195 protein-coding genes, 1 riboswitch and 1 other annotated feature (1 of these 197 running past the window's edge) are annotated in these 210,404 nt (G+C 39.5%); of the genes, 68 read left to right on the top strand and 127 right to left on the bottom strand.

Translation table 11 applies throughout. The annotated features are described in order from the left end of the window. The 3 genes from ACI3K6_RS12570 to ACI3K6_RS12580 all read right to left on the bottom strand — a co-directional run. A protein-coding gene (locus tag ACI3K6_RS12570; protein WP_335479678.1) for a DEAD/DEAH box helicase crosses the window boundary here: on the bottom strand, nt 1-133 show its 5' end (the start). It extends 1,007 nt beyond the left edge of the window; the window shows 133 of its 1,140 coding nt (coding positions 1-133); its start codon is at nt 131-133; the stop codon falls past the left edge of the window. 74 nt (nt 134-207) lie between these two features. Next, complete coding sequence (locus ACI3K6_RS12575) at nt 208-507, bottom strand: DUF5658 family protein (protein ID WP_335479680.1); 300 nt, start codon at nt 505-507, stop codon at nt 208-210. A gap of 165 nt (nt 508-672) precedes the next feature. Continuing rightward, the gene (locus ACI3K6_RS12580) at nt 673-924 is read right to left on the bottom strand and encodes an RNA-binding protein (protein WP_435555101.1); all 252 of its coding nucleotides are present in this window, start codon (nt 922-924) and stop codon (nt 673-675) included. 405 nt (nt 925-1,329) lie between these two features. Here ACI3K6_RS12580 and ACI3K6_RS12585 point away from each other — a divergent pair, with 405 nt between their 5' ends. Both ACI3K6_RS12585 and ACI3K6_RS12590 read left to right on the top strand, forming a co-directional pair. After that, nucleotides 1,330-1,896: a copper resistance CopC family protein gene (locus ACI3K6_RS12585; protein ID WP_335479683.1), complete on the top strand. Its 567-nt coding sequence runs from the start codon at nt 1,330-1,332 to the stop codon at nt 1,894-1,896. Then, complete coding sequence (locus ACI3K6_RS12590) at nt 1,897-2,985, top strand: copper resistance D family protein (RefSeq protein ID WP_435555102.1); 1,089 nt, start codon at nt 1,897-1,899, stop codon at nt 2,983-2,985. Between the two features lie 240 nt (nt 2,986-3,225). Here ACI3K6_RS12590 and ACI3K6_RS12595 read toward each other — a convergent pair whose 3' ends face one another. Then, entirely contained in the window at nt 3,226-4,689 is a 1,464-nt protein-coding gene (locus ACI3K6_RS12595; protein ID WP_435555103.1) for an SH3 domain-containing protein, read from the bottom strand. 393 nt (nt 4,690-5,082) lie between these two features. Beyond that, a complete protein-coding gene (locus ACI3K6_RS12600) occupies nt 5,083-6,150 on the bottom strand; it encodes a sulfite oxidase (RefSeq protein WP_435555104.1) in 1,068 nt (355 codons plus the stop codon). Nucleotides 6,151-6,249: 99 nt separating this feature from the next. On the opposite strand from ACI3K6_RS12600, the gene ACI3K6_RS12605 reads away from it, so the two are divergent. Next, a complete protein-coding gene (locus ACI3K6_RS12605) occupies nt 6,250-6,405 on the top strand; it encodes an HAD family hydrolase (RefSeq protein ID WP_335479691.1) in 156 nt (51 codons plus the stop codon). A gap of 135 nt (nt 6,406-6,540) precedes the next feature. Here ACI3K6_RS12605 and ACI3K6_RS12610 read toward each other — a convergent pair whose 3' ends face one another. Both ACI3K6_RS12610 and ACI3K6_RS12615 read right to left on the bottom strand, forming a co-directional pair. Continuing rightward, nucleotides 6,541-7,143 (bottom strand): TetR/AcrR family transcriptional regulator, encoded by a 603-nt coding sequence (locus ACI3K6_RS12610; protein ID WP_435555105.1) that lies wholly within the window; start codon nt 7,141-7,143, stop codon nt 6,541-6,543. A 121-nt stretch (nt 7,144-7,264) separates the two neighbouring features. Continuing rightward, the gene (locus ACI3K6_RS12615) at nt 7,265-8,281 is read right to left on the bottom strand and encodes a 4Fe-4S binding protein (RefSeq protein ID WP_335479696.1); all 1,017 of its coding nucleotides are present in this window, start codon (nt 8,279-8,281) and stop codon (nt 7,265-7,267) included. 243 nt (nt 8,282-8,524) lie between these two features. Continuing rightward, nucleotides 8,525-8,769, top strand: a binding site (T-box leader). Between the two features lie 84 nt (nt 8,770-8,853). Here ACI3K6_RS12615 and brnQ point away from each other — a divergent pair. Beyond that, nucleotides 8,854-10,191 (top strand): branched-chain amino acid transport system II carrier protein, encoded by a 1,338-nt coding sequence (gene brnQ, locus ACI3K6_RS12620; RefSeq protein ID WP_435555106.1) that lies wholly within the window; start codon nt 8,854-8,856, stop codon nt 10,189-10,191. Nucleotides 10,192-10,227: 36 nt separating this feature from the next. Here the strand turns inward: brnQ and ACI3K6_RS12625 are convergent, their stop codons facing one another. Further along, complete coding sequence (locus ACI3K6_RS12625) at nt 10,228-11,214, bottom strand: Gfo/Idh/MocA family protein (protein ID WP_435555107.1); 987 nt, start codon at nt 11,212-11,214, stop codon at nt 10,228-10,230. 171 nt (nt 11,215-11,385) lie between these two features. On the opposite strand from ACI3K6_RS12625, the gene ACI3K6_RS12630 reads away from it, so the two are divergent. After that, nucleotides 11,386-13,041 (top strand): glutamine--tRNA ligase/YqeY domain fusion protein, encoded by a 1,656-nt coding sequence (locus tag ACI3K6_RS12630; RefSeq protein WP_435555108.1) that lies wholly within the window; start codon nt 11,386-11,388, stop codon nt 13,039-13,041. A gap of 427 nt (nt 13,042-13,468) precedes the next feature. On the opposite strand, the gene ACI3K6_RS12635 is transcribed toward ACI3K6_RS12630, so the two are convergent. From ACI3K6_RS12635 to ACI3K6_RS12710, 16 genes are all read right to left on the bottom strand, one after another. Further along, entirely contained in the window at nt 13,469-14,482 is a 1,014-nt protein-coding gene (locus tag ACI3K6_RS12635) for a PAS domain-containing sensor histidine kinase (RefSeq protein ID WP_435555109.1), read from the bottom strand. A gap of 14 nt (nt 14,483-14,496) precedes the next feature. Beyond that, nucleotides 14,497-14,946 carry a GAF domain-containing protein gene (locus ACI3K6_RS12640; RefSeq protein ID WP_335476756.1) on the bottom strand — a complete coding sequence of 150 codons (450 nt, stop codon included), beginning with the start codon at nt 14,944-14,946 and terminating at the stop codon, nt 14,497-14,499. Nucleotides 14,947-14,958: 12 nt separating this feature from the next. Continuing rightward, a complete protein-coding gene (locus ACI3K6_RS12645; RefSeq protein ID WP_435555110.1) occupies nt 14,959-15,612 on the bottom strand; it encodes a response regulator in 654 nt (217 codons plus the stop codon). Between the two features lie 18 nt (nt 15,613-15,630). Next, complete coding sequence (locus tag ACI3K6_RS12650; RefSeq protein ID WP_335476754.1) at nt 15,631-16,278, bottom strand: sensor histidine kinase; 648 nt, start codon at nt 16,276-16,278, stop codon at nt 15,631-15,633. 47 nt (nt 16,279-16,325) lie between these two features. Then, the gene (locus tag ACI3K6_RS12655) at nt 16,326-16,598 is read right to left on the bottom strand and encodes a hypothetical protein (protein WP_335476753.1); all 273 of its coding nucleotides are present in this window, start codon (nt 16,596-16,598) and stop codon (nt 16,326-16,328) included. Continuing rightward, nucleotides 16,585-16,896: a hypothetical protein gene (locus ACI3K6_RS12660; RefSeq protein WP_435555111.1), complete on the bottom strand. Its 312-nt coding sequence runs from the start codon at nt 16,894-16,896 to the stop codon at nt 16,585-16,587. Before ACI3K6_RS12660 ends, ACI3K6_RS12655 begins: the two co-directional genes overlap by 14 nt. After that, the gene (locus ACI3K6_RS12665) at nt 16,889-17,080 is read right to left on the bottom strand and encodes a hypothetical protein (protein ID WP_335476751.1); all 192 of its coding nucleotides are present in this window, start codon (nt 17,078-17,080) and stop codon (nt 16,889-16,891) included. Before ACI3K6_RS12665 ends, ACI3K6_RS12660 begins: the two co-directional genes overlap by 8 nt. After that, a complete protein-coding gene (locus ACI3K6_RS12670) occupies nt 17,070-17,594 on the bottom strand; it encodes a Rieske (2Fe-2S) protein (RefSeq protein ID WP_335476750.1) in 525 nt (174 codons plus the stop codon). Before ACI3K6_RS12670 ends, ACI3K6_RS12665 begins: the two co-directional genes overlap by 11 nt. 11 nt (nt 17,595-17,605) lie before the next feature. Continuing rightward, nucleotides 17,606-18,166 (bottom strand): 4Fe-4S dicluster domain-containing protein, encoded by a 561-nt coding sequence (locus ACI3K6_RS12675; protein ID WP_335476749.1) that lies wholly within the window; start codon nt 18,164-18,166, stop codon nt 17,606-17,608. Further along, entirely contained in the window at nt 18,167-20,356 is a 2,190-nt protein-coding gene (locus ACI3K6_RS12680) for a molybdopterin oxidoreductase family protein (RefSeq protein ID WP_335476748.1), read from the bottom strand. Beyond that, on the bottom strand, nt 20,343-21,428 hold the full coding sequence (locus ACI3K6_RS12685; protein ID WP_435555112.1) for a hypothetical protein: 1,086 nt from the start codon (nt 21,426-21,428) through the stop codon (nt 20,343-20,345). The genes ACI3K6_RS12680 and ACI3K6_RS12685 overlap by 14 nt, the downstream gene beginning before the upstream one ends. 148 nt (nt 21,429-21,576) lie before the next feature. Continuing rightward, nucleotides 21,577-22,758 carry a hypothetical protein gene (locus ACI3K6_RS12690; protein WP_435555113.1) on the bottom strand — a complete coding sequence of 394 codons (1,182 nt, stop codon included), beginning with the start codon at nt 22,756-22,758 and terminating at the stop codon, nt 21,577-21,579. A gap of 146 nt (nt 22,759-22,904) precedes the next feature. After that, the gene (locus tag ACI3K6_RS12695; protein ID WP_435555114.1) at nt 22,905-24,095 is read right to left on the bottom strand and encodes an HD-GYP domain-containing protein; all 1,191 of its coding nucleotides are present in this window, start codon (nt 24,093-24,095) and stop codon (nt 22,905-22,907) included. Nucleotides 24,096-24,264: 169 nt separating this feature from the next. After that, entirely contained in the window at nt 24,265-25,500 is a 1,236-nt protein-coding gene (locus ACI3K6_RS12700) for an ATP-binding protein (protein WP_435555115.1), read from the bottom strand. 185 nt (nt 25,501-25,685) lie between these two features. Next, nucleotides 25,686-26,927, bottom strand: a complete 1,242-nt coding sequence (locus ACI3K6_RS12705; RefSeq protein ID WP_435555116.1) for an ATP-binding protein — start codon at nt 26,925-26,927, stop codon at nt 25,686-25,688. Nucleotides 26,928-27,148: 221 nt separating this feature from the next. Further along, nucleotides 27,149-28,564: an amino acid permease gene (locus ACI3K6_RS12710; protein WP_435555117.1), complete on the bottom strand. Its 1,416-nt coding sequence runs from the start codon at nt 28,562-28,564 to the stop codon at nt 27,149-27,151. 633 nt (nt 28,565-29,197) lie between these two features. Between ACI3K6_RS12710 and ACI3K6_RS12715 the strand changes: the two genes are divergently transcribed. Continuing rightward, entirely contained in the window at nt 29,198-30,586 is a 1,389-nt protein-coding gene (locus tag ACI3K6_RS12715) for an amino acid permease (RefSeq protein ID WP_435555118.1), read from the top strand. A 378-nt stretch (nt 30,587-30,964) separates the two neighbouring features. On the opposite strand, the gene ACI3K6_RS12720 is transcribed toward ACI3K6_RS12715, so the two are convergent. The 4 genes from ACI3K6_RS12720 to ACI3K6_RS12735 form a co-directional block, all read right to left on the bottom strand. Then, a complete protein-coding gene (locus ACI3K6_RS12720) occupies nt 30,965-31,990 on the bottom strand; it encodes an HD-GYP domain-containing protein (protein WP_435555119.1) in 1,026 nt (341 codons plus the stop codon). A 169-nt stretch (nt 31,991-32,159) separates the two neighbouring features. Then, a complete protein-coding gene (locus ACI3K6_RS12725; protein ID WP_435555120.1) occupies nt 32,160-32,906 on the bottom strand; it encodes a C39 family peptidase in 747 nt (248 codons plus the stop codon). A gap of 170 nt (nt 32,907-33,076) precedes the next feature. After that, the gene (locus ACI3K6_RS12730) at nt 33,077-33,505 is read right to left on the bottom strand and encodes a threonine/serine exporter family protein (protein ID WP_435555245.1); all 429 of its coding nucleotides are present in this window, start codon (nt 33,503-33,505) and stop codon (nt 33,077-33,079) included. Nucleotides 33,506-33,535: 30 nt separating this feature from the next. Further along, entirely contained in the window at nt 33,536-34,297 is a 762-nt protein-coding gene (locus tag ACI3K6_RS12735) for a threonine/serine exporter family protein (RefSeq protein ID WP_435555121.1), read from the bottom strand. 184 nt (nt 34,298-34,481) lie between these two features. On the opposite strand from ACI3K6_RS12735, the gene ACI3K6_RS12740 reads away from it, so the two are divergent. Both ACI3K6_RS12740 and ACI3K6_RS12745 read left to right on the top strand, forming a co-directional pair. After that, complete coding sequence (locus tag ACI3K6_RS12740; RefSeq protein ID WP_435555122.1) at nt 34,482-36,557, top strand: carbon starvation CstA family protein; 2,076 nt, start codon at nt 34,482-34,484, stop codon at nt 36,555-36,557. Beyond that, on the top strand, nt 36,550-36,753 hold the full coding sequence (locus tag ACI3K6_RS12745; RefSeq protein ID WP_435555123.1) for a YbdD/YjiX family protein: 204 nt from the start codon (nt 36,550-36,552) through the stop codon (nt 36,751-36,753). Before ACI3K6_RS12740 ends, ACI3K6_RS12745 begins: the two co-directional genes overlap by 8 nt. A gap of 85 nt (nt 36,754-36,838) precedes the next feature. Here ACI3K6_RS12745 and ACI3K6_RS12750 read toward each other — a convergent pair whose 3' ends face one another. The 4 genes from ACI3K6_RS12750 to ACI3K6_RS12765 form a co-directional block, all read right to left on the bottom strand. Continuing rightward, on the bottom strand, nt 36,839-37,162 hold the full coding sequence (locus tag ACI3K6_RS12750) for a YrdB family protein (protein ID WP_435555124.1): 324 nt from the start codon (nt 37,160-37,162) through the stop codon (nt 36,839-36,841). Between the two features lie 25 nt (nt 37,163-37,187). Then, nucleotides 37,188-38,918: an MFS transporter gene (locus tag ACI3K6_RS12755; protein WP_435555125.1), complete on the bottom strand. Its 1,731-nt coding sequence runs from the start codon at nt 38,916-38,918 to the stop codon at nt 37,188-37,190. Between the two features lie 5 nt (nt 38,919-38,923). Further along, nucleotides 38,924-39,448 (bottom strand): PadR family transcriptional regulator, encoded by a 525-nt coding sequence (locus tag ACI3K6_RS12760; protein ID WP_435555126.1) that lies wholly within the window; start codon nt 39,446-39,448, stop codon nt 38,924-38,926. A 162-nt stretch (nt 39,449-39,610) separates the two neighbouring features. Continuing rightward, nucleotides 39,611-40,531 (bottom strand): ketopantoate reductase family protein, encoded by a 921-nt coding sequence (locus ACI3K6_RS12765; RefSeq protein WP_435555127.1) that lies wholly within the window; start codon nt 40,529-40,531, stop codon nt 39,611-39,613. A 137-nt stretch (nt 40,532-40,668) separates the two neighbouring features. Here ACI3K6_RS12765 and ACI3K6_RS12770 point away from each other — a divergent pair, with 137 nt between their 5' ends. Next, on the top strand, nt 40,669-41,448 hold the full coding sequence (locus ACI3K6_RS12770; RefSeq protein WP_335481137.1) for a formate/nitrite transporter family protein: 780 nt from the start codon (nt 40,669-40,671) through the stop codon (nt 41,446-41,448). A 103-nt stretch (nt 41,449-41,551) separates the two neighbouring features. Here the strand turns inward: ACI3K6_RS12770 and ACI3K6_RS12775 are convergent, their stop codons facing one another. The 3 genes from ACI3K6_RS12775 to recQ all read right to left on the bottom strand — a co-directional run bounded on the left by ACI3K6_RS12775 (nt 41,552) and on the right by recQ (nt 46,232). Continuing rightward, nucleotides 41,552-43,189: a hypothetical protein gene (locus tag ACI3K6_RS12775; protein ID WP_435555128.1), complete on the bottom strand. Its 1,638-nt coding sequence runs from the start codon at nt 43,187-43,189 to the stop codon at nt 41,552-41,554. Nucleotides 43,190-43,194: 5 nt separating this feature from the next. Then, the gene (locus tag ACI3K6_RS12780) at nt 43,195-43,992 is read right to left on the bottom strand and encodes an ABC transporter ATP-binding protein (RefSeq protein ID WP_435555129.1); all 798 of its coding nucleotides are present in this window, start codon (nt 43,990-43,992) and stop codon (nt 43,195-43,197) included. A gap of 110 nt (nt 43,993-44,102) precedes the next feature. Next, nucleotides 44,103-46,232, bottom strand: coding sequence for a DNA helicase RecQ (gene recQ / locus ACI3K6_RS12785; RefSeq protein WP_435555130.1), 2,130 nt, complete (start codon nt 46,230-46,232; stop codon nt 44,103-44,105). Nucleotides 46,233-46,334: 102 nt separating this feature from the next. Here recQ and ACI3K6_RS12790 point away from each other — a divergent pair, with 102 nt between their 5' ends. Further along, on the top strand, nt 46,335-46,976 hold the full coding sequence (locus tag ACI3K6_RS12790; RefSeq protein ID WP_435555246.1) for an HAD family hydrolase: 642 nt from the start codon (nt 46,335-46,337) through the stop codon (nt 46,974-46,976). Between the two features lie 54 nt (nt 46,977-47,030). Here ACI3K6_RS12790 and ACI3K6_RS12795 read toward each other — a convergent pair whose 3' ends face one another. The 6 genes from ACI3K6_RS12795 to ACI3K6_RS12820 all read right to left on the bottom strand — a co-directional run bounded on the left by ACI3K6_RS12795 (nt 47,031) and on the right by ACI3K6_RS12820 (nt 53,467). Then, entirely contained in the window at nt 47,031-47,405 is a 375-nt protein-coding gene (locus ACI3K6_RS12795; protein ID WP_435555131.1) for a hypothetical protein, read from the bottom strand. A 169-nt stretch (nt 47,406-47,574) separates the two neighbouring features. After that, on the bottom strand, nt 47,575-48,669 hold the full coding sequence (locus ACI3K6_RS12800) for a CaiB/BaiF CoA transferase family protein (RefSeq protein WP_435555132.1): 1,095 nt from the start codon (nt 48,667-48,669) through the stop codon (nt 47,575-47,577). Between the two features lie 15 nt (nt 48,670-48,684). Further along, nucleotides 48,685-50,259 (bottom strand): fatty acid--CoA ligase, encoded by a 1,575-nt coding sequence (locus ACI3K6_RS12805; protein WP_435555133.1) that lies wholly within the window; start codon nt 50,257-50,259, stop codon nt 48,685-48,687. Between the two features lie 230 nt (nt 50,260-50,489). Beyond that, nucleotides 50,490-51,635, bottom strand: coding sequence for an acyl-CoA dehydrogenase family protein (locus ACI3K6_RS12810; RefSeq protein WP_435555134.1), 1,146 nt, complete (start codon nt 51,633-51,635; stop codon nt 50,490-50,492). Next, nucleotides 51,632-52,036: a hypothetical protein gene (locus ACI3K6_RS12815; protein WP_435555135.1), complete on the bottom strand. Its 405-nt coding sequence runs from the start codon at nt 52,034-52,036 to the stop codon at nt 51,632-51,634. Before ACI3K6_RS12815 ends, ACI3K6_RS12810 begins: the two co-directional genes overlap by 4 nt. A gap of 21 nt (nt 52,037-52,057) precedes the next feature. Beyond that, entirely contained in the window at nt 52,058-53,467 is a 1,410-nt protein-coding gene (locus ACI3K6_RS12820) for a sigma 54-interacting transcriptional regulator (protein ID WP_435555136.1), read from the bottom strand. Nucleotides 53,468-53,641: 174 nt separating this feature from the next. Between ACI3K6_RS12820 and ACI3K6_RS12825 the strand changes: the two genes are divergently transcribed. Then, entirely contained in the window at nt 53,642-54,121 is a 480-nt protein-coding gene (locus tag ACI3K6_RS12825; protein ID WP_435555137.1) for a DUF2231 domain-containing protein, read from the top strand. Between the two features lie 38 nt (nt 54,122-54,159). Here ACI3K6_RS12825 and ACI3K6_RS12830 read toward each other — a convergent pair whose 3' ends face one another. Both ACI3K6_RS12830 and ACI3K6_RS12835 read right to left on the bottom strand, forming a co-directional pair. Continuing rightward, a complete protein-coding gene (locus ACI3K6_RS12830; RefSeq protein ID WP_435555138.1) occupies nt 54,160-54,921 on the bottom strand; it encodes an SDR family oxidoreductase in 762 nt (253 codons plus the stop codon). Between the two features lie 66 nt (nt 54,922-54,987). Next, nucleotides 54,988-55,755, bottom strand: coding sequence for a 3-hydroxyacyl-CoA dehydrogenase (locus ACI3K6_RS12835; protein WP_435555139.1), 768 nt, complete (start codon nt 55,753-55,755; stop codon nt 54,988-54,990). A gap of 206 nt (nt 55,756-55,961) precedes the next feature. On the opposite strand from ACI3K6_RS12835, the gene ACI3K6_RS12840 reads away from it, so the two are divergent. Beyond that, the gene (locus ACI3K6_RS12840; protein WP_435555140.1) at nt 55,962-56,918 is read left to right on the top strand and encodes a D-2-hydroxyacid dehydrogenase; all 957 of its coding nucleotides are present in this window, start codon (nt 55,962-55,964) and stop codon (nt 56,916-56,918) included. A gap of 44 nt (nt 56,919-56,962) precedes the next feature. Here the strand turns inward: ACI3K6_RS12840 and ACI3K6_RS12845 are convergent, their stop codons facing one another. From ACI3K6_RS12845 to ACI3K6_RS12860, 4 genes are all read right to left on the bottom strand, one after another. Continuing rightward, on the bottom strand, nt 56,963-59,710 hold the full coding sequence (locus ACI3K6_RS12845) for a dynamin family protein (protein WP_435555141.1): 2,748 nt from the start codon (nt 59,708-59,710) through the stop codon (nt 56,963-56,965). 199 nt (nt 59,711-59,909) lie between these two features. After that, nucleotides 59,910-60,632 carry an amino acid ABC transporter ATP-binding protein gene (locus tag ACI3K6_RS12850; protein WP_435555142.1) on the bottom strand — a complete coding sequence of 241 codons (723 nt, stop codon included), beginning with the start codon at nt 60,630-60,632 and terminating at the stop codon, nt 59,910-59,912. Further along, entirely contained in the window at nt 60,629-61,285 is a 657-nt protein-coding gene (locus ACI3K6_RS12855) for an amino acid ABC transporter permease (protein WP_335478635.1), read from the bottom strand. The genes ACI3K6_RS12850 and ACI3K6_RS12855 overlap by 4 nt, the downstream gene beginning before the upstream one ends. Nucleotides 61,286-61,366: 81 nt before the next feature. Next, entirely contained in the window at nt 61,367-62,173 is an 807-nt protein-coding gene (locus ACI3K6_RS12860) for a basic amino acid ABC transporter substrate-binding protein (protein WP_435555143.1), read from the bottom strand. Nucleotides 62,174-62,512: 339 nt separating this feature from the next. On the opposite strand from ACI3K6_RS12860, the gene ACI3K6_RS12865 reads away from it, so the two are divergent. The 14 genes from ACI3K6_RS12865 (at nt 62,513) to leuD (ending at nt 79,632) form a co-directional block, all read left to right on the top strand. Further along, the gene (locus ACI3K6_RS12865) at nt 62,513-64,792 is read left to right on the top strand and encodes a nitric-oxide reductase large subunit (RefSeq protein ID WP_335478641.1); all 2,280 of its coding nucleotides are present in this window, start codon (nt 62,513-62,515) and stop codon (nt 64,790-64,792) included. A 275-nt stretch (nt 64,793-65,067) separates the two neighbouring features. Beyond that, the gene (locus ACI3K6_RS12870; protein ID WP_335478643.1) at nt 65,068-65,205 is read left to right on the top strand and encodes a hypothetical protein; all 138 of its coding nucleotides are present in this window, start codon (nt 65,068-65,070) and stop codon (nt 65,203-65,205) included. Nucleotides 65,206-65,481: 276 nt separating this feature from the next. Continuing rightward, nucleotides 65,482-65,817, top strand: a complete 336-nt coding sequence (locus ACI3K6_RS12875; protein WP_335478645.1) for a MerR family transcriptional regulator — start codon at nt 65,482-65,484, stop codon at nt 65,815-65,817. A 154-nt stretch (nt 65,818-65,971) separates the two neighbouring features. Next, on the top strand, nt 65,972-67,252 hold the full coding sequence (locus tag ACI3K6_RS12880; protein ID WP_335478647.1) for an ammonium transporter: 1,281 nt from the start codon (nt 65,972-65,974) through the stop codon (nt 67,250-67,252). A 71-nt stretch (nt 67,253-67,323) separates the two neighbouring features. Further along, a complete protein-coding gene (locus tag ACI3K6_RS12885; protein ID WP_335478649.1) occupies nt 67,324-68,277 on the top strand; it encodes a DUF294 nucleotidyltransferase-like domain-containing protein in 954 nt (317 codons plus the stop codon). Next, nucleotides 68,277-68,981 (top strand): exonuclease domain-containing protein, encoded by a 705-nt coding sequence (locus ACI3K6_RS12890; protein ID WP_435555144.1) that lies wholly within the window; start codon nt 68,277-68,279, stop codon nt 68,979-68,981. Before ACI3K6_RS12885 ends, ACI3K6_RS12890 begins: the two co-directional genes overlap by 1 nt. 345 nt (nt 68,982-69,326) lie before the next feature. Next, nucleotides 69,327-70,994, top strand: a complete 1,668-nt coding sequence (gene ilvD / locus ACI3K6_RS12895; RefSeq protein WP_335478654.1) for a dihydroxy-acid dehydratase — start codon at nt 69,327-69,329, stop codon at nt 70,992-70,994. A 532-nt stretch (nt 70,995-71,526) separates the two neighbouring features. Continuing rightward, nucleotides 71,527-73,254: a biosynthetic-type acetolactate synthase large subunit gene (gene ilvB, locus ACI3K6_RS12900; RefSeq protein ID WP_335478657.1), complete on the top strand. Its 1,728-nt coding sequence runs from the start codon at nt 71,527-71,529 to the stop codon at nt 73,252-73,254. Further along, complete coding sequence (gene ilvN, locus ACI3K6_RS12905) at nt 73,251-73,772, top strand: acetolactate synthase small subunit (RefSeq protein WP_435555145.1); 522 nt, start codon at nt 73,251-73,253, stop codon at nt 73,770-73,772. Before ilvB ends, ilvN begins: the two co-directional genes overlap by 4 nt. 27 nt (nt 73,773-73,799) lie before the next feature. Continuing rightward, the gene (gene ilvC / locus ACI3K6_RS12910) at nt 73,800-74,831 is read left to right on the top strand and encodes a ketol-acid reductoisomerase (RefSeq protein ID WP_335478046.1); all 1,032 of its coding nucleotides are present in this window, start codon (nt 73,800-73,802) and stop codon (nt 74,829-74,831) included. Beyond that, nucleotides 74,818-76,356, top strand: coding sequence for a 2-isopropylmalate synthase (locus ACI3K6_RS12915; protein WP_335478044.1), 1,539 nt, complete (start codon nt 74,818-74,820; stop codon nt 76,354-76,356). The genes ilvC and ACI3K6_RS12915 overlap by 14 nt, the downstream gene beginning before the upstream one ends. 79 nt (nt 76,357-76,435) lie before the next feature. Further along, entirely contained in the window at nt 76,436-77,542 is a 1,107-nt protein-coding gene (gene leuB / locus ACI3K6_RS12920) for a 3-isopropylmalate dehydrogenase (RefSeq protein WP_435555146.1), read from the top strand. 84 nt (nt 77,543-77,626) lie between these two features. Next, a complete protein-coding gene (gene leuC, locus ACI3K6_RS12925) occupies nt 77,627-79,045 on the top strand; it encodes a 3-isopropylmalate dehydratase large subunit (protein WP_335478040.1) in 1,419 nt (472 codons plus the stop codon). 2 nt (nt 79,046-79,047) lie between these two features. Beyond that, nucleotides 79,048-79,632: a 3-isopropylmalate dehydratase small subunit gene (gene leuD / locus ACI3K6_RS12930; protein ID WP_335478038.1), complete on the top strand. Its 585-nt coding sequence runs from the start codon at nt 79,048-79,050 to the stop codon at nt 79,630-79,632. Nucleotides 79,633-79,676: 44 nt separating this feature from the next. On the opposite strand, the gene ACI3K6_RS12935 is transcribed toward leuD, so the two are convergent. Next, nucleotides 79,677-79,991: a DUF3892 domain-containing protein gene (locus ACI3K6_RS12935; RefSeq protein ID WP_335478036.1), complete on the bottom strand. Its 315-nt coding sequence runs from the start codon at nt 79,989-79,991 to the stop codon at nt 79,677-79,679. A gap of 149 nt (nt 79,992-80,140) precedes the next feature. Here ACI3K6_RS12935 and ACI3K6_RS12940 point away from each other — a divergent pair, with 149 nt between their 5' ends. Both ACI3K6_RS12940 and ACI3K6_RS12945 read left to right on the top strand, forming a co-directional pair. Beyond that, entirely contained in the window at nt 80,141-80,887 is a 747-nt protein-coding gene (locus tag ACI3K6_RS12940; protein ID WP_435555147.1) for an RDD family protein, read from the top strand. A 234-nt stretch (nt 80,888-81,121) separates the two neighbouring features. Further along, nucleotides 81,122-82,672 carry a glycosyl hydrolase family 28-related protein gene (locus tag ACI3K6_RS12945; protein ID WP_435555148.1) on the top strand — a complete coding sequence of 517 codons (1,551 nt, stop codon included), beginning with the start codon at nt 81,122-81,124 and terminating at the stop codon, nt 82,670-82,672. Between the two features lie 115 nt (nt 82,673-82,787). Here the strand turns inward: ACI3K6_RS12945 and ACI3K6_RS12950 are convergent, their stop codons facing one another. Continuing rightward, nucleotides 82,788-83,468, bottom strand: a complete 681-nt coding sequence (locus tag ACI3K6_RS12950; RefSeq protein WP_435555149.1) for an N-acetylmannosamine-6-phosphate 2-epimerase — start codon at nt 83,466-83,468, stop codon at nt 82,788-82,790. A gap of 40 nt (nt 83,469-83,508) precedes the next feature. Beyond that, nucleotides 83,509-84,099, bottom strand: a complete 591-nt coding sequence (locus ACI3K6_RS12955; protein WP_435555150.1) for a DUF1836 domain-containing protein — start codon at nt 84,097-84,099, stop codon at nt 83,509-83,511. A gap of 129 nt (nt 84,100-84,228) precedes the next feature. On the opposite strand from ACI3K6_RS12955, the gene trhA reads away from it, so the two are divergent. Beyond that, the gene (trhA, locus tag ACI3K6_RS12960; protein ID WP_435555151.1) at nt 84,229-84,876 is read left to right on the top strand and encodes a PAQR family membrane homeostasis protein TrhA; all 648 of its coding nucleotides are present in this window, start codon (nt 84,229-84,231) and stop codon (nt 84,874-84,876) included. A gap of 148 nt (nt 84,877-85,024) precedes the next feature. Further along, nucleotides 85,025-85,846: a YitT family protein gene (locus ACI3K6_RS12965; RefSeq protein WP_435555152.1), complete on the top strand. Its 822-nt coding sequence runs from the start codon at nt 85,025-85,027 to the stop codon at nt 85,844-85,846. 67 nt (nt 85,847-85,913) lie between these two features. Here ACI3K6_RS12965 and ACI3K6_RS12970 read toward each other — a convergent pair whose 3' ends face one another. From ACI3K6_RS12970 to ACI3K6_RS12990, 5 genes are all read right to left on the bottom strand, one after another. After that, nucleotides 85,914-86,276, bottom strand: a complete 363-nt coding sequence (locus ACI3K6_RS12970; protein ID WP_435555153.1) for a DUF488 domain-containing protein — start codon at nt 86,274-86,276, stop codon at nt 85,914-85,916. 170 nt (nt 86,277-86,446) lie between these two features. After that, nucleotides 86,447-86,677 (bottom strand): helix-turn-helix domain-containing protein, encoded by a 231-nt coding sequence (locus tag ACI3K6_RS12975; protein ID WP_335478018.1) that lies wholly within the window; start codon nt 86,675-86,677, stop codon nt 86,447-86,449. Nucleotides 86,678-86,745: 68 nt separating this feature from the next. Then, entirely contained in the window at nt 86,746-87,687 is a 942-nt protein-coding gene (locus tag ACI3K6_RS12980; protein WP_435555154.1) for a dipeptidase, read from the bottom strand. Nucleotides 87,688-87,701: 14 nt separating this feature from the next. Then, on the bottom strand, nt 87,702-88,157 hold the full coding sequence (locus ACI3K6_RS12985) for an SRPBCC family protein (protein ID WP_435555155.1): 456 nt from the start codon (nt 88,155-88,157) through the stop codon (nt 87,702-87,704). Nucleotides 88,158-88,254: 97 nt separating this feature from the next. After that, the gene (locus ACI3K6_RS12990; RefSeq protein ID WP_435555156.1) at nt 88,255-89,568 is read right to left on the bottom strand and encodes a purine/pyrimidine permease; all 1,314 of its coding nucleotides are present in this window, start codon (nt 89,566-89,568) and stop codon (nt 88,255-88,257) included. 210 nt (nt 89,569-89,778) lie between these two features. Between ACI3K6_RS12990 and liaG the strand changes: the two genes are divergently transcribed. Next, nucleotides 89,779-90,645, top strand: coding sequence for a LiaG family protein (liaG, locus tag ACI3K6_RS12995; RefSeq protein ID WP_435555157.1), 867 nt, complete (start codon nt 89,779-89,781; stop codon nt 90,643-90,645). Nucleotides 90,646-90,761: 116 nt separating this feature from the next. Continuing rightward, a complete protein-coding gene (locus ACI3K6_RS13000) occupies nt 90,762-91,145 on the top strand; it encodes a YuzC family spore coat inner layer protein (RefSeq protein ID WP_435555158.1) in 384 nt (127 codons plus the stop codon). A gap of 182 nt (nt 91,146-91,327) precedes the next feature. Here ACI3K6_RS13000 and ACI3K6_RS13005 read toward each other — a convergent pair whose 3' ends face one another. The 8 genes from ACI3K6_RS13005 to ACI3K6_RS13040 all read right to left on the bottom strand — a co-directional run bounded on the left by ACI3K6_RS13005 (nt 91,328) and on the right by ACI3K6_RS13040 (nt 100,640). Then, on the bottom strand, nt 91,328-92,995 hold the full coding sequence (locus ACI3K6_RS13005; RefSeq protein WP_435555159.1) for a glycoside hydrolase family 13 protein: 1,668 nt from the start codon (nt 92,993-92,995) through the stop codon (nt 91,328-91,330). A 68-nt stretch (nt 92,996-93,063) separates the two neighbouring features. Next, nucleotides 93,064-94,086: a LacI family DNA-binding transcriptional regulator gene (locus ACI3K6_RS13010; protein ID WP_335478005.1), complete on the bottom strand. Its 1,023-nt coding sequence runs from the start codon at nt 94,084-94,086 to the stop codon at nt 93,064-93,066. Between the two features lie 49 nt (nt 94,087-94,135). Further along, complete coding sequence (locus ACI3K6_RS13015) at nt 94,136-94,948, bottom strand: carbohydrate ABC transporter permease (protein WP_335478003.1); 813 nt, start codon at nt 94,946-94,948, stop codon at nt 94,136-94,138. Next, on the bottom strand, nt 94,948-95,811 hold the full coding sequence (locus ACI3K6_RS13020; protein ID WP_335478001.1) for a carbohydrate ABC transporter permease: 864 nt from the start codon (nt 95,809-95,811) through the stop codon (nt 94,948-94,950). The genes ACI3K6_RS13015 and ACI3K6_RS13020 overlap by 1 nt, the downstream gene beginning before the upstream one ends. Before the next feature lie 174 nt (nt 95,812-95,985). Next, complete coding sequence (locus ACI3K6_RS13025; protein ID WP_335478000.1) at nt 95,986-97,290, bottom strand: ABC transporter substrate-binding protein; 1,305 nt, start codon at nt 97,288-97,290, stop codon at nt 95,986-95,988. An 878-nt stretch (nt 97,291-98,168) separates the two neighbouring features. After that, the gene (locus ACI3K6_RS13030) at nt 98,169-99,839 is read right to left on the bottom strand and encodes a glycoside hydrolase family 13 protein (protein WP_435555160.1); all 1,671 of its coding nucleotides are present in this window, start codon (nt 99,837-99,839) and stop codon (nt 98,169-98,171) included. Nucleotides 99,840-99,980: 141 nt separating this feature from the next. Then, the gene (locus ACI3K6_RS13035) at nt 99,981-100,184 is read right to left on the bottom strand and encodes a hypothetical protein (RefSeq protein ID WP_435555161.1); all 204 of its coding nucleotides are present in this window, start codon (nt 100,182-100,184) and stop codon (nt 99,981-99,983) included. A gap of 69 nt (nt 100,185-100,253) precedes the next feature. After that, a complete protein-coding gene (locus tag ACI3K6_RS13040; protein WP_435555162.1) occupies nt 100,254-100,640 on the bottom strand; it encodes a globin domain-containing protein in 387 nt (128 codons plus the stop codon). A 208-nt stretch (nt 100,641-100,848) separates the two neighbouring features. On the opposite strand from ACI3K6_RS13040, the gene ACI3K6_RS13045 reads away from it, so the two are divergent. Next, nucleotides 100,849-101,199 carry a DMT family transporter gene (locus tag ACI3K6_RS13045; protein ID WP_335482385.1) on the top strand — a complete coding sequence of 117 codons (351 nt, stop codon included), beginning with the start codon at nt 100,849-100,851 and terminating at the stop codon, nt 101,197-101,199. Between the two features lie 2 nt (nt 101,200-101,201). Then, nucleotides 101,202-101,516, top strand: coding sequence for a DMT family transporter (locus ACI3K6_RS13050; RefSeq protein ID WP_335482386.1), 315 nt, complete (start codon nt 101,202-101,204; stop codon nt 101,514-101,516). 37 nt (nt 101,517-101,553) lie between these two features. Here the strand turns inward: ACI3K6_RS13050 and ACI3K6_RS13055 are convergent, their stop codons facing one another. Continuing rightward, nucleotides 101,554-102,246 (bottom strand): copper homeostasis protein CutC, encoded by a 693-nt coding sequence (locus ACI3K6_RS13055; protein ID WP_435555163.1) that lies wholly within the window; start codon nt 102,244-102,246, stop codon nt 101,554-101,556. A gap of 107 nt (nt 102,247-102,353) precedes the next feature. Next, a riboswitch (PreQ1 riboswitch) is annotated at nt 102,354-102,398 on the top strand. Between the two features lie 6 nt (nt 102,399-102,404). Here ACI3K6_RS13055 and ACI3K6_RS13060 point away from each other — a divergent pair. The 4 genes from ACI3K6_RS13060 to ACI3K6_RS13075 all read left to right on the top strand — a co-directional run bounded on the left by ACI3K6_RS13060 (nt 102,405) and on the right by ACI3K6_RS13075 (nt 106,512). Beyond that, on the top strand, nt 102,405-102,941 hold the full coding sequence (locus ACI3K6_RS13060) for a QueT transporter family protein (protein WP_435555164.1): 537 nt from the start codon (nt 102,405-102,407) through the stop codon (nt 102,939-102,941). Between the two features lie 473 nt (nt 102,942-103,414). Continuing rightward, nucleotides 103,415-105,142: a methyl-accepting chemotaxis protein gene (locus ACI3K6_RS13065; protein WP_435555165.1), complete on the top strand. Its 1,728-nt coding sequence runs from the start codon at nt 103,415-103,417 to the stop codon at nt 105,140-105,142. 166 nt (nt 105,143-105,308) lie between these two features. Beyond that, complete coding sequence (locus ACI3K6_RS13070; RefSeq protein ID WP_435555166.1) at nt 105,309-105,833, top strand: DinB family protein; 525 nt, start codon at nt 105,309-105,311, stop codon at nt 105,831-105,833. 250 nt (nt 105,834-106,083) lie between these two features. Continuing rightward, nucleotides 106,084-106,512 (top strand): VOC family protein, encoded by a 429-nt coding sequence (locus ACI3K6_RS13075; protein WP_435555167.1) that lies wholly within the window; start codon nt 106,084-106,086, stop codon nt 106,510-106,512. 77 nt (nt 106,513-106,589) lie between these two features. On the opposite strand, the gene ACI3K6_RS13080 is transcribed toward ACI3K6_RS13075, so the two are convergent. The 3 genes from ACI3K6_RS13080 to ACI3K6_RS13090 all read right to left on the bottom strand — a co-directional run bounded on the left by ACI3K6_RS13080 (nt 106,590) and on the right by ACI3K6_RS13090 (nt 108,560). Next, entirely contained in the window at nt 106,590-107,198 is a 609-nt protein-coding gene (locus tag ACI3K6_RS13080) for an exonuclease domain-containing protein (RefSeq protein ID WP_435555168.1), read from the bottom strand. 80 nt (nt 107,199-107,278) lie between these two features. Then, nucleotides 107,279-107,845: a TetR/AcrR family transcriptional regulator gene (locus ACI3K6_RS13085; RefSeq protein WP_435555169.1), complete on the bottom strand. Its 567-nt coding sequence runs from the start codon at nt 107,843-107,845 to the stop codon at nt 107,279-107,281. Next, nucleotides 107,829-108,560 carry an MBL fold metallo-hydrolase gene (locus ACI3K6_RS13090; protein WP_435555247.1) on the bottom strand — a complete coding sequence of 244 codons (732 nt, stop codon included), beginning with the start codon at nt 108,558-108,560 and terminating at the stop codon, nt 107,829-107,831. Before ACI3K6_RS13090 ends, ACI3K6_RS13085 begins: the two co-directional genes overlap by 17 nt. A gap of 240 nt (nt 108,561-108,800) precedes the next feature. Between ACI3K6_RS13090 and ACI3K6_RS13095 the strand changes: the two genes are divergently transcribed. The 6 genes from ACI3K6_RS13095 (at nt 108,801) to ACI3K6_RS13120 (ending at nt 113,970) form a co-directional block, all read left to right on the top strand. Continuing rightward, complete coding sequence (locus ACI3K6_RS13095; RefSeq protein WP_335482403.1) at nt 108,801-109,316, top strand: DoxX family protein; 516 nt, start codon at nt 108,801-108,803, stop codon at nt 109,314-109,316. 195 nt (nt 109,317-109,511) lie between these two features. Then, the gene (locus ACI3K6_RS13100; protein ID WP_435555170.1) at nt 109,512-110,027 is read left to right on the top strand and encodes a DoxX family membrane protein; all 516 of its coding nucleotides are present in this window, start codon (nt 109,512-109,514) and stop codon (nt 110,025-110,027) included. Between the two features lie 162 nt (nt 110,028-110,189). Further along, complete coding sequence (locus tag ACI3K6_RS13105; protein ID WP_435555171.1) at nt 110,190-111,299, top strand: ABC transporter ATP-binding protein; 1,110 nt, start codon at nt 110,190-110,192, stop codon at nt 111,297-111,299. Beyond that, the gene (locus tag ACI3K6_RS13110; RefSeq protein ID WP_435555172.1) at nt 111,289-112,092 is read left to right on the top strand and encodes an ABC transporter permease; all 804 of its coding nucleotides are present in this window, start codon (nt 111,289-111,291) and stop codon (nt 112,090-112,092) included. The genes ACI3K6_RS13105 and ACI3K6_RS13110 overlap by 11 nt, the downstream gene beginning before the upstream one ends. Before the next feature lies 1 nt (nt 112,093). Continuing rightward, complete coding sequence (locus ACI3K6_RS13115) at nt 112,094-112,900, top strand: ABC transporter permease (RefSeq protein ID WP_435555173.1); 807 nt, start codon at nt 112,094-112,096, stop codon at nt 112,898-112,900. Further along, nucleotides 112,897-113,970 (top strand): ABC transporter substrate-binding protein, encoded by a 1,074-nt coding sequence (locus ACI3K6_RS13120; RefSeq protein WP_335476610.1) that lies wholly within the window; start codon nt 112,897-112,899, stop codon nt 113,968-113,970. Before ACI3K6_RS13115 ends, ACI3K6_RS13120 begins: the two co-directional genes overlap by 4 nt. Before the next feature lie 163 nt (nt 113,971-114,133). Here the strand turns inward: ACI3K6_RS13120 and ACI3K6_RS13125 are convergent, their stop codons facing one another. The 3 genes from ACI3K6_RS13125 to ACI3K6_RS13135 all read right to left on the bottom strand — a co-directional run bounded on the left by ACI3K6_RS13125 (nt 114,134) and on the right by ACI3K6_RS13135 (nt 116,606). Then, nucleotides 114,134-114,355, bottom strand: a complete 222-nt coding sequence (locus ACI3K6_RS13125) for a hypothetical protein (RefSeq protein ID WP_435555174.1) — start codon at nt 114,353-114,355, stop codon at nt 114,134-114,136. A gap of 343 nt (nt 114,356-114,698) precedes the next feature. Continuing rightward, entirely contained in the window at nt 114,699-115,712 is a 1,014-nt protein-coding gene (bioB, locus tag ACI3K6_RS13130; RefSeq protein ID WP_435555175.1) for a biotin synthase BioB, read from the bottom strand. 279 nt (nt 115,713-115,991) lie between these two features. Then, on the bottom strand, nt 115,992-116,606 hold the full coding sequence (locus ACI3K6_RS13135; protein ID WP_435555176.1) for a TetR/AcrR family transcriptional regulator: 615 nt from the start codon (nt 116,604-116,606) through the stop codon (nt 115,992-115,994). 169 nt (nt 116,607-116,775) lie between these two features. Here ACI3K6_RS13135 and kynU point away from each other — a divergent pair, with 169 nt between their 5' ends. The 4 genes from kynU to kynB are packed head-to-tail and all read left to right on the top strand — an operon-like array spanning nt 116,776 to nt 121,077. After that, on the top strand, nt 116,776-118,062 hold the full coding sequence (gene kynU, locus ACI3K6_RS13140; protein ID WP_435555177.1) for a kynureninase: 1,287 nt from the start codon (nt 116,776-116,778) through the stop codon (nt 118,060-118,062). 39 nt (nt 118,063-118,101) lie between these two features. Further along, complete coding sequence (locus ACI3K6_RS13145) at nt 118,102-119,514, top strand: amino acid permease (RefSeq protein WP_435555178.1); 1,413 nt, start codon at nt 118,102-118,104, stop codon at nt 119,512-119,514. 29 nt (nt 119,515-119,543) lie between these two features. Beyond that, the gene (kynA, locus tag ACI3K6_RS13150; protein ID WP_335476604.1) at nt 119,544-120,401 is read left to right on the top strand and encodes a tryptophan 2,3-dioxygenase; all 858 of its coding nucleotides are present in this window, start codon (nt 119,544-119,546) and stop codon (nt 120,399-120,401) included. Nucleotides 120,402-120,444: 43 nt separating this feature from the next. Continuing rightward, nucleotides 120,445-121,077 (top strand): arylformamidase, encoded by a 633-nt coding sequence (gene kynB / locus ACI3K6_RS13155; RefSeq protein WP_335476603.1) that lies wholly within the window; start codon nt 120,445-120,447, stop codon nt 121,075-121,077. Nucleotides 121,078-121,379: 302 nt separating this feature from the next. Here kynB and ACI3K6_RS13160 read toward each other — a convergent pair whose 3' ends face one another. The 5 genes from ACI3K6_RS13160 to ACI3K6_RS13180 form a co-directional block, all read right to left on the bottom strand. Then, nucleotides 121,380-121,790, bottom strand: a complete 411-nt coding sequence (locus tag ACI3K6_RS13160) for a vWA domain-containing protein (RefSeq protein WP_335476602.1) — start codon at nt 121,788-121,790, stop codon at nt 121,380-121,382. A 340-nt stretch (nt 121,791-122,130) separates the two neighbouring features. Continuing rightward, nucleotides 122,131-123,381: a cation:dicarboxylate symporter family transporter gene (locus ACI3K6_RS13165; RefSeq protein ID WP_435555179.1), complete on the bottom strand. Its 1,251-nt coding sequence runs from the start codon at nt 123,379-123,381 to the stop codon at nt 122,131-122,133. Nucleotides 123,382-123,761: 380 nt separating this feature from the next. After that, nucleotides 123,762-124,214 (bottom strand): DUF2269 family protein, encoded by a 453-nt coding sequence (locus tag ACI3K6_RS13170; RefSeq protein ID WP_435555180.1) that lies wholly within the window; start codon nt 124,212-124,214, stop codon nt 123,762-123,764. Between the two features lie 134 nt (nt 124,215-124,348). Continuing rightward, nucleotides 124,349-124,855 carry a GNAT family N-acetyltransferase gene (locus ACI3K6_RS13175; protein WP_435555181.1) on the bottom strand — a complete coding sequence of 169 codons (507 nt, stop codon included), beginning with the start codon at nt 124,853-124,855 and terminating at the stop codon, nt 124,349-124,351. 11 nt (nt 124,856-124,866) lie between these two features. Continuing rightward, nucleotides 124,867-126,108: an MFS transporter gene (locus ACI3K6_RS13180; RefSeq protein WP_435555182.1), complete on the bottom strand. Its 1,242-nt coding sequence runs from the start codon at nt 126,106-126,108 to the stop codon at nt 124,867-124,869. A 345-nt stretch (nt 126,109-126,453) separates the two neighbouring features. Here ACI3K6_RS13180 and ACI3K6_RS13185 point away from each other — a divergent pair, with 345 nt between their 5' ends. Beyond that, complete coding sequence (locus ACI3K6_RS13185) at nt 126,454-127,071, top strand: NUDIX hydrolase (RefSeq protein WP_435555183.1); 618 nt, start codon at nt 126,454-126,456, stop codon at nt 127,069-127,071. A gap of 38 nt (nt 127,072-127,109) precedes the next feature. On the opposite strand, the gene ACI3K6_RS13190 is transcribed toward ACI3K6_RS13185, so the two are convergent. Continuing rightward, complete coding sequence (locus ACI3K6_RS13190) at nt 127,110-127,427, bottom strand: hypothetical protein (protein WP_435555184.1); 318 nt, start codon at nt 127,425-127,427, stop codon at nt 127,110-127,112. A 127-nt stretch (nt 127,428-127,554) separates the two neighbouring features. Here ACI3K6_RS13190 and ACI3K6_RS13195 point away from each other — a divergent pair, with 127 nt between their 5' ends. The 4 genes from ACI3K6_RS13195 to ACI3K6_RS13210 all read left to right on the top strand — a co-directional run bounded on the left by ACI3K6_RS13195 (nt 127,555) and on the right by ACI3K6_RS13210 (nt 129,564). Further along, nucleotides 127,555-127,803, top strand: coding sequence for a hypothetical protein (locus ACI3K6_RS13195; RefSeq protein ID WP_335476595.1), 249 nt, complete (start codon nt 127,555-127,557; stop codon nt 127,801-127,803). Then, nucleotides 127,800-127,928, top strand: a complete 129-nt coding sequence (locus ACI3K6_RS13200) for a hypothetical protein (RefSeq protein WP_335476594.1) — start codon at nt 127,800-127,802, stop codon at nt 127,926-127,928. The genes ACI3K6_RS13195 and ACI3K6_RS13200 overlap by 4 nt, the downstream gene beginning before the upstream one ends. Before the next feature lie 154 nt (nt 127,929-128,082). Beyond that, nucleotides 128,083-128,469, top strand: a complete 387-nt coding sequence (locus ACI3K6_RS13205) for a GntR family transcriptional regulator (RefSeq protein WP_435555185.1) — start codon at nt 128,083-128,085, stop codon at nt 128,467-128,469. Between the two features lie 6 nt (nt 128,470-128,475). Next, nucleotides 128,476-129,564, top strand: coding sequence for a DUF1648 domain-containing protein (locus tag ACI3K6_RS13210; RefSeq protein ID WP_435555186.1), 1,089 nt, complete (start codon nt 128,476-128,478; stop codon nt 129,562-129,564). A gap of 146 nt (nt 129,565-129,710) precedes the next feature. Here ACI3K6_RS13210 and ACI3K6_RS13215 read toward each other — a convergent pair whose 3' ends face one another. The 22 genes from ACI3K6_RS13215 to ACI3K6_RS13320 form a co-directional block, all read right to left on the bottom strand. Continuing rightward, on the bottom strand, nt 129,711-130,418 hold the full coding sequence (locus ACI3K6_RS13215; RefSeq protein WP_335476591.1) for an MOSC domain-containing protein: 708 nt from the start codon (nt 130,416-130,418) through the stop codon (nt 129,711-129,713). A gap of 189 nt (nt 130,419-130,607) precedes the next feature. Further along, on the bottom strand, nt 130,608-133,664 hold the full coding sequence (ebgA, locus tag ACI3K6_RS13220; protein WP_435555187.1) for a beta-galactosidase subunit alpha: 3,057 nt from the start codon (nt 133,662-133,664) through the stop codon (nt 130,608-130,610). A gap of 20 nt (nt 133,665-133,684) precedes the next feature. After that, nucleotides 133,685-135,376, bottom strand: a complete 1,692-nt coding sequence (locus ACI3K6_RS13225) for an amylo-alpha-1,6-glucosidase (RefSeq protein WP_435555188.1) — start codon at nt 135,374-135,376, stop codon at nt 133,685-133,687. An 18-nt stretch (nt 135,377-135,394) separates the two neighbouring features. After that, a complete protein-coding gene (locus ACI3K6_RS13230; RefSeq protein ID WP_435555189.1) occupies nt 135,395-136,585 on the bottom strand; it encodes an MFS transporter in 1,191 nt (396 codons plus the stop codon). A gap of 152 nt (nt 136,586-136,737) precedes the next feature. Then, entirely contained in the window at nt 136,738-137,568 is an 831-nt protein-coding gene (locus ACI3K6_RS13235) for a carbohydrate ABC transporter permease (RefSeq protein ID WP_335476587.1), read from the bottom strand. A 35-nt stretch (nt 137,569-137,603) separates the two neighbouring features. Beyond that, nucleotides 137,604-138,548, bottom strand: a complete 945-nt coding sequence (locus ACI3K6_RS13240; RefSeq protein WP_335476586.1) for a carbohydrate ABC transporter permease — start codon at nt 138,546-138,548, stop codon at nt 137,604-137,606. A 22-nt stretch (nt 138,549-138,570) separates the two neighbouring features. Further along, nucleotides 138,571-139,848, bottom strand: a complete 1,278-nt coding sequence (locus ACI3K6_RS13245; RefSeq protein WP_435555190.1) for an ABC transporter substrate-binding protein — start codon at nt 139,846-139,848, stop codon at nt 138,571-138,573. A gap of 147 nt (nt 139,849-139,995) precedes the next feature. Continuing rightward, nucleotides 139,996-141,144 (bottom strand): response regulator transcription factor, encoded by a 1,149-nt coding sequence (locus tag ACI3K6_RS13250; RefSeq protein WP_435555191.1) that lies wholly within the window; start codon nt 141,142-141,144, stop codon nt 139,996-139,998. Continuing rightward, complete coding sequence (locus ACI3K6_RS13255) at nt 141,122-142,783, bottom strand: sensor histidine kinase (RefSeq protein WP_435555192.1); 1,662 nt, start codon at nt 142,781-142,783, stop codon at nt 141,122-141,124. The genes ACI3K6_RS13250 and ACI3K6_RS13255 overlap by 23 nt, the downstream gene beginning before the upstream one ends. A gap of 271 nt (nt 142,784-143,054) precedes the next feature. Next, entirely contained in the window at nt 143,055-144,077 is a 1,023-nt protein-coding gene (gene mglC / locus ACI3K6_RS13260; RefSeq protein ID WP_335476582.1) for a galactose/methyl galactoside ABC transporter permease MglC, read from the bottom strand. A gap of 11 nt (nt 144,078-144,088) precedes the next feature. Then, on the bottom strand, nt 144,089-145,594 hold the full coding sequence (mglA, locus tag ACI3K6_RS13265) for a galactose/methyl galactoside ABC transporter ATP-binding protein MglA (RefSeq protein ID WP_435555193.1): 1,506 nt from the start codon (nt 145,592-145,594) through the stop codon (nt 144,089-144,091). Between the two features lie 292 nt (nt 145,595-145,886). Beyond that, nucleotides 145,887-146,945, bottom strand: a complete 1,059-nt coding sequence (gene mglB / locus ACI3K6_RS13270) for a galactose/glucose ABC transporter substrate-binding protein MglB (RefSeq protein ID WP_435555194.1) — start codon at nt 146,943-146,945, stop codon at nt 145,887-145,889. 223 nt (nt 146,946-147,168) lie between these two features. Next, a complete protein-coding gene (locus ACI3K6_RS13275) occupies nt 147,169-148,755 on the bottom strand; it encodes a response regulator (RefSeq protein WP_435555195.1) in 1,587 nt (528 codons plus the stop codon). Next, the gene (locus ACI3K6_RS13280) at nt 148,749-150,221 is read right to left on the bottom strand and encodes a sensor histidine kinase (protein WP_435555196.1); all 1,473 of its coding nucleotides are present in this window, start codon (nt 150,219-150,221) and stop codon (nt 148,749-148,751) included. Before ACI3K6_RS13280 ends, ACI3K6_RS13275 begins: the two co-directional genes overlap by 7 nt. Beyond that, entirely contained in the window at nt 150,221-151,225 is a 1,005-nt protein-coding gene (locus ACI3K6_RS13285) for a sugar-binding protein (RefSeq protein ID WP_435555197.1), read from the bottom strand. The genes ACI3K6_RS13280 and ACI3K6_RS13285 overlap by 1 nt, the downstream gene beginning before the upstream one ends. A gap of 210 nt (nt 151,226-151,435) precedes the next feature. Further along, the gene (locus ACI3K6_RS13290) at nt 151,436-152,071 is read right to left on the bottom strand and encodes a hypothetical protein (RefSeq protein ID WP_435555198.1); all 636 of its coding nucleotides are present in this window, start codon (nt 152,069-152,071) and stop codon (nt 151,436-151,438) included. A gap of 211 nt (nt 152,072-152,282) precedes the next feature. Continuing rightward, the gene (locus ACI3K6_RS13295) at nt 152,283-153,701 is read right to left on the bottom strand and encodes a sensor histidine kinase (RefSeq protein ID WP_435555199.1); all 1,419 of its coding nucleotides are present in this window, start codon (nt 153,699-153,701) and stop codon (nt 152,283-152,285) included. Further along, a complete protein-coding gene (locus ACI3K6_RS13300; protein WP_435555200.1) occupies nt 153,691-154,365 on the bottom strand; it encodes a response regulator transcription factor in 675 nt (224 codons plus the stop codon). The genes ACI3K6_RS13295 and ACI3K6_RS13300 overlap by 11 nt, the downstream gene beginning before the upstream one ends. A gap of 120 nt (nt 154,366-154,485) precedes the next feature. Continuing rightward, nucleotides 154,486-155,475: a LacI family DNA-binding transcriptional regulator gene (locus ACI3K6_RS13305; protein ID WP_435555201.1), complete on the bottom strand. Its 990-nt coding sequence runs from the start codon at nt 155,473-155,475 to the stop codon at nt 154,486-154,488. 26 nt (nt 155,476-155,501) lie between these two features. Continuing rightward, a complete protein-coding gene (galT, locus tag ACI3K6_RS13310; protein ID WP_435555202.1) occupies nt 155,502-156,986 on the bottom strand; it encodes a UDP-glucose--hexose-1-phosphate uridylyltransferase in 1,485 nt (494 codons plus the stop codon). Next, nucleotides 156,979-157,980 (bottom strand): UDP-glucose 4-epimerase GalE, encoded by a 1,002-nt coding sequence (gene galE / locus ACI3K6_RS13315; protein WP_435555203.1) that lies wholly within the window; start codon nt 157,978-157,980, stop codon nt 156,979-156,981. The genes galT and galE overlap by 8 nt, the downstream gene beginning before the upstream one ends. After that, a complete protein-coding gene (locus tag ACI3K6_RS13320) occupies nt 157,980-159,161 on the bottom strand; it encodes a galactokinase (protein WP_435555204.1) in 1,182 nt (393 codons plus the stop codon). Before ACI3K6_RS13320 ends, galE begins: the two co-directional genes overlap by 1 nt. A gap of 513 nt (nt 159,162-159,674) precedes the next feature. On the opposite strand from ACI3K6_RS13320, the gene ACI3K6_RS13325 reads away from it, so the two are divergent. Next, nucleotides 159,675-160,493, top strand: a complete 819-nt coding sequence (locus ACI3K6_RS13325; RefSeq protein ID WP_335479248.1) for a purine-nucleoside phosphorylase — start codon at nt 159,675-159,677, stop codon at nt 160,491-160,493. Nucleotides 160,494-160,535: 42 nt separating this feature from the next. Here the strand turns inward: ACI3K6_RS13325 and ACI3K6_RS13330 are convergent, their stop codons facing one another. From ACI3K6_RS13330 to ACI3K6_RS13340, 3 genes are all read right to left on the bottom strand, one after another. Further along, the gene (locus tag ACI3K6_RS13330) at nt 160,536-162,221 is read right to left on the bottom strand and encodes a methyl-accepting chemotaxis protein (RefSeq protein WP_435555205.1); all 1,686 of its coding nucleotides are present in this window, start codon (nt 162,219-162,221) and stop codon (nt 160,536-160,538) included. Between the two features lie 197 nt (nt 162,222-162,418). Beyond that, the gene (locus ACI3K6_RS13335) at nt 162,419-162,958 is read right to left on the bottom strand and encodes an HD domain-containing protein (RefSeq protein WP_435555206.1); all 540 of its coding nucleotides are present in this window, start codon (nt 162,956-162,958) and stop codon (nt 162,419-162,421) included. Between the two features lie 49 nt (nt 162,959-163,007). After that, entirely contained in the window at nt 163,008-166,196 is a 3,189-nt protein-coding gene (locus ACI3K6_RS13340; protein ID WP_435555207.1) for a DEAD/DEAH box helicase, read from the bottom strand. A gap of 269 nt (nt 166,197-166,465) precedes the next feature. Between ACI3K6_RS13340 and ACI3K6_RS13345 the strand changes: the two genes are divergently transcribed. Next, nucleotides 166,466-166,984, top strand: a complete 519-nt coding sequence (locus ACI3K6_RS13345; RefSeq protein ID WP_435555248.1) for a M15 family metallopeptidase — start codon at nt 166,466-166,468, stop codon at nt 166,982-166,984. Between the two features lie 126 nt (nt 166,985-167,110). Here the strand turns inward: ACI3K6_RS13345 and ACI3K6_RS13350 are convergent, their stop codons facing one another. Continuing rightward, nucleotides 167,111-167,524, bottom strand: a complete 414-nt coding sequence (locus ACI3K6_RS13350; RefSeq protein WP_335479237.1) for a YjdF family protein — start codon at nt 167,522-167,524, stop codon at nt 167,111-167,113. A 227-nt stretch (nt 167,525-167,751) separates the two neighbouring features. Between ACI3K6_RS13350 and ACI3K6_RS13355 the strand changes: the two genes are divergently transcribed. Both ACI3K6_RS13355 and ACI3K6_RS13360 read left to right on the top strand, forming a co-directional pair. Beyond that, nucleotides 167,752-168,303, top strand: coding sequence for a GNAT family N-acetyltransferase (locus tag ACI3K6_RS13355; protein ID WP_435555208.1), 552 nt, complete (start codon nt 167,752-167,754; stop codon nt 168,301-168,303). Nucleotides 168,304-168,514: 211 nt separating this feature from the next. After that, nucleotides 168,515-169,957: a L,D-transpeptidase family protein gene (locus ACI3K6_RS13360; RefSeq protein WP_435555209.1), complete on the top strand. Its 1,443-nt coding sequence runs from the start codon at nt 168,515-168,517 to the stop codon at nt 169,955-169,957. An 82-nt stretch (nt 169,958-170,039) separates the two neighbouring features. Here ACI3K6_RS13360 and ACI3K6_RS13365 read toward each other — a convergent pair whose 3' ends face one another. From ACI3K6_RS13365 to licT, 5 genes are all read right to left on the bottom strand, one after another. Then, complete coding sequence (locus ACI3K6_RS13365; RefSeq protein ID WP_435555210.1) at nt 170,040-170,891, bottom strand: MBL fold metallo-hydrolase; 852 nt, start codon at nt 170,889-170,891, stop codon at nt 170,040-170,042. Between the two features lie 654 nt (nt 170,892-171,545). Continuing rightward, entirely contained in the window at nt 171,546-172,988 is a 1,443-nt protein-coding gene (locus ACI3K6_RS13370; protein ID WP_435555211.1) for a glycoside hydrolase family 1 protein, read from the bottom strand. Between the two features lie 18 nt (nt 172,989-173,006). After that, on the bottom strand, nt 173,007-174,443 hold the full coding sequence (gene ascB / locus ACI3K6_RS13375) for a 6-phospho-beta-glucosidase (RefSeq protein ID WP_435555212.1): 1,437 nt from the start codon (nt 174,441-174,443) through the stop codon (nt 173,007-173,009). 57 nt (nt 174,444-174,500) lie between these two features. Further along, complete coding sequence (locus tag ACI3K6_RS13380; protein WP_435555213.1) at nt 174,501-176,432, bottom strand: beta-glucoside-specific PTS transporter subunit IIABC; 1,932 nt, start codon at nt 176,430-176,432, stop codon at nt 174,501-174,503. 348 nt (nt 176,433-176,780) lie between these two features. Then, nucleotides 176,781-177,629, bottom strand: coding sequence for a BglG family transcription antiterminator LicT (gene licT / locus ACI3K6_RS13385; protein ID WP_435555214.1), 849 nt, complete (start codon nt 177,627-177,629; stop codon nt 176,781-176,783). A gap of 429 nt (nt 177,630-178,058) precedes the next feature. Here licT and ACI3K6_RS13390 point away from each other — a divergent pair, with 429 nt between their 5' ends. After that, on the top strand, nt 178,059-178,649 hold the full coding sequence (locus ACI3K6_RS13390; RefSeq protein WP_435555215.1) for a guanylate kinase: 591 nt from the start codon (nt 178,059-178,061) through the stop codon (nt 178,647-178,649). Between the two features lie 57 nt (nt 178,650-178,706). Here ACI3K6_RS13390 and ACI3K6_RS13395 read toward each other — a convergent pair whose 3' ends face one another. Then, nucleotides 178,707-179,234, bottom strand: a complete 528-nt coding sequence (locus ACI3K6_RS13395) for an NUDIX hydrolase (protein WP_335477193.1) — start codon at nt 179,232-179,234, stop codon at nt 178,707-178,709. A 194-nt stretch (nt 179,235-179,428) separates the two neighbouring features. Between ACI3K6_RS13395 and ACI3K6_RS13400 the strand changes: the two genes are divergently transcribed. Both ACI3K6_RS13400 and ACI3K6_RS13405 read left to right on the top strand, forming a co-directional pair. Next, the gene (locus ACI3K6_RS13400) at nt 179,429-179,611 is read left to right on the top strand and encodes a hypothetical protein (protein WP_335477192.1); all 183 of its coding nucleotides are present in this window, start codon (nt 179,429-179,431) and stop codon (nt 179,609-179,611) included. 113 nt (nt 179,612-179,724) lie between these two features. Further along, the gene (locus tag ACI3K6_RS13405; protein WP_435555216.1) at nt 179,725-180,330 is read left to right on the top strand and encodes a DUF421 domain-containing protein; all 606 of its coding nucleotides are present in this window, start codon (nt 179,725-179,727) and stop codon (nt 180,328-180,330) included. A 24-nt stretch (nt 180,331-180,354) separates the two neighbouring features. On the opposite strand, the gene ACI3K6_RS13410 is transcribed toward ACI3K6_RS13405, so the two are convergent. From ACI3K6_RS13410 to ACI3K6_RS13420, 3 genes are all read right to left on the bottom strand, one after another. Further along, a complete protein-coding gene (locus tag ACI3K6_RS13410; RefSeq protein ID WP_335477190.1) occupies nt 180,355-181,254 on the bottom strand; it encodes a GNAT family N-acetyltransferase in 900 nt (299 codons plus the stop codon). Nucleotides 181,255-181,430: 176 nt separating this feature from the next. Further along, nucleotides 181,431-182,402: an efflux RND transporter periplasmic adaptor subunit gene (locus ACI3K6_RS13415; protein ID WP_435555217.1), complete on the bottom strand. Its 972-nt coding sequence runs from the start codon at nt 182,400-182,402 to the stop codon at nt 181,431-181,433. Between the two features lie 172 nt (nt 182,403-182,574). Continuing rightward, nucleotides 182,575-183,195 carry a histidine phosphatase family protein gene (locus ACI3K6_RS13420; RefSeq protein ID WP_435555218.1) on the bottom strand — a complete coding sequence of 207 codons (621 nt, stop codon included), beginning with the start codon at nt 183,193-183,195 and terminating at the stop codon, nt 182,575-182,577. A gap of 172 nt (nt 183,196-183,367) precedes the next feature. Here ACI3K6_RS13420 and ACI3K6_RS13425 point away from each other — a divergent pair, with 172 nt between their 5' ends. The 4 genes from ACI3K6_RS13425 (at nt 183,368) to ACI3K6_RS13440 (ending at nt 187,859) form a co-directional block, all read left to right on the top strand. Next, nucleotides 183,368-184,057, top strand: coding sequence for a response regulator transcription factor (locus tag ACI3K6_RS13425; protein WP_435555219.1), 690 nt, complete (start codon nt 183,368-183,370; stop codon nt 184,055-184,057). Beyond that, on the top strand, nt 184,054-185,058 hold the full coding sequence (locus ACI3K6_RS13430; RefSeq protein ID WP_435555220.1) for a sensor histidine kinase: 1,005 nt from the start codon (nt 184,054-184,056) through the stop codon (nt 185,056-185,058). Before ACI3K6_RS13425 ends, ACI3K6_RS13430 begins: the two co-directional genes overlap by 4 nt. Nucleotides 185,059-185,161: 103 nt before the next feature. Further along, entirely contained in the window at nt 185,162-185,923 is a 762-nt protein-coding gene (locus ACI3K6_RS13435) for an ABC transporter ATP-binding protein (protein ID WP_435555221.1), read from the top strand. Continuing rightward, on the top strand, nt 185,913-187,859 hold the full coding sequence (locus tag ACI3K6_RS13440) for an FtsX-like permease family protein (RefSeq protein WP_435555222.1): 1,947 nt from the start codon (nt 185,913-185,915) through the stop codon (nt 187,857-187,859). The genes ACI3K6_RS13435 and ACI3K6_RS13440 overlap by 11 nt, the downstream gene beginning before the upstream one ends. Nucleotides 187,860-187,932: 73 nt before the next feature. On the opposite strand, the gene ACI3K6_RS13445 is transcribed toward ACI3K6_RS13440, so the two are convergent. The 7 genes from ACI3K6_RS13445 to ACI3K6_RS13475 all read right to left on the bottom strand — a co-directional run bounded on the left by ACI3K6_RS13445 (nt 187,933) and on the right by ACI3K6_RS13475 (nt 196,018). Further along, entirely contained in the window at nt 187,933-189,621 is a 1,689-nt protein-coding gene (locus tag ACI3K6_RS13445; protein WP_435555223.1) for a methyl-accepting chemotaxis protein, read from the bottom strand. A gap of 135 nt (nt 189,622-189,756) precedes the next feature. Next, a complete protein-coding gene (locus ACI3K6_RS13450; RefSeq protein WP_435555224.1) occupies nt 189,757-190,944 on the bottom strand; it encodes an ABC transporter substrate-binding protein in 1,188 nt (395 codons plus the stop codon). Between the two features lie 358 nt (nt 190,945-191,302). Next, nucleotides 191,303-192,067 (bottom strand): YhfC family intramembrane metalloprotease, encoded by a 765-nt coding sequence (locus ACI3K6_RS13455; protein WP_435555225.1) that lies wholly within the window; start codon nt 192,065-192,067, stop codon nt 191,303-191,305. A gap of 201 nt (nt 192,068-192,268) precedes the next feature. Beyond that, nucleotides 192,269-192,778, bottom strand: coding sequence for an RNA polymerase sigma factor (locus ACI3K6_RS13460; protein ID WP_335477180.1), 510 nt, complete (start codon nt 192,776-192,778; stop codon nt 192,269-192,271). 28 nt (nt 192,779-192,806) lie between these two features. Next, nucleotides 192,807-194,768: a DUF6449 domain-containing protein gene (locus ACI3K6_RS13465; RefSeq protein WP_435555226.1), complete on the bottom strand. Its 1,962-nt coding sequence runs from the start codon at nt 194,766-194,768 to the stop codon at nt 192,807-192,809. After that, on the bottom strand, nt 194,743-195,642 hold the full coding sequence (locus tag ACI3K6_RS13470; RefSeq protein ID WP_335477178.1) for an ABC transporter ATP-binding protein: 900 nt from the start codon (nt 195,640-195,642) through the stop codon (nt 194,743-194,745). The genes ACI3K6_RS13465 and ACI3K6_RS13470 overlap by 26 nt, the downstream gene beginning before the upstream one ends. Then, the gene (locus ACI3K6_RS13475; RefSeq protein WP_335477177.1) at nt 195,635-196,018 is read right to left on the bottom strand and encodes a GntR family transcriptional regulator; all 384 of its coding nucleotides are present in this window, start codon (nt 196,016-196,018) and stop codon (nt 195,635-195,637) included. Before ACI3K6_RS13475 ends, ACI3K6_RS13470 begins: the two co-directional genes overlap by 8 nt. Before the next feature lie 312 nt (nt 196,019-196,330). On the opposite strand from ACI3K6_RS13475, the gene ACI3K6_RS13480 reads away from it, so the two are divergent. Beyond that, nucleotides 196,331-196,936, top strand: a complete 606-nt coding sequence (locus ACI3K6_RS13480) for a DedA family protein (protein WP_335477176.1) — start codon at nt 196,331-196,333, stop codon at nt 196,934-196,936. 50 nt (nt 196,937-196,986) lie between these two features. Here ACI3K6_RS13480 and ACI3K6_RS13485 read toward each other — a convergent pair whose 3' ends face one another. From ACI3K6_RS13485 to ACI3K6_RS13495, 3 genes are all read right to left on the bottom strand, one after another. Beyond that, nucleotides 196,987-197,751, bottom strand: a complete 765-nt coding sequence (locus ACI3K6_RS13485; protein ID WP_435555227.1) for an NRDE family protein — start codon at nt 197,749-197,751, stop codon at nt 196,987-196,989. A 101-nt stretch (nt 197,752-197,852) separates the two neighbouring features. Then, nucleotides 197,853-199,487: an ATP-binding protein gene (locus ACI3K6_RS13490; RefSeq protein ID WP_435555228.1), complete on the bottom strand. Its 1,635-nt coding sequence runs from the start codon at nt 199,485-199,487 to the stop codon at nt 197,853-197,855. Between the two features lie 174 nt (nt 199,488-199,661). Beyond that, nucleotides 199,662-200,894 carry a Zn-dependent hydrolase gene (locus ACI3K6_RS13495; RefSeq protein ID WP_435555229.1) on the bottom strand — a complete coding sequence of 411 codons (1,233 nt, stop codon included), beginning with the start codon at nt 200,892-200,894 and terminating at the stop codon, nt 199,662-199,664. A gap of 281 nt (nt 200,895-201,175) precedes the next feature. On the opposite strand from ACI3K6_RS13495, the gene ACI3K6_RS13500 reads away from it, so the two are divergent. Together ACI3K6_RS13500 and ACI3K6_RS13505 are read left to right on the top strand one after the other, a co-directional pair. Next, a complete protein-coding gene (locus ACI3K6_RS13500) occupies nt 201,176-202,018 on the top strand; it encodes an aldo/keto reductase (protein ID WP_435555230.1) in 843 nt (280 codons plus the stop codon). Nucleotides 202,019-202,264: 246 nt separating this feature from the next. Further along, nucleotides 202,265-203,518, top strand: coding sequence for a GGDEF domain-containing protein (locus ACI3K6_RS13505; RefSeq protein ID WP_335477171.1), 1,254 nt, complete (start codon nt 202,265-202,267; stop codon nt 203,516-203,518). A 101-nt stretch (nt 203,519-203,619) separates the two neighbouring features. Here the strand turns inward: ACI3K6_RS13505 and ACI3K6_RS13510 are convergent, their stop codons facing one another. From ACI3K6_RS13510 to ACI3K6_RS13520, 3 genes are all read right to left on the bottom strand, one after another. Continuing rightward, complete coding sequence (locus ACI3K6_RS13510) at nt 203,620-204,213, bottom strand: biotin transporter BioY (protein WP_335477170.1); 594 nt, start codon at nt 204,211-204,213, stop codon at nt 203,620-203,622. A 144-nt stretch (nt 204,214-204,357) separates the two neighbouring features. Beyond that, nucleotides 204,358-205,272 carry a pseudouridine-5'-phosphate glycosidase gene (locus ACI3K6_RS13515; protein WP_435555231.1) on the bottom strand — a complete coding sequence of 305 codons (915 nt, stop codon included), beginning with the start codon at nt 205,270-205,272 and terminating at the stop codon, nt 204,358-204,360. After that, on the bottom strand, nt 205,269-206,426 hold the full coding sequence (locus tag ACI3K6_RS13520) for a carbohydrate kinase (protein ID WP_435555249.1): 1,158 nt from the start codon (nt 206,424-206,426) through the stop codon (nt 205,269-205,271). Before ACI3K6_RS13520 ends, ACI3K6_RS13515 begins: the two co-directional genes overlap by 4 nt. Before the next feature lie 253 nt (nt 206,427-206,679). Between ACI3K6_RS13520 and ACI3K6_RS13525 the strand changes: the two genes are divergently transcribed. Then, nucleotides 206,680-207,201 (top strand): DinB family protein, encoded by a 522-nt coding sequence (locus tag ACI3K6_RS13525; RefSeq protein ID WP_435555232.1) that lies wholly within the window; start codon nt 206,680-206,682, stop codon nt 207,199-207,201. A gap of 174 nt (nt 207,202-207,375) precedes the next feature. On the opposite strand, the gene ACI3K6_RS13530 is transcribed toward ACI3K6_RS13525, so the two are convergent. The 3 genes from ACI3K6_RS13530 to ACI3K6_RS13540 are packed head-to-tail and all read right to left on the bottom strand — an operon-like array spanning nt 207,376 to nt 210,278. Then, a complete protein-coding gene (locus ACI3K6_RS13530) occupies nt 207,376-208,101 on the bottom strand; it encodes a LutC/YkgG family protein (RefSeq protein ID WP_435555250.1) in 726 nt (241 codons plus the stop codon). Nucleotides 208,102-208,109: 8 nt separating this feature from the next. Continuing rightward, nucleotides 208,110-209,537 carry a LutB/LldF family L-lactate oxidation iron-sulfur protein gene (locus ACI3K6_RS13535; RefSeq protein WP_435555233.1) on the bottom strand — a complete coding sequence of 476 codons (1,428 nt, stop codon included), beginning with the start codon at nt 209,535-209,537 and terminating at the stop codon, nt 208,110-208,112. Nucleotides 209,538-209,561: 24 nt separating this feature from the next. After that, on the bottom strand, nt 209,562-210,278 hold the full coding sequence (locus ACI3K6_RS13540) for a (Fe-S)-binding protein (protein WP_435555234.1): 717 nt from the start codon (nt 210,276-210,278) through the stop codon (nt 209,562-209,564). Nucleotides 210,279-210,404: the final 126 nt, after the last annotated feature.

A 210,404-nucleotide genomic window follows, 5' to 3' on the forward strand; every position in this document is an offset into this window, starting at 1 on the left:
CTGTCGGGGATTCAGCGATCAGATCCTTCCCTTCAAGAATGAATGGAATCGCTTCCTGTTGAACGGCCGTTTCCGTTTGGAACCCCGATTTTTCCCATATATTTTGTAAAAAAGGCTTAAGTGTGTTTATCATACATGACTCCTTTAAAATCATTCATTTCTTATTGATACTAACTTATCATGCGGGCAGTGTCCAGATTTCAAGGGTTAGATTGAAGGATTTAAGTAGAAGATGATCCATACGATGTGCAGAACGATGACGGAGAAATACAGAACGCAGGTCGAAACCAATAACATCCGAATTTTTCCTTGTAATGGTCGAAGATAATATAAACCGAGTAGCACAAGCGGGAGGATAATTTTTATAAAATAAAAATAGTACCAACCATGCTCCATGACCATTCTCATCATGGGATTTCCTTCTTCTATGACACCAGACACAATCCCCAATTGGGTCAGTAAGGCATCCAATGTCCCCGCAATCAGCAGAAATATACAAAGCCTCATTCATTATCCTCCCTAAAATCTTGCCAATTTATCAATCCGTGCCTTTTTCAGCATTACTCCAAAACATTCCAATCAAATAATAACATATTAAGAATTATTTTGTTCTTAAAAACGCACAACAACATAAAAAAATACCCCCTAACAACGGGGATATAACTTTTAATATTAATCTAATTTAACAGCCATTAATCGGAAATGCATCGGTTCTAATTCAGTGACGATCACATTCATCCCCAAAGATTGTAAGTTTGCAATCAGTGGCTCCGCGCGATGAGGTAGATGAATTTCAATAATACTGTCTTTAGGAGCAGCTTTAATTGCATTTAATATTTCACGCCTCGGGTGTTCCCCTTTAGCTATTCTTGCACGCATATCGATGATGACTCTTTTTCCCTCAATTTGAATTCCTTCAGACATGGCAAGTACTCCTTTATAAAAAGTCTCTGTTAAACTAGTCTGTTGATTTCCGCTCCAGGTGCAAGCGGTTCGTGGGCGTTTCGTGAGCCTACTCGGCGCTTCCGCCTGCGGGGTCTCGCCAGAACCTTACTCCCATAGGAGTCTTCGCACCTTCCGCTACAATCAACAGAGTGTAAAAATATCAACACTGTTCTTTAACACAGCCTTTAAAAAATATACCTTAGTTTAGCACTTCTAAAATTGAAAGGTATTGATATAAATCATAGCTAAGTGACGTTTGCCTAATTTAGCCCTTGTTAAGAAATTTGACAGTTTTGTGTACATTGCTTGCTAATTGGGATTAGCGTTGAAAATTAGTGATAGAATGACAACAGGTATGTTAACAATATAATGGAGTTGACTATATTGAAAAAGAAAATCTCCTTTATGATATTTTTGCTGTTTTTTTTATTCGGTACTAGTGCATTTGCTCACTCTCACTTGGAGGATTCTACCCCTAAACAAGGGGAGATTCTTACCCAATCACCTAAAGATTTCATCCTTACTTTTGAAACAAATGTAGAGCAAACAAGTACATTTTTCATAACAGATCGAAACGGAACGGAGATTCCCCATCTAAACGTAAAGATTGATGGTAATAAGTTAGTGGGGACGAAGGGCGATGCTTTGACAAACGGAGCTTATGATATCCATTGGAAGGTTATTGGTACGGACGGCCACCCACTAGAAGGTAATATTCCTTTTACTGTTCAACTCCAAGGTAGCCAATCTACCACAGCACCTTCTAATAGTTCGACGAAAGAAACAAAAGCTGCTGTTGTAAAAAAGGCTAATAAGGAATCTGCAACTCCCGCAAAGCTAAAACAATCTGACCCAATGGTTAGAAACTTAATTGTTCCGATTTCGGTGGGACTATTCCTTGTTGTTGGAGCAGCTAGTTATTGGCTATTTTATCGGAGGAAACAAGTCTAAATGATCTTCATAAGTGTTCTTAGCGAGGCTTTGCTTTATATCTGCTTATCATTTTTATTGGGCAGCTTTATTTTACAGTTGGTTCCTGTGATTTCACGGCCAGCTGTTAAGGTCCCTAAAGTTACCCTTCTTACAGCAGCTCTTGGAGTTGCTTTTTTCTCGTTTGTTCCTGTTTTAAAAATTATCCTTTATTTATATCATGGTCTTGGTTTGGGAATGACTATCACCTCTGTATTATTGAATTTCGAGGTGGGAAAGTCGTGGATTAGCACTGGAGTCATCTCCCTTATTCTGTTTATTTATATACTTCCGATCAAATTGGAGCAACGACCGATTTTTTCCATAAATGCGCTATTGTTAACTGTCGCTCTAATTGCCACCATTGGTTGGTCCAGCCATGCGAGCTCCTTATCAAGATGGCCGGGATTTGTAACCCATACCACCCACATGTTAGCTATTAGCATCTGGGTAGGAATTTTACTAACTGTCAGCTGGTTTTCTAAAAATCACGAGAATTGGCTTGCTTTCTTAAAATGGTATTCACCTGTCGCGATGATTTGTTTATTTTTTACCATTTTATCCGGTCTTGCCTTGATGACCTTTGTGATGAACTTACATGATTACGTTAATTCATGGACGATTTCCTATGGACAAGCCCTGTTAATTAAGCACTTAGCCATCGCACCACTCCTGGTATTTGCGTTTATCAATAGCAGTTTGATTCGAAAAAAAATGGTTAATGATTCTTCGTTTAGTCCGCTACCGTGGGCAAGACTGGAGAGCGTAACTGTCATATTGATTTTCTCGATTACTGGTTCATTAAGCCAGCAATCTCCACCGCATGAAATTAGTACAACGATAAAGGAGACAGGAACCTCAAAACTATTTAACTTTTTCCATCAAGGAGTCTCCCATCTGCCTTTACACTTTAGATTTAATGTCACTTCAATGATCTTTTTGCTGACTGCTCTGTTTTTCTTAACATGCATCCTATTAACCTTTGTAAAAAGGGCACCAAAAGCAATGGCCCTCATCATGAGTATCCTGTTTATCCTGGCAAGTTATTTGGCATTCATGTATAGCGTTTAAAAAGGCAGAGAGAATCTCCCTGCCTTTTTTTAATGGATTGAATTCACCCGTTTATCCTTTAGATTGATGATGCCATAATTATTTGAAATGGAATCTTAAAAGTGGGAAAAAATCGGCAGATTAGTTTCTTAGAATTAACTCCCTATAAAAACAAATGAAGGAAAGCACCTATATTACGATGTGTGCCTTTATTGTATAATCCTTCAAAGCTGTGCCCTCATTTGGAGTCTATTAATACGATTATTGGAGAGATACCAACGTCATTAATTGACCCCTGTTCCCTTCAAGCGTTAGTGTTACATTCTTTCCTTTATAATTAAATAATTCACTTTTCATGTTGTCTAATGCTTTTGCAGTATATGTAGTGCCATTAGGCGTGATAAAACGAAAAGTTCCTTGAGGATCCACCTCTGCTAATGTAGCTGCTATTTGAATTTGATTAATAGTAGATTCAGGATTGTAAGGAACCTTGATGATTTGTCCAATTTTCAACTTTGATGAGTCAACTCCCAGATTTAGATCTTGAATGAATGAAACAGAAACACCTAATGTTTTTGCGATTTTTGTAAAGGTGTCACCACTCTTGATGACATATGTATTTGTATTTTTAACTGTTTCATTCATATTTTTCCTTGGTTCATCATTCGTTAAATAAGTCTCATTAACAAACGCTTCTTTTCCATTGAATGTAATCTTGGCCCAACCATTTGTTGTTGATTTCACAGATATACGATCATTTAATTTTAATGTGCCAAGGATGGTACTACTCGTTGAAGCTGCTTCTCTTACTCTTAAGGTTGTGGCAGTAACATACTGCGTTTTGGTGATTTGGCTGGTTGTTGGTTCATTCTTCGTTAAATAAGATGCACTGACAAAGGCTTCTTTTCCATTGAATGTAATCTTGGCCCAACCATTGATGGTTGTTGTCACTGACACACAATCATTAAATTTCAATAAACCAATTATTGTACTACTCGTTGAAGCTGCTTCTCTTACTCTTAAAGATGTAGCAGTTACATACATTGTTTTAGTGATTTTGCTAGGTGTTGGCTCTACTGATTCTTTAAACGTAAGGTAATCAGCACTCACATAACAAAGTCTTCCTTTAATCAAAATGGCCGCCCATCCGTTTTCTACGGATACAACCTTAACAACATCACCTTCTTTAAACTTACCAAGAATACTGCTCGTAGTGTTTGGCTGGGAACGAACATTGAGTATGGTGGCATTTACCATTCTGTCTTGAACTTTCGGCAATAGAATTTTCTTTCCCTCAATAGATGACAGCCCATTTGCATCTAATATTTCTTGTGCAGTTACACCATGTTTTGCAGCGATTTCTTCAATTTTTTCTCCACTCTTAACCTGATACGTGTATTCTTCAATACATCCAGCATTCGAAGTGTTTCCAAAAAAGCCAAGAACAATGGTAAAAATACCAGTCACTACTAATCTTTTGGCAGGATTCTTTTGAATCCATTGGTGAACCTTCGAAACATATGTATTCCAATTATCACTTATATCTTTTAGGAATCCTTTGACATCCAGCACATTACGAATATCAAAATAATTTGCGCTCTTATAATATTCACGTCTTTCCATCCTTGAAGTGAAAACAGGTATACTTTTAGGTTGCCTGATTTTTCGGTGGGTCTCTTTCCTGGTTACCTTCAACTCACCATTTAAAAATAATTCCTCTTTCAAAATAACGCCCTCTCTTATCCCATCTTGATTTCTAAGTAAATGGATGATCATCCATTTACGCACTATATATGATTCGGCTGTCAATAATTTTTTTTGTCCATATTTGTTAATAAAAGTCGAAATTAGATGAATATGGACCCATTACCATATTCATGTTGAAAATAGAAAAAGATAAACCTTCGAGGTACTTAAAAACAAGGCTGCGTTAAAGAACAGTGTTGATTTTTTACACTCTGTTGATTGGAGCGGAAATCAACAGACAAGTTTAACAGACATCCATGTAAAAAATTTGCACATCAATAAATGAAATAACTGCTGAAGTAAAGTTATCCACAGTTATTTCATGGTAGAGCAAATAAAAAAACGATCCCTCATATGAAGAATCGCCCCCTATTATTCCACTTTAACTTTTATACGATCAATAGAATTGTAGCCATAACCCTTTCTGTTCCAAAATGGTTCTAATGGTTGGATATTCCCATAAGAATCTGTTGCTTTTGATTTTATGGTATATTCCCCTTTTTTGCGTGCTTCCCATTTATAGCTCCAATTGGTCCATGTATATTTTTCACTTGGTGACGTTAATTGGCATGTATCCCATGTTTGGCCATCATCCAAACTAATTTCTACTTTTGATAGCATTCCTATTCCTGCCCATGCGATTCCTTTAATTTCATAAATTCCTTTATGCAATAACTGCATATCTAATGGGTATTGAATAGAGGAGTTTACATTAATGGTAGTGACAGGGAATTTTCCTTTATCGTCCTCTTTGTTAGGATAATAAACATAATCAACAGTTTGATATGGTCCTTTATATTTTTTGTCAATCACTATTATTTGTTTAATCCATTTTACTGAAGCCATCGCATACCATCCTGGAACAATCAATCTGAAGGGAAAGCCGTGCTTGAAGGGAATCGGTTGATTATTATATTCATAAGCAATAATGGTATCCGGTTCAAGGGATTTTTCAATGGGTAAACTTCTTGAAAAGTTATAAATTTGATCTGAATCCGGCCTATTTCCATAATCATAACCTTCAAAAACAATTTCTTTTGCCGTATCCATTAATCCTGTGTATTCAAAAAGGATTTTTAAAGGAACTCCTTTCCATATACCTTGACTAATCGCTCCTTTCCCCCATTGTTCTCCAAAAACTTTGGGTTCAAATAATTGGCGCCTATTTCCGGAACACTCAAGAACAACTTTTAAAGTTTTTGATGGAAATGAGTAAATTTCCTGTAAGGAAAATATTCTTGGGGTATGCACTAATCCATTAATTGGGAGATAATAAAACGATGACGTGAAATTTGGGTAATAAAAGTGATTTCTTCTAAAAAATAATTTTCCTCCTATACGATCATCGGTCACAAAATTTATAGGTGTTTCCTGATTTTCAGGAGCTAACGTTTTGGTAATTAGGTAGGGTCTTATTTCGGGGCTTTGGGATTTTTTCAAATAACTGCCTCCTTAAATTGAATACTATTTAATGGATATGTAGGTACATGTGTATTATTCAATTTATTACCTTATATCTCTTCCCTATAAACTATAGAAATGCTTCGTCATCTCGGAATGGGTGTGGCAATGGGGAACGCAAACGAAGAGGTTAAAGAGGCAGCCGTTTTTGTTACAGCACACTACAAAAATGATGGATTGGCTGAGTTTATAGAACGTTATCTTCTTAAATCAAATGAATCTTTTGCCATTTAGGGTTATTTTAAAAGACCTTTTTATAATAAAAAATGACAGATGTAATCCCTTTTGTAAGATTTATTCCTGTCATTTTTTATCTTCAATTAGAGATATTGTACCATTAAGTTATCCAAATATTTAACGGTAGTTCTATTAATTAGTTAAGTTAACAAATGCTCCGATGACAATCCGATTTAGCAGACGAGCCAGCTCTTCGAAATTTACTTTGTTATTTTCCACTTCGTGATAATTTTGAACAATCACTTCATTAATAGCACCAATCATGGCGTGTGAAACAATTTGCATTTCTACATCAGAAACGGTATTCTGCAGTAAACCTTGAACCGTTTTAAACATAAGCTCGGCAAAGCGGAGGTGTGCCTCGGTACGAACCTTTTCAACCTCCTGAGAAACCCCGACAGACTCCACCAACATCAGATTAGCAACTCGAATGTCTGTAAAACAAATCTCAATATAACGATGGATTCCTACATAAGCTTTGTATGCCACTCTACTCTCTTTTTCAATCTCCTGCTTAACTTCTTCTATGATTTCCGTTGATATGACATCAAGCAGGTTTGCCATTAGCCCTTCTTTGCTAGAAAAATGCTGATAGAAAGTCGTTTTGGACACCCGAGCCATTTCCACAATATCTAACACAGAGGTATTTTTATACCCCTCCCTGGTGAACAAAATCAAACTGGCATAAAGAAGTTTGTCTCTAGCTTCTATTGGCATTTCAGAAATAAATAACATTTTTCATCCATCCTAACTATTAAGTACGGGTACGTATTAGTTTAAATTTTAAAAGAAATTTCCTTGATTAACAAGTTTACAAAAATAAACAGCCCCATAAGGCTGCTTATCTATCAAATTACTAATGCCCAACATATCTTGCATCCGGAACCAATTGTTTCCAATCCTCGTAGGTAAGAATGGTGTTCCAATGTCCAGTGATTTTAGCAAATCCTACCACTACAAAAAATAATACTAGAAACCCTACCGGAATAAACCACTTATTCACTTTTTTGTTTACAACTGTCATGTTCAAAGTGTCTTTAATTGGACAAGCCTCTACACAGGACATACAAGCATTACAATTTGGTGAGGCAACTACCTCTTTAGTATGTACTTTAATTCGCTGCGGGCAAACCTTCGTACACATTTCACAGTTGGTGCAGGTTTCAGAATTTCTACGTACCTTAGATATCCTGAAAATCGAGCCCAATCCGATTAATGCGCCGTATGGGCATAGGAAACGACACCAAAAATTACGGAAAAATAAAGACAAAACGAAAATAACAAGGACAAATTTGAGGGCAAAGCCTCCTATATTTAAAAAGAATAGAAGCATCTTTACATCTGAAATTTTATTATACGGCTCTTCTAGGAAGGCTTTTGCTTCGAACGTCGGCATCGCGATGATCATGCTGATAAAGAAATATAGCAGGATATATTTGATTGGAGTTAACAGCCACGCAAGCCAGGTTGGAATTTCAAAATTTCTTTTACATATTTTTCTGCCAATCCACCCTGTAATTTCACTTACGGTGCCAACAGGACAAAACCAGCTGCAAAATGAACGGCGGAAAATGAAGCCAGATCCAATAAAAAAGGTTAGTAAAACAAGACCTGCCGGGTGAATCGTATCAAACCCTCCGCCCTTAAACCACACTTTAAATGCTACTAAAGCACTTATTGGTAAAAACCCTTCAACAGCAGATGGCCGTTCTACAAATGGTGCGGCACCATTCGTTTCGAAATGATGATAAAATCGATAGAATTGCAGACCTACATATAGCAAGAACAACAAAAAAACGCCTTGGACCAAGTAACGTGTGATTTGAATTGGCTTTCGTTTCAGCTGTTTCTTATACCATGCTTTGGATTTCATCACAATCCTCCATTCTTTTTACCCTAACTATAGAAAACATACAAAACATGGAATGTGATGTAAATCATGGATGCATTTGTTTTCATAAAGCTGTCACATTGCTATTCTTAATTCTGACAAATTATTATTTATTATTACATTATTAAGAATGGTACCGATTACATCAGAATTTTTTGAAAAAAAACACTTGAAAAACTATTAAAAAATAATATAATTAGTATATCAAAATTATTTTTTGAAAAATCAAAATCAATGACGAGAAAGAGTAACTTGATTGTTTTTGACTTCAGAGAGCCGACGGTGGTGCAAGTCGGTGTCAGGCACCAAGTGAAAATCATCTCTGAGATGCATGGCTGAACTTATTCAGTAAGCCTTCGCCGGACCTCCTGCCGTTAACATAGGACACGTATGATGGTACGTTGATCGAGAGCCGCAATGTCTTTTTATTGCGGAAGTAGGGTGGTAACGCGAGCATGCTCGTCCCTATCCATAGGGGCGGGCTTTTTATTTTGTCTAAAAAAAGCACCTGGCCAGGGCTTTCAAGAAAACAAACGTTAAAAGGAGAAAAAATCATGAAAAAAAGAGATACCTTATTTGTTGGATTAATGTTATTTTCAATGTTCTTTGGAGCCGGCAACTTAATTTTCCCGCCGTTTTTAGGAATGGGCGCAGGGACTTCCTTCTGGCCGGCCATTATTGGATTTATCGTCACAGCCGTTGGCTTGCCGCTGCTAGTGTTAACGGCCATTTCCCTTGTAAAGGATGGTGTTAATACGCTAGGGAGCCGGGTGCACCCTTGGTTTGGAACTGTGTTTACGATCATTGTCTATTTATCGATTGGACCTTTCTTCGGAATCCCAAGAAACGCTAACGTGGCTTTTGAAATGGGCTTAAAGCCATTCTTAGGGAATGTATCTGTCAGCAATTCAATGCTGCTACTTGGTTTTACAACCGTGTTTTTCTTACTAGTTTATTTATTAAGTCTTAATCCATCCAAAGTAGTAGATTACATGGGACGATTCATTACTCCAACTTTATTATTATCGATTGTCGTTCTCTGTGCTGCCGGATTCTTAAAACTCGGAAAACCACTTCAAGCACCTACAGAAAACTATCAAACTGCTTCTTTATTTAAAGGATTTATCGATGGCTATTCTACCATGGATGCTTTAGCTGCATTAGCGTTTGGGATTGTTATTTTAACGACTCTTAAGCAAAAAGGAATTACGGATAAAAAGCAACTGACTTCCTTCACCGTAAAAACCGGCTTGGTTGCTGGGGCCGCACTTGCCCTTGTCTATGTGGCGATTGGTCTTCTTGGCGCCAAAATGGCCGGTTACGGAACGTTTGATAACGGCACAGCGTTATTGTCATCTGCAGCTACACTCATACTCGGCAACGCTGGAAAAGTACTACTTGGTGTAATCTTTACTCTCGCCTGTTTTACGACTTGTGTTGGTTTAACAATTGCTTGCGGAGAATATTTTTCGGAAATTTTTCCTCAGGCAAGCTACCGTGTAGTTGTAACACTTGTCACTGTTGTCAGCTTTTTAATCGCCAACCTTGGTTTGAATCAAATCATCACCATTTCGGTTCCATTCCTTGTCATGGCCTATCCATTAACCATTGTCCTTATCACACTTGCTTTCCTTCATCGTTTTTTTGGCGGTGCACAGAAGGTTTATGCTGGAGCGATGCTCTTGACAGGGCTAGTTAGTTTGTATGATGGCTTAAAGATGTTCGGATTAAAATGGAGTGTACTGGAGTCTGTGATGAGTCATTTACCATTAGCCTCCGTGGGACTTGGATGGGTCGTTCCTGCCATTGTGGGCGGATTGATCGGATTAATTTTTGAAAAACTAATGGGACCTTCTTACAGCAAGGAAAATCAAATGGAAAAAGCCTCTTAAAAAAACAGCCAGCGGAGCATCCTCCGCTGGCCATTTTTATTTTTCCGTACCAAAGATTATATTATTTTGTTTACGGGCTTCTTCAGTGATTCGGACCACGATTTTACTCCAATTTTTCAAACGTTCATGTTCCTCATGATTTTGAGATTGAATGATATCGGCAAAATCCCGGCACTCATAAACCATATCCAGTTCTTCTTGCTCTTGACTGAAAATTTGGCTTTCCTTTGTATGGCTGTCCAGCCATTTAATTTCAGAAATTGGCGCTGGATCTTGAAGAAGGAAGGTTCCTTTTTCCCCATGAATTTCACAAGGTAATTCGGAATGGGATACTTTTGAACAAAGGATCGTACAAACAAAGCCATCGTACTCTAATACCAATGTTCCGCTGCCATCTACCCCAGTTCTCAATAATACCGGATGATAGGTGACCTTCGTTGGCTCTCCGAACAAGCCAACTGCTAAAAACAATGGGTACACACCTAAATCAACCAGTGCACCGCCTGAATATTTGGATGTGAAAATATTCGGCTCTTCCCCATTTAAAAATAAATCATACCGGGATGAATATTGAATATAGGACAGCATCGCACTTCTTAATGTTCCTGCCATCGGGAGCTTATCCCTTAAAATCTTAAAATTTGGAGCATGAATATTGCGAATCGCTTCAAATAGAAAAACGCCGTTCTCTTCTGCTGTTTGATAGGCTTTTTCCATTTCAGCAGCGTTGGAAAACATCGGTTTTTCACAAATAACATGTTTTTTATTTTTCAAAAAAAATAGGGCATGTTCAAAATGCACAGAATTTGGGGACGCGATATAGATGACGTCAATTTCTGGGTGCTTGGCCAATTCTTTCAGATCGGTAAAATAGTGTTCTGCTTGATATTTATCGGCTAACTTTTTTGCTTTATCTTCCGAGCGGGAATAGGCCCCGGTAAATTGGAATTGTTTGCTATGTATGGCTGATTCAATAAATTTTTCGGTAATCCAACTGGTTCCAACTGTTGCGAACGTAAGCATATAGATCTCCTCCTAATACACTCTTTCAAGTTTCTATTGTATCCAATGTTGGCAGCTTTGTAAAAAAACGTGGCAGACCCTGTTTTTCGGATGAATTGTTGGGAACAATGGAAAAATATCAGTATTTATGTTATGAATAGATAGTAGATAAGATGAAAGAGGTTGAAAAGGGTGGAAAATCAAACATCTAATTTTATAAAAGATATTATGATTAAAGACTTAGAAACAGGAAAGCACAAAACCATAGCGACCCGTTTTCCTCCTGAGCCTAATGGTTACTTACATATCGGGCATGCCAAATCCATTATTCTGAATTTCAGCTTAGCGGATGATTTTAGTGGGATCACTAACCTCCGTTTCGATGATACAAATCCAGCAAAAGAGGATATCGAGTACGTAAATTCGATTAAAGAGGATGTAAAATGGCTCGGCTATGAATGGGAAAACTTATTCTTTGCCTCTGATTATTTTGAGGAGATGTACAATCGGGCGGTTTTGTTAATTAAAAAGGGACTTGCTTATGTGGATGATTTAAGTGCTGATGAGATCCGCGAATATCGCGGCACCTTAACTGAGCCCGGTAAAGAAAGCCCTTATCGCGGTCGTTCTATTGAAGAAAATCTGGATTTATTTGAGCGGATGCGCAATGGAGAGTTTGGTAACGGTGAAAAAGTGCTTCGCGCCAAGATTGACATGACTTCACCTAATATTAATTTACGTGACCCGGTCATCTACCGAATCGCTCATGTATCACACCATAACACAGGGGATAAATGGTGTATCTATCCAATGTACGCCTTTGCACACCCGATTGAGGATGCGATTGAAGGCATTACTCATTCCATTTGTACGATTGAATTTGAGGATCAACGACCGTTTTATAATTGGATTGTGGAACAATGTGAAATGGAAAAGCAGCCACAGCAGATTGAATTTGGCCGCTTAAATTTAACAAATACCGTTACAAGCAAACGGAAATTAAAGCAATTGGTCGATGAAGGCTTTGTCGATGGCTGGGATGATCCGCGGATGCCGACGGTTTCTGGAATGCGCCGCAGAGGTTTCACACCTGAATCCATTCGCAACTTCGTTCACGAAACGGCTGTTTCCAAAAATAATTCTACGGTTGAATTCGAAATGCTTGAGCACTTTGTCCGCGAAGACTTAAAGTTAAAAGCACCACGCACCATGGGTGTCATTAATCCTTTAAAAGTAGTCATCACCAATTATCCGGAAGGACAAATTGAATTGCTTGATGCGGAAATCAATCCTGAGAACCCAGAAATGGGCATGCGCAAAATTCCTTTCTCCCGCGAAATTTATATCGAGCAGGATGACTTTATGGAAAATCCGCCGAAAAAATATTTCCGTCTCTTCCCTGGAAATGAAGTGCGTTTGAAGCATGCTTATTTTATCAAGTGCGAAGAAATCGTGAAGGATCCAGAGGGAAATGTCGTTGAACTGCGCTGCACCTATGATCCTGAAACGAAAAGTGGCACCGGTTTTACTGGTCGTAAGGTAAAAGGAACCATTCATTGGGTGGAAGCGACTCATGCCGTTCCAGCAGAGTTTCGCCTTTATGAGCCTTTGATTTTGGATGAAACAGAAGAAGAGGGCGATGACAGCAAAACGTTCCTTGATAAGGTCAATCCAAATTCACTGGAAATCATCCAAGGCTTCGTTGAGCCAAATATGAAAGAAAGCATGCCACATGATAAGTTCCAATTCTTTAGACATGGTTACTTCAACGTAGACCCGAAAATTACTACTGTCGAAAAGCTTGTGTTTAATCGAATTGTTTCTTTGAAGAGTTCTTTTAAGCTGTAGGATATGATGGTATTGAGCGACTAGGTTCCCTGAGTTAATTTGGGGCCTGGTCGCTTTTTTAATTGGGGTTTGGGCTTTCAATCGAGCAAATTGCGACTGTGCTGCTGCGACATTCTCTGGTTCGGGGCTTATTGGCGACTTCGATGTTGGGATTTTTGTTGATTGTGGCTCCAAGAGGGCTTATTGGCGACTTCGGTGTTGGGATTTTTGTTGGTTCGGGCTCCAAGAGGGCTTATTGGCGACTATATCTCTAACTTTCCTATTGTAAAGGCGTTAAGTCTATTCATAACGACCCCGACTATCATTTTTTCTATCTACACGGGATTTATCAAGCCCCCATAACGACCCCAGCCCCCTTTTTGCATCTGCACAGGATTTATAAGGCCAAATAAAAAGAACCAAGCCATTTTGAGCATGGTTCTATTCTTTAAGATTTCACTTTAAACGGAACTTCAAGAATAATTTTTGTACCTTTTCCCGATGCGGTATTAATGGTTAACTCGCCGCCTACTGATCTAGCTCGTTCATCCATACTAAATAGGCCGACGCCCGGGGTGTAGCTTTGCGACTCAAAGCCTTTCCCTTTATCTTCAATCATAACCCTGACGATATCGTCAATTTCTCTGACCGTTACTGAGGCTTCTCTCACTCCTGCATATTTGCGGATATTGGTCAATGCCTCTTGGATAATTCGGTAAATGGTAAGTTCGATACTGATATTAAGACGCTTATTTAAGACACAGTCAAAATACACATCAATATCATAATGATCTGAGAACCTCGATAGGTACGAGCGAATCGCCGGAACTAGCCCGAGATCATCCAAAACAGATGGCCTTAGTTCCCAAGAAATTTCCCGAATTTCTTCAATTAATTGAGCGGCCTCGTCTTGCATCTGCTGTAGCAGCGGGTGGTCCATTTCCGAAAGTAACCGATTTATCGTAATCAAGTGACTATAAAGATTTTGGCCGATTCCATCATGGAGGTTGCGTGACAGCCGCTTTCTTTCTTCCTCCTGGACGTCGATAATCCGTGTCATCATTTTTTGCAATTCATGTTCAATACGCTTTCTTTTCGTTATTTCATAGCGAATGGCAACATATTGATAAGGCTTTCCTACTTCATTTAGAAAGGGGACAATCGTGGTATTTACCCAATAATATGTACCGTCCTTGGCACGATTGTAGATTTCACCCTTCCAGACCCGGCCGGATCCAATTGTTCTCCACATTTCTTTAAAAAATGAAGGAGAATGGTACCCGGAATTAACGATCCGATGATCCTGACCCAATAGTTCTTCGCGTGAATATTTAGAAATCTGACAAAATTGATCGTTCACGTATGTAATGATGCCATGGGCATCGGTAATAGCAACAATGGATGATTGGTCCAGGGCATATTTGTAATCAATCAGCTCATTTTTCATCTGCTGAAAATCCATCTTTTTCCCTCGCATCACAAAAAATATCCTTTTAATAACTGTTCCAATGTGTTGGCCGATTCCATGACCCGGTCCTGACTTTCTTCAGTAAAAGAACCGGTGCTTCTGTTTCCAATAAGAAGTACCCCTTTAGGGACGCCATTAAAAAATAAAGGAACCGCGTAGGTGGAGACAAGTTTTTCTGCAAGCATGATGGGATAATCGGTGACCTTACCCAAAATACCGTTTGGGAAGTCTGTTAACATCATGTTTCCACCACTCGAAATAATTTTTCCAGCAATTCCTTTCCCGAAGCGAACTGTAATTCGTTGATATTTATCATTTAAATTTCCGGAGGCATAATGCCATCTGACATCAGGGCCATTTTCATCTTGAAAAGCAAGGCCGACAAAATCACATTGAATTACTTTTCTTAATGTGTCGCAAACCTGTTTTACCTCCTGTAATTCCATTAACTCAGACATACCCGTTGCTCCTTAAATACCATAACCTAGCAACCCCTTTTTCACCGCGTATTCCACTAGTTCAGGCCGGGTTTTTAGTTGCAATTTTTCCATCACTTTGCTTTTGTGGGTTTCTACCGTTTTCACAGAGATTATCAGTTGCTCAGCGATTTCCTTGTTAGAATAACCTTTTGCCACTAGTGTTAACACTTCTTGTTCCCGTTCTGATAATAGGTGAAAGGAATCATTTCCATCTTGTTTGACTCCGACTAAGTATTCCTCCATTAAGCGCTTTTGTGCGGAGGGATGCAGATAGGCATTTCCGTGAGCAACAGATTCGATGGCGGCCATGAGTTCAGCATGAGGCGCACTTTTTAAAATACAGCCTGACGCTCCACCCTGGATGGCTCTGAACAGGTACTCCTCGTCATCATGCATGGTTAAAATCAAAATATTTACTTCGGGCATTGCCTTTTTCAATTCAGTGGTGGCTGTAAGCCCATCCTTGCCATGGGGCATGCTTAGGTCCATTACTACGACATGGGGTTTTAGCTTTAATGCCTTTTTTATTCCTTCATCTCCTTCAGAGGCTTCTCCGACAACCTCCATTTCGGGGTTGGTGTTTAACAGCATTTTCAACCCGCTTCTTACAACAGCATGATCATCAACTAACAGGATTTTTATCACTCTTAGCTCTCCTTTCCCCTAGATAAGTGGAAGAGATAATTCTATAGATGTACCTTCTCCTATTTTAGATGAAATCACACATTGCCCGCCAGTCAGAAGCATCCTTTCCTCCATGGCCGCAAGTCCTGATGAATGATGATAATCTTCCAGTTGAAATCCTTTTCCGAAATCGCAAATGGAGATTTTCAATTCTGCTTCCGTCCAATAAAATCGGATTTTAACATTTGATGTATCCGCATATTTGGCTATATTGGCAAGCGCCTCTTGGCAGACACGAAACACCGCGATACTGTTTCGCTCAGGAATCGCTTTTTCCTCCCCTAGTGTTTCTAGATCAACCAAGATTCCAAATGTTGAAGTATATAGCTTAATATAACTTTTCATGGCAGGAAGCAATCCAAGGGTTGTTAACGAAGGAGGATGTAATTCTACAGAAAGCAGCCTAATTTCTTGAATCGTTTTTTCAATTAAGAGTTCCATCTCTCGTAGATAACCTTTTAAATGTGGTTCATTTGAGGCTGAACCGACAAACTGTAACCCTGTTAAAATACTGTAAAGATTTTGCCCGACACCCTCATGCAGTTCTAAGGCAATCCTTTTAATCTCCATCTCTTGGGAATCAATAATATATGAGCTAATCTGCTGCTTTGGCATGGTATGATCCACAATCCTCCCTCCTTTAGGTAAGTAAAAAAAGGCAGGTTCCTAAAAACCTAGACCTTCTTTATGACATATGTTAAGCCGCTTTCTTTATCCGACGCTGCCCATTTTTCGACTGTTTCTGTTACTTCGCTAACCAAGGGAACAGCAAGAAAATAGATATCATCGAAATAAAAACGCACATGGGTTTGATCTGGACAAAGCTGTACTTTTTTAATGGTTTTTTGAATGGTTGGGGCCTGATCGCCGCCATCTAGATCGAGAATGGAAAGTTCTACTGACTCCCCTGCAAACCGCTTTACATCCTCTAGATTAATGTGTCCCACAGCTATTACATCCTTTCTTTACCGGGTAGACGAATAGCTTATACCCCTGAAGATATTCCCAAAATTTCTCGCCTGCATGTTCCTCTATAAAGTGGATGGTTTCCTCTTCTGATGCCCAGTTGCTCATCCCTTTAATTTCAGCAATGACCATTTCGGCACCATCAAGTTTTTTTTCTTCAAGGTACCAGTTTAAACGCTTTTTTGCAAATGTTTCTTTCAGCAGCTCATCGATTTCTGCTGCAAATCCGCCGGTTTGAGGGCGGACAAAGCAGAAATCAATGAAAGTTTCACTAGTCATTGACATTCACACCTTTTTTATAAATCAGGAATGCAATTGGGAATAACACAACATTTACAGCCGCTCCAATTAGGGTATTCAGGTAATGTTCATAAAAATATTGATGAACCATGTATTGAGTGAAAATAATATTTAGCATTAACACGACCAGCAATAAGCCTACACTTATATAACTACGCTTCATATCTTTTCACCCCCAAAGCATAAACAGATCCGTTTTCCACTTTCACATGGATTTCAGGAAGCGGACGTCTTGGTGGTCCGGCAATGGGTTCTCCTGTCTTCACATCAAATTTCCCGTGATGGCAAGGACATAGCATTTCCTCTTTTTCTTTTTCCCAGAAAACAGGGCAGCGTAAGTGAGTACATGCATTTTGGTACGCGACATATTTATGTTCTGATAGTCTGATTAAAATCGCGCTGTCATGCTCACTAGGAAAAGCAAAATCAACCGCATCGCCTATTGCGATTTTACTAACATCCACAATTTTGTGTTTAGGATATTTTTTATCACTTAGCCCGTTTAGTTCCTTCGCTGCCAGGACTCCCCAAGGAAGGGAAGAAACAGCGAAGACCCCGGCTGCACCGACTAATGTTTTCATGAATCCGCGGCGGTCCAGCTTTCTTTCGTTGTTGCGGTTAATATTATGTGTATAGTTATCTTCATTGTACGGGATTTTATTATTTTTATCCGACATGGTTAATCCCCCTAAAACAATTTCGTGACGCCCTGTAATATACCAGGAAGGTTCACTCTTACATTTGTTTCGCCTTCTAAGTAAGGCATGCTTGTTACCCATTTACCATTATCTAAGTTAAACTGTTTTTGCTTCGCTTCGATTTCTTCATCTGTCAGCCATTGAAGGGTATTAGATGGACATACACTCGCACACATTGGCGGAATTCCATCTTTTGAGCGGTCGATACAAAGATCACACTTGTACATTAAATTTTGCTCCGTATCAAATTTCGGTATACCATACGGACATGCAATTGTACAGTTTTGGCAGCCGATGCACTTTTCAACAAGTGCCGAGAGAACGGCACCTGTTTCGTGAATTTGGATAGCCTGAGCCGGGCAGCTTCTTGCACATGCCGGATTCACACAGTGAAGGCACATCAGAGGCATGGTTTGACGGTTCACTAACGGATTCACATCGTAAACATAGTTACGGTTTCTCTGCTCATGACCACCGCACTGTGTACAAGCTGCTAAACAGGAGCGGCACCCTATACAGTTTTCAAGCTCTAAATATAGCCTCTTTTTCATTTACTGCACCTTCTTCATTTCAAGTTTTTCAATCTGTGCTGCACATGCTTTGAACTCCGGCATCCGTGACATAGGATCAAGTGCGGCAATGGTTAATAGATTAATAGATTTATCGTGACCGAAATGGTATGGAACAAATACGGTATCTTTACGAATTGCTTCAGTAATCTTTACTTTATAAGTTGCTTCTCCACGGCGGGTATATAAACGAACATATTCTTCATGATCGATTTGGTATTTTGCTGCTGTTTCCGGATGCACTTCAACAAATGGCTCTGGACACATATCACGTAAGAACTGGATCCGGCGAGTTTGGTTCCCAGATAGATAGTGGAACACCACGCGGCCTGTTGTTAAACGTAATGGATACTCTTGATCCGGCTCTTCTGCAGGCGGGCGGTATGGTAAAGCACAAATTTTTGCTTTTCCATCCGGATGATAGAATTTATTATCTAAGAACATATGAGGTGTTCCCGGATCATTTTCATCTTTACATGGCCAGAATACGCCATCTTGCTCATCAATCTTATCCCAAGTGGCACCATAGTAATCGGCATAGCCGCCTTTTGATGCTAAACGGAATTCATCCGCCACATCTTTGGCTGTTTTAAGGTGAGAGAAATATTTGCCTCTGCCCAATTTTTCAGCAAGTTCAACTTGAATTTGCCAGTCCGGCTTTGATTCTCCAAGTGGTTCTTGAGCTTTATTAATTTTGATAATACGACCTTCAAGGTTGGTAACGGTCCCTTCGTCTTCTGACCAGGTTACTGCTGGAAGTACTACATCCGCAAATTCTGCTGATTCTGACAGGTAGAAGTCAGCGCAAACCATGAAATCCAATCCTTTGAACGCTTTGCGGACAAAGTTTTGATTTGGTGCAGAAACTGCTGGGTTTGAGCAAAGTAAATACAGTCCACGAATGACCTTTTGCTCCATTAATTCAATCATTTCATAGGCAGAAACACCAGGCTTCGGCATTTCTTCCGGAGTAATTCCCCATACCTGACAAACTTCTTCCACATGCTTCGGATTGGTCAGTTTACGGTACCCAGGAAGTAAGTCTGATTTTTGACCATGTTCACGGCCGCCTTGACCGTTCCCTTGACCAGTAAATGTGGCAACACCTGATTTGGGACGACCGATTTTTCCCGTTACTAAAGCCATATTGGAATAGGCTGAAACGTTGTCTACTCCTTTATGCTGCTGTTCTATTCCACGAGCAAACATAACAACAGCGTTTGGTGCTTTTCCGTAAATCTCGGCAGCGCGAATGATTTTCTCAGGCGCAACACCAGTGATTTCACTTGTATATTCTGGAGTGAATTCTTTCACTAATTCCTTCGTTTCTTCAAAACCATTCGTATGGTTGTTAACAAACTCTTCATCCACATAGCCGTTTTGAATTAACAGGTTCAAAATTCCATTTGCCAGTGCCAAGTCTGTTCCCGGACGTAAATCTAAATGAACATCTGCTCTTCTGGCAATCGGTGTTTCACGCGGATCGGCTACAATTAAATATCCGCCTCTCTCCTGTACGTGCCATACTCGGAACATGGAGGTTGGATGGCATTCTGCCGTATTGCTTCCAGCAATGAATAAACAATCTGTTTCATGGATATCAGTCCAAGGTAAAGTTGAGCCACGGTCAACACCGAAAGATCGAAGGAAACCGCCGGCCGCACTCGACATACAGAAACGTCCGTTATAGTCGATATAACGTGTTTGCATGGCTACACGAGCAAACTTCCCTGTTAAATAGCATTTTTCATTTGTCATAGAAACACCGCTGAATACTGACAATGTATCCTTACCATATTCAGTCTGAAGTTCTTTAAATCTTCTAGCGATTAAATCATAAGCTTCTTCCCATGTTGCTTCACGGAATCCTTCTTGTGTTCCTTTTAATGAAGCATCATCACGAATAAGCGGTTTTAAAATACGGTCCGGATGGTTCGTTTGCTGGTAAGCAGTTACCCCTTTCGGACACATTTTTCCGACTGTTACCGGCCAATCATAACGAGGTTCCACCCCGATGATTTTATTTGTTTTTGTATTGACACGTAAATTCATCCCACATTGCATGCCGCAATAACTGCAGTGTGTTTTGATCAATGTTTCATTTGGATGACGTACATTTTCGATCTCTTTGAAAAATTTATCTCTAACAGGTTTCACATTAACCTCTTGCATTCTGATTTGCCTCCTTGACCTTCACTTGGTGAGTAGGGATCCCTGAGAATCTGGAAATACGATATTTTCTTCGGCACGGCAGGCACAATTCTGCTAAATTGAAGCCATCTTGCATGTCAAAGTTCATATCGTTAACGCCCAATACCTCTCTCACGTCATTGGATTGTTCCACCGAAACGAATTTGTCCCCGCATACTTTACATTCTTTCATATGTTGTTCTCCATAATGTTCACGATAGTTTCTTGCAAATACACTCATTGGACGGAATGGAATATGGGCTAGCTTACCAAATGGCATATAGATTAACGTGACAATGACTGAAAACTGATGGATCAGAGACATTTGCGGCTGCATCCAGCCATGAAGAAATATGTTTTGAACCGTCAATAACAGACCTGTTACTGAGATTAACAATAATAAGTAAAGCGGTAGAAAATCATAGATGAACTTTTGTTCCGCTCTTGCTTGCATATTTTTTAAACGGCGGCTTAGCGCCATGCAAACCCCGGAAATAACCATAATGGCTGAAATGTTCAGAGCATTATAGGAAAACCAAGCGATAATCCCATCGGCTTTAATTCTAACTAAGTCCATTCCCATAACAACGACAGTATAATAACCATTACCATCCATCGTAAAATACATCCAGCTAAATACAAGCGGAAAAGTAACTAGAAGGGCAAGAACACAGCCCCAACCAATGAGAATATGCTGAACCCAGCGATATATTCCCCGATTGCGTATAAAATCGTAAATTCCCAGGTGGCTGACAGCCGTTTTCGCCGTGTTTTTTCTAAAAAGAAGCTTCAAACCTTTTTTAATAATAATTTTGGTTGGCGGTCTTTCACCCCAAGCGATAAAGCGATAGAAAAATCCCCCGATAAAAGTAATCGTTCCGACCATATAACCGTAAAGATTCAAGTCAATATGTGTAAACATTCTTGTGCCGATAAAAACTAAAATGGCAATCCCTGTGATGGTTAAAAACATTGATTTAGCGAAATGAGATGCGAACGCATCATTGATCGAGCGTTCCTGCTTTTTATGCGTTGAAATTGTTGAAGACTGCATTTCAAGATCCTCCTCCAAAAAAAATAACACTTCCGTTTTCTTACTCTTATTGTAAGAAAAACAGAAGTGTTATCTATATAGGGGAACTCCCTCATCCTCGGGGGAAAAAACCCTTAAAAATTGACTTTTCGACATAGTTTTGTCACAATTACTTTTGGAAGTATTTCTTCTTCCATGAGTATCCCAGCAGAAATAGACCCATAACTAATTGAAGCGTAAATACAGTTGCATCCCAGAACGGAAGGGAATTCGGCCCTTTGGAAAACCCAGGGAGAAATGTATTGATCGCATACCATAATTGTGGAATATAGAAATAGAATAATAATAAAAAAGTTAAAATAATCCCAATCACATAAAAAATGGCATAGATGGCAATCGTCCGTTTTTCTCCTACAAAAACAACTTCATCAGATTCAATATGCTTTTGAAACGGCATTCGCTTTCTAAGCATCATTTGCGCATTTTCCATTAAATTATAACAACCAGTTACATTTTCAAAAACGTAATACAAGTCTGTTTTCATGTATATGCAGCATTGGTAGATGATGCGGATAACAATATCTAAGATGATGACGTTAAAAATCCCCTGAAGAATGATTGATCCATGAAAGAAAAACAATTTACTTATTAAAGAGAAAAAAAGGGTTATCATGTCAAAAGAAAGTCCTGATAAAAATAAAGCGTTACGCCCATTGGGTGAAACCTTCCAACTAGATGACAAATCCGTTTCAAATACAATAAAAAAAAGACGATGACCAATGCCTAATTTCGTTAATTGATTTTGAGCTCTAACGGCCAAAATATGCCCGAATTCATGAAACAAAACTAGAATAAAAGTTACACCTTGCCATAAAAGTATATTAAAAACCATGACATCAAAAACAAAAATATCTTTATAATTAGGGATCAAAGATGGATGGGAAAGAAAAATAATAATATTCATTATTAGTAATGCAAAATAAACTATGTATGACAGTTTATTAAAAAAGAATTTTCCTAAATAGATTGGAACCCATCCAAAGCCCTTCGAATCTTCATTGATATTACTTTTTATTACTTTTACTCCATCAATCTCCTTAATCATTCCGAATTCTAAAAGCTGTACTGCAAATTCAAGTATGTCAATTTCTTCATTAGGGTAATTATTTTTTAACTGTCGTTCAACTTCATTAAGAGATTTCCCAAGATTGATTAAATTAATAGCATCTATACATACTTTAGGCATTTCATAGAATTCCCCAGAAACTTTATCTTCTACTATATAATTTTTCCTATCGGGACGAATTTCATGTGGTTCAAGTGTTAAATAAGATGCGGAATTTAGACTCATAAAAGCACCCTTTTTAATAAAATAAAAATGGGATACAGTTAAGTATCCCATTTATGTATTAATTTCCCCAAAAAAGACACCACCAACATCCAGTCAATTTTATTTTATTTAGTTTCTTGATTTTCATTGATATCACACCTCCTTGTTTAAATATAATTCTCAAAGTCTAAGATAATTTTATCTTGTTGTTGGTTACCCTCTTTATGGATTTTTACCCAAGTAGGATAGACTTTAGTAAACACATCAACCAAATATGGATCAAATTGTGTCCCTTTGCTTTGTATAATCCGATTATATGCCTCATCTACTGATAATGCAGATCTATATGATCTTGAAGAAGTCATTGCGTCAAAAGCATCTGCAACTGCAGCAATCCTAGCAAGGAATGGAATATCTTCTCCACTTAACTCGTCCGGATATCCTCTTCCATCCCATCTCTCATGATGCGATCGAATTACTTCTATACTTGTATTTAATCCAGCAATTTTAGAAACTGCTTCAGCTCCAACAACAGTATGCATTTTAATAGTTTCATACTCTTCCTTCGTCAAACTTGAAGGCTTCATTAATATTTGATCTGGAATATTAATCTTCCCTATATCATGAAGTAAACAAGCATAATTAAAAGCTCTTAACTCATCAGCATTAAATTTGCCAATTTCAGTTGCAAGGACTAAGGCATAATTTGCAACTCTTTCACTATGACCTCTAGTATACGGATCTTTAAGTTCTAAAGTAGCTATTACTCCCTTAACTATGCCTATAAGTTGTTGTTCATATGTTGTTTGTACAGCTTTAACATAAGATTGAAAACGATTTAAAATAAAATATGAAATAGTTGATACAATTGTAATCAATAATAAAGCAAAAAGTACATTTGGTGTCTGGATAATTAAACCAACTAGTATATATTTTAAAACTATTCCCAACATAACAGTAATATAGTATTTAGTACTAACAAAAATAGGAGAAAACAAAACCCAAAACATTTCAACTATATTCCCGCTTCTATATGAATCAGGATGTCCCATATAGGAAATACAGTCATTTATTAGGATTAATAAAGTATAGGCAATAAAATATATGTATTTAATCTTACCATGTTGCTTTTTTTTATATAAATAAACGGCAACTGGTATCAAAGCAAACATAAACAAATAGATCCAATATCCTAATACATTAGGGTAGGAACTATCCAGACCTGTTTTAAATTTCGGTGCAATAAAATCTGAAAATAAATCAAAAGATAACGAAATAATATAAAACGAAGCTAAAAACCATTTTATTGTTCGTTGTTCTACCGATAATAGATTTTGATCATTTAATAGTTTCTGCATGTCTTTTACCCCACACTGGTTAAAGTGGAAATTTGTCTATAGAAAGTCAATTTTCGCCACATAATTACATTATAAATCATTTATAAAAATAGAAATAGATAAAACAAGGTTGATTTAAGAAATATTTTTCTTTACATTTTTCGATTAAATTTGATAGTTTTATATGTCATTACTGATAAATCGGCAACATAATCTCTACTTTTGTCCCTTTTCCGATAGTACTATCGAATTTAAGTGTTCCATTATGATCTTTAATAATTTGATTAGTTATCATCAAACCTAATCCTGTCCCATCCTTTTTTGTTGAATAAAATGGTGTACCTAGAATCGATAATGTGTCGGAACTTATTCCACATCCTTCATCTTCAATCGTAACCATGATTTTGGTATCATCCATTTTCTTTGACATTATTTTTATGATACCGCTATGGGACATTGATTCTATTGCATTTTTTATAAGGTTGATAAATACTTGTTTCATTTGATTTACATCACATGCAATAGTTAGAATTGTCTCCGGAACATTTTTATCTATGGTTATTCCATGTATTTTAGCCTGTTGCTTAGTGATGGAAATTGTATAGGAAATGATTTCATCAATATTGGCATTTTCTATTTTTAATGCCCGTGGTTTCCCAATAAACATTAAATCATTGAGGATTAAATTAATCCGGTCAACTTCTTGTATCATTATGGAATAGTAATCATTGCTATTAGGATAACTCTCTTTTTGTAATTGAATAAATCCTCTAAGCGAGGAGATTGGATTCCGGATTTCATGACCAATGGCAGTATTCATTTGTCCAATAACCGCTAATTTTTCTTTTTGTTTTAATTCCTCGTAAACATCAGTCAGAGTATGAATATATGAATTAAATCTAATTAATAAGATAGATGCAATTATTGCAAGAACCACAAATATACCTACTGGTGATAAGACATCCGATTGATGTAAAACTATTCCAATGATTGCATATTTTCCAATAGAACCTAAGGTAACTGTCCAGAAAAATCTTTTATTTATAAATACAGGAGTAAAGAAAACAAATAATAGTTCTACTATATTTCCAGAAGTAAAGTTTTGTGGAGTTCCCATGTAATTTAGTAGACTATTTAAAACATCAATCAAAGAAAAACCTATAAACAGAATGTACTTCACTATGTAAGGATTCCCTTTTTTTAAAAAATATAAAGATATAGGTAATAGAGAAAGGATAAGTATATAGTACCAATATCCTAGACCAGCGCCTGGAAAATCTTTTTTATGATAGGATGTAAAATTTGGTAAAATAAAATACCATAATATCTCATATGCAATAAAAAATGTGTAAAACAACCATAAATATAGTTTTACAGCCTTTTTCTCTTCAAAAATCAATTTAGGATTATTGCTGCCATCTTTCATTTAAGAAACCCCTTAACAAGATTTAAACCTGACATATTCCCCCTCATTCTACCATTTATCCCTATATTTTTTACAAAAAAATTGATTAATATTCGTATTTTAATACCTATTAACTTAGGAAAAAGGTATTATATGTGTTTTAAAAAAAGGGGAATGCTTCTAGCCGAAGTATTCTATATTGATCTTTACTTATTTTTGTTAATCGGCAATTTTATGATTAGGTTTGTCCCTTTTCCTTGTTGACTATCTATCTTCATCTCCCCACTATGATCCTCAATAATCTGATTTGACACCATTAACCCTAAGCCTGTCCCGTCCCTTTTGGTCGAATAAAATGGAGTTCCTAAGCTTGAAATTGCCTCTTGAGAAATCCCACAGCCTTCATCTTCAATTTTAATAGAGATCTGTGAATCATTTAATTGAATTACTGATATATGAATATTGCCCCCATCCGGCATTGCCTCAATTGCATTTTTGATTAAATTAATAAAAACCTGTTTTAACTGGTTTTTATCGCATTCAATTTCCGGCAATTGCTCCTCTACTTTTAACTCAATGTCTACGTTATTCCATTCCGCCTGTTGATGCATCACATTTAAAGTATAATCAATTATTTCTTGTACATCAGCCTTCTCAAACTGGGGTACCTTTGGCTTTCCAATAAACATTAAATCATTGACAATTGAATTTATACGATCCACTTCTTGAATCATGATTCGATAATGGTCATTGGTGTCAGGATAGCGTTCTTTTTGTAATTGAATAAAACCTCGTAGCGAAGCAATAGGATTTCGTATTTCATGACCGATTGCTGTTGCCATTTGTCCAATGATCGCTAACTTTTCTTTTTTGTATAGTTCATTGTTAATTGCAGTTAAGGACTTCAAGTATGATTCGAATCTATTTAACAGTATATAAGTAATCCCTGAGAAAATGGCAATTGAAAAAGCAGGCAATATAGCTTTTGTTGTTAATAGAATTGCAGCCAAAACAAAATATTTCCCTGTCAACCCTAGTGTGACACTCCAATAATATTTTTTATTTAAAAAGATGGGGGAGAAGATCACAAACAATAGTTCTGCAATGTTTCCTGCAGCATATTCATTTTTAGTCCCCATATACCGGATTAAACTATCTGTAACATCCAAAAAGATATAACCTACAAGAATGATATATTTAACAATATATGGATTATCCCTTTTAATAAAGAAGATCCCCACTGGTATAATAGCTAAGTTTAAAATATAAAACCAATATCCTAATCCCTCATTGATTTTCCCAACAGGGTATGTTGGTAAAAAATGCGGAATTACAAAATAACTGATTATGTCAAAAAAAATAAAGATAACGTAAAACAAGAACATAAAAAACTTAATGGCTTTCTTCTCTTCAAAAACCAATTTGGGACTGTTGCTATAGTCATTCATCAAAAATGCTCCTTAATTCCAATTCTTTGCAAAGTTATATTATCATTTCTCCTTATATTCTAACATCTTTATTGAGAATTTTTTACAATAAAATCTATAATACGACATATTTCGACTTTTTAATAACTGGATAATAGTACAGAAGTAAATGACTGAATCACAAAATCCCCATAAAAAAGAAAAAGAATCCCCAATATCTAGGGATTCCCTTCCAATCATTGCTATCCAACTTTTTTCATTTGTACCTTCGTTTCGTTTAATGTAGAGTGCTTGCGGCCATAGCCGAAGTAGATAAACAATCCAATAACAAGCCATACTCCGAAGGCGATCCAAGTTGCTTTCGGTAATTGCAATGCCAGGTAGCCGCAGAATACGAAGGCAAGTATTGGAACATATGGTACGAACGGAACTTTGAAACCGGTCTTCGGTGCTTGATCATTTTTCCGAAGGTATAGAATACCAACTGATACCGTCATAAAGGCGAATAGGGTTCCAATGTTGGTTAGTTCCGCAAGTTTTCCTAGCGGAATTAATCCAGAAAAGATTGACACAATTAACGCTGTGATCCAAGTATTAACCAGTGGAGTTTGCTTTTTCTTGTCTACTTTTGAAAATACTTTTGGCAGTAAGCCATCACGGCTGATTGCATAGAATAAACGCGTTTGTCCATAGATCATTACCAATAATACTGTTGTGATTCCAACAATAGCCCCGATTGAAATAAAGCCTGCCACCCAATCCTGATGGATGTAGTTAAGAGCGAAAGCAACCGGGTTTTTAACTCCAAGATGTTGATAAGGTACAATACCTGTTAAAATCGCGGAAACTGCAATGTATAAAACTGTACAAACAAGTAAGGATGCAATAATCCCGATTGGCATGTTGCGCTGCGGATTTTTTACTTCCTCTGCTGCAGTTGATACTGCATCGAAGCCAATGTAAGCAAAGAATACGGTAGCTGCTCCAGTGGCAACTCCGGAGAAACCGAATGGCATGAATGGTGTCCAGTTAGCTGGTTTTACATACCAAACACCTACCCCAATAAACAAAACTACAACCGCTAATTTAATGATAACCATAATACTGTTGAAGCGTGCTGACTTTTTTACGCCTTGTGTTAAAAGGAATGTGATCAATAAGACAATTAGGACAGCTGGCACATCAATATAAGTTCCGTTGGCAGGATCATAGGCACTAGTAATCGCTTTTGGCAGGTGAATGCCAAATCCGGCAAGTAGCCCTTGTGCATATCCAGACCATCCGCTGGCAACAGCGGAACTGGCAAAGCCATATTCAAGGATTAAATCCCATCCTAAAATCCAGGCAATTAATTCACCGAAAGTTGCATAACTGTAAGTATATGCGCTCCCCGAGACCGGTACAGTTGAAGCAAATTCTGCATAACATAGTGCTGCGAATACACAGGCTAGGCCAGATAATACAAATGAAAGTATAAGCGCCGGTCCAGCATGTTCTGCAGCAGCAACTCCGGTAAGGACGAAAATTCCTGTACCTATAATAGCTCCGATCCCGAGCATGGAGAGATCAAAAGCTCCCAAATCCTTTTTTAACGTTACGTCTTTTTTTCCAACCTCTTGAATAAGAGATTGAATTGACTTTTTTCTAAATAAATCCATATAGGAACCTCCTGGCATAATAATCAAATTTTCGGAAAAGAAAGATAATAAATAATTTCATATTGAAATAATATAATCTTTTTTGTGAAAAATCAATATTTTTCGAGAAATTAATCTATTTGAAAATAATCCCACTGTTTTAAAAGAAAATAAAAGAATTTCGGTAAACTAAATATTATTTCGGTAAAATTACTTAATTTTTGGCACTGTTAAAATTGTCTGTTGATTTCCGCTTCAGGTGCTTCGCTTTCCGCGGGCGTTTCGGCGAGCCTCCTCGGCGCTTGCGCCTGCGGGGTCTCTCCAGAACCGTACTCCCACAGGAGTCTTCGCACCTTCCGCTCCAATCAACAGAGTATAAAAAATCAACACTGTTCTTTAACACAACCTAATTTTTTAAAAAAGAAATACCTCAAGAAATCTTCTCCTAGATATTATCCTTCATTTTTTAGAGTATTAACCTTTTCCTTATCTCTTTTAAATTTACCATTTTGTTCTCTCGATTTATTGGTTGATAGAGATCCTTCCATTCCAACTCTTCCAAGACAGTTTATTACAGAGGCAAATTTTCCTTTAAATCAATCCAAATTTTGTGGGAATAGTAATGGAAATAGGGTTTTGAAAGGAGATACTTAAATGGAACAAGATCTTACCTTTAAGCAAACGGTAAGCCATAAGGAATCTGATAATGAGGAAAAAGGAGAAAAAGGCGATCTCGCTTGGTGGCAGCTGTCTTTAATTGGTATTGGTTCAGTTATTGGCGCCGGCTTTTTTCTAGGAACAGGATTATCCATCAAAACGGCCGGACCTGCAATCTTAATCAACTATATGATTGCTGGAATCACTGCCTATTTTGTCTTTAGTGCTATTGCTGAAATGACAGTAGCTGACCCTCAGCCCGGATCATTTCGTACCTACGCCAAAAAAGCTTACGGGAGATCAATGGGTTTCCTTTCTGGATGGATCTACTGGCTTGCGGGAATTTTTATTATGTCGAGTGAGGCCGTCGCTTTAGGCACGTTTACACAATATTGGCTTCCGCATGTTCCATTATGGATGTTTACAGTAGGTTATGTTGTAGCTGCCTTTGCCATCAATTTGTTAGGTGTGAGTAACTTTGGAAAAATTGAATCGCTGTTTGGGATAATCAAGCTTTCTACATTAGTTATTTTTATCTTTTTTGGCTTACTGATTTTATTTCATATGATTGCTCCACAACCAGAGCCATTAAACGTTTCAAACGTGGTGAATCCGCTTTTTCCAAAAGGCTTCAGCGGCATGTGGTCTGCGTTAATATTTGTGTTTTTCTCGTTTGGAGGTATTGAAGTAATGGGTGTTGCCTCCTCAGAATTGAAAAATAAACATGAAGTACCAAAAGCAGGCACGGCCATGATGATTTCTTTGGTAGGAGTCTATATTCTTTCGATTTTCTTTATCCTATATTTCGTTTCCTGGACTAAAATCAATGAATCCGAAAGCCCCTTTGTGACATCCTTAGCGAATTTCAATATTCCCTTTATCGGTTCAATTTTTAACGTCATCATTATTAGTGCCGCCTTTTCGACGATGGTCGGAGCGTTGTTTTCCGTTACGAATATCCTGATTTCCTTGGCAAAGGACCAGGATGCTCCAAAAACCTTTGCCCATAAAAGCAAAAGAGGAACGCCGTTCAAAGCATTGTTTTTAACAGGGGCCGCTTTGGCCATTTCGCTTATCATGTCATTTATTTTGCCTGGAAAATTATATGAGTATATAACGACAGCTGCAGGGGTCATGCTCATTTTAAACTGGATCATAATCCTGTCAACACAAGTAAAGTTGCGAAAGCAAATGAAAGCCGGTACTTTTAAAATGTTTGGGTCTCCTTACACCTCCTATCTCGGTATTTTGTTCATTCTTATAACAGTGGCTGGCGGATTTATGCATGCTACTCAAAGAATGGGTGTGATCATTAGCCTTGGGCTGGTGGCCGTCATCGCGATCACCTATTGGCTGTTTGTAAAAAAAAGGGATGCAAGTATGTAAATGGATATTGACAATCCATCATTATAAGAGTAATATTATATTTTGTGCTTACAATTATTTGTAACTTGAGTTTATTGAAGAAACCACAATGTAAGAATTATTACTGGCTTTCCACTATTGTTTTTCGGAAAGACTTATTCACACTGGAACGGCCTCGGAGCCGTAAGGATGTAAGAGAGGTAGGGCTTACGTCGTTTAGGTTTAAAAACCTGCTGGTGGAAAAATGTACCGCGGCACGATTGTTTAATAACATTGTTTAGTTTTTACATGAAGATATAGTTCATTAACTTGCAGCGATCAAGTTACATCATATGTTTCTAAATGAAAGCAAAGAAGGCAGAGGGATCAATGATTCCTCTGCCTTCGCCAATTCTACACCTAAAGGTTTGCAACCTGAAGAAGTGTCAGGTTCTCCTTGATCAGGTTTAACGGCTGAAACCCTTCTATTCTTAAAATGGGCTGATTGGGATAATTAGGTTCAACCTCCATAATTTCAGCCATTTTCCCATTTCGCAAGGAAATTTGCATTCCTTTGGATAAAGACATTAAGTAATACGTAAATGGTAAAACAATACTCTCATCTAGCCGCTTTGCATTGACATCTTTTATTAATTCTTCAATTGCGAAAAAAATAGTTCGCGGCTGCTTATAGACACGTACTGAACAAATGGCATCAAATGTATCGGCAACAGAGAGAATCCGGACAAATAAAGGAAGTTGTTCTCCTGTGAATCGATTAGGGTACCCAGAGCCATCGAGACGCTCGTGATGCTTTAAAACTCCTTCTAAAATATCTAGGCTTAACGAAGTCGAAACAAGCAGGTCATAACCCAGTGTAGGATGTTGTTTTATTAATTCAAACTCTTCATCTGTTAGTCTAGAGGGTTTGTTAAGAATGAAAGGATCAATTTTAAATTTACCAACATCATGAAATAGTCCCATTCTGGCTAACATTTGTTGATCGGTTTCTGGCAGGTTGAGAATACTTCCAATTTTACTGGCAACTAATCCGACATTGATGGAGTGTTTAAACAAGTATTCATCCTGTGAAAAGTTTGCCATGATATCCAGGATTTCAATGTCTTTCTCTACAAAGTCTTGATAAAGGGCATCAAATTCAGTCATCATTTCATGAATTTCATGATCCTCAAGGGTGTTTTTTTTACCAATATTTCGCTGTAAATCCTGAATGGATGAAAAAACATTTTTGTAAATCGTTTCATTCAATGTCCAGTTTTGTTTTGACTGTAATTGTTCAAGCTCAGAACGGTAGATAATTTGAGATTGATGCTTGTCCAACCATTCAGCATAATGTGCTGTCAACTTCGTTCCTTTTTTTAACAGTAATATACCTGATTTGGAATAAATATCATCTTTGAGAATCATACCCTTGCTTACTTTCATGTTATAATGCCACCCCTTCCCCTTATAACATGCATTTGTAAAACTTCACATTCCTATTCCCTTTTTCTTGAAATTCCATTGCTTTTAATATAATAGATTAAAAAAAATTGGTAAAGAGCATTCATACTAAAAAAACAAAAAAGCCCAAGTACTGCACTTGGACTTATGTTTATTTTATCGTAATTGCCTGCTTCCCCATTTGTTCCCAAGCCTTAATAAAGGTCCCTCTGTTTAGTTTCATATTTTTTGTACCATAGGGGTCATTGATATAAATATAATTTTGATCATAGCCAGTAATCACGACACTATGCTCATTAAAGGTTATCTCAATCTTACCTTGTGGAGTGTCCCATGTTTGAAGTACAGAAACCGGAGCGAAGTTTGACGTGGTGATAATCCAAACAGGATAACCCTGACCCACCATTTTTAGTACCTCATCAAAGGATTGATTCGTTAGATTTACTGCTCGCCCACCAACATATTTTTGTGCCAGTTCAAAAATCGGGCCATTATAAACTCCCAATCCCGGACCTGTCGCCATGTTACCTACAAATCCTTCATTGGGATTTCCCTTTTTACCATTACCGTAGTTAAACGGAACAGTCTTAATGTTATTAGCTAATTCATTTTTAGTAACATTCACTCCACTATAATTGAGGAGCATGGCCAGGCTTGTCACCTCACAGCCATTGTATAGCATAGGCTGATCCATTTGATTGAACAATGGAACGTCCAAAATAATTTGATCAGGCAGGGTGGGGGCCTCTTTTGGCTCAAGGGCCACTTCACGATTGATTAAAGGTATTGCCTCTTTAATCTGTTGAACTTTAGATTCTATTAAAGTATCATCCAGGATGGATCCCGGTAAGAGGATCAAAACTGCCATAATCAAAAATCCAATAATAAATTTTTTCATTTATGCCTTCCTATCCTTTAAAAAGTAATCATAGTAATATATTACTATATTACCTTATAAGAAATGACTGTATTTAGCCAAAATCTTTCCAATTCTATCATATTTTATTTTTTTATGTTTTCCATAAGATAAAAAAACCCTTTGGCATCGCCAAAAGGTTTTTAGGATTTCTACACTTTATTAGGTCTGGTACTAAGTTTTTTTGTGACTTGATTAATCACTTCAGAAAAAACTAACCCAAAGGCAATTACCCCAGCCAACATTAACACTTTTGCAGCTAATGCAATAGCCGCGTTATAATCATTTTCCACAAAGTTCCTCATAGCATCATATGCCATGCCACCTGGAACCAAAGGTATAATTCCCGCTACACTAAAAATGATGACCGGTGTTTTATAAAACTTGGCTAGCTGTTGGCTTAGCACTGCAATAAATATCGTCGCTGCCAAGGTCGCCAGAACGGCATTATTCGTAAAGTCTTCAAGAATATAATAGAGAACCCATCCCCCCATTCCAATTAATCCACATTTGATTAATGTTTTTTTGGGGGCATTAAAAAGGATGCCAAAGGCACCTGTTGCAATAAAGCTGGTTACCATCTGTCCGACAATCTCCACCTGATCTTCCTCCTATAAAAATGATACAACAAAGGCAATTCCGGCTCCGATTGCGAAAGCAGTTAGAAAAGCCTCCGCCCCCTTGGAAAGCCCGGCAATTAAGTGTCCCGCCATTAAATCCCTGATGGCATTAGTCACTAAAAGCCCCGGTACCAGGGTCATAACCGATCCAATAATAATTTTATCCAACTGGTGTCCGAATCCGATTTTAATAAAAATAAACGAAATGAGCCCAATAATAAACGAGGCTAAAAATTCTGAGAAAAACTTGATTGGCACAAAACGATGAAATCTCACAAAGCTAAGATACCCGATCCCACCTGAAATCATCGCTGGAATAAAATCATTCCAGCCGCCATTAAACATGATCATGAAACAGCCACTTGCCAATGATGCAGCCGCTATTTGCACTTTAAATGGAAAGCTCAGATCTAATCCATCAAGTTCTTTCAATTGCTCCATAGCCTCTTCGGGAGTCATCTGACCTTCGCTGATTCTTCGAGAAATACTGTTAACAAGCGCCACCTTTTCTAAATCGGTTGACCGCTCTGAGATTCTAATTAATTTAGTTTTAGTTGGTTCCGTCCCGTCTGCCGAAAAAATAATTCCGGTCGGGGTGACATAACTATGTGATCGTTCAATTCCAAACGACGCAGCCATCCGCATCATAGTATCCTCGACCCGATACGTCTCTCCCCCGCTTTGCAGCATTATTTTTCCAGCCAGCAGGCAAACCTCCATAATTTCATAGGTTTGTTCTGCTTGATTTTTCATATACCTCACCACAATACAATTTTTTTCGTCTTTATAGTTTAATTCATTAGTTAGGTAGGAAGCAATGTACGTTTGTTACTTTATATAAGTAGTACGTACTATCGGAAATTGTCATAAAAGTCTTTCAATTGAAAAAATAATATATTATAATAATGTCATAATATTTGGAAAGGTGGGAAAAATCTTGAAAGCGTTTAAATCAATTATACTCTGGGGCGTAATTGCGGCTCTGGGTGCTGTAGGCTTTGCCATGATGGCTTTAAACAGAGGAGAAAGCATCAATGCGATTTGGCTGTTAACGGCCGCCGTCTGTATTTACGCCATTGCCTACCGCTTTTACAGCAAGTTTATCGCACAAAAAGTTTTTCAGCTCGATGACACTCGAAAGACACCTGCAGAATTACATAATGACGGAAAAGATTATGTTCCAACCAACAAATGGGTCCTGTTTGGCCACCACTTTGCAGCTATAGCCGGTGCAGGTCCACTAGTAGGCCCCATCCTTGCGGCACAAATGGGTTATTTACCGGGTACTCTTTGGATTGTAGTCGGAGTTGTATTAGCCGGTGCTGTACAAGACTTTATCATTCTATTTGGTTCCATGCGCCGAAATGGAAAATCCCTTGGTGAAATGATTAAAGACGAGATGGGCAAAGTAACCGGGATTATCTCCATGATTGGTATTTTAGGTATTATGATTATTTTATTAGCTGTTTTAGCACTGGTTGTTGTTAAGGCACTTGTGGGCAGTCCATGGGGCATGTTCACAATCGCAGCCACGATTCCAATTGCGATTTTCATGGGAATTTATATGCGTTATATTCGGCCGGGACGTGTTGGTGAGGCATCTATTATTGGAATTATTCTTTTAATTTTTGCATTATTTTTTGGACAAACTGTTGCAGAAAATCCAACTTTAGCAAACATGTTTACATTTAAAGGCGAAACCATTGCCATTATGATGATTATTTATGGTTTTATTGCTTCTGTATTACCAGTATGGCTGCTGCTGGCCCCACGTGATTATCTAAGTACTTTCTTAAAGGTTGGTACCATTCTGGCACTTGCTTTAGGAATTGTCATAGTGGCTCCTAATCTTGAGATGGCAGCCGTAACAAAATTCATTGATGGTACGGGACCTGTATTTGCAGGGAATTTATTCCCATTCTTATTTATTACCATCGCCTGCGGTTCTGTATCTGGATTCCATGCTCTTGTTTCCTCCGGTACAACACCTAAAATGATTGAAACGGAATCACATGCCCGTCCAATTGGTTATGGAGCGATGCTGACAGAATCTTTTGTTGCGGTTATGGCAATGATTGCAGCATGTGTACTTCATCCTGGGGTTTATTTTGCGATTAACAGTCCGCCCGCTTTAATCGGTACCGATGTTGTTTCTGCAGCAAAAGCTGTGACCAACATGGGCTTCACCGTATCTCCAAATGATTTAAGCACCATTGCTAAACATGTTGGGGAATCAACCATATTATCAAGAACAGGTGGAGCACCTACACTTGCTATTGGGATGGCGACTATTTTCTCAAAAGTAATTGGCGGAAAAGCGTTAATGGCATTCTGGTATCATTTTGCAATTCTGTTTGAAGCCCTATTTATTTTAACAACGATTGATGCTGGTACCCGAGTTGGCCGATTCATGATTCAAGATTTAATAGGCAATTTCTATAAGCCTTTCGCTAAAACCGAAGCATTAGTACCTAATATCATTGCTACCGCTCTCTGTGTATCGTCCTGGGGATACTTCCTGTACCAAGGTGTTATTGACCCACTTGGAGGAATCAATACGTTGTGGCCGCTATTTGGGATCGCAAACCAGATGTTAGCCGGAATAGCCTTGCTATTAGGGACAACTGTCCTGTTTAAGATGGGAAAAAAAGCATATGTTTGGGTAACCTTACTTCCAACAACATGGCTATTGATTGTGACTTTAACAGCTGGATGGCAAAAGCTTTTCCATGATAATCCGAAGATTGGTTTCTTGGCACACGCGAAAATTTTCAAAGAAGCCCATGATAGTGGGAAAGTTCTCGCTCCTGCTACATCAGCCGCTCAAATGAAGCAGGTTTTGGTGAATGATTATGTGGATGCTACATTGACTACCATATTCATGCTTGTTGTCGTAGTGGTCTTAATCTCGGCTTTACGAATCTGGTTCAAAGTATTAACCAACCATAAACTGCCGTTGCATGAATCTCCATATGTACCACGCAGTGAGAAGGATTTGAAGAAGTATGCTTAATAAATTAAAGGAACTGAAAACCTTACGAAAGCAATTTATTAGTTTGCTTGTTGGAGTTCCCAGCTATGAAACTTATGTAACACATATGCAAACTCATCATCCGAATGATCCGGTTAAATCGCGTAAGGAATTCTTTTGTGAGGCTCAGGAGGCACGATACAATGCCAAGGGTGGCAAAGTGTCGCGCTGCTGCTAGATAAAAATGATCAGCCTGCACCCATTTTTTTGGTGGCAGGCTGTTTATTTTATAAGTACTTCCATAGCACTCTTTTGGGGAAGCTTTATTGCTCCCAAATCTTCAATAATACTAAATTCACTGCAGCTACTACACTATATAAAATTCCAAGTGATTGTTTTCCTGAAAAATAAAGTGCCGCAGCAGCCCCCCCAAATATGACGATTTCAAATAGGAGCCGTGGAAATCCTTGCAAGGAAAAGTTTGCCTTTGGCGAGCCAAACAAGCCCCATAACACAGCCACCAGCATAGGCGCTCCAAGACCTAACAGAACACCGAAAATACGGAATCCCCAATAGCTATAACTGAGCAATGCCAGAATCTCTAACAGGAACCGCACCCCTAAATTGACAGACTTAACCAACTCCACAGTGCCCCCCCTCCTAACGACTAATTTATTCAACTGCTTGTGCTTTTATAACAGGTCCTTCCGGTTTCCTTTTTCGCTCCCAAAAGATAAAGCCGGTAAAAGCGCAAAACAGCACAAACGGTATACTTGTTTTATAAAGTTCAGCAAAGCTTGTAGATATCCTTTTTTTAGCAAAATCCTCTACCTGATGAGAATATGCCTTAACTCTCTTACTGTTTTTGGCAATCTCCTGATCAACCCGTATTTCCACTGCCTTAGTAATCTGTTCTTTTACCGAATTTCTTTGACCTTCAGGGATAGAAGCCAACGTAATTTGAACATTTTTATCAATCAATTGTTGGCGCTCCTCCCGAGAAATCAAGAGGGCTGAACCTTCCTTAGAGCTTTGTTCGTCCTTCATTGATTTCTTTGTTTCGGCTAAAATGTTATTTTTTGTCGTCTCCGAGACATCTAATTTTTCTAGTTTATTCTCAGCATAATGGATGACTTCCAGCTTTTTGTCACTGATCTTATTCGTTAATCCCGCCACAAAAATGGCCACAGCCAATACAACGCCCACTTGCCTCAGCATGGAAAAGACACTCTGAGAGGCAGTTAGCATTTCTCCCTCAAAAGAAGAGGTGCTGGCAATTGTTGCAGATGAGATTACAAAGCTAAAACCCAGCCCCAATAAACTGCATAATAGGATAATTTCTTTTGCTGTGCTGTACAAATTTAGATGTTGTAATAAATAATAGGAGATCCCCATAATACTGAACCCCGCAATCACGGGAATGGTATACCCAATTTTTTTAGTAAGCAAGCCGGCAAAGTTGGAAAAGACAAAGATGGATGCTGAAACTGGAGTAACGAGAAGGGCGGCCTGGAGCTCTGTTTTATGTTGGAAGTTTGTTAAAAACTGTGGGAGTAGAACCATTACTCCGATAAGAAAAATAAAACCTGTAGTGACAATAACAACCGAGCCTGTAAAAACCCGATCTTTAAAAAGATGTAAGTTAATCATTGGCGACTTCGCTCTTTTTTCTACAAAAATAAATAGGAGAATGGAAACAACTGTTACTAGATAACAAATAATCGCTGTGCTGCTGTCCCAGCCCCAGGTATTCCCTTTGATTAAGACGAGGTTTAGCGAAAAGATCGCAGAAACTGAGAAAAGGAGACCCAACCAATCGATTGTTGATTTCACACGTCTTTCACCTTTAATCGTTAATATAAGAAATGAAACAATAATCGCGGCTATACAAATGGGTACATTTACATAAAAAACCCAATGCCAGCTAAGTTTCTCCGTGATAATCCCACCAACAGTCGGTCCTAATGCTGTTGATAATCCTTGTGTCGCACCTAATAGCGTTAAAGGAAGGACACGTTTTTCAATCGGCATGGCTGCAATACCAATGACCATCGAACAGGGAATGAGTATGGCCGCACCCAGGCTTTGCACAAATCTAGCCCCAATCAGGAACTCTCCCCTTGTTGCCAAGCCGCATAAAGCTGATCCGAATCCAAAAATAATTAAGCCTGCGATAAAAAATTTATGTCGACCATACATCTCAGCAAACCTGGCAAGTGGTATCGCTAAAACGGCAATGGTCATCGTGTAAACATTGAGCATCCACGAGCTCGTTTCCAACGACGTATGCAAACCGTCTTGGATAGCCGGCAAAGTAATATTCATGATTGTTGAATCAAGCATACAAACAAATACCCCTAAACACATTAATAGGACAACCTTCATTCCACCCGTACCCTTCATTCATCCTACTCTCCTTTAATTTGTAATTTTTTTAATTCCTCATCAATCATTCCGATAATCATCTGTGACTGGCGAATCCCAAACTCCAACGTAAATCGTTTATGATGTTCCATATCTTCTCCACATGCATCAGCAATTCTTGTCAGATTATCGAACATATCCTGATTCTTATCACGCTCCTCAAGCAGCCATTCACGGATTTTATCCTTTGTTGAAAATCGGCCAAAAAAGATGCGGATGAGGATATCCGATCTTGTCACTGTTGGGTTAATCGGACTGTTTAAATATTGCTGAAACTGCTCTTTCCCACTTTCGGTAATACCATATAAATTCTTATTCGGTTTCCCTTCCTGCTGGATGACCCTTTTTTCCACCAGCCCTTCTTTTTCCATCTTCCGTAATGCAGGGTAAATAGCTCCAAATGATGCATCGAAAAAGTAAGAAACTGAATTCTCCATCATTTGCTTAATATCATAACCACTCATTTGTTCATCATATAAAAAGCCGAGAATAACATCTTGGATATTCATTGTATATCACACCTCAATATTATTTATGTTTATATTATCATTGTTAATATAAACAATGTCAATAATAAACTTTTTCAGATTTGTAAAACAGGACAAAAAATTTAAGGCTACATTAAAACAAGCATCCGATAAAATAATCGGATGCTTGTTTGTCTGTTCGTATTATACTAACAACTGTTTTTCATAAATTTTTAAATTAGCATAGACACTTTCTAATACCGGGACCTGTAGGTGATCTTTGCGGGCCATTTCTAATAAATACCCTTGTAAATGATCTGCTTCTACCGGCAGTGTTTTCTCCATATCCCTCTGCATGGAGGATTTCATCTCAAATCCTAGCCCATTTATTTGCTCGACAATGTTGTTTTGAATATCTTCTGTAAACGGGGCACCTGCCGACTTCATAACTGAAATAATTTCTTGTAACAATCGGTCCATGGTTGTTTTACCTTCAGGCAACTCACGAATTGGGCCTATTGGCGCTCTCATCAATGTGGTGATCCCTGACATTACCGCAATAAACAAATACTTATTCCACAAATCCTGGCTAATGTTTTCACTTAACCGATATCCTGTTTTCGTTCCGCTAAAAGCAGCCTCAACTTTTGAGATTCGTTCAGACCTTACGCCATTTAGCTCTCCGAATACAATATCATGCTTGGTGCTTGTTTGAATCACTCTTCCTTCTTTATCCAGAGTACTTTCTATAAAGCAAAGTCCGCCGATCACTTTCTCAGCGCCAAATTCCGCTGCCAGTTTATCATAATGCAAGAGTCCATTTAATAATGGCAATATCATGGTATCCTTTCCTACATAGCGCCGAATACTCTCGATTGCCCCATTTAAATGATAGGCCTTTGTTGAGAGTATAATTAAACTAAATGGCTCTGCATCCTCTCCGGCAACCATTGTATTTGGAAAAAGAATAGCATTGCCGTGAACACTCTCAATAGCCAGTCCAGTGTCTTTCAGCTTATTTCTTCTTCCCTCTCTTACTAAAAAAGTGACGTCCTCTCCTTTTTCAAGTAACCGACCGCCAAAATAACCACCAACAGCTCCTGCACCAACCACTAAGATTCTCATCCAGTCCCCCCCGATGTACTTACTTCTAAAACCAGTATAAAGGATAGAAAAAAGATGGAAAAGTATTCCGCCACATATTCCGGCCTTTTCTGTTCAAAATAAAGGATAAATTAGGAAATGGATTGGTGGTTAGCCCAATGGAAATGGAATCTTTAAGGGAAGTCGAAAAATTAGCGTTGAAAAAGGTGACAATATTTAGACAAAGTCTATTACGTTACATTTTACGGGCCATGCTTGCCAGTATGTTTATAGGATTTGGCGTGATTGTTGCCTTTAAAACGGGAAATTATTTTTACATGGAACATTCACCGTTCACCTACCCGATGGCGGCCATAACCTTTGGTGCAGCCATTATATTAATCGCATATGGCGGCGGTGACCTATTTACGGGAAATACCTTTTATTACACATACGCGGCATTTCGGCGTAAGCTCTCCTGGTCTGAGGTAATAAGATTATGGGTTTGCAGTTATATTGGCAATATTTTAGGGGCTGCTGCCTTTGCCTTTATGATTTTTACCACCGGGTTGTTCGCCGAATCAACGGTAAATGGCTTTTTACTTAGTGTGGTGGATAAAAAAATGCATGTGCCGACCGTTGAATTATTTTTCAGAGCGATTCTTTGTAATTGGCTTGTTTGTTTAGCTTTCTTTTTACCAATGGGACTAAAAGGGGATGGCCCCAAAATGTTTGCCATGATGCTGTTTGTGTTTTGCTTCTTTATATCCGGTTATGAGCACAGCATTGCCAATATGTGTACCTTCGCCATAGCCTTAGTCCTCAATCATCCTGGAACGATTTCATGGGGCGGTGTTATTCATAATCTTGTTCCCGTCACGATAGGAAATTTATTTGGCGGCGGTGTCCTAATGGCATTTATGTATTACTACGTAAACAAGCCCTTTCTTGACGATTAGTTTTCGACAAATTTCCAAGGAAATAACAACAAAAAAAGAGAGTAAAATGAATGACCAAATAAAAAGCTGTCATTAGTCACTTCAGACCAATGGCAGCTTTGTATTATCGGATAGACCAAATGGTTTTATAGGCTCGTTTCCAAGAAAATAATGTGATGACGCTTAGAATAATCAGGTAAATAAACACACCGAAAGGAATAAAGGTAACCGCAAAATGGATGCCAATAAAAATGCCGATTAAAAGAAGAGCACCGATCATTTGCAGTCCCCCATTCTGCTTAACATCCTGAAAGGACTCTGAAAATGGCAAGGTACCTTTAAGAAAGATCGTACTAATGACAGTATAGAGAACAGCTGTAACCATTACTACTACTAGATCAGGAATCACCTTAAATCCAAAGATTCCAATAAAAATAATACATAAAATAAAATAAACTGGAAAAAAGAGGTTGACGATAAATACCTTTAATACCCCACTAAACAATGGGGCTAAATTATGAAGGGGTGCTGCTCTAAATACCCAAGCCCCCTTATATTTCCCTGAGTATTTCAACATGGTAACTGCACCGGGAATCATTGTGCAGGACATGTAAATGGTGAGATACCATTTACTTTCTACTAAATGGGCATAAGAATTCATTTGAATCTCATTGAACATGAATATAAACGGAAAAACTAATGACATACCGAGTGAAGGATATACCTTTAAACGAAATTCCCTTTCATTCCGCATCATATGATCTGCAAATCGGAAAAACATTTTCTCTTCATTATTCCTGCATAACAATTTGACCACTATATTTTTCCATTTGCGCTCTTTTCGTTTGCCCTCACCACTATTATTCGATAATTTTTGTAAATTCTGCTCGAATGAAGGCAACATCCGAGCATAGATCATAATTGCGAGAATCGGGACAATCAGTGCTAACACTGAATAAATATAAAGGGTTTGATTGACCAGATGCCCAAAAATTAATTCGAATGGAGCTCCGAACCAAATGGGAGGAACAAGGAACTGCCACCAACTAGGTGTAAAGGTAATTTTCAAATCTACTATACTAAACGCCCTTACCAAAATTTGATAGCCTACTGCAATCGAGATTGATAACCCTATTTGGACATAATTAATAATATCCTTTAATTTTTCTCCATCAAAAAAGCGCAAAATAAAATAATAGATGATGGCTGTTAAAACAACTATAAATAAATCTAGAAGTAAGAGTCCAAGTAAGGATAAAAGAAAGAATAACAGCCCATGTCTAAAAGCTCCCACAATCATAGGCACAGCAGATATGGCTATAGTAAGAAAAAATAAATAAATCGAGATATGAACCGTTTTAGCAGCACTAACGGTTTTTTTGTTGATCGGCTTGGTCAGCAAAATCCCTTTGTCTCTTACGTCAAGCAGTACATTGGAAAAGTCAGAAATCATCGATGTCATTACGAGGAACATGACGATCCCATAAAAGAGACTCATTTGATAAAGATAGCTTGTTCCAAGATTGACAACAGGTATCAGCATGAGGCTCATTAATACATAGATCCACAGCGACTTAATAAATCCATTCTCTTCCGGTTTTTTCTTTTTGTTTCCCTGTTGATTAAAAATGGTTGGTGTCCTGCGACCATCCATCGTAAGTTTAACCACTAGGATTTTTCTCATGATAGGATAATCTACACCAAGCCTTTCAAAAAAACCGCTAAATGCATCCAAGATTTTTAAAGTTCGGAAATCTTTCACGGTCTCTACACCTCTTGAACAATGGAGACAAATGCTTCTGCCATTTCCTGATGTTCATTAAAACCAGTCAGTTGGTTAAAAATTTGCTCCAAAGACCCTTCTTTATTTTGCTCCTTTAAATCGTTGAAACTGCCGTCGGCCACAATGATCCCATCATTAATTAAAATGATTCGACTGCTTATTTTCTCAACCACATCCATGATATGGGAGGAATAAAAGATGGTTTTTCCCTGGGCAGCCAGAATGGCCAGAATTTCTTTAAAAACCATAACACTATTGGCATCAAGTCCACTAAGCGGCTCATCTAAAAATAATAAATCTGGATTATGTATTAAACTGGATATAATCAATACCTTTTGCCGCATTCCTTTTGAAAAAGAAGCGATGCGCGAGTCATATACACCTTCAAGTCCAAAGACCTTCATCAGTTTTTGCGCCTTCTCATCTGCCTTGGCGAGCTCCATTCCGTAAAGTTCTCCAATAAAAGTTAAGTACTCTCTTGCCGTGAGATTATCATACAGTTCGGCAATTTCCGGGACATAACCGATTTTCCTCTTATAATCAATATTCTTTTCATTTAAGGTCTCACCCAGTATTTCTACAGTTCCGGTAAAGTCAGTTTCAAGACCAAGCAAGATTTTGATGGTGGTACTTTTTCCGGCACCATTTGGCCCGATATATCCGATGATTTGTCCACGTTTTACGGACAAATCAATTCCCTTTAAGACACTTTTTGATCCATAATTCTTCTTTAATTCCTTAATGCTAATCACAACTTCTTGATTTGTTTCGATGGTCCTCACCCTCTTAACGTTACTTATTTCAATTTTAACATAATTTTCCTATAATTCTATCATAAGCCCTAATAACAAAAAATGGCTGAACCTTTATTTGTCACAGTTCAGCCATTTCTTTATTTTTTCTTACTTAAATAATAGACATATACCTTAATCATAAAATAACTTACTTCTTCGGGTAGCATTTCCTTTATCGGTTTGAGGCGTTCTCGGCCGGCTTTTTCCACTGCATGTTCAAGGAGTGGTATAAATTCACTAGGTATGAGACTTAAAAAATCTACCTCCATCCCCTGTTGGGCACATTGGAGAAGATGATTTTCTACCGTGCTGACCGCCAATTCACGCTGCTTGGCGATTTCTTGTATAGAGAGGTGATTTTGATGCATTTGGTACGTTTCTAAATGGGAGTCCCCCACTGCCTTTTTAGCAGACCTTTTAGGAGCAACCGGGACTGGATTATTTTCACTTTGATAGTCGGGGTTTTCTTCATAAAATTCGAGAATCGCCTTGATAAATTCCTGTCCATATTTCTCCAGCTTTTGCTCACCAACCCCACTGACTTGTAAAAATTCTTCACTGGTTAATGGCAGTTTAGCACACATATCCTGAAGGGTAGCATCGGAAAAAATGACAAATGGCGGGACTTTTTCTGATGCGGCGATCTGTTTGCGTACCTCCCGTAATATCTCAAACAGAGGATCCGTTTTGGATACTTGTTTGACTTGCACCGTTTCTCTTCTAGATACTTGTTCTTTCCCAAGGAGTACCTCTTTTCCTTTAGGAGAAACATAAATGGTTGGATAGGTCCCTTGTTCAATGGCGATTAGCTCCTGAGAAATCAAAAATTCAATGAAATCTCCCACGTCCTTGGCACTCTGATCCTTCATGATTCCATAGGTAGACAGTTTTTCAAATCCCATTTCAGTCACTTTCTTATTTTTCGAACCGGTTAATACCTGGGCTGTTATGTTTTTGCCAAATCGCTGCCCCATCCGAATCACGCAGGATAACACCATTTGTGCTTCTTTGGTCACATCAACGCTTGACCGCGAATCCGTACAGTTTCCGCACCGCCCACATTGCTCAGTTTCTGTCTCACCAAAGTATTTTAAGATAAACTCCTGTAGGCAGCTTTCCGTATGGCAGTAATCAACCATTTGCTGAAGCTTTTCCAGCTCTTTTGTGATACGGTTTCTATCTGTTGATTGTTCAATCAGAAAGCGCTGGATCTGCACATCCTGTGGCGAATACAGAACGATACATTCACTATCCAGCCCGTCTCGTCCGGCACGGCCTGCCTCCTGGTAATAGCTCTCCATATTTTTTGGAAGTTGAAGATGCACCACAAAACGGATATTACTTTTATCGATTCCCATCCCAAAGGCAGAGGTGGCAACCATAACCGAGGCTTGGTCGGTTAAAAAGCGTTCCTGTTCCGCATTGCGTTCTTGATCATTCATACCTGCATGATACCTGGCAGCATTAATGTTTTCTTTTTGCAGCCGTTCATATAGGGTATCTACATTTTTTCGCGTCGCCGCATAGATGATTCCTGCTTCTTTTTCATTCTTTTTCAAGTATTGCAAAAGGTACTTCCAGCGATCTTGTCCCTTAATAACCGAAAAGGATAAGTTAACACGTTCGAAACCGGTAATGATGGAGTGGTTCTCTTGAATAGCAAGCAGTTCACAGATATCCTCTCGCACTTTTGGGGTTGCGGTTGCCGTTAAGGCGAGCACGATTGGCTTTTGGTGGAGGCAGTTGATCATTTTGCTAATTTGGCGATAGCTTGGACGAAAATCATGTCCCCATTGTGAGATACAGTGAGCCTCGTCCACAGCTACCATCGGAATCTCCATACTTTTTAGCTCAGCAATAAATTCAGGAGAATCTAATCGTTCAGGAGCGATGTAAAGCAATTTAACCTTTCCTTGCTTAGCAGCCTGAATTCGATCATTCGCTTCATTGTAGCTGATAGAACTGTTAATAAATGTTGCAGGAATACCATTTTGAATGAGGGAATCAACCTGATCTTTCATCAAGGAGATCAGTGGGGAAATAACGATTGTGGTACCTGGAAGAATCATCGCAGGAATTTGATAGCAAATCGATTTGCCGCCACCAGTTGGCATCACACAAATCGTATTATTCCCTGACAGCACAGAACGAATTGCCTGCTCTTGACCTATGCGGAAGGAATTATAGCCAAAATAAGTTTGTAACAGAGGCAAAGCTTTTTCAAACAAATTCATTTCTCCTTTCTTATCAATCTCTAAAATAGCATATCATATTTTTAAAATTAATATATAATTTGTATATAAGTGACATTTCAGGAGGTAAACATGGCAATGAAAGCAGTCATATTTGATTTTGATGGAACGATTGTTGATACGGAGTCGATGTGGTTTGAAGGGTTTAAAGAATTGCTGGATGAGCGATTCCAAATCGAGTTGCCGCTTGATATTTTTGCGAAGTGTGTTGGGACAACGGATGAAACTTTATTTCAGTATATAGAATCTCAAACGGGAACGGCTGTAAACCCACAAGAACTAAGCCAAACAGTTAGAGACCGATTTTCTGAAAAATTGACCAAGCTGGAACTTCGTGAGGGAGTAAGGGAGTTACTTGAGGAAATTAAACAATTAGGCTATGTAATTGGGCTTGCTTCCAGCTCTTCAAAGGAATGGGTGGAGCGATTCCTTATTCAATTTGAACTTATGGATTATTTCTCTGTCATTAAGACGAAAGAGGATGTTTTAAGAGTCAAACCTGACCCGGCCCTATATCAAAAGGCGTTAGAGGAATTGCAAATTGAACCAGCTGAGGCAGTGGCCATCGAAGATTCGGTGAATGGATCCATGGCTGCTATTGACGCCGGGATGAAATGTGTGGTCATCCCTAATCAGGTCACCTCGTTTTTAAATTTTCACGAAAAGACCATTCGCTTTGAATCGTTTGCTGATTTTAACTTTAGTAAAATTTGCGGGTAAACATATTTTATAAAGCCTACTCTAAGATGCAGTCTTAGCTCTATGAAATATAGACTAAGGCTGCTTTTTATTTAGTTTCTCCTTTTCTAATCGATCTTGAATTTCCCCTGCAAAAATCCCTAATAGCATGGATAGATGTCCAGCAGAAACATGGATCATTTGTTCAGGTTCTGTTTGATAGCAAATATAGTAAAATAATGCAATGACAAAGATGGAAAAAACTAATTGATTGGATAAAGAGGCTTTTCGTTTAAATCCCAGTGCGAAACCAAGGCAAGAGTTAATGATGTAGGCAGTATCAAATGAATGAGTAAAATTGCCGAATATCATAACCATTAAGAAGGAAATGAAAAACATTAACATCGTACCTTTGAATCTAAGTTTTCTTACATCATCCAACATATGAATCTCATACCATTTACTCACCATACCATTCCTTTCCTTTTGACTGCCATTCACCTAAATATTAGTTCAACTACGGATATCAGCTTTAATGTTAAAGCCCCCTCAGAAAGCTTTCTGAAGGGGTTTCTTCATTTTTTGTGTAAATCATTTCATTCAAAGAATAATGTTACTAAGTAAAGATTGATTCAGAAATTCACATTAAAATATTCTTCAAAATTTGTTCCCGGTGCTCTCCTTTTTTGGGTGGAGGGGTTAACGATTCTAGTTTCAGGTCACTATGCATTTTAACCTGGTAATCTCCCCAAGAAGATTTGAATACCAGCTCTTTTTCTATAAAATAAGGATTTTCGGTGAGTTCCCCCACTTCCAAAACTGGTGCCATGCAGCAATCAACCTTCTGGGAGAATTCAATCCACTCATAGAAGGATTTACTCATAAACAAGGCGGTAATTTCATGGAAAACAGGGTTTTCCTGATTGTTTTTTGAAAAATGGCTGTTGATCCAGTCCTCACGACCGTGCGCCAAACAAAAATTATGCCAAAACTTCGGCTCCAGCGCACCAAGACTCATATACCGACCATCCATCGTTTCATAAATCGCGTAGGAGATCACACTACCGTTTAGGACAGGTACTCCAGTGCCTTGACCCGTTTCCTGTTGAACGAGGACATGATTACCCAGCATAGAAACCATTTGATCCGTGATTGAGATAGAATGATAGCTTCCCTTACCAGTAAGTGATTTAGAAACTAGGCCGGCTAAAATCCGTTCGTTTGCGGCAAATCCCCCTACATAATCAGCAAGCGTAATAGATGGATGCACAGGTCTGCCTTGTTGATCCTTTAGTTGAGCCAGCACCCCGCTTAAAGCCATGTAATTGATGTCATGATTACCCAGTTTGCTCAATGAACTGTTCTGCCCAAATCCAGAAATGGAGCAATAGACGATATCTGGCTTTATCTGTTGAACAGTCTCATATCCAAGCCCCAGTTTTTCCATCACCCCTGGTCTAAAACTTTCGATGAGAACGTCAGCATTTGAAATTATTTTTAACGCTACTTGCCTTTCCTCTTCCTCTTTCAGATTAAGAGTGATGCTCTTTTTCTGACGGTTGTTGGCATGAAAAACTAACCCTTCCTTTTGCTTAAAAAATCCTGTATTTCTGGCGGGATCCCCTTCCGGTGACTCCACCTTGATAATTTCTACCCCCAATTCTGCCAGTCTTAAGGTGGCAAACGGTCCAGGAAGGTAATTAGTAAAATCTATGACTTTAATGCCATGTAACATAGTTTAAGTCCTTTCTTACTTGCTTGCTTGATCGGGAGCAAATAGTTCCTCAAGCTGTTTGCGCAGGATAAACTTTTGAATTTTCCCGCTAGCATTTCGGGGCAGTGCTTCACAAAAGTGGTATTTTCGTGGGCGCTTATAATTTGCCAGTTTGTCACTATTTTTACAAAATTCATCCAATTCTTCTTCGGTGATTTTCGGGTCTTTTTTTACAATGAAAGCCGTAACAGTTTCACCCCAACGGTCATCAGGCTGACCGACAACTGCAACATCGAGTACACCCGGATGCCCATGAAGCACATCCTCTACCTCACGCGGGTAAATGTTTTCCCCCCCGCTGATAATCATGTCGTCAACACGGTCATTGACGTATAGATAGCCTTCTTCATCCATATAGCCGATATCACCCGAATGGTACCAGCCTTTGTTCATGGCATTGTGGGTCGCTTCGGGACGATTATAGTAACCTAGCATCATACATGGTCCTTTAACGATAATTTCTCCTGTTTCTCCAGCTGGTACAACATCATCCGGGTCTGACGGTCCATCTTCTCTCGTGCGGACAATCCTAATGTCATGATTTATTGCAGCCTGACCTGCTGAGCCAGCTTTTCTTAGCTGTTCGCCTTCCGACAAGAAGGTAATCGCCGGGCCCATTTCCGTCATCCCATAGGCTTGGATAAGAGAAATGCCGAGACGATCATGCAGTGCATGCACTAGAGATGGTGCCATTGGGGCTGCCCCATATAACCCCAGCTTTAAACTGGATAGATCATATTGACTTAAATCCTCCTGTAGAAGCATGTTCCACATGGTCGGTGCAGCAAACAGTTTCGTGATTTTTTCTTTTTCTATTAATGGAAGAATTGATTTGGGATTGAACTGATGAAGGATAACGTTTTTCGCACCAACGTGAACTCTAGGAAGGAAGGCACAATGAAGCTCTGCACAGTGGAACATCGGTGCTGTAACAAGCCCAACGTCGTCCGCTTCTAATTTCCCTGCTGCGATGCAGAGTAAACTTTGGTCAATCATGCTGCGGTGAATGTGCATGACCCCCTTTGGACGTCCGGTTGTTCCACTGGTGTAGATGAAGGCATACACATCATCTTCCTTGACTTCGATCGTAATGTCATCGGTAGAGGCAGTGGCAACTTTTTCTTCATAACTTGCTGCATATTCCGGTTTGTCCTCGTCAATGTACCAGAACGAGATTTGATCGAAGCGGTTGGCAATGGCAGAAATGACTGGTTCTAATGTCTTTTCAAACAGCACAACCTTTGGGGCGGCATCTGATAAAATAAAGGCCACTTCCTCTGACATGAGTCGGAAGTTGATCGGATTAAACACGGCACCGATTTTGGCACAGGCAAAAAAGGCAGTCCCCAACTCTTCTGTGTTGAACATCAAGGTGGAAACCCGATCGCCTTTTTTTACCCCTTCTTTTAAAAGGGCATTAGCCAACCGGTTAACCTGCTCGTTCCACTCTTTGTATGTGTAACGGACGTTTTTACGAACATCGTAGATTGCTTCCTTGTTAGGGTTTCGTTTTACGGTTAATTCGAATACTTTTCCGATTGTTGTGGTCATTTTATACGCCTCCTATTGGTTGGTTTTTTGGGGGTGGTGGGATTCCGCGAGTTTTTGCGATATTCCCGCGGGGTTCCGTGATATTCCCGCCGGCTTCCTCGGTTTTCCCGCCTGTTTCCGCGATATTCCCGCCGGCTTCCTCGGTTTTCCCGCCTGTTTCCGCGTTATTCCCGCCTGTTTCCGCGTTATTCCCGCCTGTTTCCGCGTTATTCCCGCCAGCGTACTGTAATTTATAGCCCTAAGTTTTTCGCAATAATCGTTTTCATTATTTCATTGGTTCCGGCATAGATACTCGAGACTGGGATATCGCGATACCTTCTCGCAATCTCGTATTCTTCCATATAGCCGTAGCCACCGTGCAGCTGCAAACATTCGGCAGCAACTTTTTTTGCATTCTCGGTCAGCTTCCATTTCGCCATCGATACCTTTGTCACCACATTTTGTCCTTCGATATGCTCAGCGATTAATTGATCGAGAAAGGCGCGACTCATCTGGATATCTGTCGCCATTTCAACAATCTTAAACTGGGTGTTTTGAAATTGACTGATCTTCTTCCCGAAGGCTTCACGGCTTTTTACATAATCAATGGTCATTTTCAATATCACTTCTGCAGCAGTCTGTGCACCAATTGCAGTGAGTAGACGTTCTTGCTGGAGTTTTTCCATCAAATAAAGGAATCCCTTGCCTTCTTCGCCAAGAAGATTATCCTTTGGAACAAGACAATCTTCAAAGATTAATTCTGCGGTGTCTTGACTATGGAGGCCGAGTTTATTCAGTTTTCTCCCTCTTGAAAAACCAGGTGTGTCCCGCTCGATCACCAACAGGCTGACCCCTTTGTGCTTAGGTACTGCGTTCGTGTCCGTTTTGACAGCAACGACAATTAGGTCTGATTGGATGCCGTTCGTGATAAATGTTTTTTGTCCGTTTACCACATAATGGTCACCTTGGAGCTTGGCAGTTGTTTTGATGTTAGCCAGGTCTGATCCTGTGCCTGGTTCCGTCATCGCAATGGCGGTGATAATCTCCCCAGTCACACACTGTGGCAGCCAGCGTTGCTTTTGTTCCTCACTACCATAGGCGGTAATATAAGGTACCACGATATCATTGTGGAGTCCGATACCGATTAGCCCTGTGCCGACTTTTTCAAGTTCTTCATTGATTACAACTGAAAAGCCCCAATCAACTTCACTGCCGCCGTATTTTTCATCGATGTCTGGGCAAAGATAGCCCTGCTCCCCCATCTTTTTCCAAAAGGAACGAGGAATCATCCGCTCCTCTTCCCATTGTTCATAAAAGGGATATGCTTCTTTTTCTAAAAACTTTCGCAGGGATTGCCGAAAAATTTCGTGATCTTCGTTTAGGTATGGATGTTTCATTCGTTAGTCCTCCTTTTGTGAACTCTTCCGTTTATGTGTATTTTTGATGCCCTTATTTTTAATAACCTAATTGAAAATTTCTGCATAGATCTTCTTGCTTCACAACGACTTTTCCGGTTTATCGACGCAAATTCTCTAGCTATCAACAACTTTTCTTGTTTTATCAACGCAAATTCTCTGGCTATCAACACCTTTTCTATTTTTATCAACGCAAATTCTCTGGCTATCAACACCTTTTCTATTTTTATCAACGCAAATTCTTCACTTATCAACTTCTTTTCGGTTTTATCAGGATCATCACTACCACTTACATATGCAATTATCGTTCCAATATTCTTAAAAAGGGCATTTGGTGACTTTTTGCGACTAACTTCCTTTACTAGATACATAAATTTGTCCAATAAATGGACACTTCCTGTCTTTTATATAGGTACATTGTATTTTTTTAGTTTCTCATATAATCCTGAGCGGCTGATCCCGAGCAATTTTGCTGCCTTCACTTTATTTCCTTTCATCTGGACAAGTGCCTTCTTGATGGCTTCAAGCTCTGCATGTTCAACCATCGATATCCTCTCTGTCGGTTCCTTTAAGGAAATTTGCTTTGTCACATAATCAGGAAGATCCTCCCATTTAATTTTTCTATTTTCAGCGAATGTTACGGCTCTTTCCAACACATTGCGTAATTCCCGGACATTTCCTGGCCAATCATAGGCAAGCAACACTTTTCTCGCTCGCTCCTCAATTCCTGTAATCTTCGTTCCAATGACATGATTAAATTCATGTATGAATTCATTTATAAGAAAATCCACATCATATATCCGCTCACGAAGGGGAGGAATCTGCAAAGAGATTACATTTAGCCGATAATAGAGATCTTCTCTAAATGTGCCTTCTTTCATCATTTCCTCCAGATTTCGGTTGGTTGCAGCAATTATTCTGACATCCACTTTAATTCTTTTCATTCCACCCACGCGATAAAATTCCCGTTCTTGAAGAACACGAAGCAGTTTGGCTTGAAGGGGTAAGGACATATCTCCAATTTCATCAAGAAACAAAGTTCCTCCATCAGCTAAATCAAACTTACCCTGTTTTCCTTTATTTTTTGCACCTGTAAAAGCCCCCTCTTCATAACCAAAAAACTCTGATTCTAGTAGACTTTCTGGAATCGCGGCACAATTCACCACGACGAACTTCCCCTTGCTCCTGGGACTTCCATTGTGAATGGCATGGGCAAACAGTTCCTTTCCTGTGCCGCTTTCTCCACAAATAAGTACCGTCGACCTCCCTCTAGCTGCCTTTGCACCACTATGTTTTAATTTTTCCATGCGGGAGTCCATGCTTAGAATAAGATCCCAAGTAAATTGGGCAGTTTCAGATTTTTGGTATCGGTGTTGGAAGAAACTAGCTTTATTTTCGGTATGCTCCAGTTTTTTTATCAGATTAGCTACTTTATCCAATTGGTGCTGTAACGATATCACGACATCTGTTTTCGTCAGAATACCGACAACTCTATTTTTTTCATCAATGACGACACCGGTACCAACTTTGCTGGTTTTTACAAGTTGTTGAATTTTTTCGTATGGAGTATCAAGCCTGACTGTCTCGACCTGCTTCTTTATGAATGATTTAATCGGAGTGTTAAGTGGGCGTTCCTTCGATATCATTTGATGTAAACTGCTTCTAGTAAATACACCTACTAATGTATGATTAGCGTCTGTCACTGGAAGCAGATTCCACTTCTTTCTGCACATTAGGTCAATAGCTTCTTGAAGCGTTGTTTCTTCTGTTATGAGGCAACTGTATGGTGTAATGATACTTTTTAATTGGAGCATTTTATCACTCCTTACAGATTCAATACCAATATTGTAACAAAAATAAATAATTTTTTGAATTTTTTAATAAATATTTAAAACTAATATGGAAGTTTTAGATATTTTTCATTTATTTTTCAGTATTAAGTTGTACACTTTAGATGAATGTTTTTTTTACCAAAAGGAGGAAAAAGTATGTTTAAAGAGGTATTTTCGCATATCCATCCGATTGCGGTCCATTTTCCGATTGCCCTGATTATTATTGCAACATGTTATGACTTTTTTTTACTTTTTAAAAATAAACGAATATCACCAAAGCAAGGATTTTGGCTGTGGGCTTTTGCCTTTATCACTGCTTGGATTGCAGTAGGTACTGGTCCAGAGAATGATGCCAGAGGGAATACCAATGTTTTTGAATACCATGAACGGCTTGCAGATATAGCGACGATTCTTACTTTTCTTGTTGTAGCATTTCGGTCCTACTTTATTTTTAAAAAGAAGGAATTGATCAAAACGATCTTAGTAGTCTATTTATTATTTTCTCTCGTTTCCTCTGCAGCAATCCTTTCAGTAGGCTATTTTGGAGGAAAGATGGTTTATGACCAAGGGGTTGGGGTAAAAATGAACGGCAAATACGTGAACCCTCCTAAGTCGGGATTTTCTGAACATGACTAACGAAACAGGGCTGTTCATTATGAGCAGCCCCTTATACCTTATTCAATGATAGTCTTCATACCTGAATACATATTTTTCACCGTATTTTTCACTTCTTCAGGAGACATTCGCATGGCTTCCTCTGACCTGCCATAACCAATCTCTACTTTTCCTTCAGTTAATCCTTGAAAAATGGAGTCAGCGAAAGCATTCACATCAGCTCCAAAAGTGTGGAGACCAACACCCCCCAAGTCGGTATTGACAGCTGGTGGAGCCACCTCAATTACCTCAATAGATGTATGTTCAAGTTGTTCCCTCAAGCTCATAGTGAAGGAATGAAGCGCCGCCTTTGTTGCCGAGTAAATCGGAGCGATTGCCATTGGAGTATAGGCTAAACCAGATGTGACATTGATGATTGCCGCATCTTTCTTCTTCGCGAAAAACGGTGAAAATAGCATAGTCAGATGGAAAGGTGCCTCAATATTGGAGGTGATTTCCTGGTTATAGTAGCTCCATTTATCTTTTGCCTCTGATTTTAATACATGGTAACGCTGCTGTATTCCTGCGTTATTGACGAGTACGTTCACTTCAGGATAAACGTCAGTAACCCAATCGAATAAAGCAATTCGATCCTCCACGCTTGTTACATCACATGTTCGCGTTATAATTCCCGGAAGCTTTTCCTGAGCTTCTTGGAGCTTAGCTTCCCTTCTTCCACAAACAATCACCTTATTTCCTGCCTTAACAAATCGCTCGGCAAAAGCAAATCCTATACCGGATGCTCCGCCTGTGATGAGGATGGTATTTCCTGTGAGTTTCATGGTTTCCCTCTTCTCTGATATGAAAATGACCATACCATTTTATCATTCCAATTCAAAAAACAATTATTATTTTGGCTGCATCCGAATGGCTCCATCAAGCCGGATGGTTTCTCCATTCAGCATAGGGTTTTCGATGATACTTTGGACAAGCTGAGCATATTCATTTGGGAATCCAAGCCTTGGCGGGAACGGAACCATTTTTCCCAATGCATCCCTTGCTTCCTCTGGCAGGGTATCAAACATTGGTGTATGAAAGAGTCCTGGAGCAATGGTCATCACGCGGATGCCGTAGCGGGAGAGTTCCCTTGCAATCGGCAGTGTCATTCCAACAATCCCACCTTTGGAGGCACTATAGGCTGCTTGGCCGATCTGACCTTCGAATGCGGCCACTGAAGCCGTATTAATAATGACTCCTCTTTCATTTTGTTCGTTAGCATCATTCTTGACCATGGCTTCGGCAGCAAGTCTGATAACATTAAAACTTCCGATTAGATTAATATTGATTACCCTTGAAAATAAGGAAAGATCATGGACACCTTTACGTCCTAGTACTTTTTCGGCTATTCCAATTCCGGCACAATTAACAACTGTGTTGACTTCGCCTAAAAACTCAACTGCTTTTTGTACGGCTTTTTGAATAGCCGCTTCTTCCGTTACATCTGTTTTTAAAAATAAGACCGCCTCTCCTAATTCCGTTTGAAGCTGCAGGCCGCGTTCTGCAGACTGATCGAAAATAACCGCCCTTCCACCTTTTTTAATGATATTTCTTACGGTAGCTTCTCCCAACCCGGAAGCTCCTCCTGTTACGATTGCCTTGGTATATTGAATCTGCATAATTCATTCTCCCCTCTCATATTCCTACAATTATATTTTGCAAGTAATATGCCAGTGGAAGATCCCTTTCAAGTCAATTGGTGCATCACGTTAAATGTCCATATTTTGGACAGTATTTTTTAATAATGATTTATAATTGGACAGTTGAATGTTTCTTTAAAATGTTATGATGAAAATGAGATTACTCTTAAACGGAGGTTGGATGGATGCAGCGTCGTAAGTTAGTTATAACCCATAATCTTGAAGTCCCTTTGCTTGAGAAGGTGAAAAAAGTCATCCCTGATTGGGAAGTGATTGCCGGCAAAAATAGCTGGCAGGAGCACATCACAGGGGCAGAAATTATTGCCGGTTGGAAAAAAGGCTTAGAAGAATATTGTCTTGCTCCCGAATCGAAACTAAAATGGCTCCAAACATGGAGTGCCGGCGTCAATTCGTTGCCGCTGGAGGAACTTGAGAAGAAAGAAATTATATTAACAAGTGCAAATGGTGTCCACGCCTACCCTATCTCAGAAACCATCTTTGCCTTGATACTGGGGTTAACACGAAAAATTCATACATATGTAAAAAATCAACAGGCCAAAACATGGCATCATGCCCATATGAAGCAGGAAATCCACGAGAAGACCATCGGTATTATTGGTGTTGGTACCATCGGAAAGGAAACAGCAAAAATTGCGAAAGCATTTGGAATGAAAGTCGCTGGTGTCAGGCACTCAGGACAGCCGTCTGAATTTGTGGACGAAATGTATACCACTGATCAATTACCGCTTCTTTTACCGAAATGTGATTATGTTGTTGTTACCTTGCCGCTTACAAAGGAAACCTATCACTTATTTGGAAGGGAACAATTTAACATAATGAAAGATTCAGCCTTTTTTATCAACATTGGCCGCGGTGAGATCGTGGTTGAGAAAGAATTGATTAAGGCATTGCAGGATGGCCTCATCGCCGGTGCTGGGCTTGATGTTTTTGAAAAAGAGCCCCTTGATGGAGATAGTCCTTTATGGGAGATGGAAAATGTGATTATTACTCCTCACACCTCCGGATCCACGGAGCACTATAATAAGCGGGTCGTCGAGGATATATTAATTCCGAATTTAAAACATTATCTTGCCGGAGAAGGCCCCAAGGTTAATGTGGTGGATTATCGGAAGGGATATTAAAAAATAGAAGCTGCCCACCAAAAAACGGGCAGCTTCCATCATAGCTAATATACAGTCTGTATCCCATTACCGGCCACCGTCATCCACTCAAATTGGCGAAGGCGCAATTCAAATAAGGTTAATGGATCGCGGAACAGTTCTGGCTTCTCATTCATTTTTTCCAATATATCTTTATTTGTTTCTATCTCGGATCGTGTTGCTTCTACAGTTGAAGTTAATACATTCATCGGGTTCTTAAAGAATAGATTCACATCTCGCTCAAACGATTTTTCAAATAGCTCAAATGCTTGGAAAAATTGTTTGCTGACTACTGCTGCTATTTCGGAATAATCTTCATTTTCAATAAAGGCTTTATACTTGTTGTAAACCACTGTCTTATTTTGAGAAAACGCCCCAAACAATTTCCCTGCACTTTTTAATAAAAATTGGGATGGGGTTCGTTTCAGAACAATATTAAGAGGGTCGAGCTGGAAGCGGCTTGTCATCCGATCGGTATCACGATGCCAATCCTCCACTACTTTAAAATCACAATTTAGTTTCAACCGTTCTTCTCCATACATACGGTTAAATCCATCACTTAACTCATCTAAATATTGCTGACTTAGCACAAACCCCTCCTCACACGTTTTAATCCATTCCTGCAGAGAAGAATAATATTTCGGCAGGAGCTGCTCTAAAAAGGCCTGAAGTCTCAGGTTCATCTCCTGATTAACCTCATTAAGAATGGTACCAAAATCACTTTCCTCATTTATTAATGACCCGCATTCACGCAAAATATTGGGTACCGATTCATTAATTTCCTGCTTAATTGGTTCTTTTACGGCAAAAAAGGCACTGGATACCTCTTTAATTTTTTGGGTAATAGTGTCATCCAGTTGATTGACTGAGCCATTTAATTTCAAATACATATCTTCATTCCATCGGACAGCTTCCACTAAGCGATTTTCCAAATCGATTCGTTTTTGGAGCAGGCTGGCAATGGTCGCCCGAATAAAATATAATACCTTAGCCAACCGCTTATCCTTAAGATGTCTAGTCATTTTAATAGATTCGATGAAAATCTTCAAATCTGACAACTGTTGGCTGCGATCGTATTGGGAGGAAAAAGCAAATACCTTTGAATCGGAAAATTCAGCATGAAGCTCTAAACTAATCTCATCTAATATCCGAATGGCATCCTGCTCATTTGGAATTGTATCCATTTTACTAAGAACAAAATGAATCGGGATATCTGGGGCCAATTGTTGAATTTGCGTTAAAATGGTACGCTCCTTCGCAATTAAAGGAGCATTCGCATCAAGAACAAAAAGAATGATATCCGCCACCTGCAGAGTTTTAAGCACCCCATACCGGTCTTCATCATTTCCTTTTAATGCCGGTGTATCAATTAGTGCGAAAGCTTGTTCCTGTAATAGCTGGCTAGGCAATCGATATTCGATGATCGATTCTTGTGCGTTTCTTAATCGATCCATTCTTTCCTGAAACTCAGAAAATCCTGCCAACTTCATTCTCTCTTCAACGGTAATCTCTTTAATATCCAATTCCTCACTATGTCTAAACATGACAGTAGATGGTGTTGGACTATCCTGTAAGGGTTCTCCGAGGATCGTATTAATAAACGTAGATTTTCCGCTTCCTCCCATTCCCACCACTAGCAGGTGCTGCGTATCAAAATCAAACAACTGATCAACGAGCCATGATACACGTTCGTCTTCTTCCATCTCATTTGCCCGTGCCCATTGAGTAATAGAATGAAGTAATGTAAGAGATTCCTCAAATTCATTCAGATCCGCTTTCGCTATACGAATCAGATTTTCAGCTTCTTTTACAATCGTACTACTGATGGTGTTAGGAAATAATTCATCCCAGGTTAGAACAGCTGCCGAAGACATGGCTTGATTTTTGGAGTCTGCCAAACGCAGCCAGTTTGTGAGCAAGTCAGGAATGTATTCCTGCAGGTCCTTAATGAAATAGTCTCCATTAATTAGTTGATAAAAAGTCTCTCTATGTAAATCTGATAGAATGACCCAGTTTTGAGTTCGCTCCAGGTCCAGATTTAATAATAGGTGATTTACTTCCTTCATCCATGTGAAGGAAGCATCCTCTTGATAACTATTCCATATAGAGGCGACAAGACTTTCAAACCTTTGTTGATCTGAATGAAACAATATAAATAGTGCATGGGAAAAATAGCTTGGTGCAAAACTGTTGGTCATTCCCTTGTCAACATAGGAATGAAGGATGTCAAACCATTTGATATTTTCTGTTCGTTTCGCTTCATTTACAGCAAGCTCAACTGCATTGCCCCAATCCAATCGCTCTTCGAAAAATGCTCGGGCAATGTCCGTTACATTGGGATAATCCGGGTTGTCTGCAATGGTTTTTTTGATAACTGAGACAGCCGCTTCCATTTTGTCACGTTCGATATATAAAGAAAATAGCTTTAAGGCCACTTCTGTTGTTAATGTCGAATCTGTGGTTTTAATAGCCGTATAGAGATCTTCTGCATTCGGCAGGATTCCTAGTTCATAATAGGCATCTGCGATATTTTTCTTGGCCCAAGACCCCAGTTCGTTTTGAATGTTCTCCCATTTAAAAATCGCCGCTTCATAATCTTTATGATGAAAATATACTTCTCCTTGAGCAAAGCGTATATTTGATAAATCCGGTAAATCTTTTTGAGCTTCTTCCAAGAAAGCTTCTCCGAGGGCCTGGATCGGATGTACTGAGTCATGTTCATTAATGAACATTGTATAATAGGTCTTGTTTTTTAATTGCTCCTCTAAAACCATTTCTTTCCCCTCCAATTAAACACTCTATGTCATTCATATGGAAAAGAGGCATAATTATTCCTTATACTATTCGACGAATGTCATGAATTTAAGTCTCCATTTCACCGATTTTAGCAAAGGAGTTTTTTCTTTAGATGACAATTAGATTTCAATTTAAAGACAAAAGAAGGCCTGTAAGCCTCCTTTTAATAAAATATATTTAAAGTACTTTACTTAAAAATGCCTGTGTCCGTTCTTCTTTTGGATGATTGAACAGTTCCTCTGGGGCATTTTCTTCGACGATCACACCGCCATCCATGAAAATAACGCGGTCTCCGACTTCTTTGGCAAAGCCCATTTCATGGGTTACAACGATCATGGTCATGCCTTCCTTTGCCAATTGCTTCATTACTTCCAGTACTTCCCCGACCATTTCCGGGTCCAAAGCCGAGGTAGGCTCATCAAACAGCATAATCTTCGGTTCCATCGCAAGTGCTCTTGCTATAGCCACCCGCTGCTTTTGTCCGCCTGATAAAGAATCAGGGTAAGCATTTGCTTTATCTTCCAAACCTACTTTGCGAAGTAGTTCCAGCCCTTTTTCTCTGGCTTGTTCCGATGAAACTTTCCTAACTTTCACTGGAGCAAGCATGATATTCTCGATAACGGATTTATGTGGAAACAGATTAAATTGTTGGAACACCATCCCCACTTCGGTTCTGATTTTATTAATGTCCGTCTTTTTATCAGTAATATCGATTCCTTCAATTAGGATATGACCACCCGTAATCGTTTCAAGCAAATTGATACAACGAAGAAAAGTAGATTTCCCGGATCCTGATGGGCCAATTACTACCACAACTTCCTGTGGTTTAACCGTTACATTAATATCCTTCAACACTTCATTTGTGCCAAAGGTCTTTTTAAGATTTTTCACCGTAATCATTCTGTTGCCAGTCTCCTCTCAAGACGTGATAGCAAGAAGCTTAGGGAAAGCGTCAGTACAAGATAAATAGCTGCTGCAGTTATGTACGGCTCCCATGGTCTGTAATATTGTCCTTGCATTGCCCGACCCCAATACATAATTTCTGGGGCAGCAATTAAGGCTGCTAGAGAGGAATCCTTGATTAACACGACGAATTCATTGCCAAGCGGTGGAATCATCCGTTTAAATGCCTGAGGCAAAATGACATTTTTCATAGCTTGTACATGAGTCATCCCTAATGAACGGGCGGCTTCCATTTGTCCTTTGTCAATGGATTGAATCCCACCTCGGAAAATTTCCGCAACGTAAGCTGCTGAATTCAATGATAAAGCTGTGATGGAGGCAACAATCGCATTGGTTGTACCTAAAAACAGCGGAATAACAGCAAAGTGAATGAGCAGGATTTGCACCATTAACGGCGTACCGCGAAAAAAGTTAATATACCAAACAAATGGTAAGGCGAGCCATTTATTTTGCATCATTTTTCCTAAACCTATAAACAGTCCCAAAATCGTCCCTAATATTATACTTGCGATTGAAAGTCCAATCGTTAGCAGCGTTCCTTTTAGAAAAAACGGAGCATATTCTGCTAAAAGATCCCATCTAATATCCATCTATCAACCCCCCAAACTTGTCCCACCTTTGTAATGAAAATTGCGTAACTGCAAAATATGAAGTTACGCAACTCTATCAATCTATTGTTGGTCTTTTAAGACTTTTGTATCTGGCTCGATATCAAACCATTTCTTATAAATTTTCGCATACTCCCCACTATCAATAACCTTGTTAATCGCTTTGTCAAACTCAGCTTTTAGCTTGTTATTTTTAGCAAACAGCAATCCATAGAATTCTTTTTCAAAGGCGGAGTCATCTTCAATAACGACAAAATTGTCGCTTGGATTATTTTTTACATAAGTTTCAACAACTGTATTATCAGCGACAACGGCATCTGCCCCACCACTCTTTAATTCCAGTATGGCTAGATTGTTGTTTTCAAACTTTTTTAGTTTATCGCTATTTTCACCTAGAATGGCAGCAGCGGCCTCTTGACCAGTTGTTCCATTTTGAACGGCAATCACCTTATCCTTTAAATCCTTTGCACTCTTAATTGGGCTGTCCTTTGGAACTAAGATTTCGTTTTTGGATAAGAAGTATGGAACGGAGAAATCATAGGTTTGTTTACGCTTATCGTTAATCGTGATGGAGGAAATGCCAATATCGGCTGTTTTTTCTTTAATTTCTACAAATACTGGGTCCCAGCCTACATGTTCAATATTCACTTTATAGCCTGCTTCTTTTGCTACCGCTTTGATGAAATCAATGTCAAAACCAACGACATCCCCTTTATCTTGATATTCAAATGGGGCATAGGCGGCATCTGTTACAACCCGCAAAGTCTTGTTTTCACTATCGCCTCCGCTGGTTTTACTTGTCCCACATGCCGACAGCATAATAAGTAACGTAGCAGTCAACATCATGGAAAAAACTTTAAATTTCTTCATTTTTGGACCTCCTAATATTTTTTTATAATAACATTTTGTTTAAACATTAATAATATTCAGAATTATAAATGATTATAAACTTTTTTGATTCTATATTCAATACTTTTGTTAGCTACTATAGTAAAACGCTAGTTTACTACTATAGGTATAGTATTTTAATAAATTGGGAACCTCCTTCATCATACGCCGCCTCTTTTCTATACATGTCAAATAAATTATCCACTTTTCTATTTTCCAAAATAATGAAATTCGGTATGTTTTTTTATTCCATGGGGAACATATTGGTTAGGCTTCCTCAATTTGTAAACTCGTTTAAAAATTACCTAGCGGAGGTGTACCATGCGTTATACACGGTTATGGATTAGCTTTGCACTAGTCTTTATTATTTCTTTTGCCATACTTGGCTATTATGGAGGGCGGCTTTACCATACAATGCCTCCCATCCCCGATCGAGTCGTTCTTACCGATGGGACTGTTTTGTTTTCAAAAAATGACATACAAACAGGGCAAAATGTATGGCAATCGATCGGGGGGCAAGAGCTCGGCAGTATTTGGGGGCACGGGGCATATGTAGCACCCGATTGGAATGCGGACTGGCTCCATCGTGAATCCATGTGGTTATTAAACCATTGGGCAAAGGTGGATTATGGTAAAAGGTATTCAGTTCTTGATGAAGAAAAGAAAGCTGCCTTACAGGCGCGTCTAAAAAAGGAAATTAGACCGAATACGTATAATAAAGAAACAAAAGAAATTACTTTATCACCTGTTCGTGCAGAAGCTATACGGAATGTAAGCAAACATTACGCTTCTTTATTTACTGATGATCCGAAATTGGATCAATTACGTGAAGACTATGCCATGCCGAAGAATGTTATTAAAGATGAAGGCCGCCTTGCAGCTTTTATCAGCTACATTTGGTGGACCACCTGGGCAACTGAAACAAACAGGCCAGGAGATCATGTAACTTATACAAACAACTGGCCTAACGAGAATTTGATTGATAATCGACCGACTGGGGAAATGGTGGTCTGGTCTGTTGTCAGCTTTGTTCTTTTGCTCGCCGGAATCGGAGCATTATCTTGGTATTATGCAACTCAGAAACACCATGAAGGAGAAGAGACCTATCCGGAAAAGGACCCATTACTGGCCATGAATCCAACTCCTTCAATGAAAGCTACCCAGAAATATTTTTGGGTCGTAGCTTTATTATGGCTTGTACAGGTGTTACTCGGGGCCATTACTGGACATTATCAGGTTGAAGGCAGCGGTTTTTATGGAATCCCGATTGATAAATGGATTCCATATTCACTTACAAGGTCATGGCATACGCAAATGGGAATTCTTTGGATTGCTACTGCATGGCTGGCAACAGGATTGTTTATTGCACCTGCTGTTTCTGGTCATGAACCTAAATTCCAACGATTTGGGGTAAATTTCTTATTTGTTTGCCTGCTGATTATTGTTGCTGGTTCTATGTACGGACAATGGCTGGCTGTTCAGCAAAAATTAGGACATAAAGCAAACTTCTGGTTTGGCCACCAAGGGTACGAGTATACCGATACAGGAAGATTTTGGCAACTATTTTTAACGGTAGGTTTGTTCCTCTGGCTATTTCTGATGGTACGTGCGATGTGGCCTGCTTTTAAAAATTTAAAGGAAAGCAGACATTTGCTAGCCCTATTTTTAATTGCTTCCACCGCCATTCCAGTATTCTATATCCCTGCTCTTTTATGGGGGCAGCATACAAATCTCGCGATTGCCGAATATTGGCGCTGGTGGGTGGTCCATCTCTGGGTAGAGGGCTTCTTTGAAGTCTTTGCAACAGTAGTTATGGCGTTTCTTTTTACAAGAATGGGTTTGCTTGGACTTAGAACAGCGACCGTTTCAGTTCTGTTTTCGACTGTTATTTTCTTATTTGGAGGAATTATTGGCACGTTCCACCATTTATATTTTAGTGGAACACCGGTAGGCGTTTTAGCATTTGGGGCATCTTTTAGTGCCCTTGAGGTTGTGCCGCTTGTATTAATCGGCTTTGAAGCTTATGAAAACCTTACCCGTAGCCGTGCTAAACCATGGGTATCTGCCTATAAATGGCCCATTTACTTCTTTATATCAGTAGCCGTCTGGAATTTAGTAGGAGCCGGTTTATTCGGGTTCTTTATTAATCCTCCAATTGCCCTTTATTACATGCAGGGACTAAACACAACCCCTGTGCACGGACATACTGCTTTGTTTGGTGTTTACGGTATGCTCGGAATTGGATTAATGCTCTTTAGTTTACGCGGATTAACTGTGAAAAAAGAATGGAAAACAGGATTATTGAAGTTTGCCTTCTGGGCTATTAATATCGGATTGATTTTGATGGTACTGTTAAGTTTGATTCCAATTGGCCTTATGCAGACCTGGGCCAGCGTCCAGCATGGAATGTGGTATGCACGATCTGCAACCTTTATGTCTCGTGACATCGTGAGCACTTTTGTCTGGCTTCGTATAATTGGCGATACGATTTTTTCCTTAGGCGGTCTTGCATTGACATGGTTTATTATTGGTCTAAAAACAGGTTGGTCGCTTTCCAGTGACAGGTTGGATTACACGGACACTAATCGAAAAAATGTATAAAAACGTCCCGTCTAATTATTTTAGACGGGGCTTTTTTCTTGATTTTAGCAGGTGTACCGCAGTAAACAGATTGCATATTCATCTTTACTGTATTCGCTGAAAAATTTTAATCACTTCTGGGCACCGATCTTTTCACTCACTCATTTTCGTTGAACTCCCTCAGTAAAATCTAACAACGAAAATAAATAATTTGTTACATAATCTTACAAGATCACTGACAGTTCAAATTCATTAAGGTAAATTTTTCTATATAATCCTCGAAAGGAAAGATGTTCATGTATCAAAAACGTGATATTAAATTAGCAATGAGAATTCTTGAGTTAGATCAATTACGAGACGAATTATATGAGGAATTGTTAAAAGGGCTAGGCTCCAAAGCAACAGAGCTTTTAAGGAAACTACAAAATCATTAAAGGGGTGGTTCGGTATGTCCCACTACTTAAAAAGTGGCCTGGACGTGCTAAGAGAGTATTATCTAAAAAAATTATCACCTTTACCTGATTATTCACAACTAGAACTAAATTGCCTTACAGTCAGTGAATTAGCCTATCTATATAAAAAGGCTTACCCCCATTCTAAAAGCCCCTAAACCATTTTTTTCAAAAGAAAGAGCATATTTTTTACCAAAATCAGTATCTATGTGAGAAAATCTAACATAAGATATTCTAAAGTGTGGTGAATTTTAAGAAATGGGAAATGAATCATCCTATAAAGACAAGAAGGTCATTACCATTGGAATCGTCAGAGAGCTAACAGGTCTTTCAGAAAGACAAATCCGTTATTATGAACAACGAAAACTCATATTTCCGGAAAGAACACCAGGCGGGAGCAGGAAATACTCCTTTACGGATGTAGAGGAATTAGTGGAGATCGCCAATAAAATCGAAGATGGCGTCCAAACTCACGAAATTCGAAAGGAAATGCTGCGGGCCCAGAAGAAACAAAACCAGGAAGAAATCAGAAGAAAAATGATTCAAGGACAATTAAATGCCCAGTTTGGAATGAGAAAAGGCCCTTCAACCTAACAAAGAAGGGCCTTTTTCCATGAGAATACATTAATTTCATTAAAAACAATGTTAGTATTTCTTACATCATTATAGAAATAAATCTGCCATCTATGTAAAAATGCATTTATAAGGTTTTGTTACAAAAATTAACATACTTAAAGGAGGAAAAACAATGAGTACTGAATTCTTATTAAACAGTATATGGGTCATGTTAAGTGCTGTACTCGTCATTTTGATGATTGGCGGTTTTATTCTACTGGAAACAGGGTCAACCAGAATGAAAAATGCTGGTCATATTGCCGGTAAAACCATTCTTACTTTCGGGATTGGATCGATTGTGTTTTGGGCTGTCGGGTATGGCTTGATTTTTGGAAAAGGAAATTCACTCATTGGTTTTTCCGACTTCTTTTATTCTGGCTATGACATAAAAGGAATGGCTTTATCTGGTGCAGTATTCTTTTTATTCCAATTAGCCTTTGCCGGCATTTCCTTAACCATCGCCTTCGGAGGCTTTGCTGAACGGGCAAAACTGAGTGCATACCTTGTATTTGCAGTACTGTTTTCCGCGATTGTATATCCTCCGATTGCTCATTGGATTTGGGGGGGAGGATGGCTGGCGGAGCATGGGAAACAAGACTTTGCCGGTTCTACCGTCGTTCACTTAACGGGTGCGATGGCTTCCTTAGCTGCAACGATCATCCTAAAGCCACGGATCGGAAAATATAATAAAAATGGAACGGCCAATAATTTGGCAGGACATAACCAAGTATTTACCGCTTTAAGTGTTTTGCTATTATGGGTTGGATGGTTTGGGTTCAATGCAGGAAGCACCTTATCCGCCGATAAAGGATTCTTTGGTTTCGTAGCCATCAATACGAACCTCGCTGCCGCAGCTGGAACAGTCGCAGCAATGATCATTTCTTGGATGGTTTTAGGGAAAGCCGATGTTCCAATGATGTTAAATGGAGCCTTAGCCGGCCTGGTAGCGATAACCGCCTCTTGCGCCTTTGTAGAGACCTGGGCGGCCATTGTGATTGGTTTTATTGCCGGAATTCTCGTATTCTACAGTATTCGGTTCTTTGAAAACAAAAAAATTGATGACCCTATTGCTGCATTATCAGTCCATGGAACAGCAGGAGTATGGGGGACATTATCAACTGGATTTTTTGCTACGAAAGAATTGGCTACTGTTGGTCAACCAGGATTATTTTACGGAGGTGGCTTGCATCAACTTGGAGTGCAGGCAATCGGGGTTCTAACATGCGGAGCTTTTGCCTTTATCGTCTCTTTTATTCTTCTATCGATAATGAAGGCTGTTATGAATGGTCTTAGGGTAACCGAAGAGGAAGAAATCATCGGCCTTGATATGAGTGAGCATGGCAGCTACGGGTACCCTGAATTGCTTAAGAAAGAACAAAATTTTGTAAGCACTGAACCCAAACTTAATGCTTAACAGATAAAGAATTCCCTTCCATTCTGGGGTGATGCCTGGGATGGAAATGTCCTTTTATTGGTGGTGAGTACATGTCAGATAAGAGTTTCACAGATATAAGAAAATGGCGGGATACCCATATCATTACTATTACCACAAATCACTTTCTCTTAAACCAATTCCATGATGAAGTCTACTCTCGGGTCATTTCTCTTGCAGAAAAGCAAGTCGAAGAAGTATATGGTCCCCCTCCTTGCCCCTTCTCTTTCTTTGTCATGGGCAGTGCCGGGCGAAAGGAGCAGTCTGTATGGAGTGATCAGGACCATGGAATGATCTATCAGAAGGATGGAGACCTGGAGGAAAATTATTTTTTAACTCTAGGTAAGCAGATCTCCATCGGACTCAATGAAGTGGGATACCCATTCTGCGATGGGAAAGTCATGGCCAGTAACACGTTATGGTGCAAATCCATTTCGCAATGGGAGATACAATTGTTGGAGTGGTCGCAGAATTCCTCTTGGGAATCAATTAGAAATTTGCTTATATTTACAGATGGACGTCCACTGTATGGCAAAAGCAGTCTGCTTACCTCTTTAAAAAATTTATTAAATGAACGGATAATCAATGGAAACCTTTTGCCGCGGCTTACTTATAATACCCAGTACCATAAAAAAGGAATTGGGGTTTTTGGACAATTTCTAACTGAAACACATGGCCCATTTTCAGGTCAACTGAATATGAAAGAAATCTGCTTCTTTCCCTATGTGAATTCAGCACGGCTTTTGGCATTAAAAGAAAATGTAGCAGAAACCTCGACTTTATCCAGATTGAAAATGCTTTATCAAATTCCAAATATAGATGGAATCATTCATCATTTTATCAAACTACTAAGCTATCGTTTAACTTACACTATACAAACTGATTACGAATCCGGCCATTATCTTCCTATTAACAATCTTTTAAGAGAACAAAAACTAGAATTAAAAGACATCATTAAAACAGGGGCTGCATTTCTTCAATACGTAACAAAGGTGGTTGTTTCATAATGAACCAAATGATTCAATTCTTTAAGCAAATCTATGCAGGAGTACAAGGACAAAACACCCCCCAGCATATTTCTTATATCAGGCATTTACAAAGAGAAATGCAAAAAAATCTATACCTGGATACCCCCCTCCAGGAATTAAAAGCTGTGGTTTTTGATATAGAAACTACAGGCTTTTATCCTGAGCAAGGAGATCAGGTTCTGTCAATTGGTGCCGTTAAAATGTCAGGTTCAAGCATTTTATCATCTGACACCTTTTATTCTTTAATTAGAACAGATCAACTTCTATCGCCTGAGATTTCTTCCCTAACAAATATCAGGGAGGAACATTTGCAATCAGCACCCGAGGGAAAAGATGTGTTAATCCAATTTTTTAAATTTGTAGGAAATCAAATATTGATTGCTCATCATTCTAAACACGAACAAGCTTTCATGAAAAAATTAACCAAAGAGCTGATAAAAACTAGATTTGAACACAGAATTATTGATACATCCTTCCTAATTAGACTTTCAAATCCTTCACTTTTTTCATTAGAGCTTGAAGAAGTATGCAGGAATTGCATGATAGACATAAAAGATCGTCATCACGCCCTTGGTGATGCAATCATGACAGCAAAGGTTTGGAGTTACTATTTAAAAGAGGCAGAAATGAAAGGATTTGTAAATTTACGTGCGGTATATGAACATCTTTCCAAAATAGGTTAAGATGGCTTGCATATGTTTTAATAGACTACTCAACAAGGTTATCTCTCACCTTTACTCCCCTATTTTTCCTCGCCTTTTGAGGAAATTTTCCCCCTTTAAAAAATTTTCATAATTTTTTTATTCCATCGCTAACCTTAATATGCCAATATTGTAAACGCTATCAATATTTTCGATTAGTTTGAATTGTCAGATTTTTGTGTTGACCATGTCTTCAATTGGTTGTATGATAGTCGTCAATAAGAAATAATTCATTTTTTTGATCGATTGGGAAAATGGTAACAACAGACGGAGTGGCTTGTTATCCCTAAGCAACAAACCAACAATCGTCAGTTAGGAGATTGAGAAATGCGAAGCGACATGATTAAAAAGGGGATTGACCGTGCTCCCCACCGGAGCTTATTATACGCAACCGGGGTTAAAACGAGTGATCTGGAAAAACCATTTATCGGTGTCTGTAACTCTTATATTGATATAATCCCTGGTCATAAACACCTTAATCATTTCGGCGAAATTGTAAAACAAGCAATTCGTGAAGCTGGTGGCATTCCTTTCGAGTTTAATACCATAGGTGTTGACGATGGTATTGCAATGGGGCATATCGGTATGCGTTACTCACTGCCAAGTCGCGAAATTATTGCTGACAGTGCTGAAACTGTAATAAATGCACACTGGTTCGATGGTGTTTTTTATATCCCAAACTGTGACAAAATCACTCCAGGGATGTTAATGGCAGCAGCAAGAACCAATGTTCCATCAGTATTTGTTTCAGGCGGACCAATGGAAGCAGGTGTCTCTTCAACTGGTAAAAACCTTTCCCTGACTTCTGTGTTTGAGGGAGTTGGTGCTTATCACAAAGGAACACTTAGCGGGCAACAGCTACTGGAAATTGAAACACAGGCATGTCCGACATGCGGTTCTTGTTCCGGTATGTTTACCGCAAATTCCATGAACTGTCTTATGGAAGTATTGGGAATGACTGTCCCAGGCAATGGAACAATCGTTGCAACGTCTGAAGAAAGATATGACCTAATTAAGCAGGCTGCACGACATTTAATGGAATTAGTAAAAAATGATATTCGTCCGCGTGACATTATGACCAGAGAAGCATTCGATAACGCTTTTGCGTTAGATATGGCTATGGGTGGTTCTACCAATACCGTTCTACATACTTTAGCCATTGCTCACGAGGCTGGAATTGACTACGATTTACGCGAAATTAATAATATTGCTGAAAAAGTTCCTTACCTTGCAAAAATAATGCCGGCATCTGATTATTCCATGCAGGATGTTCACCGTGCTGGTGGAGTTAGCGCAATTCTGAACGAACTTTGTAAGGTTGAGGGTGCTCTCCATAAAGATTGCATCACCATTACAGGTAAAACATTAGCTGAGAATGTGAAGGAAGCAACAATTCAGGATGAATTGGTTATTCGCCCGAAAGATAACCCATACAGCCCAGTTGGCGGCTTATCCATTTTATATGGAAACCTCGCTCCCGATGGCGGTGTCATCAAGGTTGGGGCCGTTGATCCTTCCATTAAAACATTCGTTGGAAAAGCGATTGTCTTTGATTCACAGGAAGAGGCACAAGAAAATATCAATAATGGCACTGTTCAAGCAGGTCATGTTGTAGTCATTCGCTATGAAGGTCCAAAAGGCGGACCGGGAATGCCTGAAATGCTCGCTCCTACTTCTGCCATTGCCGGTCGCGGCTTAGATAAAGAAGTTGCACTGATCACTGATGGACGCTTCTCCGGAGCCAGCCGTGGAATTTCAATTGGGCATATCTCACCGGAAGCTGCTGAAGGCGGACCCATTGCTTTCGTTGAAAACGGTGATGATATAGTTATCGATTTACAAGGTCGCTCCATTGAGTTGCTCGTAGATGATGAGGTTCTTGCCGAACGTCACCGCAATTGGGTGAAACCTGAGCCCAAAATCAAAACCGGCTATTTAGCCAAATACGCTAAGCTTGTTACCTCTGCCAATACTGGTGGAATTATGAAAATATAAAATCAGCGGTGGGTCTCCAATCGCTGAACTTGAAACCATTAAGGGATCTCATTAGTACCCCTCCCCTTCAAAAGAAGTTAAGGTACTAAACAGGAGTATGGCATCATTGAAAAAATAATATTCCAAATCGATGACGGGAATAAAGGAATAGGAATTTGTATTTTCAGAGAGCTGGGGTTGCTGGAAGCCCAGTAATACAACCTATTCTGACATCATCCCCGAGTGTTATGCTGAACGGCGTTAGCTCAGTAGGCATAACCGGGTGGTAAAAGTGCCACCTGTTACAAAAAGAAGCGTTTTTTTAGATTTATCTTTCGCTTCATAAGGCAGTATTCGTGAGGATACTGTAAATACGGGTGGTACCGAGAAAAAATAAAGACCTTTTTCTCCCCGAATTATTCTGCTCTTGATGTTCTTGACTGCAGGTTATTCGAGGAGGGATAGGTCTTTTCATTTTTTTTAAAGACAGAAATAACAAAGTTGAAATTTTTCTTTACTCAAATACCGATAACCCATAAGGAGGGAAAAAAACGTGAAAGTAGAAGCAAAGCTGGAATTCCAAACCAGTACCGCACCAAAAACCGGTGCTGACCTTCTGATTGAATTATTGATCAAAGAAGGCGTTGAGACATTATTCGGGTATCCCGGAGGTGCCGTCCTGCCAATTTATGATGCGATTTATCGGGCACAAGGCTCCATTGACCACGTCCTCTTCCGTCATGAGCAAGGCATGATTCATGCGGCAGAAGGATACGCCCGAATTACAGGTAAGCCTGGAGTAGTTATTGCGACTTCAGGACCAGGTGCCACGAACCTGGTTACTGGAATTACAGATGCCATGATGGATTCCTTACCTCTCGTGGTATTTACTGGGCAGGTTGCACGAACAGTGATTGGAACAGATGCTTTCCAAGAAGCAGATGTAATGGCGATTACAACTCCGATTACGAAACATAATTATCAAGTGCAATCCATTTCCGACTTGCCAAGAATCGTAAAGGAAGCATTTCACATTGCTTCTACTGGTCGTCCAGGTCCGGTCTTAGTGGATATCCCAAAAGATATTTCTGCAGGCCACTTGACTGAAAATCCTGAGGAAGCAGAAATCGATTTGCCTGGCTATCAGCCTACAATTAAACCAAATCCTATGCAAATTAAAAAATTGGCGGATTCATTACGAGCAGCAATAAGACCAGTTATTCTAGCCGGAGCTGGTGTACTTCACGCCAAAGCATCTGCCGAATTAACCGCATTTGCTGAAAAACATAAGATTCCGGTAGTCACTACCCTACTTGGCCTTGGTGCCTTCCCTGGCGACAACCCTCTTTCATTGGGAATGGGCGGTATGCACGGAACTTACGCAGCAAATATGGCCTTGTATGAAAGTGATTTACTCATCAATTTTGGTGCACGCTTTGATGACCGATTAACGGGTAATCTGAAGCATTTTGCCCCTACTGCAAAAGTCGCTCATATCGATGTCGACCCAGCTGAGATTGGAAAAAATGTACCAACCCAAATTCCAATTGTCGGTGATGCAAAAGAGGCTCTAGTTGAGTTGATTGATCTGACTTCTGAATCTGACAGTAACGAGGATTGGTTGGCAAAACTCAATCAATACAAGCAAGAATATCCGCTTTGGTATCAACACGATCCAAAGGGAATGAGTCCACAATGGTTAATCGAGGCCATTCATAAGGTAACAAAAGGTGACGCCATTGTTACAACTGATGTCGGCCAACATCAGATGTGGACGGCTCAGTATTATACCTTAAACAAACCGCATCGCTGGGTTACCTCCGGCGGACTTGGAACGATGGGCTTTGGCTTCCCTGCTGCTATCGGTGCGCAAATGGCTTCTCCCGAAAGCACGGTTGTCGCCGTTGTCGGTGATGCTGGCTTCCAAATGACGCTGCAGGAATTATCGGTCATTTATGAACGAAACCTTCCTGTTAAGATCATCATTGTCAATAATGGGGCTCTAGGAATGGTAAGACAGTGGCAGGAATTGTTACACGGAAATCGGATATCCCAGTCTATCCTGCATTCACATCCTGATTTTGTAAAGCTTGCCGAAAGTTATTCAATTCGCGGCTACAAAATCGAAACACAGGAAGAACTGATTACGAAACTTCCTGAGGTATTTGCCTATGATGGCCCTGTATTGATGGATTGCCGAGTTCTTCAGCAGGAAAAAGTATTTCCGATGATTGCCCCCGGTAAAGGGCTTCATGAAATGATTGGGGTGAAACCAATATGAAACGAATCATATCTTTAACCGTTCAAGACCGAAGCGGTGTCCTTAATCGGGTTACCGGTCTCCTGCAACGGCGGCAATTCAATATTGCCAGCATCTCAGTCGGGCAAACGGAAACAGAAGGAATTTCGAAAATGACTCTTGTCGTTGAGGTGGAGGATGAACAGCGGCTTGAACAGGTTACCAAACAATTAAACAAGCAAATTGATGTGTTGAAGGTTTCCGATATCACCGACAAAGCCATTGTTGCCAGAGAATTAGCACTGATTAAAGTGGCCAGCGGCTCTCAGCTTCGCAGTGAGATTAACGGGATCATTGATCCATTCAGAGCTCTCATCATCGATGTAAGTAAAGACAGCATGGCTGTTCAAATTACCGGCCGTCCTGATAAAATCGATGCCCTAATTGAGCTTCTTCGACCATATGGAATCAAGGAAATTGCCCGAACAGGATTAACAGCTTTTCTACGGGGTCATCAGCCTCAAGTTAGTGATTTAGCAACTTATACTCTACTAAAATAACTATTTATTCTGAAAGGATGATTCATAATGGTAAAAGTACTTTATAACGGAGATATTCAAGAAGAGGTTTTACAAGGTAAGAAGATTGCAGTCATTGGATACGGTTCACAAGGTCATGCTCATGCACTAAACCTTAAAGAAAGCGGCTTTGATGTAGTTGTTGGTCTTCGTGGCGGTAAATCATGGGATAAAGCAGTAGAAGATGGCGTAGATGTACGTTCCGTTGCAGAAGCAACTGCTGCAGCTGACGTCGTAATGGTCCTTCTTCCGGATGAAATGCAACCAAAAGTTTACGAAGAAAGCATTAAACCAAATTTACAGCCCGGTAATGCTCTAGTTTTCGCCCATGGCTTTAACGTTCATTTTACCCAAATTGTTCCTCCAGCTGATGTTGACGTATTCCTTGTTGCGCCAAAAGGACCAGGACATCTAGTTCGCCGTACTTATACAGAGGGTGCTGGGGTTCCTGCTCTATATGCCGTTTATCAAGATTACACAGGTCAGGCACGTGAATTGGCATTAGCCTATGCAAAAGGAATCGGATCTGCACGCGCTGGTGTATTGGAAACAACGTTCCAAGAAGAAACTGAAACCGATCTTTTCGGAGAGCAAGCCGTTCTTTGTGGTGGTGCTACAGCACTTATCAAAGCAGGTTTCGAAACTCTTGTGGAAGCCGGTTATCAGCCTGAAGTTGCTTATTTCGAGTGTTTACATGAATTGAAATTAATCGTTGACCTTCTATACGAAGGAGGCTTGGCTAACATGCGCTACTCCATCTCTGATACAGCACAATGGGGCGATTTCGTTTCCGGACCACGCGTTGTAAACGAAGATACAAAAGCGCGCATGAAAGAAGTATTAAAAGATATTCAAACTGGTGCATTTGCTAAAGGCTGGATTTTAGAAAACCAAGCAAATCGCCCACAATTTAACGCAATCAACCGCAGTGAAAATGAGCATTTGATTGAACAAGTAGGCCGCGAGCTTCGTGCATTAATGCCGTTTATTAAAAACCCAGTTAACAAGAAGAAGGAAGTGGTGGTTCATGGTTCAAATTAACATCTTTGATACAACCTTACGCGATGGCGAGCAATCCCCTGGTGTAAATTTAAACCAGCTTGAAAAAATGGAAATAGCCAAGCAGCTCGAACGGTTTGGCGTTGACATCATGGAGGCCGGCTTCCCGGCTTCCTCTCAAGGAGATTTTGAAGCAGTAAGAGCGATTGCCCGAGCAATCAAGCACTCTTCCGTGACAGGTCTGGCACGTGCAACGAAATCTGACATAGACATTGCGTGGGATGCATTAAAAGATGCAGCTGAACCAAGATTGCATGTATTTATCGCCACCTCCCCTATTCATATGCAATACAAATTGATGAAAACACCTGAGGAAGTCATGCAGACAGCAGTAGATATGGTGTCTTACGCGAAAAAGAGATTTCCTCATATTGAATGGTCAGCAGAAGATGCTTCCCGTTCTGATCTCGATTTTCTGGTGCAAATCATTACAAAAGTGATTGATGCTGGAGCAACCGTCATCAATCTTCCTGATACAGTCGGTTACACGACCCCTGAAGAATATGGAAAAATGTTCCGCTATATTCGTGAAAATGTTCCGAATATCCATAAAGCCGCTCTCTCCTGTCACTGTCATGATGACTTGGGGATGGCTGTTGCCAACTCTCTTGCAGCAATTGAGAATGGAGTTACCCAAGTGGAAGGAACAATAAACGGAATTGGTGAGCGTGCAGGTAACGCCTCATTAGAGGAAATTGCTGTCGCCTTAAATATTCGTAAAGATAAGTATCCATACACGACTAACCTTGTCTTAAAAGAAATCAAACGGACCAGTGATTTAGTCAGCCGCTTTACAGGTATGAAAGTTCCTCCGAATAAGGCAGTAGTCGGAAAGAATGCCTTCGCCCACGAATCAGGAATTCATCAGGATGGCGTATTAAAAAATGCCTTAACCTATGAAATCATTACACCTGAATTAGTCGGCGTCAATTCAAATGACCTTGTCTTGGGAAAACATTCTGGACGCCATGCCTTCAAGGATAAAATCGAGCAAATGGGCTTCTCGCTTTCATCTGAAAAACTTAATGAAGCCTTCCAATCTTTTAAACAATTAACTGATCGCAAAAAAGAAGTCACCGACGAGGATTTATTCACGATTTTAACCGATATTCAAACCGCATCCATCGATGTGAAAAAATATGAATTAGTGGCCTTCCAGGTCCAATATGGTTCAGCAAACTTGCCTACTGCAACAGTGGCTCTAACGACGCCAGAGGGTGTGCGTGTAGAAACAGCTCGTACTGGAGGCGGTAGTGTTGAAGCTTTATATAACACATTAGAAGCCCTTGTTAAAGAAGAAATTCATCTATCCGATTTTAATTTAAGTTCTGTTGGCCGAGGCCGGGATGCCCTTGCCGAGGTTCATGTGAAAATGAATGTAAATGGGGTTAATGTTAGTGGCCGTGGCTCTGCACAAGATGTTCTTGAAGCATCAGCAAAAGCCTTTATCAATGCTGTCAACCGAGTATTTTTCAATCAAAAAGCAGTTGCTGCTGCTACTCTATAAGTCTCTAAATGACAAGGGAGCATAGCACGCTCCCTTGTCACCCACTCTATTTTTTCAAAATAATAAGGAGGTTGCTCTCATGAAAAAACGTATTGTTTTACTTCCCGGCGATGGTATCGGCAAGGAAGTTATGAATTCAGCTAAGGAAGTATTAAAAGCAATTGCTGAAGAGTATAATCACACCTTTAGCTTTGAGACCCATGATATCGGAGGAGCAGCCATTGATGCTCACGGCACTCCTCTGCCGGAAACGACAGTGGATGCCTGTAAGCAAGCCGATGCCGTCTTACTAGGAGCTGTTGGTGGAACAAAATGGGATCAAAATCCATCCCATCTTCGTCCTGAGCGGGGGCTCCTTGGAATCAGAAAGGCGCTAGATCTATATGCAAACCTAAGACCGATTAAAGGCTTCAAGAACTTGCTCCACGCATCGCCTCTTAAAGAAGAAATCGTGAAGGGCAGCGACCTCCTTATTGTTCGTGAACTAACTGGTGGACTTTATTTCGGTCAACCTAGTGAACGCCGCGATAACGGTCAAGTGGTTGTCGACACTCTTGCTTACACAAGAAAAGAGATTGAAAGAATTGTGGATAAGGCTTTCGAAGCTGCCAAAGGCCGACGTGGCCGTCTGACCTCCGTTGATAAAGCCAACGTGCTTGAATCAAGTAAGGTATGGCGTGAAGTTGTTGAGGAGAAAAAGGCCCAATATCCGGATGTTGCCGTTGAGCATGTGCTAGTAGATGCAGCTGCCATGAAGTTGATTACGAATCCTTCTCACTTTGACGTTATTGTAACAGAGAATATGTTTGGTGATATTTTAAGTGACGAAGCATCCGTTTTAACTGGCTCTTTAGGCATGCTCCCTTCTGCCAGTTTAAATGAATCTGGGGTCGGTTTATACGAACCTGTTCATGGTTCCGCACCTGATATTGCCGGAAAAGGCATTGCCAACCCAGTTGCCATGATTTTATCAACAGCAATGATGCTACGGTATTCCTTCCAATTGGAAGATGAAGCGAAAATCATTGAGGACGCCGTGCAGGCTGTATTAGATGGCGGCTATTGTACAGCTGACCTTCAAATCCCTAACGGACGCCCTGTTGGAACAGCAGAAATGACTCAATTGATTATCGATTTTATCCGAACACAAAATGCTTCTAAGTGCATCGCCAGTTGTTATTTTTAATATTTCTTAATGGGTAAACTGTCCCGGTTATGGCGGTTTACCCCTACTTTTATCAAAAAATTTTTAGAAGTGAGGAAGGTAGCTATGCAAACTCCAAAAAATATCGTTCAAAAAATTTGGGAACAGCATGTTGTTCATCAGGAACAAGGTAAACCCGATTTGCTTTATATTGATCTTCATCTTGTTCATGAAGTAACCTCTCCTCAAGCCTTTGAGGGATTACGGATTAATGGTCGCCGCGTCCGCCGACCAGATCTGACTTATGCAACGATGGACCATAATGTCCCTACCCGCGAACGTCATATTATCAAAGACCCTATTTCCAAAATCCAAATGGATACATTAAAACAAAACTGTCAGGAATTTGGCGTCACTCTTGCTGACATTAACCATCCTGACAACGGAATTGTCCATGTTATCGGGCCGGAGCTTGGACTTACCCAACCGGGTAAAACCATCGTCTGCGGTGATAGCCATACCTCAACACATGGGGCATTTGGAGCTTTAGCCTTCGGAATCGGAACGAGCGAAGTAGAACATGTTCTTGCGACACAAACTCTTTGGCAAGCCCCTCCCAAAACTTTAAATGTGAAGGTAAATGGGCATCTTGGTACTGGAGTTACCGCAAAGGATTTAATTCTTGCCATTATCGGGAAATACGGGGTTAAGTTCGGCACTGGTTATGTTATTGAATACACTGGTGAAGCGATTCGTGCTTTGTCTATGGAAGAACGGATGACAGTCTGCAATATGTCCATTGAGGGCGGTGCAAGAGCAGGATTAATTTCTCCTGATGAAACCACCTTCACTTATTTAAAAGGAAGGCGCTATGTACCAACTGGTGAAGAGTTCGAAGCTGCTGTTTCCCGCTGGAAGGCTCTAGCAACAGATGATGGAGCTGCTTACGACACCGTGCTTGAAATTGATGCTGCCGAGGTGGAGCCTCAGGTTACCTGGGGAACTAATCCTGGTATGTGTATCACTGTTACGGCAAATGTTCCAAGCCCTGGAGATGTGGAAAAACAAAGCGAACAGGAAGAAATTCAACGGGCTCTTGAATATATGGGTCTTGAAGCTGGACAGCCTATCTCAAGTGTAAAAATTGACCATGTATTTATTGGTTCCTGTACCAATTCCCGCTTAAGCGATTTACGAAAAGCAGCTGAGGTAATCCGGGGTCGTAAGGTGAACCCATCCGTGACAGCCATTGTTGTCCCTGGTTCCTTTAGCGTCAAATTGGCGGCTGAAAAAGAAGGTTTGGATCAAGTCTTTACGGAAGCTGGCTTTGAATGGCGCGATGCGGGTTGCAGTATGTGTCTAGGAATGAATGACGATATTATTCCTTCCGGGGAACGCTGTGCTTCTACATCCAATCGAAATTTTGAAGGACGTCAAGGAAAAGGCGCACGTACCCATTTAGTCAGCCCAGAAATGGCGGCAGCCGCTGCGGTTATGGGGCACTTTGTTGATGTTCGTCAATTCACTGCGCAGGAGGTAAGGTAATCATGGAACCGTTACGTATTCATCAAGGTGTGGTTTGCCCGATCAATCGTACCAATATTGATACTGACCAAATCATTCCAAAGCAATTTTTAAAACGAATTGAGCGGAGTGGCTTTGGACAATTTTTATTTTATAACTGGCGTTTCGATGACAACGGAAATCTGCGTCCTGATTTTCCGTTAAACCAACCACAATACAAGGGTGCCTCCATTTTGGTAGCTGGAGAGAACTTCGGCTGCGGTTCATCTCGTGAGCATGCTCCATGGGCCGTTCAGGATTTTGGATTCAAGGTCATCATTGCTCCTAGTTACGCTGATATTTTTAAAAATAATTGCGTTAAAAATGGGATTCTTGCGATTCAAGCCAGTGAGGAAGCCGTTCAAACAATCATGAAAAAGGCTGCATTAGAAGGATATTCGCTAACAGTCAATCTTGAGGAACAGCGGGTGTTTGACAATGATGGGTTTGAAGTTCACTTCGACATTGCCCCCTATCCGAAAGAAATGCTGTTAAATGGTTGGGATGAAATTGGGGTTACATTAAAGTACGAAGAACAAATTAAGCAATATGAATTGTCACATCAATAAAATGGAAAAATGAGCTTGGAAGGCACCAAGCTCATTTTTGTTGATTAAAACTCCGGCAATTGATCCAAGTTATTATCTTTAATCCCATCCGGCTCACTGCGGATGATGTCTCTCCCATATTTGTGGAAGACATCAATATGGGCAATCTTCCCTGCTTTTGCTTCATTCAGTGCCGTAATATAATCCAGTTCCCTTCCAGTGTTTGTTTTAAAGGCAATAATATCACCATCGTCATTTTTCTTGACTGCGACAAACTCTTCTCTTCCATCATTACTCTCATGGGTGGACTCCATTTTAGCCTGTTGCTCCCCTTGCTGCTTGTATTGTTCGTAAATATCTTTAAAATCCTGTTGTTCCACGGTTACCACCTCCGAACATTTGTTAGTTAGTATTTATTTTTTCAAGACTAAATATCCTTTATTTAGGAATTGTAAGAAAATGTTCAAAAAAAATTCGAAAAATAGTACCTTTTCATCATGCTATAATTTAGCTGATTGGGGGAATTACTATGGAACCAGCGGAAGGAATTGTTTGGTTTTTCGTCAAAGACCATCAACAACAAGGCCCTGTTGGCTTATTTGAATTAAAAAAATTGTTTGAGCAACAAATTTTAACTAGGGACAGCTATGTTTGGCATAAAGATATGGAATGCTGGCAAATGGCGAAAACCGTGGATGTATTAAATGAGTCTATTTTTACGGATTATGGACAGAAAATTCCAAATAATTTAACTAATGACTGGAAGGAAACAGAAAAGGATACATATCCCACAGCTCAGCCATTAGTTCGCTATCTAGCGCGGTTATTTGATCTATCATTATTTTCATTCATCCTGATTACGTTTGTTTCCATTTTTTCACCTGCCTTTGTATTCCATTCATCAGCCATTTTTATTTTTATGCTTAGCTTGGTTCTTTATATTTTGGTTGAGGCAGTCATTTTATCCATTTTCGGAAACACATTGGGTAAGTCACTTTTAAACGCCAAAGTAAAAACGGTAAATGGTGAACCGATGGATTTCTTAATCGCTTTGAAGAGAAGTATTTTTGTCACTGCTGCCGGCATGGGATTTGGAGTCCCTATCATTAATTTTATCTGCTTTCTATTCTCTTACACAGACCTTAAAAAGCACGGATTTTCTACCTGGGACAAACAACTCGGCACCGTCGTCCTATACGGCCAAGTCAGCACATCACGGCTTCTCTTTACAGCCCTATTCCCATTGGCCCTACTTATCACCGGATTCATGATCTAAATACTTCATTCAAAAAAATGTGAATAACTGAACAATAAGCCCTTCAGCTTCCAGCGGAAAGGCTTTTTTTAATTTGAATATCAATTCATTTTTGGTGAAACAACTATTATTTAAGTTCCTCACGCTTTTCCTTTTTATCCAGAAAACTTCCCTTGAAAAAATAACTATATTTCTCTTTTTCAAGGGGAGTTCAGGCTATAATATCTCTAATAGGAATTTCTTGGGGTGAATCGAATGATCAAACTGGACAAGAACCATGACCCTCGAAAAAATGCTGAGCTAGTGAACACAATTAGGGGAGAATGTCTGAATATCAGCGAGATAATCGAAGAAACGGAAGAGCTTTTTCAAAAATACTGTAAAATAGCTCCTCCAAATGGTAAGGGAAAATCGACTCCCCATACAATCACGGAAAGTGTATTTCGCCTATTTTCGAAACATTCTCATGTGTTAAAACCGACACGGATTGTTTTTGATACAGCGGGAAACCCCTGCCCCGATTGGAAGGTCGTGCTCGATCAGGAATTCATTCGGCTAACAGAAATTTGCTTGCCTGAGGTCCATCTGACGGACTATGGGGCTGTGGGTGACGGAAGAACCGATTGTACAGCGGCTTTTAAAAATGCACTTGGCAATGGCAGAGTGAAAGTTTTGGTTCCTGAAGGGGTCTTTGTGACGAAAGGGATTCAAATGCCTTCTTGGTCCATTCTTTCTGGAGCTGGTAAAGGCCTTACTACGATTAAACTGCATGAGGATGCAGCAAAATCCCAAAGATTAGTCACCAATGCCCACCATTGGAAGGGTAATCACCATATCTTCATTCATAGTCTTAGTTTGGATTGGAATGTTGAGCGGCTTGGAAACGTAAAAAAAACCAGCACTTTTGGAAACCATTCGAGCTGCTTAACCTTTGCTAATGTAACGTATGGCTGGGTTAAGGACGTTGAAGCAATTAATCCGGGGCTGCACTGCTTTGATATTTCATCGACGCAGTACAATTATGCAGGTGATGGCTTTCGAGCCCGGGGCAGCAGTAAATATGTCTGGTTCGATCAGTTAACGGGATATGGTTTTGGCGATGATGGCATTACCACTCACCATAGTGATTACATCTTCATTACCAATTCTCACATGTGTGACCCTAGCGGTCGAGCCCACCGAAAAGGCTTTTCTAACTCCAACGGGATAGAAATCGATGATGGTTCTAGAAACGTTATGCTTGTTAATAATTCGTCTGCTAGGTGCTTTGGCGGGGTTGAAATAAAGGCCCATGAAAATTCCTCCGCCGCCTCCAATGTGATAATTATTGGGCATATTTCTGTGAAGGATAACCGTTCCTTTAACTTTCGCCACATTGGTCACCATAAAAGCACGGACCAGGAATCAAAATCGGCCTTTAACATTATGGCGATGAATCTGGTATCGATTGCTCCTGTTTTTACAGATCTTTATCAGGAATCCACGCCCCGCAGTTTGGTCGTTTCCGCCTACAAAAACGTTGTAATAAACCATTTGAGCATGATTGGTGATTCTCATTATGACTTCAAAGGCAATCCAATAGCTACCATCCAATATCGGGCGAGAGATGTCGTTTTGAGTAATGTTTCGATTTCGAATTTCCATAGAGCAAGTGTTGGCATTAAGGTATTTGGCGGGGAGAATAAGGCAGAATCAATCCAAATAATAAATATAAAATCTGACCAATCCCTGCAAAAGATGATTGATATAGGGACGGGAAATGAAAGGATTCATATACAATGCTCACAAGAGGAACACGCGAAATAGTTCAAAACATGTGGCAAACTAAAGGAGAGCATTCCGTTTTCGGTTGCTCTCCCTTAATAGAGATAGGAAATGGACGTAGTATGAATGGGCATATGTCCTATCCTTAATTATAGTTTTATTGAATGGCATTTAGGAATTTCCTTGTAATCTCCATGGGTCTTGTAATTGCTGAGCCTACAACCGCAGTATAAGCGCCGAGATCAAACACCTTTTTTAGGTCCTCGGGACACCAGATACCTCCTTCGGCAATAACCGGAATTTCCATTTCCTTTGTTAATTTTGATATCATCTCAAAATCGGGCTGACTCTTGCCTTTGGTATATTCGGTATAGCCGCTTAAGGTGGTGCCTACACAATCAAAACCTAGGTTATGGGCATTGATGGCTTCTTCATAGGTTGAACAATCTGCCATAAAAATTTGATCCCGATATTTCTCCCTTATCATTGGAAATACCTCATCAATCGTTCTTCCATCCGGTCTGACTCGTTTAGTTGCATCCAAAGCTATTATATCAACACCCTCCAGATATAGGTCATTAATTTCCACGAGAGTAGGTGTAATGTACACATTAGAACCATCATATTCTCGTTTGATTATTCCTATAATTGGTAATTTAACCATCTTCTTTATTTCCCGAATATCTTCTACACTATTGGCACGGATGCCGCCTGCTCCTCCAAGCATTGCCGCAAAGGCCATTCTCCCCATAATAAAAGGACTGTGCAACGGCTCTTCAGGAAGTGCCTGACATGACACTATTAGTTTCCCTTTGATTTTTTCAAAAATATCTGCCATGTAGAATCATTCCCTTGCAGTATAATTTATAACTCTTACATTATTTTTGGCGCTTTGTTTCTTTTTCGATCACGATACTGTCTACTAATTTTTCCGCAACTTTTCGATAAAGATTACTCATGTGAACAAGGGAGGAAATCATCAGGACCTGCTCAAGATAGGGTGATTTGCCTTCAATCCCGGTAGAAATTTCTGCCTCTACCTCTTGAACTCGTTGAGGGAGATCCTCATTAAATTTCTTTACATTTTTTTGGGTCAAATTTAAATAACTATTATAAAAAGGATCTAATTCCAGTTCGTCATGGATGACCCATTTATTTATGCCGTCAAGAGTTGTTTTAATATCATTGATTGATAAAGCTCCCTTTAACTGGTAGATCAAACTAATAAGGATCAGATGCTCCTTTGAATATTTTTTATTTTTAATTGGGAAAAGTAATTTCCCCTTCGCATAGTTATTAATCATCGTTTTCGTAAAGACCTTTTCATCCTCGTTCCGTTTCGATCCAGAAAACTTGTTTTCAAATAACTGAATGATTTGGTCCATATATAAATCTATATTTGGCATATCCTCCAATGTTAGATTTGCTTCCAAGTCCAGCTCATTCAAGATTCTTTTGATATCTTCCATAAATAAACTCCGTTCAATTCCATGATATTTTTATTATACAGAAAGACTTAGCAATTGACTAGATAAGGAAATACATGTATTATTATATGTAGTTATTAAAACTACATAGTGTGTCAGGAGGCAAATTTTATGAATAGTTATATTCGGGAACCTATCAATGGTTTAACACATTTAGCAGGAGCGATTTTGTCTTTTGTTGGACTGCTGGCAATGGTTATCAAAGCTGCTATCACAACACCTACACCAATGGCAATCACAGCCGTGATTATTTTTGGAATTAGTATGATTCTATTATATTCTGCCTCAGCCACCTACCATATGGTGATTGCACGTGATAGGGTCATTGCTTTTTTACGACGACTCGACCACTCGATGATCTTTGTGTTAATTGCAGGAACCTATACCCCTTTCTGCTTTATTAGTTTAAGTGGAAAAACGGGTGCAATTCTGTTTTCGATTATTGCCGGAGTGGCGATTAGCGGGGTTGTGTTTAAGATGGTTTGGTTTCAATGCCCGCGCTGGATTTCAACGGCACTCTATATCGTGATGGGCTGGATGATTGTATTTGTTTTTTCACCGCTTTCAGGCAGTATGAATCCAGTTGGCTTGTTTTTGTTAGTGTTAGGCGGGATTTTCTATACCATTGGTGGAGTCATCTACGGGGCAAAGCCAAAGTTCTTGGAGTTTAAGCATTTAGGTTTTCATGAGATCTTTCATATTTTTATCTTGCTTGGCAGCCTGGCTCATTTTTTAAGTGTATTTTTGTATGTTATATAGAACTTTTTCTTAATGAAGCGCCTCAACTTATGGGGCGTTTATTTTGTTTTAAATATGACAATTTCCTATCATTAACTTTTTTAATATTGACTCAAACTAAAAGGAGAGTTTTAATAAAAAGGTTGAAAAAATGATAGAGGTGTTTTTTTTGCTGCGGCTAATTTTACAGATTGTCATCATTGGTTTTTGTTCTATGTTATTCGGTTTTGCTTTTAATACGTTTCTGATCCCACATCAGTTGACATCGGGCGGTGTCACAGGCATAGCCTTTTTTATTCACCATTTTACCCATATTAATACCGGTTGGATTATTTTGCTAATTAATATTCCATTATTTATTTTCGGGCTTAAATATTTGGGAAAGAAATTTGTCCTTCTTACCATTTATGCTGTAACGGTTTTATCTTTTAGTATGAAATTTATTCCGATCCATGCTATAAGTCCGGATATTTTGCTTTCATCCATTATTGGAGGAGCGCTATATGGAATTGCTGTTGGGATTTTAATCCGTTATGGCGGGTCAACTGGGGGCACTGATATCGTAAGCCTGATTATGGCTAAAAAGAGAAATTTGCAGGTTGGCTTTTTAAATATGTGTATGAACTTTTTAGTGGTGGGCATTTCTGGTTTAATTTTTGGCTGGAATATCACTTTATATACCATTATTGCCATCTATGTAGCAGGGCGTGCCGTTGATATGGTCTACACAACACAAAATAAATTAACCTTAACCATTGTGACAGAAAAATACAGTGAATTAAGTGATGCATTAATCAAACTTCATTCTCGAGGAGTTACCATCACGGATGCTGAAGGGGCTTATACCCATAAACCCAAGAAGGTATTAACGACGGTGATTACAAAATTCGAATTGAACGAAACTAAACACACGATAAAAAAGATGGATCCCAAAGCCTTTGTTAACATTACACAAACATTAGAGGTAATGGGACGTTTTCGTAGAGACTAGCAAATTAACAAAAAGAAGCTTAGGCAACGGTGGTTAAAGTGCGCTAAGCTTCTTTTTTATTAGGGGCTTACTCTTCAGTTATCCTCTTCATTTCTTCATACAAAACCACCGCATGGTTATAAACAGCATCCTTTGCCCCATAAAGCAGCGTAACCGTTCCCCTTTTAGCCATCTCACGTAATTGCTGAATCAACTGCACCTTCTGCACATCCGTTCGAAGCTCATCAAGATATCTTATCCGAAACTCTTCAAAAAGCTCCGGCTTATGACAGAACCACTTCCGAAGCTCGCTGCTCGGAGCAATCTCCTTATACCAATGCGACAACCGCGCACTCTCCTTCGAAATCCCCCGCGGCCACAACCGATCAACCAAAATCCGGCTTCCATCTAACTCATCAAACGGCTCATAAACCCTTTTCAATATCAACATAAACTCACCTCACAATCCATGGTAACAGGCACCACAAAAACACAAAACCACCTATTTTGTCCACCTGGGATGGACACTTTATTTTTCATTCTATTCGTCCACTTCACACGGACATTTGTACACGAAGGGTGACAGGCACCACCTTGTAACACTGCACCACTGCATCGCCATTAGTCCTCGTCTTTGATGTCAGGGTCTTCGGGGATAGGTTCGCTCAGGATTTCTTCGACGAGTTGTTTGTATTTGTCGAGTTGGCGCAGGTGGGTGTTGAATTGTTCTTTGTTGATCAGATACTGATCTCCGTCAAACAGTGCGCGGATTTTGTTTTGTTGGATGAGTGTTTTGACGGTTTGTTCCGGAACAGATAGGTATTCTGCTGCTTCTTGAATGGTCAGGTACATTGTACGTCCTTCTTTCTGTTTTCTATTTAGTACAGTAAGTCAACAATCGGGCAATGAAGGCTATTGTGCTAGCCCTTCCTTTGAAGCCCTGGCCGATGATCTAAAAAGTTCTGTGAGGCAAAACCCCTTACTTCCTCTTCAGAGTAATATTTTAATAGTTCATTTATAAGTGTTTGACTTTTTCCCGCGTTCTCCAGCCCCATAACAAATTGAGATATGCCATCAAAATCAGAACCCAGTCCGATTTGCTTCACTCCGCCTAAGGAGCAAAAATGGTCAATATGCTTAATCAAATCATGAATCGTCGCCTTGTCAGACTCGTTGATAAACGGTGGATTATAGACTACATGAATCAGCCCGCCTTTATCAAACATCGCCTTAGCCTGCTCGTCGGTTAAGTTACGTGGATGATTGCAAAGCGCCTTGGCATTGGAATGGCTGGCAATCGGAAATTCCGCAATTTCCATTACATCCCAAAAGGCTTTTTCACATAGATGAGATACATCAGTCAGAACCTGATTCCTATTATTTAACTGGACAATCTCCTTGCCAAACAAGGTGAGTCCTGCACCACGCGGCTCTCCTGCCCCATCTGCCGCCAAATTCGCATTATTCCATGTCAGACCAACAGACCGAACACCCAAGCGATAAAGGGTCTCCAGTTTCATCAAATCATTGCCGATCGCATCAACGCCCTCAAGCGTCAACATCGCACCGATTTGACCAATTTTTAACGCATCAAAATCAGCCCACTCTTTGATATGGACCATGTCAGGATTTTTCCCCAATACCTCTTGGTAAAAATAATGAACCTGCTCCAATGCCGCTTGAAACTTTTGGTCGGAAGGAATGTCCGGTTCAAGAAAAATAGCAAAGCACTGAGTTTTAACGTTCCCTTGCTGCAGACGCGCCTTATTCGTCTCCAGCTCTGGGGCATTCGAAAAACTTAGGGCCCCCTTTGCATCCGCAAGCTTCATCAAGGCATCACAATGTAAATCAATGATATTCATGCTCTCTAACTCCCTTAGTTATTCTCAGCATACGCTTTTATTTTAGGAAGTACCCGATCCCAAATTTCCGCACTGGCATCACGATAAAACTTCCCGTTCTCCATTGCTGAAAAATCCCCCTGCAAAATCCGGAGAATTGTTTTTCCAGGTTCCTCTGTCAATTTGAAGGTAATTCCATCCTCATCGGTAACCTTTGGTCTTACCTTCATTCGTACATCAAAGACCATGAACCGTAAGAGCTGGCCGGGTTCAAGGGCTGTTACATTCCCCTCCACTATTACCGTCCCATCCTGCCCCTTCCAATAAACCGGGCTCCCTAATTGCCAATCAGATTCAATATGAAACTCAGGTCCTCCGCTTGAAAATTCCAGAGCCCATCTGTCAGTACTTTCGCTCTTTGTAATGGCATCCCAAACTTTGGACGCCGGGGCATTAATTTCTACCGATTGATCAACAAATAGTTTTTCCATGATCTTCACTCGTTCCCACTTTTTTCTCCATTATAACAAAATGAAACCAACCAAACCAAAAACCCCCTCGCCATCTAGGCAAGGGGAACCTAATAATTTAATTTTTGGCTTCTTCCGTTTTCTTAACTCTAAAAATAGCATGTTCTAAAAATAAACATAAAACCAAGCCCATAATTAACCCGTTGGAAACGATGTTTCTTAGCCATGGCGCCACAGTTTCATAGCTTTCAGGGGGTAAAAACATGATTCCAATTCCCGTCATAAGCGAAATTCCAATGACAAGTAAATTCCTAGCCGACGGCTCCTGGCCCATTAAGTCACGAATCCCGAACCCTAGCATTTGTGAAAATGGAATAAACAGTGAAGCATAAGCTACCTCTAACGGCAATGTGGATAAAAATCCTCCGATATAGGGTAAAAATCCCGTAACCAAAATGATAACGGCACCGATGATCATCGGCCGCTTTGCTTTAATCCCTGTGGTCGTGATAAAGCCTGCAGCTACCGACAACGGAACCACACCAACTACAGAAAACAGCCCGGATAAAATCAAGTTTACTCCATTTCCAAATATCCCTTTTTGGTACTGAACCGGTTTAATTTCTTTTTGAAGCGAGAGCCCCACCACTAAAATACTTGCAATCACATTCGAGAGCAGCACAATCGAGGTAATGATCGAAGTTAAGACAATTCCAGCATCGAACTCCGGCATCCCCCAGCTGAATAGCTCTGGAACAGCAAACCAACTGCTAGGTTCATAGGCTTTGCCTGTATGAACCGGTCCCAACCAACGAAACAGCAGCCAGCCGGCCACGATCCCAATCAGTGGTCCCAAGCTTTTTAAAATTCCTGTTGCCTTCAGAGAAATAGTTAATATCAGGATAATTTCCAGCAAACAAATAAACGCAATAGTCGCGTCAAAATGCCCAGTTTCAACTATTCCAAGCATACTTTTAAAAAACGATCCGCTCAGCTGGCTGACGAGTAAAATTAAATAAACACCTGTGACAATTGGCGTAAACAAATTCCTCACTTTTTCAATAATAGGCAAAAAGCTTAGAACTGCCATGAATCCCCCTGAAACAATCAAACCCAGTTCCAGTTGCTTTAACAAATGGCCTTGTTCAGCCGCAGCACTTGTAGTACCTAGTAAAATAAAAATGGCCCACCACATGCCGGCAGCCCCTTCGATAACTTGGAGCCGATGACCGAAGAATAGTTGAATTAGTGTGGCAGCTCCTCCCACAAATAGCATGCGCTGCATAAAGGATGATATTTCTGCAGGAGACATATGAAAAGCAGCCCCAACAACCACTGGGACAGCCACAATGTTTGTCAGCATAAAAACAGCCCATTGTATACCTTGTACTCCAGAGAGTAATCCGTTCCCCTTTTTCGTTAAATCGCTCATTTTTGAAACCTCACTTTTATCTATATCGATTTCTCCATTATTAAAGAATAACAAAATTCCTGTTAAAGGTATAGAATTTACTTCGTTATTCGAAATATCGTAAATACTCCTCTAGTCTTAGTTAAAAATAATTCCCTGGTGCATCGCCATTCAATAAAGGAAATTGTATTCTATTTATAGAAGCAGTAAGGATAAAGGGGATGAATAAACATGAAAAGAATATTCTTTTTACTAATAGTAATTGTCGGGTTATATTTAGTCTTTAATCGATCGTTTCACTTTCCTGTGATGCAAGCATCTAAAACAGATGGTATAGCCGCAATTACCAAGCAAACGGAAGTGATTAGTGTGGACGTCGCCAATGTCAGTACCACGATTATCCCGGAAGATCGGCCTAATCTGAAGGCTGTCTACAATGGCAAGCAAAAGCTGTCTGTAAAAGAAAACGGTGATGCCATTAAAGTTTCTGTAAAAGGCAAATGGTTTCACTGGTTTAATTGGCTGTCATTCTCTGAAAAGAACAAGCTAATCATTTATATTCCGGAAAATTATGATCAGAACATGAAAATTGATTTAGGTTCTGGAAATGTTAACTTTTCAGGAGAGTCCAGAACAAATCCCATGAAATTAAATGAATTATCCATTGATATCGGCTCTGGAAATATGAAATTGAAAAACTTGGAAGTAAAACAATTTGAACATGATGGGGCCTCAGGAAATGTAAATGTTAATTCTCTAAAAGCCGAAAGAAGTTCCTTTGACTTAGGCTCAGGCAATGTTGATATCCAACACTATGTAGGAGCAATAAAGGCTGATGTCGCCTCCGGTGAGCTAGATATTCAAATGGATCAATTAACCGATTCTATCCAATTAGATCTCAGCTCCGGAAATATCAAACTTGATTTACCAAAAAGTGCTGATTTCACCATGAAGGGTGATGTAAGCAGCGGCAATATTTCCTGCAACTTCCCGCTGAAATCCAAAGAAATTAACAAAGGTAGCATAAACGGAAGACATGGTTCAGGCAAACACCTGATTCAGCTTGATGTTTCAAGCGGTAATATCCATATATTTTAACGAAGCGCTTGGATGAATAATCCAGGCTTTTTTTGCTAAGAAAACCAAGTTTCCAAACCCCTCCCGCAAACATACCGTATAATGCCTTGTGTTTTGATCATGAAAGGAGCGTTTCTATGTACTTCCCTTACTACCTCATGCACCCCGTGTTAACAGCTCAACCGGGGTATATGATCAATGTCCAATTCCCTCGTACGTATCCACCTGTGGATACTAAAATATTTGAAAGCTCTATAAAATCCTTTCGTTTGTTAATGGAACAAGGAAGTTTATTGTTAGACCGATTAAGCAATGTTAGTTTTGCTCACAAAATCATGACGTTTGCACAGCAAGGGAAAAAGGCTGAGGTCGATCAACTGATTCAATCCACCGGCCTTAAGGTCCCGGTTACAACCAAATTCACTCCATCAGGGGTAGAACTTATGCTGACCGCAAAAGGCAGCCAAACTACCTTCGGCAATTGTTGCACCTTAACTATTAATTTGAAATGGGGACAATGATCCCTGCAAAAAAGTGGACTTTATAAATGAATCCACCTTAATATATCTTATTCTTTTAAGTAAACGCCCTCATTTGGTTAACAGGTAATGGTATCTCAAATGGGTGAGAAAACTCATGAAGGATTCTCTCAGAATCATGATAGGAAAAAGACGATTCGGTTCTCCTCCCGAATCGTCTCTTCTTAGTTCAATCGATACACTCTTGTCTCATAAGGTTTTAGCATTATTTCTGTTTGTGGCTGATGCTTTGGAACCTCATAGTTATTTAATAACAGTTGATCGTAGTCAACCTTTACTCCAGTGACAGTTGCCGATGCAACCGATAAGTTGGCCATGACGATGATTTTTTCATCGCCTAATGTCCGGGTGTAAGCAAAAATTTGCAGATCATCCTTTAATATCAAGTCATAAGTACCGTACGTAAATACTTCATTCGCCTTCTTTAAGCGAATCAATTTTTTATAAAAATGTAAGACAGATTGAGCATCTTGCTGTTGCGCTGCCACATTAATCTTCTTGTAATTCGGATTGACTTTTAACCATGGATTCCCTGATGTAAATCCACCGTTCTCTGCATCGGACCACTGCATCGGTGTCCGTGAATTATCGCGCCCAGAAGCCCAGATCACTTCCATTATGTTCTCATGCGGAATTCCTTCTTCACGCTTCAAGCGATACATATTTTTCGCCGATACATCATCATAATCATCAATCGAATCAAACTGAACATTAGTCATGCCGATTTCTTGGCCTTGATAAATAAAGGGTGTCCCCTGCATTAGGAAATAAACAGCCGCAAACGCTGTAGCACTTTCTCTCAAGTACTCTTGGTCATTTCCCCAGGTAGAAACCACACGAGCTTTATCATGGTTTTCAATAAACAACGCATTCCAGCCCTTGCCTTCAAGTCCTTTTTGCCAACGTGAAAGTACTTCTTTAAATTCAACGATATCAAGCTCTTTTTTGACCTCGGCATCCCAAAGTTCAAGATGCTCAAATTGAAAAATCATATTAAATTTTCCTTGATTTTCGCCAACCCAAAGCTCTACATCTTTGACATCATCAGCGGTTACCCCGTTTGCTTCACCAACGGTCATGATGTCATATTTTGCGAAGGTCTCTTCTTTTAATTCCTTTAAAAAGGTATGGATCCCTTCAACATTCATCATTTTTCCAAAACATGGAACATATTTAAGGCCAGTTGGATTTGGCATATCTTTAAGACCGGGTTCTTTTTTGATATGGCTGATCGCATCCACCCTGAAACCATCAATCCCTTTATCAAGCCACCAGTTTACCATGTCATACAAAGCATTCCGTACTTCTGGATTTTCCCAGTTCAGATCGGGTTGTTTTTTTGAAAAAAGATGCATGAAATATTGGTTAGATTTTTCATCATACTCCCAGGCTGGTCCCGAGAAAATGCTTTCCCAGTTATTCGGCTCTTTGCCCTCCTTGCCATCCCTCCAAATATACCAATCCCTTTTTGGATTGTCCTTTGATGAGCGGGATTCAATGAACCATGGATGTTCATCGCTCGTATGATTTATGACTAAATCTAAGATAAGCTTCATACCTCGATTATGTGTTTCCTGTAGCAGCTGATCAAAATCAGCCATCGTTCCAAATTCACCCAAAATTTCTTGGTAGTTGCTAATATCATAGCCATTATCATCATTTGGTGATTGATACATTGGACTAACCCAAATGACATCAATTCCTAAATCTTTTAAGTAATCTAGCTTTGAGATAATTCCTTGAATATCACCTATTCCATCCCCGTTTGAATCCATGAAGCTGCGGGGATAGATCTGATAGGCAACTGCTTCTTTCCACCATTGTTTATCCATATGAAATCCTCTCTGACTGTATACATTTTTTTGTTCGGGTAGCATTACCCATTTCATCATGTGAATGTTTAATTAATAGTTGCCACTGATTTACGTTCAATTAATTTAGTGGGAATGGTGATCCGCTTTGGCAAAGAGTCAGGTTGTTCTATTTTTTCAATTAAATACTTGGTTGCTTCATAGCCCAACTGAAAAGTACCGATATCAACTGATGTCAATGGTGGTCTTGAGTGTTCAGACAAGGAAAGATTATTAAATCCTACTACCGAAATATCATTTGGTACTTTTATATTAAGTGTTTCCAGATAACTGATAATTTCATAAGCCATTAAATCATCCTGGGTGACCAAAGCTGTTGGGGGTGTTTGTAACTCCATTAACGTACGAATGGAGTCTTTGCCTTTTTCAATAATATAGCTCTCATGAATGATATATTCCTCATTCAAAGGAATTCCCGCTTCTTTCAATGCGGCTTTATATCCATTAATCCGGTCAAATGTTACGACAAACTCATAGTTGATCCCAATATAAGCAATGCGTTTATGACCATGTTTGATTAAATAGTTAGTAATTTGTTTTGAAATCGCGACATTATCATTATCAACATATGTGATCCGTTCTTCATTTACACTTGGTCGACCAACAACCGTGAAAGGAAATCCGGCCTCTTCAAGGAATTGCATCGTGCGGTCATTTATCCTGGAATACAATAGAACGATTCCATCAACGCGTCTTCCCATCACCATCGAAAGCACTTCTTCATGAATTTCTTCCTCCGTTGCTCCGGTAGACAGGTAGATTCCGTATTTGCTTTCATTGGCGTTCATACTAATTCCCCTTAAAACCTCCGGAAAAAAGGGATTTCGGAAGGCATGGTAGGCAGAATTGGGCATGATAACCCCAATGGTTTGTGTACTTTTGGCAGCAAGGCTCCTCGCCTGAAGATTTGGATAATAACCTAATTCCTCCATCACTTCTTTAACTCTTCGTTTTGTTTGTTCACTGATTCTTGGATTATTGGCAATCACCCTTGAAACAGTGGAAGGTGATACATTTGCTGCCTTCGCCACGTCTTTAATCGTTACCACCATGACTTCCTCCTAATACAAATTGCATTTTTTTCAAAAATAATTGATCTCTTTACTTAACCGCACCGTCGGAAATCCCTTTAATAATTTCACGCTGGGCAAAGAAGTACGCGATAATAACCGGTATGATAGCAATGGAAAGTCCCGCTAATGCAAGGTGCCATTGCTTTGTATATTCTCCAAAGAAGAAGAACATCTTTAATGGAATCGTCTCCATGCCCTCTTGGTTAATGACAAGTGATGGTAATAAGTAGTCATTCCAAATCCAAATCGTATTAAGAATGGCAACTGTTACAGTAATTGGTTTTAACATTGGAAAGATAATGTACCAGAAAATTTGAAACTTGTTGGCACCATCAATCGTCGCTGCTTCATCCAACGATTTTGAAATTCCATTTAAGGTTCCATGATATAAGAATATGGATAAGCTTGCTCCAAATCCTAAGTACATGAATATAATCCCTGGGCGGTTCAGCATTTCCATCTTCCCAAAAATAGTGACAAGCGGGATCATAACGGATTGAAACGGGATCAGCATGGCAGCAACAAAGATAAAGAAGACGACGGTACTAACTTTACCCTTGTTTCTTGATAGGGCATAAGCTGCCATCGAAGAAAAAATAACGATTACTAATACACTGACTACCGTAATAATAACGGAATTTAAAAACGTTTTTAGGAAATCTAACTCAGTAAATGCTTCAACGTAGTTATCAAATGTAAAGGTTTCTGGAAGTTTTAATGTATCTGAAAAAATTTCTCTTTTTGTTTTGAACGAATTTACAATCATTAAGTAAAAAGGAGATAGCCATAACAGGCCTAAAAGTACGCCTAAAATTTCTAGTGTCCATTTATTTTTACGCATTACATTTCAACCTCCTTTTTCTTATTGTAGTATACTTGGGTCAAGGAAATAACTGCTACGATAATGAAGAAAATCACGGCCTTGGCTTGTGCAAAAGCTAATAGGTTATCCGTATAGGCTGTTTTAAAAATCTCCATCGCCAGCATTTGGGTGGAATTAAACGGACCGCCTGCTGTTAAAGAAAGGTTTTGATCATAAAGCTTAAAGGTATTTGACAAGGTAAGGAACATACTTACAGTGAAAGCTGGTGCTACCAAAGGGAAAATAATGTAGCGGAAGCGTTGAAAAGGATTTGCACCATCAATTTCAGATGCTTCTAGCAATTCAAAAGGCACACCCTCTAGATAAGAAATGTAAATGACCATGATGTAACCGGACATTTGCCAACTCATCAAAATTACCAGTGCCCAAAAACCTGTTTGAGTGGTGGATAACCAACCTTGTAGACTCTCCATTCCTAGAATTTCGCCCAAACTAGAAAACACTTTTATAAAAATAAACTGCCAGATAAATCCCAGGATCAGTCCACCAATTAAGTTTGGCATAAAAAAGATGGTTCTTAAAAATTTATTTGTTTTAATTTTTGAAGTAACAATAAGTGCTAAAGAAAGACCGATAAAATTGATTAAAATAATAGAAACAACGGAGAATTTAACGGTAAACCATAATGAATCCAAAAACTCCTGATCCTTAAAAACGGCAATATAGTTATCAAATCCAACAAATCCTCCAACATCGATTCCATTCCAATCGGTAAAGGAATAGTAGATCCCAAAAACTAGAGGTAAAATGACAACCAAAGATAAAGCCAGCAGCACTGGAGCCAAAAATAACCAGTAGGATAAATCCTTTGTGCGTAACATATATAAAAACCTCCAAGTGTAAAGTGAGACTTAATTTGGAAAGAAAAGGGGCTGATTGATAAAGAACCATCCCCTTATGAACCAGGCCCTTGTCTCTCATAAGAAAAGCGGAAAGTGAATAACAATGGGCCCTCCTATTTGAGGGGGACCCATTATTATTTTTTTCAAGAGAACTTATTTATTTCGTTTCGTTTCCCATGATTTTTGTACTTCTTTTACAAGATCATTCCAGCTTGTTTGATTGCTTAAATATTTTTGAATTTGTACACCAAGCTCATCTTGTCCCCAACCTGTTGGGTAACCCATGAATGTCCAGCCGATTGTCTTGCCATCTTGTGCATATTGATATATTTGCTTAGATAGTGGATCTTTGATTTGTGATGCATCATAGCCCTCATAAGCAGGGATAAACTTGAAGTCATTGATTACAGCTTTTTTACCTTCATCAGATGTGTATAACCAGTCAATGAATTTCTTAGCTTCAGTTTGTGTTTTCTTGTCTTTGTTGCTGTTTACGCCCCAATACATTGGAATTCCAACTGGGATCGCATCTTCTTTATAGCCTTCAACTGGAATTGGTAAAATTCCAATGCCGTTGTCTGCAAACTCTTGATCGATACCAGCGATTGAACCATATACCCAGTTACCTTGTTGAATCATCGCTACTTTTTGAGTAGAGAATAATTCTTCAACTTGTTGTGAGTAATCAAGGCTTACAGTAGGTTGAACAGAATATTTGTTTTGCATATCAAGGACTTTTTTGAATGCATCACCGTATTTGAAGTCAACTTTTTTAGAGTTGAAAGCTTTTAATACGTTGTTATCAAATTCAGGTGCAATGAAAGCGTTGGATAAATGTAATCCAGTTACCCAAGTTTCTTTTGCTGGTAAAGCAAAAACTGCTTTTAAGCCAAGTTCACTTTTCTTAGAGTCTAACGTTTTTACAGCCTTTTCCAAATCTGCATAGGTTTTAATTGATTCTGGATCAATTCCTGCCTTTTTAAATACATTCTTATTATAGATAAATCCATAACCTTCTTGGTTGTAAGGCAATCCAAGTACTTTTCCATCTTTTGTAACTCCATCAAGAGTGCCTTTTAAAGCAGCTTTTGCTGCATCAGTGTCAGAAAGGTCAGCTAATTTCTTCTGCCAATCTTGAACGTCCTGAGGTCCACCAATGTTATAGATGGCAGGCTCTTTACCGGAAGCAAATTTTGATCTTAAGGCTGCACCGTAATCTTCACCGCCACCAACAGTGGTGATGTTGATGTTTACTCCCTTATGCTCCTGCTCATATTTTTTGGCTACATCTTGGAATTGCTTTTTAAATTCCACTTTGAATTGGAACACATCAATAGTTACATTGTCTTTTGAACTTTCCTTTGAATCGCTTTTGTCCGCATTGCCGCAGCCTGTTAAAAGAAGACTTAATGAAAGAACACCTGCTCCAATTCCGGAAAATAATTTTTTCTTGTTCATGATTTACCTCCACATCAATAGTGATCATTTGCTACATTTCTATGCGCAAACTATAAATTCATGGTTGCTTTTAGTTTGCATTGGTTTGTCAAAGACATTCTATTTGTTTCTATTTGGGAAATCGTTTGCACAATAGAACATACCTTGATTTCAACTAGAAACTATTAATAAAAGCTTAAAAAACCCTCAAACTATTAAGTTGTGAAATCGATTGCGCAAAAAAGCAGAAAAACCGTACTAAAATTGTTGCATATTAATATAGCAATATTCCTTTAAACGGTTATCTCTACTATTCCCCCCTATCTTTCTATATGCTATATACGAATTAGTGAAAACGGTTGCACTAATCGGTAATTTCATAGTATCACTTTTATATTTTTTGTGCAAACGTTTTTTCAAAACGAAAGACACTTTTTTGTGTTTTGAAAGTGTCTTTCATTTAGTGGCCGATTGGCAGTCGCAGTGAATTTAATAGTGATTTGTCTTTCATTTTCTTGATGAAAGACTATTAACATATCCTTTTCATGCATTTTGTCCTTCATAGCCCTTGTGAAAGACGATTTAAATAATTTCCTCTATCGTTTTGTCTTTCATACCGCTGATGAAAGACGATTCACACGTTCTCTTCTTGCGTTTTGTCTTTCATACCCCTTGTGAAAGACAAATCCCACGGACTTTTCATGCATTTTGTCTTTCATACCGCTGATGAAAGTCGATTTCACACGATCCCTTAATGTGTATTGTCTTTCATTCCCCTTGTGAAAGACAAATCCCAAATAAGTATCCTTCCCTTTGGCCTTCAAGATCAAAATGATAGAAAAATGTCTAAATTTCCTTATATACATTTGTCCTTCATCTTATAAAAATGACAAACTGCCCTATTTTTTCAAAACAATCGCTTCGTAGGGGCGCAGTTTTTTCATTTCCCGCTGTTCATAGTTCGCAATGAGAGTTCTGTAATCTGAAATTCGGCTCAATAAGTTGCTGTCATCCAAGACTATTTCTTCCCCACTAAAATTACATAAGACGATCAAGCTCTCCTCTTTCCAGTTCCTCTCATAAGCAAACAATGAAGGATGATCTCGCATCAATAAATGAAAGTCGCCCTCCGTTATAATTTCCAGTTCCTTACGAAGTGAGATTAATTTCTGATAATAATAGAAAATCGACTGTGGGTCCTCTAAGGTACTTTTAACATTAATCTCGTTATAACGTGGATTCACTTTGATCCATGGTGTACCGTTTGTAAAACCTGCATGCTCTGTATCGTCCCATTGCATTGGAGTTCTGGCATTATCCCTCCCTTTTTCATAAATCGAAGTCATAATCTCCTCATGAGAATAGCCCAGTTCTTTACGCTCGTGGTACATATTAATTGTTTCAATATCCCGGTAATCGTCAAGGGACTCCCATTTTACATTTGTCATACCGATTTCTTCACCTTGATAAATGTACGGGGTTCCTTGCATGAAATGGAGACAGGTCGCCAGCATTTTTGCCGACTCTACGCGATACTCTTGGTCATTGCCAAAGCGAGAAACAATCCGCGGCTGATCATGGTTATTCCAATATAGACTGTTCCAGCCTTTATTATGTAACCCGGTTTGCCATTTGGTTAAGTTATCCTTTAAATCGACCAAGTTTAACGGCTTTAGATTCCATTTCCCGCCAGGTGCACTGTCCAAATCCATATGTTCAAATGTAAAAATCATATTCACTTCGTGACGCTCTGGATTTGTGTAAGCAATAGCATCATCAGGAGTTGTTCCCGGCATTTCTCCCACTGTCATCACCGGATATTTGGCGAGAACTTCCCGGTTTATCTCCTGTAAAAATTCATGAATTCTTGGACCATTCATACAGTACGAGGTGCCGTCTCCGTATAACTGTCCATCCTGCTGTGGACCGTCAGGCAGACCTGGTTCTTTTGAAATCAAGTTGATAACATCCATTCTGAAACCATCTACACCCTTATCGAGCCAGAACTTCATCATCCGATAGACTTCTTCGCGCACCTTTGGATTTTCCCAATTAAGGTCAGGCTGTTTTTTTGAAAATAAATGTAGATAATATTCATCGGTTGCCTCATTGTAATCCCATGCCGGGCCGCTGAAAAAAGAGCCCCAATTATTCGGTTCCTTGCCGTTCTTCCCTTCCCTCCAAATGTAATAATCGTGGTAAGGGTTTTCCTTTGATTGTTTTGACTGCACAAACCATTCATGTTCATCAGAGGTATGATTGACTACAAGATCCATCACGAGCTTCATATCACGTTTGTGGAGTTCGGCAAGCAGTTGGTCAAAGTCCTCCATGGTACCAAGTTCCTTCATAATCTCTTGATAGTGACGGATATCATAACCATTGTCATCGTTAGGTGAATCATATACAGGGCTGAGCCAAATTACGTCCACACCTAATAATTTCAGGTAATCTAATTTTTCAATAATACCTGAAATATCACCAACTCCATCTCCGTTTGAATCATTAAAACTGCGTGGATAAATTTGATATACAACACTTTTTTTCCACCATTTGTCATCTTTTTTCACGTAACTTTCCCCTCCTTTATCTAAACATCCAAACTATACCAGAAAAAAAAGAAAAGTGTAAGTGCCCTAGTCATCGGCGTATGACCTCCTCGAAAAAGCTTAACGCTTTTCCTTCGTGCGATGCCCATGCTGCCGGAGCCTTCATTGTGGAGTCTCTCCAACTGAGATAAAGGAAACACGAAGAGCCAAGTTACTTCCTGCGAGATCATCCTGCGGCTTTGCGACGAGCTGAACAGCCACTTCATCGATTATGCTTTGGCGCAGGAGCAGGAGGTGATTCGATGTTGACTTATCGTAGGGCGGAGAGCGAAGGACACTAGCCGCTAGGGCACTGGAGCTAGACAATTCTCTAAGTCAAAACCTACTATATTAAGAACAAAAAAATCCCCATCAATGGATGAGGATTTTTATAAACTAATCAGAACTATTCACCATGATACCAGCTACTTGTGTTAAGCGGTCATAAAAAGCTAGTCCTGCCGGGTTTTCATCAAGACCAATTTCATGAAATGCTTCCTTCATACAGCCGAGCCAAGCTTTTGCTCTTTTTGGCGTTACTTCGAATGGCAGGTGACGTTCTCTCATAGCAGGAGGACCAAATTCCGCACTGTAGAGGGCTGGCCCCCCTAAAAATTGAGGTAAAAACATCCTCTGCTTCCTTTTAATTTCTTCCATATCCCCTTCGAATAATGGTGCCAAATCTGGATCGTCATAAACACGAGGGTAAAAGGCCTCAACCAGTTTATTAATCGTTTCCTGCCCACCAATTTCGGTATAAAGTGATCTAAATGGAATTTCCAAATTTACTCACCATCCTCCTAACATTTTTTCCCTGTATTTCTAATTATAATAAGGTGAATAAAGTTATTTCGTGATATAAATCACACTTTCAGTAAATGATGAACATTTCCTTACAGTACTTTATCAGATTAAACATCTTTTCTTGTATTTATGGTATTCTAAAATAATGACTTAATTCAAAATTAGGGTGCAACACGAGGTGATAAAAATGAACAAAGCCTGGATGTATGTAGGAATGACCTGCATCTTTGAGTTAATGTGGGTATATGGATTTAACACAGCCGTCACTTGGTGGGAATGGGGTATGGTTATCGCCATCATTTTTACTGACTTCCACATCTTGCCTAAGGCTTGTGAAAGTTTGCCAACGGGTACCGTTTACTCGGTTTTTGCTGGTGTTGGTACAATAGGGACGGTCTTAATGGATATATTTCTGTTTGGTGGAAGCATGAACACTCTTAAATTACTGTTTATGGCATTCATTGTAATCGGAGTGATTGGCTTGAATCTTGCTGATCATCGTGAAGAACATAAAGAGGTTAGGAAGGAGGTCGCCTGACAATGGGCTGGTTGTTTTTAATATTGGCTGCTGCCAGTGAGGTAATCGGGGCTGCAGGTTTAAAATTATATAGCCAAAAAAAATCGATCCGAAATGGACTTCTTTATATTGGCGGGTTTGGACTTTCCTTTGTATTTTTGTATACATCATTCCATTATATACAGTTAAGTATAGCCTATACAGTCTGGACGGGGATTGGCACTGCTGGAGCCGTTTTAATTAACATGTACCTTTTTGGTGAATCCAAAAATATCGGGCGGTTTATTAGTGTGGGCTTAATCATGATTGGGGTAATCGGATTACGGGCTATGTCCTAAACGAAAACAACCCAAAGGCATATTTGGGTGTTTTCATTTACGTAAGCAATTCTTTTAATTGTTTGATCTTGTTTCCTTCAATTTGATTCTGGAAGCTTCCTCCCATCCTGACCGCAGAGCCAAAATGATATTCACTGGCACGAAGCTCTTTGTGAACAAATTCTATATTATCTAAGGACAGTCCAGAACCGGGCATGATGATTGGATAATGCGCAGATTGTTTCGATTGTTGGATCATCTCTTTTAATGTGCTGATTCCTTCAATTGCCGTCGGATTTCCTCCAGAAGTTAAAATGCGGTCCACATGAAAGGAACTGCCAATGAGCGATTGATAAAGTCCAAGGGGGTTGGTTTCGTCGATTGCCCGGTGAAACGTAACCGAGAGACCTTTGCATTCTTCCAATACCATTGATAGAAACTCAAAATCCAAAGTCCCGTGCTCCGTAAGCGCACCAAAAACAATCCCTGCCGCACCTAGTTCCTTGATCATTTTTATATCATCCTTCATGGCGGACCATTCATTTTTTAGATAGGTAAAGGAGCAGCTATGCGGACGCACCATGACCATTACTGGGATATCAACACTGTTTACCACTGTTTTGATAATTCCGTAACTGGGGGTTAATCCACCTTCTCCTATGGCAGATACTAATTCTAATCGATCTGCTCCATTTGCCTCTGCCATTATGGCATCCTCTTTGTTTAATACAATAATTTCAACTAAGCTCATGTGCATTCCCTCATTCTGTTATCATTCTTACCTAGTTTATAACAAGTTTAAAAAAGTGTCATTGACTGTTTGTACGTTCTATATTATTATACTAGTTTGCAGGTAACTAACTAGTGGTTCGAGAACCTCCCACTTAAAAAAACTAAGGAGAAATGAATATGGAGAAAACAAATGAAGCGTTCGGTGTTCATTATCAACCGGACAAATCACAAAGTAGAATCAAAGAAATTGCAGTCAACGGAATTGTTGCTGCCTTGTACATTGCTGTTTCAGCTCTAATCCAGCCATTTGGATTCACACAAGTACAGTTCCGCGTATCAGAAATGTTTAACCATCTGGTTGTATTTAACAAAAAATATCTTTATGGCATTATTCTTGGCGTTTTTCTTACTAATCTGTTCTTTTCACCAATGAAGGCCGACCTTATATTTGGCGTGGGTCAATCATTAATCGCCTTGTTAATCACGATTTTATGTGCAAAGTTTATTAAATGCATATGGACACGAATGATCGTGAATACGATTGTCTTTACTTTTACAATGTTCCTCATTGCCATTGAATTACACCTAGCCATTAAACTGCCCTTCTTGTTTACATGGTTAACTACTGCTGCTGGAGAATTAGTCGTGATGGCCGTGGGAATGCCGATTATGTATTTCATTAATAAACGTGTACACTTTGATAAAATCGTATAAATATTTAGAGCTATTGTCTGATCGTTTGACCAGACAGTAGCTCTTTTTTTTGCTTGACTCTATTAATATTGATTGTTGGTTTCGTGAGGTAAAGGAATTGATAGGCGGAGAAATCCGGCTAATAGATGAAGAGTAAGCAAAAGAAGCAGATATAAGCGGAGAAATCCGCTTAACTAATCTAAATAGGCTAAAACTCAAAGTTTTAGATCAAATAAGGGGAAAATTCCGCTTATTTTCAAGAAAATATGGGTATTTCCCAAATTTAGTGGAATTTTTCCGGTTATTTTTCAAATACAGTAAAGCAAACATTCAGTTTTATAAAATGAATTATATATTAGGTGACACTTCGTAATATTCTTAGCAGGACAAAATCAACAGTATTCTACAACATAGCCTTTTGCTTAAGGAAAACTTAAGGAACATATGCTTAAATGTCCTCATATGTAATTTATCATCAGGAGGCTGGCATCATTATGAATTTTTTTAAGAACTTTAGGTTTGCTCAAAAAATTAGCGTTTTAACTGCAAGTTTTTTCTTATTTCTTGCTATCATTGGCTACGTTTCATTCAATCAAATTTCCGATTTACATTCAAAGGTAAAAGAATTGAATGATTCACGTCTTGTACCCATTGTCCAACTCGAGGATCTAAAATCAAATATCGAATACATAAAGACACAATCTACTTCCATTATGGATGCACGTGATGATGCTGAAGAAATGTCAGCTATTCAGAAGGATGTAGCAACTCGAGAAGCTACTGTAAAGAAACAGTTAACGGCATACAAAAATAATTCAGAATTCAGAACCATGGTAAAAAAGGTGAACGCCTTCCTTACTGCTTCTGAATCGTTTGTGCACTCAAACGAGGCACAACAAACGGTGGATACTACTATACAGCAAGGGGCAACTGCAGGTCCGCCTCAGGGTATGGTGAAAATGGACTCAACCCGGAAGGAAGCCATTAATGCACTGGACAAGTTAATTGACAACCAAGTCAAAAATGCCCAAAAAACATACGATGACAGCAAATCGGTTTACAAAACCACTCTATTAATTATTATTTCTGTATTGGCAGCTAGTGCTATCTTTACCTTACTTTTATCGGTATTTATTACTAGATCGATTGTGATACCTGTTAAAGGTGTCACATCAAAGTTAAATGAAATTTCACAAAGCAATGGTGATTTGACCCAGAGAATTGGTTATAACAGCAAGGATGAAATGGGTGAACTGAGCCGAAGCTTTGATCTGTTCATTGGAAAATTATGGGACATTATCAAAGAGGTGGCGGCTTCATCTGAAACGATTTCGACATCAAGTGGACAATTAAACGAAGCGACGGGTGTGACCGTTCAATCCTTGGAGATGATTTCAAAAACCATTGGAGAGATTGCTTCAGGTACTTCTCAGGGAGCGGCATTTGCTGAGCAGACGACCTCAAATCTGATAGAAGCTGTCAATTTTTCAGAATCTACCGCTATGGCGACGAGGCAAACGAATGACAATACTCTAAAGGCAAAACAAGCTGCAGAAGAAGGTGCCGGAAAAATTTCTAAAGTGGTTGATTCCATTACCAATATGGCTGCTTCTTCAAAAGATGTTACGGTAATCATCAATGATCTAAATGAATCATCAAAAAAAATCGGGGAAATTATTCAAATTATCTCAGGAATTTCTACCCAAACTAACCTGCTTGCCTTAAATGCTGCTATTGAAGCAGCACGTGCAGGAGAGGCGGGAAAAGGCTTTAGTGTCGTTGCTGAGGAAATTCGTAAACTGGCTGATCAGAGCAACAAGGCGGCCATTGAAATTTCTGAACTTGTAAAAGATAATCAAGCAAAATCCATCTCAGCTGTACGATCCGTTCATTTAGTGGAAGAAAGAGTAACGGAAGGTGTTAAAAATGCCGACGAGGTTGGCGAATCTATTCAAAATATCATGAACCATATTCAAGGTATCGTAAATCAAGTAGAGCAAATTGACAAAATGAATACACAGCAGGCGAATTCATCAAAAGAAATGAGACAGGCAGTAGCCAATTTGGCGGACGCCTCCAGTGAGATCGCAGCCGGAACGGAACATATTAGTAAAAGTATCAATGGACAAGTTCTGACCATGAACGAAATGGAAAAAACAACAAATCAGCTATCAGATATGGCGAAACGTTTAAAAGAATTAACAAACGGATTTAAAATTTAAGTTCTATACAGAAAAAACTGCTGCCCCTCATATCTACTGTTAATGGGTAGAGGTTCTTTGGGAGAAACTGCCAATCAGCGCACCTTATTGTTGATATTATTTAAAAAATGGAAATATAATTAAATTAGCTTTTGAATATATTGCCACTTGAGGGGGAGATTTTTACATGCTGCAGCGTCCAAATGAAAACGAGTATCCGGAATATTATGTTCCCTATGTTAACTTAGTAAGAGATGGTGACCTGATCACCATTTTAAAAGAAAATCGCTCACAGGTATCTGAGCTTTTCCATAGTCTTTCCGACGAAGACGGACAATATCGCTATGCACAAGGTAAATGGAGTATTAAAGAAGTTCTGGGTCACATGTCGGATACGGAGAGAGTAATGAGCTACCGGTTACTTCGCATTGGCCGCGGTGACCAAACACCATTAGCTGGTTTTAATGAAGAATACTTTGTCAACGGCTCACAGGTGAACGATTTTCCAATTAAATCGATTCTAAACGAATTCATCTCGGTTAGAACTGCTACCATTTCACTAATCGAAAACATGCCCAAATCTGTCTGGGAAAATGTAGGCAACGCTAACAATCTGCCAGTGACAGCTCGAGCAGTCGCTTACATCCTTGCAGGTCACGAAATTCACCATCGTAACATCATAACTGAAAAATACCTGCCAAATATCAAATAAATACTATATCTACAGAGCAATTGATGCGTGTTTCATCGTTGCTCTTTTTTCATGGAGAAGGTTCGTTAAGGTAACAGACACCAACAATTATATAAATGTGAAAAATATAGTTGCGAACAAATGTTCTTGTATATTATAATTTAATTGTTGGCAATAATAGGTAGGGCTTGAGAAAATAACATGATTGGATTTGCTTATGTTGTCGATGGCTTTGTGATGGTTAACTATTTTTGTTAGGGAGATGATTTTTTTGACTACTCGTTTAATTCCTTACTTGGTGATGAATGGAAATGGCAGAGAAGCGATTCAATTTTATGAAAAAGCATTAGGTGCGCAAGTTTTATTTTTACAATCCTTTGGAGAAATGCCAGAAAATCCGGAATTTCCTTTACCCGCTGAAGCCAAGGACTATGTCAGCCATGCAACATTTAAAGTAGGAGAAACAGAAGTTATGCTGTCTGATACCTTTCCTGGTCAGCCGCATCATAGTGGAAACCAAGTAACAATCTGTATTTCTACAGATGATATCGAGGAAGCAAAAAGAATGTTTAATGCCTTACAAGATGGCGGTCAAGTTTCTATGCCGCTTCAAGAAACATTTTTCAGCCCTGCATATGGCAATTTGACCGATAAATTTGGCGTTTCTTTCCAAATTTTCACCGAAGGAAAACAGCATTAAAATAGTTCCAAGGTTCCAAGGATTCTTTGGAACCTTTTTATTATACAAAAAAGAATCAACCAAGCAGCTGATTCTTTTCATCCCATTTTCGATTTTGCGGCTGCAGGTTGATATTTCCTCATTGGTCCATAATCCAGGACTTCCTGCAAATAAAGATTTCCATTCGGACTTTTTTTCTTAAGCAGTTCCATCAAATATGTAATATCATCCATCGCTCTATGTGTTTGATGATTCGTAATTTCATGAGCTTCTAATAAAGTTAACAATTTGCTGTTGGGGAAACCATACTGTTTCCACGTTACATTTCTCATTGAGCAGTACCATTTTAATTCATTGACTTCAGGGTACATGTAGTACAGAAAACTTCGGTCAAACGAAGCATTATGGGCGAAAACAGAATCTGCCCGATCAAAATACGATTTTATCTGTACGTCTAAAAAACTCTTTCCCTTAACCTTTTCATATGGAATCCCATGAACCCGGAAGGCCTTCGGATAGTTTCTTTTGGCAGAGCTCGAGAGCGGTTCGCGTAAAAAAGAATCTTCTTCAATAATTCCCATAATTTCCCCAGTATCCTCACGATAAGAAAATAACTTCATTGCCAGTTCAATTACCTCATCGGTGGTCGGGCCCAAACCAGTTGTTTCAACATCCAGAATCAGACCAACACGTTCCTGTATTCCCATCAATATCATCCTTTTAATCCGAAAGTTTCCTTCATTATACCAAATTCATGTCCATCCTCCTATCTGGAAAATATGCCTAATTATTTTTCCAAACCTGCAATAAAAGCCCTCATGATGATGGACAAACTCTCATCTAAATCAAGCGCCATTTTAAATCCCCCACGCTGCTCCAAAGCAGAAAAACCATGTAAAATACTGCGCAGTCCTCTAACAGCGTGCAGGGCAAGATCACCCTCCAACTGAAAGGCCTGTAATACTTTAACAGAAAGCTCTACGATTTTAGCCCCCGCCTGCTGAACATCCCAATCCTCAGGGTCAGGTGCCATAAGCGTTGCCTCATATAAACCGGGGTGGTTCCGTGCAAAATTAACATATGCCCTGCTTAAAGTTAAAATCGCTTCGGTGCCTGACACACCGATTGCTGATTGGGTCAATTCTTCATATAGCTTATTAATTCCATGTATTGCAAGTTGCTTTCGTAATCCCGGTAAACCATCGAAATGATTATATAAAGAAGGAGGGCGGATGTTCAGCTTCTTAGCTAAATTAGCCAAGGTAACCTCCTGCATCCCTTGCTTATCCGCCAATTCCCCCGCTGCTTCAAGTATTTTTGTTAATTCGAGTGCAAATTTAGGCCGTGGTGACATGGTCGTTCTCCTTTATCTTTTGTTCAAAATGGTGAATTGCCTTATTCATTTGAGCCGTAGGGCTTTCAATCATTTCCCCATGGCCGATTGCCAATAAACTGGGCTTGAGCCCTGCTAGTTTTTTAGCACTTCGTAATGCCGTTTTTTTGCTCCAAGTTCCAAAAGCCGGGAATGGAAAGAAAGGCTTCACATCTCCAGCAACCGCCATTCCTCCTCTTGTCTGATAAGCATCTCCCGCAATCACTGCATTTGTTCTAGAATCAAGAAATGACATTGAGCCAGGTGTGTGCCCCGGAGTTTCGATTGCAATTAATGAACCAATCCTATCTCCTTCCTTTAATAATATAGATGCTTTTGTTTTTAAATTTTTCGGGACTCCCCCCTTTATCGGTGTTTGGTCCTCACTAGGATCCAGTGTCAGATCTCTGTTCATTAACCTGTTGTCTCTAACAGAAATATAGACCGGTACATCAGGAAGGACTTCTTTCAGTGAATCTAGGGCACCAACATGATCGCCATGTGCATGCGTCAATACAATCTTATTTATCGGCTTTCCAATCTGTTCAGCTGCCTGTAATATCCCTTTTGTACTAAAGCCCATTGCTGCATCAATCAGTGTCAATCCGCTCTCCTCCACTACTAAATAACAATTAACCGGAAACACTTTTGGCATAAACGTCACCTGATATAAAAATTTATTTTTCGTGATTCTCATCATTAACCATCCCCTTAAAGCTAATATCATTAGTTTTATTTTAACTAATGATATTAGTTTTATCAAGCATTTCCCCCTATTTTATTAAAAAGAGTTTCAACTATCTCCATGTAACAAATTGTTCATATCATTTTTACAGAAATGTGAACCGTTGAACAAATTACTCTCAATTCGAGATAATTATGCTATATTAACAATGTAATCATAATTTAAATCATATTAAACAAAGGAGTGTTACAAATGGTTGCAAATTGGTTAAGACAAAATAAAATAGCATCTGGACTTTTAACAGTTCTACGCTTATATATCGGGTATGCTTGGTTGACAGCAGGCTGGCATAAACTTTCTAGCGGTGGTTTTGATGCTGCAGGATTTTTAAAAGGTGCCATTGCGAATCCTGTAAAAGGCCCAGATGGAGCCGTTCAATTTGGTTGGTACGTTGATTTCTTAAAGCATTTCGCCTTACCAAACGTTGATATTTTCAATACAATTGTTCCTATTGGTGAATTTTTGGTTGGTTTAGGATTAATCCTTGGTTGCTTAACAACCGCAGCTATGTTCTTCGGGCTTGTGATGAACTTCGCTTATCTATTCGCAGGTACAATTTCTTCTAACCCAATGGATATCTTAATCGGCGTGATTATCCTATTTGCTGGATTTAACGCTGGTCGCTTCGGTCTTGATAACTGGGTGATTCCATTCATTCGCAAAACTGTTGGTATAAAAGGTAAGGAAACAATAAAACAAAGTGCCTAATAAAAAAGAAAGAGTCTCGTTGGAAAATGAGACTCTTTCTTTTTTAACTTTTCCACTATGACCATGTAACAAATTGTTCATATCATTTTTACAGAAATGTGAAATAGCAAATAATTCAAACTTCATTCAAGTTAAACCTGTTATATTAACACTATATTCATAATTTAAATCATATCAAACGAAGGAGTGTTACAAATGGTTGCAAATTGGTTAAGACAAAATAAAATAGCGTCTGGACTATTAACAGTTCTACGCTTATATATCGGGTATGCATGGTTGACAGCTGGCTGGCATAAACTTTCTAGCGGTGGTTTTGATGCTGCAGGATTTTTAAAAGGTGCCATTGCAAATCCGGTAAAAGGTCCAGATGGAGCCGTTCAATTTGGTTGGTACGTTGATTTCTTAAAGCATTTCGCCTTACCAAACGTTGATATTTTCAATACAATTGTTCCTATTGGTGAATTTTTGGTTGGTTTAGGATTAATTCTTGGCTGCCTAACAACTGCAGCTATGTTCTTCGGGCTTGTGATGAACTTCGCTTATCTATTCGCAGGTACAATTTCTTCTAACCCAATGGATATTTTAATCGGTGTGATTATCCTATTTGCTGGATTTAATGCTGGACGCATCGGTCTTGATAACTGGGTGATCCCATTCATTCGCAAAACTGTTGGTGTAAAAGGTAAGGAAACAATAAAACAAAGTGCCTAATAATAAAGAAAGAGTCTCGATGGAAAATGAGACTCTTTTTTTTATGTTATCACATGGTTTATTGTGTAAAAAGAAGGAATTATTGAAATTTTGTCACCATCCTGTATAATTGTCTCCGAATCAAATAGAATTATAGAAAAAATTTCACAGGGGAGGTTTGAAATGGCAAATAACACAATCATTCAATTTAAAAATGTCACCAAACAATTTGATCAGGATTCACTAGTCCTAGATCATGTCAGTTTCGAGATTGAAAGAGGGAAATTTTATACCTTACTGGGTCCTTCAGGCTGTGGTAAGACGACCATATTACGATTAATTGCCGGATTTACCGAGCCAACTACCGGTGACATTTTTTTTAACGAGAAAAAGTTTAATGATATTCCGGCGAATAAACGGCAAGTTAATACGGTTTTTCAGGATTATGCCCTGTTTCCGCATCTAAACGTATACGAAAATGTTGCGTTCGGATTGCGCATTAAAAAATTAAAAAATAGTGAAATTGATTCAAAAGTAAAGGAAGCACTCAGCTTTGTAAATTTAAAAGGATTTGAGCAGAGAGAAATTCGTGAAATGTCAGGCGGTCAACGCCAGCGGGTCGCGATTGCAAGAGCCATCGTCAACGAGCCTGAAGTCATTCTGCTTGATGAACCATTATCCGCGCTAGATTTAAAGCTACGTACAGAAATGCAGTATGAATTGCGTGAGCTTCAGCGCCGTTTGGGGATAACGTTTATTTTTGTCACCCACGATCAGGAAGAGGCTTTGGCGATGTCAGATGAGATCTTTGTCATCCATGAGGGCAAAATCCAGCAAAGCGGTACCCCAATTGATATTTATGATGAACCGATTAACCGTTTTGTAGCAGATTTTATTGGCGAATCCAATATTGTTAGTGGAAAAATGAAGCAGGACTTTTTAGTCGAATTTGTCGGCAAGGAATTTGACTGTGTTGACGGCGGCTTTAATAAAAACGAGCTGGTGGAGATTGTCATTCGACCGGAAGATTTGGAAATTACCTCCCTTGAACAAGGAAAGCTTCAAGTTCGGGTCGATTCACAATTGTTCCGTGGTGTCCATTATGAAATTTGCTGTTACGATAAGGACGGAAATGAATGGCTCGTTCATTCCACGAAAAAGGCTGAAGTTGGTGCAGAAATTGGCCTTTATTTTGACCCGGAATCTATACATGTTATGAGGCTTGGTGAAACTGAAGAAGAATTCGACCGTCGATTAGAAATCTATGCGGATGGAGAACGCCATGGAGAATAAAGGTTCTCGCTATTTATACTCGATTCCTTATTTTCTTTGGATTGTTCTTTTTGTCATTGCACCCATTTTTCTTGTATTCTATTACTCTTTTTTCGATATTGAAGGCCATTTTTCGTTCGTTAATTATCAAAAGTTTTTTACACCAGTCTATTTAAAAATGACATTCAGTTCATTTTGGTATGCAATTTTAATCACAGTATTGACTTTGCTCGTTTCTTATCCAACGGCTTACCTGTTAACGAAAACCAAACATAAGCAATTATGGCTATTATTAATCATTGTTCCATCTTGGATTAATTTGCTGTTGAAAGCCTATGCTTTCCTTGGAATCTTTGGTACCTACGGGGTAGCGAACAGTTTATTGGAGATTATTGGAGTGGGTTCGAAGCAAATCTTATTTACGGATTTCAGCTTTATTTTTGTTTCCGTTTACATTTTTATTCCATTCATGATACTGCCAATTTTTAACGCTTTGGATGAATTGAATCCGACACTTTTGGATGCAGCCAGCGATTTGGGCGCTTCTAAATGGATTACATTCCGCCGGGTTATTTTTCCACTAACGCTGGACGGGGTCAAATCAGGCTGCCAAGTTGTATTTATACCGGCGTTATCTCTGTTCATGTTGACAAGGTTAATTGCCGGAAATCGGGTGATAACACTTGGAACTGCAATTGAGCAGCATTTTTTAGTCACTCAAGACTGGGGTATGGGATCGACAATTGCCGTGTTTTTAATCATCATTATGGTGCTAATCATGGTCGCGACCGATACGCGAAAGCGAGGTGTGTAAGTTGGATAAAAAAATCTCTCCGTTATCAAAAGTATTTTTAGTATTCATCTTTTTTATCCTGTATGCACCCATTTTCTTTCTTATTTTTTATTCCTTTAACAGCGGGGATACCATGTACGACTTTAAAGGATTTACCTTGGATTGGTACAGGGAGCTATTTCATGATACAAGGCTGTTGATTATTGTACTTAATACCATTGTTGTTGCCTTGCTATCCGCTCTTTTTTCAACCGTTATTGGAGTTCTCGGGGCATTGGCCATTTACTTGGCGAAGAAATGGCAAACAAAAAATACGCTGCTATCGTTAAACAATGTGTTAATTGTCAGTCCGGATGTCATTATTGGTGCGTCGTTTTTGATTTTATTCACCATGGTGGGAATTAAACTGGGCTTTTATTCTGTGCTGCTTTCCCATATTGCGTTTAGCATTCCCATTGTTGTGTTAATGGTGCTGCCTAAATTAATGGAAATGAGTCCTTCGCTAATCGATGCGGCACGTGATCTAGGGGCGAACAGCTGGAACGTTCTGACAAAGGTAATGATCCCGTTTATTTCACCCGGGATATTCGCAGGTTTTTTTATGGCGTTAACGTATTCGTTTGACGACTTTGCGGTAACTTTTTTTGTAACCGGAAACGGTTTTTCGACGTTATCGGTGGAAATTTATTCCTTGGCACGTAGGGGTATTTCATTGAATATTAACGCCCTATCTGCCCTGCTCTTTGTATTCACGATGCTGCTAGTGGTTATTTACTATTTTATTAGTCAGCGAACCAAGTTGAGTGGAATGGGGGTTCGCAAACAATGAAGAGTCTGATTCGCTTTTTTATCGTCATTGCAGCTGTATCCGCCATTTTGCTATATACCATTTCCAGTTTAAATACATCGCAGGGCTACTCTGGAAGCAATACATTGACCGTATTTAACTGGGGCGACTATATTGACGAGGAACTCATTACGAAGTTTGAGAAGGAAACAGGCATTAAAGTCATTTATGAAACATTTGATTCCAATGAGGCAATGATGACCAAAATAGAACAAGGCGGAACGAATTACGATATTGCTGTTCCATCAGAATATATGATTGATAAAATGCGCCACGAGCATTTACTAATCCCTTTGGATCATTCTAAGCTCCCAAACTTAAAAAATATTGATAAACGGTTTATGGACCTACCGTTTGATCCTAATAATAAGTACTCTATCCCCTACTTCTGGGGAACGGTCGGGATTGTCTACAATACTAAAATGCTTGGTGGAGAAAAAATCACTAGCTGGAACGACCTTTGGAAACCGGAGTTTAAAAATAGAATATTGCTCACTGACGGGGCCCGCGAGGTAATGGGCATGGGGTTAAATAGTTTGGGATACTCATTGAATGATACGAATAAAGCACATTTACTTGAGGCAAAAAACAAACTAAATAAATTGACGCCAAATGTAAAAGCGATTGTCGGTGACGAAATTAAAATGCTGCTTGCCAATGAGGAAGCTTCAATCGGCTTGGTCTGGTCGGGAGATGCCTCAGAGATTATGTCTAATAACGAGAATTTGGACTATGTCGTTCCTAAAGAAGGTTCCAACCTTTGGTTTGACAACATGGTCATCCCAAAAACAGCCAAAAACATCGATGCAGCCCATAAATTCATTAACTTTATGCTTGACCCAAAAGTAGCAGCCAAAAACACCGAATACGTCGGCTACTCAACACCTAACAAGGCTGCCCTAAAACATATGCCTAAAGAAATCACAGACGATAAACGTTTCTACCCATCGCCTAACCTAACCAAAAAACTCGAGGTCTATAAAAACCTCGGCAAAAAGAACCTAGCCTACTACAACGAACTATTCCTGCAATTCAAAATGCACAGCAAGTAGCGGGCCGTATGAGGTTCGGTGTCAGTTCGGTGTCAGTTCGGTGTCAGTTCGGTATCAGTTCGGTGCCTGGCACCGCCTGTGGACAATTGTCCGCATGGAAAAGACAGTCCGAGTTTCGGACTGTCTTTATTTATTTATTCATTTATTTATGCTGGAATTTCTTCTAGTAGCTGTTATCTTCTTCGAATTGGGTTTTGTTGGTGTACCAGTTGGTTAACTGGGTTAGGATAGCGAAGACGAAGAAGAAGTTCATCGCCCATATATTGATAAATGGGGTGATTCCTCCGAATTCAATGGTTTCCATTCCCTTTAGCTTCATGACGATTATTGATTCTATAAAAATGAGGATAAATCCCAAAACACCCGCGGCGGCTGCTCTAATCATGATAAACAACTCCTCCATTTCCTTTTTTTACTATTTATATGGTATCAAGATTAATTTTCAACAATTTTGTGAACGTTGTTAATCCTATTATATATCAGTGGAAAAATATGAAAAGTAAAAAGGTACTTTTCATCAAAAAGATTCCATCTTCACAACTTCCACATAACTTCTCCCTAAAATCCCCACAAGTTTTTTATAAGATAAAGACAACTTAATTAGGAAATAAGTTCACGGAACTCATTTCTTAAAACTTCCCATAATTTTGATTGGTGCCGACACCAATCTATTTTTTTTGTAAAAAGACCCCCTTTTTCTAATTGTCTTGGAAAAAGGGGGTCTTTTATTATAGGGTGCTGACAAAGGTTTGGCTTTCTGTTTCAAACGGATTTTCTTCGATTTCAAAACCAAGATCTTGGATTAATTGAAGGTCTTCATTACTGCCTTGACCTGCCGTGGTTAAGTAATCGCCGACAAAAATAGAATTGGCAATGAACAAACCTAGATTTTGAAAGGAACGCAGGTTGAATTCTCGCCCCCCCGAGACCCTAATTTCCTTGGTCGGATTAATAAAACGGAATAGGGATAAAATTTTCAAACAGCGAATGGGGGTTAGATCATCCATGCCCTCAAGTTTTGTGCCTTTAATTGGATGAAGAAAATTAACTGGAATGGAGTCCGCGTCTAGCTCCTTTAAGGCAAAAGCCATTTCTACGATATCGGCATCTGTTTCACCCATGCCACAAATGACGCCTGAGCACGGGGAGATCCCCGCCTTCTTCACATTTTCAATGGTAGTAACTCGATCATCATAATCATGAGTTGTTGTAATGTTAGTGTGATGATTGGAGCTCGTATTTATATTATGATTAAACCGGTCCACCCCGGCCTCTTTCAGCTTTATAGCCTGTTCCTCCGATACCAATCCCATGCAGGCGCAAATTTTGATCTGGTCTACTTCACTTTTAATCTCCTGGACTGCAGAGATAACCGTGTCCACTTCATTATTGGTCGGTTTGCGCCCACTCATAACGATGCAATATGTACCAATTTTATTCTTCTTTGCCTCTTTAGCACCTTCCACAATCGTTTGTTTACTAATAAGGGGATACCTTTCTATTTCTGTGGTTGCTTTAATAGATTGAGAGCAATAGCCGCAATCTTCCGGACAAAGGCCGCTCTTGGCATTGATGATTAGGTTTAGTTTAACTTTCTTACCGTAGTAGTTCCGCCGAATTTCGTATGCACCATTCACAAGAGACAGAATGTCGTCATCTTTTGCCAGCAAAATTTCTTTCGCTTCTGCCTTTGATAGTGAGTAACCATCAAGAACCTTTCTAGCAAGCTCTGTCCAATTCATTTCATCACCTCCGAATAATATGTTAACCGTTTTAAATTTTAAGTTAACATATTAAATTATAAAACAAGAAAACCATGAAATAAACTATTTTTGGAAAAAAATTCAGTACTCCATCTTCACAAATTCCACATAACTTCCCTATAGGTTCTACATAAGTTTTCTATATGATAAAGGTAAGTTAATTAGGAAATAAGTTCACGGAACTCATTTCTTAAAACTTCCCATATTTTTGATTGGTTCTCTCAACCAATCCTTTTTTTTGCCCTTTTTTAAAGGGGCTTATAAATATAGCCCCTTAGTATAAACAGACGTTATTGTTTCTGCTATTTCTTCTATTGAATCCTGCCGCTCATTTCGAACTATTTCCCAAAGATACATTTCATTCATGAAAAACCATCCTCTTGCCACCAATTCATGCTTTAATTCCGATCTTGCTAACCCTTTGTGTTGGGCATAGGCAATATCCTTTGAAATGATTTGAATAAACTTTTCTCGAATGGTTTTCCACTTGTCGGCAATAGCAGTTGATATGCCAATTGCCTGTTCAAATACTTGCATCATGTTACGTTCCATTTCTGCCATCTTTAAAAAAGCCGTTGCCTGCTCTTTAATGATTTGCTCTGCTTCCTCTTTTGATGTTGGAAAAAAGGAAATTTCTGCTATTTCATAGAATTTCTCCATCACATCCTCCATTAGGACAATGAGGATGTCCTCTTTCCCTTCGAAGTGAACATAGGCAGTCCCGTATCCAATATTAGCTTTTTTTATCATTTGAGTGATCGTCGCTTTTTGAAACCCATCTTTTAAAAATACTTCTCTAGCTGCCTCCAATAACTTTTGTCTTGTCTTCAAGGATCGCAAATGTCGTTTATCGATTACTTCCTGATCAGCCAATTTCCTTCCTCCCTGATCCCATTTCTTCTAGCATAGTGGGAATTTGCAAAAATGAAAAGTATCATCCTTATCTGTGAAAATATTATTAATTTTCTGATATATAATATTGACACCGTGTCATATTCCTTGTTATGATTCACTAGAAAAAACCTTAGTAAGGAGGAGTAATATGGACTTACATGATTTTTCCCTAACATTAGATTTTGCTAAAAAGTTGGACTCTGAAGACACATTAGCAAGATTTCGAAAAGAGTTTTATCTTCAACCGAATACCATCTATATGGATGGGAACTCATTAGGACTGCTTTCAAAACGTGCCGAACGTGCACTATTAGATACACTTGAGGATTGGAAAGAGTATGGCATTGATGGCTGGACACAAGGAAAACAACCATGGTTTAACCTTTCTGAAAAATTGGGAGAAATGATTGCTCCATTAGTTGGTGCATCCGCAGATGAAGTTATTGTAAGCGGTTCCACAACTGTTAATCTTCATCAACTGCTTGCCACATTTTATAAACCAAAAGGTTCCCGCACCAAAATTGTGGCGGATGAGTTAAATTTCCCCAGTGATATATACGCACTCAAGAGTCAACTAAACATACATGGATTGGATCCAGATGTTCATCTGATCCGTGTAAAAAGCCAGGATGGCAGATTCTTAGTTGAAGATGATATTATTGCCGCCATGAGTGATGATGTTGCACTTGTGATTCTCCCAACTGTTTTATACCGCAGTGGCCAAATCTTAGATATGAAACGCTTAACAGTAGAAGCCCATAAACGAAATATTATGATTGGATTCGACGCATGCCATTCTATTGGTGCAATCCCTCATTCTTTTAGCGAATGGGATGTAGATTTCGCGTATTGGTGCAATTATAAATACTTAAATGGTGGACCAGGTGCAGTCGGAGGCTTGTTTGTAAATCGAAAGCATTTTGATACAGCGCCGGGATTAGCAGGATGGTTCGGGTCTGATAAAGAGAAGCAATTTGATTTAGAACATAACTTTACTCCTGCTAATACTGCTTCTGCCTATCAAATTGGAACACCTCACCTCTTAAGTCTTGCTCCGTTAATGGGTTCATTAGAAATTTTCGCAGATGCCGGTATGGAGAAAATCCGTCAAAAGTCTCTTCACATCAATCACTATTTTATGAGATTACTAGAGGAAGAATTAGCTGGAATGAAGTTTGAAATTGGCAACCCTAGAGAGGATTACCGTCGTGGCGGACATGTAAGTCTTGAGCATCGTGAAGCTGCCAGGATCTGCAAAGCATTAAAAGAAAACGGGGTTATTCCGGATTTCCGGGCGCCGAATGTCATCAGACTCGCACCAGTTTCTCTTTATACCTCCTATGAAGACGTTTGGAAAGCCGTTCAGATTCTCAAAAAGATTATGACCGAAAAGCTATATGAGAAATTTGCCAATGAACGTGAAGTCGTGGCATAACCTGTTTCATTTTTTTAAGAAACCATAAGGAGGCTATATATGGAGAACAAACCTACACAAATAAAAAATGGCCACGATTCTGAGAAAGAGCTAAAGCGCGATTTAACTACTAGGCAGCTCACCATGATTGCCATGGGGTGCGCCATTGGAACTGGCCTGTTTCTAGGCAGTGGATTGGCCATTAGTACGGCCGGACCTGGGGTATTAATCAGTTATGCTATTGGTGCTTTTATTGTCTTATTATTAATGGGATGTTTAGCAGAAATGACAGTTGCCCATCCCTCAACGGGAGCTTTTGGATTTATTGCGGAAAAGTATATGGGTCCGATGGCCGGTTATCTTGTCCGCTATTCTTACTGGATCGCAAATGTATTGGCGGTCGGAGTTGAAGTAAGTGCCATTGCTGTTTATATGCATTATTGGTTCCCAACCGTTCCAGGAATGATTTGGATCTTGCTGTTTGGTGGGGTTCTAATTTATGTAAATGCTACAAGTGTTAACACCTTTGCTACCTTTGAATATTGGTTCTCCATGATAAAAATCAGTGCCATAATTGGTTTTATCCTGTTGGGACTCTATGTTGTGTTTGGTTCTTCCTCCGTGGCAAATATTGGCCCGGAAAACCTAGTAAATACCGGAGGATTCCTTCCACATGGCTGGTCAGGTGTATGGATTGCGGTTTTTATTTCTTTATTCAGCTTTTTAGGGACAGAATTAATAGCTGTTACAGCCGGCGAGGCAAAGGATCCGGATGTTGCCGTTCCAAAAGCTTTAAAGGCAACTGTCTTCCGTCTATCCACCTTCTATGTCATCACACTTGCTATTATGTTAATGATTGTTCCATGGAAATCAGCAGGAATCGATAAAAGTCCATTTGTAAAAGTAATGGAAATTTTAAATATCCCGGGTGCTTCCGGAATTATGAATTTTATCATTTTAACAGCGGCATTATCGGCAATGAATAGTCAGCTTTATGCATCCACAAGAATGATGTTTTCCCTATCACAAGCTAAATTTGCTCCTGCCTTTCTTGGAAAAGTAAACAAAAAAGGAGTCCCGCTTACTGCTCTTGGTGTTTCTACTATTGGAATCATGGTGGCGGCAGCGGTCAGTGCCATCTTCCCTAATACCTCCTATGCTTTTATGATGGGAATCTCCATGTTTGGAGCGATTTTCACCTGGTTCATGGTTTTCATCTCTCATTTGTATTTTAGAAAAGCCTGGGAGAAAAATGGTGGCCGTAATCTGCCGGTAAAAATGATTGGTTTCCCCTATTTAACCGTGTTGGGGGCCATTCTCTTAGCAGCCCTTATGATTACAACTTGGTTTACGGATTTTAAAATATTACTTCAATTCGGTATCCCATGGCTCATCTTTTTATCTATCATTTATTTCTTTACAAAGAATAAAAAAACTAATGTACCAGAATCATTAAATCAGCAAGTTAAATAAAGAGGATTGGAAGAAAGGGATGATTAATAATGAACAACCTCGACAGTACAAAGCGGCAAATGAAGGGGAGTCTGGAGAAGGAAATCCAAACCAATTTTCAAAAAGAAATGTCATATGGTGATTACCTTCACCTGGATCAAATTTTATCAAGCCAACATCGTCTATCCCAACATCATGACGAGATGCTCTTTATCATCATCCACCAAACAAGCGAATTATGGATGAAGCTGATTTTACATGAATTAAATGAAGCCATTCAGTGTATTCTTAAAAACGATCTGGAGCCATCCTTTAAAATGCTGTCACGTGTCTCGAGAATTCAGCAGCAGTTAATTCAATCCTGGAGCGTACTTACTACATTAACTCCAGCTGATTACATGCAATTTCGCGATAAGCTGGGACATTCCTCCGGGTTTCAGTCCTACCAAAATCGTCAAATAGAGTTTGCTCTAGGACAAAAAAATGTCCATACTTTAGCTGTTTATCAGCACCAGCCAGAATTATATGAAACGATGGTTAAATCCCTTGAAGCACCCAGTATTTATGATGCGGCCATCATGGCGCTTAAAGCACATGGATTACCAATCGAAGAAAATGTTCTGAAACGGGATTGGTCTCAAAACTACGAACCAAAGACAAGCGTTGAAGAAGCGTGGCTGACTGTTTACCGGAATACCGATCAATACTGGGATCTTTATGAGCTTGCTGAAAAGCTGGTAGACATCGGCAATCAACAGCAATTATGGCGTTTTAATCACATGACAACAGTGGAAAGAATTATTGGCTATAAGAAAGGAACAGGCGGGTCATCCGGCGTCAACTATTTAAAAAAGGTAGTTGATCAACAATTTTTCCCTGAATTGTTGAGTCTCCGAACCAAGCTATAATACACTATAAACAAAAAGATAGCGGAGTTGAGGAGGCAAAAATATGAGTAAATGGATTGATGTTTCACAACCTCTTGCCAATGGAATCCCCGTTTGGCCGGGAGATACCCCTTTCAGTTACAAGGTGAGCTGGAGTAAGGAAGAAAGCGGGTCAGTCAATGTAGGCGAAATTACGATGAGTGTTCATACCGGAACCCATATTGACGCTCCTTTTCATTTTGATAATTACGGTAAAAAAGTCATTGATCTTGACTTAAATTTATACATTGGAGAAGCATTGATTATACATTTGGAAAATGTGACGAGCATTGGGGTCAACACTTTGGCAGATTTCCATTTGGACGGTGTCACTCGACTGTTGATCCGAACAGATGCATGGAAAGACCGGATTCATTTCCCAGCTTCTATTCCCCCTATTGAACCGGAACTGGCCGCCTATTTAGCCGTTAGAGGTGTCCGTCTGCTCGGACTCGATTTGCCCTCGGTTGACGCTTTGGACAGCAAAGAACTCTTAGCTCATCACGAGCTCACAAAACATGGGATCCACATATTAGAAGGATTGGTTTTAGATCATATAGAACCAGGAAATTATGAATTAGCAGCCCTTCCATTGGCATTAAAAGAGGCAGATGGAAGTCCAGTTAGGGCAGCAATTAGAAAGATTAAGAGGCTTTAACACAATGTTAAAGCCTTTTTTTACTACTGTAATGTTCCATCATCTTATTTATCAGCCAATTTCCTACTATAAACAAAACAATACAAAGTGGCAAAGACCAAGAGCCAATCTTGTCTAACATGGCATTCCCAAAGAATATGAGCACGGCCAAAAAGCCTATTTTTAAAAACCAAAATAAAAAATTCATACGTTTCACCCTTTCAGGAAAACTATTAATACCTATTTTCCCTCATAAAGGTGTACGTTTCAATGAATGACTCTTGGGCTGAAAAAGCCCTCACAATTTACCGTGGCCTTGCTTACTACGCCACTTTAATAGCTTTACCAAATGGAACTCTTGGTAAAAATTGACCAGGAACCAGCCAAAACATATCAAAGTCAACTTTTTCCATATCTTCCGAGAAAAAGCCTGTCACATCCGTAATATAAAACAGTGTGTCAATATTTTCTTCTTTTGCCCATTCAAGCACGAGTGTATACGATGATTTTCCGTGGCTAAAATATTTGATTGTATCGCTTTTAACCGGAGTGATACTTCTTATTTTAAAGTCAGCTTGAACCAAAATCGTATCTGGTTTTACCGTTTCAAAAAGTTTTACAATATTATTAATAAGAATAGCAGGTGCTTCACTGCTAGAAGTATCGACTGCTAATGCTACTTTCTTATCTTGACGTTCCTGAATCATTGATAAAATCCGCTTATGCCATTTCAAAACCGTTTCCCCCTTTGTTTTTGTGGCGACAGCTATTATTTTAAGTTAAACAAAATAGGTTTATGATTGGATAATATTAGAAATCAATATTTGATGAAAAATTGTTTAAATTGAGCATAAACTATAATAACAATAATAAGATTTAAGTTTCCTTAAATTAATAAAAAACTTCACCGTTTAAACAACTTTAGCTTTAATGCGTTATGTACTCTTGTACTCATAGAAAAACACCCTCCTAAGAACCCAAATAGGATTCAGGGGGGTGTTTTTCCTTGTCTCATTGATCTTGGTCTTCCAAAACTTGCTTATCGATTTTTATTCCAGTAAGAAGACCTTATCATTATGCGGCTAATTCTTCTTTCTCCGCGTCGTCAAGCTTGTAGCCTTCCCATCTTGAGATGACGATGGCAGCAAGTGAGTTACCTACGATATTTACGCAAGTACGAGCCATATCAAGGATTCGGTCGATACCTGCAATGAATGCAAGGCCTTCGACAGGAATACCGACACTTCCTAATGTAGCAAGCAATACAACAAAGGATACACCCGGTACCCCGGCAATTCCCTTGGAAGTTACCATTAATACCAGTACCAATGTAATTTGATGCGTGATGCTCATATGAATGCCGTACATTTGAGCAATGAATAATGCGGCAATGGCCTGATATAACGTTGATCCGTCAAGGTTGAAAGAATACCCTGTAGGAATGACAAAGGAAGTAACCGACTTTGGACAGCCGATTTTCTCCATTTTTTCCATGATTCTTGGAAGAACTGTTTCTGAGCTAGCAGTAGAATACCCTAATAATAATTCGTCTTTTAAATATTTTAAAAGCTTGAAGATGTTATAACCAACCAGTTTAGCTGTTAACCCCATAACAACCAGAATAAAGAAGGCCATAGCACCATATACAACAATTACCAGTTTTCCTAACGGAATTAATGAAGAAAGACCAAACTTTGATACCGTTACTCCAATTAATGCGAAAACGCCAAGAGGAGCAACCTTCATGACTTGGTTGACGACATAGAACATTGCCTCTGAAATCCCTTTAAAGAAGTTAAGAAGCGGCGTTCCTCTTTCACCAATCGCTGCAATTCCTAGCCCGAACATGACGGAGAAGAAAATAATGGCTAACATATCCCCATTTGCCAGTGACTGGATGATGTTGGTTGGAACAATATTAACAAATGTATCAACCATCGAGTGGCTTTCTGTTGTTTTCGCAGTCTCAACATAGGTATTAATATCTGTTTTTGTTAAAGCAGAGCGGTCCACTCCTGTCCCAGGATGGAAAATGTTTGCAGTTAGCAACCCTACTAATATAGCAATAGTAGTAATAGTTTCAAAATAAAGGAGCGTTTTACCGCCCAGTTTACCAAGAGATTTTATATCCCCTACACCGGCAACACCAACAATAATACTAGAGACAACTATTGGCACGACAATCATCTTAATCAGACGGATAAAGATATTTCCGATAGGCTGCAGATAATCAGCTACATGCGGATTACCATAAAAGATGCCCCCTACCACAATACCTAGTGCCAATCCAATAAAGATTTGCCATGCTAAACTAATTCTTTTCATTCGCATTCTCCTTTTATCTGTAGTATAAAAAAAGTTAATAAATTGATTTATTTTAACACATAATTCGAATAATAGTCTGTTACTTTTCTCACAAACTTTTTAGATTTCTACTATAATATTAATTTTTATTCCATCATAATACAATAGAAATTTTATTCCAATCTTATTGTGTATAAAATTTTATTAAAATAATAAAATTTCTGAATGTTAACAAGATAATATTATATAATAAAAAGCTCCTCATTCAAAGAGATTTTTTCTCCATATATTTAGACTAACTTTTCCTAAATTCTCAAACAGGATTGATAAAATTTCTCTGGCTCCTCGGTTTTGCAATATCTGAACAGAAAATAAGTGCAAAACCTACTGGTTTTACACTTTTAAAATGGCTTCGTGATCATTAGAAAAATGATAATGATAAAAATGACATTGGCAAGGTTTTCAAAGCGGAAGAGAATTTTCGATAATCTCCAATATTCTTCAGGAATTTCTTCACCTTTATGGGATTGCAGCAAAGCTTTAACAGGTCTTGATCTTGGTGATAACAATAACGGTCCAGAGGCAAGCGCCACCAAGAACAGCACAAGACTTGTAAGATACCATCCCATCTTAAATAAGCTTGGATTCATAACCCCCAGAAGCAAACCAGTAACAAGCAGCAAGGTTCCACCAATCATGACATAGATATGCAGCTTATGTCTAACGGCATAGGAATGCCTTAATTCGGTCATCGTTTTTCCTGATTTTACAACCGTTGTTAATATAAACCCCGGCCCCATCCCAATGATGGCAGAAAATATATGGATGATAACTAGGATTTTGTAGAATGTCATACTAGCAGCCTCCTCTATTCAATACCAACACTATTTTACCATAATCTTCATTACTATAATTAGCTTTGATACATCTTCAATGTAGTTTATTAAAAAAATAACCCGGCACACCGAAGGAGTATGCCGGGTTAACTTTATTTTAAATGAAGATCCATATGCTCATCACCGTAGTACGTTCCATTGACTTTAATTGCATTTTCCTCCATGCCATACACTTTAAATCCCAGGCTGCTATATAGATTCTTGGCTTTTTCATTACCAGCCGTGACAGATAGGTTTATTTTTTCAATTCTATTAATGGTTTTTGCTTTGTTGATGGCTTCTGTAAGGAGCGCCTTACCAACACCCATACTTCGTTTTTTAGGAGTGACGTACATGGCAAAAATATTAGCACGATGCTGAATTTTACTTTGTTTTTCAAGCAGTAAGGTTACCACCCCTATCAGCTCGCCTTCATCAAATGCACCAAAAGTAAAATTCTCTTCAGCAGCTAACTGTTGAGAAGTCTGTTCGATCGGTTTTTCCCTTTTTAATGCTTCTTCATAGCTGACCATAAACGCTTCAGGGTTTTGTTGCAAAGCTTCTAGTCTAATTTTCCAATAAACTTCAGCATCTGAAGAGTCCAGCAACCTGATCTTCACACATACTCCCCCTATATCTCTTCACTTTTTTTCACTGCAGTTGTACCCTTAAAAAGTGGAGCCAAGCATAAAACCCCGACAATAAATAATAAGGCGGATGTTTCATAAATCGTCATCAAGGAAAAAGTTTTCTTTAGCCAGCCGCTTGCCGTCATGGTGATGACCATCGTTCCCATAAAAACTGGATTCAAAATCCCGTTCACTCGGCCGATGAAGGCTGCTTCGGTATTTTTTAAAATCATCGTATTAATGCCAATATGGATGCATGGCATGAATAAACCACTAATAAATTCAGCCGTTAAGGTCAGCCAGAACAGATCAGACATCCCCATTACCAAGAGTCCAATTGCATTGATTGTCATCCCTAAAGCAAGCAGGATTTGCGGAGGAGTCTTTTTCGAAAAGCCCACCGTTAAACCTCCACCTAAAATCATCCCGATTCCAAATGCCGCCATCAACCATTGGAGCTGTTCCTTCGGTAATCCCAGCTGTTCCGTAACAAGGAATACTGCTAGCGGTTGAGTTAATCCCAGTGCCAGACCCGCTGCAGCAAAACTGCCTCCCAACAATGTCAGTGAACGGCTATTCCAAACATAGCTAAAGCCTGCCTTCATTTCTTCAATTAGAGTAGTTGGTTCCGCTTTTTTCTCCTCCTCAAAATCTGCTGGTAGTAAAAATAAAATCCCAGCGGATAACAGGAAAGCCACACCCATTATGGCAATGGCCGCATCAATGCCGTAATGCTGATAAACAAAAGTACCTAGTACTGGACCTAAAATCATAAACAGCGCAAAAAGCGTCTGGTAAATGGACATACCCATTTGAATCAGTTCTTCAGGAACATGCAATTTAAATAGTTTCATCCCTGATGGCTGTGAAAATTGTGAGAGAATGGATGACACAAGTGTCGCAAAGAAAATAACTTTCCAGCTTCCGAACACAAGTGCGATGAGTACGATAAAAATCGAAACCGCACTAAGGAAATCACACCATATCATCGTTTTTTTCGGCTTCCATCGATCCGCAAACGTTCCTCCGATAAAGGAAAATAGGAAAATCGGAGCAAACTCAGCCACCGAAATCAGTGATACCGCAACTGGGTCAGAATGGGTTTTCTCTACCACAAATAAGAGAATCGAATAGTTACGAACCCAAATCCCGATTTGCAAAAATAACGTTGAAAGAAGAATCGTTTGAATCACGCGATTTTTGAACAATGCTCCTGCCGACATGTTTGAGTTTGTTGCTTCCATAAAAAAACCTCCTTATTCATCACTCTGAATAGGAGGCAATACAGGCACAAAGAGACCACTGTCGTTAAAGTCCCCTCGATTTTATATAAAAAAGCCCGCACTAATCCTATTCAGAAATATAGTCGTGTTTATACGAACTGCTTCTAAAATGGATTAGTAGATCATTGGCTTAATGGTCACCCTTCCTTATTTCGTATTTTTTATCATACTTGAAATGAAAGTATGTTTCAAGAAAAAAATGTTATTTTGTGGGAATTTTTTCAAAAGTAATAGGTATACAACGTGGCAAAAATTGTTATATACATATGGTAATATTAGTATGTCAGACAAGCTGGAGGTGATTAAATGGAACCAAAATGGCTTGAGTGGTCAAAGCAGCTGCAGTCCATCTCACAGGCAGGGCTAACGTATTCCAAAGATGTCTACGATTTAGAAAGGTTCGAAATGATCAGAAACATAAGTATTGATATAATGGCCCATTATACAGAACTGGCACATTCCACGATAAAACACTTATTTGCCAATGAAACAGGCTATGCCACTCCGAAAGTGGATATTAGGGCAGTCGTTTTTAAAGATGATCAAATTCTAATGGTTCGTGAAAAAATGGATGGGAAGTGGTCACTTCCCGGCGGCTGGGCCGATATTGGACAAACCCCTGCTGAAGTAGCGGTGAAAGAAGTAAAAGAAGAAGCAGGATTCGTTGTACGAGCAAAAAAATTGCTTGCTGTCATGGATATGAAATGTCACCCGCATCCTCCTTCAGCCTACCATATTTATAAAATTTTCATCCAATGTGAGATTGTCGGCGGACAGGCTGAACAGGGGCTGGAAACGTCCGATGTTCAATTTTTTGCCGAGTCCGAACTGCCAGAACTGTCAGTTGGCAGAAATACAGACTCCCAAATAAAAATGGCTTTTCGGTATATAAAAAATCCTGAAACACCTGTATATTTTGATTAAAAAAACGAAACACCAGTCGCATATTTCTGACTGGTGTTTTATTTTTTAAAAGGTATGACATTTCTAGATAAATGCTTTTGAAAAGCTTCTAAAAGAAGGTAGTCCATCTTTTTCAGTTCTAAGCATGGTTGTTGCCCTGTCGGATAAGGATAGATTATTCGGTGACATAATGGGCACGTTCCTTGCTCTGCAAAGCGATGTAAAATATTGAGCGGCATCGGCGGATTTGTATTAGCTACCATAAAAACATATCGTTTACCTTGAAAAGTAAATAAAAGATCCGTCCCACTATATCCGCTAACTTCTGAAACATTGATATCTTTAAATGTTAAACCCCTTACCTTTACTTCTTTCATTTTTCTTCGCACTTCTTTCATTTTACTTTTAATTCCATCATACCATAATCACTTACCGTTCACGAATAATGGCAGCCAGTAAGGTTAAACTATGGGTCGAACCTATTAGAGCGATGGAGGTGCTTTTATGGCGGATTTTTTAGAACCATTTGAATATGAAACCGGGACTGCAATTCGGACCTTCAATATCATTGATACAAATGTAAATGCCGATGGTTATGAGGTTCTGCTAAACATTGATTTAGACAGTGGCTATGATCTTGAAAATGTTAAAATGCACATTACCCACGAGGACCTGTTGGCCTATGAAACAACAGATATCCATGAAGCTGTTAAATACGCTTTAGGATTTTTTGAGCAGGAGGATGCACAATGACTAATCAAAATAAGAATTCAAAACCGCAAAAAAATACGATTAAACAGAGTCAAGCAGAGCAAACTTTGAAAAATCAGGCAAATATTCAAGATACTGATAGAGCTTGGGAAGATGACCGATTATAAGGGGTCATCTTCTTTTTTAATGAAAGAAAAGCCGCTTTCAAATCTCCCCTACCCTAGCCATTATTCACAAAAATTCCTAATTTCATAATTGAATATTTGTAATATCTGTTATACTATAAATATAACAGATAGCATAAAAAGGAGTGTGAAACGAATGTATATCACTCTCAACCTGGAATCGGAAGAACCCATTTACACGCAGTTAAAGTATCAGATTATCGCAGGGATTGCAAAAAAAGAACTGGTCTCCGGTGAAGCACTACCTTCAGTAAGAACCTTGGCAGCCGACCTCGGGATTAATCTTCATACCGTCAATAAAGCCTACCAGCAGCTGAAACAAGAGGGATATATACTAATCCACCGGCAAAAAGGCGTTGTCATCAATCCTGATGGGATTCCCAAGGCAGACGAGTCTTACTGGACCGAGTTAAAAACCAAGCTCCATCCTTTAATTGCCGAAGCGGTTTGCCGAGAAGCTCAGGAGCAAGATTTTTTGCAGCTTTGTCAACAGTTATACCAAGAGTTTTCAAAGAAAGGTTGATGTAGGATGAATTCGACCATTTTTTTATTTATTATGTTGGTTCCAGTTTTCATACCGTTCATTTTTATACCGTATTGGACTAGAAAGACGGAGAGCTTTGGCATTTCTATTCCTGAGGATGCCTTTTATTCTACCGACATTCGAAATATGCGAAAAAAATACGCCTGGATCAACGGGATCCTTGCCTTGCTGTTTACAGTCATCTTTTATTTTGTATCAAGCGGGCATAGTGAGCATTTTATCAGCATCATTTTTCCCATTCTGATTTTTGGATATATCGCCGCAAGCTTTGGGGTTTATCTATTTTTTCATAAAAAAATGCAGGATGTAAAAAATAACCATAAAGATTGGATTGGAAAATCACAGTTGATTGTGGTTGATACTAAATTTCGGAATCAAAAGTTAACTCATTCCAATCTATGGATGTTCATCCCGTTTTCTCTATCCATTTTTACATTGGCTATCGTTTTATATCACTATCAGGATATTCCTGAACGATTTCCGATGCAGTACGATTTTAATGGGGAAGTAACCCGCTGGGCTGATAAATCGTATCGTTCCGTATTGTTAATACCCATTATACAAATCTATATGACCATGCTGTTTTTGTTTATTAATACCATTATCTCGAAGGCCAAACAGCAGGTATCAGCGGAGAATCCTGAGGAGTCCCTTCGCCAAAATATTATTTTTCGAAAACGTTGGTCACTGTTCACGATTATAATGGGTACTGGTTTGGTCTTGATGCTCACGCTACAACCGTTATCTTTCATATATCCAATCAGCCATCAGGTTTTATTAATTGCACCACTTGTTTTTGTGATTGGTGTCTGCGCTGCATCTATTATTCTATCTATTACCACCGGTCAAGGCGGCAGCCGCATTGGAAAAGCCGCTGGCGGCAAATTGATTGACCGGGATGATGATCGTTTCTGGAAATTGGGGATGTTTTATTTTAATAAAAATGATCCTGCGATTTTTTTGGAAAAACGTTTTGGAATAGGATGGACTAATAACTGGGCTCACCCAATCTCATGGGTTATTACAATTGGCATTATTTTAATAATCGTAGGCCTGCAGTGGTTTTTAGGTTGAGTTAGCGCATGAAAGAAAAAGGAATGCAGTCATCATTATTTTTTTCAACAAAAGCTCACATCTCCTTTTAAAAAGAAATACCTAAAACTCGAAAAATCCCCATGTGGCCTTTCACATGGGGATTTTTAAACAGCTGTTGTATTTACCTACTCATTAGGTCCAAATACCCTGTTGCTAATATCCGGAATGCTTTGTTTTTCGATTCGTTTATTCAATGTCTCTTTCATGCCCGGAGATAGGAGTTCACATTTTGCCAATTCCTGTATTGCCTGAAAATCCGGTGTTCTTGAGTGAATTATTTCATTACATTTTTTGATCGTCCAGTGTGGGTACGGGCGCTCAAGTCTCGTGAAGGTCTGCCCTGCCTCTACAAAACCCTCTTTCAGAACCCGATAATACCAGCCTGTTCTGCCGGTATTTTGTAATAACAATGCAAAGGTTTTCTCTCGAAAGCGGCGGGCAGGCTTCCAACATGGCTGTCTTGGCTGAGATACCTGGACAATGGCCTCACCGATTTGAAAAGTATCTCCCAACGCAACCGTATCTTCAGTAGCCCCCTCCATAGCGAAGTTTTCACCCATGCTACCAATTGTTATCTCTGGATTCCCTAATTCAGTTTGCCAATAAGTGTAGTTTCCGACAGGATAGGCGAATACGGCTTTTTCTGGCCCTCCATGATGTTCTGTATCCGCCACCCCATCCCCGTTTAAACCTGTCTTTCCGACCCACACCCGACCATGAACAGCCTCCTTAAAAATGGCACTCGTCCATTCCCGATCCATCGGACTAACGGCTTCTTTATTCCCAACTGTTTTAGGAAGACCAACAAGCAACTGCTTCAATAAAATCTCCATTTTACTTCTCCTCTCAACCTAACCCTCATAACTACAGTTTATCGAAAACACATTCAACCTCCAAAGAATAATTCCTGCAAAATTACAAAAATAGGCACCTTCCCTGAAGGAAGATACCTATTCTAAGTAACCAATTGTCCTCCTGGGGCGGACAATTGTCCACGAACGGTGCCTGTCACCAATCCATTATTAGAACTGTTCCCTGCCAAGATCAACAGCGGTGGTTGCTATGGTGTTGAAGGCTGTGATGCGGAAGGCTAAGGAAAAGTCTTCAAAGGTGCAGCGGTATTTTTTGAGTTGGTTTTGACCGCAGGAGTTGCTGCCGAGCCCGTTTTGTTTGTAGTCTAGATTGAGCACGATGTAGTCACGCGGTTTCAGGTCGATCGTATGTTTAGCTGCCTCGAGATCGCTCACTTCGTAGTGTGATGCGCTGAAGTTCAATGAATTTTCAGCAATAAATATTAGCCCGGTCGAGTTATGGTCCGTAAGGCTGACCCAGTCACAATCGGAACGATTGCCATTCTCCTGAGGTTTCACATAATGGGTGAACAATTCTTCAATCTTGCTAGTGTATACTCCCAGGTGGTTGGCTTGCTGCGAATCTGGATAGCTTTCGCCAGGGCCGCGACCTCGCCATTGTACTTGATTAAATTGGTTATTTAGCTGAAGTCGGACACCAAGCCTTGGTATCATTTCCGGGGCATTTTGCTTTAGGCCGGCAGCTGTCCCATTAATTCTGAATACAATATCACCGTCCGGATAAATCCTGTAAAGATACTGAAGCCTGTAATACCAAGAGCTGTTCGTGGTTCCGTAAAGGGCACTTGTGCTCAACTCAAAGACAGATTCCTTCAATTCATAGTGAATGTCTTCCACAATCTCATGTCCTAAATGCATGAAATATTTGGTCCGATAGTCATTTAAAAGATACATGTCATTATCAATTGGCGCTCTCCAGAAATGAAATCTTGGGCCATTCTCAATGATCACACCACCGTTTTTGATTACTTCCTTTAACACTCCTTTAACTGTATCAAAGGTGACTGTAAAATCGGAACCAGAAACGATTAGGACCGTTCCCTCCTTTTTGACCTCAAGTTCCGCTTCCGCATGCACCCTGTAGGTCTTTTCTTTTCCAGGAAGCACAAAAGTAGCATTTGCCAATTCATGACCTTTTGAAGCCCACATCGACTCTTCCTTTAATTGATAAGAAAACACTAAATAATAATTGGCTCCACTTTTCTTTTTCACATTTTTTCCAAGAAGAACTTCGATTTCGGTCGATTGTCGCCCCTCCAGCTTTGGTATTTCTATATCCTGTGCTTCCAACAGCTGATGATCTTCAAATAAAGAGCATGTTAACTTCAAATGATCCAAAGAAAGAAAATCATAGCGATTGTTTAGGCGAAATTCTCCTTTCTCAAGATCCACCGCTTCCGTTTGTACCGGCTCTATTACCTTTTTATACTCTAATAAACTCGGAGATGGAGTACCATCCGGCATCACAAGGCCATCAATGCAAAAATTCCCATTTGTTGGATCGTCACCAAAATCGCCGCCATACTGATAATAAATTTTACCATCCTCGGTCATTGCCTCGATCCCATGGTCAAACCATTCCCAAATGAATCCGCCTTGCAGTTTATCATACTTGTAAAATAAATCTTGGTATTCTTTTAAATTGCCAGGTCCATTTCCCATGGCATGAGCGTATTCACAGAGAATATGCGGCTTTGTTGATTTTTCAATAATCTTTTCCATGGTAAGCCGATCCTTACGCTCCTCTAGCCAGGTATACATGGTACTGTAAACATCGGTTACTTCCGCTTCGCTGTCCCCTTCATAATGGACAAGACGGGTCGGATCCATTTCCTTAGCCCGTTTAGCCATGGATCGGAAATTATCACCAAAGGAAGATTCATTCCCAAGTGACCACATAATGATGCATGGATGGTTTTTATCCCTGGCAATCATTCGTTCAAGTCGGGATACATAGGCCTCTTCCCAAGCATGATCATTGCTGATCCAATTGTAATTCCCTGTTAACTCAAAGCCGTGACATTCCAAATCCGCTTCATCAATTACATACATTCCATATTGATCACATAAATCGTAAAAATAATAGGCATTAGGATAATGGGCAGTCCTGATTGCATTAATATTATGTTGTTTCATGGTCCTAATGTCCCGTTCAATCTCTTCCTTTGTCACGACCCTCCCTGTCTTTGGATTAAAGTCATGCCGGTTGACACCTTTTAACTTAATGGCCACCCCGTTTACAAGGAATTGATCCCCGTTTAATAAGATTGTGCGAAAACCTACCTTTTGATGAACTACTTCAATGACCTGACCATCCTTTTTCACTGTGAGGTAAAGGTCGTATAAGTGTGGAGTTTCTGCACTCCATCTCTTTGGTTCAGTCACTGTTTTGTAAAATAATTTCGTTGCACATTGTTCCTCACAAAAAATCAGTCTCCCATCAGGAGCTAACAATTCATATATAATAGTCTGATCAGAGTGTTCAGTCATTACGGGTTTTACTGTTAGCAAAGCATCCAGCCAAGTTTGTTCAAACACCGTTTGAACCGTTAAATCATAAAGCCCCTGTTTAGGTCTTGTATAAAGCTCGACATCACGGAAGATCCCGCTCAGCCACCACATATCCTGATCCTCTAAATACGTACCATCTGACCACTGAAATACTCTAACCGTTAAAGTGTTGGTTCCTTGACAGCAGAGCCGGGTCACATCGAATTCAGCTTGCAGGCGCGCTCCTTTGCTATACCCCGCAAATTCACCATTCACATATACTTCATAGGCTGAATCTACCCCGTTAAAGCGCAAGATCAATTGCTCTGCAGACATTTCCCGTTCCAGTTCGAATTCCCTTCGATAAATCCCGGTTGGATTATCCGTTGGAACATGTGGGGGAATAATCGGAAAATTGTACCACAGATCGGAATAATGCATTTTTCCATACCCCTGAAGCTGCCAGTTTCCGGGGACGATAATGTCATCCCAATGCCCTGTATCGAATTCATTCTGGTAAAACCCTTCAGGAGAATATTCAGGAGCTTCAAGAAATAAAAACTTCCATGTCCCGTTCAGATTTTGATAATATTTACTTTTTTCAACATCCCTTGTCTCCGCGGCTTCTCTGGTAGGATAACTGAAAAAATGCGCCCTTGCAGCCATTCGGTTGATTCCATCTGTATGGATATCTTCCCATCGCTTTAATTTTTTCATTTTGTCACCTCATCTTTTCGCTAAAAAGCTTCCTTCAATAAATCTCCGAGCATTAGGAATACACTCGATGTCCAAGTAAATGCCGGATCACGCAATGATTCACCTGTCATGGCATCAAAATTCTCTGCCATACCCGCATTTGTGGCCATCTCACAAAATCTCTCGGCAATGTCCAATGCCAATTCCCTCTCACCGGCTGAAAGGAGGCCGTCCACCAGTAGCATTGTTGTTGGAGCCCAAATTGGCCCTCGCCAATATCCGTCGTTCCGATAATAAGGGCTGGAAGGTAACTCTGTCGCCAATCCATGGTCTGTAAGAAAACCTTTGTATTTTATATCCATTACAAGTTGGTTTACGATTTCATCCGGAAGCCTTTTACCTAGAATAAGTGGCATATATACAACAAGGCTGTTGGAATGGATCGGCTCATGCGTTCCAGACTTTAAGGCAATAAATCGATTTCCTTTCCAAAAATGACTGATCATTCTGGTTAACATTTCTTGTGAACGTTGCCGCCATCTTGCTGCCTCCACATCTTTATTAAGCTTTTCCGCCACATCTGCTAGTACATCCATTTGGATGACTAAAAAGGATGCAAGATCCGGACTCTCCACAGGTGTTCCTTTATGGAAGATCGTACTGTTATCCCATCCGCTATCATTGCCGTGATTATATTGCGGAATTCCATCACAGTCCGTGTCTTGAAACTGAATCCACCAGTTGGTCCATTTGACAAGCGGTTCGTAGACTTCCTGTAATTTCTCCAAAGTTACATGATCGGTTTTTTCCATCAATTTTCTTAGTGTCCAGCCATGGATCGGGGGTTTGGTAAAATTCCAAAGAGCATAACGGTTATTTACAAAATCCGGCAGGACACCCGATACATCCTGTAAATCAAAAAAGATCATAAACTGATCCCAAGCCAGTTCAGGTGATTTTTTTGCCAAGGCTATTGCATTAAAGCAATGATCCCAACTCCAAATGTTGGTCATCCAATTCTTAGACATATACATGGCTGGCCTTGTCAGCATTCCTTCCGGCGGGACCACACATGACCACGTAATATATGAGGCTAGCAGTCTTCCATCTCGATATCTTTCTGGCATTTCAAGCGTATTGGCATACCAATAATCAAATTCAGCTTGTACCCTGTTTTGTCCCTCAGAAAATAGCAAATATGAACGGTGTGCATAAATGGTCGTAAACTCTTCAATGGCACAATCCATTTCCGATACGCTGGAATCTGGGAGAAAATCCACCACAATCTTTTCACAACGCTGTTCTTTAAAGGGAGCCTCCACTGTCATATTTCCAGTAATCGTTGTCAGCATATAACGGATTTCCTGAGAAGAGTGGTTGACCTCCCATCTGTTCTGCTCCACTTTTACAGCATAATCGTAAACGCCGGTTATCCCAGTCAGCCGGACTCCGACACCCTTGCTTCTGATTTGCAGAACTTTTCTTTCCGTAATACAGAATTCTGCAAATCCGAATTCCGCATTTAGGCGGAGTACACTTGGGGTTAAACTGGCTGCATAAGGCACCGTTCCGCTTTCCGTTATTAGTTCAATCCGAAAGACAGCACCAAAATCATTGTCTCCATTTCGGATATTGCGAATGTAGAGTGAATCATCTCCTGTTTCATGATGATTCTGCGAAATGGTAATAAAAGAACCATAACGACTGAAGGGAACCTTTTTTATATCCAACATAACCACATTTTCCTTTCGTTATATTTCATTAATCGCTTCATGCACTTCCTGATTTGAATTATCAAGTTTTGGAGCAATAACGATGACAAAGTACAGATACCCTAGTAACAGGAGCAAACCGGAAATGAAAAAGGGCAGAGTATAGTTTCTGTCAGCTAGAATCCCTCCAATAGCAAATGCCGCCATAGCCGAACCTATACTGCGAAACACGGCTCTCATTCCCGCATACAAATCACGCTCTTCATCTTTAAAAGAAGACATCGAGAGGCTGTCGGCCAAATTTGTCAGTATGGTAAAAAAACCGCCTCGGATTACTAATAATACAGAGAAGAAAAATGGCTGCACGTTTAAAAAAAGCAAACCACATAAGACCATGTTCACGGAGTATATGAGGAAAAACGTTTTTTTCAATCCCATTCGTTCAATCAGAAATGGTGAAATAACGGAACCAATAAAAAGGGCCAAGCCATTCAAAGCTAAAATGATTGATACGATTTCATTCGGGAAATCATAGCGAAACTTGGCAAATAAATTCAGGTAAGGCTGCAAACAGGCTGCAGCACCGCCAGTTACAAAAGCAAACAAGGAAAACCATATTAACTTTTTTCGTAATGGGTGAGGGATCCTTATGAATAGGTTTTTTTGCACTATTGGCAAGGAATTCCCCAGTTGCTCCTTTGGAAGCAGCGCAGCCCTAACCACGGCAAGGACGATGAAAACGAATGCGGCCACTAGCAAAGTGTTTCGATAACCTCTTGCTGTCAAATCAATCCAATCTGGCAATAACCCAGCCATTAATGTTCCCACTCCTGTAAAAGCAGTAAAAACTGCAAACATAAAACTGTAGGCTTGTGTCTCTTCCTTTATAGACCTGCAGTAATAAAACAAAAGCTGGATTTCCGTAGTTTCCACAAGGGTCAGACCAAGTGAAACGATAAACTGTGCGGTCAAAAATAGGGCAAAACTTTTTGAAAATGCAAACACACTGCATCCAACTGCAATACAACCAATTCCGATGATGAGCAGTTTTTTTCTGCCTGTTTTTTTCGCTAGGATGCTTACAGGAATGGCAAACAAGCCCATAACCAATATTCCGATGGAAGTGATCAGTCCAATTTGCCTTTCTGAAATTCCCAATTCAATTAAATGTAAGTTTAATAGTAAATTAAACATACCAATGCTCAGCCCGTACAATGATTCTGTGGCCAAAAAACGTTTAACTCCTGATGACAGGGATAGAGATTGCAATGACTGGATCATGGTATGCTTCTAACCTCTCTTCATAAAAATGCGTACAACAAAAAGGTTCTGGCCAGACAGGAATCCCCCTCTGACCAGTCCTCAGTTCTCTATTAAAATGGCTATCCTTTTATTCCTGATTTCGAAACATCCTCCATAATATATCGCTGGGCTGCAAAGAAAATGATCAATGGAGGAATACTGATCAAGAATGTAATCGCCATAATCCCTTCCATATTGACGCCGAACATTCCCCTAAACTGAGCCAAACCAAGAGTCAGTGTATATTTGCTTTGATCATTCAAGAAAACCAACGGACCTAAATAATCATTCCAGCAATTTAAAAAGCTGAATACACCAACAAGAATTAAGGCAGGTTTCATTAAAGGCAGATAAATTTTATAAAAAATTTGAAAGGAGTTTGCTCCATCGATCTTCGCTGCTTCATCAAGCTCCTTCGGAATCCCCATGATAAACTGACGAAGAAGGAAAATAAAGAAAGGAGCGCCAAACCATGCAGGTACAATCAACGGTTTTAACGTATTCAGCCAACCAAGCCAATTAAATTCCATATATAAAGGAATCATTGTTACTTCCCAGGGAATCATCATCGTGGCAAGAAGCAAAATGAACAGAAAATCCCTTCCTTTAAATTGAAATCTGGCAAATCCATAGGCCACCAAGGAAGAGGAAACAATCTGGCCCAGTGTTGCCATGATCGTTACCGTGAGTGAATTGGTTAAAAACTGCGTAAAGGGCTGAGATAGCCAGGCCTCTTTAAAATTTTCAAAATGAAATTTGGCTGGTATCCATTTGGGAGGGAACTGATAAAGCTCTTCCGGCCCTTTTAACGATGTCGTGACCATCCAAAATAACGGTGCCAAAAATAACAAAGATACAAAAATTAAGAGAATATATACAAAAGCTTTTTCAATCCTGCTTTTCTTTTTCATAGTAATAACCCCTCATATTCTGAGACTCATGCAATCTATTTTTTCTTCTTCACTTCTCCCTCGTAATAAACCCATGCAGACGAGGATTTAAATACTAGCATGGTCAACCCCAAAACAATCACAAACATAAACCATGCGTTGGCAGAGGAATAGCCCATTTTAAAGTATTTAAAAGCATTTTCATACTCATACATTGCATAGAAATACGTAGACTTAAGCGGGCCCCCGCCTGTTAAAACTAGAGCCAGGGTTAACTGCTGAAAAGCAGAAATAATCGTAGTAATTAGATTAAACAAGATAGTTGGTGTCAACATGGGCATGGTAATTTTGAAAAACTGGGTGAATTTATTTGCACCATCGATGGAAGCAGCCTCATATAGTTCTTTGGGAATGGCTTTAAGGCCGGTCAGAAAGATTAACATCATTTGCCCCTGTCCCCAAAGGCTGGCAATGACCATAGCAACCAACGCCCAGCTAGTATGATTGAGCCAATCAGGTCCTTTTATTCCGAATAATGAAAGGAAATAGTTTAGGATGCCGTATTCACCGTTAAAAACCCAAGCCCAAATCATCGCAAGAGCAACACCCGAAATGACAGAAGGCAGATAGAAAAAGGTCCTGAAAAAAGAATGGCCTTTCACATTTTGATTCAATAGTATGGCTAAAAATAAAGCAATAATCAGATTTAATGGAACAAATAACAAGGCAAATTTCGCAGTCACCCATAGTGATTTCCAAAACAATGGATCTTCCGTGAACATAGTTTTATAATTTCCTAGTCCGATAAACGTCGCCTTGCCAACAATGGGCCAATCAAAAAAACTGATAAAAAGCGAATAGAGCAACGGTCCCAATGTAAAGGCTAGAAACCCAAATACCCATGGGGCAATAAAAAGAAAGGGGACAATTTTGTCCCACTTAAACTTCTTTTTTGGATCTAGCTCTAAATGCGGTGTTGACGAGGAAGTTAGCAATTTCATAATAAACACCCCATTGTATTTCTTACTTAACGTATTTCTCAGAGTCTTTTACTGCTTGGTTCAATAACGTCTTCGCATCCTGCCCGAGCATGATGGCATTGATGGCAGATGACAGGTTACGATTGATATCCTTCCAATTTTTATTTAAAAGGAATGCAGGTGTATCTGTTGAGCGTTCCAACATTTTATAAAAAGGACTAATCATCGGATCTTGTTCCATATTCATTTCTTTTACAACACTGATTCTTACTGGTAAATCTGCTGTACGCATCTTAATTGCTTCCGGAGAAGAGTAGAATTTCACAAATTTATAAGCTAGGTTCTTGTTTTTTGAATCCTTTGCAATAGAAATCGCAGATGCAGCAATCACACCTTTTGAAGGCTTACCTTCAAAGGATGGAACCTCAACCGTTCCAAAATTGATTTTTGCTTCCTTGAATCCTTGCAATGGCCAGATGCCGCTTTCCCACATGGCAATTTTTCCGGCTTTAAAAATATCATCGCCGCTTTGTTGGTTTTTCCCGCCAACAAGTACCGCACTTTTCTGTTTTAAAAGCTCACTTAAGACACTGACTGCCTGTACAGTCTCCGGACTGTTCATAACATCTTTGATCTTCTTTCCATCCTTACTGATGAAACTGCCCCCATTACTCCACACAAGTCCTTGGAGATCATACGTATCCGGTTCCGGCACGACTCCAAAACCATATTGTTTTTTGGCCGGGTCAGATAATTTCTTGGCAATTTGTTTGAACTCATCCCACGTCCAGCCGTCCTTTGGATAAGGAATATTGGCCTTGTCAAATAAATCCTTATTATAGTACACCACTCTGGTAGTAAAACCTGCTGGCATTCCATAAGTTTTGCCGTCCATGCTTGAATAATTGAATAATCCCTGATAAAAATCGTTTAAATCCAATTCAGAATCACCTTCTAAATACTTATCCAGTGGTTCAAGGGAATCATAATACGCAGGAAAATTCCACATATACATGACATCCGGGGGATTTTTTGCTCCAAACGAAGCAGCAAGCTTTTGGTCAAATCCATCACCGTACGGCTCAACTTGGACTTTCACACCAGGATTTTTTTCTTCAAATTTTTTAGCGATTTGTTGTTGGATCTTTAACGCCTCACCAGTATCCCAAGTCGCAAATCTCAGTGTTGTATTTCCCTTGCCGCCCTGATTGTCACTTTTTGATCCAGAAGAATTTTCTCCGGAGCTGGATTTCGAGCAGGCTGCCAAGGAAAACATGCTTACCAGCAACACAATCATTGCCATAATGCTGACTTTCTTCATTTAGTCTTTCCCCCTCAAATAAATATAAAAATTTAACCGCTTTCATTGTATCTTTAACGAAAGCGGTCTCACACATAAATTCATCTTCACTTTTTCGTAATAATGTTTTATATTTACCAACTGTTATGGTACAGGGGCGAATTTGTTCTAGCTGTTTCGTCTTTTTGTTTGACGGTACTCAGATGGAGTCAATCCGGTGCATTTTTTAAACCATTTGCTAAAATATTTTCCGTCCTGAATGCCAATCTTCTCACCAATTTGCTGTAACGTTAGCGAGGTGGCCTCAAGCAACTCGCAAGCTGCATTTAGTTTGAATTTTTCCGTAAAATTGTAAAAGCTTTCCCCCACCGATTTTTTAAAAAGCGTACTGAAATGACTTCTGCTCAAATTCACTTTTTGGGCAATCTCTACTGATGAAAAGGAATGAGAAAGATCATCTATAATCATCTGAACGGCCTTTTGGATCGGCTCAGGCCATTGATCAATTGAAACATTAAATTGCTGCTCAATTTTAAAATTACTATATAAAAAATGAACTCCAGTCAACCATTGGTCTGTTCCAATATTAGGTCCGTTTACATTCCATTGGAGTGCCGGGAAATTTTGTTTCGCTTTTATCAACAAAGTCTCAAAATGTTTATGTAAGACCTGGGGAATAAACATAAAGCATTGATCGTGTCCACAGATAATTTTTGTTGTGATATCTGGAAACAAAATGTCCATATGTTGTTCCACTGATGATATTCCTTGGCCCAGGTGAATTAAATGGTAGATGTAAAAAGGTTGATGGATCCAACTCCATTCACCCTTACATTTATCCTCCAGTATGGATGCAAAAGAATTATCAAACCCGCATAGCCATTCATAAAACTCTTTTGTGAGTGCCGTCGCCGGGATAGCAGAAGAACTATTCTTCCCTTTTCCAATCTCATTTGCAAATTGAGTCAGGTACTCTTCAAATTCCTCATCTTGGAAAGCCGTTTTTAATATGTAGCCAGCCGCACCAAGCCTAATCCCCTCCTGGGCAAACTCAAAATCGCGATGACAACTTAACAAAAGAATTTTCGTCCCCGGGGCCTTTTGTTTTATTTTTCGTGCCAATTCTATTCCATTCATCTCAGGCATGACAATATCCGTTATAACTACCTCGGGTGAGTGTTCAAGAAATAATTCCAACCCCTTTTGCCCGTTGGCTGCATCTCCGCAAACTTCCATATCGAATTTTTGCCAATCAATCGTTGCAATTAAGCCTTTCCTAACAATGTATTCATCATCAATTATGATTACTTTTATCATTGGAAGCACTCCTTTTCGGCCAGCACATGATGATGATCGTACCTTGCCCTGGTGTAGTATTTATCCTCAGTCCGTATTCATTGCCAAAATGAAGCTTTAGCCGTTGATCCACATTATAAACTCCGATTCCATGCCCCTTCTCATTCACTGGATGTGGCCTTAATAGACTCCTTGCCGTTTCCTCACTCATTCCTTTACCATTATCAACTAAAGTTAATTCCAGAATTTCAGATTTTTCCTCAATAGCCAAAGTAATTCTCCCTTTCCCATCCTCAAAGGCATGAAAAAAGATATTCTCAAATAGCGGCTGCAGGGACAGCCTCGGTATTAAAAATTCAACACATTCTGGTGAAACATTTTCCTCATAGGAAAACATATGTCCATAACGGATCTCCTGAACTTTTAAATAATGGCTAATGGTTTTAAGTTCTTTTCTCAAGGGAACCAATTCATCAGAAAAATTGAGGTTTTCATGAAGAACCTCAGTTAAATGGTAAATCATCAACTGAACTTCCTTAGCATTCGAAAGCCTTGCTTTCCATTGAATAGAGTTCAGGGTGTTGAATAATAAATGCGGATTGATTTGATAGTGAAATGCTCTTAATTCTGCTTTTCTTTTTAACCTTTCTGTTTCGTTTATTTCCTCAATTAATTCCTTAAGCTGCTGAACCATGCTATTAAAGCTTAGTGACAAATTGCCGATTTCATCATGTTCCTTGACTGGAATTCTAGTTTCCAATTCACCGGCACTGACCCGTTCCATTGACTCCTTCAGCTTTCTAATCCTCTTTGCAATTGGCGCAGAAAATATCATTGCGAGAAGGCTGGCAAGGAGAATCGAAAAAAAGTTTCCTAAAATCGTATAATTAAAAATGACATTAGAAGATTGATAGAATAGTCTTTTGGGTACCCGGACTTCCACTTTCCAGTTATAGGATTTTAGTGTAGTTTTTCTGACAATGTCACTTGAAAGTTCCTCGCGTTTACTTTTTGTTTGATATAATACATTGTTTTTTTCATTTCGAATCGTCACAAAGGCGTGGACATCCTTTTCTAAAAAACGGATATAGGAAAATAGTTCATCGGCCTTCGTTTCTACGAGAAGTTTGCTTCCTGTTAATATTCCATATTGACTTTGAATAGGAAGAACTAGGCCAATCATATTTGCAGGCGGACGATCTTGATAATAATCGGCTTTGTAAAAGCCAATCCAGCTTTCTCCCTGACTCAGCCGACTCGCTTCCTGCCAAAATGGCATGTTAAACAGATTCTCTGTATTAAGCAGGTTGCTTCCATAGTAATATCCTGATCTGGTAATTAAATAGATTCCTTTCGTATTAAACGTTTTATGTGCCTCAAGATATCTTTCAAAATTCTTCTTTTCAATAAATCCTTCGTATGTCTTGGGGGCCTCTTCTTTCAGGACAATTAAAGTCGGGTCGGATAAATATTGATGAATATCATTTGCAACCACATACATTTGCTCGATCGTATTGTCCAACTGTGTTTCAAGCTGGGATACGGCAAACTTTTCATAATTATTATATTGGCGGTTAACAATCGAAGAAGATTTTTGATAGGAAAGAAAACCAAATAATAAAAGAGGAATAAGCGCCACCACAATAAAATACAGCACCATTTTCGTACGCAAACTCCCAAATAACAACCTTTTCGACCTATCTACCAATCTATAAATATATCCGCTCACGATTAACGCCCACTCCCCGTCCATTCCAGTAAAAGAAACCCGCTGACATCATTCTACATTCCTAACGCACAAATAGGCAATCCAATATCCAAAACAAAAAAGGTACCCTCCCAAAAGGAAGATACCTTTTTTGATTATTTTATGTCCACTGGTGACGGACAATTGTCCACAAGCGGTGCCTGTCACCCAAGTTGTTACCCAATTATTTCTTCTTCGCGTGTTTGCGCATGTCGAAGGCTACTGCGACGACGATGATGGCGCCTTTGACGATGAATTGGATGTATGGACTTACGCCTAGGAAGGCTAGGCCGTAGTTGATGATTTGGAAGATGAGTACGCCTGTGATGACGCCTGGGACGGATCCGACGCCGCCTGATAGGGATACGCCGCCGACTACGCAGGCTGCGATGGCGTCTAATTCATACATGTTTCCTGTGTTGTTGGTGGCACTGCCGACGCGTCCTGCTTCTAGTGTTCCGGAGAAGCCGTAAAGTGCTCCGGCAAGCATGTAAATGAGAATGAGATACTTGGCCACATTAACTCCTGAAACTTTGGCTGCTTCCGGGTTGCCTCCAATGGCATACATATTTTTACCAAATTGCGTTTTGTTCCAAAGAACCCAAATTAAAATTGTAGCGATAATGGCATAGAAAATTAGGTAAGGAATTTCATAGGATCCTACAGGGATACCCTTTTGAGCAAAAGTTGTAAAAGTTTTACTTAGACCACCAATTGGCTGTGCACCGTATGGAGGTCGATCAAAATAAATAGATGTCAATCCATAAACCGTAATCATCATACCCAGGGTTGCGATAAACGGAGGCACGTTTAATTTTGCAACAATGACACCGTTTAGAGCACCGATAAGCCCGGTAATAACCATAGCAAGTAAAATTGGCACAATAAGAGGCAATTCGTGTAAATGCGGATACATTTTATATGCATAATCAGATGCTTGTAACATGGAAGCTGAGACCACCGCAGCAAGACCAACCATACGTCCGGCAGAAAGGTCAGTACCAGCGGTGATCAGGATGCCGGCCATTCCAAGAGCAATGATGATCCGTGACGATGACTGACTTAAAATATTTAGCAAGTTCGTAACTGATAAAAAGTCCGGAGAAGCGATGACAATCCCAATTACAAGCAAGATTAAGAATACATAAATTACATTGTCAAATAGCCATTTGGTGATAGTGGATTTTGATGAAGCCTGATTATTCATATAATCTCCTCCTAGTACAAAGCTGCCAATCGCATGATTTCTTCTTGTGAAGTTGTTTTCGTATCAACGATTCCGGCCGCTTTTCCATTACTCATAACTAAAATTCTGTCTGTTACTCCCAGAAGCTCAGGCATTTCGGATGAAATCATGATAATTCCTTTTCCTTCTGAAGCTAATTGGTTAATTAACTGATAAATTTCGAATTTTGCCCCGACGTCAATACCTCTCGTTGGCTCATCTAGCAGTAAAATTTCAGGCTTTGTTAACAGCCAACGGCCGATAATGACCTTCTGCTGGTTTCCGCCGGAAAGGCTTCCGATAGGGGTTTTTTGTGTCGGTGTTTTGACCTTCATCGAATCAATCACCCATTGGGTATCACTGTATACCTTGGCATCTGATAGAAATACCCCGCCTGTTTTGTATTGTGATAAGTTAGAAATAATCGAATTGAAGCTTATGCTTAGCTGCGGAAAAATTCCCGTTGATCTTCTTTCTTCTGTTACAAGGGCAAAGCCATTTTTAATCGCATGCTGTGGTGAAGGATTTTTAACCTCCTTGCCATGCAACTCGATCTTTCCAGAATTAATCGCTCTAATCCCGAATAGCGCTTCAACCATTTCAGTCCGCTTCGAACCAACAAGTCCTGCAATCCCAAGGATTTCCCCTTTCCTCAGTTCGAAATTGACATCAATAAAAGATGGCTGTGTTTCCGCAGTCAGGTTTGATACTTTTAAAATCACATTCCCCGGCTGATTCAATTTTTCCGGAAAACGCTGAGATAGATCACGGCCTACCATCAGTTTGATAATTTCGTCAGTCGTCATTTCCTTCGCACTTTTGGTGGCAATATACTGACCATCACGCATGATCGTTACTTCATCAGAGATTTTAAGAATTTCTTCCATTTTGTGAGAAATATAGATTATAGCTACGTTTTCACTCTGAAGTTTGCGAATAATCCTAAATAAATGATTGACCTCATTCTCGGTTAATGATGATGTCGGTTCATCCATTACGATAATTTTCGAGTTATAGGAGACAGCCTTAGCAATTTCGACCATCTGCATTTCAGAAACGGATAACGTGGCAACCTTACTTCGCGGGTCAATATTTATGTCAAGACTTTTAAAAATTTTCTTTGTTTCTTCATACATTTTCTTTTCATCGATAAAAAAGCCTTTTCTTGGATAACGGCCGAGCCAAATATTATCCATAACACTTTGTTGACGAACCTGGTTTAATTCTTGGTGCACCATGGAAACCCCATTTTCAAGAGCTTGTTTGGAGTTGGTAAATACCACCTCTTTGCCATCTAGAAGGATTTTCCCTTCATCCATGGAATAAATTCCGAATAGACACTTCATTAAAGTTGATTTCCCTGCACCATTTTCCCCCATTAAGGCATGAACGGATCCCGGCTTTAATTTCAGAGAAACATTATTTAAGGCAAGCACCCCGGGAAATCGTTTGGTTATATTAAGCATTTCAAGAATATTGGCCTTATTGGCTTCTGACATAAGCGAACCTCCTCGCTATCCTATTAAAAAATATGAGATGCATGAAGAGCCGGCTTCTCATATCAACATGAAAGATTTTCATTTTTCTAGTTGGGGCGGTGTCCTGCTCCAAACGGAGAATAGCCCCGAACGAAAGAAAAGTTACATCTTTTCCTTCGTTCGAGGAGCGCCTTGCCCTGATTGGGCCGGACAAAGGCGCTGTTTGATCTAGTAAGCTAGCATTTCTGATTGTTAGCTTAAGTGTCTAGGGGACTAAGGGGTCAAAGCCCCGGACTACGCACTTTTACTATTCTTATTGATAAGCATCTTTACCTTCCTGAAGGTTGTCTTTTGTAATGATCTTGTATGGTACGCGAACAGCCTTAGAGTCATCAAGCTTCCACTCTGTTCCATCTAAAACATCTTTACCGTTTGCAGCATTTGTAGCAAGCTGAATCGTTGCTTTCCCTTGATTTTTCGCATCATTTAGAACAGAACCAACCATTTTGCCATTTTCAATCATTTCAAGTGCTTCTGGAATAGCGTCAACACCTACAACCGGCATAAATTTGTCGCCGGAGAAATAGCCTGCTTTTTCAAGAGAAGCAATGGCACCTAGAGCCATACCGTCATTGTTCGCAATAACAAATTCAATCTTATCGCTGTATTTTGCCACCCATGCATCCATTTTTTCAGTAGCCTTGGTAGCATCCCACATCGCTGTATCCATTGCTAATTCTTCTACACCGATGCCTTTATCCTTTACCGTTTCAACTGCATATTTTGTACGAGCTTCAGCATCTGGGTGTCCAGGTTCACCTTTTAATAATACATATTGGATTTTGCCATCATGGTTTTTATCCCACTTGTCTTTGTTGGCTTCCCATGCTTTCGCAATCATTTCACCCTGAAGAACACCTGACTCAGAAGAAGTTGTTCCTACAAAATAAGCTTTGTCATAACCTTTTAATACGCTTGCATCCGGCTCTTTATTAAAGAAGATTACCGGGATGTCCTTTGGTTTTGCTTTATCAATGATCGTTTGTGCTGATTTAGGGTCAACCAAGTTGATCGCTAATGACTTTGCACCTTTTGCAATCAATGTATCTACTTGTTCGATTTGTTTTGCTTGGTCATTTTGAGAGTCGTTCAGCATAAGATTAATTTTACCTTTTGCTTCATCCTGCATGGCACGGCGTACATAAGACATGAAGTTATCGTCAAACTTATAGATGGTTGCACCAACGGCAGGAAGTTTGCTGTCCTTGCTGCTGCTCTCAGAGCTGCTTGTAGAACTACTGCAGCCGGTTGCTAGTAGAATACTAGAAGCTACTGATAATGATAAAATTAAACCTTTTTTCATTTTACCCATGTCATCATTCTCCTTTTTATAAATTCATCTGTTGCAAGCACTTAACTTGTAAGCCTTTACATACATGTTAGCATGGGCAAAATTATTACAATAGGTCGAAAGTATAGCATTAAATTGTGATATTCTAGACTTTTTTGCAAAGATTGAAATATTGTTGAAATAATCCTATTTTTGAAAAAGAAAATACCAGCTCTAATAAAAAAGCTGGTATTCTCACAATATATTAACTTACAATCGCCTTGCGGTACTCAGACGGCGATAATCCTGTCTGCTTTTTAAATACTCGGGAGAAGTAATTGGGATCCCTATAACCGACTGAATAACAAATCTCTTTTAAACTCTTCCCGGGGTTTTCCATTTCTGTTTTTGCGCGATTAATTCTAATTTCTGTCAAATAATCAATAAAGGTCATGCCAAACCGATCTTTAAATAATTTGCTAAAATAGAACGGGCTTAGTTCCACGTATTCAGCAACCTGCTCTAAGGTTATGGAATCTGAATAGTGAGACTCGATAAATTCCTTTGCTTTTTGAAGCATACCTTTAGCATGATTATTCCGCCAAGCCTGTACATGGTTGACAACCGCTAATAAATGCGATTTGGCTTTTTCTACTGTCTTCTTTTGATTTTCCGTGGCATCGAAAGTAGGGGACTGCTGATAGTTAATGCCAAGGTCATGAAGCATGCGGGAAATCAAAATAAACAATTCATCAAAAGCCTTAATGAAAACAGGTGTTTTCCATTTTTCTTTTTCGGCCTGTTTTGTGACAAGAGTATCAAATAAACGGAGAACCTGATTTACATCACCTTGACGTAAGGAGTCTAACAATTTTTTCTCTATTTCTAAAAACTCTGATATAATTGGCATTTCTTTGTTATCCCGCTTATTCGAAATGATATATTTTCGCTGCGGAGAATTTTGCAATTGCCCGATGGCCATAACTGCATCATGATAGGATTGGTTTAATTCATAGGCATGCTTATAGAGCAGGCCTACCCCTATTTTTAATTCTGCACGGAAAGGGCCCTTTATAAATTGGTTGAAGATCTGATCGATGATCGATTGAGCATTTAATTTATGTTGGTACTTTTCTGTTGTATTTTTACAAAGAATCAGCACTGGAACCTGATTTTCTGTCATCGGACCAATCATGATTTCTTCCTTTTCCCGGGCCGATTTCAAGTGTCCCTTCAACCATGAATACCAATTCTTCTTCTCTGCCAAGGATACTTCGGTTCCTTCCTTAGGTTCAATAAGGAACAGCATCACATATCCTGAAGTAATCTCAATCCCCAATAATTCCCCCCATTCATCAAATGAAATATCTTGGATTTGGTTTAGAATCATGGATGAAACCCATTCCTTTTGAGCGATCGAAACAGCTCGATTTAGATTCTCCATCAGACTTTGCTGTTCAATTTTATGTCTGCGTTCGGACCTAATTTCGTCAACCACCCGGTTTAAACTGGCGAGAATATCTTCGGTACGACTTGGTTTTAAGATATATTCTTTTACTCCTTGCTGCATGACTTCCTTGGCATATTCAAACGTATTAAAGGCAGACACCATGATAAATCGAATATCTGGCGCAAATTTTCTAATTTCCTTAACGGCCTGCACTCCATCTATTCCTGGCATTTTTATATCCATAAAAATTAGGTCAGGACGGAGTACTTTAGCCATTTCAATTGCCTTTCTCCCATTTTGGGCCTCTCCAATGACTGTCACGCCCTCTTGGGAGCTATTTATAATTTTTGTTAACGCCTTCCTCTCAAGAACCTCATCATCAACAACGAGAATGTTTAACAAGATTCTCCTCCCCCTTTTGTGGCATTGTCAGGTATGATCAATCTAAAAGTCGTTCCTTTTCCCGGTTCTGATTCAATTGCTACGATGTCATTCCGTTGATAAAAAAGCTGAAGTCTTCTGATTACATTTTTCACCCCTATACTTGTGGAATGACCTTTTGATTTTTGCAACTCAACTAACTCATCCGGTTCAGAATCTGCTGGGTTCAAATATTGGAGCAGCTTATTTTTTACAGTTTCCGGCATCCCTTTTCCATTATCAATTACTTCTACATTGATTCGCTCATCCCAATGATAAATATGGAGGCGGATTTCTCCATTTTCCTCATAGGATTCCACCCCATGGATGAAGGCGTTTTCAATTAAAGGTTGCAGAATTAACCGTGGAATTTCAATATCCAAACATTCTTTTTCAATTTCTGTAATAAATTGAATGCGTTCCCCAAATCTAGTTTGCTGAATAAAGAAGTACTCTTCGACAATTCTTACCTCCTCTTGAAGCGTGGAAGCCCGATTAAAATCACCCAAATTATAGCGGAGTATGGCAGCTACAGCAACGATTAATCTAGAAGTTTGGTCTGCGTCTTCCAAATAGGCCATCTTGGATACCGTGTTTAAGGTATTAAACAGAAAATGCGGGTTGATTTGATTTTGCAGGCTTTTTAACTCTAATTCCTTTAAGAGCTTGTCCAATTCAGATTTTTGCTTAATTTCCATGACAAGCTGCCTAAGGTTGGTCCTCATTTGATTAAAGGTCTCTGTTAACGGCTTGAGTTCATCCTTTGAAGATATTTTAATATCTTCACCCGCTAAATTTCCAATTGCTATTTCATTTGCCGCTTTAGAGAGAAGACTAATTGGTTTCGTAATTCCGCCCGAAATCCACAAAGCCAACAGGGTGCTTAGAAAAAATGCTGCTGTGAACAAAGCAAGTGACATTAGTCGATAGTAATGATTTTGTTGATCCATTTGCTCGTAAAATTGCTGGTAGTGAGTCAATTTATCATTTAAAATATCCAATGTACTTTCATGAAGAAATGAGGCGATATTTAACACTTCATTAAAATGGTCAGAGTAACGGTTAATATCGTCCACCTCAAAAGCCCCGACAGTTGCATCACATTCGTCTATAAAACTCTCAATCATATTTTTATAGTTTATGAGGCTGATATCACCAGAATCCATCATTTGATTTAATTTTTTTTGATCTTTAATTAATAGGATTTTCTCTTTACGATAATCCTTTAGATAGGTCACTTCTTTATCAAGAATATAGGCGTGGAGCTTATCTGTAATTAAATTGGTTCGTTGAGAAATATCGTTAAGCAGGAGAAATCGTTCAAAGCTATCATCATATTCTCCTACTACCTTTTCGCTGCTATTGTAAAAAATAACGCCAACTGAAGTTAATAATACAACCAGTACAATAAAATACAGCAACAATTTAGAACGGATGCGAAATAGCATTAGCGAACCCCCTCCAAATCTTCCTGCTGTAACTTTGTCAAATCCTTCGCCCGCATGATTCTTGTATTTGTGTGAACGACCGTCTGGACCTCTCTACCTTTTATAATATCAATCATCATATTGACAGCATCGTAGCCCATTTGAAAAGGCTGCTGCACCACGGTAGCTTGAATCGTTCCTTTACGAATATAAGCGATCGTTTCAGGAAGATTGTCAAACCCCATAATATATAGATGATCCTTACTTTTGTATTTTTCAACAACTTCGGCAATGCCGATACCATCAAGGGCGCTCGTCCCGAAGAAAGCGGTTACTTCAGGGTGACTTTGTAAGATTTGATACGCCTTTTCAGCGGCCCTTACCCGGCTGATATTCGATTCCTCCTCAGCCACTATATGGATTCCCGGTTCTGATTTCACTGCATCCTCAAAACCTTTGACCCGCTGCTGCTGATGGTTTTTGTAAAAACTTCCAGTAATAATGGCCACATTGGCCTTACCGTTTGTATCCGCAATCAAGGCCTTTCCGGCCATATAACCTGAAAAATAATTATCTGTTCCTATGTATGCTAGACGTTTGCTATTAGCTGCGTCTGTATCAACTGTAATGACAGGGATCCCTTTTTCCACAACGCGATTAATTAACGGAGTAAACTGCTGATCGCTCAACCCCTGGGTCATAATGCCATCCACCTTGGAAGCAGCTGACATTTGGATCGTCTTAAGATGATCATCGATATTCGCCTGCTCGGGACCCACATATTCCAGCAATACATGGTTTTGCATCGCAGCCGCCCTCGCTCCTTTTTCAACCAGGCGCCAATACTCATTATCAAGTTCCTCCGGCACCAGCACAAAATGATACTGATACTTAGCCTGAGCCTTATTCTCTATTGGTAGCTGATGCGTCAACACCTTATACCCATAAAACACAGCTATCGAACAACTAATGACAAAACACACAGCACCCACCACATACGCCAACACCGACCACCTGCTACCCATAAAACCCCCCATATGCAAACACGATCTAAACCAAAAATATATGTAACATTATACATTACATCCCAAAGCAAGTCTGTGAATATAAGTTGGTGACAGGCACCGCAAAAAGACAAAAGCGGCCAATTTGTCCACGCTACACGGACAAATTGTAATGTATTTACAAATTATGAATCCCCTGTTATTTGCAGCCGGGGGATTCGTTTTTCTTTGTTATTTTTTTATTTGAGTTTTGATGTCTCCGTATTTGTGGAGTGCATTTCTCCATAGTAGAAATCCGGTTTCCATTAATGACAAGCTTAGGCCTACCCAGGCAAATAAATAGGAGCAGGAGTAGTTTTCATATTGTAAATAGGGGTCTTTTCCTTCGATGGGGTGATTTTTCGGTGGTACTGATTTTGATTGGATTGACGTCTCATGAGGTTCCTTTGTTTCTTCTGGAACTTCTGAAACCTTGATTACATTTATCGTAGGTTCTTTTTTTTCCTGCTTATTCGATGTTTCCGTAATGTTTACAGCTACAGATTTTTTGTCCCCCACCGCCTTGTTATAGCTCACAGACATGGAATCCATGGCATCCGTGATGACCTGTATCAGTTCTCCCTCGGAAAAATCCTTAATCGAAATCCATCCACGCGCATCTACCTTATATCCTTTATCACGAATGAGTTCCGAAGACATGTATTTCCCAAGAACATAGCCATTGCCGCTTTGGTGCAATTGAGTCGCAATGACCTGTCCTTTTTTCTTACTCTCGGGATAGACAAAATTAACCCGTCCATGACTAATTTGCTTCTCCTTCAGTTTAAACGAATGAAAAATCGCCTTTTTTTCCTTCAGTGATAACATCGAACGAAATCCCCTTTCTATCCCGTTAGATTTGTTATATGTACTTATGCCAAATACTATTCTTCAAAACATAAATCTCGTCATTTACGAAACAAAATGATGATATTTATAGACTTCTCGATTCTTTTTCCTTCTCCTGCAAAAATTCTAGAAAAACAAAAAAAATAGACCGTTCTGGTCTACTTCTTTTGGCTCTGTAGATGTTTCATTGCTACGTTCCATCCTGGGCTATGAGTACCCGGGGAATTCGCACCAAGAATGTTGTTCCTTTGCCTAGTTCACTTGAAACGCGTATGCTTCCTTTATGGGTATCCACAATCCATTTTGCAATCGACAGTCCCAATCCATGACCACCCATCTGCCTGGACCGCGATTTATCCACCCGATAAAAACGTTCGAAAATCAGTGGGATATCTTCCTTCCTTATGCCGATTCCTGTATCCTTAACAGCAAAGCACAAATCTGTTCCTGCTTTTTCTAACGTGAGCAGAACCTCCCCATGGTTGGGGGTATATTTAATGGCATTATCCAACAAGATGTATAATAACTGTGATAATCGTTCCGGATCTCCTACAGCCGGCAAGCTACCCGATGACTCCAGCCTAAGCAATATTTCCTTCTCTTCCACCAGTGGCTTCACGGATTCCACGGCTTTTTCTGCATACGGATGAAAATCAAACATCTCATTTCGAACTTCAAGTGTATTCGAATCGGACCGTGCAAGGGTCAGCAGGTCACCGACCAAATTTGTCATCCTTTTGACTTCTTGTCTCATATTAAACAGCAGCCTTCCAACAAACTCTTTTTCATCAAGGTCCATCGTCATTTCCATAGCATCAATGGACGATAACAATACACTAAGAGGTGTACGGAGCTCATGAGAGGCATCCCCCACAAATTCTCGCTGTCTAGTAAAAGCTTTACTTATTGGAACCATTGCTCTTTTCGACATCACTACACTCATGTAGACGGCGACCCCGAAAAAGACAATGCCCATTATGATTAAAATCGTTAGGACCCACTGGAACAAATGGTAAGTAAAAGAAATATCTTTCCCAATATAAAGCTGGCCAATATATTGGCCTTTCACGACAATAGGCTGACTGGCAATCAATAATCGAAGATCTTCATTCTCTCCCGTGGCATGAAATTCTCCTCTGTTCATTCTCCCCATTGGTTTTTCGCTCATTTGTAGGGTTTCCCGATGCATCCCCGTCTCATTGTGATCCAGATTGGTTAGCAGACGAAGTAATTCCGGGCGTAATCGAGGATTATCTTCATTCCCCATGATCATTTCACCATTTGAGTTCACCACATAGTAAAAAAATTGATTAGCTCCAGCAAAAACCAGCTCCTGATTATCCTCTTTATTCCAGTCACTTTGATTGTTCTTTACCAAATAATTTTCTATATAATCCGATTCCTGGACCAATAATGTCCGCAATTCCTGTTCTTGATTTTTCATAATAACGAAATGTAAAACAGTATAAACAATAGCAATAAACAGAACCAAAAACAGAATGAGCAGTTCACTATAAATCCGGGTTAGCCGGCCTTGCGTTCTTCTAAAAAGATCCTTCTCAAGAGGATTCCCTATAAATAAAAGGAGATGACGCCATCTAGTTTTCAAACTTATAGCCCACCCCTCTAATACTTTGCAGGAATTCCTTGTTACTCAAGGGAACCAACTTCTTTCGAATGAGCTTGACTGTTGCATCTATGGTTTTCGGAGCAACGTCCGAATCCAATCCCCAGATTCGTTCCAAAATCAACTCGCGCGGCAATACCTGTCCCTTATTTTGCACCAATAAATCCAACAATTGAAACTCTCTTGGTGACAATTGAATTTCTTCACTTCCAAGACGAACCTGGTGGCTCATTCGCTTTAACACTAAATCTTCTATCTGAACCTCTTCTTCGATAATCGGCGCATAGTTACGGCGGGAAAGGGCTCGCAGCCGGGCTAATAGCTCGCCAACCTCAAACGGTTTTACCAGATAATCGTCCGCTCCTGAATCCAATCCCTCGATCCGGTCCTGAATAGAGTCTTTGGCCGTGAGCATCAGAATCGGACCTGAGTAACCTTGTTTTCGCAGGCGTCGGCAGACAAGGACACCATCCCCATTGGGCATCATCCAGTCCATAATAATGACATCGTAATGGGCAGCTGTTGCGTAATAAAACGCATCCTCCCCATCCGTCACCCATTCCACCTTATAACCTGCTTTCTTTTTTAACATATAGACAATTAGCTCGCCAAGTCTTGCATCATCTTCTGCTAATAAAATATTCATAGAAATAAAACTCCTTTTTGCGAGTTTAGTAGTTTCACCGAATATTTTACTTTATGATTCTTAAGGTTAACTTAATAAAAAAACAGGGAGACTATTTTGAGTCATTTCCCTGTTTTTTCTTTAAAAACTGCTATTTCTTATCATTAATTTTGTGGCTATCATAATTTTTTTAGCTGTTTTTCTGCCTTCAATTCTTTCTAGCAGTGTATCCACAGCTGTCTCCCCCATGAGCTCTGTATAAACCTTCACAGTACTTAAGGCTGGGTATACGTACTTGGAAATGCTGATATCGTTAACCCCGATAATATTGACACGGTCCGGAACGGGAATCCCTTCCTCAAGCAGAGCCCTTAACGCCCCAATCGCAATGGAATCATTGCCGGCGAAAAAAGCTGTCGGGAGGTTTTCACCTTGCTCTTGTATTGCTTTTTTCATCAGAGCATGACCGTCATGAACGGAGAAGGCCCCAATATACATAAACGATTCATGAAGGAGTCCTTTGTCGAAAAGATATCGTTTGAACGTTAGTTCTCTTGGATCTTCAATCGTAGAGGTTTTATCCATGAATACCTCTCTGCCACCGATATATCCAAGTCTCGTGTGTCCTTTTTCGATTAAATAGTCGAGTACTTTCTGCGTTGCCCTTTCAAAATCATTGACCACCGAATCAAACCGATCCTCATCCGGTGAAGTGTCAACGAAAATAATATTTTTGGTGATTCCTTGAAGCTCTCTCACCTGTCTGCTGCTAAATTTCCCAATGGCAACCAAGCCTTGAATATCATCTTCTTTTAATTCTTCGTAATTGTCCTGAAAATATCTGGAGACAAGGATCCCAAGGTGCTGACAGCGATTTTCCACTCCCAGCCGAATAGACATATAGTATAAATCCTCAAGCTCTTCTTTTTCTGTATACCATTGCAGAACCGCTATTTTCCCGTTTTCTTGCTTTCGAGCTGATTTCTTCTTATAAGATAGTTCTTCCGCTACTTCAAAAATTTTCTTTTTTGTTTCATCGCTGACCGAAAGCGTTGTGTCGTAATTCAACACGCGTGATACGGTTGCAATGGAAACACCAGCTTTTTTGGCAATGTCTTTTATAGTTGCCATTTTTTAATACCTTCAACTCCTAATCATCATAAAGAATAGATAAACCGTTTGAATCCAGCAGCGCCTTCTTCAGTCCGCTTGAATACACCGGCATCTTTTAAAACCTTTAAAAATTTCTTTCCGACTTCTTCTCTTATTAATGAAGTGACGTTAGCTTCGTTCGCAATGCCATTGTAGCATTCCTTTAATTCCTTAGCCCAATTTACATGATACTTTGCGACATCGGATTTTTTATCAAGGATAAATGCTTCCACTTCTCTAAGCTCTGACAATAAGCGTGCAGGAAGAACAGCCAAGCCCATTACCTCTATCAATCCAATATTTTCCTTCTTAATATGCTGTACATCTGAATGAGGGTGGAATATACCAAGCGGATGTTCAGCACTTGTTCGGTTATTGCGAAGCACCAGATCTAATTCAAACCTATTTCCTTTCTTTCTGGCAATCGGTGTGATCGTATTGTGGGGGGTATCTCCTGTCCATGCTAAAATATTCAATGATTCATCATTGTATTGTTTCCATTTACTTAAAATATGGGCCCCTGCTTCGACAAGCGGCTTTATTTCTGCACAAGACAAGCGAATCACCGACATTGGCCATTTGACAACGGAGCATTTGACCTTTGCGAAATCCTTCATTTCAAAGTCCCAATCATTTTCTGCCTTCGCCATGGCAAATTCATAGTGACCGCCCTGGTAATGTTCGTGAGATAATATCGAACCTCCTACAATGGGGATATCTGCATTAGATCCCAGAAAATAATGAGGAAATTGTTCAACAAAGCTTAATAACCTGTCAAACGTCATAGAGCTGATTTTCATATCAGTATGCTTTTCAGAAAGGACAATACAATGCTCATTGTAATACACATACGGCGAAAATTGTAGAAACCACTTCTCCCCAAGCAAATTCAATCGGATCATCCGATGATTGGAACGGGCCGGATGACCGACACGCCCGACATACCCCTCATTTTCAATACAAAGAAGGCATTTAGGATAGTCATTTTGCACCGCTGACCGCTCAGCTGCGATGCTTCGCGGATCCTTTTCAGGTTTTGATAGATTAATCGTTATATCCAGTGCTCCGTACTCTGTTGCTACTTTATAGTCAATATTATTTTGTATCCGCTTCATCTGAATATAGTTACTGTTTTTACTCAACTCGTAAAAATAATCCGTTGCCACTTTCGGACCCTCGTTATATTTTTCAAAAAATAGTTGGTTAACAGTTGACGGGCGGGCAATCAAACAATTCATGATTTTACTGGTGAATATTTCCCGTTCATCAAAAATATCCTCAATGATTCTCTGTTCACAGGCATAATCAACAATTTGATCTAATAGGTCTGGGATACTCTGGGATTCTTCGTTTATGTCGGATTCTTTTCTTAATCCATTCAATTGCAGAAGTCCCAATACTTGATTTTGCGCATACATTTCATCCTCTTGATCAATTAAATGAGTTCGCAGGGCTTGGTAAATGAGTTGTTGAACCAGACGATCAATCATGATTTTCACATCCATAGCCATTTGGGTTATGCTTATGCCAGTTCCAGGCATCCTTCACGATTTGCTCTATCGATGTCTTCGATGGATTCCACCCAAGCACCTGCTTTGCCTTATTCGAAGAAGCGATTAATATGCTGGGATCACCTGCGCGTCGCTCCCCGATGTTTACAGGGATATCAATGCTGGTCACCGCTTTAGCCGTCTCAACAATTTCCTTTACCGAGAATCCCTGACTGCTGCCGAGATTGAAAACATTGCTTTTTCCGCCATTTTGCAAATATTTTAGAGCTAAAATATGGGCCCCAATCAAGTCCTCCACATGGATATAATCGCGAATACAGGTACCATCTGGAGTGTCATAATCTTCACCAAAAATAGTAACGGCAGCTCTTTTTCCTAATGCCGCTTCCAGAACAACCGGAATTAAGTGCGTTTCAGGAGAATGATCTTCACCAATTTGACCATCTGTTCTTGCACCTGCCACATTAAAATAACGAAGAGCAACATGCTTTATCCCAAATGCCTTGTCACACCATGCCATCATTTTCTCCATGGCCAGCTTGGTTTCGCCATAAGTATTGGTCGGCATCGTGATTGACTCCTCTGTTATAGGAATTACTTTTTGCTCTCCATAAACAGCGGCTGTTGAAGAAAAAACAATATGTTTCACATCAAATTCCTTCATGGTTTCAAGGACAACTTGGGTTCCGTATACGTTATTGTCGTAGTATTTCAACGGTTCAACCATTGATTCTCCCACTAGTGAATTAGCCGCAAAGTGCAAAACCCCATCAATGGTTTCTTTAACAAAAACAGACTTCATGAACTCTCGGCTCCGGATATCTCCTTCATAAAAATGTGCGTTCGGATGGATCGCATTGCGGTGTCCAGTCTGTAAATTATCAATCACTACCACATCGAAACCCTGATCGATTAACTGATAAACAGCATGTGAACCAATATAACCTGCGCCGCCCAAGACAAGTATACTCATTAAACCACATCCTCCATTTCAATTTCTTTCGCCCCGTCACCAATACTTGCTACATATAAATCAGCTTTGTAACCTATTTTTTCTTGATAGACAGTTCCAACCTTTTCAATAAAAGAATCCACCGTTTCATTGGCAACAATAGCGATGGCGCAACCTCCAAAGCCTGCACCTGTCATCCTGGCACCAAGCACTCCAGGTTGCCTCCAAGCTGCCTCCACCAATGTATCAAGTTCGATTCCAGTCACTTCATAATCATCTCGCAACGAAATATGCGATTGATTCATTAACTGACCGAATACATCTAGGTTTCCAGCTTTCAGTTCTTTCAAAGCCTTTATTGTTCTAACATTTTCATAGACAGCATGCTTTGCCCGCTTGCGAACTGTTTCATTGGTTATCAGGTGTTGACTTTCATCAAATTCCTTTTCTGTTAACTGCCCAAGCGCCTCGATAGAAAATTCTTGCTGAAGCTGTTCCAATGCTTCCTCACATTCACTTCTGCGCTCATTGTATTTGGAGTCCGCAAGTTCACGGCGTTTGTTTGTATTCATGATTAAAATTTTATGATGATCAAGCTGAATGGGAGCATATTCGTAATGTAGCGTCTGACAGTCAAGCAGAATTCCAGCGTCCTTTTTTCCCATCCCTATAGCAAACTGATCCATAATTCCACTGTTTACGCCAATAAATTCATTTTCAACCTGCTTGCCCAGCTTAATCAAGTCAAGACGGGGAATCTCTAATCCAAACAATCCGTTTACCATGACACCTATCAAAAGTTCAATAGAGGCTGATGAAGAAAGTCCTGCCCCATTGGGAATATTTCCATGAATGGCGCACTCAAAGCCTCCTGGAATGTCATAGCCGGCTTCCATGATGTAACGAATCATTCCTTTTGGATAGTTAGCCCAGTTGTGCGCTTTGTCAAAACGTAAATCATTTAAGTTAAATTCAATAATCCCTTTATCAGGAAAGTTAGCAGAATATAAACGGACAAGCTGATCATCGCGTTTTCTTGAAACAGCATACGTTCCAAACGTTATTGCACATGGAAAAACATGACCACCGTTATAATCCGTGTGTTCTCCGATTAAATTAATCCTTCCCGGAGCAAAAAAAGCCTTATCTGGCAAACTATGAAAGATGTCTATAAAAGTATTGGATAGTGTTCTCGTGCTCATCAAAATTCCCTCCATCGTCTTGTATCTGGCAAAAAGATTTCTATATTCAATTTTACCTCTATAAGTAAAACACCTCAATTATTTTTACTAAAATTTTAGTTAAATTTTATAAAAATTGCACATATTGTTTTCATGTGCTTGGTTCAATCATTCACGTCTCCTTACAAAAAATTCTCATATCATATGGATTTAACATACCTCTTTCCGTTCCCCTTCGGACCGACGTTATTTTCTTAAGCTGCAGTTGGTATTTTTTGCGCTTCCTTTAACAGTACCGCTTGTTTTCGGTCAAACACATTTCATTTGTTTTATTATTTTTTAAAAAAAGAAAGTCTAATTACGTCGATGCTCTATTAATTTATCAAAATCTTTTTCCCAAAATGAATTTTAGTCTATTTACTTCGCTTTTATTATCGATTAAACTTTTACTGTAAAGTCATACATGCTTTGCCTGTTTATTAAGCACATTAAAAGATATATCGGATTATTTTTCCAACCAAGGAGGAAGTAAAGATGCATAAATTAGATGCGATTTTAGAAGCGCGCGATTTTATTATGAGTAAAACGGATCATAAGCCGACCATCGGGATGATTCTAGGGTCCGGTTTGGGCTCCATTGCAGATGATATTGAAAATCCTGTTAGAATTCCTTACAGTGAAATCCCTCACTTCGCTAAGTCAGAAGCAATAGGTCATGCGAATGAATTAGTGATTGGCCAGCTTAAGGGTAAAACCGTTGCAGCCATGAAGGGACGTTTCCATTACTATGAAGGGTATTCACTGGACGATGTTACCTTCCCAGTTCGTGTCATGAAAGCCTTGGGCATCGAAAATCTGCTCATTACCAATGCCTGTGGTGCGGTAAACAAGAGCTTTAGCCCGGGAGATTTAATGTTAATTACTGACCATCTTAATTTAGTTGGTACCAATCCATTAATCGGGCCTAATAACGATGAGTTGGGGACTCGTTTCCCTGATCTGTCACAAGCGTATAACCCACACTTGCGCAGTATTGCCGAAAAGGTGGCGAAGGAACAAAATATTTCCTTACAACAGGGAGTTTATGCATGGTGGAGCGGTCCTACCTATGAAACGCCGGCAGAGATCCGCATGATTCGTACATTAGGAGCAGATGCGGTCGGCATGTCAACCGTACCTGAAGTAATTGTTGCGACTCATAGCGGGATGAAGGTACTTGGTATTTCCTGCTTAACCAACATGGCTTCCGGCATCCTTGATCAGCCGTTAAATCATGATGAAGTAATTGAAGTAGCAGGTAAAGTACGAGCTAAATTTGTTGATTTGGTAAAAGGTGTATTAGAAGAGATTTAATTGTTAAAAAAGAACTTGGAGCAAAAGTCCAAGTTCTTTTTTTCATACCTTAAATTGGCTAATCAAATGTTGCAATCCCGCTGCCATATTAGACAAGGAACTTGCAGCAGCAGCAATTTCTCCCATGGATAGCAATTGTTCATTTGCTGATGCTGATACATTCTGAGAATAAATAGAGGTTTGATGAGAGATGTCTGATATACCTTTAATACTCACGGACACCTGTTGCGTACTTGCTGAAATTTCTTCCGCAATTGCCGCCAGCTCATTGATTTGATTAGCAAGTTGCAACAAAAAATGATAGATTTCTTTAAAACTCACTTCTGTTTGTTTAACGATTCCCAATCCATCATTTACTGCCACAGAAACTTGTTCAATGGATTGATTGGAACGCTCCATATCTTGTTGGATTTCTATGATTAAACTAGCAACCCGGGAAGAGGAGTCCTTGGACTGCTCGGCCAGTTTTCGTACTTCATCTGCGACAACCGCAAATCCCTTTCCGTGCTCGCCAGCGCGGGCGGCTTCAATAGCTGCATTCAAAGCTAACAGGTTGGTTTGCTCAGAAATACCTGAAATAATCTTAATAATGTCGCCAATTTCATTTGACCGCTTGTCCAATGATTGGATAACCTCACCGCTTTTACTGACAGTGCATCTGATTTCATTAATTTGATCGACTGTCTTTTGAACATATACTCCGCCTTCTTTAGCCTTTTCCGTGGCTTGGGTGCTAAATTGAGTCATAACCGCTGTATTGTCAGCAATTGATTTAACTCCGATTGTTACCTCTTCCAAGGCAATCGCACTTTCTTTTACACTTGCTGTCGACTGCTCGGCCCCACTTGCTACTTCCTGAATCGATGAAGTAATATTTTTAGTGGCCTTGCTCGTTAAATCCGCACTAGCCGTTAATTCTTCAGATGATGCCGCGACGACCTCTGATGTAGCAATGACTTCATTCATCATTTTCTTTAAGTTATTCGACATTTGGTTATAACTCGAGGAAAGGGTCCCTAACTCATCTTTTGAATGGTCATGAATGACTGTTGTAAAATCTCCATTCCCTGCCAACTCCAGTGCCCTGCCAATGGATGCCAGGCGTCTTCTCATTCTTTTCGTATACCAATAAACGCCAATGGAGGATATTACTATCATAATCACTAATACGGTTACAAACTTTATTAAAAACGATGATAAAATCTGATTAATAATTTTTTGAGAAGCCCCTACATAAAAAATTCCGATTACTTGCCCATTTTTATTTTTAATAGGAGCATAGGCAGTTTGATAGAGATGCCCAGCCACATCCGCTTCCCCATAATAATTCTTCGCCTGTTTTAATACTGCTGACGCAACTTCCGGTGAAGCTTGGGTTCCTGTTGCCCTTTTTCCATCTTTTAAAACATTTGTAGAAACACGGCTATCTCCTTGAAAAATTGTTACAGTGTCACCGGTATCTTTTCCAATCTCATCAACAATTTGAAAATTGTCATTCAACAAGATTTTGCCTTTGTACATCTTATTATCCTTAACGACCCAATCTCCGGGATACTTTTCGTTTATGTACTTGGTTGCCAAACGTAAATCGCCTTTGGCCTTTACAACCGCAAATTCCTTTACACCTTTTGTGATTTCAAGGTTTACTACAAAGCCAATCATGACCGAAAGTAATAATATAGAAGCTATTACCATGGCTGTTATCTTGGTGCCTAATTTTAAATTCATTATTTCCTCCTTATTTTCTATGAAAGTTTCTATACCATATTTAATATAGATAATTATAAAGTTTTAAAAATTTCTGGAAGGTTGTAAATCGTACAGAATTATGACAATGTAAACGCTTAATCTTTATCGTGTGCTCGAAATTAATTTACAAAAATAAGGCTGCCCGCTTGATGGACAACCTTAATACTTAGTTCCTATTATCGATTAAATAACCGCCCTACCGCACTCCTTAATTCCCCCAGCAACTCAAATTCGGACTGATCACCAAGGCTGTCAACCACACTTCGGTAATACCATTCCTGCTTTTCCCTACCGCGCTTAAACCGAGTCCATACTTCATCACCCATTTGTTCATAATCATCGATTATTGACCGGATATTGTGCAGTTTGTCCGCACATGCTACTGCGCGTACTTCTATAGGCGACTCCTTTAATAAATGAATCGTGTGTTGCTTTCTCTCCTCCCAAGAAAGAGATTTATCTGGCTCAGAGCAACCCTCAACTATTTTAGAAATTTCATGGCCAAATTCACGTTCAAGGTCCTCCAGGGTAATCATGGTATCCTCTACGGTATCATGTAAGATTCCTGCAGCTACGATCGCATCGTTATAACCTGCCTTCATTAAAATCATCCCAACTGCAACCGGATGAGTAATATACGGAATGTCCGTAAGTTTTCTGCGCTGATTCAAATGCGCTTTACTGGCAACCTGCAAGGCTTTTTCAATGACATTCATGGTTTTTCGCCTCCCAAAATTTTTCAAAAAAAAGCCGCCCTTAAGCAACCTAAATCATCAAAATCTCCCGTATATCCTCCTCGGTTAAGATCGCATTCATTTTTTCATCGAAATCAATTACCTCTTCGATCAGATTGCGTTTTTTCTCTTGGAGTTCGTTCATTTTTTCTTCAATGGTTCCACTGGCAATCAACTTAATGACTTCTACGGGGTTCTGCTGCCCCATCCGGTGGGCACGGTCTGCTGCCTGCTCCTCAACAGCAGGATTCCACCAGGTATCATATAAGACCACCGTATCAGCTCCCATCAGATTAAGTCCAGTACCTCCGGCCTTCAAGGAAATGAGAAATAGATCCCGCTCCCCACCATTAAATCGTTCGCAAATTTCCAACCGTTCTTCGGCTGGTGTTTGACCATCAAGATAAAAGAAAGGCAGCCCCTTTGCCGTTAATTCTCGGCCAATCAATTCAAGCATTTTGGTAAACTGGGAAAAAATTAATACTCTTCTGCCGGAAAGTCTTGATTCATCTATAATATTTAGAAGCTGTTGGAATTTGGCCGAGCTCCCTTTGTATCCATCTACAAACAATGCAGGATGGCAGCAAATCTGTCGTAGCCGGGTCAATCCTGCGAGAATGCGAATACGATTTTTTCGAATCGTCTCCTTATCCAAATGCTTCAATGTGTCGTGACGCAATTTCGCTAAATAGGCCGCATACAGTTTTTTCTGGTCAGGGAGTAATTCTACCGCTTCTAGCGACTCTATTTTTTCCGGAAGCTCTAAGAGAACATCCTCCTTCATTCTGCGCAGCATAAAAGGGCGGATTCTTCGGGCAATATGTTTTCTTTGAAGTTTGCTAAATTCCTTTAAGCCTCGGAACAGTTCCGGAAATACCACATGAAAAATGGACCATAGCTCCTCTAACGCATTCTCTACCGGGGTCCCAGTTAGGGCAAACCGATGATGTGCTTGGAGTTTCTTTACTGCTCGTGCCGTTTGGGTCAATGGATTTTTAAAGGCTTGGGCCTCATCAAAAATAACCGTATGGAAAAATGGTTTCTCAAACCAGCTCATTTCCATTCGCAATGACGGATACGAAATGATGATCACATCGACATCGGTTATGTTTTTCAATAACGAAGCCCGCTCTTTTTTAGTTCCATCAACGACAACAGCATGCACTTCTGGTGCGAATTTCTTGCATTCACTGAGCCAGTTATAGATCAGAGACGCAGGACAAACAACAAGGGCAGGCTGGTTATTTTTACGGATATCAGGAAGGACAGACACGATAAAGGCGATACTTTGAATCGTTTTCCCCAGTCCCATATCATCGGCTAAGATCCCGCCAAATCCATAGTATGCTAAGGTTTTCATCCACTTAAACCCTTGCTTTTGGTACAGTTTAAGGATCGGCTCCAAACGCTCAGGAACTTCGAAATCTAACCGTCCCGGATGGCGGAGATGGTCGAGAAACTGTACGAATGATTCCTCCAGCTTAAACATATCGTCTAATTCTACCGTATCAAGGAGTTCCAGGCACTTTTCGAACGGCAGATCTAATCCATTTGCAAGGCCCTTAGGCTGGATGTGCGGCGAATAGAGAAAACGTTGGATTTCTTCATATTCTCTTGTCTGCAGTGACAATAAAGAGCCATTCGGCAGCCGGTAATATTTGCGTTTTTCCTCTAACGCTGCCAATACATCACGAATTTCCTGTTCCGAGATTCCAACCATTTCGAATTTAAACTCCAGCCAATTGGTTCGTTCTTTTTTGACCTTTACCCTGATTTGAGGTCGAAAGTTATCCCTGGAAATTCGATTCCGTACGGCGGTGGTAGCATATACTTTAGCAAGCTTTTGCAGCTGTGGAAGAGTATTGTATAAGAATTCGTATTCTAGCTCTTCATTATGCAAAAAATATCCACCATCTGTTTTGGCAAAAGAGCTGTCCTCCATGATTTGCAGGAGCTCCTCCTCTTTCTCTACGTCCCTGATTAACAAGGTTCCAGTCGGAATTTCTCTGCTCTCAAGCGGGTTAATGATCGTATGCCCATAATGAAATTCGAGACCAGCAAGGAGGCGATTTTTAACCCTGTCTAAATAAAGCTTTGGCTCCAGAGAGGTCGTCATCCACTGCTTGGTAATAGTGTCGGAAAGCGCTACATGTCCCAGTTTTTTCAACCCCGGAACAACTTTCCCTAGAAAAAAATAAAGCTGCTCAGAGGCAATTGGAATTTGATTGGTTCCCGCTTCCAGCATTCCTTTCATCTCTAAAAACCGCCGAAAATCCTGATCTTCCAGCTGCTTTATTTTTCCACTAAATAAAACAGACCGATAGGATTCTAATATTGTCATCTCCTCAAAACCATTAACTTTCAACAAAAACCCTTTGCCAGGAGCTTCCGCAAAATCGAACAGTAGCGGCAATGTTTCCTCTGTAACGGTTAATCCAGTAAAAATTGTTCCTTCATTTTGCAGTTTTACACCCGAATTTTTTACAAGTAAATCGCGAAGCTGCTCCCATGAAGAGGCAGGAATCGGAAGAGTGCTACTGACAGGTACCTCCAAATGACCCAACGAGATTTCTCCTGCAAATGTCCTTTCATCTAGTACCACTCTAATAAGCTGTTGAATGATAGGATCAGTATCTCTCGCAAAACAGTGCAAGCTTGGATCATAGGAGAATGAATGGGAGAGTGGATACCGCTCACCCTGTCTAATTTTTATTAGAAAGGTTCGGATATCTGACACTTTAAGCGTATCTATTAGTAAATCCATTCCGATTATCTTTTGACCCTCACCGACTGTAATGGGTTTACAGACAAATTGGGCATCTAGGACTTGCCTTTTTTCAAAATGAAGCTGATACCCACTGGAACGAACGGGAGGTTCACTGAACAGGTTAACCAAGTCATCCGTAAGGTCATTATTAGAACTCGTACTAACTTTCTGTTGCCTCATCTCCAATATCGCAATTAACACAGCAGCGACATGCTGGCACTCTTTTTTAAAGGAGGCAAGCTTGGGGCAGCTGCACTCCGTTTGAATATCTCCTTGTCGATCCACTTCAATTTTTACATAAAATTCTCCTTCACCTGAAACGGTTGCATGACAACTCTCTGGGTGAATCTGTTCAAATGTCACTTTATTCCTACGGTAAAAATAATCCCCTCGTTTGAAGGAGACAGTTCCACACATTTCTTTGATAATTTTATGATTAAGCAATATGTTCAAAAAGGTTGCTCCTTCCTTCTGGATTATTTAATCTTAAGGAAATGATAATATTATGATTGTATCATAAGGAACTCCACCATAATAATGCTGGAGAACTGCCATTATTTGCACAAAAAAATATGAAACAATGAAACTTTTAAAAGCGTATTTATTAATGAACTATTATTGTATGAAAGGAATCGATTACATTGAAACGGAAGCGAAAGCTAAAAAAGAAGCGTGTTGCATCTGTTGTTTTTCTCATCGCGCTGGCCGCACTCTTTTTTGGTATGATTTATACAGGCGTTTCGGACGCTCATAAAAAAACTGAAACAGTGAAGGCAGCTCCCCTGCCAACAGGACTACATCCTACGGTAAGAGAACAAACGAATCAATTAATCCAACTGGCAGCCAAAAAAGGGATTGTCGTGGTCATTACAGATGGATTCAGAAGTTCAGAAGATCAAGACCGATTATACCAGCAAGGCAGGACAATAGAGGGTGACGTCGTTACAAATGCCAAGGGCGGCCAATCTTATCACAATTATGGACTAGCTGTAGACTTTGCATTAAAGACCAATTCGGATGAAATCATTTGGGATCGGCAATATGACGGGAATCAAAATGGCGTGGCAGATTGGTCTGAGGTCGTGAAAATAGCGAAGAATTTGGGTTTTGAATGGGGTGGCGATTGGCAAAAATTTAAAGATTATCCCCATTTGGAAATGAACTTCGGCTTTTCGATAGCCCAATTACAACAGGGACAAAGACCGCCTGAAAATGCTTCGCTGGTTGTTGATAAAAAATGAAATGCGGTGACAATAAAATATCACCGCGTTTTTTGGATCGTTACACAATTGCATCCACTATTTCTCGACTCATAAAAAAAACATTGGGCTATCAAACCCAATGTTTTTGTGGTGAAACCAAGTTGATTATCTGCCTTTGTGCTTTTGCTTTGCCTTTTGCCGCTTCAGTTCTCGTTTATATTGAACCTGCTCTAGCCTCAGCAACTTGTGTTTCTGCTGCTTTTCTTTTTTCCGTTCAGCATATTCTTCCTTGATTGCTTCCTGTGCTTTTGTGGATACACCTATTTGCCTAGTTTCCTTCGCAACTTTACGTTGAAGCCGTTTTGGATTCATTCTTTTCTGTGCAGCCTTATCGCATTTAATTCCTTTTTGTTCATGCTGCTCCATCAAAGAAAGCAATCTCTTGTCGACAAACTCCCAGACTTCTTGATCACTTGGCTCTGCTCCGAAAACAAAACGATAGGCCTTAAGACGCTCCGCAGATACCATTTCCACAACGCCAACGAAATATTGACCATCATAAAAAATGGTGAGTTTCATCCTAAACCCCTCCTCTAAACATACATGAAATGACGGACATCCCGAGGAAGGAAAGGTTACTGACAGACAAAAAACGTCTGCATCCGGACTACCAACCGGATTGTGTTTTTTCATTTCATCTTGAATTATACTGATTCTGGAAAATTTGTAAATGGGTTTATTTATTACGATCCCTTTAAAATTAGGTGGTAAAATAAAACAGATACATGATTAGGAGGTCTATTTTTATGAGAATTCCCCAAAAAGATTATCAAATTCGGAACATACACTACATAATCAGATCCGCCAAAGAGACCGATGCCATAAATTTATCTGAGGTTAGACTTAAAATCGACGGGGAAACCGAAAACCTCGACCGTGAACCAGGTGAAGCATATATAGATGAAGCCGGTTTTCAACAGCTCATTAGAAACGATACCGAGAGCGACCGAAATTTATTTTTAGTAGTAGAAGCCAATGGTAAAATTGTCGGATTTTCAAGATGTGAAGGGTACTATTTGACAAGAAAGGCCCATCAAGTAGAGTTTGGGGTAGGTGTGTTGAAGGAATATTGGGGCTATGGGATGGGGAAGAACTTATTAGCACAATCAATTCAGTGGGCTGATGCCAATCATTTTAAAAAAATGACATTAAGTGTTTTGGAAACTAACCAGAAGGCCATTACCCTTTATCAAAAGTTAGGTTTTGAAGTGGAAGGTGTGTTAAAGCAGGACAAACTTCTTTCAGACGGACATTTTTATAATACGATTTTAATGGGGAGGATTAAGGCGGATGAGTAATAATAGGTTTTTTAATCTTTTATTAAGATTCGTCATGTAAAATAAAAAATATTTTACTATACCAATGGAAATTTTATGCCAAAAAGGCTACTATAGTAATAGTGATTTTTTGAGCATTATAGAGTAAACTTATTTAGAGTTTTGGTACAATATCACTAGAATACTATATGGAAATCTGCACCAAGGTTAGTAGTCAGTCGGAGGTAAGGTTATGAGCAACGCGGAAAAGAATTCAGTTGAAGAAAATAGGCGGGCACACTCGGCCAAAAAAAAGGGTAAGAATTGGAAATACATTACGATTGGCGGTGTGACTCTTATTGCGCTCCTAGTTGGGGGAATGAGTTATTATCAGGCAACCCGGTTCAATTCACAGGTTACGATTAATAATATCAAAGTCGGTGGACTGACTGCTGATCAGGCTTTAAAGAAATTAAAAACTACTGTCTTAAAAAACGAAGTCTATGTTGGGGACCAGCAAATACTGGACGAAGCAGACACACAGTTGGGATTTTCGAATCAAGATCTGCCTGAAGTAAAGGACTTATTGAAAAAACAATGGACTTTTATTCCTACTTCTAAATTAAAAAATTATTCCCTTGTCCCTGAAAAAGCGGATCAATATCGAAGCCAAACGATGAAAAAGCTTGTTGAAGAAAAACTCCAAACATTGAATAAGAGTTTAAAAGCTCCAGTAGATGCCCAAGCTAAATTAGAACAAGGTCAAATGGTTATTTCTAAGAGCAGTGATGGAGAACAGTATGATGTCCCTAATCTATTAAAGGATTACGATCAACAGGAATTTAAAAGTGAAATTCACCTGAAACCTGTTTTCATAAAACCTGTTAAAGAGGACAGTGACATTGTAAAAAATGAACAGAATAAGTTGCAGGAAATCCTTAAACAAACGGTTGAGTATAAGGTTCAGGATAAGGTATATACGTTAAATGCCAGCGAGGTTATTAAAAATGCCTCTGTATCCAAAGAAATGAAAGTCAACATTGATCCTACTGACATCAAGAACAAAATTACCGAGGTTAATACTTCTCAGGCCACATTAAATAAACTTATCAATTTTACAACCCATTCAGGTTCGGTTATTTCCGTAAAAGCTCGCGGCTATGGCTGGGCATTGGATGTAGATAAGGAAGCAGCACTGATCCAAGGCGCCTTTGAAAAAGGAGAAAAATCCGTTACAGCGTCAAATATTTATGGCCATGGATGGGGTGGTGAAGGGATCGGTTATGAAACCACCACGAATAATGGGATTGGTGACACCTATGCGGAAGTGTCCATTAAAGAACAGCGGATTTGGATTTATAAGAACGGAAAATTGGCCGTTACCACTAATGTCGTAACGGGAAAACACAGCACGGGTGAAGATACATCTCCTGGATTGTGGTATATTCTTTACAAACGAAACCCATCCATTCTTAGAGGTACACACGTAGGAAGCGGAGCCTATGAAGTAAAAGTAAATTATTGGGCACCATTTACAAACAGCGGACAGGGATTCCACGATGCAGGCTGGCGGAAAAACTGGTCAGGCGATGCCTATCTTAACGCTGGTTCCGGCGGATGTGTGAATACGCCTTCCAGTATCATGAAAACTGTTTACGACAATCTTAGTACGTATGAACCAGTAGTCGTTTATTAATCAAAAAGGATGTCACCAATTTATTGGTGCATCCTTTTTTTATTAAAGTTAAACCTATTTTTTTTGAAAAATCTAACCGTTTTTATTTGTACCCATTAAGGAATTCCTCAATAATCTCCAACTCATCCTCATTCAGATCCCTTTTTACTTGGTCTCTATACTTTTTGATTATATGTGGTTTCTCCCCTTTACAAGATTCCGTTAACTTGGCAATTTCCCGAAGCATATAAGCCTCTTGTTGGAATTCTGCTTTCGAAATCGGCTTCCAGTGAGAGAGAACATAGTATTCTGCATCAAAAGTCTCTAACAGTTCAAGCATCTGAAGCGTTTTTTCAATGGTGTAATTTCTCTTTTCCGCATAAATGTCGGCATAGATACAGTCCCCAAGAAACAAGATTTTTTCTTCCTTTATATAGATCACCACGGAATCGGAAGCATGATCTCCTCCTACGTGTTGTAAAATGCACGTCACACCCCCGAGATCAATTTCAATTCGATTTTCAAATGATAATGTTGGTAGCGTTACGGCAATATCACGATGTGTCGAAAATTCCTTCTTTATTGCTGTGGCACAAAATTCGATTTCAGTCCCTTCTTGGACCCGTTCATCTAAAGCGGTATCTGTCCAGGAAAGGCCAATAAGCTTCTCAATTTCTTGTTTCGTTTCTTTAGAAGAAATCGAAACAGCTTCTGTTAATGCAGAAAGGCCAAAAATGTGATCCCAATGCCAATGAGTAAGGCAGACGATGTCCGGTCTTGGCACTTGTCTTTTCGTCAGTTCTGCAAGGAAGTATTCTGCATGGGCACCTGAATTCCCCGCATCAATCATCAATGTTTTTTGATCTCCAATCACCATGCCCAAAATAGGGCGATCCGTCTCCGAGACAGGAGTTATGTACCAAAACCTCTCACCGATTCTCTCTATTGATTGCATGTAAAAAGTCCCCCATCCAATATTTTCCCTTTTATTATAATATAAGCGGTGCCTGTCACCATTATTATTTTTAAAAGACCGTTACACAGTATCTTTCTTTGCCCTTTAGGCTTATATTAGTCACAACTTCGGACAAGTTCTTGGCCTTTTGAGCAACTCCTTGACTGAAGTTGGCTTATCTTCAGACACAGCCTTCCTTTTTTGACCCTGCCTTGTCTGAAGTTCACTTTTCTTCGGACAAGGCCTTGCTTTTTTGGCCCTGCCTTGTCTGAAGTTCACTTATCTTCGGACAAGGACTTGCTTTTTTGGCTCTGCCTTGTCTGAAGTTCACTTATCTTCAGACACAGCCTTCCTTTTTTGGCCCTGCCTTGTCTGAAGTTCACTTATCTTCGGACACAGCCTTCCTTTTTTGGCCCTGCCTTGTCTGAAGTTCACTTTTCTTCGGACATCCTTCCTTTTTTGGCCCTACCTTGTCTGAAGATCACTTTTCTTCGGACACAGCCTTCCTTTTTTGGCCCTGCCTTGTCTGAAGTTCACTTTTCTTCGGACACAACCTTTCTTTTTTGGCCCTGCCTTGTCTGAAGTTAATATAACTGATATTTGTTGTATAAAAAAAAGGAAATTCCCTTAAGGAATTTCCTTTTCTGAACAAGTTTATAATGTCTCACCATTAGTAGCAATAACATCTTTATACCAATAGAAGGACTTCTTACGACTTCTTTCTAATGTACCACTTCCATCATCATGCTTATCAACATAGATGAAGCCATAACGTTTCGATAATTCCCCTGTAGACGCACTGACTAAATCAATGCATCCCCAAGGTGTATAACCCATCAAATCAACACCATCTTTAATGGCTTCACCCATTGCCTCAATATGGTCTCGTAGATAATCAATACGGTAATCGTCAATAATAGAACCGTCTGTTTCCACTTTGTCATATGCGCCTAAACCATTCTCAACAATAAAAAGAGGTACCCTATATCGGTTATATAAGTTATTTAACGAAACTCTAAGTCCAGTTGGATCAATCTCCCAGCCCCAGCTTGAGCTCTTTAAAAATGGGTTCTTCACACCACCAATAATATTACCTGATGATGATTCTACTTCATTTTTTTGTTTCTTTTCAGTTCGGGACATATAATAACTAAATCCAATGTAATCAACAGGGTTCTCCTTAATTAGCTGTAAGTCTCCCTCTTGGATGTCTAGCTCAATGCCATTCTCTTCCCAATAACGTTTCGCAAAGGCAGGGTACTCGCCCCTTACTTGAACATCTCCACAATAATAGTTGAAGATTTGTTCTTCTCTGATTGCATGCATAATATTCTCAGGATTGCTATCAAACGAGTAAACAGGCGCATACACCAACATACAACCAATTTTTGAATCAGGGATGATTTCGTGACAAGCCTTTACTGCTAAACTGCTCGCTACAAATTGATGGTGCAATCCTTGAAAGCTTTCTTGTAGACGGGCTTCCTCACTAGAGGCTGAAAATCCAAGACCAAATAGAGGGAAGTGGGTAGCACCATTTATTTCGTTGAATGTCATCCAGTATTTGACTTTATCTTTGTATCGAGTAAAAAGAGTTCTCGCGTATCTTTCAAAATACTCGACCAGTTTACGATTCTTCCATGCGCCATATTCTTTGATGAGATGCAGAGGTGTTTCATAGTGAGAAATTGTTACAACTGGCTCAATACCGTGCTTAAGCAGTTCATCAAACACCCTGTCATAAAATGCTAATCCTTCTTCATTTGGCGATAATTCATCACCATTTGGGAAAATACGAGACCAAGCAATGGACATACGGAAAACTTTAAAACCCATCTCCGCAAACAAAGCAATATCTTCCTTATATCGGTGATAAAAATCAATTCCTTCATGATTAGGGTAATGATATTTACTGTGGTCGATTTCGTAATCAAACCCTGGCTTAGATAAGATTTCTAGGCGAATTTTTCCCCCAGGAAGAACATCTGCTAGGTTTAAACCCTTTCCGCCTTCCTTGTAAGCCCCTTCTAACTGGTTGGCAGCTGTTGCACCGCCCCATAAAAAACCTTCTGGGAATCTAGTACTATTTTGTGTCATTGTTTTTGCCTCCCTATATTAATCTAGGTTTTCCCCATTGGATTCAATCACTTGCTTATACCAATAAAAGCTTTTCTTTTTCATTCGCTTTAATGTGCCATTACCTTCATTATCTTTATCAACATAGATATAACCATAACGTTTTTTCATTTCTCCGGTTGAAGCACTGACGAGGTCAATTGGGCCCCAGCTTGTATAACCAAGAAGTTCCACACCATCTTCAAGCGCTTCACCCATTGCAGCAATATGTTTTTTCAAATAATCAATGCGGTAATCGTCAATTATTTCCCCATTAGCAGTTACTTCATCCACCGCACCAAGTCCGTTTTCAACCACAAATAATGGCTTCTGATAACGGTCGTATAGCTGATTGCAGGTAAATCGGAAGCCTTTGGCATCAATCGGCCAGCCCCATTCTGATTTTTCCAGATATGGATTTTCCACAGAGGCAAACACGTTCCCGCTTGAAATTTGTTTTAAAATTTCGGGATCTGTGCTTGTTGCCCGACTTCCGTAATAGCTGAAACCGATATAGTCAATGGTTCCTTCTTTCAGAAGTTCCACATCGCCGGCTTCCATTTCAATCGTCAGGTTGTTATCTCTAAAAAAGCGTTTCGCATAGCCCGGGTATTCCCCGCGTGACTGCACGTCAATAAAGAAGTATGATTCACGATCTTTTTCCATCGCTGCAAAGACGTCATCTGGATTACATGTATACGGATAAGTGGCTCCGCCGGCCAACATACAGCCAATCATCGCATCAGGAATAATTTCATGACATGCTTTTACAGCCAAGGCACTTGCCACTAATTGGTGGTGCGCTGCTTGATACTGAATTTGTTTTTTATGATCTCCTTCTTTAAACACAAGTCCGGCACCAACATAAGGCAGGTGCAAGAGCATATTGATTTCATTAAAGGTCATCCAGTATTTAACCTTGTCTTTATATCGTTTAAAAATCGTGGTAGCATACGTTTCAAAAAATGCAACCAGTTTGCGGCTTCTCCAGCTGCCGTATGTTTCAACTAGATGCACGGGGACGTCAAAGTGAGCAATCGTCACAACTGGCTGGATGCCGTATTTTAATAGTTCATCAAATACATCGTCATAAAACTTTAAGCCCGCTTCATTTGGCTGCTCCTCATCACCATTTGGAAAAATCCGTGCCCAGGAAATCGACACACGCAGTGCTTTGAATCCCATCTCGGCAAACAGCGCAATATCCTCTTTATAACGATGATAGAAGTCGATGGCCTCATGTGCTGGGTAATATTCACCCTGAACAGGTTTAAATGTGTCAAGGTATCCGATTGCTACATTCCAGCGATTTTTACCTGTTGGCATAAGATCAACGGTTGTTAATCCTTTCCCACCTTCCAAATAACCGCCTTCTGCTTGGTTCGCGGCAATCGCACCGCCCCATAAAAATCCTTCTGGGAATTTTGTCATCATCATACATCTCCTTTACTATGTAGAATGAGAAGGGAACTCTGTCCCTTCTCATTCTTTTGTTTAGATCGCTACTGATTTAGCTGATAAACCTAATAACTGGTCACCAGCTTTAACTTCGTTCCCACCAATTTGAGTAACTTCAAATTGATTATGGTTCGTTACGACTACTGGTGTTGTGACGATATAACCGGCTTTCTTAATTTGAGCGATATCAAATTCAATTAATAGCTGTCCTTTTTCGACAGTAGCGCCTTGTTCTGTATGGGAGGTAAAGTACTTACCTTCCAATTGAACGGTATCCATACCGATGTGAATTAACACTTCGATACCCTGTTCGGTTGTAATGCCAATCGCATGGTTGGTAGGGAATAAGGCAGAAACAGTACCCGAAACAGGAGAGAATAACTTTCCTTCTGCTGGCTCAATCGCTATACCTTTACCAAGTGCACCAGAAGCAAAAGCGGCATCTTTTATTTCAGATAATGGTTTTACATCCCCATTAAATGGGCTTGAAATTACTGCCTTTTCAACTTTAGTTGCTGCTTTGTTATGATTAGTATTATTTTTTTCAGTAGTTCCGGCAGAAGCTGTTTCTTTGCCTGCTCCACCAAATAGGTAAGTTAAAACAAAACCTAAGATAAATGCTACGATTACAGCGATCACAGCACCCCAGAATCCTGCTGTAATTCCATCTTTAGGGCTAATCATGTTAGGAAATCCAAATACTCCAAGTCCTCCCATAATAAAGGTTCTAGTCCCAAATGCTCCCGTAATGGCACCACCGATACCAGCAGCAATACAGCTGATAATAAATGGCTTTTTCTTAGGAAGTGTAATCCCGTAAATTGCCGGCTCCGTTACCCCAAAAATACCGGAAATAAAGGCTGGAATACTTAATGATTTAACCTTTTGATCTTTCGTCTTCAACCAAACCCCTAACACGGCACCGGTTTGTGCAAATGAAGCAGCAAAAACAGATGCTAAGACTGGGTCAGATCCCATGACAGCCATATTATTAATCGCAACTGGTACAAGTCCCCAGTGCAAGCCGAAAATAACAAACACTTGCCAGAATGCGCCAAGGAACAGTCCTGCGATAATTGGGCTTAAGCTTACTAACCAGATGGTTAATTGCCCTAACAGTTGACCTGCCCAAGTCGCAACAGGTCCGATCACGATGAATGTAAGTGGTACAACAACAAGTAATGTAAAGAATGGAACTAAGAATGCTTTTACAACGTCAGGAATCACTTTCGTAAACCATTTTTCTACTTTTGCGCCAACCCAAGTTGCAACGATAATTGGTATAACTGTTGAAGAATACGTCATGAGAATAACCGGGATTCCTAAGAACGTGATATGCACCGGTGATTGGAACATGGTTCCTTCAAACAATGTATATAGCGGCTTGCCAGCGCTTAAGCCGGATAAGGTTGGATACACCAATGCCGCACCAATCGCCATCCCGATAAATTGATTCGCTTTAAACTTCTTGGCTGCTGTAAACCCTAGGAAGATCGGGAAGAAGTAGAATAAACAGTCCCCAATCGCGTTTAATATGTTATAAGTACCTGATTTGTTCGTATATAAACCAAGTGCAATGAACAAAGCGTTGAAACCTTTGATCATCCCTGTTGCTGCCAACACACCTAGCGTTGGAGTGAAAATGCCAGAAATCATATCGATAAAAGAATTAAATAACCCTTGCTTTTTGCCGTCTTCTTCTTCAACAGGTGCTGCTGCTTGAAAGCCGCCAATTGCCACCACATCTTTATAGACATCGGGAACATGATTCCCGATTACGACTTGATACTGACCGCCGCTCTTCATAACAGTGACGACGCCATCCATATTTTTCAATACCTCTGTATTGGCTTTACCTTCATCTCTTAACTTAAAACGTAACCGGGTAATACAGTGAACAACACTGATAACGTTTTCTTTTCCGCCGACATTTTGAATAATATCTTTGGCAAGCTGTTCGTATTTCATTTATTAACCCTTCTTTCAAATTAGTTTTTTATCAAATAAAAAACCTGAGCCAATCTGAATACACATGAAAATAGTGTAAAGCAGATTAGATCAGGTTATGCCCATAAGGTAACATTCCTTCTAATGGTATTCTGTTGTTTTAATATGATAATTGATCCACCTCCTAAAAACACAAAAAACCTAAATTGCCCATCAATAGTCATTGACGTACAACTTAGGTTTTGCCTGCATAATCAGTAACAATCCTAGTAAAAAAATTGTTATTAAGTTTGTATTCATACTTTAGCATACGCTTTCATAGAATGTCAACGGTTTCTTTTTTTAAAAAACTCTAGTTTCGCACTTCTTCTATTTCAGTTTATGCCGATTCGTAACTCGATGAATATGGACGGTTAAATAGATTTCCTCATCTTTCGTCAGGCTCCAGTTAAACTGATTTTTCAAATAGGTCGCCACTTTTTCTGTACAAATATAGGCTTCGGGATACTTAAGCTTGATCTGTTCAAAAAAGAACTGGTCCACCGTCTCCTCTAGTTTTTCTTTTCGGACAAAACGAATCGCAAAAAAACGGAGATGGGTTAGAAACCGTTCATAATTCACGGAGCTTTCGTCCAATTCCATTTTGAAATGATATTTGACGATGTTTAAAATCGTGTTCACCATTTCGGTAATTTGAACTGCCGTAGCCATGTTTTCACCCGATAACTGGCTATTGACTAAATGCAGCGCAATAGATGCCGCCTCATCTTCCCCAAGCGCAATCCCTGTTTCTTTTTCAATAATTTCAAGGGCTTTCTGGGCAATTTGAAATTCCTGCTTATAATACTTGCGAATTTCCCATAACAATGGATTTTTCAAATGAATCGCCTGTTTATGTCTGGTTATAGCAAAACTTAAGTGGTCCGTTAAGGCCACATATAGGTATTCATCTAATTTATATGGAAGTTGTGATTGGGCATAATCCAAAATTTTCGCTGAAATGTCTAGGTATTTCTCAGATGTGTCCCGCAATAGTTTTGCTAATTTTTCCGATATTCCATGGGTCTCCAATACAAATGTCTTTTCTATTTTAGAATGGTCAATCTCATCCCCAACCTTCTTCTGAAAAGCCAATCCTCTCCCCATCACGACGATTTCCTGTTTCGAACCATTTTGAGAAACGACGACATTATTATTCAGTATCTTCCTAATTTCCATATCCACTCGCCCTTGATTGAAGATTTTTGTATAAATAAAAAAACCTAAATTTGTACATAAGAATACCATTTTCGATACTCTTTCACAAATTTAGGTTTTGCCTGCCGAACAGTAACAATCCTTATTTTTAAATGTAAACGATTACTATATTTGTTGTCAATAGTTGATTTAAACCTAGGGTAATACTAATACTGGGGTTGGAGTATGATCATGTTTGGATTCAATAAGGGGGTAAAAATTCCTTTGGACTAGCTCTGTCACATAGTGAATTTTAATTAGGAATTCCGTCTATATTCCCGAATATTCGCATAAATATATTTATATCCTTCCAGATGTATCCTTTGTTATAATGAACATAACCCCCTTACATCCCTGCTAAAAACTCTCCATAAGATCTTTAGGGTTAGGACACTATAAGGAGGCTTGCCTATGCACGAGATAAGAGGTAAAGAAAAAATATTTGTTTACACTGGTCCCGATGGTTCAGGAAGAAAGACTGTTGCTAAAATGGTTGCAACAGCGTTTGATATGGAAACCGTGATCTCTTATACTACCCGTTCCCCCCGCCATTACGAAATAAATGGTGAAGACTACCACTTTGTTGATGAGGAAACATTCAAAAAGATGCAAGCACAGCAGGAATTTCTTGAAAGCGTGGAAATTGATGGAATTCATTATGGCATTCGAGAGCAGGATATTGATGAAGCCTTTAAGAACCACCAACTTGTCTATTTGACGTTAAATCCAGAAGGGGCAGAAAAATTAAAATCAATGTATGGCGATGGTGTTATGCGGATTTTCATTTATGCAGACCGCGACACAGTTATTCAACGACAAAAGGATCGTCAGGATAGTGAGGAAGTCATTAAACGTCATATGTCCCATTATAATGAGACCATGAGTTATAAAAGTAACTGTGAACATGTGTTTGAAAACTTTGACTCTCCACAAGTGGCCTATCAAATCAGCGAATTAATTGAATCCTATTTAGATCGAAATTTAACCGTGACGGATTATTAGTATTGTTTGCAAAAAGAGACACCTTCATTTTTTTAAAGGTGTCTCTTTTTTTGAAAATTAGTCCGTAATAAACTTATAGCGCAAAATCGCGGCAAGTCCGGCCCCGTGACTAAAGTCTCCATCAGCAACCATTTTTTTCAGCGTTTCCATACTGAGTTTATGTAAATCAATTTGTTCACTTGCCTCCAAATTTTGTTCCAATTTGGTTAAACCTGCCGCTGCAAACAAATAGATCTCCTCACTGGTCGAACCAGGGGAAGGATAAAAGCTTCCTAAATCAAGCCAATGTTCCGCTATACAGCCGGTTTCTTCTGCCAATTCCCGCTTCGCTGCTTCAAGCGGACTGGAATCAGTGGGGTCCATTGCCCCTGCAGGCAACTCCCACTGCCAGTTCTTAAAAGCATGGCGATACTGCTTAATACACCAAACATGTTGGTCCTCTGTTATAGGGAGAACACAAACCCCCTTAGCAAAATTAACATAGGAAAATGTCCCTTGATCTCCGTTCGGAAAGGTAACATCATCTATAGTAATCTCAAACCGGTCGATCTTTTGTTTTATTGAATCATTTATTTTCCATTCCATAATAGTGCCTTTCACTCCTCTGCATTTTACCAATATGGATAGTATACCCTATTCAGCGTGCCTGTCACTAACTCTTTTAATCGAAACCAGGCACGTCTCTCACCATTTCCACATTTGCATCATAGATTGCATAAGTATAACCCTATTTAAATAAGATAAAGGTAAGCATCGCTGTTGAAGGGGGTTGTTCACTATTGGTTATTTTTAATAAATTGGCTTTATTCTTTGTTGTCCTATTTTCAGTCATCACGATTATCAATACTTATTTAGGGGAACATGAACGGGCGCAATCGAATGTTATTTACATGTTTTTGAACGGATTTGCCTATATTGCAACGGCGTTGGAAATGGAAAAGGAAAAAGAGCTTTTATTATAAACATGTTAGGTAGCAGGAGCTTTCCAGCTGCCTCTTTTATTTGTTACCCTTAAAAAAATAATAATGGACATGTTCGGAAATATTATTCTTAAGACTTTTTTGGAGGGATTAAGATGGATTGGAGTGTGATCTGGAAATCATTTGTTCTTATTTTTTCAGGGATTGCAATCTTACGAATTTCTGGAAGAAAGTCGATTTCGCAAATGACCCTTGCACAAACGGTTGTAATGGTTTCGATTGGCACGGTTATTGTGGCGCCACTTGTTGGCAAAAGTATGATTAGTACAATCTTAATTGGGGTTATTTTTGTTTTTTCCACTATATTGTTAGAATTTTTAGAGCTAAAGTTTAATGTCCTGGAAAAGTTGATTACCGGGAAATCAAAAATGGTGATTGAAAATGGGATTTTAAACATCGAGAACCTTCGAAAACTGCGTATGACTGTAGACCAACTGGAAATGCGGATGAGAAACGAGGGAATCTCAAAGATGGAAGATATAAAGATGGCCACCATTGAAGCCAATGGACTGCTGGGATACGAACTAAAAGACTACGCCAAACCCGTCACCGTCGGCGAACTCAAAAAAATCCTAAATCAATACCTCCCAGCACCACAAAACATGACCCAACAGCCTGTCAATACAGAAACAAGCCCACCAAACATCTTCCAAGAGCTAAAAAATCCGGATGCCTTTAAACACCCGGATTATCTTCATTAAATTGGGTGACAGGCACCTTTTCATTCAAATAGATAACTTATATTCATAACATGCAACACCCTCTACTTGTTTGAAACCTTCTTGTAGGTATAGTGCTTTGGCGCGTTCGTTTTCGCCGTTTACTGATAGGATGGTTCTAGTGTAGGACCTCTCTTTTGCAAATTGGAGAGCGGCTCTCAGGAGTAGCTTCCCGAGGCCTTTGCCTTGATATTCAGGGAGTATGGCTAGTGGTCCAATGTTCATAATGGGAGCATTTTCATATTCATCATTTGCTCCCCTTACGACACCAACGGGCTGTTGACCGTGGTAAAGAATTTTCATTCCTCCTTCCAGATAATTTTCACCTGCAATCATTTTAGTTACCATTTCCTTGGTAACAGGAGTCTCGTTCCCCTTCAGTTCAGCAAACGCTGCATTTCTAACCTGACTCCAAATCCCTTCGTCTTTACCGGGAGTGAAGTCTCTTATTATATAGCCCTCTGGTAAAACTAACGAAGGCACCACTACTTCCTCGCGAACTAACAGAAACGCATACCTTTCAATTGAAAATCCCAATCCTTCGATAGACTCCGCAAGATATTTATTATTTAAGGGAACAAAAATATAGAGTTTTTCCAGACCCTCTGTACGTCTCAATAACGCCTGAAACAGCAATGCATAGACTTCTGAATTGTTGATTTCCGAATGAAAAATACGAAACCGTGCTCTTTTCCCTTTCTTTTGATACTCATCCATAATTAAAGAGGCAGCAGCAACCATATTCCCCTGTTGATCCATCAATACATAAGTGGGATTCTCAGCATTAGGTTCAAAATTTTTTAAATCTGCATCATAAAGAAAAGAGTCATCCACTTCTAATCTATGTTTCTTGCAATAGTCAACAAAGACTTGAAGATGCGCTTGGTCCAACTTTTCTACTTTCATTCGTTACACCCCATTCATACATTTTTCCCTTAAACATATATATTTCTTTTAAGAACAAGCTAGTTCCTTTATTGCCAACCTATTTCCTATCATCTAATGAATCAAAAAAACCCTCTACTCTTATGCGTGATCAGCTAGAGCCGGGGGCTTACTGAAAAATGGTGACAGGCACCGTATTAATTTCCGCTTTTAGCGCTGCTATTGTTGCTGCTAGAATTTCCATTCCCGCTTGGTGGTCTCGTGCCTCCATCCATTCCATCAAAACCCGGCATCATGCCGCCTTGGTTGGAGGTACCGGTTGATGTTGTTCTTTTCGGGAGTTTGATGTAATCACCCTCGGTGACTCCTTCTGTTATTTCAATGTATTCGTCGTTGGAAATTCCTGTTTTGATCGTTCTTTGTTCGGCATTGCTGCTGCCTGCGCTGTTAGAGCTTGACTTCATTACATTTACGTATTTTGTTTCATTTTTGGTATGAACCGCATCAACCGGTACATAAAGTGCGTTATCTTTGCTTTCTGCTAGAATCTCTGCTTCTGTGCTCATCCCCACCTTTAGGTTATCCGACTTATCGAGATGAATGGTCACATCAAAAGTCGAAGACCCGCTCTCTGAGGTACCTTCGTTAGCCACAGCAGTGACCATTCCCGTGTAGGTGGCATCTGGATAAGAAATTACCGTTAAACTTACCGTCTGATTGACCTTCACCTTGGCAATATCCAATTCATCCACCGCAACAACCGTTTGTAAATCCGTATAATTGGTAAGATGAGCTACAACCTGTCCTTTTGTTACGCGTTCACCGGTGCTAACAGAGACAGAGGTAATCGTTCCGTCTACCGGTGCCGTAATTGGATCACTATCATCCGTAAAGGTCACTAATTCATCTCCCGCACTTACCTTGCTTCCGGCGGAAACGAGCACTTCATCGATTTCATCGTTTGCATCCTTCGCTTTAATATCCTCACTGGTTACAGGCTCAATCGTTCCCGAGCCGCTAATCTTTACCTCCAGCTTTCCTTTTTGTACAGTGGCCGAACTAATCTGAGTAGTTGCCGCTTCGCTGCTGCTGGATTTTGAGTGATACCACATATATCCCACATAACCAACAATTACGACACTAATGACAATCCAAATCCATTTTTTCATTTCGTTAACTCCTTTGACCATGGAAGATAAACTGCACCATAGCAAACTATTTTCTTGATCTCTATTATCTTGTGTTATTCTTAATTTACTCTTAACAAAACATTACTTTTTAAAAATTGGCCACAAAAAAACGAACAGCCTATTACTGTTCGCGTATTATGAAATTTTCTAATTAAACCCCAGGGATAAAAATCTTTTCAAACTGATAATCTCCATCCTCTTCATTAATTTGAATAACAGAGGCATTTTCAACTGGTTTAAAATCAGTAAGGCTCTCAATTGGCCAGTCCATTAAAAAGGTTAGCAGCATTTGAATGAAGGCAGCATGTGAAACGACCACCAGATGTTCATATCGTTGTTGGCGCCGAACCCGCTCTACTACTGTATTCATGAACATGGTTGCCCGTAAATAGACATCGGCAAGTGATTCTCCATTTTGATAGCGAAAATAAAATTGACCGGCTGCCTTAAATTCCTTTTTCGACTCCGGTGTTCGATTGCTGAAATCGTAAAGGTTACCAAGCTCCCATTCTCGTAACAGTGGATTTTCTAAAAATGGTACCTGCTCGGGCAATAAAGAATGGATGGCTTTTGCCGTCTGTTTCGTGCGCATATAGGGAGAACTATATAAAACTGTTTTTTCATTCACTATTGATCTCATGAATTCAGCGGTTTTTTGTACTTGATTTTGGCCAAGCTCAGTCAAACTATGCTGTGAATCATGGGTATGTGCCATTCTCGTTCGATCCACATTATGCTCGGATTCACCGTGACGAATCAAAAATAAATTCAAATCTCTCCACCCCTTTTTTTCATTCTCATCTACTACTTTAACAACTGGAAAAGCTCTGGTAAAGACAATTATTTAAATAGTCTGATTTCTAGCTTTTAAAACAATAGTAGCTGTTAGGAAATTTTTGCTATAAAATAAAAATGGCTTGATAAAGTTAAAGTGTGGTGGAAAAATGTTTAAACTATTGCTGATTGAAGATGATGCGACCTTATTTCAAGAAATCAAAGAACGGTTAACCGGCTGGTCTTATGATGTTTACGGAATCATAGATTTTAGCCAGGTCATGCAGGAGTTTACTTCCATTAAACCAGATTTAGTCATTATCGATATCCAATTACCAAAATTTGATGGATTCCATTGGTGCCGCATGATCCGTTCCCATTCTAATATTCCAATTCTCTTTTTATCATCGCGTGACCACCCTACTGATATGGTCATGTCCATGCAGCTCGGAGCTGATGATTTCATTCAAAAGCCATTTCATTTTGATGTCCTCATTGCCAAAATTCAGGCCATCCTTCGACGTGTCTATAATTACAACACCGAAGCCATCGAGCTAAAAACTTGGAATGGGGCCACCATTGATTATCAAAAAAGCACCATCTCAAATGATTTGGGCTCGATTGAACTAACCAAAAATGAATTGTTTATATTAAAATTGTTAATTGAGAAGAAAAATACGATTGTAAGTCGTGAAGAATTAATTAAAAGTCTTTGGGATGATGAACGGTTCGTCAGTGATAATACGTTGACAGTGAACGTCAATCGCCTTCGCAAAAAGCTTGATGAACTAGGTCTAGGCCATCAAATTGAAACCAAGGTTGGACAAGGATACATTGCCGTGGAAGAGGATTATCTATGATAAAAAAATACATAATTGAGAGGCGTAGCTGGATTATTCTGTTTCTGTTCCTTCAGCTTTTAGTGGTGTTGGTTGCCTATTTGGATGCTGCCATCCCATTATTGCCTCTTCTGTACATCGTTTTTTTATCGACCATGATTTTCTTGATATTCTTCATTATTCGCTATCATGTTGAAACTAAATATTATCGCAGCTTGCAAGAGTGGGATACCTCCCTTGATTTAACGAGGTTGGCCCCTGCGGATCGTCCATTTGAGAAAATCATTGAGTCAAGTGTGATTGACCAAACAGAGCGTCTTAAACAAGATGCAGCACAGAATATGAGACTGTTAGAACAAGAGAAGGATGACTTGTTATCTTGGATTCATGAAGTAAAAACGCCATTGACGGCAATGCATTTAATGATCGAGCGACTGGATGACGAAAAAATGAAAGCTCATTTAACCTATGAGTGGCTGCGCATTCATTTGCTGCTTGATCAACAGCTTCATCAAAAACGCCTCCCATTCATGAAGAATGACTTATTCATCGAAAAAGTCTCGCTGAAGTCAGTGATTTTTAAAGAAATTAAGGCATTGCAATCATGGTGTATACAAAAGGGAATCGGCTTTGATGTGGAACTTAAGGAGGAGGAAGTGCTGACAGATGCCAAGTGGCTGGCATTTATCATCCGACAGCTTTTAACAAATGCAGTGAAGTATAGTGAAGAATCCGACATTATCATTACTAGCACAAAATGGAATGGACAAACGGTATTAAAGGTACAGGATTTCGGCCGTGGCATCGATCCAAGAGATTTACCGCGGATTTTTGATAAAGGATTCACTTCTACGTCCAAGCATCAGGACAGTGCTGCAACCGGTATGGGCTTATATTTGGCCAAAAAAGCGGCTGAACCGTTATTGATTTCCATTCAAGTTTGTTCTAAGACTGGAGAGGGATCCACTTTCACCTTATCTTTCCCTGAGCGAAACGATTTCGATCATATTGCAGGCATGTGACAATAATGTCACATGCTTTTATCATTTGTTCGCTCAATCGAAGGAAGCGGATGACACCGCCTTTTATAATAAAGATATCGAATTAAGGAGTGTGTCATATAAGATGACTATTTTAGAAGCAAGAAATATTTTTAAAGCTTATGGCAATAAATTTAATAAGCAAGATGTACTAAAGGGATTGGATCTCCAAATTGATAAAGGTGAATTTGTTAGTATTATGGGGCCATCAGGTTCCGGAAAAACAACCCTATTAAATGTCCTCTCTTCTATCGACAAAGTGAGCGGTGGTACGATTGAAATTGAAGGTAAAGAAATCACTAAGTTAAAGGAAAAACAACTGGCCGAATTCCGCAAGCACCATTTGGGATTTATTTTTCAAGAGTATAATTTATTAGACACCTTGACTGTTAAGGAAAATATTCTGCTGCCGCTGTCGATTTCCAATACATCCAAAGCAGTGGCGAATCAAAAATTTACAGATGTAGCTAAGGAGCTAGGCATTTTTGACATCAAAGATAAGTATCCTAATGAAATTTCAGGGGGACAAAAGCAGCGAACCTCAGCTGCAAGGGCCTTTATTCATGAACCAAGTATTATTTTTGCAGACGAACCAACAGGTGCGTTAGATTCAAAATCAGCTTCTGATTTATTAAACAAACTTAGCCTCTTAAATCAAAACAGACATGCGACAATTGTGATGGTGACACATGATCCGGTGGCAGCCAGCTATTGTAGACGGGTAATCTTTATTAAAGACGGCCAAATTTACACACAACTAAACAAGGGCGAACAATCAAGACAGGACTTTTTCAAGGACATCATGAAAACACAAGGTGTGTTAGGCGGGGTGCAAAATGAGCATTAATCAATTAATTCTCCGTAACCTGAAAAAGAACCTAAAAAACTACTATTTATATGTATTTGCATTGATCTTTAGTGTGGCGCTTTATTTTTCATTTGTAACCCTGCAGTATGATCCAGCAATGGATGCTACAAAAGGGACAATTAAAGGTGCAGCTTCCATTCGGGCAGCCTCTATCCTGCTAGTCGCGATTGTATCCATCTTTTTGTTATACGCTAATAATATTTTTATCAAACGGCGCAGTAAGGAAATCGGCTTATTTCAATTAATCGGGATGACAAAAAGCAGGATTTTTCGCATTCTTAGTGCCGAGAACTTTATCCTTTATTTTAGCTCTCTATTGATAGGAATCTTCTTGGGATTTTCTGCTTCACGATTAATTATTATGATTTTATTTAAAATTACGAAAGTCAATGCCGTGGCAAAACTGCATTTTTCAATGCACGCTTTGATCCAGACGTTAATTATTTTTAGCGCGATTTATTTGCTGGTGATGTTAATCAATTATTTATTTATTAAGAGACAGACCATTTTAGGCTTGTTTAGAGTGATTTCTTCGACAGAAGGCAAACTGAAAAAAATGTCAGTTTTCGAGATCATAATGGGGATTGTCGGGCTTGTTTTAATTGGTGTCGGCTATTATGTATCCTCAAAATTATTTGATGGCGATTTTGTAACCATGGTTCAGCTGTTTTCAGCCATGATCTTCATTCTTGCTTCCGTCATCATTGGAACCTATTTGTTTTATAAAGGGTCCGTCAGCTTTATTTTTCATCTTATTCGGAAAAAGAAGGATGGATATTTAAACATTAATGAGGTGTTATCCCTTTCATCAATTATGTTTCGCATGAAGTCAAACGCCTTATTATTAACGATTATTACCACCGTATCAGCCTTGGCTATTGGTCTCTTATCGTTAAGTTATATCTCCTATTATTCCGCTGAAAAAACAGCCAAAACACATGTGGCAGCTGATTTTGCGATTATAGATCCTAATAAAGCTGAAACGTTTGAAAATGCTTTAACAGATCACAAGATTTCCTTCAGCGATAAAAGAATCGATGTCCTTCAAGTGAAGGCGAATTTAAAATCTATATTGGAAAGTGACTTAGATACTTTAATGGCGAACTCTAGTGCCTTGCCTCTATCTGTTGTTAGCGAAAAGGACGTCAAAGGGGTTGAAGTATCCCCTAAAGAAACAGTTTTTACTGGTTACGATGATTTAATGGAAAAATTTATGACCCTTAAGGATTCTGGACAAATTGAATTAAAGGCAAAAAAAGAAACGTTTCAACTTGACTATTTGGGACTTAGAAAAGATTTCATTGTATCTTCCTATTTCACAAATGGGGGATCACCTACAGCGATTGTGGATAATAAAGTGTTTGAACAATTACGTGCGGGTCTTGATCCCAAATTACAAAAAAAATCAACCATCTTTATCGGGGTCACTATCAAGGATGAAGCAAAGCTTGAAAAAGCAAACCAGATTTTCAAAGACTTGAAGATCAGCGAGGACATCGATCATGATTCCCGCTTGGAAATGAGCATGAATCAAAAACAATCCATAGGGCTTGCCATGTTTATCGTTGGCTTTTTAGGCTTGACCTTCCTGATTACTTCAGGTTGCATCCTGTATTTTAAACAAATGGGTGAAGGGGAAGAGGAAAAACCAAACTACACTATTCTTAGGAAACTCGGCTTTACCCAAGGAGACCTGTTAAGAGGAATCCGGGCCAAGCAGCTATTCAGCTTTGGAATTCCGCTAGTAGTTGGACTGTCCCATAGTTATTTTGCTGTGCAATCTGGCTGGTTCCTGTTTGGTGCTGAAGTATGGACGCCAATGATTATCGTAATGGTGCTGTATACGGCTCTTTATTCCATCTTTGGAGTGCTCTCGGTTCTTTATTATAAAAAAGTGATTAAAGAGGCACTTTAATTGAAGAATAAAGTTCCCTAGTTAATAAAAAAGGCTTGCTTAACAATTGTTAAGTAAGCCTTCTTCTATGAGATTACACTTTAAACTTCCCAATCAGTGTTTGGAGTTTTTCTGACATTTTTGCCAGTGATAAAGCTGATGAGGTGATTTCCTCCATGGATACCAGTTGCTGTGATGTTGCCGCTGATACTTCTTGAGAACCGGATGCTGCTTGTTCACCGATTTCAGAAATATGCTTCATGGATTGGGACATTTGCTCTGACCCAGCTGCCATTTGTTGAACGGCTGCAGATACTTCATGAATTTGGTCAGCCACATTCGTCACGGCCGTCTGAATTTGCGCAAATAAGGCTCCTGCTGAGCTGATGACTTCTAATCCTTCAGAAACCTCTGTTTTTGCCCCTTCCATTGATTCCATGGCCTGATGGGTTTCCCCTTGAATGCCTTTAATTAATTTTGCAATTTGTTGTGCAGAAGTAGTGGATTGCTCCGCTAATTTTCTAACCTCATCTGCAACAACGGAGAAACCCCGTCCATGCTCTCCTGCTCTAGCTGCTTCAATCGCCGCATTAAGGGCCAATAAATTGGTTTGTGCGGAGATATTGGTGATCACTTCAATAATTTGATTAATTTCTTGGGAACGTGAGCCAAGGTTACTAATGACTTCTGATAATCCATGAACTGTTTGATTAATCGATTTCATTTGCTCAATTGCGGTATGAATCGATTCCCCCCCGTTTGAAGCCTTTTCAGATGCCTCATTTGCTGTGTTGGTAACCACTTGGGAGTTATTCGCAATTTGATGGACGCCAACTGCCAATTCACGGATTGTACGGGTTGTTTCCTCAATACTGATAAACTGCCTTTCCACTCCTGAAGCCACTTCTTGAATGGATTGCGTAATTTGCTGGGAGGAGATTCTTGTCTCCTCTGCACTTGCCGATAGCTCCTCAGATGTTGCCGTAACTTGGTTCGCATTCATGCTGACTTGTTGAAGTAAGTCACGTAAATTACCCGTCATTTGGTTAAAGGAATCCGCCAATTCCCCTATTTCGTCTTTATTTTTGATCTTTATCTCTTCATCTGTCAAATCGCCTGAAGCAATTTTTTCAGCAGCCTTTTTTAAAAAAATAAGCGGCTTAGAGATTTTTTGACCGATAATGTACGAGATTGCTAGACCTGCTACAATCGAAATGATTGATAAAACAAGAACGACCATTTTTACAGAAGCTACTCCGCTTTCGGCGTCAGCCTGTCCATTATCTAATAGGGATTGCTGAAAATGACTAAATTCAATAGTCTTATCACTTAATTGATTAATTATATCTGTTCCGTGTTGGAAGTTTAACAATTTAAATGCCTCTTCATTCGTTTTCTTTAATGAAATGGCATTTTCAGCAAAGTCCCGGTAATCGTTTTCAATACTATCTAACTCATTTAGTAATTTCTTAGCCTTAGGTGTTTTAATCACTTTGGCCAAGTCACCACTATAGTTTTTATAGTTTTCAACTGCAAAATAGTATTTTTGTAAGACTTGTTCATCACCTGTGAACAGGTAGCTTTGCAGATTGACCTGTTCATCCTTTGCTGCATTTTCTAAACTTTTAATCATTACTAATTTTTTTCCCTTATCATCCACTAAGTCGGTATAAGAGTTATTAATAGATGAAATTTGATAATAGGAAACGACAGACTGAATTGCAAGGATGATTAGTACAGTGATAAATCCTCCCTGCAGCTTTTTTCTTATCGTCATTTTCATGTATGTCTATTCCTCCTATGTATAACGATTTTTTGACAAAATACACCTATTATTTTTATCGGAAAAATTTTCAATTTGTTTAGGTTTAACAAAAAAAGAAACGAAAGGCTGGATCACCTTTCGTTTCGCTTCTTATTACTTAGGATCTACTTTTGTGTTAAATACTTGCTGACCGTCTTTATATTCAAGAACAGTTGCTGATTTAATCGGGTTGTGGTTCTTATCAATTGATACAGTACCAGTTACAAGAGATAAATCTTTTGTTTTAGCCAATGCTTCTTTTATTTTGCTAGAGTCGGTGCTTCCAGCGCGCTTGATGGCATCTGCTAATAGGTAGACCGTATCGTAGCCAAGAGCATTGAACGCATTCGGAGAATCACCTTTGTATATTTCTTTATAAGTAGAAACAAATGTTTGAATCTTTTTGTCAGGGTCTTCTGAAGAGTAATGGTTTGTGATAAAGGTATTGTTTAATGCATCTTTACCGGCAAGATCGATTAATTTTGGTGAATCCCAGCCGTCAGCTCCCATTAATGGAGCTGTAATTCCTAATTCACGAGCTTGTTTTACGATTAAACCTACTTCTTCATAATATCCTGGAATAAAGATGAAATCTGGATTTTTTGCCTTAATGCGAGTCAGGGTTGCATGAAAATCTGTATCTTTTGCTACATACGCCTCTTCAGCTACAATTTTCCCGCCAGCCTTTTTGTATGTTTCTTTGAATGATGCTGCAAGACCCTTAGCATAGTCGCTGGCACTGTCAGCAAAAATCGCTGCATTTTTGATTTTTAATTCATGAGCGGCAAAGTTCGCTGCTACAGTTCCTTGGAATGGGTCGATAAAGGAAGTACGGAATACATATTCATTTAATTTTCCACTGTCACTTACGGTTACGTTGGGGCTTGTACCTGATGGAGTTAAAAGAACTGTTTTCGTGTCATTAGCGATTTGTGCCTGTGCTACGGTATCACCACTGGTAGCAGCACCGATGATTGCTGCTACTTTATCCTGGCTTGTTAATTTAATAGCACCGTTTGTAGCTTCGGCAGCATCCGATTTGTTATCAACTTTTATTATATCGAGCTTTTTGCCGTCAACGCCGCCCTTTTTGTTAATTTCTGCAACGGCAAGATCGATTCCTTTTTCGAGTGATTCACCGTAGGAAGCAACTCCACCTGATAGCTCCAGGTTAACCCCTACTTTGATTGATTTGTCATCTGAGCCTGAAGAACTGCCGCCCGCTCCCGAGCATCCAGCCAACACTCCTGCTAACATCGTTGAGGCCATAAACATCTTGGCCCATTTTTTCTTACTATTCATAGTTGAACCCCTCTTCTATTGTTTGATTTTTCTGACAAATTAGTGTATTAACTTGCATTCCTTTAACTTTCTAACCTGTCTTCCAATCTATTATTTTAATAATTAGTATTTTAAAACAATATCCTTCATTAGTCTAGTATATTATTCGATTTATTAAAATATTTCTGAAACTTGTGATTTATCAATATATTTGTTAACGCTTACATGATTATTACATCAAATAAAACTATCCTGCATCCATAAAAAAATTATTTAAGACACAAAAAAATACCTGCCCCCTATTAGGGTAACAGGAACTAAACTTCATTTATGGAACACCCGGCTCTTTTGATATCGTTCAAAAAGGTGACAGGCACCGCTACATTTTTCTTTCTGTTTTTTTGATGAAAAGGAATGCCACTGCTGCAATGATGGCAATGTAGATTTCGATAATCCAAAGGCTTTTGATGTGGCCTGTTTGTATGAAGGTGAATGGAAAGTCAATTACCGCATGGATAAGAACGGCATAGATGACGTAAGTGAATTTCTTTTTCGTGACTGCCAGTAATACTAACAGGCTAAGCGCTATTTGTATGAACATGGAGCATAATCGTTCGACACATGCTAAAAGGTAAAAGGATACTCCGTTGTTAAGTACTGATTCTTTAATTGTTTCGAGTTGTTCTGCCGGCATTTTTCCGCCAAGCTGTGCTTCCAAAGTTCCTGAATTGATCATGAAAGCGAACAAAAGGTTTGGCACGACGATCATGAACACTACTAAGATGGCTTCGATACCGCCCCAACCGATTCCAAAGGAAATACCGCTCTTATAATCACGGTATTTTTTTAGTAACCAAGTAAATAGGATCCATCTTCCAACCTCTTCAAACAATCCCGCTGCAAAGGCCCCGTATGTGCCAAAAAGCCACGGATGATCATTGTAAGTCGGGAAATTCGTTATGACTACAAAATGCAATACTTTTTCTAAAACTTGTGTGAAAACAATAAAACCTATCGCCCCAATGATTAGTGGTTTTACTTGGATCCCCGTTTTCTTCCGATATAACATAATAAAACCAACAAATAAACTAATTGAAAAAATAATTGGAACAAACATAGATATGATGGTAGCTGTACTTACCATTAGATTTCTCCCCCTTTTAATTGACCTTGATTCGTTTTATTTTCAAATTTAATTATATTATCATTATCAATAATGATAATATAAGATATTTTCTCATACGTCAATACCCATTTTTTAAAAAACTGCATTGGGATAACTTTATTTTTATAAGACAAATGAAAATAGGACACCCCCTTTATCAGGAGTGTCCTTAATTCAATATTAAGCAGGCATTTTCCGTTTTAATTGTTTCCTTGCCCGATACAATCGGGTTTTCACTGTAGCTGACTTTACATTAAGCAGGCTGGCAATTTCATGTTCTTTTAGGCCATACTGAACTTTTAAGATCAACACTTCTTGGAATTCACTCGATAACTTTCCGAGTGAGCAACCAATTTCCTCTTGAAGCAGGCGGATACAGACCGTTTCCTCCGTGCTGATTCCCAATGTATCCGGTCCCAGAATTGGCTCCATCATTGCAGAATCAACCAACAGCCAATCCCGCCTTTTTTCAAACCTTAGAAAATCGATTGCCGTCCTCGCCGTTATGACGGAAAGCCAGCCACCCAATTTTTGTGGGTCATCCACCGTATCCAGCTTTTTATAGGCTTTAATAAAAGCTTCTTGGACAATATCCTCTGCTGAATAATGTTCTCTGGTATATTTTAAAGCAATATAATACATCTGCTTGGCATATATTGAGTAAAGTTCGTCAAAATCTGGGCTGTTCAAGTCCCCACCCCTTTTCAAAACTACTATGTTATTTAAAATGTTCCTTTATAAAATCAGGCACATGCGCTTCATCGAAAGACCAAACATCGTAATATTGGCCGCTGTTATAACAAAAAACAGCCGTGTATTCTTGGTCATTCCCTGTTCCCGCCTGATTTAAAGCTTCCTGAATTTGATCTTTATCGGTAATTTTCAGAACGTTCCCGCTTTCTTCCACTTCTTTTTTCACAAGATCGTAATCTTTGTCGGCATAATCCCCTTTTGTTACTAAAATAGAGGAAATATCATCAGCCGTAACTAGGGCTTGATCCGCAAGGTTTTTCTGCTTTAACCACTCCATTATTTTTCGATAATTAGGACTCATTTCAATGGAAATGAAACGGTCAGTTCCAAGGTTAAGCTCAAAGTTTGAACCGCGATACTGATAATAGTGATGCTCCTCATAGGTTTCCTCTAAAATATCCTGCTTTAGCAGGGCTATTGCTTCCTTAATATCATTAGGATCTTTCAGACTTACACTTTTACCACTAGGTCCATGCGGCAAAATGTTGATTGTCTTGATGTTTGACTCGTCGACCTTAAATAGCTGATTATTGGCTAGTTTATACTCCCTAGATTCATAAATAGGCTGATACAGATCCTCATAAAGCTTCATGTTGACCCGATATTCACGAATGACGGAATGACCATTTTTCAACTTGTATTTAAAGAAAAAGTTCCCATCCGTTGGTTTTTTTGATTGATTAATATGTTTATCTTTAAGAATCTGTTCATGAAGTTTAATAATATTCAAGACAGTCTTTGAATTTTTCAAAGGTGCCGGTTTGGCATACGTTGACTCCCAGCTATCGCCCATAAAATAATTGCTAGGACTGTCCGTAAACTCGACATTCATAATTTCCTCTTGGTCAGGAATACGATTTTCATAAATTCCAAGAGTCTGCGTACCTATCGCCAGTAAGGCAATGATGGCTAAGAAAACAAGCAACCCCTTGACTCTGGTAAATACTCTCCAGGATTTTTGCAACACCATTTCTGCTAAGAAATACCCGGCTGCACCCCCAAGTACATAGCCAAAAAGAGTCCACCCAAAGCTACTATTTGAAACCTGGTTAAAATAAGATCCGCCCAAAAGCATCGTGCAAAATGCTGCTCCGTACTTAAACACACAGCGCAATTTTGGAAAGGCAATCGCTTCTGAGGCTGTTTCTAGGTTTCTTTTTCTATAAAAAAGAAGGGCTAAACCGTAAAGAATAACACTAAGCCCCATAAAAATCCCAGCATCACTCCAGTGAAATTGCTTCTCATTCAGTCTCGCCGCGAACGTAATAGGAGACAGGCGCTCTATCTGTTTGCTTAAGAAATATTCGCTTGGAAATCCAAAAAGCAAGATTTTTAGATTATAGAATAGGAGCAGCATGAACCCGGCCGGAAATAGCAGAAAAATATAGGCAAGGACTGCCTGAACAGCTGAAATCCCCGTCAATGTTGCAATCCAAACAGCGGCAGCATATAAAAGCAGGAGAATCACCAAGGTTGTTCCCGCCCAATAATAAATATCAGAGACTGAATAGATCAGGTGAAGATCAAATACAGCGTTCATTACATGCAGTATAAGTGTGATAAGCACTATAGGAATGATTAGAAATACCATTCCAGCTAATAAATAGTGATAAAAGATTTTGTCACGCTTCAACGGCAAACTGTGCATCAGATCTGTTGCTTGCTTCACATGTAAAAAACGAAATAGAAACACGGCCAAAATGACAGGAATAATCACAGTCAATCCGATTTGAAATTCAAAATTAAAATGAAACAGATTTTCCGGCTTTTGCATCACTCTCATATACTCTTCATCTGAGTATGTTAATAGAATTCGAATCGGCAGCAGAAATAACAAGCCGATAAAATAGACTATGGAAATCCAACCGGTGCTTCGGCTGATTTGCAGCAGCAATTCCTTATTAAACAATGACATTTTTGATGGCATAGCCGATATCCCCCATTTCGTAAATAAAGATCTCTTCAAGTGTTAGCGGGAGCAAGTCAAAAATGACCGGGCTGGTGCTGCGAATTTGTTTGGCTATTGTCTCTTCCTGTCCTCTGACAATGAGGAGAGAGACACTGCCGCGTTTTTCAGTGTGAAGCGGGTTTAATTTTTCCAGCAATAAGTCAGGAATCCCATTTTTATAGGCCACCTGGACTTTATGGATATCCGCTTTCAGTTCATCTAGCTCTTTTTCCATGATGAGTGTTCCTTTATGAATAATGCCAATGTGATCACAAAGGTCTTCGATTTCTCTGAGATTATGTGAGGAGATTAAAATGGTCATTTCACGCTCCGCGACATCATGAATAAGCAGGTTTTTTACTTTTTTCCGTACAACCGGGTCAAGACCGTCCATCGGCTCATCAAGGATTAAAATTTCTGGTTTTGCCGATAGTGCCAAAATAAAGGCCACTTGTCTCTGCCATCCCTTTGAAAAGGTATGGATTTTTTTATTTACATTGACATCAAATAGTTCAACCAGTTTTTCAAAACGTTCCTCGTCCCAAGTAGGGTAACAGCTTTTGTAAAAGCGAGCCATTTGCTTCGTATTGTATTGGGGCAAGAAATACGGTTGATCCGGTATGTATAATAATTTTTGCTTTATATGCACATTTTCATATACTGGTTGGTTATCGATCGTAATCGGTCCCTGGTCGGGGCGATAAATTCCAACCAGAAGTTTTATTAGGGTTGTTTTTCCGGCACCATTTGATCCAATTAACCCGTATATGGAACCTTTTTGGATGGATAAATTGACGTTTTCCAGCGCTTTTGACCTGTTAAAGGCCTTGCTGACATTCTTCATTTCAATCATTCGTTTCGCCTCCCCTTTTAGCATCTATTTCGTGGATAAACTGAATGATTTGGTCGGCGGTTATCCCTAGATAGAATGCCTCATGGATCAGTTTTTCCAGCTCCTGCTTAACTTTCTCTATTTTTTCTTTGTCTTTCGTATTGGTCGGATGTACAAAGCTGCCTTTACCCTTAATGGAATATATAAACCCTTGGGTCTCTAGCTCCCTATAAGCCTTTTGAATCGTATTCGGATTAATCGTTAGCTCCGTGGCCAAAGTCCGAACTGATGGCAGCTGTTCATCAGGCTTAAGAACCTCAAGCATGATCAGCTCCTTCACCTTTTCAACCAACTGCTCATAAATCGGCTTACGGCTCCTTATGTCCAACTCAAACATAATGGACCCCCCATCTACACAAAGTGTACCAACTGTACTACCATACGTAATACAGTACAATTATATTCCATCCGTTTGAAAAAGAAAAGCCTTAATTTGCTAATTAAACAGGGGTGTCCATTCCAGGAGGACAAATGTCCACGAATGGTGCCTGTCACCTTAGATATCCCTTCTGATGCACCCTTTTGTCGCACCTTTTTGATAGAACCAATTGATGTACCTTTTGAAGATACATTGCTTTAGCTCTTTGACATTTGGGGTGTAAGTTTGATATGTTTTGCTCAAGATTTGTTTTATAGGATGGGTGGATGTATGGGTCATTTGTGGTTTTTGATTGGCCATTATGGGTATTGGGGGATTGTGATTGCTTTGATTGGCGGGATTGTAGGTCTGCCGCTTCCGGATGAGGTTTTGCTTACGTTTGTTGGCTATAATGTATATTTAGGGAATATGGCCTATCTTCCTTCGATTTTGTGTGCATTTGCTGGGGCCTGTATTGGAATAACACTTAGTTATTTATTAGGTTTAAAATTAGGGTTGCCCTTTCTAAAACGATTTGGTCCTAAGCTACATATTACCGAGGATCGAATCGAACAAACGAAGAAATTATTTGAGAAAATGGGCCCGCTACTTTTGTTCATTGGATACTTTATTCCCGGAGTTCGTCATGTTACAGCATACCTTTCAGGCATAAACGGCTACAGCTATAAAAAATTTTTCCTTTATGCTTATTCTGGTGCCTTTACTTGGTGCTTTACCTTTATTACCGTAGGCAAAACTCTTGGAGAAAATTGGCGTTTTGTAGAATTTTATCTTTCCAGATACAGCATCTATCTGTTTCTTTTGCTGTTGATTGGCAGTTATATCACCTATGTCTACTGGAAAAAAAGACGTTTTATCAAGATGCTTGACGAATAAAAAGCCAACATCCCCTTTATAATGGGTGTTGGCTTCTTTTCTACTGGTTTCTACCTACTTTGAATACAAAAATGAAAATCCCTCTCACTCACATGCCCTTCCACAAAAACCCGCTCTACATATTGAGCCTCCTGATCCGACATCAATAAAACAGTCGAACTTCTAGTTCCATAATTCTCACTCTTAATAAAAAGCGGTGAAAGCACCCTTTCCCATTCTAATGTGACTCCTGTCTTAGGCAGGAGCTCATCTGGAACCGGGTCCGAATCCTCCAGCAGACCTAATAACTGCTCTACCAAATTTTCGGGATTCTCGGATAAGATCTTTAAGAGACCCTCTTTGCCTTTTTTCACCTTCGGCCATTCTGTGTTAAGCAAATGGTTACTGACACCATAAATTCCGGGCTCCAGTTTTTCAAGTGTCAGCCCCACATTCGAATAGTAATAAAGTTCATTAACATCTCCAACTAATAAATTATATCCGGGGTATAAATGCCCCTCCTTTTTTACTTTTTCCAAATAGTCATCTAACTGACCAGCATAATGTAAAGAGTTTGCCACGAGCTCACCACGCGAACGCTTCCCCTTTAAGGATTCATTTGGATTCCGGTAATTGGTGAGGGCTGCCATCCGGCCATACCTTGTAACCCCCATCCACGTTCCTAATTTTTCCAAATCTCTCCCAGCAAGGATCTCCGGATGATCCTCCCAATAGTGTGCAGATAAGGTTGGCCGCTGTAAAAACTCATCCCGGTTTGCGGCAACCAGCAATTTATATATAGGGTGGACCTTATAAGCGAATAGAATTAAACACATTTAGAGATCACTGCCTTTTTGAAATATTTCCTTATTCTCATTATTACACCCTGACTTCCTATACTTCAAAAAAGAGGCTTCCGATTCCAGGTCGCCTCACATCACCCTATATTTTCAATCATTAATGGCAGTCTAATCTCCACCACGGTTCCTTCGTTTTCCATACTTGAATAACGGATCGTGCCATTATGCTGCTTAATTATCTTGTGGCAAATCATTAATCCTAAACCAGTTCCTTTTTCTTTTAAGCTATAAAACGGTTCGCCCAACCTCGGAAGCAATTCAGCCGGAATGCCACAGCCCTGATCCTTAATCGTAATTAAACCGATGGCTTCCCCATCTTTTTTCAAATCGATTGAAATTTCACCGCCAAGAGGCATGGCTTCTATGGCATTTTTTAACACATTTAAAACTACCTGCTTTAGTTGATTTTTCTCACCGATCATATAAAAAAGTTCATCCTCCCATTGGAGGTTAAACTGTATACCATTCATTAACGCCTGTGGTGAAAGAAGTTCAAGAGTATTTTCAAGCAAATCCCGCAAGTCAGTCCGCACAAGCTTCACTGCCTGCGGTTTTCCCAAAGCCAGCATTTCACTGGTAATCGTTTCAATCCGTTCTAGCTCATTTAAAAGCAATTCGCTGTATTCAAACGAGCTATTCTGTGCCTTTACTAATTGTACAAATCCCTTGATTGTAGTCAGAGGATTCCTAATTTCATGGGCCACACCAGCGGCTAGTTCCCCAACAATCGATAGCTTTTCCGATTGCAGGAGAATAGCTTCGGATTTTTTCCGTTCAGAAATATCTCTACTTATAATGACAATATGTTCAATTTCCTTATTTTCACCGCTCACAGGCATGCAGCGAGATTCAAATTCAATCCAACTGCCATCCTTATGGAGGAGACGGAATTCCATTGAGTCCGATTCTCTTTTCTGAAAAATATCAACGATTTTACTTCTAAATAAAGCTACATCTTCAGGATGAATAAACTGGCAAAGTTCAATTTTTTCGAGCTCTTCCATATGATATCCCAAAACCTGTTTATGGGAAGGAGAAAAATAACAGATTGAATGGTCCCGGTTCATGACTTTTATCAAGTCAGATGTATTTTCGGCAATTAATTTATATTTGGATTCTCCCTCTTCAATCATCTTATACATTTCTGTCAATCTATTATTTAAGCGATACAGTTTACTATAGGATTCGATGAGTAATACACCGAGCGTCACACCCATCAAGACAAAAAATAAATATTGTAAATGGAAGAAAGGCTCTCCCGGTAAAACTTTAAAGATGATCACATTTATGAAGTAAATAACTACATATATGATGGAGAAATAGATAACTTTTTTTACAGTACTAAATCGTGAGATCCGAGTATGTAATAGTAAAAAGCTGCAAACGAGAATTAGCAATCCAATAATCGCCGGTGCCCAATGACCAGTTGAAGACAATCTAGCAGCCAATGCCAAACCCGCTGTAATCATTCCACCAATCGGTCCAAAATACGTAAAGCTTAAAATGATTGGGGCAAATCGGATATCGTAGATGTACCCCTTTTGTCCAAAGGACATTTCCACCAAAACAATCGAAACTAATCCACCATAGAGTCCACCTAAGTAGCGAGCATATTTAATTGGCCTAAAATTAAAAAACGATTGGATCACTGCAGGAATACAAACCATCAGCGAAAAAATTGATAAATTAACAATATAACTCATCGTAAACATCCAACTCACACCCAAAACCAATTTACCTCTATCATAAACCAGACGCCCTAAATTTGGAATACAACCTTTTTACGGTAATTAAGATAAATAAATCAAAAAGGCGACCGTCCACCCCACGCGGACATTTGTCCACGAATGGTGCCTGTCACCTTTTGTGTCTCCTTTTGCATTTAACTATTTTGATAAAAGACCTAGTACGGTATCTAGTATGACGTTTACACCTTTTTCACAGTCTTCCCAAGCGGTTAGTTCTTCTTCGCAGTGGCTTTTGCCTTTGAGGCTTGGGACGAATAGCATGGCTGTTGGAACGAGACCGGCGATGAATTGGGCGTCGTGACCGGCTCCACTTACCATTCTTTTATTGGAGTATCCAAGGGTTTGTGCAGATTGCTCTAATAGTTGGCAAATTTCTGGATCAAACCAAACTGTATCACGGTCCCAGAGCTTGGTCGTTTTAATTTCACAGCCCTCGTTAAGTCCTAAATTAGACATGCTTTGTATGAAATCCTTAACGGTATTCACGATATCCATGTCTTTATGACGTGCCTCGAGGGTAAACACTACCTTATTAGGAATAACCGTGTGTATACTAGGATACACATTTACCCTACCGATGGTAAAAACTAGTTCCTGATCCAAAGCACCTAACCGTTTCCGAATTTCATTAATCAAATTATTCGTTGTAAACAGGGCGTCTTTTCGCATATCCATCGGCGTCGTACCTGCATGATTAGATTCTCCGGTAACCTCAATTTCATAGCAGGCCATTCCGACGACACACTCCACCACACCAATGGAAAGAGTTTCTTTTTCTAGAATCGGGCCCTGCTCAATATGCATTTCCAAAAATGCCGTTGCCTCTTTTAGTCGATTTTCAACTTCTCCCTCGTATCCAATCGCTTTTAATGCTTCTCCAAAGGTAACACCTTCTGAATCTCGTTTTTGCAGCATTGTCTCCTTATCAAATTTTCCAGATATGACTCCCGATGCCATCATGGACGGCTCAAATCGGGCTCCCTCTTCATTTGTAAAATTAACAATAGTAATTGGAATTTTTGGTTTTATGTTATTCTCCACTAAGGTTCGTACCACTTCCAGCCCCGTGATGACACCTAATACGCCATCAAACCTACCGCCTTTTTTGACTGAATCGAGATGTGATCCTATTAATATCGGCGGTTTATTCTCTTCACCCATCAAGGTGGCATACATACAACCCATATCATCAACCTTGACCTCGAGATCTAATTCTTCACAGCAAGTTCGAAAATAGTCTCTTACACGCCGATCCTCCTCTGACAGCGATAACCGGGTAACCCCATTCTGTTCTGTTATTCCAAACTCAGCAAATCGTTCCAGCTCCTGCTTAAGTCTTTCCCCATTTATCAATAACTTTTGTTTTTGCATCTTGGAACACTCCTTGTTTATAAAATGAGATTACGATTCCTTCATTCTTTGTTCTCTTGGAGTCAATTCTTCGAATTCCATCTGACCATCAAAATATAGAAAAGATAATTTGTTATTTATCATAATATTCAGTCTAATTTAATTATACAATAACCTATTCTCTTGTCATTAGACAAAACATCAAACCCTTTATCTATTTATTTTTATAAACTGTACAGTCTAAATCCTTCATTTTAGAATTTGCAAGCGCTATACTAGTTGGAGATGTCTTTTTAGGAGGTATGAACGTGTCTAAAACACTCACGGACATGGTCCCGTTATCTAATGGTATCCAAATGCCCCAGCACGGGTTTGGTGTTTATAAAATTACAGAAATGAAGGAACTGGAGAGAGCAGTGCATAAAGCATTGGAGGTTGGCTATCGTTCTTTTGACACAGCTCAAATGTATCAAAACGAAGGCTTGCTTGGCGAAATTTTACATCAAAGTTCTTTTGCACGTAAAGATCTATTTATCACGACAAAAATTAATAACGGAAATCAAGGCTATGACCAAACGCTGTTTACTTTTGAACAATCGCTGGCAGATCTGCAGCTTAGTCAGCTCGACCTATTGCTTGTTCACTGGCCTAGTGAAAAGCATTTTTTTGAGACATGGCGTGCTTTTGAACAGCTATATGAGGAAAAAATGGTCAGGGCTATTGGCGTATGTAATTTTCAAATGCACCATCTCGAAAAATTAAAAACAAAAGCAAACATGATGCCGATGGTGAATCAAATTGAAGTTCACCCTTATTTAATTCAAACGGAACTAAGAGAATATTTGAATGAAAACCAGATTGCAGTAGAGGCATGGAGGCCGCTTGCCCGTGGCAAGATCTTGAACGAACCTATTCTGGAAGAATTGTCTCAGAGATATAACAAAACTCCTGCACAAATTGTACTGCGCTGGCAATTACAACAAGATTCCATCTTTATCCCAAAATCAAGCACACCTGCTAGAATCGAAGAAAACACAAATATTTACGAATTCGAACTCACCATGGAAGAAATGAACAAAATCTCAAGTCTCAATAAAAACCTGAGGACAGGTCCAGACCCTGACAAAGTGTACCCTACTATTTAAAAAAATGGGTGCCTGTCACCATCCGTGGACAAATGTCCACAAGTGGTGACAGGCACCTACTTCTAGTTTTTACCATAACCTCTAATTAAGAGGGTGAATATTCCCAATGTTCCATACTTTATATAATTGAAAACAAAAAAAATAGTACGTTATCTGATAATTCTTAGGTAAAATATAGTTATTCTACTAAAAATTATTATATAAGGAAGAATCATATTCGCAGGACTTTAAAGGGGGGCTTTAGCTATGATGCTGAAGGCCAGACTCTACGACGGTTCATTATTTATGACTGCCTTGGTGATCGCTTTTAGTTCATCCCATTTGTTGGTAAACAACTCTACATATATGAAGGTACTAGCAATCTTCTTATTTTTCTCTTGTTTGTATTTTCATCTGCGGGTCTTTTATAAAAACGGAAGTACCAATATTGAATATGGAATCAGTTACAATCTAGCCATCGTCCTATTTACCGGACCTTTGGGATTGTTTATTTTTGAATTTATCTACCGATTTTTGGTTTATTTTTATAGAAAAGCAACGAAGACGGCAGATCCAAGTGAACTATCTGATACCTTTTATAATATTGGCTGTCATGTAATCACCAATATTTTCGCTTATTTTTTATTTCACCAATTTCATGGTGTTGTTCAATCTTTCCCTTTTGGTTTTTGGATATTAATATTCTTATTGGTTTGTTTCTCTTCTTACCTTTCTGGTTTTTTCTTGGTAATTGTCTTTCGATTAGCTGGGGAACCTCACTCGTTTAAGGAAGCTATTGATTTTATTTTTAGGGGTATCAGCTTTCTTGATTATGGGAAAGTAGCCGTTTCCAATGGAATGTTGTTACTATTTTTACAGTCAAAGCAATGGGAAATGTTAATAAGTCTATTTATCTTAAACTATATTGTCAGCCGTTCCTTTTACTCCAAATCACAAAGCATTCAGGATAAGCTGGAACGGGATCAATTTGAGCAAATGGCCTATACAGACTTTTTAACAGGTGTATATAATCGTACTTTTATGGATAAAAAAATGACGGAGCTCAATGAATCAGGAGAAAGTTTAGCAATAGTTGTAGCTGATATTGATAACTTTAAAAGCATTAATGACAATTACAATCATGCCGTTGGCGATAAAGTCATTCAGCACTTTGCAGCTACTCTTAAAAACTACTTATGGAAGGACGACTTTCTCTTTAGAAGCGGGGGGGAGGAATTTACACTCTGCCTTCGAAAGAAAACATTTGACCATTCCACAAATTTAATCAAATCTATTATAAAAGAATTAGATAGTACCGCCGTTGAAGCCGAATACAACGGGGAACTAATTTCAATCAAATACACAGCATCATTTGGCCTTTACTACTACCAAGTCAACAGCCAATTCCCAGTAGAAAGAGCCTACATCCAGGCTGACGAACTCTTATACCAATCGAAACAACGCGGCAAAAACTGCCTTTCCGCCCAAAACGGGCTTCATAACCAAAAAGAAGTGGTATAACCTTTTGAGGTTGTAACCACTTCTTTTTGGTGCATAAGGGTGACAGGCACCACAAAAACACATTTGTCCGCGTACGGCGGACAAATGTTTCGATGTCTCTATTAAGATACCCTTTTTAAGTTTTTAAATTGTCCTTTGGATAGGACAGTTTTTTCTAACCGATGGCTAAGGATTCCTGCAAGAACGGTAAGGATTATGTCTTTTGGCAGAGGTGGGACCATCCATAGCCAGGCGAGTTTGTAGGAGAAGCCTTCTGGTGCTGCTGCCCAGAATTTGTATCCGTAGTACATCCAGTTTGTTCCGAAAAGGTAGTTGATAGTAATCCCGATAAGTGCAGCAGTGATGAATGCAGTAAGACTTTTTTTCTTTTCAACGATCTTCCCAACAACGTAGGCCGCAATGATAAACGAAAGTATAAATCCAAATGTTGGCTCTATTATCATCATTGGACCTGATTTTAAATTCGCAAATACTGGTACTCCTACCAGTCCGACAAACATATAGACGATCATGGCAATAGATCCTAGGCGGCTTCCCAGTATCAATCCTGCTAAAATCGCAAAAAAGGTTTGTAAGGTAATCGGCACTCCACCGACCTGCAAAAATGGAGCTATCGTAGAAATATTAGCGCCAATTCCCATTAAAGCCACAAACATTCCCACTAGCGTTATATCCAGTGCAGTTAATTTTTTCATGATAAATCCCCCATCTATAAAAAATTCTATAGATTTAAAATAAATGGTTTATCAGATATATGTCAACTTATTTTTAAAATTAGTTAACAAAAAAACTTCATAAAAATAAAACCCAGGCTCATACACCTGGGTTTTCTCCACTATTTATTTCAAAGAATTTAAGCTCACTGCAAGTTTTGCTCCAACTACTGCGTTATTTTTTACAAGAGCAATATTAGATTCTAAGCTCTTTCCGCCTGTTAGTTCTTTTACTTTTGCTAACATGAATGGGGTAACTTCTTTTCCGGAGATCTTTTTCTCTTTTGCTTCCTTTAAGGCTGATTCAATGACGTTATTAATCGTTGCCTCATCCATGGCATATTCTTCAGGGATTGGATTAGTAATCACGGCTCCACCTTTAAGATTTAAGTCCCACTTTGTTTTTAATGTAGAAGCAATTGTTTCCACATCATCTGCACGCACGTTAAGTTGGAACTCGCTGGTACGTGTATAGAAGGCTGGAAGGACATCTGTTTGATAGCCGATTACCGGAACACCCTTTGTCTCAAGATATTCCATTGTTAGCCCTAAATCAAGAATTGATTTAGCTCCAGCGCAGATAACGGCTACATTGGTTTGTGCTAATTCTTCTAAATCAGCTGAAATATCCATCGTAGTTTCAGCACCACGGTGTACACCGCCAATGCCTCCGGTAACAAAGATCTTGATTCCTGCTAATTCAGCACAGATCATTGTTGCTGCAACTGTTGTTGCCCCCATCTTTTTCGTAGCAAGTAGATACGCTAGATCACGGCGAGATGCCTTGGCCACATCTGTGCTTTTCCCGAACATTTCAAGTTCTTCATCGGACAGACCGATTTTAATCTTTCCATCTACAAGTGCAATTGTTGCTGGAACAGCACCATTGTCCCGGATGATTTGTTCTACTTCACGAGCAGTCTGAACATTTTGAGGGTAAGGCATTCCGTGTGAAATGATAGTCGATTCAAGGGCAACAACCGGCTTCCCTTGCTCCATTGCCGTACGTACTTCTTCTGAAAAAGTTAAATATTGTTTCATGATAATTCCTCCATGTCTTTTAGAAGTTGTGTTGCTGTAAGATCCTGACGAACAGTGTAAGCAGATTGCAGTGTTTTTGATGCATTGACTGCTCCTGCTTTAGCTATATCTTGCAAACTTTTCCCATCCAGCCATGAAAAAATAACTGCAGATGAGAAGGCGTCGCCTGCCCCAGTTACATCAACGATTTCTTGCGTTGGAACAGCCGGGATACGGAATATTCCTTCTTCGTTATTGCCAATCATTGCGCCATTTTTTCCATTTGTGATAATTACGTTTTGGACTCCGCGAGAAAGCCAGCTTTTTATGGCCTGCTGCCAGTCCTGATTGGTTTCAATTTTAATATTAAAATATGTTTCCGATTCATCCCGGTTGGTAATCATCCAGTCCACCCCAGTTAAATCGTCAGGCAACCGGTTCATTTTAGGGGATGAAACGGGAATCAATACTAATGGTCTTTCATGTTTATTCGCAAATTGAGTTAGGAATTGAAGCGTTTCTTTTGGACAATTTAAGTCAGCAACTATACATCTGGCACGACTTAAGAGAGCTTCCTGTTTTAGAAGTTGCTCCGTCTTGATTTCTTCATACACTTCCATGTCCGCCAACGCGATAATCAATTCTCCGTCCCTGTCAAGGACAGCTGTGTAGGAACCTGTTGCCATCCCTGGTATTTTGGATACCTGATCAAGATTCATATAAAGCGCCGACGTTTCCTCAATAAATGCCCAATCGCTGTCGGTACCACAGGCAGTTAACAATGTCACATCCAATCCCAGACGTCCAAGATTTTCAGCTATGTTTCTGGCAACCCCACCAACACTCTTACTAGATTCGATCGGGTTAGAGGTCCCGAGCTGTGCTTTATCTTTCACTTGAAGCTTCCTGTCCAGATTTGCCCCGCCGATGCAAACAATTTGTTGGGAATCATTTAAGATATAAGCGCGACCGATAATATGTCCTTTCTTGATAAGTCCAGAGATAATATTAGCGACTGAAGGACGCGATAGTCCAACCGTTTCCGCTAGCTCTTGTTGAGAAATATAAGGATCCTTTTGAATGAATTCAAAAATCAATTGCTCCTTCTCCGTCATTCTCTCTGACCCTGACAAAACATCACCCCCTGCAATTGGTGAAAAACAGATTTTAAACATTTGTTTATCTTTCAAACTTATGTTTAAATTGTACTCCTGTCTCTTCACTTAGTCAACCCTATTCACACTATTAACCTAAACAAAATTGTAACATCCCATTCACTGTCCACAGGTGGAGGACAAATGTCCACGAATGGTGCCTGTCACCATATTCAAGAAATAGTGTTCTGGCATAAAAGGAATATTCCTTATGTTCACGAATATAAAGATTATGGTATGTGAATCACGTTTGTTTGCTGAAGGAGGAGTTAGGATGGTTGAAAAGGAGTTATTAGTTAGAAGTTTGGCGGAGGTTAGGGAGCAGCTATTGGGTGAGCTAGAGGGTCTTGGGTTTGAAGCAGTGAATGCAAAACCTAGTAAAGATGAATGGGGTGTTGCTCAGGTTTGTCATCATCTTTATTTAGCAGAGAGAGCTTTTACTCAAGGTATTCTGTATGGACTTAATAAAGCAGATGGTCAAAAAGTTGAAGCAAAACCGATTCAGGCATTAACGGACCGGTCTATGAAAAAGCAGGCACCCCCAATAGTTATACCTAGTGAAGATCCTATGGAAATCCCACAAATTCTACAGCTATTGTCAGAAGCGCGGACTGAGCTGTTGCAGGTTCTCAACACACTTAAAGACGACTCATTGTTAGAAACAAAATCAGCGAAACACCCCGTTGTTGGCTATGTTCCCATTTACCAATGGGTAGAAAGCATATACCTTCATGAACTGCGTCATATTGATCAGATAAAAGAAATCAAGGTACTCATCCATAGTAAAAAGAAATAAGAATTTAGATTCTTCCTTGGCTCATTAGGCTTAATCTTTTCTGCAAATAGGAGTACGTCCTCCTTGAAAAAAAGACTATTATGTATATATAAAAGACCTACCATTCTTTAGTCTTGGGAATTGGTAGGTCTTTTCATCTTTATAGCTAAGGAACATATCTCTAATCAAAACACTTTACAAATCACTAATAACGATATAGCTTGCCTTGATCGGACCATGAACGCCGACTACCAGATTTAGTTCGATGTCAGCGGAATTGCTTGGGCCAGTGATAAAGTTGACACAGGAAGCAATGGACCCTGTTTGCCGATAAGTTTCCCGCATTTTCACCGCAGCTTGAGTGATGCGCGGAACAAGAGTGCTTTTTGGAATTAGCATAATCGATGTGGCCGGCAAGAAACTGACTGTTCTGCCTTTGTCTTTATTAGAGAAGAGCACAACCGTTCCTGACTCAGCAAGTGTGATTTCACTGATGGTGATGCCAACATTGGCCCGCTCCGCACATCGGACATTCCCCTCCCCCAAAGTGTAATCCCATTCAAACACATCGATACCTTGTGATGGCCACTCCTTCTTCAGCAAAGCATCAAGCCCCCATTCGGAGAAACGAGAATCCTTCCAAGTGACAACAGGGCCTCCACCGTAACCTTCAACAACTTCATTTAAAACAGAAGATAAACCATCCTGATTCGTTTCATATAATGTCGTGTGGATTTTTTTGCACTGGACCCTCATAATTTCCAAAAGTTCGTCCTGACTGACTCCCTTGAAAACCTCATGTTGAGGCTGGAATTTCCAACTAGGCAGAGGAATCGGCTCAGTCATGCGGGGCCGGTTAAGACTCCCGGCAATTTTATTTAAAAATTTATCGCGATTTAGGATATTTCCGCTCGTACTCATACTCATCCCTATTTCCCTTCCTTTTCGCGGTTTTTGAACCAATCTCGGAATCTTTCCTTATTTGGTGCCGGGAAATCGCGAATGTCCGTCCAGGCTTTCAGCGGGCCTGGTCCCTTAGAGATTTTGTCCCCGTCCGTAAATGGATTCATTGCCGCAGAAGCCATTTTTGATCCCATTTTATAAAGGATCGGTGATGCAGCTCCAAGCCCAAAGGCCTTCATTAACAATTTTTCCGAAAAAGGTGCTTTGCCTTCACGCTCTACAATCACTTGACGATGTTTGTGCAGCAAATTATGGAGCGGAATCTTCACCGGACATACTTCCGTACAGGCACCGCATAGAGTCGAAGCATATGGGAGCTCCTTATAGTCATCATAGCCGCCAAGAAGCGGCGTAAGTACAGCACCCACTGGCCCTGGATATATCGAACCGTAGGAATGTCCGCCAATGTGCCGATAAACTGGACACACATTGATGCAGGCACCGCAGCGAATACATTGCAAGATGGACTGGAACTCGCTGCCAAGAATATCGGACCGCCCGTTATCAACGATGACAAGGTGAAATTCCTCCGGGCCATCGACATCCAATTCTTCACGTGGGCCCGTCAATACCGTAATATAGCTGGTCAGCTTTTGCCCAACTGCGCTACGTGTCAGCAAGCTGACCAGCACTTCCATTTCCTCAAAAGTCGGAACAATTCGTTCCATCCCCATCACGGTTATCTGTGTTTTAGGCAGCGCTGTTACAAGATCCGCATTACCTTCATTCGTCACTAGAGCAAACGAACCTGTTTCAGCCACGGCAAAGTTACAACCAGTGATTCCAAGGTCCGCAGAAAGAAACTTCTCCCTGAGAGTGACGCGCGCATGGTAAGCTAGTTCTTCCGGTTTTGTTGTTTTCGTATAGCCAATTTTTTCCGCAAATACTTCACGAATCTGCTCTTTATTTTTATGTAATGCCGGAACGACAATATGTGAAGGCGGATCATGATCATCGAGCTGGAGAATGTATTCGCCAAGATCCGTCTCTACGACATCACAGCCTTCCTCCTCAAGCATCGTATTCAAGCCGATTTCCTCAGTCACCATCGATTTAGCCTTAACAATTTTTTTTGCGTTCTTACGCTGAACTACCCCACGGATATATTCGTTGGCCTCCTCCTTCGTCTGTGCAAAAAAGACATGGCCTCCACGTTTAGAAATATTATCACTTAATTGTTCTAGATAATAATCCAAGTGTTCCAGGACATGTTGTCGGATTTCTTCTCCATGATTGCGCCAGTCCTCCCAGTTGCTCAGTTCATCGGTAGTGACCATCCGTCTTTTCACACCCATTCCATCTTGGGCACCGGCCACTGCCCCACGCATAAATTCATCCTGGATCCCCTGATCGACACGATCATGAAATTTTTCCCTGCTCGTTTTCATCGACATTTGGCTTTCCCCCATTTATGAAAATTAACGGCTATTTAACACTTCCGCGATATGCATCACCTTGATAGGCTTACCAAGCCGTTCCATTCGTCCACCGATATTCATCAAGCAGGCAGCATCGGCACCAATCAGAACTTCCGCACCGGTTTCTTCAATATGCCGAACCTTTTCATCCACCATTTGCTCGGAAATAGCAACATTCTTCACAGAAAAAGTCCCGCCAAAGCCGCAGCACTGTTCTTTTCCCGGTAATTCCGAAAATTTTAAGCCCTTAACATTATTTAATAGAATCATAGGTGGTTCCTTCACGCCAAGAAGCCTTGTCATGTGGCAAGAGGTATGATAAGTGACGGTACCTTCAAACTTTGCCCCAACATCCTCTATTCCTAACACCTCTACGATAAATTGGGTTAATTCATATGTTTTATCCGCCAATTTTTGAGCTCTTGGCTGCCAAAGGGGATCCCCTGCGAAAATATGTGGATACTCATGGAACATGAAGGCGCAGGAACCGGACGGAGAAACAATGTATTCGGCATGCTCAAATGTTTCAATCATCCGCTTCATCGCCTCTTTTGTTTCTTTCACATAACCGCTGTTATAGGAAGGCTGGCCGCAGCAAACTTGCGATTCTGGGAAATCAATTTCACATCCGAGCTTTTCCAACAGCTCTACAGTCGCTTTTCCTGCGTTGCTCCGGAACATATCAACAATACATGTTGCAAACAGTGTAACCTTCATTCTTTGCTCCCCCTCATGATCAGTACTAATTTATTAACTGGTAAACAGGTCATCAGATGACCTAATGATTATAATATTCTATATCTTACAACAAAAACCACCTACATTGAAAGGGGTTACACAAAA

The organism is Neobacillus solisequens, assembly GCF_051233465.1.
GTDB lineage: Bacteria > Bacillota > Bacilli > Bacillales > Cytobacillaceae > Neobacillus.

What these genes read in the sequence shown, in the direction of transcription:
- ACI3K6_RS13430 (WP_435555220.1), top strand. Translation starts at nt 184,054, where the DNA reads ATGATAAAAAAATACATAATTGAGAGGCGTAGCTGGATTATTCTGTTT.
- ACI3K6_RS13395 (WP_335477193.1), bottom strand. Translation starts at nt 179,234, where the DNA reads ATGGAATGGAAAATAAATGATTCAATAAAACAAAAGATCGACCGGTTT.
- ACI3K6_RS13120 (WP_335476610.1), top strand. Translation starts at nt 112,897, where the DNA reads ATGAAGAGTCTGATTCGCTTTTTTATCGTCATTGCAGCTGTATCCGCC.
- ACI3K6_RS13010 (WP_335478005.1), bottom strand. Translation starts at nt 94,086, where the DNA reads ATGGTGGTAACGATTAAAGACGTGGCGAAGGCAGCAAATGTATCACCT.
- ACI3K6_RS12675 (WP_335476749.1), bottom strand. Translation starts at nt 18,166, where the DNA reads ATGAAAAAGAGGCTATATTTAGAGCTTGAAAACTGTATAGGGTGCCGC.
- ACI3K6_RS13380 (WP_435555213.1), bottom strand. Translation starts at nt 176,432, where the DNA reads ATGAAATACGAACAGCTTGCCAAAGATATTATTCAAAATGTCGGCGGA.
- ACI3K6_RS12850 (WP_435555142.1), bottom strand. Translation starts at nt 60,632, where the DNA reads ATGATTACGGTGAAAAATCTTAAAAAGACCTTTGGCACAAATGAAGTG.
- ACI3K6_RS12665 (WP_335476751.1), bottom strand. Translation starts at nt 17,080, where the DNA reads ATGAAGCGTAGTTATATAAGTGTAGGCTTATTGCTGGTCGTGTTAATG.
- ACI3K6_RS13330 (WP_435555205.1), bottom strand. Translation starts at nt 162,221, where the DNA reads ATGAATTTAAAATTAGGCACCAAGATAACAGCCATGGTAATAGCTTCT.
- ACI3K6_RS13210 (WP_435555186.1), top strand. Translation starts at nt 128,476, where the DNA reads ATGAATTCGACCATTTTTTTATTTATTATGTTGGTTCCAGTTTTCATA.
- ACI3K6_RS13300 (WP_435555200.1), bottom strand. Translation starts at nt 154,365, where the DNA reads ATGAATATTTTATTAGCAGAAGATGATGCAAGACTTGGCGAGCTAATT.
- licT (WP_435555214.1), bottom strand. Translation starts at nt 177,629, where the DNA reads ATGGAAATTAGGAAGATACTGAATAATAATGTCGTCGTTTCTCAAAAT.
- ACI3K6_RS13535 (WP_435555233.1), bottom strand. Translation starts at nt 209,537, where the DNA reads ATGTCGATGAAAACGAGCAGGGAAAAATTTCATGATCGTGTCGATCAG.
- ACI3K6_RS13110 (WP_435555172.1), top strand. Translation starts at nt 111,289, where the DNA reads ATGGAGAATAAAGGTTCTCGCTATTTATACTCGATTCCTTATTTTCTT.
- ACI3K6_RS12755 (WP_435555125.1), bottom strand. Translation starts at nt 38,918, where the DNA reads ATGAAGGGTACGGGTGGAATGAAGGTTGTCCTATTAATGTGTTTAGGG.
- ACI3K6_RS13085 (WP_435555169.1), bottom strand. Translation starts at nt 107,845, where the DNA reads ATGTCACCACGGCCTAAATTTGCACTCGAATTAACAAAAATACTTGAA.
- ACI3K6_RS13190 (WP_435555184.1), bottom strand. Translation starts at nt 127,427, where the DNA reads ATGAAAGAAGTAAAGGTAAGGGGTTTAACATTTAAAGATATCAATGTT.
- leuD (WP_335478038.1), top strand. Translation starts at nt 79,048, where the DNA reads ATGGAACCGTTACGTATTCATCAAGGTGTGGTTTGCCCGATCAATCGT.
- ACI3K6_RS13355 (WP_435555208.1), top strand. Translation starts at nt 167,752, where the DNA reads ATGAGAATTCCCCAAAAAGATTATCAAATTCGGAACATACACTACATA.
- ACI3K6_RS12690 (WP_435555113.1), bottom strand. Translation starts at nt 22,758, where the DNA reads ATGAGTCTAAATTCCGCATCTTATTTAACACTTGAACCACATGAAATT.
- ACI3K6_RS13480 (WP_335477176.1), top strand. Translation starts at nt 196,331, where the DNA reads ATGGGTCATTTGTGGTTTTTGATTGGCCATTATGGGTATTGGGGGATT.
- ACI3K6_RS12590 (WP_435555102.1), top strand. Translation starts at nt 1,897, where the DNA reads ATGATCTTCATAAGTGTTCTTAGCGAGGCTTTGCTTTATATCTGCTTA.
- ACI3K6_RS13360 (WP_435555209.1), top strand. Translation starts at nt 168,515, where the DNA reads ATGAGCAACGCGGAAAAGAATTCAGTTGAAGAAAATAGGCGGGCACAC.
- ACI3K6_RS12985 (WP_435555155.1), bottom strand. Translation starts at nt 88,157, where the DNA reads ATGGAAAAACTATTTGTTGATCAATCGGTAGAAATTAATGCCCCGGCG.
- ACI3K6_RS12820 (WP_435555136.1), bottom strand. Translation starts at nt 53,467, where the DNA reads ATGCTCCAATTAAAAAGTATCATTACACCATACAGTTGCCTCATAACA.
- ACI3K6_RS13435 (WP_435555221.1), top strand. Translation starts at nt 185,162, where the DNA reads ATGACTATTTTAGAAGCAAGAAATATTTTTAAAGCTTATGGCAATAAA.
- ACI3K6_RS13350 (WP_335479237.1), bottom strand. Translation starts at nt 167,524, where the DNA reads ATGAAACTCACCATTTTTTATGATGGTCAATATTTCGTTGGCGTTGTG.
- ACI3K6_RS13125 (WP_435555174.1), bottom strand. Translation starts at nt 114,355, where the DNA reads ATGATTAGAGCAGCCGCCGCGGGTGTTTTGGGATTTATCCTCATTTTT.
- ACI3K6_RS12970 (WP_435555153.1), bottom strand. Translation starts at nt 86,276, where the DNA reads ATGTTGATATTGAAAAGGGTTTATGAGCCGTTTGATGAGTTAGATGGA.
- ACI3K6_RS13170 (WP_435555180.1), bottom strand. Translation starts at nt 124,214, where the DNA reads ATGACATTCTACAAAATCCTAGTTATCATCCATATATTTTCTGCCATC.
- ascB (WP_435555212.1), bottom strand. Translation starts at nt 174,443, where the DNA reads ATGATGATGACAAAATTCCCAGAAGGATTTTTATGGGGCGGTGCGATT.
- ACI3K6_RS12835 (WP_435555139.1), bottom strand. Translation starts at nt 55,755, where the DNA reads ATGCAGATTCAATATACCAAGGCAATCGTAACAGGAGGAGCTTCCGGG.
- ACI3K6_RS12765 (WP_435555127.1), bottom strand. Translation starts at nt 40,531, where the DNA reads ATGAGAATCTTAGTGGTTGGTGCAGGAGCTGTTGGTGGTTATTTTGGC.
- ACI3K6_RS12625 (WP_435555107.1), bottom strand. Translation starts at nt 11,214, where the DNA reads ATGCTTACGTTCGCAACAGTTGGAACCAGTTGGATTACCGAAAAATTT.
- brnQ (WP_435555106.1), top strand. Translation starts at nt 8,854, where the DNA reads ATGAAAAAAAGAGATACCTTATTTGTTGGATTAATGTTATTTTCAATG.
- ilvD (WP_335478654.1), top strand. Translation starts at nt 69,327, where the DNA reads ATGCGAAGCGACATGATTAAAAAGGGGATTGACCGTGCTCCCCACCGG.
- ACI3K6_RS13045 (WP_335482385.1), top strand. Translation starts at nt 100,849, where the DNA reads ATGAACAAAGCCTGGATGTATGTAGGAATGACCTGCATCTTTGAGTTA.
- leuC (WP_335478040.1), top strand. Translation starts at nt 77,627, where the DNA reads ATGCAAACTCCAAAAAATATCGTTCAAAAAATTTGGGAACAGCATGTT.
- bioB (WP_435555175.1), bottom strand. Translation starts at nt 115,712, where the DNA reads ATGAATTGGACAGAGCTTGCTAGAAAGGTTCTTGATGGTTACTCACTA.
- ACI3K6_RS12635 (WP_435555109.1), bottom strand. Translation starts at nt 14,482, where the DNA reads ATGGATTTTCAGCAGATGAAAAATGAGCTGATTGATTACAAATATGCC.
- ACI3K6_RS12695 (WP_435555114.1), bottom strand. Translation starts at nt 24,095, where the DNA reads ATGCAGAAACTATTAAATGATCAAAATCTATTATCGGTAGAACAACGA.
- ACI3K6_RS12725 (WP_435555120.1), bottom strand. Translation starts at nt 32,906, where the DNA reads ATGAAAAAATTTATTATTGGATTTTTGATTATGGCAGTTTTGATCCTC.
- ACI3K6_RS13025 (WP_335478000.1), bottom strand. Translation starts at nt 97,290, where the DNA reads ATGAACAAGAAAAAATTATTTTCCGGAATTGGAGCAGGTGTTCTTTCA.
- ACI3K6_RS12705 (WP_435555116.1), bottom strand. Translation starts at nt 26,927, where the DNA reads ATGAATGACTATAGCAACAGTCCCAAATTGGTTTTTGAAGAGAAGAAA.
- ACI3K6_RS13465 (WP_435555226.1), bottom strand. Translation starts at nt 194,768, where the DNA reads ATGCCATCAAAAATGTCATTGTTTAATAAGGAATTGCTGCTGCAAATC.
- ACI3K6_RS13540 (WP_435555234.1), bottom strand. Translation starts at nt 210,278, where the DNA reads ATGAAGGTTACACTGTTTGCAACATGTATTGTTGATATGTTCCGGAGC.
- ACI3K6_RS13105 (WP_435555171.1), top strand. Translation starts at nt 110,190, where the DNA reads ATGGCAAATAACACAATCATTCAATTTAAAAATGTCACCAAACAATTT.
- ACI3K6_RS13225 (WP_435555188.1), bottom strand. Translation starts at nt 135,376, where the DNA reads ATGTTGGATATAAAAAAGGTTCCCTTCAGTCGTTATGGTTCTTTTATT.
- ACI3K6_RS12745 (WP_435555123.1), top strand. Translation starts at nt 36,550, where the DNA reads ATGCTTAATAAATTAAAGGAACTGAAAACCTTACGAAAGCAATTTATT.
- ACI3K6_RS13100 (WP_435555170.1), top strand. Translation starts at nt 109,512, where the DNA reads ATGGTTGCAAATTGGTTAAGACAAAATAAAATAGCGTCTGGACTATTA.
- ACI3K6_RS12870 (WP_335478643.1), top strand. Translation starts at nt 65,068, where the DNA reads ATGTATCAAAAACGTGATATTAAATTAGCAATGAGAATTCTTGAGTTA.
- ACI3K6_RS12890 (WP_435555144.1), top strand. Translation starts at nt 68,277, where the DNA reads ATGAACCAAATGATTCAATTCTTTAAGCAAATCTATGCAGGAGTACAA.
- ACI3K6_RS13410 (WP_335477190.1), bottom strand. Translation starts at nt 181,254, where the DNA reads ATGAAAGTAGAAAAGTTGGACCAAGCGCATCTTCAAGTCTTTGTTGAC.
- liaG (WP_435555157.1), top strand. Translation starts at nt 89,779, where the DNA reads ATGAAAAGAATATTCTTTTTACTAATAGTAATTGTCGGGTTATATTTA.
- kynA (WP_335476604.1), top strand. Translation starts at nt 119,544, where the DNA reads ATGAACAACCTCGACAGTACAAAGCGGCAAATGAAGGGGAGTCTGGAG.
- ACI3K6_RS13390 (WP_435555215.1), top strand. Translation starts at nt 178,059, where the DNA reads ATGCACGAGATAAGAGGTAAAGAAAAAATATTTGTTTACACTGGTCCC.
- ACI3K6_RS13095 (WP_335482403.1), top strand. Translation starts at nt 108,801, where the DNA reads ATGGTTGCAAATTGGTTAAGACAAAATAAAATAGCATCTGGACTTTTA.
- ACI3K6_RS13520 (WP_435555249.1), bottom strand. Translation starts at nt 206,426, where the DNA reads ATGTTTAAAATCTGTTTTTCACCAATTGCAGGGGGTGATGTTTTGTCA.
- ACI3K6_RS13335 (WP_435555206.1), bottom strand. Translation starts at nt 162,958, where the DNA reads ATGAATGTCATTGAAAAAGCCTTGCAGGTTGCCAGTAAAGCGCATTTG.
- ACI3K6_RS13285 (WP_435555197.1), bottom strand. Translation starts at nt 151,225, where the DNA reads ATGGGTAGCAGGTGGTCGGTGTTGGCGTATGTGGTGGGTGCTGTGTGT.
- ACI3K6_RS12800 (WP_435555132.1), bottom strand. Translation starts at nt 48,669, where the DNA reads ATGTTACATGGCATTAAAGTCATAGATTTTACTAATTACCTTCCTGGA.
- ACI3K6_RS13505 (WP_335477171.1), top strand. Translation starts at nt 202,265, where the DNA reads ATGATGCTGAAGGCCAGACTCTACGACGGTTCATTATTTATGACTGCC.
- mglA (WP_435555193.1), bottom strand. Translation starts at nt 145,594, where the DNA reads ATGTCAGAAGCCAATAAGGCCAATATTCTTGAAATGCTTAATATAACC.
- ACI3K6_RS12840 (WP_435555140.1), top strand. Translation starts at nt 55,962, where the DNA reads ATGCAGCGTCGTAAGTTAGTTATAACCCATAATCTTGAAGTCCCTTTG.
- ACI3K6_RS13055 (WP_435555163.1), bottom strand. Translation starts at nt 102,246, where the DNA reads ATGAGCTTAGTTGAAATTATTGTATTAAACAAAGAGGATGCCATAATG.
- kynB (WP_335476603.1), top strand. Translation starts at nt 120,445, where the DNA reads ATGAGTAAATGGATTGATGTTTCACAACCTCTTGCCAATGGAATCCCC.
- ACI3K6_RS13255 (WP_435555192.1), bottom strand. Translation starts at nt 142,783, where the DNA reads ATGGTGCTGTATTTTATTGTGGTGGCGCTTATTCCTCTTTTATTATTT.
- ACI3K6_RS13185 (WP_435555183.1), top strand. Translation starts at nt 126,454, where the DNA reads ATGGAACCAAAATGGCTTGAGTGGTCAAAGCAGCTGCAGTCCATCTCA.
- ACI3K6_RS13370 (WP_435555211.1), bottom strand. Translation starts at nt 172,988, where the DNA reads ATGACACAAAATAGTACTAGATTCCCAGAAGGTTTTTTATGGGGCGGT.
- galT (WP_435555202.1), bottom strand. Translation starts at nt 156,986, where the DNA reads ATGATTGATCGTCTGGTTCAACAACTCATTTACCAAGCCCTGCGAACT.
- ACI3K6_RS13215 (WP_335476591.1), bottom strand. Translation starts at nt 130,418, where the DNA reads ATGGAGATTTTATTGAAGCAGTTGCTTGTTGGTCTTCCTAAAACAGTT.
- ACI3K6_RS12855 (WP_335478635.1), bottom strand. Translation starts at nt 61,285, where the DNA reads ATGGATATTAGATGGGATCTTTTAGCAGAATATGCTCCGTTTTTTCTA.
- ACI3K6_RS12955 (WP_435555150.1), bottom strand. Translation starts at nt 84,099, where the DNA reads ATGGAAGATATCAAAAGAATCTTGAATGAGCTGGACTTGGAAGCAAAT.
- ACI3K6_RS13070 (WP_435555166.1), top strand. Translation starts at nt 105,309, where the DNA reads ATGCTGCAGCGTCCAAATGAAAACGAGTATCCGGAATATTATGTTCCC.
- ACI3K6_RS12615 (WP_335479696.1), bottom strand. Translation starts at nt 8,281, where the DNA reads ATGAAATCCAAAGCATGGTATAAGAAACAGCTGAAACGAAAGCCAATT.
- ACI3K6_RS12670 (WP_335476750.1), bottom strand. Translation starts at nt 17,594, where the DNA reads ATGTCGGATAAAAATAATAAAATCCCGTACAATGAAGATAACTATACA.
- ACI3K6_RS12945 (WP_435555148.1), top strand. Translation starts at nt 81,122, where the DNA reads ATGATCAAACTGGACAAGAACCATGACCCTCGAAAAAATGCTGAGCTA.
- ACI3K6_RS12715 (WP_435555118.1), top strand. Translation starts at nt 29,198, where the DNA reads ATGGAACAAGATCTTACCTTTAAGCAAACGGTAAGCCATAAGGAATCT.
- ACI3K6_RS12575 (WP_335479680.1), bottom strand. Translation starts at nt 507, where the DNA reads ATGAGGCTTTGTATATTTCTGCTGATTGCGGGGACATTGGATGCCTTA.
- ACI3K6_RS13250 (WP_435555191.1), bottom strand. Translation starts at nt 141,144, where the DNA reads ATGATAAAAGTAATCATAATTGATGATGAATACATTGTTAGGAAAGGC.
- ACI3K6_RS13180 (WP_435555182.1), bottom strand. Translation starts at nt 126,108, where the DNA reads ATGGAAGCAACAAACTCAAACATGTCGGCAGGAGCATTGTTCAAAAAT.
- ebgA (WP_435555187.1), bottom strand. Translation starts at nt 133,664, where the DNA reads ATGAAAAAATTAAAGCGATGGGAAGATATCCATACAGATGGAATCAAC.
- leuB (WP_435555146.1), top strand. Translation starts at nt 76,436, where the DNA reads ATGAAAAAACGTATTGTTTTACTTCCCGGCGATGGTATCGGCAAGGAA.
- ACI3K6_RS13145 (WP_435555178.1), top strand. Translation starts at nt 118,102, where the DNA reads ATGGAGAACAAACCTACACAAATAAAAAATGGCCACGATTCTGAGAAA.
- ACI3K6_RS12730 (WP_435555245.1), bottom strand. Translation starts at nt 33,505, where the DNA reads ATGGTAACCAGCTTTATTGCAACAGGTGCCTTTGGCATCCTTTTTAAT.
- ACI3K6_RS12720 (WP_435555119.1), bottom strand. Translation starts at nt 31,990, where the DNA reads ATGAAAGTAAGCAAGGGTATGATTCTCAAAGATGATATTTATTCCAAA.
- ilvC (WP_335478046.1), top strand. Translation starts at nt 73,800, where the DNA reads ATGGTAAAAGTACTTTATAACGGAGATATTCAAGAAGAGGTTTTACAA.
- ACI3K6_RS13195 (WP_335476595.1), top strand. Translation starts at nt 127,555, where the DNA reads ATGGCGGATTTTTTAGAACCATTTGAATATGAAACCGGGACTGCAATT.
- ACI3K6_RS12760 (WP_435555126.1), bottom strand. Translation starts at nt 39,448, where the DNA reads ATGAATATCCAAGATGTTATTCTCGGCTTTTTATATGATGAACAAATG.
- ACI3K6_RS13240 (WP_335476586.1), bottom strand. Translation starts at nt 138,548, where the DNA reads ATGAAATTGCTAACTTCCTCGTCAACACCGCATTTAGAGCTAGATCCA.
- ACI3K6_RS13415 (WP_435555217.1), bottom strand. Translation starts at nt 182,402, where the DNA reads ATGAAAAAATGGATTTGGATTGTCATTAGTGTCGTAATTGTTGGTTAT.
- ACI3K6_RS12830 (WP_435555138.1), bottom strand. Translation starts at nt 54,921, where the DNA reads ATGAAACTCACAGGAAATACCATCCTCATCACAGGCGGAGCATCCGGT.
- ACI3K6_RS13510 (WP_335477170.1), bottom strand. Translation starts at nt 204,213, where the DNA reads ATGAAAAAATTAACTGCACTGGATATAACGCTAGTGGGAATGTTTGTG.
- galE (WP_435555203.1), bottom strand. Translation starts at nt 157,980, where the DNA reads ATGAGTATACTTGTCTTGGGCGGCGCAGGTTATATTGGTTCACATGCT.
- ACI3K6_RS13320 (WP_435555204.1), bottom strand. Translation starts at nt 159,161, where the DNA reads ATGAGCACGAGAACACTATCCAATACTTTTATAGACATCTTTCATAGT.
- ACI3K6_RS12605 (WP_335479691.1), top strand. Translation starts at nt 6,250, where the DNA reads ATGCTTCGTCATCTCGGAATGGGTGTGGCAATGGGGAACGCAAACGAA.
- ACI3K6_RS12710 (WP_435555117.1), bottom strand. Translation starts at nt 28,564, where the DNA reads ATGGATTTATTTAGAAAAAAGTCAATTCAATCTCTTATTCAAGAGGTT.
- ACI3K6_RS12640 (WP_335476756.1), bottom strand. Translation starts at nt 14,946, where the DNA reads ATGTCTGAGTTAATGGAATTACAGGAGGTAAAACAGGTTTGCGACACA.
- ACI3K6_RS12805 (WP_435555133.1), bottom strand. Translation starts at nt 50,259, where the DNA reads ATGACCACAACAATCGGAAAAGTATTCGAATTAACCGTAAAACGAAAC.
- ACI3K6_RS13495 (WP_435555229.1), bottom strand. Translation starts at nt 200,894, where the DNA reads ATGCAAAAACAAAAGTTATTGATAAATGGGGAAAGACTTAAGCAGGAG.
- ACI3K6_RS12795 (WP_435555131.1), bottom strand. Translation starts at nt 47,405, where the DNA reads ATGGTGAGTAAATGGTATGAGATTCATATGTTGGATGATGTAAGAAAA.
- ACI3K6_RS12735 (WP_435555121.1), bottom strand. Translation starts at nt 34,297, where the DNA reads ATGAAAAATCAAGCAGAACAAACCTATGAAATTATGGAGGTTTGCCTG.
- ACI3K6_RS13490 (WP_435555228.1), bottom strand. Translation starts at nt 199,487, where the DNA reads ATGTTTACGATGAGTTATATTGTTAATTTATCAATTTTTTCGCTGATG.
- ACI3K6_RS13280 (WP_435555196.1), bottom strand. Translation starts at nt 150,221, where the DNA reads ATGCTATTTCGCATCCGTTCTAAATTGTTGCTGTATTTTATTGTACTG.
- ACI3K6_RS13345 (WP_435555248.1), top strand. Translation starts at nt 166,466, where the DNA reads ATGATTTATACAGGCGTTTCGGACGCTCATAAAAAAACTGAAACAGTG.
- ACI3K6_RS13450 (WP_435555224.1), bottom strand. Translation starts at nt 190,944, where the DNA reads ATGAATAGTAAGAAAAAATGGGCCAAGATGTTTATGGCCTCAACGATG.
- ACI3K6_RS13290 (WP_435555198.1), bottom strand. Translation starts at nt 152,071, where the DNA reads ATGTTATCACTGAAGGAAAAAAAGGCGATTTTTCATTCGTTTAAACTG.
- ACI3K6_RS13080 (WP_435555168.1), bottom strand. Translation starts at nt 107,198, where the DNA reads ATGGGAATACAGGAACGTGTTGGTCTGATTCTGGATGTTGAAACAACT.
- ACI3K6_RS12810 (WP_435555134.1), bottom strand. Translation starts at nt 51,635, where the DNA reads ATGAAACATCCATACCTAAACGAAGATCACGAAATTTTTCGGCAATCC.
- ilvN (WP_435555145.1), top strand. Translation starts at nt 73,251, where the DNA reads ATGAAACGAATCATATCTTTAACCGTTCAAGACCGAAGCGGTGTCCTT.
- ACI3K6_RS13235 (WP_335476587.1), bottom strand. Translation starts at nt 137,568, where the DNA reads ATGAAAAAGAAAAGCAGGATTGAAAAAGCTTTTGTATATATTCTCTTA.
- ACI3K6_RS13365 (WP_435555210.1), bottom strand. Translation starts at nt 170,891, where the DNA reads ATGCAATCAATAGAGAGAATCGGTGAGAGGTTTTGGTACATAACTCCT.
- ACI3K6_RS12950 (WP_435555149.1), bottom strand. Translation starts at nt 83,468, where the DNA reads ATGGCAGATATTTTTGAAAAAATCAAAGGGAAACTAATAGTGTCATGT.
- ACI3K6_RS12860 (WP_435555143.1), bottom strand. Translation starts at nt 62,173, where the DNA reads ATGAAGAAATTTAAAGTTTTTTCCATGATGTTGACTGCTACGTTACTT.
- ACI3K6_RS13325 (WP_335479248.1), top strand. Translation starts at nt 159,675, where the DNA reads ATGCATAAATTAGATGCGATTTTAGAAGCGCGCGATTTTATTATGAGT.
- ACI3K6_RS13500 (WP_435555230.1), top strand. Translation starts at nt 201,176, where the DNA reads ATGAACGTGTCTAAAACACTCACGGACATGGTCCCGTTATCTAATGGT.
- ACI3K6_RS13485 (WP_435555227.1), bottom strand. Translation starts at nt 197,751, where the DNA reads ATGTGTTTAATTCTATTCGCTTATAAGGTCCACCCTATATATAAATTG.
- ACI3K6_RS12700 (WP_435555115.1), bottom strand. Translation starts at nt 25,500, where the DNA reads ATGAAAGATGGCAGCAATAATCCTAAATTGATTTTTGAAGAGAAAAAG.
- ACI3K6_RS13405 (WP_435555216.1), top strand. Translation starts at nt 179,725, where the DNA reads ATGGATTGGAGTGTGATCTGGAAATCATTTGTTCTTATTTTTTCAGGG.
- ACI3K6_RS12980 (WP_435555154.1), bottom strand. Translation starts at nt 87,687, where the DNA reads ATGAATATCATTGATTTACATTGTGATGCCTTGATGAAGCTTGCGGAT.
- ACI3K6_RS13000 (WP_435555158.1), top strand. Translation starts at nt 90,762, where the DNA reads ATGTACTTCCCTTACTACCTCATGCACCCCGTGTTAACAGCTCAACCG.
- ACI3K6_RS13305 (WP_435555201.1), bottom strand. Translation starts at nt 155,475, where the DNA reads ATGGCAACTATAAAAGACATTGCCAAAAAAGCTGGTGTTTCCATTGCA.
- ACI3K6_RS13205 (WP_435555185.1), top strand. Translation starts at nt 128,083, where the DNA reads ATGTATATCACTCTCAACCTGGAATCGGAAGAACCCATTTACACGCAG.
- ACI3K6_RS12685 (WP_435555112.1), bottom strand. Translation starts at nt 21,428, where the DNA reads ATGCAGTCTTCAACAATTTCAACGCATAAAAAGCAGGAACGCTCGATC.
- ACI3K6_RS12770 (WP_335481137.1), top strand. Translation starts at nt 40,669, where the DNA reads ATGGAAATGGAATCTTTAAGGGAAGTCGAAAAATTAGCGTTGAAAAAG.
- ACI3K6_RS13015 (WP_335478003.1), bottom strand. Translation starts at nt 94,948, where the DNA reads ATGCGTAAAAATAAATGGACACTAGAAATTTTAGGCGTACTTTTAGGC.
- ACI3K6_RS13525 (WP_435555232.1), top strand. Translation starts at nt 206,680, where the DNA reads ATGGTTGAAAAGGAGTTATTAGTTAGAAGTTTGGCGGAGGTTAGGGAG.
- ACI3K6_RS12580 (WP_435555101.1), bottom strand. Translation starts at nt 924, where the DNA reads ATGTCTGAAGGAATTCAAATTGAGGGAAAAAGAGTCATCATCGATATG.
- ACI3K6_RS13090 (WP_435555247.1), bottom strand. Translation starts at nt 108,560, where the DNA reads ATGAGAATCACGAAAAATAAATTTTTATATCAGGTGACGTTTATGCCA.
- kynU (WP_435555177.1), top strand. Translation starts at nt 116,776, where the DNA reads ATGGACTTACATGATTTTTCCCTAACATTAGATTTTGCTAAAAAGTTG.
- ACI3K6_RS12865 (WP_335478641.1), top strand. Translation starts at nt 62,513, where the DNA reads ATGCGTTATACACGGTTATGGATTAGCTTTGCACTAGTCTTTATTATT.
- ACI3K6_RS13445 (WP_435555223.1), bottom strand. Translation starts at nt 189,621, where the DNA reads ATGAAAATGACGATAAGAAAAAAGCTGCAGGGAGGATTTATCACTGTA.
- ACI3K6_RS13065 (WP_435555165.1), top strand. Translation starts at nt 103,415, where the DNA reads ATGAATTTTTTTAAGAACTTTAGGTTTGCTCAAAAAATTAGCGTTTTA.
- ACI3K6_RS13050 (WP_335482386.1), top strand. Translation starts at nt 101,202, where the DNA reads ATGGGCTGGTTGTTTTTAATATTGGCTGCTGCCAGTGAGGTAATCGGG.
- ACI3K6_RS13475 (WP_335477177.1), bottom strand. Translation starts at nt 196,018, where the DNA reads ATGTTTGAGTTGGACATAAGGAGCCGTAAGCCGATTTATGAGCAGTTG.
- ACI3K6_RS12790 (WP_435555246.1), top strand. Translation starts at nt 46,335, where the DNA reads ATGAAAGCAGTCATATTTGATTTTGATGGAACGATTGTTGATACGGAG.
- ACI3K6_RS12825 (WP_435555137.1), top strand. Translation starts at nt 53,642, where the DNA reads ATGTTTAAAGAGGTATTTTCGCATATCCATCCGATTGCGGTCCATTTT.
- ACI3K6_RS12940 (WP_435555147.1), top strand. Translation starts at nt 80,141, where the DNA reads ATGGAACCAGCGGAAGGAATTGTTTGGTTTTTCGTCAAAGACCATCAA.
- ACI3K6_RS13200 (WP_335476594.1), top strand. Translation starts at nt 127,800, where the DNA reads ATGACTAATCAAAATAAGAATTCAAAACCGCAAAAAAATACGATTAAA.
- ACI3K6_RS13530 (WP_435555250.1), bottom strand. Translation starts at nt 208,101, where the DNA reads ATGAGTACGAGCGGAAATATCCTAAATCGCGATAAATTTTTAAATAAA.
- ACI3K6_RS12610 (WP_435555105.1), bottom strand. Translation starts at nt 7,143, where the DNA reads ATGTTATTTATTTCTGAAATGCCAATAGAAGCTAGAGACAAACTTCTT.
- ACI3K6_RS13515 (WP_435555231.1), bottom strand. Translation starts at nt 205,272, where the DNA reads ATGAAACAATATTTAACTTTTTCAGAAGAAGTACGTACGGCAATGGAG.
- ACI3K6_RS13470 (WP_335477178.1), bottom strand. Translation starts at nt 195,642, where the DNA reads ATGATTGAAATGAAGAATGTCAGCAAGGCCTTTAACAGGTCAAAAGCG.
- ACI3K6_RS12975 (WP_335478018.1), bottom strand. Translation starts at nt 86,677, where the DNA reads ATGTACCTGACCATTCAAGAAGCAGCAGAATACCTATCTGTTCCGGAA.
- ACI3K6_RS13060 (WP_435555164.1), top strand. Translation starts at nt 102,405, where the DNA reads ATGGAGAAAACAAATGAAGCGTTCGGTGTTCATTATCAACCGGACAAA.
- ACI3K6_RS13245 (WP_435555190.1), bottom strand. Translation starts at nt 139,848, where the DNA reads ATGAAGAAAGTCAGCATTATGGCAATGATTGTGTTGCTGGTAAGCATG.
- ACI3K6_RS13455 (WP_435555225.1), bottom strand. Translation starts at nt 192,067, where the DNA reads ATGGTAAGTACAGCTACCATCATATCTATGTTTGTTCCAATTATTTTT.
- ACI3K6_RS13020 (WP_335478001.1), bottom strand. Translation starts at nt 95,811, where the DNA reads ATGTTACGCACAAAGGATTTATCCTACTGGTTATTTTTGGCTCCAGTG.
- ACI3K6_RS12885 (WP_335478649.1), top strand. Translation starts at nt 67,324, where the DNA reads ATGTCAGATAAGAGTTTCACAGATATAAGAAAATGGCGGGATACCCAT.
- ACI3K6_RS12660 (WP_435555111.1), bottom strand. Translation starts at nt 16,896, where the DNA reads ATGACTAGTGAAACTTTCATTGATTTCTGCTTTGTCCGCCCTCAAACC.
- ACI3K6_RS13440 (WP_435555222.1), top strand. Translation starts at nt 185,913, where the DNA reads ATGAGCATTAATCAATTAATTCTCCGTAACCTGAAAAAGAACCTAAAA.
- mglC (WP_335476582.1), bottom strand. Translation starts at nt 144,077, where the DNA reads ATGAATAATCAGGCTTCATCAAAATCCACTATCACCAAATGGCTATTT.
- ACI3K6_RS12875 (WP_335478645.1), top strand. Translation starts at nt 65,482, where the DNA reads ATGGGAAATGAATCATCCTATAAAGACAAGAAGGTCATTACCATTGGA.
- ACI3K6_RS13005 (WP_435555159.1), bottom strand. Translation starts at nt 92,995, where the DNA reads ATGGATAAACAATGGTGGAAAGAAGCAGTTGCCTATCAGATCTATCCC.
- ACI3K6_RS12915 (WP_335478044.1), top strand. Translation starts at nt 74,818, where the DNA reads ATGGTTCAAATTAACATCTTTGATACAACCTTACGCGATGGCGAGCAA.
- ACI3K6_RS13165 (WP_435555179.1), bottom strand. Translation starts at nt 123,381, where the DNA reads ATGAAAAGAATTAGTTTAGCATGGCAAATCTTTATTGGATTGGCACTA.
- ACI3K6_RS13425 (WP_435555219.1), top strand. Translation starts at nt 183,368, where the DNA reads ATGTTTAAACTATTGCTGATTGAAGATGATGCGACCTTATTTCAAGAA.
- ACI3K6_RS12880 (WP_335478647.1), top strand. Translation starts at nt 65,972, where the DNA reads ATGAGTACTGAATTCTTATTAAACAGTATATGGGTCATGTTAAGTGCT.
- mglB (WP_435555194.1), bottom strand. Translation starts at nt 146,945, where the DNA reads ATGGGTAAAATGAAAAAAGGTTTAATTTTATCATTATCAGTAGCTTCT.
- ACI3K6_RS12680 (WP_335476748.1), bottom strand. Translation starts at nt 20,356, where the DNA reads ATGCAAGAGGTTAATGTGAAACCTGTTAGAGATAAATTTTTCAAAGAG.
- ACI3K6_RS12845 (WP_435555141.1), bottom strand. Translation starts at nt 59,710, where the DNA reads ATGGTTTTAGAGGAGCAATTAAAAAACAAGACCTATTATACAATGTTC.
- trhA (WP_435555151.1), top strand. Translation starts at nt 84,229, where the DNA reads ATGAATAGTTATATTCGGGAACCTATCAATGGTTTAACACATTTAGCA.
- ACI3K6_RS12990 (WP_435555156.1), bottom strand. Translation starts at nt 89,568, where the DNA reads ATGAGCGATTTAACGAAAAAGGGGAACGGATTACTCTCTGGAGTACAA.